This window comes from Luteimonas dalianensis (genome assembly GCF_049339425.1).
Classification (GTDB): Bacteria; Pseudomonadota; Gammaproteobacteria; order Xanthomonadales; family Xanthomonadaceae; genus Luteimonas; species Luteimonas dalianensis.
Window position 1 is genome coordinate 1 of sequence record NZ_JBMPPO010000007.1, and the last position, 222,634, is coordinate 222,634.

Here is a 222,634-nt window from a genome sequence, read left to right on the forward strand (position 1 = left end):
CACGCTGGCTATGGTCTTACAATCACGAACGCCCGAATATGGCGCTCGGCGGCATCACTCCGATCCAAAAGCTGGCACTCGCTGCATAGCTCCACTTCTGGCGACTGCTAAAAATGGGGGGATTACCACATCATGCGGCGCTCAAATCTGGTTACGACTGGTAGCCGGTACATCCAAGAGCGCGCCGCGGATGCAGGGGCGCCACGTATCGAGTACGTACCAACCGTAGTCGACGCCAACAGATACAGCGTACGGATTCCAAAGTCTTCCAGCGCCATAACAATTGGATGGATAGGTTCTCCCTCCACCTCCAAGTATCTCTCCATGGTCGCAGAGCCGCTAAGTGCACTTGCCGATCGTTATCAAATCTGTTGCGTGGCAGTTGGAGCGGACCCCGACCAACTGAAAGGTACACCCTTCAAGGCCGTTGACTGGTCGGAAGGCAAAGAGGCCGAGTTAGTATCATCGTTCGATGTCGGGATAATGCCGTTGGAATCTACCCAATGGGAACTCGGCAAGTGCGCTTACAAGATCATCCAATACATGGCCGCAGGTGTGCCTGTTGTGGCCAGTCCAGTTGGAATGAATGTCGAAGTGATAGAGCGTACTGGAAGTGGAGTTTTTGCGAACTCAAGTGAGGAGTGGTGCGCCGAGATTGAGCAGTTGATTAGGTCTCCGGAGCTGAGGGCAACCCGGGGGATGCGTGGCAGGACCGCCGTCGAAGATTTTTATAGCGTGCAGGCGCAAGCGCCACGCTTGGCGACGATGTGGCGTGAAGTCGTTCTTTCACATGGTGAGAAGGCGCCGTGAGCAAGGGCGTGGTGATGCTCGTCGCCAGCTTTCCTGAATCGATCTTGACGTTTCGCGGCCCGCTGATCATGTCGATTCTTTCCGCCGGCCATCCGGTTCACGTGGCTGCGCCAAGCTTGTCGAAAGGTACGCCAATCCGTTCTTCGCTGGAGTCGCTGGGCGTGACGGTGCACGATATCCCACTTGCGCGAACCGGAACGAACCCATCTGCAGATCTGAAGCTGGCGCTGCACCTGTATCAATTGCTTCGCGATGTGCGGCCGGTCGTCGTGCTCGGATATACGGTCAAGCCGGTCATTTACGGGACTCTGGCGGGCTGGATGGCGCGCATACCACGCCGATATGCGTTGGTGACGGGCCTGGGCTACGCGTTTACAGGCTCGCGAAAGGGGATGCTGACAGGGCTGGTCCGGCAGCTGTATCGCCTTGCGCTCGCGCGTGCCGATAAGGTCTTCTTCCAGAATCCCGACGACCGAAACCTGCTTCGTGAAAGCGGGATCCTGTCTGCGGAGAAGCCCACTGTGGTGGTTAACGGTTCTGGCGTCGATGTTTCTGCTTTCGAGGCTACTTCCATTCCGGCTGGTGAGTCTGTCTTTCTCATGATCGGGCGATTGCTGGGCGACAAGGGTGTCCGCGAGTATGCGGAGGCCGCAGCCCGCGTTCGTGCCTTGCACCCTGAAGTCCGCTTTGGGCTAGTTGGGTGGATCGATGAGAACCCCGACGCCATTGCCCAGTCGGAACTGGATGTATGGGTGGCTGACGGGACGATCGAGTTCCTGGGTAAGTTGGACGACGTACGCCCGGCCATCGAAGCCTGTACCGTCTACGTGCTCCCGTCCTACCGCGAAGGCACCCCACGCACGGTACTGGAAGCCATGGCCATGGGCCGCCCCATCATCACCACCGACGCCCCCGGCTGTCGCGAAACGGTCATCGACGGCGACAATGGTTTCCTGGTTCCGGTGCAATCGGTGGATGCACTGGTGGAGGCCATGCTCAAGTTCATCGACGATCCCGGGCTCGCCCAGCGCATGGGTCGCCGCTCACGCCAGATAGCAGAGGACAAGTACGACGTGCACAAGGTCAATGCGGTGATGCTGCGGGAGATGGGCATCACGCCTACGCCCGGAACTCCTGGGAAAGTGGCATGAGCAGCGTGAATCCGGTCTTCCAGGCCACGGTGGACTGCGTCCGCTCCATCCACGGCGACGGCTTCATCCCCCTCCACCGCCCCGTCTTCGAAGGCAACGAAAGGCAGTACCTCGTCGACTGCATCGACTCCAACTTCGTCTCCTCCGTAGGCGCCAAGGTCACCGAGTTCGAGCAGCAGATCGCCGCCTTCATCGGTGCCGGCCATGCCATCGCCACCGTCAACGGCACCGCCGCCCTGCACGTGGCCCTGCAGCTGGCCGGCGTCGAGCGCGGCGGCGAGGTGATCTCCCAGGCCCTGACCTTCATCGCCACCTGCAATGCGGTCAGTTACGCCGGCGCACTTCCGGTCTTCGTCGACGTCGACCTGGACACGCTGGGCATGAGCCCGGACGCGCTGCGCCGGTTCCTCGCCGCCCACGCCGAGATCCGCGACGGCCGCGCCTGGAACAAGTCCACCGGCCGCCGCATCTCAGCCTGCGTGCCCATGCACACCTTCGGCCTGCCGTGTCGGATCGAAGAGATCGTCGCCATCTGCGACGAGTACGGCATTGCCGTGGTTGAGGACGCGGCCGAGTCGCTGGGCAGCTACGTGGGCGCGCGCCACACCGGTACCTTCGGCCGCCTGGCCACGCTCAGCTTCAACGGCAACAAGGTCATCACCACTGGCGGCGGCGGGATGATCATCACCGACGACCAAGCGTTGGCCCGCCGCGCGAAGCACCTGACGACTACGGCCAAGGTGCCGCACCCGTACGAGTTCGTGCACGACGAGATTGGCTACAACTACCGCCTGCCCAACCTCAACGCCGCTCTGGGCTGCGCGCAGATGGAGCTGTTGCCCCGCATGCTGGAGATCAAGGCGGAGGTGGCCGCCCGCTACCGCGAGTTCTTCGCCACCCAGTCGGGCGTCCGCTTCGTCGATGCCCCGGAAGGCACCACCAGCAACTACTGGCTCAACGCCATCATCCTGGGCTCCCAGGCCGACCGCGACGCTTTCCTTGAGTACACCAACGCGCAGGGCGTGATGACGCGCCCGGTATGGCGGCTGATGTCGCGCCTGGAGATGTTCAAGGACTGCCAGCACGATGGGCTGGAGAACTCGCGGTGGCTGGAGGAGCGGGTGGTGAACCTGCCTTCGAGTGTGCCGGAGAGTGAGTTTGGGCGGTTGCGAGGCGGCGGCGCCTCGGGCAGCGCATGAGCCCGAGCCGGCGCTACCAGGAGGTGGCGGAGCTCCACGTCCGCTGCCTCGACCAGGGCTTCCTGGCCACGCTGGGAGTGCGCTTCCTGGCGCTGATGTACGAGGCCATGGACCGGGCTGACACCGTCACCCTGATCACCGAGGAACGGGAAGGCCGGGTGGTGGGGTTCATCACCGGCGGTACCGGCATGGGCCCGATCTACAAGCGCATGCTCCGCAGCCCGGTCCGCCTGGGGCTGGCGCTCGCGCCCGCGCTGGTGCGCCCCGCCAAGGTGCGCCGCATCCTTGAGATCCTCCGCTACTCCAGCAAGGCCAACCTCCCCGAAGGCGTCCCCGAGGCCGAACTGCTGAGCCTGGCCGTCGCCCCGGAGGCCCGCGGCTCCGGCGTGGCAGACACCCTGTACCGGAAGCTGGTTGAAGATTTCCAGGCCCGCGGCGTGGCCGCGTTCCGCATCATCGTCGGCGAAGCCCTGGCGCCCGCGCACCGGTTTTATCAGCGGATGGGTGCGAGCGTGGCGGGGGAGGTGGAGGTGCATGAGGGGGAGCCCTCCAAGGTCTACGTCCACCGTATCCCCCAGGGCGCCATGAAGCCCTTGTAGATCGGCCCGACGTGGCCGACGCTAGGAGCGCTTGACGCAGAGATTGCGGGAGGGAGGGTCAGGAAGAAGCGCGACTTTCTTGTTTCTGGTTGTTGACATTTGGGTAGTTTTGCAAATAATCAGAAACACATGAAGCGCGAGACATCTGCCGCTGGGAGTCGCGCACACGCCATGCTCCAGGCATTGGGCGCACAGGTGCGTGCGCGCCGCAAGGCGCTGCGCGTAACCGCAACGGCGGCTGCAGAATCAGCAGGCATCTCGCGGGTTACCTGGTACCGGATTGAAAAAGGCGAGCCTTCGGTGGCCGCCGGTGCCTATGCCAGCGCAGCCGCGGTGCTTGATTTGGAGTGGGCGCTTGCCGATCGCAACGAGCCCCGGACGCCCGGGCCGGACGTTGCAGCCGGCTGGTTGCCGGTACGGATCCCCTTGGCGGATTATCCGCAGCTTCGAAAACTGGCCTGGCATGCACAGGGCACCGATGAGCTGACGCCCCGGGAAGCCCTCTCCATCTACGAGCGCAACGCGCGGCACCTGGATGAGACGGAATTGTCAACGCGCGAGCGTGCATTGATCGATGCCCTGCGGACCGCGCTCGTCCCCGATGTTTGAGCGTCCACACCATCAGCGCATTGCGCTCCTGCTGGGTGCGCTGGACGCGGATCTGTTCCGGCGGCTGCAGTGCCTGTTCGGCGGTGGCACGGCCATGGCGCTGCGCTACGGCGAATATCGGGAATCGGTAGACGTTGTCGCAAGTCCCGCCGGTGTTGCAGGAAGTCCGCATGGGCCAGTACGGCATCCGGACGCGGGTAAGGGTGATGGATACACCGATCAAGTTCGAGATTGTGCGCGAAGGCCGCATTGAACTGGATCTGCCGGGGCCCGAGGACATGGTGTGCGGCGTGGCCACGCTTTCGGAGCTGGACATGGCTGCCAGCAAGCTGCTGGCCAATTCCGATCGCGGTCTGGACGATGGCACCTTCAATCGCGATGTGATTGATCTGGCGATGATGGCGCCGGGCCGCCCGCTGCTGCAGCAGGCGCTCGGGAAATCGAAGACGGCATATGGCGAAGATGTCAGGCGTGACCTCGTCCGTTCACTGGATCGTCTGCGTACGAGGGAGGGCTGGCTGGACCGCTGCATGCAATCGATGGCCATGACGATTCCAAAAGCTGTCGTCTGGCAGCGGCTGCGCAACCTGGAGCAGAAGTTGTGACAACCCGGATTGCATGGTTCGCGGGCGTTGGGGACGTAGCCCCGACCTGGGGGTAGAGGTTGTGGGCAAGTGGCGGGAAGCGGACAATTCAGGATCGGGAACGCCGGAGGCGTTCTGGCCCGCTTCACTTCAGGACCCCATGGACATCCTCAGCCTCATCGGCCGCACGGCCCCCCTGTTCGACGCCGACATCCAGCAGCACGAATCCGAGCTTTCCCGCCTGGTCCAGTCCAGCCGCTTCCTCGTCATCGGGGGCGCCGGCTCGATCGGGCAGGCGGTGACGCGGGAAATCTTCAAGCGCTCGCCGCGGGTGCTGCACGTGGTGGACATCAGCGAGAACAACATGGTCGAGCTGGTGCGCGACGTGCGCAGCACGCTGGGCTATATCGAGGGAGACTTCCGCACCTTTGCCATTGACTGCGGCAGCCGCGGGTTCGCGGCCCTGATGGCCGCCGGGCAGGGTTATGACTATGTGCTCAACCTCTCGGCGCTCAAGCACGTGCGCAGCGAGAAGGATCCGTTCACGCTGATGCGGCTGATCGAGGTGAACGTGCTGAACACCATCAGCACGATCGCCCAGGCGCGGGCTGGCGGGGCGCGCAAGTACTTCGCGGTGTCCACCGACAAGGCGGCCAATCCGGTGAACATGATGGGGGCCAGCAAGCGGATCATGGAGATGTTCCTGATGCGCGAGAGCCTGGAACTGCCGATCTCAACGGCGCGGTTTGCGAACGTGGCGTTCTCCGACGGCTCGCTGCTGCACGGGTTCAACCAGCGCTTTGCCAAGCGGCAGCCGATCTCGGCGCCCAACGACGTGCGGCGCTACTTCGTCACGCCGCAGGAGTCGGGGGAGCTGTGCCTGGCGTCGTGCCTGCTGGGGGAAAACCGGGACATCTTCTTCCCCAAGCTGAGCGAGCAGCTGGATCTCACCCGGTTCTCGGATATCGCGGTGCGCTACCTGGAGGCGCTGGGCTTCGAGCCGCACGAGTGCGCGAGCGAGGACGAGGCGCGCGGGCGGGCCGGGGAGCTGATCGCGCAGAAGAAGTGGCCGGTGTACTTTTTTGCCAGCGATACGACCGGGGAGAAGGACTTCGAGGAGTTCTACACCGGCGAGGAGACGCTCGACATGGAGCGATTCCAGAATATCGGGGTCATCAGGAACGATGCGGACTTTGATGACGAACGGCTGGGGCATTTCCTGACCACGATCCAGGCCATCCGCTCACGGCCGACCTGGGACAAGCCTGAGCTCGTGGAGCTGTTCAACCACATGATCCCGGACTTCCAGCACAAGGAAACCGGTAAATACCTCGATTCACGGATGTAACCGGGCGTCGGGGGCGTAGCCCCGGCCTACAGGAGATTGTTTGATGCAGCGGTTGCTGGATGTGGTTTTGTCGGGGCTGGCGCTGGTGGTGCTTTCCCCGCTGCTGGTGCCCATCGCGATCCTGCTGCGCTTCACCGGCGAGGGAGAGGTGTTCTTCATCCAGCAGCGGGTGGGTCGCGGGGGCGAGCCGTTCGGGCTGTACAAGTTCGCCACCATGCTCAAGGACAGCCCGAACCTGGGCACCGGCACGGTCACGCTCAAGGATGATCCCCGGGTGCTGCCGATGGGCCGGTTCCTGCGCAAGACCAAGATCAACGAGCTGCCGCAGCTGCTGAACATCTTCAAGGGCGACATGAGCATCGTCGGGCCGCGGCCGCAGACGAAGCGGTGCTTCGATGCGTTCCCCGAGCGCTCGCAGGCCGAGATCATCAAGGTGCGCCCGGGGCTGTCCGGCGTCGGCTCCATCGTCTTCCGTGACGAGGAGGAGTTGATGCACGAGGCGCACGATCCCGACCGCTTCTACGACGAGGTGATCATGCCCTACAAGGGGCGGCTGGAAGAGTGGTACGTGGCCAACCAGGGGCTGTGGACGTACGTGTGCTGCATCGTGCTGACGGCGTGGGTGGTGCTGGTGCCGCGCTCCACGGTGTTCTGGCGGGTGTTCAAGGGCCTGCCGCTGCCGCCCGCGGAGCTGGTTGAAGCCGGGGGCGCCGTGGGTGCGCCCGCGGCCGGATCGGCGTCCGCCACGTGATGATCTCGGTCTACCAGCTGCTGCTGGGCGTGATGGTGCTGGGCATCGCCTGGTTCCTGGCGCGGCGCGGCAGGCCGCTGGTGCGGGTGCTGGTGTTCGCGTCCGCGCTGGTGGTGTCGGCGCTGCTGTTCCTGCCCGGCGGCTGGATCCGCAGGACGGTGGGGCGCGATGCACTCACCGTGATGGGCGAGCTGGCCGCCCACACGCCCTGGGCGGTGGCGGAGTGGGTGCACTTCCTGATCTTCCTGTGGCTCGGACTGCTGCTGTGGCTGGGCCGCTCGGACCTGCGCAACTGGAAGGGGTGGGGATTGGTGATGGTGCTGGCGGTGGGCGCGGAGATGGCGCAGGCGCTGGCGCCCAACCGCGAGCCGCGGCTGGGGGATGTGATGTTGAACCTGGCCGGGGGGATGGCGGGGATCCTGCTGGCGATCGGCCTGAGGCGGTTGTTCCGCCGATGGTAGGAGCGCGCATGGCGCGCCCTGCAAAATGGGGATCGGCCTACCAGACGAGGTCGTCGGGGACCTGGAACCTGGCGTAGTAGGCCTCGTCCTCCGGGCTCATGGCCGGGGCCGGCGTGTCATTGGCCTGGCCATGGTCGAGCACGATCAGCTCCGGGTCGCGTTCGCGGACCTTTTCGGCGGCTTCGCGCGGGAGCAGTTCGTAGGCGTCGCCCAGGCGCACGATGACGATGGCGCCGGCGGCGAGTTTCCTGCGCTGGTCGTCGTCGATGAGGATCGTGCGGATGGCGTTGCCGGCGGTGAAGCGGTATTCGCTTTCGCCGGTGCGCGGGAGCTTGCGGTCCTGGATGATCTGGCGGGCCTGCGCCTGCAGCTCCGCGCGCTGGGCCTTGGCCTTGCGTTCGGCCTCCAGGGCGCGGTCGCGTTCGGCCTTTTCGAGGCGGGCGCGTTCAGCGTCGCGCTGGATCTCCCCGTCCGTGGGCGGGGCCTTGCCCTGGCGGGCCTTGGCCTGCTGGCGCGCGACCTCGGCCACCTTGGACTTCTTGACCAGCCCGGCCTTGAGCAGCTGCTGCTGCAGCGGGTTGCCTTTTGCCATGGCGGAAGCTCCGTGCGGTGGATGGCCATGATACGTGGGGGGCAGGGCGGATATTATGTGCGCACTCTCCACGGGGCTCCCAATGTCTTCGTTTGAATCCGCCTGCACCACGCTGCGCGCCCAGCCGCGTACCTGGCTGGTGACCGGCTGCGCCGGCTTCATCGGCTCCAACCTGCTGGAGGCGCTGCTGCGCCTGGACCAGCGGGTGGTGGGGCTGGACAACTTTTCCACCGGATACCGGCACAACCTGGATGAGGTGCAGTCGCTGGTGACGCCGGAGCAGTGGGGGCGCTTCCGCTTCATCGAAGGCGACATCACCGACCTGGCGACCTGCCACGGGGCCTGCGCCGGGGTGGACCACGTGCTGCACCAGGCCGCGCTGGGCTCGGTGCCGCGCTCGATCGCCGACCCCATCGCCACCAACCGCGCCAACATCGACGGCATGCTCAACATGCTGGTGGCCGCGCGCGACGCGAAGGTGGGCAGCTTCACCTACGCGGCCAGCAGCTCCACCTACGGCGACCATCCGGCGCTGCCCAAGGTGGAGGGCAACATCGGCAATCCGCTGTCGCCGTATGCGGTGACCAAGTACGTGAACGAGCTGTACGCGGACGTGTTTGCCAGGACCTACGGGTTCCCGAGCATCGGGCTGCGCTATTTCAACGTGTTCGGCCGGCGCCAGGACCCGGAAGGGGCCTATGCGGCGGTGATCCCGAAGTGGACCGCGGCGATGATCCGCGGCGAGGATGTCTTCATCAACGGCGATGGCGAGACCAGCCGGGATTTCACCCACATCGACAACGCGGTGCAGGCGAACATCCTGGCCGCGCTGGCGCCGGAGTCGGCGCGCACCCGCGTGTACAACATGGCGGTGGGCGAGCGGAACACGCTGAAAGGGCTGTTCGAGGCGCTCCGCTCGGCGCTGGCGGAGAACGGCGTGGCCTACGAACGCGAGCCGGTGTACCGCGATTTCCGGCCGGGCGACGTGCGCCATTCGCTGGCCGATGTGGGCGCAGCGCGAGAGCAGCTGGGCTACGCCCCCACGCGCGGCCTGGGTGCCGGCCTGGCCGAGGCGATGCCCTGGTTCGTGCGCAACCTGGGCGCCTGATCCGCGCAATCGCCGCTGGCGGAATTGAGATGCGGGTCACATAATCGGGGTCCGCGTGCTGGGGACGCGCGGTCGCTTGGCCGGGTGTGCGCGGGTGTGACCTTTTCGCAATGTCCCTGGATCAGGCTTGGCCTACAATGACCGGCGCAGGGGTTGGCCCGGTTATTGCTTCGGCCTAGCCGTCGGACCGGGTAAACCAGGGAGTTATTGCGTGCTGGAGTGGATGTTGGACGTGGGCGTGGCCCGGGCACTCGTAGCCGCGCTTATCACATGGATGGTGCTGAAGCTCCTGCATCCGGTGGCGCCGCGCCTGAACCTTCTCGATTTCCCCAAGGGCCGCAAGGACCACGCGCATCCCACGCCGATCACGGGCGGGCTGGCGATGCTGGTGGCCATGATCGCGCTTGGGGCCCTGGCGGTGGGCGAGCTCGCCACCACCACCCTGGTGTCATTTGCCGCTGCCGCGCTGCTGGTGAGCATCGTGGGCCTGGCGGACGATCGTCATGACCTGCGCTGGTACTGGCGCGTGCTGGCCCAGGTGGTGGCGGCGCTGATCATGGTCTACGGCGCCGAGGTGCGGGTGGAGCAGCTCGGGCCGGTGTTCGGGCTGGACAGCCTGGCGCTGGGCTGGCTGTCGGTGCCGTTCACGGTGTTTGCGACGGTGGGGATCATCAACGCCATCAACATGATCGACGGCGCCGACGGCCTGGCCGGGCTGCTGGTGGCGGTGTGCCTGGTGATGCTGGCGGCCGCGGCGGTGTACGCCGGCAACATGGGGCTGAGCCGGCACTCGCTGGTGATGGCGGGCGCGGTGGGGGCGTTCCTGCTCTACAACATGCGCTTCCCGTGGCAGCCGCGGGCCAAGGCGTTCATGGGCAACGCGGGCAGCGCGTTCCTGGGGCTGGTGGTGGCGTGGGTGGTGTTCCGCCTGACCCAGAACCCGGGCCACCCGGTGAACCCGGTGCTGGCGCTGTGGCTGCTGCCGGTCCCGGTCATGGATTGCCTGGTGCTCACCGTGCGCCGCACCCGCGAGGGCCGTTCGCCGTTCTCGGCCGGGCGCGACCATATCCATCATTTCATGCAGGACGCCGGCTTCGGCCCCACCCAGGCCGCGGTGGCGCTGGCGGTGTTCAGCATGGCCTGCGGCGCGCTGGCCGGGCAGGCGATGCGGCTGGACATCCCCCACCCGGTGATCCTGGCGGCGTTCCTGCTGCTGTGCGCAGGCTGGTACTGGCTGAGCGCGCGGCGCGAGCGCGCGCTGGAGTTCTTCCGCGCGATCCGGCGCTGGCCGGTGTTCGGCGCCGAACGCCGGCGCGCGGATGCGGAGTCGGCGAACCTGCCGCGACAGTCCGATTCCTGACCTTCTGCGTCGGCCGCGCAGGGCCGGCCTACGGCGATGATTCCTGCAGCCAGTCACGCGGCTTGAGGTACTCGGCCAGCCGCGCCTCATCGCTGCCTTCCTCCGGCGCGTAGCCGTATTCCCAGCGCACCAGCGGCGGCAGGCTCATCAGGATCGACTCGGTGCGCCCGCCCGACTGCAGGCCGAAGTGGGTGCCGCGGTCGAAGACCAGGTTGAACTCCACGTAGCGCCCGCGACGGTAGAGCTGGAACTGCCGCTCGCGCTCGCCGTAATCCATGCCCTTGCGGCGCTCGACGATGGGCAGGTAGGCCTGCAGGAAGCCGTCGCCCACGGCGCGCATGTAGCCGAACTCGTTGTCGTAGTCGCCGCTCATGTCGTCGAAGAACAGGCCGCCCACGCCGCGGGTTTCATCGCGGTGCTTGAGGAAGAAGTATTCGTCGCACCACTTCTTGTGCGCCTCGTAGCGCTGCTGCCCGCCAAAGGATTCGCACACATCGCGCGCCACCTGGTGCCAGTGCAGCACGTCTTCGTCGAAGGGGTAGAACGGAGTGAGGTCGAAGCCGCCGCCGAACCACCAGGCCACGGTTTCGCCCTCGCGCTCGGCGCGGAAGTGGCGCACGTTGGCATGGGTGGTGGGCAGGTACGGGTTGCGCGGGTGGAACACCAGCGACACGCCCATGGCGCGCCACTCGGCGCCTTCCAGCTCGGGCCGCGCAGCGGTGGCCGACGGCGGAAGCCGGGTGCCGGAAACGTCTGAAAAGCCGATGCCGGCCTGCTCGAACACCGCGCCATCGCGCAGGATCCGGGTGCGTCCGCCGCCGCCCAGCAGCGGGCCCTTGCCGGGCGTGCGGGTCCAGGCGTCTTCGATGAACCGGGCCTTGCCATCGGCATGTTCGATGCCGGCGCAGATGCGGTCCTGCAGGCCGGTGAGGTAGTCGCGTACGGGTGTGATGTCGTCCATCCGCGCATTGTAGGCGGCGCGGGGAGCCGGGCGTCGCGCCGTGCCGCCGGTTTACGGGAAATTGAGGATCGCCCGGCTATGGTGGCGGCCCGTTCCGGAACCGGTTGTCCCATGAGTTCTCGCAGCACTTCCGCCACCCCGCCGCATTTTTCCCTGCTTGACGATGTGATCGTGCTGACCGATGCGGCGGCGCGCTCGGCGGAGCCGGCGAAGATCGTCAAGGCGCTGACGGGCGGGCTGCAGGGACTGCTGGCCGGAGAGCTGGATCTGCCGGGCTGGCTGCTGGAAACGCAGGCCGAAGGGCACGCGCGCCGCGAGCTGTATCGTTCGCGCGAGCACGGCTACGAGGTGGTGGCGATTACCTGGGCGCCGGGGCAGGACAGCACCGTGCATGACCACGGCGACACCTGGGGCGCGGAGGCGGTGCTGCGCGGACGGCTGGAGGTGATCGATTACCGCGTGCGCGGGCAGCGGCGCGCGCTGTCGCAGCTGCGCGAGTGCGGGCGCCACGAGCTGGCGCCGGGCGGGGTGATCGGGCTGCTGCCGCCGCAGGATCTGCACCAGTGCCGCAATCCGTCCGCGGATGAGATCGCGGTGTCCCTGCACGTGTACGGCAGGCACCTGCAGCACGTGAAGCGCTACACCCGGGTGGAGGACGACCTCTACCGTCCCGAGCGGGTGATGCTCGAGACGGTTTGAGGCGCCGGCTCACTCGTCCTTGAGCACCCTTTCGAACAGCTCGTAAATGCGCCGGTACTGGTCGTACCAGGAGTCGGCGTGCTGGTAGGCGTGGCGCTCCAGCGGGTAGCTGGCCAGCTCCCACTTGTCCTTGCGCAGTTCGATCAGCCGCTGCGCCATGAGCACCGAGTCCTGGTAGAAGACGTTGTCGTCGATCATGCCGTGGGCGATGAGCAGGTGGTCCTGCAGGTTCTCCACGTACTCGATCGGCGATGACCTGCGGTACGCCTCCGGGTCGATGTCCGGGGTGTTGAGGATGTTGGCGGTGTAGGGGTGGTTGTAGTGGTGCCAGTCGACCACCGGGCGCAGCGCGGCGCCGGCCTTGAAGGTGCCCGGCTCGCGGAACAGCGCCATGAAGCTCATGAAGCCGCCGTAGCTGCCGCCGTAGATGCCCACGCGGTCGCGGTTGCCCTGGCGCTGTTCGACCAGCCAGTCGATGCCGTCCAGGTAGTCCTCCAGCTCCGGATGGCCCATCTGCCGGTAGATCGCGGTGCGCCAGTCGCGGCCGTAGCCGGCCGAGGCGCGGAAATCCAGGTCCAGCACGATGTAGCCCTGCTGCACCAGCATGTTGTGGAACATCTGCTCGCGGAAGTAGGTGGGCCAGCGGTGGTGCACGTTCTGCAGGTAGCCGGCGCCGTGCACGAACAGCACGATCGGGTACTCGCGGCCGGGCTCCATCTGCGCCGGGCCGTAGTATTTGCCCCAGATGGTGCCGGCGCCGTGCTTCGAAGGCACCTGCACGATCTCCGGCTGCAGCCACTGGTAGGCCTTGTAGTCCTCGCTGCGGGTGTCGGTGAGCACCTGGTGGCCGCTGCCGTCGGCGTTCATCACCGCCAGCTGCGGCGGCACGTAGGCCGAGGAGTGGCGCAGCAGCAGGCGCGCGCCGTCGGGGGATTCGGCAAACGAGTTCACGCCGTCCAGGCCGGTGATCTCGCGCACCTGGCCGCCGCCGGCCGGCACTTCGCACACCTCGTAGTCCACCGGCGCGGTGAGGTTGCACACGAACAGGAAGCGTTCGCCGTCGGCCGACAGCACCGGGTCGGAGACTTCCCAGCGGCCCGAGGTCAGCGCCCGCGGGCGGCCGCTGCCGGCCAGGTACAGGTGCGCGTGGCCGGATTCCTCGGACAGGAACCACAGGGTGCGGTTGTCCGGCATCCAGTCGAACTCGTTGAAGCCCCAGTTGATCCAGCCCGGGTCGCTCAGGCGGTGGCGCACGTCCAGGCGGGCGCTGGCGGGATCCAGGGTCACCAGCCAGCGATCCTTGTTGTCCACCGAGTGCAGCATCAGCGCGGCCCGGCTGGCGTCGGCGTTCCAGGCCATGGTGTTGGTGCCGAAGCCTTCCAGCCGCACCGGGCGCTGGCCCTTGAGCGGGTCCTTGCCGGCGGCCGCGCGCAGGTAGGCCAGCGGGTCGTCGGAGATGCCGGGCAGGGCGTCCAGATCGAGCTTCACCGGGGTGCCTTCGCGCATGTCCACCAGCCAGAAGGTCATCGGCGCGGGGTCGTTGCGGCCCACGCGGGTGCGCACGTCCTCGGTCTCCTCGTAGCCGGATTCGGTGACGTACTTCGGCATCGCCCCGCCCTTGCCGCGCTCGGCGCTCTTGGCGGTGGTGGCGGCCAGCAGCCAGCGGCCATCGGGCGAGAGCGCGCTGCTGGCGATGCTCACGTCGCCACCTAGGTACACCGGCGGCGGCGCCTGGCTCGGGTCCTCGCGCTGCCAGTCCTGCTGCTGCTGGCGCTGGGCCTCGCGCTGGGCGCGCTCGGTGCGCAGGGTTTCGAACAGGCGCATCTGGTGCTCGCGCAGCTGGTCGGCGCGCGGCGCCTTGGCCGGGTCGTCCTGGGCCTTGAGCACGGCGGCCTCGGCCACGCCGCTGGCGGCGGTCCAGCGGTACCAGCGGTCGCTGCCCACGCGCCAGACCAGCGCGCCGTCGCTGCCCCAGAGCAGGGAGGAGGCGGAGGATTCGCCGCGGGTGAGCTGGGTCAGGGCGCCGTTGCGCAGGTCGCGCACGAACACGTTGCCGTCGCGGATGAACGCCGCGCGCGCGCGGGTGGCGTCGAAGACCGGCTGCATGCCGTCCACTTCGGCGCGCTGTGCGCCTTCGACCAGCCGCGGCTGGCCGCCTGCTGCGTCCACCGTCCAGGTGTCGCGGATCTGGCTGCCATCGCGCTTGAGGTTGTAGAAGGCCTGGCTGCCGTCCCACGACCACCAGGCCCGCTCCACCGGCGGCCCGATCCAGTCGGGGTTGTCCATGATCCGGTCCAGGGTGAGTTCCTGGGCCGGCTGGGCGGCGAGCGGGGCGACGAAAAGCAGCAGGGACAGCGGCAGCAAACGGATCATGGGCGTTCTGCGGGACGTGGCAAAGCGCGCCAGCGTAGCAGCCCGTGCCGCGGCGGGGATGCGCCGAAGGTCCTGTATCGAGGCCCGGCGGGATCCGGAAATGAAGCAGGGGCGCAATGCGCCCCTGCCAACGTCCCTGTTCCCGGAAGCTTCCGGTTCATCCTTCTCGGGACTTTGTATCATCGGCCCGGGATGAAATTCGCAACGGAAATCACACTCAGGGCTTCGGGTGTCCCGATGTGTGACGCAGGGCGACAATTTCTGCCGGTCGCGGAGGGGGATGGCCGCCGCGGTTCCCCATTCCCCCGGTTTCCCGCACAATCATTGCCGATACGTTACTTACAGCCGCTCCGGGCCATGCACGCCTACGTCTACAAGAGCCAGCGCAAGCCCGGCACCTATGTGTACCTGGCCGAACGCGAGGACTTTTCCCGCCTGCCCGAAGCGCTGCTGTCGCAGCTGGGGCCGCTGGGCTTCGTGCTGGAAGTTGACCTGGTGCCCGGGCGCACGCTCGCCACCCAGGATCCGGCCGTGGTGCGGGAAAACCTGGCCGTGCGCGGCTTCCACCTGCAGGTGCCGCCGTCGCGGGCCGAGGATCCGATGAGCGGGGACTGGGGTACCGATGCCTGAGCAGACGTCCAGGCGTCCACACGCAATCGCCGCCTTCCTGATCGCGACCGTGCTGGCGCTGGCCGCCGGGTTCGGCGGCGCGTTCGCGGCGGTGGGGATCTGGTTGGCGCAGCCGGCCTTCGCCCTGGCGGTGCGCTGGTGGCGCGGGCAGGGCGGCGGGCAGGCCGATGGCGGCGCGGGGCGCGATTTCGGCCAGCTGCTGGCGCTGTGGGGCGCGGCCGCGCTGGCGGCGGCGCTGCTGGCGGCGTGGCCGCTGTCGGTGCTGGTGCGCAGCGGCTCGCTGGGCGCGGTGCTGGCGCTGAGCGCGGTGGCCGGGATCGCGGTGATCGGACTGTGGCGGGTGTGGCCGCTGTGGCATGCGGTGGAGCGGGATGGCCGCGGCCTGGCGCCGGCGTGGCGCGCGTTGGCCGGCCGCGATGCTGCGGCCAGCCGCGGCGCGGTGCTGGCCGCGCTGGTGGCCACGGTGCTGGCGTTGCACCTGGTGCTGGCCTGGCCGGGGCTGCTGGAAGGCAACGCGCGCTGGGCGATGGCGGTGGTCGCCACGCTGGTCTTCCCGCTGGCGCACTGGCTGTTGCAGCGGATCGAGCCGGCCGGCAAGCTGCCGATGCAGGTGATCGAAATGCCCGGCGAGGCCGCGCAGCCCGATCCGGAGCCCGAGCCGGTGGAAGGCGACCTGGACGCCGCGCTCTATGCCGCCGCCCGCGGCGGCCGGGTGGAGCGCGCGCTGGAGCTGCTGGAGCTGGGCGCCGATCCGCACGCGCTGCCGGCCGCGGACGCGCGTGACCGCCGCAGCCTGCCGGTGCTGGCCGCGGTGCTGCCGGATCTGCGCCTGCTGCGCGAGCTGATTGCCCGCGGCGTGGACGTCAATGCCGCCCACGGCAGCCTGACCCCGCTGCTGGCCGCCACCCGCGACAGCTGGCACGGCCGCCCCGAGGCGGTGATGACCCTGCTGGCCAACGGCGCGGATTCGCGCGTGTCCGACGCCGACGGCAATACCCCGATGCACCACGCCGCGCGCAGCTCCGACCCGGGCGTGGTGGCGCTGCTGCGCGACGCCGCGGCCGGGATCGACGTGGCTAACAACGAAGGCCTGACTCCGCTGGGCGTGGCCTGCCAGGCCGGCAACTGGCGGCTGGCGCGGTTCCTGCTCGAACGCGGCGCGCGCGCCCACGTCGACGGCGCGATCCCGGCGCTGGTGGCCGCGGCCGGCTGCGAGGAAGACGACGCCGCGGGCGTGCAGCTGCTGCTCAGGCACAAGGCCGGCGCCGGCGGCAGCGACCGCGAGGGCCGCACCGCGCTGCACCGGGCCGCGCACGCCGGCCACGCCGCGATCGCCGCGGAGCTGATTGCCGCCGGGGCCGACGTTGCCGCCAGCGACGAACACGGGCGCACGCCGCTGCTGGAAGCCGCCCGCGGCGCCCGCCTGGCGACGCTGGAAGTGCTGGCCGATGCCGGCGCCGATGCCACCGGTGTGGACGCTGCCGGCCGCGGCGCGCTGGCGCTGGCCTGCCTGGCGCGAACGCCCTCGCCGCCGCTGGTGCGCCGGCTGCTGGAACTGGGCGCCGACCCGCAGCTGGCCGACGGCGAGGGCAGGCGCGCGGTGGATCACGCCGCCGCGGCCGGCCGCTGGTCGCTGGTGGTGCTGGTGGATCCGGAGTACGCGCTGCCTGCCAGCGTGCAGCCCGAGGCGGGCGCGGCCGGGGTGCCCGACCGTGCGCCGCTCTCGCTGCTGCGCGAAGGCCTGCGCGAGGGCCGCTTTGAGGGCCTGGACGATCTGGCCGGGCTGCTGACGCCGCAGGAGCTGGGCGGGCTGCTGCTGGACGAGGATGCGCCGGTGACGGTGGAGCGCATCGACTGGCTGATGGCGCGCGGCGCCGATGCGGACGTGCGCGCGGACGCGGCCGATGCGCCCGGTGACACCGCGCTGTTCAGCCTGCTGGCCCGGGGCGCGGAGCAGGCCGACGCGCTGCGCGCGCTGCTGCGCCACAACGTGTCGCCGGCCGGCGCCGGCGGGCTGGCCCGCTTCCTGGCGGCCTGCGCGCGCGGCGACCATGCCGCCCGCGGGCTGGAGCAGCTGGCGCTGGAGCTGTTCGAGCGCGGTGCCGATCCGTTCACGCCTGCCGAAGGCGGCGATCCGCCGCTGTCGCTGGCGGTGCGGCTGGGATGGATGGAACTGCTGGAGGAGCTGGCCGCGGCCGGCGTGGACCTGGATGCGCGCGACGGCCGCGGCATGACCGCGCTGCACTTGTCCGCCGCGCTGGGGCGCGAGACGGCGCTGCGCGCGCTGGTGCGCCAGGGCGCCAACCCGGAGGTCCGCGCCGCCGACGGCCAGACCCCGCTGGGCGTGGCCCTGGCCGCGGGCCGGCGCGACCTGGCCGGCTGGCTCGACTGGCGCGGCTGGAAGCTGCCGCGCCGCCCGCTGCAGCCCGAAGACCTGCCCGCCGCGGCGGGCACCGGCGATGCCGACGCCGTGCGCCGGCTGCTCGACCTGGGGTTCGCGGTGGATACCGTGGACGCGCAGGGCTGCACCGCGCTGCTGCGCGCGGCCGGTGGTGGCCATGCGGCGGTGGTCGACCTGCTGCTCGAGCGCGGTGCCAGCGGCCAGCTTGCCGCCCATACCGGTGCCACCCCGCTGTCGGCGGCGGTGAGCATGGGCCACGGCGACATCGTCGAGCGCCTGCTGGCCTCCGGCGCGGCGCTGGAGCAGCGCCTGCCGGGCGAGGTCACCGTGCTGATGCTGGCCGCCGCGCTGGGCCTGCCGGAGCTGTGCGCGCGGCTGCTGACCGCGGGCGCCAACGTGCATGCCACCGACGCCCAGGGGCTTACGCCGCTGCACTGCGCGGCGCTTTACGGATTCACCAGCCGCGAGCGCGCGCGGCTGATGGCGCTGTTCGACACCCTGCTGCTGGCCGGCGCCGAGCCCGACGCCGAGGCCGCGGGCGGGGTGACCCCGCTGCTGCTGCTGCTGGGTGCGCGCGCCGAGCCGGGCGCCACCTGCGACGAGGACGTGGTGGGCGCGGCGATGGCGCAGCTGCTGGACGAGGACGTCTCGCTGGACGCGCAGGACCCGCGCGGGTTCGGCCCGCTGCACCTGGCCTGCCTGCATGGCCTGCTCCAGCTCAGCCGCAGCCTGCTGCGCGCCGGCGCCGACCCGGACCGCCGCGACACCCTCAACCGCACCCCGCGCGAGATCGCGGTGATGCGCGGCTTCATCGACGTCGCCGCCGAACTGGCCCCGGCCAACGCCCAGCCCGGCGTCTCCATGGCCCGCTTCCTGCGCGACTAGGTCGGGGCTGCGCCCCCGACGCCCGCCACCTGTCGGCGGTTGTGGTCCCGTCCCCCCGGGGGTAACTTGTGCCCATCACGAACAGGGATGGAGGGGGCGATGAGGATCCAGGGTTGGCTGCTGGCGCTGGTGCTGCTCGCGTTCACGGGGCACGGCATCGCCCGGAACTCCGAGGTGCCGATCGAAGCGAGCATGGTCGTGACCGGACACGTGGATATCGAGGCCGATGGCACCGTGTCGGCGCATTCGCTTGACCAGCGTGACAAGCTTCCCGGATTCGTCACCGCCCTGATTGAACGCCAGGCGCCGCGCTGGCGTTTCGAACCTTATGAAGTCGATGGCGCGCCGGTCGCCGCGCGCGCGAAAATGAGCCTGCGCGTGGTGGCCGAGCCGGTGGAGGGCAGCGATGATTACGCGCTGCGGATAGATAACGCCCACTTCGGCGCGCAGGGCGAGTCGGACGCCGAGACCGCCCGGCTGCGCCGGAAGAACATGAGGCCACCCGTATACCCGGACTCCATGCTGGCGCGTGGCGTGGAAGGCGTGGCCTACGTGGTGCTCAAGATCGGCCGCGACGGCAAGGTCGAGGACATGGTGGTGGAGCGGGTCAACCTGTACGGGCGCAGTTCCGAGTCGGACCTGCGGGACATGCGCCGCCTGTTTGCGCTGAGCACGCGCCGCGCCGCGCGTTCGTGGACTTTCGATGTGCCCACCACAGGCCCGGATGCCGATGACGATTATTGGATGGCCCGGGTGCCGGTCGCCTACAGGCTGACCACTTCACAGGCGGCCGGACCGGGTGAGTGGGATGCGTATGTTCGCGGCCCGAGGGAGGAGCTGCCGGAGTGGATGCGCCGATCGCGCAGCGGCGACAGTGACGCCATGCTGGCCGGTGGCCTTCAACTGCTCGGTGGCAACGAGCGGCGCCTGCTGACTCCGCTCCAGGAGGGCTGAGCATGCGCGTCCAGGGGGGAGGGGGCTCGTCGGCGCCGGGCAGGTTCCGGCGCCAGGCGCTGCTGGTTGCGCTGGCGGCCTTGCTGCCAGCGCTGGCGTGGGCCGGGCCGGAGGTCAGCGTGTTCGAAACCGTGGCCAGGGTCACCGTAGGCGTTGATGGCCGGCCGCAGGAGGTTCAGGGCGCGGCGGAGTTGCCTGGGCCGCTGCGCGAGTACGTGGAATCGAGCCTGCGCGAGTGGCGGTTCGAGCCGGTGGTGATCGACGGCGTTGCCCGCACCGGCACCACCTGGGCGCGCCTGTCGGTGTGCGCGGTGCCGAGCGGCGAGGGCTTCGCGCTCTCCTCGCGCCATGTCGCCAACGGGCCGGTGCCCGTGGGACGCGCGGCGCAGGTGAAGCCGCCGCACTATCCGGTGCAGGCACTCCGCAGGGGCCTGGAAGCCGAAGTGACGGTGAACTACACGGTCAACACGGACGGGTCGGCGACGCTGGATTCGGTTGATTACGGGGACGGCTACAAAAAGCCGCTGCGCCAGAATTTCGCTCGCGGGTTGCGTGACTGGGTGTCGGCGATGCGCTACCGGCCCGAGGAACTGGATGGCCAGCCGGTCGCCACCCGGCTCAGCACCCGGGTCAGCTTCCACATGGGCACGGACGGACCCGCCACGCGCAGGGAGTTCGAGCAGGCCATCATCCAACGCTGGAAGGACTCGCCGGAATGCCTGGCCGCCGAGGGCCTGCAGCCGCGCGGCCAGCTTGTTTCCGCCGATTCCCACTTCCGGCTCAGGGCGCCCTGAAGCAAACACCTCCCCACCCCCCATGGGCGGCTGAAAAAAAACGCCCCGCGGTTGCGGGGCGTTTCCTTTTCCGGACCGGCGAGGCGCGTCAGCGCCGCATCGAGGCGAAGAACTCGTCGTTGGACTTGGTGTTCTTCATCTTGTCGAGCAGGAACTCCATGGCGGCGAGCTCGTCCATGGGGTGCAGCAGCTTGCGCAGGATCCAGATCTTCTGCAGCAGCTCGGGCTCGATCAGCAGGTCCTCGCGGCGGGTGCCGGACTGGTTGACGTTGATCGCCGGGTACACGCGCTTCTCGGTGATGCGCCGGTCCAGGTGCACCTCGGAGTTGCCGGTGCCCTTGAACTCCTCGTAGATCACCTTGTCCATCGCGCTGCCGGTATCCACCAGCGCGGTGGCGATGATGGTCAGGCTGCCGCCTTCCTCCACGTTGCGCGCGGCGCCGAAGAAGCGCTTGGGGCGGTGCAGGGCGTTGGCGTCCACGCCGCCGGTGAGCACCTTGCCCGAGCTGGGCACCACGTTGTTGTAGGCACGGGCCAGGCGGGTGATCGAGTCGAGCAGGATCACCACGTCCTTCTTGTGCTCGACCAGGCGCTTGGCGCGCTCGATCACCATCTCGGCGACCTGCACGTGGCGCGCGGCCGGCTCGTCGAAGGTCGAGCTGATGACTTCGCCGCGCACGGTGCGCTGCATCTCGGTCACTTCCTCGGGCCGCTCGTCGATGAGCAGCACGATCAGGTGCACATCGGGGTGGTTGTAGGTGATGGCGCTGGCGATCTGCTGCATCATGATCGTCTTGCCCGCCTTGGGCGGCGAGACGATCAGCGAGCGCTGGCCCTTGCCCTGCGGCGCCATCAGGTCGAGGATGCGGCCGGCGATGTCCTCGCTGGAGCCGTCGCCGCGCTCGAGCTTGAAACGCTCGCGCGGGAACAGCGGGGTCAGGTTCTCGAACAGCACCTTGCCCTTGCTGGCCTCCAGCGGCTCCTCGTTGATGGTGTCGATGGTGGCCAGGGCGAAGTAGCGCTCGCCGTCCTTCGGCCAGCGGATGCGGCCGCTCAGGTGGTCGCCGGTGCGCAGGTTGAAGCGGCGGATCTGGCTGGGGCTGATGTAGACGTCGTCCGGGCCGGCCAGGTAGCTGGCCTCCGCGGCGCGCAGGAAGCCGAAGCCGTCGGGCAGGATCTCCAGCACGCCGTCGGCCACCACGCCTTCGCCGTGGCGGGTGAGCACCTTGAGCAGGGCGAAGATCACGTCCTGCTTGCGGGCGCGGGCCACGCCTTCGTGGATCTGCAGCTGTTCGGCCAGATCCATCAGCTTGTGCGCCGGCATCCCCTTCAGGTCGCTCAGCGAGTACTGGGGGAAGCCTTCGGGCACGTTGGGCGGCGGCAGGCGCTGGCCCTGGTCGTTGCTGTCGTCGGGCAGGCCGTCGTCGCGGCCGCGGCCGCGGTCACGCCGGTTGCGGAAGCGGTCGCGGCGACCGCCCTGGCGGCCACCGCCACCGCCGCCGCCGTCGCGCTGCTGGTCATTGCGCTGCTGGCCCTGCTGGCCGCCGTTGCCGCCGCCGTCGTTGGACTTGGCGTCGCCGGACTTGCCGCCGCCGCGCTGGCGATCGTCGCCTTCGCCGCTGGAGGCCGCCGGGGCGCTGTCCTGGGACTTGGCCGCGGGCGCGGTGTCCTGGGGCCTGGCCTCTGCCGGCGCGGCGGGTGCCGCCGGCGCTTCAGGCGCAGGCGCGCTCCCGGTCGCCGCCGGGGCGTCGGCCTTCACGGTCTTGCGGGCGGCTTTCTTGGTGGCGCGCGGCTTGCGCACGGGCTTCTCGGCGGTATCGCCGGAGTCGGGGGTGTTGTCGGACAAGTGCGATTTCCTCGCTCGCTGCGAGCGCCCGCAGGGAGGCGGGCAGGGGGTGGGAAGGATGGGCCTTCAAGATAGGGTGCGGCGGGAGAACCCACGCCGGATCGGGATAAAGCTAGCACCGCGCCGGGCTGGCGACAAGATGCACGGTCTGGAACGGTTGGGGTTCGCGGCGCGGCCGGCCCCGGTGGCGGGGCCCCGGCGTGCGGGGCCCGGCGGCGGCGTCAGAGCGCCTGGTCGATCATCTTCGCCAGCTGCGGCTTGCCTACGGCGCCGACCTGGGTGGCCTGCACCTGGCCGTCCTTGAACAGCAGCAGCATCGGGATCGAGCGCACGTGGTACTTCAGCGCGGTGGCCTGGTTCTGGTCGATGTCGACCTTGACCACCTTGGCCTTGCCGGCGTAGTCGTCGGCCAGCTCGTCCAGGGCCGGGGCGATCATCCGGCACGGCCCGCACCAGGGCGCCCAGAAATCGACCAGCACCGGCTCGGAGGATTGCAGCACGGTGGCATCGAAATCGGCATCGGTGGTGTGGATGACCTTGTCGCTCACGGGATTCTCCTGAATGATGGCGGGGCCCGGCCGCGTGTGGCGGGCGGGCCGTACTGTTAAACTGGGGTGTTTTCCGGCCTGAATCAAGGCCTTCCCAGGCCCGCAATCGGTTTCCAGGCAACGCTCCGGACAACTCCAGCCGGCCCCGGCAGTCTGCGACGCGGACGCCCTCTCGCGCAACCGCGCGCAACGCAACGAAGCATTCCCAACGCATGAGCGACAAACCCCTAACCGACATCCCCTTCTCCGAATTCGACCTGCATCCGCAGCTGCTCGCCGGCCTTGAAGCCGCCGGCTTCATGCGCTGCACGCCGATCCAGGCCATGACCCTGCCGGTGGCGCTGCCCGGCGGCGACGTCGCCGGCCAGGCCCAGACCGGCACCGGCAAGACCCTGGCGTTCCTGGTCGCGGTGATGAACCGCCTGCTGACCCGCCCGGCGCTGGCCGACCGCAAGCCGGAGGATCCGCGCGCGCTGATCCTGGCCCCGACCCGCGAGCTGGCCATCCAGATCCACAAGGACGCGGTGAAGTTCGGCTCCGGCCTGGGCCTGAAGTTCGCCCTGGTCTACGGCGGCGTGGACTACGACAAGCAGCGCTCGATCCTGCAGGAAGGCGCCGACATCATCATCGCCACCCCGGGGCGCCTGATCGACTACGTCAAGCAGCACCGGGTGGTCAGCCTGCACGCCTGCGAGGTGTGCGTGCTGGACGAGGCCGACCGCATGTTCGACCTCGGCTTCATCAAGGACATCCGCTTCCTGCTGCGGCGCATGCCCGCGCGCACCGAGCGCCAGACCCTGCTGTACTCGGCCACCCTCAGCCACCGCGTGCTGGAGCTGGCCTACGAGCACATGAACGAGCCGCAGAAGCTGGTGGTGGAGACCGAATCCATCACCGCCGCGCGCGTGCGCCAGAAGATCTACTACCCCGCCGACGAGGAAAAGCTGCCGCTGCTGCTGGGCCTGCTCTCGCGCGGCGAGGGCGCGCGCACGATGGTGTTCGTCAACACCAAGGTGTTCGTGGAGCGGGTGGCGCGGGCGCTGGAGCGCGCCGGCTACCGCGTGGGCGTGCTCTCGGGCGACGTGCCGCAGAAGAAGCGCGAGAGCCTGCTGAAGAAGTTCCAGGCCGGCCAGCTCGAGATCCTGGTCGCCACCGACGTCGCCGCGCGCGGCCTGCACATCGACGGCGTGGAGTACGTCTACAACTACGACCTGCCGTTCGACGCCGAGGACTACGTGCACCGCATCGGCCGCACCGCGCGCCTGGGCAAGGAGGGCGACGCGATCAGCTTTGCCTGCGAGCGCTACGCGATGGGCCTGCCGGACATCGAGGCCTTCATCGAACAGAAGATCCCGTCCGAGCCGGTGACCCAGGAGCTGCTGACCGCGCTGCCGCGCAAGCCGCGCGAAGGGGTGGAAGTCGACGCCGCCGAGGGCGAGAGCGTGACCGAGATCTTCCGCGAGGCGCGCGAGCAGCGCGCCGCCGACGAGGCCCGCCGCGGCGGCGGCCGTTCCGGCGGCGGCCGTCGCGAGGGCGGCTCCGGCGGTCGCGGGCGCAGCGGTGGCGGTGAAGGTCGCGGGCGTGGCCCGCGGCGCGAGCGCGGGAGCGACGCGCAGGCCGGGACTCCGGCCGCTGAATCCGCGTCGGCCCAGGTGCCGGCAGATGAAAGCGGGCAGCCCGTGTCCGCGCAGGCGGGCGGCCCTGCGGCCGACGCCGCGGACGGCGAGGCGCGCCGGCCGCGCAGGCGCCGCCGCCGCAGCGGTGGCCGTGGCGAGGGCGAAGCTGCCCGCGAGGGCGGCCAGGCAGCGGACGGCGACAACCGCGAAAGCGGCTCCGCCACTGCCGGTGCTCCGGACGACCCGTCCGGCGGTGCGCGCGACGACGCGGATCGTCCGCCGCGCAAGCGCCGTCGCCGTCGCGGCGGCCGCCGCGTCAACGGCGAAGGCGCCCCCCAGGCAGGCGGCGAGCGCCAGGGCGACAACGGCCAGCAGCCGCGCGCCGAGCGCGCCCCGCAGCAGGCCGGCGAGCAGCGCCGGCAGGCCAAACCCGCCGAGGCTCCCGCCGGGCGCAACGGCCCCCGCCACGTCCCGGCCAGGGCCGCGGTGCCGAAGTCGCCGCCGTCCGAATCCGGCGGGCTGATCTCGCGCATCGGCCGCGGCCTGAAGAAGCTGGTCAGTCGCGACCCGGGCTGAGGCGATGAGCGTCCTGCGCTTCGACAACGTCAGCAAGCAGTATCCCGGCGGCCATGCGGCGCTGTCGGAGGTCAGCTTCGACGTTGGCGAGGGCGAGATGCTGTTCGTCACCGGGCACTCGGGCGCCGGCAAGAGCACCCTGCTCCGGCTGGTGCACCTGGCCGAGCGCCCCAGCCGCGGCGCGGTGCTGTTCGGCGAACGCAACCTGGCGCGGGTGCGCGGGCGCAAGGTGGCGATGCACCGGCGCGAGGTCGGGGTGGTATTCCAGGATCACCGCCTGCTTACCGACCGCAGCGTGTACGAGAACGTGTCCCTGCCGCTGATCCTGCGCGGCATGCGCCGCGGCGACATCGGCAAGCGGGTGCGCAGCGCGCTCGAGCGCCTGGGCCTGGGCGCGCGCGAACGCGCCCTGCCCACCGAACTGTCCGCCGGCGAACAGCAGCGCGTGGGCATCGCCCGCGCCATCGTCGGCGAGCCGCGGCTGCTGGTGGCCGACGAGCCCACCGGCAACCTCGACCCGACCCTGGCCGCGGAGATCATGGCGCTGTTCGAATCGTTGCCCGGGCGCGGCACCAGCGTGCTGGTGGCCAGCCACGACCTGGCCCTGGTCAAGCGCATGAAAAAGCGCGTGCTGGTGCTCGACCACGGCCGCCTGGCCGACGACATCGCGCCGGAGGACCTGGCCGATGAGTGAGCAGCGCGCCGCGCCCGCCGCCCCGGTGCCCGCCGCGCGATCGGGCCTGGGCACCTGGGGCGACCACCACGCGTACAGCTTTGTTTCCAGCCTGGGCCGGGTGTTCCGCCGGCCGTGGGCGACCGCGCTGACCATCGGCGTGATGGCGGTGGCGCTGGCGCTGCCGCTGGGCCTGTGGCTGGTGCTGGACAACGTGTCGCGGCTGTCGGGCAGCGTGCAGCAGTCGCGCGAGATCGGCGTGTTCCTGCAGCAGGACATCGCGGTGGCCGAGGCCGAAACCCTGGCCACGACCCTGCGCGGGCGCGAGGACGTGGCCTCGGTGGAGCTGCGCACGCCCGAACAGGGCCTGGCCGAGCTGCGCGAGCGCGGCGGCCTGGGCGAGGCGATCGACGCGGTGGGCGACAACCCGCTGCCCACGCTGCTGGTGGTGGTGCCCGAAGGCGACGAGATCACGCTGGCCGAAGCCCTGCGCGCGCTGCCGCAGGCGGAGCTGGTGCAGCACGACGCCGAATGGCGCCAGCGCCTGGACGACTGGCTCGAATTCGGCGGCCGGGTGGTGCTGGTGCTGGGCGCGCTGCTCGGCCTGGGCGCGCTGCTGGTGGTGGGCAACACGGTGCGCCTGGACATCCAGGCCCGGCGCGAGGAGATCGGCGTGCTGCAGCTGCTGGGCGCCACCGACGGCTTCATCCGCCGTCCGTTCCTGTACCTGGGCGCGTGGTACGGCCTGGCCGCCGGCGCGCTGGCGCTGGGCGTGCTCACCGTTGTCGGCCTGGCGCTGCGCGCGCCGGTGGCCGAGCTGGCCGCCAGCTACGGCAGCGGCTTCGCCCTGCATGGCTTCTCGCCCCTGCACGTACTGGTGGTGCTGGTGGGCTCGGGCGCGCTGGGCTGGGTCGGTGCCAGCGTGGTGACCGGCCACTTCCTGCGCCAGACCCGCCCCACCGACACCTGAGCCGATGAACGACTCCGACCCCTACAGCCTGCGCCACGTGGCCAGCGATTCGCCGCGGATCATGGTGGTGGACGGCTCGCGCCTGGTGCGGCGGCTGATCGGCGACGTGCTGCGCGCCGAGCTGGCCAACGTGGCGGTGGTGGAGTGCGCGGGCCTGGCCGAGGCGCAGGCGGCGCTGGAGGCGGCGCCGGTGGATCTGGTGACCACCTCGCTGGTGCTGCCCGACGGCGACGGCATGCAGCTGGCCCGTGGGGTGCGCGAGGCGGCCGGGCAGCGCTACGTGCCGGTGATCGTGGTCTCCGCCGAGGCCCAGTCGCACCTGGAGACGCGCCGCTTCACCGAGGACGTCACCGACTATTTCGACAAGGCGCAGGGGCACGAGGCGCTGGCCGCCTTCATCCGCGGCTACGTGATGCCCGAGCCGATCCCCGGCGCCCGGGTGCTGTACGTGGAGGACAGCCGCACCGTGGCGGTGGCCACCCGGCGCTGGCTGCAGGCGCGGCAGATGCAGGTCACCCACGTGCTCAGCGCCGAAGAGGGCCTGGCCTACCTGCGCGAGCACGCCGATACCGACGACGCGCCGGGCACCGACCTGCTGCTGACCGACGTGTACCTGAAGGGCGAGATGAGCGGCCGCGACCTGCTGCAGGCGGTGCGCGAGGAGCTGGGCTACGGCAAGCGCCGGCTGCCGGTGCTGGTGATGACCGGCGACGACAACCGCATCAACCAGATGGGCCTGCTGCGCGAGGGTGCCAACGACCTGGTGCTCAAGCCGATCGAGGAGCGTCTGCTGGTGACCAAGGCGCTGTTCCAGCTGCGCCTGTCGCGGATCTGATGGCCGAGGCCGACCGCATCCGGCTCGAGCCGTCGTGGAAGGCCCGCGTGGGCGACTACCTGCTGCGGCCGGAGATGCGCGAACTGTCGGCGTTCCTGCGCGAGCGCAAGGCGGCCGGGGCGCGGATCTTCCCGCCCGCGCGCCACATCTTCGCCGCCTTCGATGCCACCCCGTTCGAGGCGGTGAAGGTGGTGATCCTGGGCCAGGATCCGTACCACGGGCCGGGGCAGGCGCACGGGCTGTGCTTCTCGGTGCAGCCGGGCGTGCCGGTGCCGCCGTCGCTGCAGAACATGTACAAGGAGATCGAGCGCGACCTGGGCATCGCCCGTCCCGACCACGGCTACCTGATGCCGTGGGCCGAACGCGGGGTGCTGCTGCTCAACGCGGTGCTCACCGTCGAGCAGGGCCGCGCCGGTGCCCACCAGGGCAAGGGCTGGGAAGGCTTCACCGACCACGTGGTGGAGGTGCTCGACCGCGAGCGCGAGGGCCTGGTGTTCATGCTCTGGGGCAGCTACGCGCAGAAGAAGGGCAGGATCGTGGATGCCCGCCGGCACAAGGTGTTGCGGACCACCCACCCTTCGCCGCTGTCGGCGCATCGCGGCTTCCTGGGCAGCGGCCACTTTTCCGCTGCCAACGAATACCTGGAGCGGCGCGGCGGAGCGCCGGTGGACTGGTCGCTGCCGCCGCGCGCTGAACTGGACGCCTGAGCGGCCAGCCCCGGGCTCAGAACCAGAAGCGCACGCCTGCGACCACCCGGGTGTCGCGCAGGTGGCCGCCGTGGTCGCGGGCGATGTCGGCGGTATTGCCCAGGGCGCGCTCGTGGACCAGTCCGATGTAAGGCGCGAAGCGCCGGGTGATTTCGTAGCGCAGGCGCAGTCCGGCTTCCAGCTTGCCCAGTCCCGAACCGATGCCATGCTCCGGCTCGTTCTTCAGCGAGGCGGTGACTTCCACCAGCGGCTGCAGGATCAGCCGGTTGGTCAGCAGCATGTCGTACTCGGCTTCGAACTTGACCTGGGCCTGACCACCATCGGTGACATAGGCCATGGCCGAGACTTCGAACATGTACGGGGCCAGCCCCTGAACACCGACTGCGCCCCAGGTGCGCGAGTCGGGCTGGAAGTCGTGCTTCACGCCGGCTACGACATCCCACCACGCCCTGACCGCGCGGCTGTACAGCGCCTCCACGTTGGCCGAGCCGGTGCGGCCGCCGCTGCGCTCGCCGCTGGTCTTGACCAGTAGCCGGTTGATGTCGCCACCGACCCACAGGTTGCCCGACCAGGCCTGGCCGGTGCCGGGGTCGGCGTCCCAGGCTTCCAGGCGATTGAAGCGTGCGCGCCAGTGGATGGCCGACCCGTGGCCATGGCCACCGTGCAGGACCGGAAAGGCGGCGGCGCGATCGGCCTCGGTGAGTTCCGGGATCGGTTCACGCGGCTCCAGCAGGCCGGGCGGCTGGGCCGGGCGCGGGGTGCAATGCCCCATCGCCGCGTGCTCGGGCGGGCAGTCCGGATCCTCCTCCACCGGCATGACGCAGTGGCCCATGGCCGCGTGTTCCGGCGTACAGCCGGCATCGTGCCCGTGGCCGTGATGGGCGTCGTGGTCGTGGGCCGGGGGCGTGTCGTCGTCCTCGGGCATGACGCAATGGCCCATGGCGGCATGTTCCGGGGTGCAGTCGGCATCGTGTCCATGGTCGTGACGGGTGTCGTGCTCGTGTGCCGGAGGCGTGTCATCGTCCTCGGGCATGACGCAATGGCCCATCGCAGCGTGTTCCGGAGTGCAGCCGGCGTCATGCTGGCCATGTCCACCATGATGCTGCGCCCAGGCGGGAGCGCCGGCTGCGGCCAGCAGGACGAGGGAGAGCAGGGTCGTCTTCATGCCGCCTCCTCCACGCGCACTTCGCGCATCATGCCGCCGTCCATGTGGTAGAGCAGGTGGCAGTGGTAGGCCCAGCGGCCGAGTGCGTCGGCGCGCACGCGGTAGCTGCGTTTGGAGCCGGGCGGCATGTCCACCGTGTGCTTGCGTACCTTGAACGCGCCGTGCTCGTCCTCCACGTCGCTCCACATGCCGTGCAGGTGGATGGGGTGCTGCATCATGGTGTCGTTGACCAGGATGATGCGCACGCGCTCGCCGTAGTTAAGCCGCAGCGGCTCGGAGCTGGCGAAGGGGATGCCGTCGAACGACCAGGAGAACTTCTCCATGTGGCCGGTCAGGTGCAGTTCGATGTCGCGACCCGGATCGCGGCCGTCCGGATCCTCGAACAGGCTGTTGAGGTCGGCATAGGTCAGGGTGTGGCGGCCGTTGTCGCGCAGGCCGATGCCCGGATCGTCCAGGCGATGGGTCGGGGTCATGGTCTGCATGTCCACCAGCGGGTTGTTGGTTTCGCTGGCAGGGTGCGCCTGCATGTCGGCACCGCCGTGCCCGTGGTGGCCACCGTGGCCCGCGTGGGCATCGTGCCCGCCATGATCGCCATGTCCGCCGTGGCCCATGTCGTCCATCGTCAGCAGCGGACGCGGATCGACCGCGGGGATTGGTGCTTCCAGCCCCGCCTGCACCGCCAGGGTGCCGCGCGCATAGCCGGTGCGGCCCATGTCCTGGGCGAAGATGGTGAAGGCGTCCTGGCCGCTTGGCTCGACGATCACGTCGAAGGTCTCCGCCACGCCCATGCGGAACTCGTCCACCGTCACCGGATGGATGTACTGGCCGTCGGCGGCGACCACGGTCATCTTCAAGCCCGGGATGCGGATGTCGAAGTAGGTCATGTTGGCGGCGTTGATGAAGCGCAGCAGGACCTTCTCGCCGGGGCGGAACTGCCCGGTCCAGTTGCTGGCCGGGTTCGCGCCGTTCATCAGGTAGGTATAGGTGTTGGCGTTGACGTCGGACAGGTCGGTCGGCGTCATCCGCATCTGCCCCCAGGACCGGCGGTCGGCGCGGGTGGCGCGCCAGCCATCGCGGCGCACGTCGCGGAAGAAATCGCCGATCGTGGGCATGTAGTAGTTGTCGTAATGGGAGTTCTTCTTCAGCCGCCGGAACAGCGCGTCCGGGGTCAGGTCGGTCCAGTCCGACAGCAGCACCACGTGCTCGCGGTCCCAGTGGTAGGGCGGCGGCTCGATCGGGTCGATGATCATCGGCCCGTACAGGCCGGCCTGCTCCTGGTGCAGCGAATGGCTGTGGTACCAGTAGGTGCCCGACTGCCTGAGCTGGAAGCGGTACAGGTACGACTCGCCCGGATAGATGCCGTCGAAGCTCATGCCCGGCACCCCGTCCATGTTCGCCGGCAGCAGGATGCCGTGCCAGTGGATCGAGGTCTGGGTATGCCCGGGCAGGTGGTTGGAGACGCGGATGGTGACCGTGTCGCCCTCGCGCCAGCGCAGCAGCGGGGCAGGCAGGCTGTTGTTGACGGTGATCGCCGGGCGGGTGCGGCCGGTGAAATTGACCGTGCTCGCGCCGACGCCGAGCTGCAGGTCGGTGGCGGTCAGCACGCCGCCCGGGCTGGCATGGCCGGAGCCGGCGGCGTGGGCCGGGTTGCGCAGCAGGCCGGTGGAAAGCGCCACGCCGCCCAGGGCCAGGCCCTGCACGAACATGCGACGCGACGGGGACACCGGCATCTGCGCCGGTGGGCTGTGTCGTCTGGAAGTCATCTGGTTGTCCTCGCTGCGGCGCCTGTGCGGCGACCGCTTTCGATCATTGGTTCGGAGCGCGCATGCCCTGCAAGGCACACGTTGCGTCGTCCGCCAGTGGCGGAGGCTCAGGCGATCGGGGGACGGATCGGTGGGGACGACGGGGTGGCAGGCGGCGCCGATGCGGCTTCGGGCAGCAGCATGCTCGAGATGGCCGGGGCCGGGAACTGTGCCTGGGCGCCGAACACCGCATTGCACGAGTGCAGGCAAAGTGTCAGGCACAGCTTCAGGCAGGTCTCGTCGCCGTGCATGTCGTGGCCTTCATGGCCGGAGCTCTCGGTGTCCTGGCTGGCATGTTCGCCATGGCAATCATCCTCCCCGGCAACCGGGTCAACCACGGCAGCGCCTGCCTGCGTTTGCACTGTCCCCATGTCCATGCCCGCCGCCATGCGGACCTGCGCCATCAGCGATCCCGTGCCGCCAAGCAGCAGGGTGAGGGACAGCAGCAGGAGCAGGAGTCGGTTGGCCACGAAACGGGGCGTGCGGATGGCGCGCCGGGACTGCGGGCGGGGAGTGCGAGCATAGCGCAAGGTCGCTGTTCCCGCCGGACCAGATACAATGGGCTGGCTCCAGGGTTCAAATAAAATCAATGGGTTGCGTTAATCATGTTCCATGAATGGAACGGAAAAGGAACTTTTCACCGGCTTAGCAGTCACATATGGACACTGCTAAAATGATGCCCATGACACAGACCATGACCTCCCACGCCCTGGTTTCCAACAGCCTCCCGGTGCCGAGCCCGATCGGCTCGCTCGATGCGTACATCGGCGCCGTCTACCAGATCCCGGTGCTCTCGGCCGAGGACGAGCAGGCGCTCGCCCACCGCTACCGTGACCAGGAAGACCTGGACGCGGCCCAGGAGCTGGTGCATTCGCACCTGCGCTTCGTGGTTCACGTGGCCCGCGGCTACATGGGCTACGGCCTGCCGCTGGGCGACCTGGTGCAGGAAGGCAACATCGGCCTGATGAAGGCCGTCAAGCGCTTCGACCCCGCGGTCGGCGTGCGCCTGGTCTCGTTCGCGGTGCACTGGATCCGCGCCGAGATGCACGAGTACATCCTCAAGAACTGGCGCATCGTGAAGGTCGCCACCACCAAGGCCCAGCGCAAGCTGTTCTTCAACCTGCGCAAGAGCAAGAAGCGCCTGGGCTGGCTGAACGCCGAAGAGGTGAGCACGGTGGCGCGCGAGCTCAACGTGCCCGAGCGCGAGGTGCTGGAGATGGAGTCGCGCCTGTCCGGCCGCGACATCGGCTTCGACGCGCCGGTGGACGATGACAGCGAGCGGATCCCGCCGGCCCCGGAGGCCTATCTCGTCTCCGAGGAGGGCGACCCGGCCGTGGCCTACGAGCGCGAGGATCGCAGGGATCACCGCCTGGAGCTGCTGCGCGAGGGCCTGGCCGAACTGGACGATCGCTCGCGCGACATCATCCAGCGCCGCTGGCTCAACCCGGACAGCAAGGACACGCTGCAGGAACTGGCCGACGAGTACGGCGTGTCCGCCGAGCGCATCCGCCAGGTGGAAGCCAACGCGCTGAAGAAGATGCGCGGCCTGATCGCCGCCTGACCCGCGGCACCCGGCAACACCCGAACGGCCCGGCATCCCCGGGCCGTTTGCATTCTGCAGGCCGCCGGCGCCCCGGCGCGGCGCAGCTACCAGTTGAACAGGACGAGGCTGATGGCCATCGTCGCCATGCCCACCACCAGGCCGTACACGGTCTCGTGGCCCTTGGCGTAGCGCTTGGCCGCGGGCAGCAGTTCGTCCAGGGCCAGGAACACCATCACCCCGGCGATGATCCCGAAGACCGCGCCGAACAGGGCGTTGGACATGAACGGCCCCAGCAGCGTGTAGCCCACCAGCGCGCCCAGCGGCTCGGCCATGCCCGACAGCATGCACGCGGCGAAGGCATAGCCCTTGTTGCCGGTGGCGTAGTACACCGGCACCGCGATGGCGATGCCTTCGGGGATGTTGTGGATGGCGATGGCGAACGCCAGCGCCAGGCCCAGGTTGGGATCGGCCAGGGTGGCGAAGAACGTCGCCAGGCCCTCGGGCAGGTTGTGCGCGGTGATCGCCGCGGCGGTCAGCAGCCCGACCCGCTTGATGTACTCGCGGTTGTGCTCGCGGAAGAACGGATCGTCGGTTTCCAGCCGCTGGTGCGGGTTGGGGATCAGCCGGTCGATGGCGCCGATCAGCAGCACGCCGGCCAGGAAGGCGAAGGTGCCATAGGCGAAGCCGCGCTCGCCGAAATCGGCCGCGAACGCGTCCACCGACTTGCCCAGGATGTCGGTCAGCGAGACGTACACCATCGCGCCGCCGGCGAACGCCAGGCCGAAGGCGAGCATGCGCGCGTTGGGCGTCCTGGTGGTGAACACCAGCAGCCCGCCCAGGCCGGTGGCCAGGCCCGCCGCGGTGGTGACCGCGAGGGCGAACAGGACGCTGCTGGTGAATAGTTCGGACATGCCGTGGCCAGGTCAGGGGGCACCGGCCGCGAGCCGACGATGACCGCTCCGGCCACAGGGGCATGCTACCCAAACCGGCCGCCACGGTGCCATCCACCGGGCCGGGCGTCGCCCGCTTGCAGGCAAGGCAGTCAGGCCAGGCGCCCGGCCAGCATCTCTTCGAGCTTGCGCTGGTCGGCCGCAAAGCGGCGGATGCCGTCGGCGAGCTTGTCGGTGGCCATGGCGTCTTCGTTGTGCTGCCAGCGGAAGTCCGCTTCGCCCATGACCGCCGGCGCCTGGGCGCGCTGGCCGTCGTCGACCAGCCCGCGTTCGACCGCGGCGTCCGCGGACTCCAGCTCGCCCAGCAGTTCGGGCGAGATCGTCAGCCGGTCGCAGCCGGCCAGCGCCAGCACCTGGCCGGTGTTGCGGAAGCTGGCGCCCATCACCACGGTGTCGTAGCCGTGGCGCTTGTACCAGTTCCAGATCCGGGTGACCGACTGCACGCCGGGGTCGTCCTGCGGCGTGGCCGGCCTGTCGGCGCCATTGGCCAGGTGCCAGTCGAGGATCCGGCCGACGAAGGGCGAGATCAGGAACACCCCGGCCTCGGCGCAGGCCAGCGCCTGGGCGAAGGAGAACAGCAGGGTCAGGTTGCAGTGGATGCCCTCGCGCTCCAGCAGCTCGGCGGCGCGGATGCCTTCCCAGGTGGAGGCGATCTTGATCAGCAGGCGGTCGGTGCCGATGCCGGCCTCGCCGTACAGCTCCACCAGCCGCCGGGCCTTGGCCACCGTGGCCTCGGTGTCGAAGCTCAGGCGCGCGTCGACCTCGGTGGAGACGCGGCCCGGGATGAGCTTGAGGATCTCGCCGCCGATCGCCACCGCCAGCCGGTCGCCGGCGTCGGCCACGCGCGCTTCGCCCGTGCCCGATGCCGCGCCCACGGCCGCGTCGATGTGGCCGGCATAGGCCGCCATGGAGGCGGCCTTGAGCAGCAGCGACGGGTTGGTGGTGGCGTCCTGCGGCCGGAACCGGCCGATGGCCTCGATGTCGCCGGTGTCGGCGACCACGGTGGACAGCGTGCGCAGCTGTTCGAGCTGGGTGGGCATTCGGCAAGTGTCCGGCAGCGGGGAGAGCCGGGATTGTGGCATGGGCCAACCCGCCGCTCTACGGAAACGGTGATCGGTTAGGCTTTGCGGCAACGCAACCGGAGCCCCCACGCATGGCCGACACCGAACTGCGCATCGCGCTGCTGATCGACGCCGACAACGCGCCGGCCAGCAGGATCGAGCCGATCCTCACCGAGCTTGCCCGCCACGGCGTGGCCAACGTGCGCCGCGCCTATGGCAACTGGAAGAGCCCGCACCTGAAGGGCTGGGAGGAGTGCCTGCACACCTACGCCATCCAGCCGGTGCAGCAGTTTGCCTATACCAGCCGCAAGAACGCCTCGGACATGGCGATGGTGATCGACGCCATGGATCTGCTCTACACCGGCAACCTGGACGGCTTCGCGATCGTCTCCAGCGACGCCGACTTCACCCCGCTGGTGATGCGGCTGCGCAACCAGAACATGCGCGTGTTCGGCTTCGGCGAGGAGAAGACGCCCAAGCCGTTCGTCAACGCATGCTCGACCTTCCTGTACCTGGAGAAGCTGGACGCCGGCGACGAGGACGGACAGCAGGCGGCCTCCAGGCCCAAGTCCAGCTCCGAGCTGCAGCGCGACACCAAGCTGATCCAGCTGCTGCGCAACGCGGTCGCGGCCACGTCGGACGATTCGGGCTGGGCGCACCTGGGCGTGGTCGGCAGCCACATTCGCAACCACACCTCGTTCGACGAGCGCAATTACGGCTACCGCAACCTGAGCGCGCTGTTCGAGGCCACCGGGCTGTTCGAGCTGCGCCGCGAGGGCCAGTTGGTCGAGATCCGCGAGGCACCCAAGGCCAAGCCGCGCAAGCGCGCCCGCAAGAAGGCCGCCGGCTGACAGGCGGTCAGTAGAGGTCGATCGGGTCGACGTCGAGCGACCAGCGCACCCTGCGTGATTCGGGCAGGGCGTGCAGGGCCGGCACCAGTTCGCCGAGCGCGCCGTGCAGGGGCGCGCGGCGCGGCGCACTCAGCAGCAGCTGGGCGCGGTAGTGGCCGGCGCGGCGGGACATCGGCGCCGGCATCGGGCCGCTGGCTTCGACTTCGGCGGCGGCGGGGTTCACGCCTTGCAGCTGCTTCTGCCAGCCGGCGAGCGCCTGTTTTGCCGCGTGCAGGAAGGCCATGGGCGGGTCGGCCAGCTTCGCCTCCGCGCGCAGCATCGCCAGGTGGGCGAAGGGCGGGAAGCCGGCCGCCTCGCGCTGCTCCAGCTCGGCTTCGGCAAAGGCGTGGTAGCCGCCGTTGATCAGCGTGGCCAGCAGCGGGTGGTCGGGATGATGGGTCTGCAGCAGCACCTCGCCGGCGCGCTCGGCGCGGCCGGCCCGGCCGGCCACCTGGATCAGCAGCTGGGCGAGTTTTTCAGAGGCCCGGAAGTCGGCCGAGAACAGGCCCTCGTCGATGCCCACCACCGCCACCAGGGTCAGCCCGGCCAGGTCGTGGCCCTTGGCCAGCATCTGGGTGCCGACCAGCACGCCGGCCTGCTCGCCCAGTTCGGCGAACAGTTTTTCCAGCGCGTCACGCCGGCGGGTGCTGCCGCGGTCGATGCGCAGCACCGGGTAGTCGCCAAAGCGCGCCGCCAGCAGTTCCTCCAGCCGCTCGGTGCCGATGCCCTGCGGCTGCAGCCCGAGGCTGGCGCAGTCCGGGCACGCCATCGGCGCGGGCCGGCGGTGGCCGCAGTGGTGGCACTGCAGGCGCCGGCCCTGGGCGTGCACGGTCATCGGGCTGGCCTGCTCGGGGCTTGAGCAGCGCGGACACGACGCGCTCCAGCCGCAGTCGTGGCACAGCAGCACCGGCGCGTAGCCGCGGCGGTTGCGGAACACCAGCACCTGTCCGCCGGCGGCCAGCGCGCGCTCCACCGCTTCGAGCATCTCGCGCGAGAGCCCGGCCTCCAGCGGCCGCTTGCGCACGTCCAGCACCCGCACCTGCGGCGGCCGCCCGCTGCCCGCGCGCCGGCCCAGGCGCAGGTGCACGTAGCGGCCGCTGCGGGCGTTGTGCAGGGTTTCCAGCGAGGGCGTGGCGCTGCCCAGCACCACCGGCACGCCCAGCGCCCGGGCCCGCACCAGGGCGAAATCGCGGGCGTGGTAGCGGAAGCCGTCCTGCTGCTTGTAGCTGCCGTCGTGCTCCTCGTCGATCACGATCAGCCCGGCGTCCGGCAGCGGGGTGAACACCGCCGAGCGCGTGCCCACCACCACCCCCGCCTCGCCGCGCAGCGCCGCGGCCCAGGTGCGCGCGCGTTCGCCGTCGCCCAGGCCGGAATGGGACACGTGCACCGGCACGCCCAGGCGCGCGCGGAAGCGCTCCAGCAGCTGCGGGGTCAGGCCGATCTCGGGCACCAGCACCAGCGCCTGGCGCCCGCGCGCCAGGCAGTGGGCGATCGCGTGCAGGTAGACCTCGGTCTTGCCGCTGCCGGTGACGCCGTCCAGCAGCAGCGGCACGAAGCCGCCGGCGGCGGCGTGGATGGCTTCGATCGCCTCGGCCTGGTCGGGATTGGGCTCGGGGCCGGGGCGGGGTTCGGGCGCCAGCTGCGAGGCCGGCAGGGCGATCTGTTCGGCCAGGCCGCGGCCGGCCAGGCTGCGCGCGGCCGCGCGCCAGCCGGGGAGCAGGCCGTCCAGCGCCGCTTCGTGGCGCACGCCGCCGGCCAGCAGCGTGGCCAGGCTGCGCGGGCGGCCCTCGCGCATTCCGGGCAGGGCGGTGGCGCCGGCTTCGGTCAGGCGCCAGGCCGGCTCGCGGGTGTCGGGCAGCGGCTCGCCGCGGCGCAGGGCGGCGGGCAGGGCGGTGGCCAGCACCTCGCCGGGCGGGGCGTGGGTGTAGCGGGCCAGCCAGCGCGTGGACTCGAGCAGTTCGCCGGCCAGCAGCGGGGCCTCGTCGATCCAGGCCAGCGCCTGGCGCAGCCCGGCGTCGTCCACGTCCGCCGGCCCGCAGCCGGCCACGATGCCTACCGCTTCGCGCTGGCCGAACGGCACCCGGATCCGCCGCCCGATGTCGGCGGCCGAGGCGCCCGTGCCCGGCGGTGGGCGGTAGTCGAACAGGCGCGGCAGCGGCACCGGCAGGGCGATGCGGAGCACGGTTTCGGGGCTGGCTGGCATGGCCGCAAGTCTAGGGCTTTCCGCCCGCCGGGAAGGCCGGCGGCGGAAGGAGCCAGTTGCGGCCCAAACCTGTGCGACGCGGCACATTTCGCCCGCAAGCTACGGGGATCAAAGGGAATTTGCCCTTATCCACACAACATGTGGATAACTCTGTGCATGGCAGCGGGGCGAGAGCCGTTTTGACCTTCACACATGCCGTCTTGCTGAACTTGGCGAAAAAAGCGCCAAACGTGTTTTTTCCTTTCGGGTCAGTCACTTGTCCGTGAAACACTGGCGTAACATCGCGTGAAGGCCGCGTTGCCGGCTGTCATGTGACGCTCCAGTGACCGCTGTGCACAACCATTTTCGCGCCGTATCGCGGCGGATCAGCTGCGGCACGTTTGTCAAGCGGTTCGTGCACCCGTGCCAGTGGCTATGATGCCCGGGCCGATGATGTCCTCTCGATGCCCACGCACCCTGTGAACGACCCCGCCCCGGCCCTGAGCGCATTCCTGCGCGGGGTGGAGCGGCGCGGGCGGGTGTTCGCGCACCTGCAGGCCGGTGACGCCGCGGCCGGGACGGCGGCTTTGGCCGAGGCCATGGCCTCGTTCCGCACGGTCGCCCCGCGTACCCCGTTCGGCGAGTGGCCGCGGCGCTTCTGGGCGATCCTGCTGGCCGCCCCGCAGCTGCGCGGACACCTGGAGGATCCGCGCTGGCCGGAGGGGTTCGAAGTGCTCGGCCGGATCGGGCGCGGCCCGCGCGCGGCGCTGCTGCTGCGGCTGGTGGCGCACATTTCCGAGGCCGACGCGGCCGCGGTGCTGGGTGTCGGCCGCCCCGCCTACCGCATGGCCCTGCGGCGCGCGCTGCCGCGGCGCGCGGACGGCAGCGCCGACGCCGAGGCCTGGCAACAGCTGGGCGACGCCGCCCGCCAGGAAGTCCGCGACCTGGCGCCGGAGACGCTGTCCGAACTGGCGCAGCTGCGCGAGGCCGCGCTGCAGGGCACGCAGTGGAAGCCGCAGCCGCCGCCCGGGCCGGCGGCGGCCGAGCAGCCGGCCCGGCCGCGCTGGCTGTGGCCGGCCACCGCGCTGGTGGCGCTGGCGACCGTGGCCGCGCTGTGGGCGACCACGCGGTTTGCCGCGCCCGCGGGCGTGGCCGGCAGCGGGCCGGACGGCATCCTCAGCGAGCAGCTGCCGGCGGCGCCGGCCGCCGCCGACGGCTGGGACGAAGACCTGGCCCTGCTCACCCATCCCGACTTCGAGCTGCTGGCCGTCGACGCGGCGGACGCCGCGATGCGCGAGCCGGCGTTCCACGCCTGGCTGGTGCACCGGCTTGAGATCCCCGGATCCGGGGAAGCCGCATCCGGCGACGACGCCGCTGCTCCCGCGCAGGTTCCGGTGATGCCGCCGGAGCTGCAGGAGCACGCCGCGGCGCTGCCGCCCGAGGAGGCCAACCGGATGGCCCTGCGCCACGGCCGGATGCAGGCGATGGCGGCCGAGGAAGTGGCCGCGCTGCGCCGCGACGCCGAACAGTGGGCGGCGCTGGACGTGGCCGCCCAGCGCGCACGGCGCGACGCCTGGCAGACCTGGAACCGGCTGCCCGCCGACGCCCGCGCGCGCATGCGCCAGGCGGCCGCCGCCTGGATGGAGCTGCCCGACGAGGAGCAGCAGTCGCTGTCGCAGGCGTTTGCACAGCTGGACGAGCTGGAACGCAACGGCTGGCGGCTGGGGCCGGATCTGGGCGCGGACTGGCCGGATCTGCACCCGCTGTTCGCGCTGGTGCCCGCCGGGCAGCAGGAGGAGTTGCTGGCGGTGCTGATGTCGATGGACGCGGTGGAGCGGGCCGACCTGGCCGTCATCGCCCAGCGCACCCCGCCCGGCGAGCGCGACGCCCTGCGCGACGCGCTGCTGGGCACGCCGGCGGAGAACCGCGCCGCGTGGCTGCGCGGCCTCGTCGACTAAGATAGCGGCCCCGCCGCGACCCGGCGCCAGCGCCCGGCAGCCGACCGGCGCGGCCGCAGTCGCCGCACGCCTTTCCCCCATGCATGCAATCACCCGTCCCGCGCCCGGCTTCGGCCGCGAGCTGCGCACTACCGCCGTGCTGGCCGGCCCGCTGGTGGCCGGCCACGTCGCCACCGGCATGATCGGGCTGGTGGACGGCCTGATCGCCGGCCGCCACGGCACCGGCACCCTGGCCGCGGTGTCGGTGGGCACGGCGCTGTTCTGGCTGCCGATCATGATCCCGATGGGCACCCTGATGGCGCTGCCGCCTACGGTCTCGCAGCTCGATGGCGCCGGCCGGCGCGGCGAGATCGGCGCGGTGTTCCGCCAGGCGATGTGGCTGGCGGCGCTGCTGGGCGCGCTGATGTTCGCCCTGCTCACGGCGGCCGTGCACCTGCTGGAGCCGATGGGGATCGCGGCGGAGATCCGCCCGGGCGCGGCCGATTTCCTGCGCGGCATCCGCTGGGGCGTGCCGGCGCTGACCCTGTACTACTGCATGCGCTACCTCAGCGACGGCCTGCACTGGACGCTGCCGACAATGGTGTTCGGATTCGGCGGCCTGCTGCTGCTGGTGCCGGCCGGCTACGCGCTCACCTTCGGCGCGTTCGGGTTCGCCGAGCGCGGCGCGGGCGGGCTGGGGCTGGCCTCGGCGCTGGTGCTGTGGGCGCAGGCCATCGGGTTCTTCGTCTACCTGTGGCGCTCTCCCAGGTTCGCGCCGCTGCGGCTGTTCGAGCGCTTCGATGCGCCCGACCCGCGCCGGATCGGCGAGCTGCTGCGGGTGGGCCTGCCGATCGGGGTGACGGTGGCGATGGAGGGTGGCCTGTTCGTGGCCACCGCGCTGCTGATCGGGCGGCTGGGCCAGCTGGAAGCGGCCGCGCACCAGATCGCGGTCAACATCTCCTCGCTGTGCTTCATGATCCCCTTCGGCGTGGCCGAGGCGACCACGGTGCGGGTGGGGCACGCCTACGGCGGCGGCTTGGGCCGCGCGGGCGTGCGCCGGGCGGCGCTGGCCGGCCTGGTGCTGGTGCTGGCCACCCAGGTCACCAGCGCGGGCGTGCTGCTGACCGGCAGCCAGCTGCTGGCCGGGCTGTACACCAGTGACGCGGCGGTGGTGGGGCTGGGCGCCTCGCTGCTGCTGCTGGCGGCGGTGTACCAGATCCCCGACGGCATCCAGGTGATTTCAGCCGGCGCGCTGCGCGGGCTCAAGGACACCCGGGTGCCGATGCTGCTGGCGGCGATTTCCTACTGGGCCGTGGGCATGGCGCTGGGCGCGTGGCTGGGCCTGGGGCTGGGCTGGGGCCCGCGCGGGATGTGGATCGGGCTGATCGCCGGGCTGTCGACGGCCGCGGTGCTGCTGGGCAGCCGCTTCCTGTGGCGCAGCGCCCGGGTAGGCCCGACGGCCGGGTGACGTCCGGCGCATGTGGGCGCGGCGGGCGCGGGATAAACTGTGATCCATTTCCGACGTATGCAGGAAGCTGCGACATGAACGAACCTCGCCGCCGCGGGCCGATCGCGCGGGTGCTGGTGGGCATCTGGGATGCCATGAACTTCACCCGCCGGCTGATCTTCAACCTGATCTTCTTCGCCCTGCTGCTGTTCGTGCTGGCCCTGCTGGCGACTGGCGACAGGACCAAGCCGCTGCTGGACCGCACCACGCTGGTGATCGCGCCGCAGGGCCGGATCGTGGAGCAGTACAGCATCGACCCGGTCTCGCGCGCGCTCTCGCGCATGAGCGGGGACAGCAGCAACGTGCAGGTGCAGCTGCGCGACATCCTGCGCGCGATCGAGGCTGCCAGGGATGACGCGCGCATCGAGCGCGTGTACCTCAACCTGGACGGCCTGCAGGGCACCGGCACCGCCACCCTGCGCGAGGTGGCCCGCGCGCTGGCCGGCCTGCGGGAATCGGGCAAGCAGGTGGTGGCCTTCAGCCACGCCTATAGCCAGGGCAACTACCTGCTGGCGGCGCAGGCGGACGAGGTCTATACCGATCCGATGTCCGGCGGGGTGATGCTGGAGGGCTTCGCCAGCTACGGGCCGTACTTCGGTGAAGCGCTGCAGGAAAAGCTGAGCGTCGACGTGCACGTGTTCAAGGTCGGCGAGTTCAAGTCGGCGGTGGAGCCGTACACCCTCAACGCCGCCTCGCCGGAGGCCAAGCAGGCCGACCTGTACTGGCTCAGCGACCTGTGGCAGCGCCACGTGGCCGACATCGCCGCCGCGCGCGGGCTGAGCGCCGGCCAGGTCGAGGCCGGCATCGACGGCATGGCCGACGGCGTTGCGGCGCTGGGCGGCGATTTCGCCCGCTACGCCGAGCAGCAGGGCCTGGTGGACGGGCTGATGACCCGCGGCCAGGTGGAAGACCTGCTCACCGAGCGCGGCGTGGCCGACGAGGATGCGCCGGGCGGCTTCCGCTCGGTCTCGATGGATGCCTACCTGGCCCACGTCGACCGCGACCTGGTGCCCAACCCGCGCCAGCCACAGGTGGCGGTGGTGGTGGCCGAGGGCGCGATCATGGACGGCGAGCAGGCGCCGGGCGGCGTGGGCGGCGAGTCCACCTCGGCGCTGCTGCGCGAGGCGCTGGAGGACGATGACGTCAGGTCGGTGGTGCTGCGGGTCAACTCGCCCGGCGGCTCGGCGTTCGCGTCCGAGCAGATCAACCGCGAGGTGCAGGCGCTGCGCGCGGCCGGCAAGCCGGTGGTGGTGTCGATGGGCCACCTGGCCGCTTCGGGCGGCTACTGGATCAGCATGAACGCCGACGTGATCTACGCCGACCCGTCGACCATCACCGGCTCGATCGGCGTGTTCGGCATGGTGCCCAACTTCACCCGCGCCCTGGATCGGATCGGCATCCACACCGACGGCGTGGGCACCACCCACCTGGCCGGCGCGTTCGACCCGACCCGGCCGATGGAGCCCGACGTGGGCCGGCTGGTGCAGGCCAGCGTGGAGAAGATCTACTCCGACTTCGTGGGCAAGGTGGCCGAGGGCCGCGGCAGCACGCCGCAGGCCATCGACCAGATCGCCCGCGGGCGGGTCTGGAGCGGGGCGCAGGCGCACGACCGCGGGCTGGTGGACGAGCTTGGCGGCCTGGGCGAGGCGCTGGCCGATGCCGCCCGCCGCGCGGAGCTGGAGGAGGGCGGCTACCGGGTGCGCTACGTGGAGAAGGAACCGTCGGCGTTCGCCCAGTTCCTGGAAGGCATGTCGCAGAGCCGCGTCGGCGCGGCGCTGCTGGGCGGCGAGGGCGCGCTGGCGCGGGCGCTGGTGGTCAAGGCGGTGCCGGAGATGGAGCGGCACCTGCAGGTGTTCGAGAGCGCGCTGGAGAACGACCGCGGCGCGCCGGTCAGCACCATGGCCTACTGCTTCTGCGCGATCCGCTGAGACCTGGCGCGGCCGCCGCTACCGGGGCGGCCGCGTAGTTCACTGCGAGGCGTGTTCGACCTGGGCGCGCTGTGCTTCGGCGGCGTGCTCCAGCGTGTCTTCGACCGCCCGCGCCTTGTCGATCGGCGCCTGGATCGCATCGTGCAGCCGGGTTGCCTGCGGCTCGGGCGGCTCGTCGATCGGCGGGGTTTCCGGCGGCGGCGAGCAGGCCGCCGCGGCGATGGCGATGATGCCCGCGGCCAGCGGCCGCGCTGTGGTCATGGACATGGTCGGCTCCTTCGTGGGCCCGGGGTTATCCTACGCCCACTGCAATGACGGGGCGGTATCGAATGGATCCCCAGCGCTGGCGCCTGGACGGGCAGCTCGCACTTGTCACCGGCGGCAGCGCCGGCATCGGCCGCGCGATCGCGCGCGAGCTGCTGGGCTTCGGCGCCGACGTGGTGATCGCCGCCCGCGACGGAGACGCGCTGGAAGTCGCCCGCGAGGAGCTGCTGGAGGAATTCCCCGACGGCGACGTGCGCGCGCTGATCGCCGACGTCGCCGACGACGAGCAGCGGCGCGAGATCCTGGACTGGGTGGAGGACCAGGGCCGCGGCCTCAACATCCTGGTCAACAACGCCGGCGGCAACCTGTCGCGCGGCGCCACCGAGTACGCCGAGGACGAGTGGCGGGAGATCTTCGAGGTCAACCTGTTCAGCGCCTTCGAGCTGTCGCGCTACGCGTTCCCGCTGCTCACCGCGCATCCGGGCTCGTGCATCGTCAACGTGGGCAGCGTGTCGGGCCTGACCCACGTGCGCACCGGCGCGCCGTACGGCATGAGCAAGGCCGGGCTGCACCAGATGACCCGCAACCTGGCGGCGGAGTGGGGCGGGGAGGGCGTGCGGGTGAACGCGGTGGCGCCGTGGTACATCCGCACCCGCCGCACCTCGGGCGCGCTGGCCGATCCCGATTACCTTGATGAAGTGCTGCTGCGCACGCCGATGGGCCGCGTCGGCGAGCCGGAGGAGGTGGCCGCGGCGGTCGCGTTCCTGTGCCTGCCGGCCGCCGCCTACATCACCGGCGAGTGCATCGCGGTGGACGGCGGCTTTTTGCGCTACGGCTTCTAGGTCGCGGGACGGAACACCAGCACCGGCACGCTGGAGCGGGTCAGCACCTGCTGGGTCACGCTGCCCAGCAGCAGGGCGTTGACGCCGCGGCGGCCGTGCGAGGCCATTGCCACCAGGTCGCAGCCGGACTCCTTGACCGCGTCGATGATCGCCTGGTCGGGATGCTCGCTGCCCACCAGCTTCACCTGCGCCTGCACGCCCAGTTCCGCGGCGCGCTCCTTCGCGGCCTTCAGGATCGTGCTTGCGGCCTCGCGGGCGAATTTCTCGTACTGCTCGCGGGTCTCGCCCAGGTGTTCCTCGGAGGCGGTGAACAGGTAGAACGGTTCCACCACGGTGAGGATGGTGACCCTGGCGCCGAGGGTCTTTGCCAGGGCCAGGCCGCGCTCCAGGGCGTCGCTGGACAGCGGCGAGCCGTCGGTGGGAAGCAGCAGGTGGGTGTACATGCTCAGGCCTCCCCGCGGATCACCAGCACCGGGACGCTGGAGTGGGTGAGGACTTTCTGGGTCACGCTGCCGACCAGCAGGCCGCTGACGCCGCGGCGGCCGTGCGAGGCCATCACGATCAGGTCGCAGCCGCCCTGGGTGGCTGCGTCGATGATCTGGCGGTAGGGCTGGCTGCCCGTCACCACCGTGGTCGAGGCCTGTACGCCCATTGCCGCGGCCTGGTCGGCTGCGGCCTGCAGCGCCCGGTCGGCGGCCTCGCGCGAGCTCTTCTCGAAGCTTTCGCGCACGTCGGCCAGCAGTTCGGAGGAGGCGTTGAAGGCGCGCAGGGGCTCGAGCACGATGATCATGCTGACCTTTGCACCCAGCTGTTTGGCAAGGGCCAGGCCCTGGTCGATCGCACGGGCGGACAGCGGTGAGCCGTCGGTGGGCAGCAGCAGGTGTTTGAACATGGGCGGATCCTGTGGCCTGGGCCGGGGCCCGACAGGGTACGCCAGCCGGCGGCCGGGCGCATCGTGTACGCCGGGGAAGACCTCAGTCCGGATCGGCGCCGCAGGTGCTGGCGGCGTGGATGGCGGCCAGCTCCTCGTAGGCGGCGCGCAGCGATTCGGCCTCGCGGCCGGAGCCGGCGAACTTCCAGCGGAACTCGGCCTCGCGTACGCGCGTGTCCCAGGCCCGGCACAGCCTGTCCGCGGGCACCGGCTCGCATTCGTCGTGAACCCGCTCGCAGGCCTGGCCGGCGCCGATCCCGGGCACGCCGCCGATGCCGACGGTCTGCAGCGGTCGGCACCGTGACGGCGGGTCGTCGTTGTCGTGCAGGTAGCGCTGGCCGTCGTAGCGCACGCACTGGAACAGCGGCGGTGGCGGGGTGCGTTCCTGCGCCTCGGCCTCTTCTTCAGCGGAAACGACGGATCCGGCGCTCAGCACCGGCAGCTCCTGCGGCGCCAGCACGCGCCCTTCCACGTACGGCGGCTGCAGGGTGACCGGCGGCGGCGGGTCGACCATGCGGATGCGCTGCGGCTGGCCCTCGGGGCACGGCGTGCCGGTGCGCACGGTGACCATGCCGTCCGCCTCGGTGCACTCGTAGACCCTGACCGGTTCGGCGTGCAGCGCCGGCACGGCGGCGGCGAGCAGCAGCGCCGGCAGGAGCGTCGGCAGGATCCGCCTGGCGGTCATCGGATGTCGCAGTCCTCGTTGAGGCGCGCGGTGATGTCGCGCTCCTCTTCGCGCAGCACCGCGCGTTCACTCGGCTGGGCGTTGAACATGCGCCGGCGGATCTCGGTGCGGCGGTCGTTGAGCACGCTGCAGGCCCGGGCCTGCGGCAGGCGGTGGCATTCGTCGCGGATGATGCCGGCGTCGTAGCCCCAGCCGTAGCCCCTGCGGTGGCCGGGTCGGCCGGGCCGGGTTGGCGGCGGCGCCGTCCGGGCCTGCGACGGGGTGGTCAGGCCCGGGCCGGGCGAGGTGCTCATGCCCGGCGAGGCGATGCCGGCGGCGCGCCGGTCGGCGCCGCGCGGGCCCGGCGGCACGCCAGGGCCGGGCCCGGCCCACAGGCCGCTGTCCCAGTTCCAGACCGGGGCCGGCCGCGGATTGCCGTCGCCGCTGTCGCTGGTGTAGCGCTCGCCGTCCGGGGTGATGCACTCGAACATCGGCCGCGGCGGGCTGCGCACCACCACGTCGACCGCCGGCGGCTCCGGAGCCGCCGCGGGGGCCGGCGCTGCGCCCGCATCCGTCCGCGGCGCGGGATCCCGGGGCCTGGCCATGGTGCGGACCTGCTGCTGCTCCTCGTCCGCGCAGGGGAAGTCCTGCAGCGCCAGCCGGCCCTGCGCGTCGGTGCAGCGGTAGATGGTCACGTCGTCCTGCGCCGGCGCCGGCGTCGCGGCGGTACCCAGCAGCAGGAGCAGCGGCAGGAACATGCGCATGAATCGATCATGCCGTCCCCCGGCCGCGGGCGAAAGCACGGCCGGCTGAAACCCGGCCGCTGTTCAGGTTGCGTCCAGCGCCGATGCAGCTTCGCGCGCGGCCAGCAGCCGTCGGGCGATGGCCGCGGCGGCGTCGCGGCCTTCCTGCACCGCCGTCACCACCAGGTCGGCGCCGCGGACCAGGTCGCCGCCGGCGAACAGCTTCGGATGCGCGGTCTGGTAGGGCAGCCGGCCCTCGCCGCCGACCTGGATCCGGCCGCCGGCGGCCGATTCGACCCCGTGCGCGGCCAGCCAGTCCGGCGCCTGCGGCGAGAAGCCGAAGGCGATGATCACCACGTCGGCGGGAACCTCCGACTCGCTGCCTTGCACCGGCTCCGGCCGCCGTCGGCCGTTGCCGTCGGCCGGGCCCAGGCGGGTGGCGACCATGCGCACCGCGGCCGCGCCGCCGTTGCCGTCGCCAAGGATCGCCAGCGGCTGGCGGTTGAACTCGAACCGCACCCCTTCCTCGCGCGCGTTGGCCACCTCGCGCGCCGAGCCGGGCATGTTGGCCTCGTCGCGGCGGTAGGCGCAGGTGACCTCCGCCGCGCCCAGCCGCACCGCGGATCGCACGCAGTCCATGCCGGTGTCGCCGCCGCCCAGCACCACCACCCGGCGGCCCCTGAGGTCGGGCAGCGCCAGGGTGTCCTCCCAGCCCGCGATCGGCCGGCCGGCCGGATCGCCGCCGGTGACGATGCGGCCGTTCTGGACCAGGAACGGCAGCGCCGGCAGCACCCGGTCCAGCTCCTGGCCGGGCAGGCCGCCGTCGGTGTAGCGGTAGGCGCCCAGGCCCAGGAACACCGCGTCGTATCCTTCCAGCAGCGCGTCCAGCGGGACGTCGCGGCCGACTTCCACCCCCAGCCGGAACTCCACGCCCATGCCCTCGAGCACCTCGCGCCGGGTCTGGATCACCGATTTTTCGAGCTTGAAGGCGGGGATGCCGAACTGCAGCAGCCCGCCGATCTGCTCGTAGCGGTCGAACACGGTGGCCCCGATCCCGCGCCGGACCAGCCGGTCGGCGCAGGCCAGCCCGGCCGGCCCGGCGCCGACCACGGCCACGCGCTTGCCGGTATCGGCCACCCGCGACAGGTCCGGGCGCCAGCCCTGGGCGAAGGCGGTATCGACGATGTATTTCTCCACCGCGCCGATGGTGACCGCGCCGAAGCCGTCGTCCAGGGTGCACACGCCCTCGCACAGCCGGTCCTGCGGACAGACCCGGCCGCACATCTCCGGCAGCGGGTTGGTTTCGTGGCACAGTGCCGCCGCCTCCAGGATGCGCCCCTCCTCCACCAGCTGCAGCCAGCGCGGGATGTGGTTGTGCACCGGGCAGCCGGCCTGGCAGTAGGGGTTGCCGCAGTCCAGGCAGCGACCGGCCTGGTGCGCGGCCGCGTCCTGGTCGAAGCGGCCGTACAGCTCGTTCCAGTCGCCGGCCGTGCGCAGTTCCAGCGGAATCCGCCGCGGCATCTCGCGCGGCAGGTCCAAAAACTGGAAGACCTGCTTCCTGCTCACGCCGCGCGCCTCATGTCTTCGGCCAGCGCCTCGATGCTCGCGGCCTTGGGCTTGACCAGCCAGAACTTGCCGAGGAAGTCGCGCGATTCGTCGAGGATGCGCGCGCTCCAGGCGCTGCCGGTCAGGCGCGCGTGCCTGGCCAGCAGGCTGCCAAGGTGCTGGCGGTGGTTGTCCATGCTCTCGGCGGTGATGTGCAGGATGTCGATCAGCTCGTGGTTGTAGCGGTCGACGAAGTCGCGCTCCAGGTCCAGCACGTACGCCAGGCCGCCGGTGAAGCCGGCGCCGAAGTTCAGGCCGGTGCGGCCCAGCACCACCACGGTGCCGCCGGTCATGTACTCGCAGCAGTGGTCGCCCGCGCCCTCGACCACCGCCACCGCGCCGGAGTTGCGCACCGCGAAGCGCTCGCCGGCGCGGCCGGCGGCGTACAGCTCGCCGCCGGTGGCCCCGTACAGGCAGGTGTTGCCGAGGATCGGCGTGAAACGCGGCTCGAACGTGCTGCCCGGCGGCGGGCGCAGCACCAGCCGGCCGCCTGCCATGCCCTTGCCCACGTAGTCGTTGGCCTCGCCGGTCAGCCGCAGGTAAAGGCCGCCGGCGTTGAAGGCGCCGAAGCTCTGCCCGGCGCTGCCGGCGAGGTCGACCCGGATCGGTGCGCCGGCCATGCCGGTATTGCCGTGGCGACGCGCGATCGCGCCCGACAGCCGCGCACCGATGGCGCGGTCGACGTTGCCGATCGGGTAATCGAAGCTGCCGCCGGTGGCACGTTCGATGGCATCGGCCAGGTCCGTATCCAGGCGCGCCGCCAGCCCCGCCGGCGGCGGTTGCGGCGCGGGTTTCCCGCCGTAGCGCGCAGGCAGCGCCGGGTCGGTCTCCAGCAGCCCGCCCAGGTCGATGCACACGTCCTCGCGCGGCGCGGCGTGGACCTGTTCGAGCAGGTCGGTGCGGCCGATGACCTCGTCCAGCGAACGGGCGCCGAGCAGGGCGAGCCATTCGCGCACGTCCTGCGCCACGTTGCGGAAGAAGGCTTCCACCCGTTCGGGCAGGCCCTTGAAGTGGTCCGCGCGCAGTCGCTCGTCCTGGGTGGCGATGCCGGTGGCGCAGTTGTTGAGGTGGCAGATGCGCAGGTAGCGGCAGCCGAGCGCGATCATCGGCGCGGTCCCGAACCCGAAGCTGTCGGCGCCCAGCAGCGCGGCCTTGACCACGTCCAGCCCGGACTTCAGGCCGCCGTCGGCCTGCAGCAGCACGCGCTCGCGCAGCCCGTTGGCCTGCAGCGCCTGGCGGGTCTCGGCCAGGCCCAGCTCCCAGGGCACGCCGGCGTAGCGGATCGATCCCAGCGGGCTGGCGCCGGTGCCGCCGTCGTGGCCGGACAGCGTGATCAGGTCGGCGCCGGCCTTGACCACGCCGGCGGCGATCGTGCCCACCCCGGCGTGGCTGACCAGCTTCACCGAGACCAGCGCCCGGGGGTTGACCTGGCGCAAATCGAAGATGAGCTGAGCCAGGTCCTCGATCGAATAGATGTCGTGGTGCGGCGGCGGCGAGATCAGGCCGATCCCGGGCTTGGCGTAGCGCAGCCGTGCGATCAGCGGATCGACCTTGGAACCGGGAAGCTGGCCGCCCTCGCCGGGCTTGGCGCCCTGGGCGATCTTGATCTGCAGCACCTCGGCGCTGACCAGGTACCCGGGGGTGACGCCGAAGCGGCCCGAGGCGATCTGCTTGATCCTGCTGCGCCGGTCGGTGCCGTGGCGGGCCGGGTCCTCGCCGCCCTCGCCGGAGTTGCTGCGCCCGCCCAGCCGGTTCATGGCGATCGCCAGCGCCTCGTGGGCCTCGGGCGAAAGCGCGCCCAGGCTCATCGCCGCCGAGTCGAAGCGGCGCACGATCGCCTCCACCGGCTCCACCTCCTCCAGCGGCAGCGGCGCGTCGGCCGTGCGCAGGCGCAGCAGGTCGCGCAGCGCCGCCGGCGGGCGCTCGTCCACCAGCGCCGAGTAGCGCCGCCATTCCTCGCGGTCGTCGCTGTTGACAGCGCGCTGCAGGGCGTTGACCACGTCCGGGTTGTACTGGTGGTATTCGCCGCCGGGGATCCAGCGCATCAGGCCGCCGGGCTCGGGCAGGGCGTTGTCGTCCCAGCCCAGCGCGGACAGCGCGCGCGCGTCGGCCTCCAGGCGGGCGAAGCCGGCGCCGCCGATGCGTGAGCGCGCGCCGGAAAAGCACAGTTCCACCACCTCGTCGCGCAGGCCGACGATCTCGAACAGCAGCGCGCCGCGGTAGCTGGCGATCGAGCAGATGCCCATCTTCGAGAGGATCTTGAGCAGGCCCTTCTTGACCCCGCGCCGGTAGCTGCGGCCGATCTGCAGCGGCTCGCTGCTGGCGCGCCGGCCGAGGATGCCGCGCCGGCCCAGTGCGTGCAGGGTCTGGTAGGCCAGGTAGGGGTAGACCGCGGTGGCGCCGCAGCCGAGCAGGCAGGCGAAGTGGTGCGGGTCGCGCGCGGTGCCGGTCTCCACGACCAGGTTGACCTCGCAGCGCAGCCCGCTGCGGACCAGGTGCTGGTGGACCGCGCCGGTGGCCAGCAGCGCGTGCGCGGCCGCGGCGCCGCGGCGCGGCCGGCGGTCGCTGAGGATCAGCAGCTCGATGCCCTCGCGCGCGGCGGCCTCGGCCTCGGCGCGGATCCGCAGCAGCGCCTCGCGCAGCGACTGGCCGGGGTCGAAGTACAGGTCGATGTAGCGGTAGCTTTCGGCGAACCGCGGCAGGGCCAGAAGCTGGTTGAGCTTGCGCTGCGAGAGCACCGGCGAGTTGAGCAGTACGTGGTCGACGTTGCCGGCGCGGTCTTCGAAGATGTTGCCCTCGCGGCCGATCTGCGTGGCCAGCGACATCACGCAGTCCTCGCGCAGCGGGTCGATCGGCGGGTTGGTGACCTGGGCGAAGGCCTGGCGGAAGCAGTCGTACAGTGGTCGTATCCGCTGGCTGATCGCCGCCATCGGCACGTCGTCGCCCATCGAGCCGGTGCCTTCCTGCTCGGTCTCGGCCAGCGGCCGCAGCACCGCCTCCTGCTCCTCGCGCGAAAGCTGGAACAGCTTCTGGAAGCCGAGCAGGGTGTCGGGCGAGAACGGCGCGTCGGCCAGGGCCGGGTCGATCAGCTCGGTGTGCAGGTAGGTCATGCCGCGCTTGAGCCACTGCTTGTACGGCGCGCGGGCGCGGTTGAGGGCGTCGATGGCGTCATTGTCGAGCAGGGCGCCTTCGGCCAGGTCGACCGCGATCATCTCGCCCGGGCCGAGCTTGCCCTTGGACTGGACCCGTTCGGCCGGCAGGTCCCAGACCCCGGCCTCGGAGGCGACCAGGAATACGCCGTCCTTCGACAGCGTCCAGCGCGCCGGGCGCAGGCCGTTGCGGTCCAGGGTGCAGGCGGCATGGCGGCCGTCGCACATCACCACCCCCGCCGGGCCGTCCCACGGTTCGGAGTTGAGCGCGTGGTACTCGTAGAACGCCGCCAGGTCCGGGTCCTTGTACTCCAGCGACTGGGTGGCCGGCGGCATCAGGATCCTGACGGCCCGGGGCAGGTCCATGCCGCCCAGCAGCAGCCATTCCAGCGCGTTGTCCAGGGTCTGCGAATCCGAGCCGTGCATGCCGACGGGCTGCTCGAACGCGGACACGTCCAGCAACGGCGAGCGCCACACCGCGCGCCGCGCCAGCGCCCAGTGGCGGTTGCCCTGGATGCTGTTGATCTCGCCGTTGTGGGCCAGGCGCCGGAACGGGTGCGCCAGCGCCCAGCGCGGCAGGGTGTTGGTGGAGAAGCGCTGGTGGAACACCACCGCGCTGGCGGCCAGCTCCGGGCGGGCCAGGTCGGGGAAAAGCTGCGGCAGGCGATCGGGCAGGACCATGCCCTTGTAGCCCAGCAGGCGTGCGGACAGGTTGACCACGTAGAAGTCGTCCACGTCGCCCAGCGCCTGCTCGCAGCGGCGCCGGGCCAGGTACAGGTCGCGTTCGAAGGCGTCGTCATCGGGACCGTCGCTTTCAACCATCACCTGTTCGATGAGCGGCATGGTCTCCAGTGCCTGCGGGCCGCAGGCGGCGGGGTCCAGCGGAACCCGGCGCCAGCCGGCGACCCGCGCGCCGGCGGCCTCAAGCGCTTCGGCCAGCGCGTCCCGGCAGCGCCGGGCGACGTCCGGATCCCGTGGCAGGAACACCATGCCCGCCGCGCAGGTGCCCGGATGCAGGTCGATCCCGGCCTCGCCGGCGATCCGGCGCACGAAGTCACCCGCGCCGCACAGCATCACCCCGCAGCCGTCGCCGCTCAGGCCGTCGGCATTGACCCCGCCGCGGTGGCCCATGCGCGCCAGCGCCCGCAGCGCAATGCCGGGCAGGGCGCGATCCGCGCTGCCGTCGACCCGGGCAACCAGCCCGAAGCCGCAGTTGTCGCGTTCGGAGCCGGGGTCGTAAAGGCTCCGCTGCGGGGATATGCGCATCGTGTCGCCGTGGTCGTGGAGGGGCCGCGGGTACCGCGGACGACTTCGAATAGACCACAAATTGTGCAGTGCGGCAATTCGCCGGGCGCGGCAAATTCCGTTGCAAAAGAAACTGTTGCCGCGGCCCGGTTGCCGCGTGGCTCAGCGCAGCACGGTTCCGGCAAGGGCGTCGCGGATTGCGGTCGGCTGCTCCAGGGCGCCGGTTTCCCCGGCCAGCACCGCGTCCACCCTGTCACGGAGTACCGGTTCCAGCCCGGCCAGGTCGCGTGGCGGTGGGGCGCCGGTGACGTTGGCGCTGGTCGATACCAGGGCGCCGCCGAAGGCGTTGCACAGGGCGATCACGGGCGCATGCGCGCTGACCCGTACCGCCACTCCCGGGTGCACGCCGCGGATCCAGGCGGGCGTCGCGGGGGTCGCGGGCACGATCCAGGTATGCGGGCCGGGCCAACTGGCATGCACCGCGTCGCGGCACTTGCCGGGAAGCGCGCTCCAGTCCGCGTAAGGATCGAGCTGGTGGACCGACGCCGCGACCAGGATCAGGCCCTGGTCGACGCTGCGGCGCTTGAGCGCGAGCAGCTTCATGGTGGCGGCTTCGTCGAGTGGATCGCAGCCCAGGCCCCAGACGCCCTCGGTGGGATAGGCGACCACGCCGCCGGCGCGGATGGCCGCGGCGGCGGCGGCGGCATTGACGGGCGGGCGGATGGTCATTTCTGCGGACCGCGATGCCAGGCGGCGGTCAGAACGGTGCGTCGTCGGCGTCCGCCTTCTTCACCACGCGCTTCCTGCCGGGCACGACCCTGGCCGGGGTGACCAGGGACTTCGCGTCCTCAAGGTCGCCGGAAAGCGGACGGGCGCTCTTTTTGCTTGCTGCCTTCTTCGTGGCCTTCTTCGCGGTTTTTTTCGCGGTCTTCTTCGCAGCCTTCTTCGCGGCTTTCTTCGTCGCCTTCTTCGCGACCTTCTTCGCCGCCTTCTTGCCGAATCCGCGCCGCGCCGGCTTGCCGGTTTCCTCCAGCAGCTTCGTCACCTCTTCCAGGGTCAGCGAGGCCGGTTCGCGGTCCTTCGGGATCTTGCCGTTGAGCCTGCCGTCGGAGATGTACGGCCCGTAGCGGCCGTTGAGGACCTGGATGTCGCTGCCTTCGAACTCCTTGATGATACGGTTGCGGATGATCTCTTCCTTCTCCTCGATCAGCTCGACGGCGCGATCGAAGGTGACGGTGTGCGGATCGTCCTCCTTCTTCAGCGAGGCATAGGTGCTGCCGCGCTTGGCGAACGGGCCGAAGCGGCCGATGCCCACGCTGACCTCCTCGCCCTTGTCCTCGCCCAGGATGCGCGGCATCAGGAACAGCTCCAGCGCCTCCTCCAGGGTGATGGTGTGCATCGACTGGCCCGGGCGCAGGGAGGCGAACTTCGGCTTCTCCTCGGCGTCCTCGGCGGTGCTGCCGATCGCCGCGTACGGCCCGTAGCGGCCGAGCCTGACGCTCACCGGCTTGCCGGTCTTCGGGTCGGTGCCCAGCTCGCGCGCGCCGGTCGCCTGGCTGCGGTCGACCGATTCGATCTTGTCGTCCACCAGCTCCTTGAACGGGCCCCAGAACTGCTCCATCAGCGGCACCCAGTCCTGCTCGCCGCGGCTGACCGCGTCCAGCTCGTCCTCGAGCTTTGCGGTGAAGTCGTAGTCGACGTAGCGGGTGAAGTGGCTGGACAGGAACTTGGACACCGCGCGGCCGACGTCGGTCGGGCGGAAGCGGCGGCTCTCCAGCTCCACGTACTTGCGGTACTGCAGGGTCTGGATGATCGAGGCGTAGGTGGACGGGCGGCCGATGCCGTATTCCTCCAGCGCCTTGACCAGCGAGGCTTCCGAGTAGCGCGGCGGCGGCTCGGTGAAGTGCTGGTTGGCATTCACGCGATCCAGCGGCACCTTGTCGCCGGTCTTCATCAGCGGCAGCTTGCGGCCCTCGTCGTCGTCATCGGCGCCCTTGGTGTCCTTGCCTTCCTCGTACACCGCCAGGAAGCCCGGGAACACCACCGTGGTGCCGCTGGCGCGGAAGCTGTGCTCGCTGCCCGCGGCCAGATCCACCGACACCGTGTTGAGCGTGGCCGGCACCATCTGGCAGGCCACGGCGCGCTTCCAGATCAGCTCGTACAGGCGGCGGCCGTCGTCGTCCAGGAACCGCGCCACCTGGGCCGGGGTGCGCAGCGCGGAGCTGGGGCGGATGGCCTCGTGGGCCTCCTGCGCGTTCTTGGACTTGGTCTTGTAGAAGTTGGGCTTGTCCGGCACCGAGGCGGTGCCGAAGTCGCGCGCGATCACGTCGCGGATCTCGTCCAGCGCCTCGCCCGACAGGCTCACCGAGTCGGTACGCATGTAGGTGATCAGGCCGACCGTGCCCTCCTCGCCGATCGCCACGCCCTCGTACAGCTTCTGCGCAACGCGCATGGTGCGGCTGGTGGTGAAGCCGAGCTTGCGCGAGGCTTCCTGCTGCAGGGTCGAGGTGGTGAACGGCGGCGCCGGGCGGCGCTTGCGCTCCTTGCTGGTGACGTCGGTGACGTGCAGCGTGCCGTTGGCGGCGGACACGATGCGCTGGCGCGCGGCCTCGGCGGTCTCGCCGTCGGTGATGGTGAACTGCTCGAACTTCTCCCCGTCCAGCTTGTTCAGCCGGGCGCTGAAGGGCTGCGAGGGGTGCGCGCACTCGGCGGCGATGGACCAGTATTCGCGGGCGACGAAGGCCTCGATCTCCTCCTCGCGCTCGACGATCATGCGCAGCGCCGGCGACTGCACCCGCCCGGCGGACAGGCCGCGCTGGACCTTGCGCCACAGCACCGGGGAGAGGTTGAAGCCGACCAGGTAGTCCAGCGCCCGGCGTGCCTGCTGGGCGTCGACCATGGGCTCGGCGATCTGGCGCGGATTGGCCATCGCCTCCTTGATCGCCCGCGGGGTGATCTCGGTGAACACCACCCGGTGCAGGTCCTTGTCCTCCAGCAGGCCGCGCTCGCGCAGGATCTCCACGATGTGCCAGCTGATGGCCTCGCCCTCGCGGTCCGGGTCGGTGGCCAGGTAGATGCCCTCGGCCTTCTTCGCCGCCTTGGCGATCGCCTCCACGTGCTTCTCGTTCTTGTCGATCAGGTCGTAGCGCATCCGGAAGCCGTGCTCCGGATCGACCGCGCCCTCCTTGGGGATCAGGTCGCGGACGTGGCCATACGAGGCCAGAACCTGGAAGTCCTTGCCCAGGTACTTGTTGATCGTCTTGGCCTTGGCGGGTGACTCGACGATGAGGAGGTTCTTGGCCATCGATATCCGGTAGCAGGGGTGGGCGGCAGGGCCGCGCACCGGAGCGGGAAAGGGTGCGGCCGCCCGGTGGCGGCGCTGCATTCAGCTTGCCGGTATAGCAGGAATCACGCCTTGGCAGGCGCTGTCAAGCCGGCGAGGGCTGGGCATTATGTTGCAACTGGCGGGGCTTTGCCCGCCGGGCAGGCGTCCAAGGGTGCCACGGGCGGCGTGGACGCCGCGTTCAGTGCACCGGTTCGGGCTCGTCGGCGAAGATCTGGGTTTCCATCCAGGCGTAGGCGGCCTCGCTGCCGGGTTGGTTGAACAACACCATCAGCACCACCCACTTCAGGTCGTCCAGATCGACGTCGTCCTGGTCCAGGGCCATCGCGCGGTCGAGCACCAGCTCGCGCTGGTCGGCGTCCAGCACCCCGTGCTGCTCCAGGAACATGAGGAAGCCGCGGCCCTCGTTGTCCAGCTTGTCCAGTTCCGGCCCGGCGTAGATCCGCACCGGGCCGCCCGGACGCGGCGTGGCCGGGCCGGGACGCTGCTCGGCCAGGGCGTCGAGCCACTCGAACGCCTTGTTGATCTCGGTCGGGCTGAATCCGGCCTGCAGCAGCCCGGCCTGGAGCGAATCACGGTCGCGGAGCAGATCCGCCTCGTCGCTGAAGTAGTGCTCGAACAGGAAGAGCAGGACATCCAGGATGCTTTCTTTCATTACCTCTGCCTGCGTCTGCGACGCCTGGTTCAGGATCTGCGGCAGTAGCGGCCGTGTTCGGCCACCACCCGCCCCTCAAGCTCCATGGCCGGGAGCATGGAGGAGAGCCGGGCCGCCGTCAATCCGGTGCGTTCAGCCAGCAAATCCATATCTGTTGGGTCGTGGCCGATCGCTTCCCACAATTTCTTGTAGTCGGGGTCGGCCGGCTCGAAAGCGCCGCCGGTGCTGTCCGGGGCGCCTTCGCCCCCGTGGATGGGGGCGCCCAGGCGGCTGCGCAAGGCCGCGCCCAGGTGGCCGGCCAGCGGTGCCAGCGCCTGGACGACCTCGTCGGGCGATTCCACCAGCGCCGCGCCGCTGCGGATCAGGCGGTTGCAGCCGCGGGCCTTGGGGTTGTGGATCGAGCCGGGGATGGCGAACACTTCGCGCCCGGCGTCGGCGGCCAGGCGGGCGGTGATCAGCGCGCCCGAGCGCATCGCCGCCTCCGCCACCAGGGTGCCCAGCGCGAGCCCGGCCACGATGCGGTTGCGGGCGGGAAACTGCCAGGCGCGCGCGGGAGTGCCCGGCGGATACTCGCTGACCACGGCGCCGGCTCGCGCGATCCGCTCGCACAGCGCGCGGTTGCGGGCCGGGTAGGCGCGATCGATGCCGCAGCCGAGCACCGCCACCGTCAGCCCACCGGCGTCCAGCGCGGCCTGGTGCGCGGCCGCGTCGATGCCCGCCGCCAGGCCGCTCACGACCGACAGCCCGGAGCGGGCGAAGGCGCGGCAGAAGGCGGCGGCGTTGTCGCGCCCGCCCGCGCTGGGCGCGCGGCTGCCCACCACCGCCACCGACGGATGCCACGCCAGCGCCGGGTCGCCGGCCACGAACAGCGCCAGCGGCGGGCTGGGCGCGGTACGCAGCAGGGCCGGGTAGTCGGGATCGCCCCAGCCGACCAGGTGGTGGCCCGGCGCGGCCAGCCAGTCCAGGCTGCGGCGGTCGTCCGGCCCGGAGCCCAATGCATGCATCCGGGCGTGATCCAGGCCGCAGGCGCGCCAGTTCGCGGCGCCCGCGGCCAGCGCGGCCGCGGCCGTGCCGTGGGCTTCAAGCAGCCGCCGCCGCGGCTGTGCCGGCCCGCCGGCGGCCAGCAGGCGCAGCAGCGCGGCCTGTTCACCGGGGTCGTCCATCGGGGAGATCGAGGTCATCCCCGGAGGCTAGTGCGCAAACGACGACGGCGCCCTCGGGCGCCGTCGCGTTGGATCGTAGGAAAACGCCGCGCCCTGGCGTCAGTACGGCGCGTCCGGGTGCTTGAGGTGATAGCCCACCCGGGTCGGCTTGATGCTGTCCATCACCAGCGCGTAGGCGACCTTGTCATAGGTGCGGAACACCATCGCGTGGCCGGCGAACTCGTCCGGCAGGCGCACCTTGTTCTCGTAGAACACGGTGTCCTCGTCGCGGTACTCGCCCTTCTCGACCCGATCCACGGTGTTGGTGCCTTCGCGCCAGACCGAGAACACGGTGCCGTTGTCGATGCCCTCGCGCGCGCCGACCGAAATGGCGATCACGTCGCGCGGGCCGCCGCTGGTGAGCATGTCGGCCACTGCCAGCACCCGGGCACGGCCGTAGTCGGTCTGCTGGGCGGGCGGGTGCGGGAAGAACTGCAGATCGTAGGGCTGCGCGTCCACCGGCACCAGGCGGTCGCCGACGCGGACTTCGTAGCCTTCGTCGTCCAGCAGCAGGGTGGAGACCTGGATGCCGCCGACCTCGCCGCGGGTCACGGTGCCCGCGCCCACGCGCATCATTTCGTAGCCGAGCACTTCCTTGCCCTTGTCCGGGAACACAACGTTGGTCCAGAACTGCTGGGTGTCCAGGATCCGGCGGCCGCGGAAGTCCAGGTCATCGGTCTGGAACAGGTCGCAGCACATCCCGGAGCGCGCCACGTGGTGGTAGCGCACCGTCGGGCGCACCACGGTGAAGCGATCGCCCGGATTGGCGGACAGGTGGCGCACGTAGGCGACCTGGCCCTCGACCGAGCGCATCCGGTCTTCTTCCAGCCCGACCACGTACGGCAGGTGCTCGAAGCCGTCGACCACGCGCAGGTCCTTGAGGAAGGCCTCGATGTCCGACAGCGCGATGGCGTTGATCGGCGCCGCCTCCTGGCGCGGCCCGGGAGCGACGCGGGCCTCGGCCACGCGGTCCAGGTAGGCCAGGCTGATGACGTCGCCGGGATAGATCAGGTGCGGGTTCTGGATCTGCGGATTGGCCTGCCAGATCTCGGGCCACAGCCACGGGCGCTCCAGGAAGCGTCCGGCAATGTCCCAGAGGGTGTCGCCGCGTACCACCACGTAGGTGTCGGGATGGTCGCCCCTGACTCCCTGGGCGGCAGCGAACGTCGCGACGGTGAGCAACGACACGGCACAGACCGTGCGAAGCCCTCCTGAAAGGCGCTTAAGGATGCCTGCCATCTACTTGCTCCCCTTGGAGATTTTCCCCTTGCAGCGTTGGCACTATGCCCACAAGGCCCGGACCCGCGCAAGTGCGGCGGGCGTTACAATGGGCACCGACGCCCACGGTTGTGATCCAGGCCCCTCTTTTACGCCCCATGTCAGCACTTCCCATCATCGAATATCCCAATCCGCGCCTGCGCGTGGTCACCGCGCCGGTGGAAACGGGCCGGTTCGCCGATCCCGCCTTCCAGCGCCTGCTCGATGACATGCTGCAGACCATGTACGAGGCCCCGGGCATCGGCCTGGCCGCGCCGCAGGTCGACATCATGGAGCGTTTCCTGGTGGTCGACGTGACCGAGGAGCGCGACCAGCCGCTGGTGATGGTCAACCCGGTGATCCGCGAGCGCTCCGACGAGCTGCGCGCGCACCAGGAGGGCTGCCTGTCGATCCCGGGCGTGTTCGCCGAGGTCACCCGCGCCGACGGCATCGAGGTCGAGGCGCTGGATCGGGAGGGCAACAGCTTCGTGCTGCGCACCGACGGCCTGCTGGCCACCTGCATCCAGCACGAGATCGACCATCTGGACGGCAAGCTGTTCATCGACTACCTGTCGCCGCTCAAGCGTTCGATGGCGCTGCGCAAGCTGGAGAAGGCGCGCAAGCGCGCCTGACCGATGCGGATCGTCTTTGCCGGAACCCCCGGGTTCGCCGTGCCCTCGCTGCGCGCCGCCGCCTCCCGCGGCGAGGTGGTGGCGGTCTACACCCAGCCCGACCGGCCGGCCGGGCGCGGCCGCCAGGTCGCGTTTTCGCCGGTCAAGACCGAGGCGCTGGAGCGAGGGATCGAAGTCCTGCAGCCGGCCACGCTGCGCTCGGCCCAGGCGCAGGAGCAGCTGCGTGCACTGGAACCCGACCTGCTGGTGGTGGTGGCCTACGGCCTGATCCTGCCGCGCGCGGTGCTGGAGATCCCGCGCTTTGGCTGCTGGAACGTGCACGCCTCGCTGCTGCCGCGCTGGCGCGGCGCGGCGCCGATCCAGCGCGCGATCGAGGCCGGCGACCCGGACACCGGCGTGTGCCTGATGTGGATGGCCGAAGGCCTGGATACCGGCCCGGTGCTGCTGTCGCAGTCCACGCCGATCGGCGCGCAGGAGACCGCGGGCGAGCTCCACGACCGCCTGGCGGAGCTGGGCGCGCAGGTGCTCTCGGACGGGCTGGGCCTGCTGCGCGCCGGCATCCGCCCGGTGCCCAGGCCGCAGCCGGAGGAGGGCGTCACCTACGCCCGCAAGCTTGAGAAGAGCGAGGCGAAGCTGGACTGGTCGCAGCCGGCCGGGCAGCTGGCCAACCGCGTGCGCGCCTTCAACCCCTGGCCGGTGGCCGAGGCCGAGCTGGCCGGCGAGCGCGTGCGCATCCACGCCGCCAGCGCGCTGGAACAGGCCCACGAAGCCGCGCCGGGCACGGTGCTGGCAGCGAATCGCGACGGCATCGACGTTGCCTGCGGCGAAGGCGCGCTGCGCCTGCTGCAGGTGCAGCGCCCGGGCGGCAAGGCCATCGCCGCCGCCGACTACCTCAACGCCCGCCGCGACCTGCTCCCGTAGGAGCGCGCATGGCGCGCTCCTACAATGGGCGGATGAAGAATCCGGCCGGAACCGATGCCCGCGTCTCCGCGGCGCGCGTGCTTGATGCGGTGCTGCACCGCGGGCGCTCCCTGCGCGCCGAGCTGGCGGCGATGCTGCCGAAACTGGACGATCCGCGCGACCGCGCGCTGGTCGAGGCGATCTGCTTCGCCGCCCTGCGCAACCGCGCCCGCCATGACGCCGCGCTCAAGGCGTGGATGCAGCGTCCGCTGCCGCCGCGCGAGCGTCCGTTGCGCGCGCTGCTGCACGCCGGTTTCGCCCAGCTTGATCCGCTGCAGCTGCCGGCTCACGCCGCGCTCGCGGCCACGGTGGAGGCGGCCCGGGCGCTGGGCCATCCGCGCCAGGCCGGGCTGGTCAACGCGCTGCTGCGCCGGGCCCAGCGCGAGGGCCTGCCGCCCGCCGATCCCGCGGCGGCGTGGCCGCGCTGGCTGCTGTCCCTGCTGCGCGCCGACTGGCCCGCTGACGTGGATGCGGTCGTGGAGGCCAGCGCCACCCCCGCGCCGATGTGGCTGCGGGTGAACCGGCGCCAGGCCAGCCGCGATGCGTACCTGGAACAGCTGCAGGCGGCCGGTATCGAGGCGACCGCGCCCGAGGGCCTGCCGGACGCCCTGTGCCTTGCGAAAGCGGTGCCGGTGGCCGCGCTGCCCGGATTCGGCGAGGGAGCGGTGTCGGTGCAGGACGGCTCGGCGCAGCTGGTCGCCGATGCGCTGGCGCCGGCCGCCGGCGCGCGCGTGCTCGACGCCTGCGCCGCGCCCGGCGGCAAGGCCGCGCACCTGCTGGAGCGCCACCCGGCGCTGCGCCTGCTGGCGCTGGACGTCGATCCACGGCGCCTGCAGCGCATCGCCCAGACCTTCGAGCGCCTGGGCCTGGCCGGGCAGGCGGCGCTGCAGGCCGCCGATGCCGCCGTTCCCGGCGAGTGGTGGGATGGCGGGCCGTTCGATTCGATCCTGCTCGACGCGCCGTGTTCGGCCACCGGGGTGGTGCGCCGGCAGCCGGATGTGCTGGTGCATCGGCGCGAAGGCGACGTCGCCGCGCTGGTGACGCTGCAGGCGAAGCTGCTGGACGCGCTGTGGCCGATGCTCGCCCCGGGCGGGACGCTGGTCTACGCCACCTGTTCGATCCTGCGCGAGGAGAACGCGCGGCAGGTGGAGGCCTTCCTGGCGCGCACGCCGGATGCCGTGATTGAGCCGCTGGACGCGCGCTTCGGCCGCGTCGACGGCCCGGGCCGGCAGCGCCTGCCGGGCGAAGAAGGCATGGACGGCTTCTTCGTCGCCCGGATGAGGCGCCGCTGAGCGCGGCCGCGGGCATGGCGGCCCATCACGCGCCGACGGGAGCTTCGGAGTAAAAATGCCGGCTGGCACGCCACACGGTTGACCGGATGCGGATCGTCCACGTACTGCTCACCTCGCGCTTTGCCGGCACCGAGCGCCACGTACTGGAGCTCACCGCCGCCCAGGCGGCCGCCGGCCATGAGGTCACCCTGATCCTGCGCCGCAAGGCCGCGGGGCAGCGCAGCAACGCCATCGCCCACCGCGTCGATCCACGGGTGCGGGTGGAGCTGGTTCATGATTTCCTGGCGCGCTGGCCGGCGGTGGCGCATGCGCGGGCCAGGGTGCGGGCGCTGCGGCCGGACATCGCCCACGCCCACCTGGGATCGGCCTCGCGGGTGCTGCAGGGGCTGTCGGGCCTTCCGCGCGTGGCCACCCTGCACATCGATTTCGACCCGGTCTGCCACCGCGGCCTGGACGGGCTGGTGGCGATCGCGCCCTGGCAGCTGGAAGGCATCCCGGAGCCGCTGCGGCGGCACTGCGTGCAGATCGACAACTGGGTGGTGCCGCGCCCGCCCGCGGCGGACGCCCGCGAGCGGATCCGGGCGCAGGCCGGCATCGGCCCCGGCGAGTTCCTGTTCGGAACCGTGGGCCGGATGGAGCCGAGCAAGGGCATGGACGTGCTGCTGGAGGCGTTCGAACGCGCCGCGATCCCCGGCGCGCGGCTGGCGCTGGTGGGCGGCGGGCGCGAGTGGAAGGCGCTGCGGGCGCGCGCTCCGGAACAGGTGCTGATGCCCGGCTTCGTCGAACGCCCGGAGGACTGGCTGGCGGCGTTCGACTGCTTCGTCAGCCCGTCGCGCAGCGAGCCGTTCGGGCTGGTGCTGCTGGAGGCCATGCAGGCCGGGCTGCCGGTGGTGGCCACCGCGACCGGCGGCGCGCGGCACCTGGCGCCGCGGATCGGCAGCGAACTGGTGCCGCCGGATGATGCCGCGGCGCTGGCCGCCGCGCTGGCGGCTGCGGCGGGCACGCCCGGCCTTCGTCGCACTTACCCGCTCGATGATTTGCGGGTGGAAGCGAAGGCGCAGCAGCTCGAAGCGTTCTACGCCGCCACGCGCCGGCGGCTGGAAAAGGCGCGCAGCGCCCGGGGGTCAACCGCGGCTACGGCGTGACCCCGGCCGCCTGCGGGCCTTTTGGTGGCGCGGGCAGGTTCCGCCAGGCGGCGATGACGTCCTGCACGGGAATGTCCGCCACCCGCGCGCGTCCCTCGGGCTCGCCGCCCAGGGCGGTGATGGGCCCGGGGCCGATCGGCCGCCACAGCGAAGGCGGGGCGGCGCCGAACAGCACCACCAGCGGGCAGCCCAGCGCGGCGGCCGCGTGCGCCGGGCCGGTGTCCACCGAGACCATGCCGCGGGCCTGCTCCAGCAGCGCGAACAGGCGCGGGATCGGCAGGTCGTTGGCCAGGTTGCGCACCCGCGGATCGCCGCCGGCGGCCTGGCGGATGTCCTCCAGCACCTCGTGCTCGGCCGGCGAACCGCACAGGATCACCCGCGCTTCGGGCACGTCCTCCAGCACCGCGTGCGCGACCGCGGCCCAGTGTTCGGCCGGCCAGTGCTTGGGGTGGTCGGCGGTCATGCGCTTGCCGCGCTTGTGGGTGCGCTTGTTGCCCGGCTGGAACAGCACCAGCGGCGCTTGCAGATCCTGCTCGCTGCGCCACTGGGCCAGCTGCGTGCGCGAGGCGTCCGGCACCACCAGTCGCGGCAGCCGGAAAGGCGCCGGGTCGACGTCGCGGATCGCGTAGCGGCGGGCGGGGTCGCGCACGCCGAAGGCGAGCCAGCGGTCGGGCCACAGCATCGGCGTGGCCATTTCCTGCGCGGTGCGCTCGACCAGGTCATCGGGATGCACGCCGCCGCGTTCGAGCAGGCGCCGCATCTCCCGGTCGGGGTCGCACAGGTAGACCGGGCCGCGCCCGCGCTGGCGCAGCCAGCGCACCAGCTCCCACTGGCTCGGACAAAACAGGTAGGGGGTCTTGCGGCTGGTGACCAGCTGCAGGTGCCCCAGCCCGGGCACGTGGGCCAGCACCCCGGGCGTCCAGCCGCCGGAGCTGACCACGTCCACCGGGCCGTCGTGGCGCGCCGCCACCAGCCGCATCAGGGTGCTCAGCATCACCATGTCGCCCAGGGCGCCGCAGCGCACCACCAGCGGCGGCGCATGGGAATGATGCGCGCTCACCATCGCAGGGGCCTGCGCGCGACTTCGGGGCCGAGTCTTGCCATCAGTGCACGTGCCTCCTGTTCGTCCACGTAGCGGATCCGCAGCGGTACCGAGACCTGGCGCGCGCCGGCCGTGTCCAGCCACAGCGACGCCATGCCCAGCCACCGATCCAGCGGCCCCTGGCGCAGCTGCAGCGCCTGCAGCTTGCCGATCTCGGCGAAGCGCCAGTGCCGCGACCACCAGCCCTCGCGCACCGCCACCAGCTGATTGTCCACGCAGAAGCCGGCCCGGCGCGCGTGCTGGCGGGCGACGAACACGCTCCACGGGATCCACAGCAGGCCCAGCAGGCCCCAGGCGCCGAAACGCCAGCCCAGCGCCGCGGACAGCACCAGCGCGAACACGGCGCCGCCGATCGACAGCCGCAGCCACGCCAGCCGGTGCAGCCGCTGCCAGCCGGCGGGTGGCCACTGCGCCTGCGGCAGCAGGTGGCGCACCAGGTCGTCGCAGCGCCCGGGCGTGCCGACCGGGGCCAGCTCGGACAGGCCGCGCTCCTCGTTGCCTTCGCCCAGCACCGCGGTGTCCACGTTGAGGCTGCGCCGGCCGAACAGGCGGTGGGTGAAGCTTTCCACCAGCGTCCAGGCCTGGATCCGGCGCCGCGGCACGCTGTTGCGGCGGCGGGTGAACAGGCCGCGGCTGACGGTCAGCCGGCGCCCGTGCTCGGCCAGGCGGAAGCCGTGGTACTGCACCAGCGCCAGCAGCACCGACAGCACCCGCAGCAGCACCAGCGCGATCGCCAGCACCGCCAGCGCGCCCAGCACCGCGCCCACCCAGCCCAGGGCCAGGCTGCCGGCGTAGCCGAACGCCTGCCGGCCGTAGCGGGCCATTGCCTCGGCCAGGCCGCCATCGGGCGAGACCTGCCACGCCAGCGCGAACGCGCCGGCCACCAGCACCATGCCGCGGTTGGATATCAGCCCCAGCCGGATCACTTCGGACGTGGGCAGCGAGAGCAGCAGGTCGCCTTCATCCGCAGGCCCGGCCTGGGCGGCGTCGGGGGCCGCGACCTCGCCGCGGCCGCGGATCAGCCGTTCCAGCGCCAGCGCCTCGTCCAGCCGCAGCACCTGCATGCGCGCCTCGGGCTTGTCGCCGCTGGCCGACTCCAGCCGCACTTCGGCCACGTCGAACAGCCGGTGCAGCAGGGTCTGGTGCACGGCCACGTCGTGGATGCGCGAGAACGGGATCTGGCGCAGGCTGCGCTCCAGCAGGCCGCTGCGGACGAACAGGCTGTCGCTGCCGATCCGGTAGCGCCAGGTGAAGTAGCGCCACACCGCGCCGACCACCAGTGCGGCCACGCCGATGCCGGCCGCGGCCAGCTGCCAGCTGTCCTCGCCGCGCCCGCCCAGCACCACCAGCGCCACCAGCGGCACCAGGAACCGGCCGATGCTCGATACCAGCACGAACAGCCACGACAGCGGGTGCAGGCGGCGCTCGTGGTCGGTGGGCAGATCCACCGCCGCCGCGCCGGCCCCGGTGTCGGCCGGGTCAGGCGTCGTCGTCATCGTGCTCGACCTGGCGGGCGAGGTGGTCGCGCAGGCGTTCGGCGTCATCCGCGTCCAGGCCCGGCACGGCGACCGCGTGCTGGCGGGTGCCGGCGGTGTGCACCAGCAGGGTGGACAGGCCGAACCGGCGTTCGATCGGGCCGCGGCGGATATCCAGGTGCTGCACCCGCGAGGCCGGCACCCGGGTCTCGCTGTGCCACATGCGCCCGCGCCGCAGGGCGAAGCCGTCGGCGTCCAGCAGCCACAGGGTGTAGCGGTATTTGCGCAGGCCCATCCAGGCGCCGATGGCCACCAGCAGCAGCCACAGCGCCGCGCCGGCCGCCAGCAGGGTGGTGCCCGGGCCCAGGACGACCGCGGCCACGACCAGCGCGATCAGCGCCGGCAGGCCGATCCCGAGCGCGCCCGACAGCATGAACAGCGGACGCGCCCGGGCCGGCAGCGGCTGCCAGTCCGGGCCGCTGGCGGGAGCCGGCCGGGCATCGCCCAGGCCCAGGTCGTCGATCTCGATCATGTTCCGGTTCGCTCGTAGGGATTGGGTTGGTTGCTGCCCACCGGGCGCCAGCGCCAGCGCTTGTACGTCCACTGGTACTGCGCCGGGTCGCGCCGGGCGATGCGCTCGACCGCGGCGTTGAGCGCGGTGGTGGCCACCACCGGGTCCGGATCGGTGATGTCGTCCGGCGCGGCCTCCACGTGCAGGGCGAACTCCGGCCCGGCGCCGATCCGCTCGCAGTACGCGAACAGCACCGTGGCCCCGGTGCGCGCCGCCAGGCGTCCGAGCAGGGTCATGGTCAGCGCGTCCATGCCGAAGAACGGCGCGAACTCGCCGTCGCCCACCTTCGGCTGCTGGTCGGGCAGGATCCCGGTGACCCCGCCGGCCTTGAGCAGCTTGAGCAGCTGGCGCACCGCGTTGGGCCCGTCGGCGCGGATCTGGGTCACGCGCTCGGCCGAATCGCCCCGCACCCGGCGCAGGAACGCCTCGCCGACCTTCGACTCCGGCGGCCGGTACAGCACCGAGATCGGCGTGCGCCAGGCCAGCCACTGGTTGAGCAGCTCCCAGTTGCCGTAGTGCGGGGCGGCCACGATCAGGCCCTTGTCCGACGCCAGCGCGGCGTCGAACAGCTCCACTCCGCTGGTGCGCGTGATCAGGGCCAGGTTGTCGCGGTGGGGACGCGTCCAGAAGCGCATGGTCTCCAGGAACTGGCGCGCGGTGGTGCGCAGGATCGCCTGGTGCCACTCCTCGCGCTCGGCCGCCAGCAGCTCGGGGTAGGCGATGGCCAGGTTCACCCGCGCCACGTGGCTCTCGCGCGCGTCCTTGCGCCGCCAGATCCCCGCCAGGCCGTCGCCGATCCGGTTCAGCACCGGCCACGGCAGCCGTCCCAGCGCGGCGGCGGTCAGGTACAGCAGGGCGGAGGCGAAGCGGGCCATCGGCCAAGTCTAGCGGTTACGATCGCACTGCCATGCTTGCCCTCATCCAGCGCGTCACCCATGCCAGCGTCAGCGTCGACCGGGAACCGGTGGGCGCCATCGGGCCCGGCCTGCTGGCCCTGGTCGGGGTGGAGCCCGGCGACGGCGATGCCCAGGTCGAGCGCATGGCCACCCGCCTGCTGGGCTACCGGGTGTTCGCCGACGGGGCTGGCCGCATGAACCGCTCGCTGGCCGATACCGGCGGCGGGCTGCTGCTGGTCAGCCAGTTCACCCTGGCCGCGGACACCTCGTCGGGGATGCGGGCGGGCTTCAGCACCGCCGCCGCGCCCGAGCTTGCTGAACGGGTGTTCGGCCATCTGGTGGCCCGCTGCCGGGAAAAACACGCCCCAGGGGTGGAAATCGGCCGCTTCGGGGCCCATATGGTGGTGAGCCTGGCCAATGACGGCCCGGTCACCTTCCTGCTCAGGGCCTGAACGGCGCCCGGCGCAGATGCCCCCCGAACCGCGCTTGGCCGGCAGGAAGCCGGGCCGGCTGGTATAATTAGGGGTTCCGTTTTTTTCCACCTTCAGGTAGCGCATTTCTATGGCCAACGAACGCCCGGCGGCTCCCCAGTCCGATATCAAGCAGCTGATCAGCAAGGGCCTGGAGCAGGGCTACCTGACCTATGCCGAGGTCAACGACCACCTGCCCGACGACCTTGTCGATCCGGAGCAGATCGAAGACATCATCGGCATGATCAACAGCATGGGCATCCAGGTGCATGAAACCACCCCGGATGCCGAGACCCTGCTGCTGGCCGGCGAGTCCGACGGCGGCCGCGACGTCGACGACACCGCGGCCGAAGAGGCCGCCGCCACCCTGACCGCGCTGGACGCCGAGGGCGGCCGCACCACCGACCCGGTGCGCATGTACATGCGCGAGATGGGCACGGTGGAGTTGCTCACCCGCGAGGGCGAGATCGAGATCGCCAAGCGCATCGAGGAAGGCCTGAACCAGATGCTGGCCTCGCTGGGCACGTTCCCGTGGACGATCCAGCAGTTCCTGGAGGACTACGAACTGCACCGCGAGGGCAAGAAGCGGCTGCCGGAGATCATCGCCGGCTTCAACGACTACATGCTCGAGGAGCTGGCCGCCGAAGAGGAAGAGGACGAGGCCGAGGAGCCCGCCGACACCGGGGCCGCCGATGGCGACGACGAAGCCGACGGCGACGACGACGTCGACGACGAGGACGAAAAGGAAGCCGCGCCCACCGGCCCGGATCCGGAAGAGATCGCCGCCCGCGTGGAGGAGGTGGCCGCCCTGTACGCCAAGTTCGAGCGCGCCTACGCCAAGCACGGCCCCGAGCACAAGACGGTGGCCAGGCTGCGCGAGGAGATGGCCGCCGCGTTCGTGATCTTCAAGCTGCCGCTGCCCTACGTGGACGTGCTGGTCAAGCGGCTGCGCGACGCCGCCAACGACGTGCGCAGCCACGAGCGCAAGGTGCTGCACCTGTCCACCCGCGTGGCGAAGATGCCGCGCCGCGACTTCCTGCGCGTGTGGGACGGCAACCAGACCAACCTGGGCTGGGTGGACGAGATGCTCAAGCGCAAGCAGAAGTGGGCATCCGGGCTGCGCGAGGTGAAGGACCAGGTGGTCGCCGAGCAGCAGTCGATGGTGGATCTCGAGAAGGACATGCGGGTGACCCTGCCCGAGCTCAAGGACATCAACCGCACCATGGCCTACGGCGAGGCCAAGGCCAGCAAGGCCAAGAAGGAGATGGTCGAGGCCAACCTGCGCCTGGTGATCTCCATTGCCAAGAAGTACACCAACCGCGGCCTGCAGTTCCTGGACCTGATCCAGGAGGGCAACATCGGCCTGATGAAGGCGGTGGACAAGTTCGAGCACCGCCGCGGCTTCAAGTTCTCGACCTACGCCACCTGGTGGATCCGCCAGGCGATCACCCGCTCGATCGCCGACCAGGCGCGCACCATCCGCATCCCGGTGCACATGATCGAGACGATCAACAAGCTCAACCGCATTTCCCGCCAGATGCTCCAGCAGTACGGCCGCGAGGCCACGCCGGAGGAGCTGGCCAAGGAAATGGAGATGCCCGAGGACAAGATCCGCAAGGTGATGAAGATCGCCAAGGAGCCGATCTCCATGGAGACCCCGATCGGCGACGACGAGGACTCGCACCTGGGCGACTTCATCGAGGACACCAACGTGGAGTCGCCGATGGAGGCCACCACCAACATCAACCTGTCCGAGACCGTGCACGACGTGCTGGCCGGGCTGACCCCGCGCGAGGCCAAGGTGCTGCGCATGCGCTTCGGCATCGACATGAATACCGACCACACCCTGGAAGAGGTCGGCAAGCAGTTCGACGTCACCCGCGAGCGCATCCGCCAGATAGAGGCCAAGGCGCTGCGCAAGCTGCGCCACCCCAGCCGCTCGGAGCAGCTGCGCAGCTTCCTGGACATCGACTGACGCCGGGTCGGCAAAAAGCGTTGCCTGAAGCCCGCCTTGTGCGGGCTTCTTTTTTGCCTGGTCTGGGGTTCGGGCTTCGGCAGGGCGCGGCTCACCCCAGCGGTGGTTTCGGCTGTTCCTTCTGCGACGCCACGCCTCCAGCGCGCTGTCACTTGTGTTTCTGCGGTGAAAACAGGGTTGGTCGCGGTGCGCGGGCGCTACACTTGCCGGTCAGGCGGGCCTATAGCTCAATGGTTAGAGCAGAGGACTCATAATCCTTTGGTTGCAGGTTCGAGTCCTGCTGGGCCCACCATATGGAAGACCGGCAACGTCCGGCAACGTCCGCAAGCCCCGAAAAATACGTTGTGTTTACGTGGAATAGCGTCCGGCGTCGTTCGTTGGTGTTCGCTTGCATCCGGGTAAAAAGTGAGTCAGGATGCGAGTCACAGGGCCGGCTCATTGCGCCCCGACTCACAAGCGGGTGACTCACATGCTGACCGACACCAAGATTCGCACGCTGAAACCCCGCCCGACGGCCTACCGAGTGGCGGACGCAAATGGGCTGTGCATCGAGGTCCGCCCGGTCGGAACCAAGGTCTGGCGCTACCGCTACCGCCACCAGGGCAAGGCCAGCATGATCACGATCGGCGAATACCCGATGATGCCGCTGGTAGAGGCCCGAGCGGAGCGTGAGAGGCTGCGCGCGCTGCTGAAAGGTGGTGCCAATCCCGCCCAGGTGGCCCGCGTGGAGCGTGCGGCGCAGGCGGAGCACGCCGCCAACACCTTCGGCGCCATCGCCCTGGAGCTGCTGGAGAAGCGCGCACGCGAAGGCCTGAGCCCCGGATCCGTGAAGCGTGAGCGGCGGCTCATCGAGAAGGACCTGGCGCCGGTGGCGGACCTGCCGATTGCCGACGTCTCCGCGCCGATCCTGCTGTCTGCCCTGCGCGGCATGGAGGCCCGCGGCGTGATCGAGTCGGCCCACCGGGCCAGGTCCCTGGCCGGGCGAGTCTTCCGCTACGCGATCGCTACTGGCCGCGCCGAACGGAACCCGGCGGCCGACCTCGTCGATGCGCTGGAACAGCCGCAGGTGCGGCACTTCGCTTCCGTGACCGAGCCGGAGCAGATCGCCGAGCTGTTGCGCGCCTTGCACACCTACCAGGGCTCTCCGGTGACCGTGGCCGCCTTGAAGCTGGCACCGCTGGTGTTCGTCCGTCCGGGCGAGCTGCGGGCCGCGCGCTGGGCCGATATCGACTTGCAGGCCGGCGAGTGGCGCTTCACCGCCAGCAAGACCGGCACCCCGCACATCGTCCCGCTGAGCGACCAGGCTATCGAGGTCCTGCGCGAACTCCACCCCTTCACCAAGCGCAGCGAGTACATCTTCCCGAGCATCCGCAGCGCGCGCCGCCCGATGAGCGGGAACACGGTCAATGCGGCCCTGCGTAACCTCGGCTATGACGGAAACACCATTACCGGCCACGGCTTCCGGGCTATGGCGCGTACGGTGCTGGATGAGGTCCTGGGCTTCCGTCCCGACTACATCGAGCACCAGCTCGCGCATGCCGTGCGTGACCCGCTGGGGCGAGCCTACAACCGCGCGACACACCTGCCGGAGCGCCGCAAGATGATGCAGGCGTGGGCCGACTACCTGGACGCCCTGCGCACCGGGGCCAACGTTGTGCCGCTGAGTGCGGCGGGTGCGGCATGAGCACGCCGCGCCGCAAAGAATCGGGCCAAGCCCGGTAAAGCGGCGGGACCGGGTGATAGCGCACCCGGCCCGCCTTCCACAACCGAAGAGGAGACCTTCGATCATGGCAACCACCACTGTAACCGAGCGGGCCACCAGCCCCGCCGCCCAGCGCCAGCACTACCTCCCCGAGGAGCTGATCGCCCACGCGAACATCGCGCTGGAGCAGGTCGGCGGCATCGTGTCCATGGCTCGGGCTTCGCTCACCAGCGACCTGGGCATCAGCGACGACGACCTGGGCATCAGCGACGACGACCTGGGCATCAGCGACGACGACCTGGGCATCAGCGACGACGCCATGGCCAGCGCGCTCGGGCTGCTGCTGGAGAAGTTCGACGCCCTCGAGGCGGTCGTCAACGCCTACGCGCCCAGCGATCCGGCCGAAGGGAGGAGCTGATCATGGCAATCGACCACAGCAACGCAGCAACCTCCGACGCCGGCGACCTGGTCGGGGACGCGCTTGCCATCCTGGAGCTGGGCGCCAGGGCCCGGCACGACAACGAGGAGGACTTCGACATGCTGCAGCGCGCGTGCAGCGTATCGATGCGGCTCCTCGAGGAGGCCAAGGCGGCGCTGGGGCGCGCCCGTTGACGAGCCAGAAGCCTGGCACGGCGTGGATCCGCGCGGCCCGGGCGCACTCGGGTCGCGCGCAGCCGAAGGCGGCGAGCCTGCTGGATGCTGCAGCCGGGAGCGAACTGCCGCCCGACCCTGACCTCGAGGCAGCTCAGCGCCAACTTGATTGCGTGCTGACAGAGTTCCGGGAAAGCGAAGACCGCGGCGCGGAAGCGTTTGGCCGTTACTGCGGTTCGCTCGCGCGGATCATCAGGTGTTCCGGGCTGTCCGAACGTAGAGCGGCGCGGCTCCTCGGTCGGTACGTGCGGACAGCGGCTGATGCCAGGCGGACAGCTGGGCGGCCGCCGGCCTTCGGGGTGGTCCTGCTCGACTTCCTGCGGCACGAGATCAACCGGGAACGCGGGATTACGAGTTGGGAGGAGAGCATCCGCGCGCGCATCCCGGCGAGCGAGATCGCTGTGCGGGCTGCTCGCGACTGGGGGGTGAGCCTCACCCCCGAGCAGGTCCGGAAGCGCTTGGCGCGACAGGCCGCAAATAATCGGAATTAAAGCCTCTCCCATCCGGTAGCAGCCGTCAGCATCCGTTCCCATCCGCAACAGGAATGGGAGTGACAACGATGGATCACGCACAGGCCGCACCGGTCTCTCTGCTCCGCTTGCCGGAGGTCCAGACTCGCGTAGGGCTGCGCCGCACCGCCATCTACGAGCGCATCACCCGGGGCGAGTTTCCCCGTCCGGCAAAGCTCGGCGGCAAGGTGAGCGTATGGGATAGCCGAGAGATCGATCGATGGGTTCTCGAGCAGCTCCGCCGGAGCAAAGCGGCATGACCGGCCGCGTCGTGAGGTCCCCGACGGCCCGGCGCCTGTCCAGCGCACGGGCGGATTCGCAGCCGAAGCACATCACGCCGAGGGAGTTCGGCCATGCGGTCGCTGCCGGCGTCTTGGATCCCCTGGTCGCGATCCTGGACGGGTACACCGTCTACGGCGGCGGCGCCGTCGACCCGCCCGCGATGTTCTTCGAATGGCTGCGCGACCATCGCGCCCACCAGACGGTGACGCCGCGGGCCCTGGCACCTGATCACCTGGAAACCGCGAACTGGTGCGGTGGCACCGACCGGCACCTGATGCGGCTGCACACCAGCGCCGGACTGCTGCGCGAGGAGCTGGCCCAGCTCGATCGCATCCTCGAGCGCACCGAACATGAGCCGACGGCCGAGTCGGTCGAGGCCATGCTGCGCGGCCTCGAATCTGCCGGCATCTTCCTGCGCCAGGCATACCGTGCCCTGGGCATGGAGATGGTCCAGGAGCCGCCGGAGCTGCTGCAGTGAAGGCGCGCAATGGCGAGCAGGCGGAAGCGGTCACGCAGCGCGCCGTGAGCGCCTACGGGGCGCTGTACGGCCGCAGCGTCGCCGAGCTGGCCAAGGGCCTGGCCGAGGTGGGCGAGGCGATGGCGGATCAACTGTCGCGCCTGGAGGCGGCGCCGGACCCCGACGAGTGCGAGCGGGTTGCCCGCAACCTGGAGGGCGCGGCGCGCGCGTGCATGCGACTGCGTGAGGCGCTGCAGCGCCAAGGTGGGGGGCATGGCTGATGACCCCTTCAACTATTCGGGGAAGCTCACGCTCCTCGCTCGGGTGGCTCGGGATCAACGGCTCACCCGCACGGTCGTGGCTGTCTACTCCGTGCTGATCGACTACGCGAACATGCGCACGGGTGTTGCGTTCCCCTCGGTCGCGCGCATTTGCATGGAAGCTGAGGTGCCGAAGACCACCGCGCTGAGAGCGATCAAGCGTCTGGAGGAATGTGATTGGATCCAGGTTGAAAGGAGGTTCGGAGCAAGCTCGACCTACACCCTAACCAGATCCGAGGGTGTGACCGGTTCCGAAGGTGTGACCGGTGCCACTTTGGGCAAAACCGGTGCCATTTCGAACCTGCGCCGCGGTAAAACCGGTCACACCACCGGGACCGGACCGGTTCCGACAGTGGCACCCGAACAGAAGAAAGTTAAAAGCAATAGAAGGGAACAAGCACACACGGCGAGCACCGGCGATCTTCCGGCTCAGACCGAACGAGGGCGCGCGTGCTTGCTGATGAGGGAAGCGGGATGCACGAAATCCAACTCAAGCCATCCCGACCTGATAGCCGCCCTTGCTGAGGGCGTCACGCCCGAGGTCCTGGAAAGCACGGCTCGCGAAGCTGTCGAAGGGGGGAAGGTTCACCCGTTCGCATGGGCGATTGCCACTGCACGCGGACGTCACGCCACGGGATCTACGCCCATCACCGCCGGGGAAGGCAGCAAACCCCAGCGCCGACTGTCTGCCGTGGACCGCGTCGCGGCCAACATCGCCCGCGCCCGCTTCGCCCCTGGGGAAGCCATCGAGGGCCAGTTCGTCCGAATGAGCCCACCAGCCTTCGACGACTTCAAAGCCAGCTGGGAGCCCAAATGATGACCGACAAGCCCCCTCAACCACCGGCAGCCTCGCGCGCGCGCGCTTTTGTGGCCCGCGCGTTGACCTGGCTCAAGCGGCACCGCCGAGTTACCACCACCCCTACCGCCAGAGGCGCACGAAAATGACCAAGCAGACCGAAACCGACACCCCCACCGCGGCGGCGCAGCTCGAGCTCCGGGTTGCCGCCATCGAGAACGGCCAGGATGCCGCCCGGATCGCCTTGGAAGAGGCGCAGGCCGCGTACGGCGACGCCGTGATCGGCAAGGGCCCAGGCGAGGCCGACAAGGCCGCCAAGCACGTCAAGGAGCGGCAGGCCGACCTCGAGCGCCTGCAGGCCGCCCACGAGGCGCTGCAGCGTCGCCTGGTGGACGCGCGCGAGCGGGAGGAGGCCGAGGCGCAGGTCGCCAAGTGGAACGCCTTCGGGGAGGCGCTGGAGGCCAGGACGGCGGCCTTCGACCGGGCCGAGAAGCTCGCAGGGCCGTTCTTCAAGGCCGTGAGCGAGGCGGTAGCCGCGTCCTGGAACGCCGACGTGCTGACGCCCGTGGAGAAGGTATTCACCCCGTCTGGGTGGGCCCTGATGCCGAAGCCGTTCGAGGGCATGGCCAGGATGAAAGACGAGGAGCTGGTGGTCGTGCGGAACGCGCTCCGCGACATCACGAAGAAGTCGCGGGAGACCGCGGTCGCCGCGCTGAGCATGCGTGCGCACGACAAGCCCGGCAACGCCACCAGGCGAACGCCCGTTGAGCCGACCGCGGCGGAATCGGAGAGCTAGACATGGCACAGATCCCCTTGGGTGAGTTCGACCGCCCGCGCGTGCTGTCGCGCACCGGCACGTCGCGCCCGGACCTGTCGGGCTCGGACGTTGCTGGCCGTGCGCTGGAGCAGGCCGGCCGCACCGGCATGGCCGTGGCTGAGCGGTTTGCCCAGGGCATCGAACAGCGCGCGCGGGAGGAGGAGGCCAAGCGCCAGGCGCTCGGGCGCGTCCAGCTCGGGGCAGCGTCGATGCAGTACGAGGCGCAGGTCTTCGAAGAGCAGGCACGATTCAGCCAGGACCTGGCGGCCGGGCGTGTCGATCACCGCAACGCCGAACAGGAGTGGACCACCCGGGTCGAGCGGTTGCGGCCGCCGCCTCTCGACTTCGACCACGACCAGGTGACGGCCGAGCAGTACCAGGTGATGGTCGGACAGACCCGCCAGCGCGCGCTGGCGAAGAACGAGACCGCGCGCGTCCGGGCGGAGCAGGCGCATTACGAGGCCATGGCGATCGACACCATCAACCGCATCGTGATGGTGGCCGGGATGCCGGGCGGGAATGTCGCGGAAGGCATCGCGCGGAGCCGGGCCCTGGAGCCGCTGCTGCGCGCCGCGGGATATGACGAGGCGCGGACCGGCGCCCTGATCCGGCAGGCGGGCCAGGCGATCTACGCGAACGAGGCAAAAGGCCGCATCGAGGCCGCCGGCGCCGACGCCAACGCGCTCAACGGCGTGCTGCGCGACCTAACCGCGCAGGATGGGCGGTACACCGCCACGCTCGAGGATCCGAACCAGCGCTTGGTGCTGGCCAACAGCGTGCGCTCGCGGCTGCAGCAGCTCGACACCCATGCGCAACAGGAGGCCAACCGGCGCGAGGAGGCGGCCAGGCGCACGGTCTCCGACGTGTGGAGCCAGGCCACGTCGGGAGTGCGCCCGACCGCCGACATGCTGTCGAACTGGCAGGCTTCCGTCGCAGGTACGCCCTATGAGGCCGAGTTCACCGCTGCGGTGAGCACCCTGCAGCACGTGTACGGCGTGCTGCGCCAAGGACCGGAGGAGCAGGCGGCGTACGTCCAGGAGCTGCGCGCCAAGCTCACCGCCGGCGGCGGCACGCCCGAGGACCTGACCCGCATCGAGCGCATCGAGCGTGTGATCGAGAGCGCCAACACGCAGCGTCAGGAACAGCCGCTGCTGTGGCTGGCCAACATGACCGGCCTGAGCGTGGAGCCCCTGGACATTGCCAGGGCACTCGACGGCGGCGATGCGTCAGCGATCGGCGTGGCGGTGCAGGCGCGCATGGACGCGATCCGAGGGTTGCGCGGCGAGTTCGGGGCCTCGGTGGCGGTGCACCCGCTGCTTCCCCAGGAGGCGGCCGCCCTGTCCGGGATCCTGCAGCAGTCGGGCGCCCAGCAGTCGGCGGAGATCTTCGGCCTGCTGACCGGGGCGATGGGGAGTCCCGACGCCTACCGCGCCGTAATGCAGCAAATCGCCAGCGACAGTCCGGTGAAGGCGTACGCCGGCATGATCTTCGCCGAGCAGCGGGACATCACGACCGGCTCGACGGGCGCGCTGTGGTGGAAGAAGCCGGTGACCAACGCCTCGGGCGACGTGGCGCGCACGATGCTCGAAGGCGAGGCGATTCTCAACAAGACCGCCGGTGAGAAGGCCGCGGGCGGACACGGGAAGTTCCCCATCCCGACGCCGGCGCAGTTCCGGGCCGAGCTGGCGCGCATCGACTCCCTGGGCGAAGCGTTCGCCGGCAACCCCGAGGCCTACGAGATTGCCGAGCAGGCGATACGGGCCTACTACGTGGGCAGCGCAGCGCGCGCGGGCGACATTTCCGGCGAGTTGGACCACAAGCAGCTCGGGCAGGCCGTCCTGGCGGTCCTGGGGCCACCGATCGAAGTAAATCGTGGCGCGGTCTTCGCTCCGTGGGGCATGGACGAGGGGGAGTTCCTGGACCGCCTGGAAGATCGGTGGGCGGTGATCGAGGATCGCATTCCCGAAGGCCTGTCCCGTGAGTTCCGGCACTACCAGCTCCGGCAGATCGGGAACTCGACCTATCGCGTTGTCGGCGCTGGCGGCGGGTATCTCTACGGCATCGACGGCCAGCCGATCACGCTGACCCTCGGGCGCGAGCCGGTGCCAGCGAGGGAGCGGCCGAAAGTCCAGATCAGCACCGGCGCATTCGGAGCCTTCTGACCATGAGCGTCTTCGACCTGGCAACCCGTGGACGGCGCGACCTTGATGAGGAAGCGGTCCGCAACGTCCTGCAGCCCGGTGATCAGGGGTTGCCGGCTTTCACCGGATTCGGCGAGGCACAAAGGAGCTGGATGGGCGCGTCCGCGCGTGCTACCCAGTACCTGAGCCTGGCCGGCTCCACGTTCGCTATCGGCGTGGACAAGGCCGAGGCCGCCGGCGAATGGCTCGGCTGGCAGACGCTGCCGGCGGATGAGCGCGCGCGCCGCAAGGAGCTCGGCCTAGGCCCGCGCGCGGCCGGCACCGATGCGCAGGATTGGTTCTTCAAGCATGCCGTGGAGGGCGTCGGCAATCGCACCGTCGATTACTGGCGGCCGGATCCCGACGCGATGGGGTCCGCAGCCCGTGCCATGAGCATGGTCGGCGAGGTCGGCGGATCGATTCCGCAGATGTTCGGCATGCCCTCCGTGTTCCTGGGCCAGTCGGGCGTGAGCCCGGGCATGGACCTAGTGCGCCAGGGCGTGGACGCGGAGACCGCCGGCGCCGTCGGTGGAATCAACCTGCTGGCGACTGGCGTGGGGATGCGGATCCCGGCCGCCTGGGGCTCGACCTTGTCGCAGCGACTGGCCACCGGTGCGGGTTCGAACCTGGGCATCGGCGTAGCCGCGGACGTCGCAAGTTCCGAGACGCTCGAAGCCGCGGGTTTCGAGGACCAGGCGCAGCGCTTCGCCGCCACGGATCCGTACACACGCAGCCTGGACGTGCTGATGGGCCTGGCGTTTGGCGTGAGAGCCCACGTCGATGCGCCGCGGCTGACGCCCTCCCAGCGCGACGCCGTGCTGACCGCGCGAAACAATGACCACCTGCACAGGCAGACGCTCCCGGGTGAGCCGGTGACGCCTGAGGCGGCCATGGCGCACGCCAACGCGCTGTCCGAGGCCATCGGTCAGGTGCTGCGTGGGGAGTCGATCAACGTGGCGGGCATGGTGGATCCTGCCGGGTTCCGCCTGCGCCCCGAGCTGGCACCGGCCGGGTCCGACTACGTGGCCTACCGTCGCACGCTGGAAAGTGGCAACCGGCCGGACGCGCGCGCGAGCTCCTCGTCGGCCTTTGGCATCGACCAGTTCACCGCCGGCACGTGGCGGCGCATCGTGGCGCAGGAGCAACCCGCCTGGGCGCGGGGGCTCAGCGACGCCGACCTGCTGGCCCAGCGCGGGAACCCGGAACGTTCCGGCGAGATGGCTGCGGCACTGGACCGCGCCAACGCGGCCGCGCTTGAGGCCGCCGGCCGAGTCCCGACGGTCCACAACCTGTACGCGCTGCATCACTTCGGCCAGCAGCGCGGCCTAGCGTTCGCACGGGCAGCGGACGACGTGCGCGTCGACCAGATCCTCGGGGCAGAGCAGATCGCCGCCAATCCGTACCTGCGCGGCAAGACCAAGGGCGAGGTGATCACCGAATGGGACGCGCGCGCGCGCCGTTCCGGGGTCGAGGTGCCGGCACGGGATCCGGCCTCGGTCCAGCCCGACCCCATCGAGGCGCCACGTGAAACATTCGCGCCCCGCGACATGGCCGCGCGTCGGCCCACCGTGGAGGAGCTGCGCAGCGGCGCCGAGCTGTTCGACGAGCCGCCCCCGCAGGCCACGCGCGCCGAGTTCGAGGCCTGGACCGAGGGCAGGTTGCGCGTCGAGCTTCCGGCCACGCTCGAGGGGCTGCGAGGAGACCTCCAGCGCTACCAGTGGGACGCCGCGGAAGCTGCCGAGCAGGCACGGCTCAGGCCCAACGACCAAGCGGCGGTGCGCCACGCCGAGGAGCAGCAGGCGCAGCTCGATGCCCTGCGCGCCCGGATCGCGAAAGCAGAGGCTGGGCAGGTGGAACTGCCAGAGCCCCTGGTGCTCGACGCGCTGTACGCGCGCGAGCAGGCCCGCGCCGCAGAATCCAGCAGGCGCCCGGCAGGGCGCCCCACGGAGTCGCCCGCCGCGGCCGCTAGGGCGTTCCTGGGCGACGCAGCGGCGCGCGTGGAGGCCGGGGAAACAGTGGGCGCGGACTTCGGCCCTGTGCGCGTGCAGGCGAGCCCTGACGGGTTCCGGGTGACGGGGCTGGCAGAGCTCGACCCGGGCGACGCCGCCGCCACCGTCGCGCACCTGGGCGAGATCTTCGGCGGCCCGGCTGCGCGGCGGCCTGGCGCGACCGGGAGCGACCCCGCAGCGCGCGTGACGTCCAGCCCCCTGGACGAGGCCGTCCGCATGGCCAGAGAAAGTCCGGACCTCCAGGTGATCGACGGTTTCGATGCCGATGGCAGCCCCCGTTATCGGGCCGCCGGTGAGGTCTTGGCCGAGATCGAGGCCGAGCGCACGCAAGCACAAGCCGACGCGCGCGCTTTCCCCGCAGCCGTGGGCTGCTTTATTCGGATGGGCTCCTGATGCACCCGAACTGCGTGATGGAAGTGGCGGCCGCGATCGGTCGCACCCCGACGAAGGCCGAGATCGAAGCCTTCGAGAACGGCCTACTGGCCGAGATGCGGAACCTTGCCCGCAGCGAACCCAACTGGCGCAGCATGTCCGGGCAGCAGCGGCTGCAAGCCGCGGCGGCGATGGCGCAGGAGTCCGCCATGCATTCTGCCGACCTGCGCGCCCAGCGCCGCGCGTCCAACCTGCTGGCGCAGAGCCGGGAAGCCGAGCGCATCCGCGTCCGTGCCGCCCAACTCGCCCGACAAGGCCGGAAGAACCCGCACCACGGCGCCCTGTTCGAACGCATGAGGCAGGCCGACGACTACGTGTCCGGGGTGCGAAACGAGGTCCTGAGCGGGCTGGTGGACGCCGTGGAGGCGGTCAACCCGCGGTTTCTCGGGCTCATGAATGACCCGGTGTCCGTGCGCGCGTTCGCCCGTGCCGTGATGGATGGGGATACGAGTTCGCCGGAGATGACCCGGGCGGCAAAAGCCTACCTCGACACCATGGAAACCACGCGCCAGCGCGCCAACGCCGCCGGCACCGACATCGGGCAGATCGATTACGGCTACCTTCCGCAGCCCCATGACGTCGGGCGGGTTGCCCGTTCCGGCGCCGACGATTGGGCCGCCGCCGTCCTGCCGCGCCTGGACCGTTCCCGGTACGTTGACGCCAGCGGCCAGGCGATGGGCGATGCGGAGATGATGGACTTCCTGCGCGGGGCCTGGGAGTCGATCGCGACGGAGGGCCGCAATACCCTGGTGCCGGGGGAACGGAGCGGCCGCGGCGGCTCCCGCGCCTCGCGCTTCGACGACAAGCACCGCGTCATTCACTTCCGCGACGCCGACAGCTACCTCGACTACATGGGGGAGTTCGGTCGCGGCTCCATGCTCGAGGGAATCGTCGGCCATGTCGGGCGAATGGCCAAGACGATCGGCCTGATGGAAGAGTTCGGGGCGAACCCGAACAGCACCTTCCGGCTTCTCAAGGACGTGGCCGAGAAGGCGGACAACGTGGCCGGCGCGCGCGCGGCGTGGCACGAGTTCGCGACCCTCGACATGACCTGGGAGACGCTCAACGGCAGCACGGCGCAGCCGGTCAGCGCGCAGATGGCCCAGGTGTTCCAGGGCATCCGGAACTTCACGGTGGCGGCCAAGCTGCAGTCGGTCATGATCACCAGCATCACGGATGCCCCCATGCAGGTGATCGTGGCCAAGTCGGCGGGTGTCCCGCTGGGCGAAGCAATGACCTCGCTGTTCGCTGGCGTGGGCAAAAACCGCCGCGCGCTGGCCCGAGACCTGGCGATCGGCATGGACGAGGTCGCCGGCGAGATGGCGCGCTGGCACCAGGATCACCTGGCCCAGGGCTGGACCTCGAAGCTGGCCAACACTACGATGCGCGCCACCCTGGTCCAGCAGTGGACCGACGCCCTGCGCCGCGGTTACGGCCTGACCCTGTCGCGCGTGCTCGACCGCCAGCGGCATACGGCCTGGGCGGAGCTCGACGAGGGCAGCCGCCGCCGGCTGGATTCGGCCGGCGTCACCGAAGCCGACTGGCGCATCTGGCAGCAAGCGCAGTCCCAGGGCGGCATGCTGACCAAGGACGGCATCCGGGCGGTGCAGGGCATCACCGAGACCGAAGCCAATCGTGCCGTCGCCCGCTTCCTGGGCTACATCGACAGCGAAGCACGTACGGCGGTGCTGATTCCGGATCTCACGACCCGGGCAAGCCTCCAGCAGGGCACCCGTGCCGGCACCCTGGGCGGGGAGATGCTGCGCTCCCTGATGCTGTTCAAGTCGTTCGCGATGGGAATCGTGGACAAGCACCTGCGCCGGCTGCGCAACATCCCGACCGGCCAGGGCAAAGCCGCGTACAGCATCGCCATGATGACGAGCCTGCAGCTGTTCGGCGCGGTGGCGATTCAGCTCAAGGACCTGCGAGACGGCAAGGATCCGCGCGACATGACCACCGGAAAATTCTGGCTCGCTGCGGCCGCGCAGGGCGGCGGGCTGGGGATCTTCGGCGACATCCTGTACACCGGCATGGGCGGCGACTCCCGTGCTGGACAAGCGAACTGGACCAGCATGGCCGGCCCCGTGTTCGGGAACATGATGGATGCGGCGGACCTCACCCTGGGCAACGCCTACCGCTACGCGAGCGCTGGCAATGCGCTCGATCGCCGCAAGGTCGTGGATCGAACGAAGGCCGGCGCGTTCCGGTTCGCGAAGTGGAACGCGCCCTTTATCAACCTCTGGTATCTGCGCGGGGCACTCGATCACATGCTGATCCACGACATGCAGGAAGGGCTCAGCCCTGGATACCTGCGGCGAATGCGCAAGAACGCGCGGAGGGAGTGGGGGCAGGACTACTGGTGGGAGCCGGGCGAGCCCTTGCCCAGCCGCGCGCCCGACCTTGAATCGGCAATGGGAGAATGACGATGCGACCGGATCAACTGGAACGCCTGGCGCTGCTGAGCGAGCAACTCGCCGAGGTGGTGATAGCAGACTGCGACCCAAGCAACTGGGTCGGCGCAGGGCGCAAGCCGAAGGAGCTCACGGCAAAGGAGCGCGGAGACGGGTTCTGGTGCCGGAAGCAGGCCAATGCTTCCGTCGGCCTCCTGCTGCGCATCGAGCAGCTCCGCGAGGACATCGCGGCGGCCGATCCGGATGACTTCGACGCGGGGATCGAGCGCCAGAAGATGATCAAGGCGGCCGAAAATCAAGCGACGGAGATGCTTGCTCGCTGGGGCGGGAGGAAGTAGCGCCGTGGGGATTGCGGAGCGGCGTGGTGTCGACCGCGTGAATTGGTTTCGCGTGATCATGGACCTGCAGTACGCAGGCTGGCCCCACGTCCGGGTCGCTCAGGTGCTCGGCGTGCCGCTGGCCACCCTGCGCGGATGGAAGGCCGGCAGCGAGCCCGCCTACGTGAGCGGGGCCCGGCTGATCAAGCATTGGGCGGCGGTGATGGAGCGCGAGGCGGAGGAGGTGCCGATGATTAACCCGTTCGACTGGCGCACCTGATCGCAGCACGCGGCGTACACTGGCCCAAGCTGGAGGGATGCCGCTCGCCGCTGCTGGCGCTGATCGCGCACCCCCGTCCAGGCCTTCCGATCGTGCGACACAGGGGGTTCCGCAGATGAAACTTCGATTCCTGCCGGCCGTCGTGCTGGCTGTCAGCCTGTCGAGCTGCCTGACATGGAGCGGGTTCGAGGAAGGGCTTGCTTCCTTCAAGGGTCGACCCATCTCTGAGGCGTTCGACGTGCTCGGCTATCCGGCCCAGCAGCAACAGTTCGGTGATGACACCGTCTACACCTGGGCGACCAGCCACACCGGCGTTGCCATTGCTCCGACGACCTCGACGACCAGCGGCACCGTAGGCTCGACGCCGTTCAATGCGACGACCACTGGCATGCAGACCACATCGGTGAGCTATGCCTGCACGGTGAAGCTCATCGTCGGCCCGGACAACCTGGTCCGCCGCTATGATTTCGAGGGCAACATGGGCGGCTGCGAGGGTTACATGCAGCGCTTGCATAGGGCGGCAAAGGCGGCCCGATAAAAGTGAGTCATTTTGCGAGTCACAACGCGCGGCGTCTCCGATGAATCGCCGGAAACTCAATTAGTTATGCCAGCTTTGCGGTTGCTGCTGGGCCACCAACGTTCCGGGGAGATCAGGTTGGATTCGAACACGCTGCTTGAAACCATCGAACGCGAAACCGCCGCCGACCCGCGCTGGGCGGTGATCTGGCTGCACGGGCTGGGCGCGGACGGCAACGATTTCGTGCCGCTGGTGCCCGAGCTGGTGCGCGGGGACTGGCCGGCGATCCGGTTCGTGTTCCCGCACGCGCCGGTGCGGCCGGTGACGATCAACAACGGCATGGCCATGCGCGCCTGGTACGACATCCGCGAGCTGGATCTGGCCAACCGTGCCGACGAGCAGGGCGTGGCCGAATCCGTTGCCCAGGTCGAGGCGCTGATCGCGCGTGAAGCCGGCCGCGGGATCCCGGCCTCGCGCATTGTCCTGGCCGGGTTCTCGCAGGGCGGCGCGGTCACGCTGGCGGCCGGGCTGCGGCGGCGCGAGCCGCTGGCCGGGCTGGTCGCGCTGTCCACGTATGTGCCGGCGGCGCAGGGCGCGCAGGCGGCGCTGGTGGAGGGGGCAGCCCGGCAGCCGGTGTTCATGGCCCATGGCAGCCACGATCCGGTGGTGCCGTACGCGGCCGGCAAGCAGAGCGCGCAGCTGCTGCGGCAGCTGGGGTTCGAAGTGGACTGGCACGAGTACCCGATGCAGCACGGGCTCTGCGCCGAGGAGGTCCGCGACCTGGGCGACTGGTTCACGGCGCGGCTGGCGAGCGGCTGAGTCGTGGCCCAGGCCCGAGCGCCCGAGCCGTGGCTGCCCGACCTGTGCCGGCTGCCGCGGCTGGCGGCGATGCTGGGGCTGGCGGAGCTGGTCGTGGTGGTGGTGGCGCTGGTGCCGGACGGCTCGCCGGGCTGGAGCCTGGGCCGGTTCCTGTCGGTGAGCGGATACGCGCTGTGGCTGGGGCTGGCGGTGTCGGTGCTGCTGTGCCTGTCGCGACGCGGGCTGTCGCGGTTCAACCCGCGGCTTGGCTCGCTGCTGGCGGTGGCGCTGGCGGCGGTGGTGGCCGGGCTGGCCGCGGCGATCGTGCACGGGCTGTTCGTGAGCGTGGGCAGCGGGCCGGATGACTGGGCGTGGCCGTCGCTGGGGCGCTTCGTCGGCGGCTCGGCCGGCGTGGTGGCGCTGATCACCGCGCTGGCGCTGCGCTATTTCTACGTCACCGACCGCTGGCAGGCCCAGGTCAGCGCGAGCGCCCGTGCCGAGGCCGAGGCGCTGCAGGCGCGCATCCGTCCGCACTTCCTGTTCAACAGCATGAACATGATCGCCGGCCTGCTGCCGCGCAATCCGGAGCTGGCCGAACGCGCGGTGCTGGATCTGTCGGATCTGTTCCGGGCCGCGCTTGGCGCGGGCGAGGTCGATTCCTCGCTGCGCGGCGAGGTTGAGCTGGCCGAGCGCTACCTGGCGATCGAGCAGTTGCGGATGGGCGAGCGGCTGCAGGTGCAGTGGCGGCACGCCGGGCCGCTGCCGTGGGATCTGCCGATGCCGCGCCTGGTGCTGCAGCCGCTGCTGGAGAACGCGGTGCTGCACGGGATCTCGCGGCTTCCGCGCGGCGGCCGGGTGGAGATCGAGCTGGAGGCCACGCTGTCACGGCTGAAGGTGCGGGTGCGCAATCCGTCGCCGCCTCCGGGAGAGGAGGTGGCGGGCGCCGGCCACGCCCGGCGCAGCATCGGCCACCGGCTGGCTTACGCCTTTGGCCCGAAGGTGCGGATGACGGGGGGCTGGGCCGATGGCTACTATGTGAGCGAGCTGGATCTGCCGCTGGAGGGGGCCGGGGGCACTGGGGAGCAGAAGTGAAGGTGGTGATCGCCGATGACGAGCCGCTGGCGCGCGAGCGCCTGCGCACGCTGCTGGCCGCGCAGGACGGCGTGGAACTGGTGGCCGAGGTGGGCGACGGCCATGCCGCGCTGCACGCGGTGGCCGAGCACGACGCCGACCTGGTGCTGCTGGACATCGCCATGCCCGGCATCGACGGGCTGGAGGCCGCGCGCCACCTGGCCGCGTTCGAGCCGCGCCCGGCGGTGGTGTTCTGCACCGCCTACGATGCCCACGCGCTGTCGGCGTTCGAGGCCGCCGCGGTCGACTACCTGGTCAAGCCGGTGCGGCCCGAGCGCCTGCAGGCGGCGATCGAGCGCGCGCGCACCTTCACCCTGGGCCGCGAGCGCGAGGAGGGGCCGGGCGCCGGCTCCGGCCAGCGCACCCACCTGTGCGCGCGCCTGCGCGGCAGCCTGCGGCTGATCCCGGTCGAGGAGGTTCACTACCTGCAGGCCGAGGAGAAGTACGTGGTCGTCCATCACGCCCGCGGCGAGGATCTGATCGAGGAGTCGCTGAAGTCGCTGGAAGCCGAGTTCGGCGAGCGCTTCCTGCGCATCCACCGCAACTGCCTGGTCTCGCGCCACGCGCTGGTGGAACTGCGCCGCGACCATGACGGCCACGCCCGGGTGGTGCTGCGCCACGTGGACACGCCGCTGGAGGTCAGCCGCCGCTGCGTGGCCCAGGTGCGCGAGGCGATCAGGCGCCTTTGAACGCCGGCCGCGCTTGGCGGCGATAATGGGCGCATGAAGACACTGCGCATCGCCACCCGAAAGAGTCCGCTCGCCCTGTGGCAGAGCGAACACGTCGCCGACCTGCTGCGCCACGCGCACCCCGGACTGGAAGTGGAGCTGGTGCCGCTGTCCACCCGCGGCGACGAGATCCTGGATCGCTCGCTGGCCGCGATCGGCGGCAAGGGGCTGTTCCTGAAGGAGCTGGAGCTGGCCATGCAGCGCGGCGAGGCCGACTGCGCGGTGCACTCGCTCAAGGACGTGCCGATGGAGCTGGAGCCCGGCTTCACGCTGCCGGCGGTGATCGAACGCGCCGACTTCACCGATGCCTTCATCAGCAACCGTCACCGCGACGTGGCCGCGCTGCCCCGGGGCGCCCGCGTGGGCACCTCGTCGCTGCGCCGCCAGGCCCAGCTGCGCGCGCTGCGCCCCGACCTGGTGCTGGGCGACCTGCGCGGCAACGTCAACACCCGGCTGGCGAAGCTGGATGCAGGCGAGCACGATGCCATCGTCCTGGCCTGCGCCGGCCTGCAGCGGCTGGGGCTCGACGCGCGCATCGGCAGCCGCCTGCAGGCGCCCGAATGGCTGCCCGCCCCGGCCCAGGGCGCGATCGCGATCGAATGCCGTGACGACGCCCCGGAGCTGGCCGCCCTGCTGGCCGTGCTCGACCACGCGCCCACCCGCACCTGCGTGGAGGCCGAGCGGGCGATGAATCGCGCGCTGCACGGCAGCTGCCACGTGCCGGTGGCGGCGCTGGCGCAGCTGGCCGGCGACGCGCTGGTGCTGCAGGGGCTGGTGGGCGACGCCGGTACCGGCCGCCTGGTGCGCGCCGAGGCCGACGGCCAGGCGCACGCGCCCGAAGCGCTGGGCGGCGAAGTGGCCGCGATGCTGCTGGCGCGCGGCGCCGGCGAGCTGCTGCCGGGGCCGGCGGCTACCTGAAGGTGTAGACCAGGTTGACCGTGCTCAGGGTGTCGGTGTTCTTGCGCCCGGCGGCCTCGTCCACCTCGGTGTTGTGGCGGAACTGGAGGCCGGCCTTGAGCGCCAGCGCGTCGTTCATCGCCACCGTCAGGCCAAGGTCGTTCTGGGCGAAGGTGTTGTCGCTGCCGGCCTCGACCAGCAGGGTGTTGCTCAGGCGGGTGTTGCCGGTGAGGTTGTGGCCGAAGTCCAGCAGCGAACGCACGATGTAGTTGCTGTTCACCTCCTGGGTCTCGGCTTCGCGCGCGCGGCGGTAGCCCGGGCCGATCTCCAGCAGCAGCAGGGTGTCGTCGTTGTTGAAGAAGTGGTGGCCGTAGCCGAACGAGAACGTGCCCTGGTAGTCGTTGAGCGCGTAGTCGTCGCGCTCGTAGCGCGCGGCGCCGAACCAGTTGTGGGTGGCGTCGACCTTGATCGAGGTACTGCCGCCGATCTGGTAGCGGTTGGCGCTGGTCTGGTAGATCGTCTGCGACACGCCGTCTTCGTCGGTCACGGTGACATCGGCCTTGGCCCGCAGCGCGGAGAAGGTCAGCTGGTGCTTGCTGCGCGCGTCCTCCTGCGCCAGGTGCAGGCGGGTGTTGAGGTTTTCCGAGTTGCGGTTGCCGCGGGTCAGGGCGAAGCCCAGTTCACCGGTCGCGTTCCAGATCGGCTCGCGGTTCTCCTCGAAGGCGGGATCCTGGGCCAGGGCGGGGCCGGCGGATGCGGCGGTGAGGGCGAGCAGCAGGAAACGAACGCGCATGTCGGGGACAGACCTGTGTGATCACGTGCAAGCAGGTCATTATGCCGACTCGCCTGCAGGATCCAAACCGCACCGGCCGCGATCCGCCTTTCAGTAATACAGCGACACCATGTGCCGGGCCTGGGCAAAAAACAGCCAGCGTTCGGCAAACGCCCCGGCCAGCAGCGCCAGGCTGGTGACGGCGATCAGGCCGCCCGGCGCGAGCAGGCCCGACGCGGCCAGGCCCCAGGCCGCCAGCGGCACGGCCGCCAGCAGCACGAGTGCCACGGCCCGCAGGGCGCGGGCGTGACGCCGGGCCAGCACGAACACCATCTCCCGGGTGATGAAGTTCGCCTCGCTATGGGGCCGCTCGAACACCGATGCCTCGCGGCCCGGCAGTCCCAGTGCGCCGGCGCGGCTGGCCGGCAGTTCCTGGCGGTCGATCCGGTGCCAGTACGCCAGCTTGCAGCCGGCCAGCAGCAGGCCGAGTACCGCGAGCGTGAGCAGCGGGCCGGACTCCGCCGCGAACGGCAGCAGCGCGGCCATCAGCCAGAACAGCAGCGCCAGGCCGGTCAGCAGGGCGAACAGCAGGTACACCGGCACCACCAGCGGGTGGCGCCAGGCGGGAATCGGCGGCAGCGAGGCGTAGATCATCGCGGTGCAGGCCACCGTGGCCAGCGACAGTCCCGCCAGCAGCATCCCCAGCACGCCCAGTGCGATGGCCCGGCCGGGGCCGGGATCCACCAGCAGCAACAGGCACAGCAGGGCCAGCGCCGGCAGCGGCACGAGCAGCGCCAGCACGCCTTCGCGCGAGAGCCACGAGGTGCGCCACTGGCCCAGCGCCCTCCACGCCCGCATCGGCCGCCCCAGGTGCGCCAGCGAGCTCAGCAGCCCGGCGGTGGACAGCGCCAGCCCGGCCAGCAGCCCCCACAGGTACAGCGGCTGCAGCATCGGCATCAGGTCGGCGCGCGTGTGCAGCATGAACACCGACAGCCCCAGCCAGGCCAGCAGGCCGTAGCCGGCCCCGGACAGGGTGGTGAAGAAGATCACCGAAAGCGCGGGATGCATCCTGTCCGGTTCCCTTTGCTCAGCGCCGCAGGGCGCGGCCCAGCCAGCGCTGCATGGAGGCGGCGATGCCGCCGCTGCCGCCGTCGGCGGCGGCATCGGGCTGGCCGCCGCCACGCCGTGGCCGCGGCGGCAGGTAGCGGTTGACCGGGGCGTAGCCCAGCTCCGGCATCAGCGCCACCCCGCCGCGCTCGGCCACCAGCTTCGAGACGTCCGAGTCCGGGTCGGCGAGGTCGCCGAAATGGCGGGCGCGGGTCGGGCAGGCCTGCACGCAGGCCGGCACCCGGTCTTCGGGCTCCAGGTTCTCGTTGTAGATCCGATCCACGCACAGGGTGCACTTCTTCATCACCCCGTCCACCTGCGAATACTCGCGCGCGCCGTAGGGGCAGGCCCAGCTGCACAGCTTGCAGCCGATGCACTTGTCCTCGTCCACCAGCACGATGCCGTCTTCGGCGCGCTTGTAGCTGGCGCCGGTCGGGCACACGGTCACGCACGCCGGGGTGTCGCAGTGCAGGCACGAGCGCGGGAAGTGCAGGGTCATCGCCGGCTGCGGGTCGGCAGCGGCGCCGGCTGTTTCTTCGGCCAGCTCGTAGCTGTGCACGCGGTTGAACCAGACGCCCGACGGCTGCTCGCCGTACGGCTGCTCGTCCACCAGCGGCCCGCTGATCCCGCCCGCGTTCCACTCCTTGCAGCTGGTCGCGCAGGCGTGGCAGCCCACGCAGGTGTCCAGGTCGATCACCAGCCCGAGCTTTTTCGCCGGCGGCGGCGGGAGCGCGGTCACGGCAGCCTCCGGTGGCGCAGCCGGCCGCTGCCGAACAGCACCAGGGCGATCGAGAACACCAGCCCGAACGCGGCGCGCCAGCGCGGGGAGGGCGCGTGCGCGGCCCAGGAGCCGCCCGCGCCGGTGATGATCGACGGATCAATCAGCGCCCAGGTGCAGGCAACCGCCCCAAGGCAGCCCGCCGCCACCATCAGCACCCCGATCAGCCGGTAGAGCGTCCTCATGCCGCGCGCTTCAGGGATGGAAGGGAAAGAAGCGCGGGATCAGCAGGACCGCCGAGATCCAGAAGATCACGTTGAGCGGCATGCCGATCTTGACGAAGTCACTGAAGCGGTAGCCGCCGGCGGTGTAGACCATGGTGTTGGTCTGGTAGCTGATCGGGGTGGCGAAGCTGGTGGAGGCGGCGAAGGCCACCGCGATCAGCAGCGGCTTGGCGTCCACGCCCATCGATTCGGCGGTGGCCAGCGCAATCGGCACCACCAGCACCGCCGATGCGTTGCTGCTCATCACCTCGGTCAGCGCCGAGGTCATCAGGTAGATCGCGGCCAGGGTGGCCACCGGGCCGTAGGGTCCGAGCACGTTGAGCAGCAGTTCGGCGACCATGTTGGCGCCGCCGGTCTTCTGCAGCGCCAACCCCAGCGGGATGATCCCGGCCAGCAGCAGGATCACCTGCCAGTCGATGGACTCGTAGGCCTCGTCCGGGGTCATGAGCTGCAGCGCCACCAGCGCCAGGCAGCCTACCAGCGCCGAGGCCACGATCGGCAGCCAGCCCAGCGCCGCCACGGCGATGGCGGCGACCATGATCAGCGCCGACAGGATCGCCCGGCGCGGCTTGACCCGCTTCTGGGCGCGCTCGCCGAGCACGATCATGCCCGGATCGGCGCGCAGGTCATCGAGCGCGTCGGCCGGGGCGTCGAGCATCAGCACGTCGCCCACCGACAGCGGCACCCGGTCAAGCGACGAGCGGATCGCGAGCTGGCGGCGATGGATGCCCTGCACCCGCGCGCGGTAGGTGTGGGCGAAGCGCATGCCGTACAGGGTGCGGCCGATCAGGTGCGAGCCGGGGGCCACCATGGCTTCCACGTGCAGGCGCTCGTCCTTGCGCGATGCATCCTTGTTCTTGTCCTTGTCTTTTTCCCTGCCCTTGTCGCCGTTCTCCCCGCTTTCGCCGGTGCGTGGCGGCGCCCGCTCCGGAGCCTTGGGCACGTGGTCGAACCTGCATTCCATCGCCTTGCGCGCCGCGTCGATCCGCGGCCAGTCGCCGCGTACCAGCAGGCGGTCGCCGGCGGCGATGGTCGCGTCCGCGCCGTGCACCGGGGTGCCGTTGCGCAGCACTTCCATCAGGTCCACGTCCTGGGCGCTGTCAGGCAGCGCCTCGCGCGGCGACTTGCCGACCACCGGCGCCTCGGCCGGCACCACCAGTTCGGCGATGAAGCGGCCCACGTGCTCGGTCTCGCCCGGGTTCGGGGTGCCGCGGTTGGGCAGGGTCCACCAGCCCACGGTGAGCAGGTACACCGCGCAGATGCCGACGAAGATGATGCCCAGCGGCGCGAATTCGAAGATGGTGAAGCCCACTCCGGCCGATTCGCGCGCCATCGAATCAACCAGCAGGTTGGTCGAGGTGCCGATCAGGGTGCACACGCCCGCAGCCTGGGAGATGTAGGACAGCGGGATCAGGAACTTCGACGGCGCCCAGCCGTTGGCCGTGGTCGCCACCAGCACCAGCGGCAGGAACACCGCCACCGTGGCGGTGTTGTTGATGAAGGCGGAGAGGCCGGCCACCAGGCCCAGCATCACCAGCAGGAACAGCCAGCGCCAGCGGATGCGCGAGAGCACTTCGCCGATCGCGTCCAGGGCGCCGTTGGCCTTGAGCGCGCCGCTGAGCACGAACATCGCCGCCACCATCACCGTCGCCTGGTTGCTGAAGCCCGACAGCGCCTCGGGCACGGTGATCACCCCCAGCACCAGCAGTGCGGTCATCACCAGCAGCGCCACCACATCCACGCGCAGCTTCTCGGTGATGAACAGGTACACCGCCAGCAGCATCACGGCGATGGTGATCCACAGTTCGAGCGGCAGGCCCGGCATCAGGCGGCCACTCCGGGCTTGCCGCCGGCGTAGCGCAGCACGCCGGGCGCTTCGGCCCCGGGAAGGGGGGCGAACTGCGGCTGCGCGCCTTCAACGCCGCCGGCCGGGCGCAGCGCCACCCGCAGGTCGAACCAGGCCGCCTGGCCGGTGACGGGATCCGCGTTGGCGTAGTCGCCGCGCGGGGTCAGGTCGGAGATCAGGTGGTTGAGCATAAAGCCTTCCTTGCCTTCCGGCGCGTTGCTGTCCAGGCCCCAGGTGCCGCGGCGCTTGCCGATCGCGTTCCACGTCCACACGGTATCCGGCTGCACGTTGGCGGCGAACTTCGCCGGCACGGTGATGCTGCCATTGTGCGAGGACACCTGCACCATGTCGCCGTCCCCGATGCCGTGGCGCGCGCCCGTCTCCGGGTGCATGTACAGCAGGTTGCGGGCGGCGATCTGGCGCAGCCAGGCGTTCTGCGAACCCCAGGCGTGGTACATGAACATGGGCCGCTGGGTGATCGCGTGAAGCGGGTAGTCCGCCAGCTCGACCTGGGTGCCTTCGAAGGGCTCGTACCAGATCGGCAGCGGATCGAAATAGGTGTCCACCCGCGCCCGGTGTTCCTCCGGCGGCTGGTGCTCGCCGTGGCCTTGCGCAGCCAGGCGGAACGTCTGCAGCGGCTCGGCGTACAGCTGCATCGGGATCGGGTCGGCGGTGCCGATGAAGCCCATGCCGTGCGCCCAGTCCAGGTAGGCGCGGTTGGACATCTTGAAGTAGCGCGCCGATTCGGGGATCTCCGCCCGCCAGAAGCCGCCGTTGTCGATGTAGCGCTGCAGCTGCTCCGGGTTCGGCGCGCCCTTGCCATGGGCGCTGCCGTCCTCGCCGCGCCAGCCGGCCAGCAGGCCCACGCCCGGGGCGCGCTGGTGGCGGACGATGTAGTCGGCGTAGTCGCGGTACTGCGGCGCGCCCTCGGCATCCACCATGCCCGGCAGGCCCAGCCGCGCGCCCAGCTCCAGCAGCACCGACTGGAAGCCGCGCACGTCGCGCGCGCGGCCCTGCGAGTCGGCCTGGGTGGCGGGGTCGAACACCGGCTGGCGGATCGCGTCGGCGGCGCCATCGGCGTCGGAGATCGGCCGGTCGAGCAGGCTGATCGCGTCGAAGCGCTCCAGGTAGGTGGTGTCCGGCAGCACCAGGTCGGCGTAGGCCACCATCTCGCTGGCGTAGGCGTCGGAGTAGATGATCCGCGGGATCCGGTATTCGCCGTCCTCGCCCCTGTCGGTCAGCCACTGCATCGTCCGGGTGGTGTTCATGGCCGAGTTCCAGCTCATGTTGGCCATGAACATCATCAGGGTGTCGATCGGCCGCGGGTCGCCGGCGTGGGCGTTGCGGATCACCGTGTGCATCATCCCGTGCGCGGCCAGCGGGTAGGCCCAGGAAAACGCGTGGTCGATGCGCCGCGGCTTGCCTGCCGCGTCCACCACCAGGTCGGCGGGGGAATGCACGAAGCCCAGCGGCGGCGCGTCCAGGCTGCCGTCCCCGCGCCGCGCCTTGCCGGGGCGGTTGGGCGGCGGCACCGGACGCGGGAACGGCGGCTGGAAGCGGAACGACCCGGGCGTATCCACCGCTCCCAGCAGCAGCTGCAGCAGGTGCAGGGCGCGGCAGGTGTGGAAACCGTTGGAATGGGCGCTGATCCCGCGCATGGCGTGCATGGCCACCGGCCGGCCCACCATCTCCTCGTGGCTGCGGCCCTGGGCGTCGACCCAGGCGGTGGGCAGGCGCACCGGGTTTTCGAACGCGGTCACCGCCAGTTCGCGGGCGATGCGGCGGATGGTCGCGGCGGGGATGCCGCAGCGCCCGGCCACCGCATCGGGCGCGTACTGCGGGTCGAGATAGCGTTCGGCCACCAGCTGGAACGCCGGCACCGCGGTGCGGCCATCGGCCAGGGTGAACTTGCCGACCACCGCAGGCGAGATGCCGGCCGCGCCGGCGGGCGCGACCGCGCCGCCCGCGATCCCGTCCGCATCGCGATCCCAGCACAGCGGCCGGCCCTCCCCGTCGCGGGCGAACAGGCCGTCCTGCGCCCCGCCGGGGTCGCGCACCACCAGCCAGTGCGCATCGGCGTGCTGCACCAGGTAGTCCAGGTCGATGCGATCCATCCGCAGCAGCTCGTGGATGAGCGCGAACGCGAACAGCCCGTCGGTGCCCGGCCGGATGCCGATCCACTCGTCGGCGATCGCGCCGTAGCCGGTGCGCACCGGGTTCACCGCCACGATCTTCGCCCCGCGCTCCTTGAGCCTGCCCAGGCCCAGCTTGATCGGGTTGGAGTCATGATCCTCGGCCACGCCCCACAGCATCAGGTATTTCGTGTGCTCCCAGTCCGGTTCGCCGAACTCCCAGAAGCTGCCGCCCACCGTATACAGCCCGCCGGCGGCCATGTTGACCGAGCAGAACCCGCCGTGGGCGGCGTAGTTGATGGTGCCGAACTGCTGCGCCCACCAGCCGGTCAGCGCCTGGGACTGGTCGCGGCCGGTGAAGAAGGCGAGCCCGTCCGGGTCGCGCTCGCGCAGCGGCGCCAGCCACGAGGTGGCGATGTCCAGCGCCTCGTCCCAGCCGATCTCGCGGAATTCACCGGCCCCGCGCTCGCCCACGCGCAGCAGCGGCCGCGACAGCCGGGCCGGGGAGTTGTGCTGCATGATCCCGGCCGCGCCCTTGGCGCAGATCACGCCCCGGTTGACCGGATGGGCGGCGTTGCCCTGCAGGTAGCGGATGGAGCCGTCGCGCAGCCACACCTTGATGCCGCAGCGGCAGGCGCACATGTAGCACGTGGTGGCCTTGGCCTCGTCCCCCGGGGAGGGTGAGAGATCCAGGGCCGGCTCGTTCGGGGCGGGCGCTGGCATGGGCGCTATTGTGCCCGCGCGACCGGTGCGCGGCGAGTGGCCGGGCCCGACCGGCCCGGCCCGCCACGGCGACGGGCAAATTGCCCATAATCGGCCCATGGACAGATACGAACGCATCCTCGCCCTGCACCGCACCCTGCAGAACGCGCGCTACCCGGTCACGGTGGCGCGGCTGCAGGATGAACTGGGCTGCTCGCGCGCCACCGTCTACCGCGACCTGGCGTTCCTGCGCGACGCGCTGATGGCGCCGGTGGTGGGCGACGGAGAGGCCGGCTTCAGCTACGACCCGGACGAGGCGGAGCGCTTCGAGCTGCCGGGCCTGTGGCTGAGCTCGGACGAGCTGCACGCGCTGGTCGCGGCCCAGCAGTTGCTCTCGCGTAGCGCCGGCGGGGTGCTGTCCAGCGCGCTGGCGCCGCTGCAGCAGCGCATCGACAAGCTGCTCAACGCCCATTCCACCGGCAAGCAGTGGCCGGTGGAGCGGGTGCGGGTGATCCCGCACCACTCCCGGCGCATGGACGAGCAGGCGTTCCGCGCGGTCAGCAGCGCGGTGCTGGAGCGCAAGCAGCTGGCGTTCGAATACCGCGCCCGCTCCACCAACGAGCAGACCCGGCGCACCGTGTCTCCGCAGCGCATCACCCACTACCGGGGCAACTGGTACCTGGACGCCTGGGATCATGACCGCGACGGCCTGCGCAGCTTCTCGGTGGATCGCATCGTCAAGGCCCGGGCGCTGGAGCCCCGCGCCCGCGACGTCGACGAGGAGCAGCTCGACCGGCACCTGGCCGGCAGCTACGGCATCTTCTCCGGCGAACCGCGCGGCTGGGCCACGATCCACTTCAACCAGCGCGCCGCGCGCTGGGTGGCCGACGAGCACTGGCATTCGCAGCAGAAGGGCCGGATGCTGGCCGACGGCGGCTACGAGCTGAAGGTGCCCTACAGCTCCCCGCGCGAGCTGCTGATGGACGTGCTGCACTACGGCGCGGACGCCACCATCATCGAGCCGGCCTCGCTGCGCGAGCAGGCGCGCTCGCTGCTGGCGCTGGCGCTGTCCAACTACGACCGCTGAGGCTTCCGGCACGGGTCGCAGCCGGTGCGACCGGGGCGGGGCATGGTGCGTCCGTCACCATTTTCCGCACCCGGAGCCGGCCATGCGCAACACGTCCCCCGATACCCGCGTTCTTCGCCAGGCCCTGGCGGGCCTCGTCTTCCTGGGCCTGGTGGCCATCGCGTCGCTGCCGGCCGCGCGCGGCGCCGGCCCGGTGGGCTGGATGCCGATGTGGCTGCTGGGCATGCCGCTGGCCGCGCTGGCGGCGCTGGCGCTCGCGGATCTGCGCGAACGGGGCCCGCAGGCCGCTCCCGCAAGCCCGTCCGCTGCCCCGCGCAGGCGCGCCCGTCCGGCCCAGGCCCGGCGCCGCACGGCCGCCCGTCCGGCTTCGCCGCGCCGCCGCGCGGCGGCCTGAGCGGGCCAACTTCAGGCACGTCCCGGCGCGCGGCGGCTGTGCTAGCGTGTCAGGTTTGATACCTGACCGGAGCCGTCCGCATGTCCCCGATTTCACGTTTCTGCCTCGCCGCCGCGATCGCCGTCGGCCTGGCCGGCTGCACGGCCCAGTCCCAGGAAGGAGGAGCCGAGGTGGCAGCCGACCCCCATCAGTGGCTGGAAGAAGTGACCGGCGACAAGGCGCTGGCCTGGGTGCGCGAGCAGAACGCCGCCGCCGAGGCCGAGCTGGCCGCTACCCCGGAGTTCCGGCGGCTCGAGGCCGAACTGCTGGCGATCTACGACTCCGACGAGCGCATCCCCGCCGTCGGCAAGATGGGTGACTACTACTACAACTTCTGGCGCGACCAGGACCACGAGCGCGGGATCTGGCGCCGCACCACGCTGGAGGAGTACCGCAAGGACGACCCGCAGTGGGAGCTGCTGCTGGATCTGGACGCGCTCAACGCCGAAGAGGGCGAGAACTGGGTCTGGCACGGCGCCAACTGCCTGCGCCCGGACTACGACCGCTGCCTGATCGCGCTCTCGCGCGGCGGCGCCGACGCCAACGTCACCCGCGAGTTCGACCTGGCCGGCAAGCAGTGGGTGGAGGACGGCTTCTTCCGCCCGGAGGCCAAGGGCGGGCTGCAGTGGATCGACCGCGACACGGTGTTCGTCTACACCGACTTTGGCGACGGCTCGCTGACCGAATCCGGCTATCCGCGGATCGTCAAGGAATGGAAGCGCGGCACCCCGATGGAATCGGCCGAGGTGGTCTACGAAGGCCGGGCGGACGACATGTACATCAGCGCCGGCCGCGACCACACCCCGGGCTACGAGCGCGAGTTCGTCAGCCGCACCATCGCCTTCTACAACGACGAGCTGTACCTGCGCAATGAAGACGGCACCCTGACCCGGGTCGACGTGCCGAACTCGGCGCAGACGTCGGTGCAGCGCGAATGGCTGGGCATCGAGCTGCGCGAGCCGTGGGAGGTCGGCGGCAGGACCTACGCCGCCGGTTCGCTGCTGGCGGCCAACTTCGACGACTACATGGCCGGCAAGCGCGAGTTCGACGTGCTGTTCGAGCCGACGGAAACCACCTCGCTGGCGGGCGCTTCGTTCACGAAGAACCACCTGGTGCTGAACGTGCTCGACGACGTCAAGAACCGGCTGAGCGTGCTCACCCCCGGCGAGGACGGCTGGGAGCGCAGCGAGTTCCCCGCGGTTCCCGAGTTCGGCACGATCGGCGCGCGCGCGGTGGACAGCGATGAATCCGACGCCGTCTGGCTGACCGTCACCGACTACCTGACCCCGAGCACCCTGATGCTGGCCGACCTGGCCACCGGCCAGGCGCCGGAAGAGCTCAAGTCGATGCCCGGGTTCTTCGACGCCTCCACCCACGTGGCCGAGCAGCACTTCGCCACCTCCGAGGACGGCACCCGCGTGCCGTACTTCCTGGTGCGCCCGAAGGACATGGCGCTCGACGGCTCCAACCCGACCCTGCTCTACGGCTACGGCGGCTTCGAGATCTCGCTCACCCCGGGCTACGCCGCGGGCGTGGGCAAGGCCTGGCTGGAGCGCGGCGGCGTGTACGCGGTGGCCAACATCCGCGGCGGCGGCGAATACGGCCCGCGCTGGCACCAGGCCGCGCTGAAGGAGAACCGCCACCGCGCCTACGAGGACTTCGCCGCGGTGGCCAAGGACATGATCGAGCGCGGCATCACCTCCCCGGAGAAGCTGGGCATCCGCGGCGGCAGCAACGGCGGCCTGCTCACCGGCAACATGCTCACCCAGTACCCGGAGCTGTTCGGCGCGATCGTGATCCAGGTGCCGCTGCTGGACATGCAGCGCTACCACAAGCTGCTGGCCGGCGCCTCGTGGATGGCCGAATACGGCAACCCGGACGTGGCCGATGAGTGGGAATACATCCAGACCTTCTCGCCGTACCACCTGTTCGACCCGGAGAAGAAGGACTACCCGCCCACCATCCTGCTCACCTCCACCCGCGACGACCGCGTGCACCCGGGCCACGCCCGCAAGATGCACGCGCTGATGAGCGAGGCGGGCGCCGACGTGCGCTACTACGAGAACATCGAGGGCGGCCACGGCGGCGCGGCCAACAACCGCCAGGCCGCGCACATGGACGCGCTGTACTACACGTTCCTGTGGCAGCAGCTGGGCAACGAGTGATTCATTGCCATTTGCACGGAAACCCCATCCATGAAGCTTCCCCTGACGATTGCCCTGGCCCTGCTGATGACCACCTCCTGCTCTTCTTCCGCTGACGACGCCGGCAGCTCCGCCGCCGCTGCCACCGCGCCGGTGCCGCCGGTCGCCGACCAGCGCGAGCACCGGGTGTCCTCGCCGCACGGCGCCGTGCGCGAGGACGAGTACTACTGGCTGCGCGACGACACCCGCGAGGATGCGGACATGCTGGCCTACCTCAACGCCGAGAACGCCTACGCCGACGAGGTGATGGCGGCCAGCAAACCGGTGCAGGAAGCGCTGTACGGGGAGATCGTCGGCCGCATCCGCCAGGACGACAGCTCGGTGCCCAGCCGCGAGCGCGGCTTCTGGTACTACTCGCGCTTCGAAACCGGCAAGGACTACCCGGTGTACGCGCGCCGCGCGGACGGCGAGGGCGTGGACGCGCTGTCGATCCAGCAGGCCAACGACGCCGGCGACTTCGCCGCCGAGCAGGTGCTGCTGGACGTCAACGCCATGGCCGAGGGCAAGGACTTCTTCAGCCTCGCCAACTACGAGGTCAGCCAGGACAACCGCATGCTGGCCTGGGCCGAGGACGCGGTGGGCCGGCGCCAGTACGTGATCCGGTTCATGGATCTGGAAACCGGCGAGGTCTTCGAGGACGAGATCCGCGGCGTGTCCGCCGGCCTGGTGTGGGCGGATGACAACCGCACCCTGTTCTACGTGGAGAACGACCCGGACACCCTGCTCACCGTGCGGGTGAAGAAGCACGTGCTCGGCACCCCGGCCTCCGAGGACGTGCTGGTGTACGAGGAGACCGACGACAGCTTCTACATGGGCATTGGCCGCACCCGCGACGACGCCTACATCTGCATCTACGTGGAGAGCACCGTTTCCTCCGAGATGCGCTGCACCCCGGCCGCCAGCCCGGGCGAATTCACCGTGCTGGCTCCGCGCGAGCGCGACGTGGAGTACGACGCCGACCACCACAACGGCCGCTGGGTGATCCGCACCAACTGGGACGCGCCCAACTTCCGGGTGATGACCGCGCCCAGCGACGCCACCTCGCGCGCGCAGTGGCAGGACTGGCTGGCGCACAGCGAGGAGGTGTTCATCGAGGACGTCGACCTGTTCGACGGCTTCACCGCCATCGGCGAGCGTTCGCAAGGCCTGGAGCGGGTGCGGGTGATCCGCGCCGACGGCGGCGAGGAGTACGTGCAGGCCGACGAGCCGGCCTACTCGATGGGCCTGAGCGTGAACTCCGAGGCCGACACCGACTGGCTGCGCTACGGCTACACGTCGCTGACCACCCCGGGCACCACCTACGAGCTCAACGTGGCCACCGGCGAGCGCCGCCAGCTCAAGCAGCAGCCGGTGATCGGCTACGACCCGGAGCAGTACACCACCGAGCGCCTGTGGGCCACGGCCCGCGACGGTACCAAGGTGCCGGTGTCGCTGGTGTACCGCAACGGCTTCGAGCGCGACGGCACCGCGGCGCTGCTGCAGTACGGCTACGGCAGCTACGGCATGTCGATGGATCCGGGCTTCAACCTGCCGGTGGTCAGCCTGCTCGACCGCGGCATGGTCTACGCCATCGCCCACATCCGCGGCGGCCAGGAGATGGGCCGCAAGTGGTACGACGAAGGCAAGCTGTTCAACAAGATCAACACCTTCACCGACTTCATCGACGTCACCGACCACCTGGTGGCGCAGGGCTATGCCGCGCCGGATCGGGTGGCGGCCTACGGCGGCAGCGCCGGCGGCCTGCTGGTGGGCGCGGTGGCCAACATGGCCCCGGACAAGTACCGGGTGATCCTGTCGCAGGTGCCGTTCGTGGACGTGGTGACCACGATGCTCGACCGCAGCATCCCGCTGACCACCAACGAATACGATGAGTGGGGCAATCCGGAAACACCGGAGGCCTACCGCTACATGCTCTCCTACTCGCCCTACGACAACCTGGAGCAGAAGGCCTACCCGGCGATGTTCGTCGGCACCGGGCTGTGGGATTCGCAGGTGCAGTACTGGGAACCGGCCAAGTACGTGGCCCGGCTGCGCGTGCTCAACACCGGCGAGCACCCGGTGGTGTTCCGTACCAACATGGACGCCGGCCACGGCGGCAAGTCCGGCCGCTTCCGCCGCTACGAGGAGCTGTCGGAGATGTACGCGTTCCTGCTTGAGCAGCTCGGCGTGAACTGACTGCCGGCAGGTTCGCGGGCGGGCCGCTCCGCCGGCCCCTCACCTTCGGGATGGCCGGATACCATGGGCCGATGGAACCGTTCGTCCGCTTTCGCTGGGCCTGGTGGCTGCTGGCCTACGCCTGCCTCGGTCTGGGGGCGCTGGGCGTGCTGCTGCCGGGGCTGCCGACGGTGCCGTTCATCCTGGTGGCGGCCTGGGCGGCGGCGCGCGGCTCGCCGCGGCTGCACGCCTGGCTGCTGGCGCATGGCACGTTCGGGCCGATGATCCGCAACTGGCAGGAACACGGCGCCATCACCCGCCGCTCCAAGGTGCTGGCGATCGGCACCATGGTGCTGGCTGCGGTGATCCTGTACTTCTTTGCCCCGCGGCCGTGGATCGGCTGGGGCGCGACCGCGATCATGGCGGTGGTCGCCATCTGGCTGTGGCTGCGGCCCGAGCCCCCTGCCGCGGGCGACGGCGGCCGAACCTGAGCCCGCATCCGTTCCGCAGCGCCGCGGCTGCCGCTACACTGCCGGCATGAAACTCCCCCGCCTGTTCCTGTTTGCGCTGCTGGTGTCCGCCTTCGCGCTTGCCGCCTGCGGCAACAAGGCCGACCTGTTCATGCCGCCGCCGCCCGAGCCCGAGTCCGGGGAAGTGGCCGATCCGTGGGAGGGCGAGGATCCGTTCGCAGACGATGCGGTGGACGGTGAGCCTGTCGCGGATCCGTTCGCCGACGACGCGGTGGACGGCGAGCCCGCCGCGGATCCGTTCGCCGAGCCGCTCGAAGACGAGGCGGTCGAAGACGAACCCGCGCTGCCGCTTCCCGTGCCGACCGGTGACGAATGAGGCGATGAACGCCGCCGCGCCACGGCCAGGGGCGTCCACCTTCCGGTTCACCAAGATGCACGGCGCCGGCAACGACTTCGTGATGCTGGATCTGCGCGACGGCAGCCCGCCGCCTTCGCCGCAGCTGTGTCGCGCGCTGGCCGATCGCCACACGGGCGTGGGCTGCGACCAGATCATCACCATCGAGCCGCCGCGCTCGCCCGGCGCCGTGGCCGCGTACGGGATCTGGAATTCCGATGGCTCCAGCGGCCGCCAGTGCGGCAACGGCGCGCGCTGCGTGGCCGCTTGGCTGCAGCGCGCCGGCGCCGCGCCGGCTTCGTTCATCCTCGACAGTCCCGCCGGCAGCCACGAGGTCGAGCTGCTGGGCGAGGGCAGGGTGCGGGTCGTGATGGGCGAGCCGGATTTCGCGGCCGGCGCGATTCCGCTGGCGGGCTTCGGCGCCGGGGACGATCCCTGCGTGCTCGACCTGGGCGGGATGCCGGTCGAGTTCGGCGCGGTTTCGCTGGGCAATCCGCATGCCGTCATCGAGGTCGACGACGTCGACACCGCGCCGGTGGCCGCGGTCGGCCGCGCGCTGCAGGACAGCCCGGCGTTCCCGGATTCGGTCAACGTCGGCTTCGTCCAGGTGCTGGATCGCGAGCGGGTGCGGCTGCGCGTGTTCGAGCGCGGCGTCGGCGAGACCCTGGCCTGCGGCAGCGGCGCCTGCGCCGCGGCGGCGGTGTTGATGCGCCGCCGCCGGGTGGCGCGGGCGATCGACGTGGCCCTGCCCGGCGGTACCCTGCGCATCGAATGGCCCGGAGAGGGCCAGCCCGTCATCATGGCCGGATCGGCCGCGTTCGTATTCGAAGGGGAGTGGATCCATGAATGAAACCGTCGAGAAGATCGGTGCCCACGAAGTCGCCGCCTGGCTGCGCCGGCACCCGCAGTTCCTGCAGCAGTTCCCGGATCTGGCCCTGAGCCTGGTGGTGCCGCGCGACGACGGCCCGGCGGCCTCGCTGGCCAGCTACCAGCTGGAAGTGCTGCGCGACAAGAACCGCGAGCTGTCGCGGCGGCTGCAGGATCTGTTCGCGATCTCGCAGGAGAACGAGCGCCTGGCCGTGCGCACCCACCAGCTCACCCTGTCGCTGATGCGCCAGTCCAGCGCCGCGGGCACCGTGCGCGCGATGGCGGCGGCGCTTGCCGAGGATTTTGCCGGCGACCTGGTGCGGATCGTGCTGTTCGAGCCGGTGGCCGGGCTGGAGGAGCCGGAATGGCTGCAGGTGATCGCGCGCGAGGATCGCGTGCTGCAGCCGTTCGCCGATTTCCTGAAGGCAGGCGAGCCGCTGTGCGGGCGCCTGCATCCGGACAAGCAGGCGGTGGTCTATGGCGCGCGGGTGGAGGAGGTCAACTCCAGCGCCCTGCTGCCGCTGGAGGGGCTGGGCCTGGTGGCCGTTGGCAGCCACGATCCCAACCGCTTCTATCCCGGCATGGGCACCCTGTTCCTGCGCATGATGGGCGAAGCCTTCGCCACCGCCCTGCGCCGCTTCGATGGCTGACACCCCAGAGGCCGGGAGGGACGACGGGATGAGCGGGCGACTGGCACCCGTGCAGCCCTTCCTGGATCATCTGGAAGTCGAGCGCCGCGCGTCCGCGCACACCCTGGACGCCTACCGCCGCGACCTCACCGCGCTGTGCGAATGGGCAGCGAAGGACGGCGCGGCGCCCGAAACGCTCGACGGCGCCGGCATCCGAGCCTTCATCGCCGCCGAACACCGCCGCGGCCTGTCGCCGTCGAGCCTGCAGCGGCGCCTGTCGGCCTGCCGCGGCTGGTACCGCTGGCTGCTGCGCCACGGCCGCATCCAGGCCGACCCCACCGCCGGCGTGCGCGCCCCCAGGGCCAGCCGCAAGCTGCCGCAGGTGCTCGACCCCGACGAGGCCAAGGCGCTGGTGGAAGTGCCCACCGACGCCCCGCTGGGCCTGCGCGACCGCGCCATGCTGGAGCTGCTGTACTCCTCCGGCCTGCGCGTGGCCGAGCTGTGCGCGCTGCGCTGGCGCGACCTGCAGCTCGACGACGGCCTGGTGACCGTGCTGGGCAAGGGCAGCCGCCAGCGCGTGGTGCCGGTCGGCTCGCACGCCCGCCGGGCGCTGGAGGAATGGCGCGCCGACAGCGGCGGCACCAGTGACTCACCGGTGTTCCCCGGCCGCGGCGGGCGCCCGATCAGCCCGCGCAGCGTGCAGGCGCGCATGCGCCTGCTGGCCCGGCGCCAGGGCCTGTTCAAGCGCGTGCATCCGCACCTGCTGCGGCATTCATTCGCCAGCCACGTGCTCGAATCCTCCGGCGACCTGCGCGGCGTGCAGGAGCTGCTCGGCCACGCCGACATCGCCACCACCCAGATCTACACCCACCTGGACTTCGGCCACCTGTCGCGCATCTACGACGCCGCCCACCCCCGCGCCCGCCGCAAACCGGGGAAAAGCAGGGAGCCGGGGTAGGGGCCGGGGCCCTTGCATCGGCCCGGGTCGACCCCCAGACAGGGAATTCATCCCCCGGAGGCCCGCATGGACCCCAGCCAGAATCCCCACGTATTCCACGCCACCACCATCGTCTCGGTGCGCCGCGGCGACAAGGTCGCCATTGCCGGCGACGGGCAGGTGACCCTGGGCAACACCGTCATGAAGGCCAACGCGCGCAAGGTGCGCCGGCTGGGCAAGGACGGCCAGATACTGGCCGGTTTCGCCGGCGCGGCCGCCGACGCCTTTACCCTGTTCGAGCTGTTCGAATCCAAGCTGGAGAAGCACGGCCAGCTGCTGCGCGCGGCGGTGGAGTTCGCCAAGGACTGGCGCACCGAGCGCCGCTTCGGAAAGCTCGAGGCGCTGCTGGCGGTGGCCGACAGGGAAACCTCGCTGGTGATCAGCGGCACCGGCGACGTGATCGAGCCGGACGACGGCGTGGTCGCGATCGGCTCGGGCGGCCCGTACGCCCTGTCCGCCGCCCGCGCCCTGTCCGCCCATACCGAACTGGATCCCAGGACCATCGCCGTGGAGGCGATCAGGATCGCCGGCGACGTGTGCATCTACACCAACGGCAACGTCGTGGTGGAGGAACTCTGATGACCGACAACACCTCTTCAACCATGACCCCGCGCGAGATCGTGCAGGAGCTGGATCGCCACATCATCGGCCAGAACGCCGCCAAGCGCGCCGTCGCCATCGCCCTGCGCAACCGCTGGCGCCGCTCGCAGCTGGCCGACGAGCTGCGCAACGAGGTCATGCCCAAGAACATCCTCATGATCGGCCCCACCGGCGTGGGCAAGACCGAGATCGCGCGACGCCTGGCCACCCTGGCCAACGCGCCGTTCGTGAAGGTCGAGGCCACGCGCTTCACCGAGGTCGGCTACGTGGGCAAGGACGTGGAGCAGATCATCCGCGACCTGGCCGACACCGCGGTCAAGATGTTCCGCCAGCAGGCCAAGCAGCGCGTGCGCACCCGCGCCGAGGAGATGGCCGAAGACCGCATCCTCGACGCCCTGCTGCCGCGCCGCGAGACCCCGCCGCCGGCGTTCGGCTTCGGCGTGCGCAACGAAAGCGCCACCGTCGACATCGGCGCCGAGCCGTCCAGCCAGGAGTCGGAGACCCGTCGCAAGCTGCGCCAGCGCCTGGCCACCGGCGAGCTGGACGATCGCGAGATCGAGCTGGAGCTGGCCATGGGCGGCAGCGGCATGGACATCATGACCCCGCCGGGCATGGAGGAAATGGGCCAGCAGCTGCGGCAGATGTTCTCCAACCTGGGCGGCGGCAGGACCCAGAAGCGCAAGCTCAGCATCGGTGCCGCGCGCCCGCTGCTGGTCGAGGAGGAGGCCGGCAAGCTGGTCAACGAGGACGAGGTGCGCGAGTTGGCCATCGAGGCCGCCGAGCAGCACGGCATCGTGTTCCTGGACGAGATCGACAAGGTCGCCCGCCGCAGCGAAGGCGGCGTGAGCGGCGCCGACGTCAGCCGCGAAGGCGTGCAGCGCGACCTGCTGCCGCTGGTGGAAGGCTCCACCGTCAGCACCAAGTACGGGCCGGTCAAGACCGACCATATCCTGTTCATCGCCTCGGGCGCCTTCCACATGGCCAAGCCCAGCGACCTGGTGCCCGAACTGCAGGGCCGCTTCCCGATCCGGGTGGAACTGAGCGCGCTGACCAAGGACGACTTCGTGCGCATCCTCACCGAGCCCAGGGCCGCGCTGACCACGCAGTACGTGGAGCTGCTCAAGACCGAGGGCGTGGATCTCGAGTTCACCGACGATGCCATCGACCGGCTCGCCGAGATCGCCGCCCAGGTCAACGAGCGCCAGGAGAACATCGGCGCCCGCCGCCTGCACACGGTGCTCGAGCGCCTGCTCGACTCGCTGAGCTACGATGCGCCCGACAAGACCGGCAAGGTCACCATCGACCGCGCCTACGTCGACCGCCAGCTGGGCGAACTGGCCGAAGACCCGGATCTGAGCCGCTACATCCTCTGACCCGGCGGCCGCCCGTGCGGGGGCGCGCAAGGCTTGCTTCCGCACGGGGGGCGGCGGCGGTTGGCCATCGGGTGGCCGGGTTCGGTAAAGTCGTTCCATCCACCCGACGGGGCCCGCCCGGACATGCTCATCAAGCTCGTGCGCTGGGTTGCGGCCCTCGCGCTTGGCCTCATTGCCTACGGGGCGCTGCGCGCCGGGGACGTGGTTCCCTTCCTCCTGATCCTGGCCGGCGCGCTGGTGGTGCTGCCGCCGGTGGGCGCGCTGCTGGGGCGCTTGGCCGCGCCGGTGGGCAGGCATGGGGTGGCGATCGCGGTCGGGTTCGCGTTCGTCATGGCAGGCCTTGCCGTGACCGGCCTGACGTCCGGAGGCGCGCGGGAATCGGCTGCGCGGACGTCTGCGTCCAACGGCCCCGTTTCCGCGGACGCAGAGGCGCCGGGAAGCGGGCAGACGGCGGATTGATCCCGTCAGCCAGTCGGCGGTGGCCGCGGTCATGATGGTCGTGTATATCTGTCCCCGAACCTTGGAAGGAGAGTGCAATGTCAGGTTGGTTCGAGTTGACCAAGGCCGCCAACGGCCAGTTCCGCTTCGTGCTCAAGGCCGGTAACGCCGAGACGATCCTCACGAGCGAGATGTATACCGCCGAGGCATCGGCCCGCAACGGCATCGAGTCGGTGCAGAAGAACTGCGGCGACGACGCCCGCTACGAGCGCAAGGAAGCCAGCAACGGCAAGCCCTTCTTCAACCTCAAGGCCGCCAACCACCAGGTCATCGGCAGCAGCCAGATGTACTCCTCCGAGGCCGCGCGCGAGAACGGCATCGAGTCGGTGAAGAAGAACGGGGCGTCGACCACCATCAAGGATCTCACCGAGTCCTGATCGGCCGTTCACCGCGCCGCGCTGGCCACGGGCCCGCGGCGCGGTCGGGCGAATGGGGCCGGACGTCAGGCCCGGTCGTGCCGCCCCACCGCCAGCATCCGCTCCAGCGCCCGGCGCGCACCGGCGGCGACGTCGGCGGGCACGGTCACCTCGTGCTTCATGTCGCGCAGGCAGGCGTGGATGTTGGGCAGGGTGATCTTCTTCATGTGTGGGCACAGGTTGCACGGCTTGATGAACTCCACGGCCGGGAACCGGTCGCGCAGGTTGTCGGCCATCGAGCACTCGGTGATCAGCGCCACCCGCTCCGGCTTCTCCTTTTCCAGCCACGCGCCCATTGCGGTTGTGGAGCCGACGAAGTCGGCTTCGTCCTGCACCTCGGGCGGGCACTCGGGATGGGCGACCAGCCTGGCGTCGAAACGCTCGCGCGCGTGCCGCGCCTCGGACACGGTGAAGGTCTCGTGCACTTCGCAGCGCCCGTCCCACAGCACCAGTTCGATGCCGGTCTGCTGGGCCACGTGGTGGCCCAGGTACTGGTCGGGCAGGAAGATCACCTTGTCCGCGCCGGTCTCGGCCGCGATGGCTTCAACCACCCGGGCGGCGTTGGCCGACGTGCAGCAGGCGTCCGATTCGGCCTTCACCTCGGCGCTGGTGTTGACGTAGGTGACCACCGGCGCGCCGGGGTGCAGCTGGCGCAGCCTGCGCACATCGGCGGCGGTGATCGACGAGGCCAGCGAGCAGCCGGCCTCCAGATCGGGGATCAGCACGGTCTTGTCCGGGGCCAGCACCTTGGCGCTCTCGGCCATGAAGTGCACGCCGCACATCACGATCAGGTCGGCCTCGCAGTCTGCCGCCGCGCGCGCCAGCGCCAGCGAGTCGCCGGTGATGTCGGCCACGCCGTGGAAGATCTCCGGCGACTGGTAGCTGTGGGCCATGACCACCGCGCCGCGCTCGCGCTTGAGCGCGCGGATGGCGTCGATCCACGGCAGGTGCAGCGGCACTTCCAGGCACGGCACCAGCGGTTCCAGCTTCGCGCTGAGCTCGGCGTACTCGGTTTCCAGCTCGGGGCGCCAGCGGGGCGTGGTCTGGGCTTGCGAATGCGGCATGGTCGATGCTTTCCGTCGGAGGGTGGGAGTCGGGTCAGGCACGGTACGCTTCGCGCACCGGATGTGCCAGCCGGGCGCCGCGCTGCGGGGTGATGCGCAGGCGATGGTGGAGGGGGCGCCTGATCCGGCTCAAGCGACCGGCCCGCCGGTTTCCGGTGTCGCGGACGCGGCCTGGGGGAAGTGCTCGCGCCGGAACGTCCGCGCCCGCCCGAGGCCGCGCAGCTGGGTCAGCAGCACCGCCGCCCAGGCGAGCAGCAGCAACAGCCCGGCCGGGCGTGCGAGCAGCGCCGGGTTGAGCGCCGCACCGGCCAGTGCGGTACCGGCCAGCAGGTGCATGGCCAGCACGGCCCACTTGTCGCGTTCGGCCACCAGCGTGCCCACGCCCGGCACGCGGATGCCGCGCGGGCAGTCGCGGCGCAGGCCGATCCAGGCCAGGAAGCCCATGATCTCCAGCAGCATGCCGTTGAGCATCAGCGGCAGGCCGATGGCGATGGCGAGGGTGCCGGCGAGGATCACCGCGCTTGATGCGAGCGGCGTGGTGGTGCCGGCCAGGACGATGGCGCAGGCGGCGCCGACGGCCAGCGTGCCCATGCGCCAGGCCCACACCAGCGGCCGGTTACGGCGGAACTGCGGGCGCAGCGGCAGCCACAGCGAGACGCCGGTGAACAGCAGTGCCGGCAGCAGCGCGGACACCACCAGCGGCGGCTGCTGGCCGCTCCAGATCCGCAGGGCCACTCCGACGGCGAGCGAAATGATGGTCAGGGCGATCCACCCGCCCAGCCAGCGCTCGGGCAGCCGCGCGGTGCCCTGGAACATCGGCAGGGTGACGCTGCCCACCGCGGCCATCAGGCCGAGCACGCCGCCGAGCAGGCCGATGGTGGCGTGGGAGTCGGCGATCGACTCCAGCGGCAGCAGGGCATCGCCGCGCAGGATGGCCACCAGCAGCGCGCCGGCCACCGCCGTGACCGCCAGCGAGGTGACCGCCATGGCGATGCCCGAGCGCAGCACCTGCTGCGCGCCGCGCGCCAGCAGGCCGGGCAGGGCGGCCGCGGCGAAGACCAGGATCGGCACCGCCAGCAGCGCGCTGGCCACGACCAGGCCGGTGCGGTGCATGGACACCATGGAGACGACGAACACCGCCAGCCCCAGGTTGAACGCCGCGTGCAGCCACGCCGCCGAGCGCTGCAGCGGCATCGGGGTGCCGGCGGCGACGGGCAGGAACTGCAGCAGGCTGCCGAGCATCGCGTTGCCCAGCACGCCCAGGGTGAACAGGTGCACCAGGGCCACGGTGTGCGGCGACCAGCGGCTGACCAGCGCGGTTTCGCCGTAGGCCAGCAGGAACACGCCGGCGACGATGCCCCAGGCCGGCACCGTGAGCAGCCAGCGCAGCGGTCGCGCCGGAAGCGGGGCCTTGGCGAAATCCAGGCCGCTCATGTGCCGCCCGCGGGTGGCGCGGCGTCCTCGCGCAGGAAGATCGTGATGCGGGCGTACTCGCCGGAAGTGACGGGTTCGCGGCGCCAGCTGCAGCCGTGCTGTTCCAGGACGGGCAGCAGCGGCGCCGGCCAGAAGGGCGTCAGCGCCTCGATGTGTTCACCCGGACGCAGCGCCTGCACCGCGTCGAGGATGCGATCCATCGGCTCGGGCGGGGGCAGGTCGCGAAGATCCAGGCGGACGGGCATCGGCGGTTCCGGAGCGGGGGAAGTGCCCAGCATGGCGGCCTCGGGAACGGTTTGCATTGACCTGCGTCAGGCGCCGGCCCGCGCCGCGCCTAGTCCAGGCGGCGCGCGGCGTGGCGCGGCAGGGCGAGTTCCTGCCAGCCCTGCGCCTGCACGTGCCCGAGCACCTCGACCACGTCTGCGCAGGTGCGGTCGACGGCGTCGAGCAGGCCTGCGCCGCCCTCCAGCCTGCCGGCGATCATCGCCGCGAACATGTCGCCCACGCCCTTCACCGGATGCGGCACAAGCGGGTGCTCGCGCACCTCGCGCACGCCGTCGCCGACGATGGCCAGCTGGATCCTGTCCGGTGGGCACAGCTCCGGCGCGGCGCTGGTGACCACCACCCAGCGGGTGGTGTCGTTGAGCAGCGCGGCGGCCGCGTCCAGGCAGTCGTCGAGGGTGCGCGGGCTGCGGCCGGCGAGCTTGCCGAGTTCGAAATGGTTCGGGCACAGGCCCTCGGCCAGCGGCAGCAGGTGGTCGCGCCACACCGGCAGCAGCGCCGGGTCGGTGTAGGTGCCGTAGTCGTGGTCGCCGATCACCGGGTCGATCTGCACCCGCAGCGCGGGGTTGAGCTTCTGCATGCGGCGCAGCCATTGCGCCAGCGCCAGGCCCTGCTCCGGCGAGCCGAGGTAGCCGACCAGCACCCGCCTCGCGCGGGTGGCGGCTTCACGCGCCTCCAGGTCGTCCAGCAGCCCCTGGAACCACTCCAGCGGCAGCGGCCCGCCGTGCATGCTCGGATAGTGCGGGGTGTTGCCCAGCACCACCGTGGGCACCGGCGCCACGTGCAGGCCCAGCGCCTGCAGCACCGGCACCGCGATGTTGTTGCCGACGTTGCCGTAGGCCACCTGCGACTGCACCGACACCACGTCGACGATGCGCTCGCCCACGGGCGGCGGCGGGGTCTGTGGGCGGCTCACGCGCCGGACTTCTTTCCGGCGAAGCCGGGCCAGTACTCGCTGTCGGCCGTCGGCCGGGCGCCGAAGATCGCGGTGCCTACGCGCACCGTGGTGGCGCCTTCCTCGATCGCCATCTCGAAGTCGCCCGACATGCCCATCGACAGCTCGTCCATCACTATGCCGTCCGGGGCCTCCTGGCGCAGCCGGTCGCGCAGCTCGCGCAGGCGCACGAAGCACGGGCGCACCAGCGCCTCATCCGGCGAGAACAGCGCCAGCGTCATCAGCCCGCGCACCCGCAGCGACGAGTACGCCGGCAGGGTGCGCACGAAATCGACCACCTCGTCGGGCGGCAGCCCGAACTTGCTGTCCTCGCCCGAGGTGTTGACCTGCACCAGCACGTCGATCGCGCGGCCTTCCATCTGCAGCCGCCGATCCAGGGTCTCGGCCAGGCGGGTGCTGTCCAGGGCCTGGAACTCGCTGATGAAGCGTGCGGCGTGCTTGGCCTTGTTGCTCTGCAGGTGGCCGATGAGCACCCAGCGCAGGTCGGCGAGGTCTTCCATCGCCTCCCACTTGCCCTGGGCCTCCTGCACCTTGTTCTCGCCCAGCTCGCGGATGCCCAGGTCGTAGGCGGCGCGCAGCCGGGCCGCGTCCACGGTCTTGCTCACGGGCAGCAGGCGTACTTCCGAAGGATCGCGCCCGGCGCGGGCGCAGGCGGCGGTGATGCGCGCGCGGATTGCGTCGAGGTTGGTTTGCAGGGAATTGTCCGGCATGCAGGCCAGTTTACGCCGCCCGCCGCGCATGGCGCGCTCCTACCGGGTGGAGGCCACGCATTGGTCTTGACGCGGGATCGTGCACACTCTGCCGATCTTGCCTTTGGAACCCTGCCTATGGCCGGTGCCAGCCTGCTCACCCTGCTCGACGATATCGCCTCGATCCTGGACGACGTTGCTGTCCTGACCAAGGCCGCCACCAAGAAGACCGCCGGCGTGCTTGGCGACGACCTGGCGCTCAACGCCCAGCAGGTCACCGGCGTGCGCGCCGCCCGCGAGCTGCCGGTGGTGTGGGCGGTGGCCAAGGGATCCTTCCTCAACAAGGCCATTCTGGTGCCGGCGGCGCTGGCGATCAGCGTCTGGCTGCCGTGGGCGATCACCCCCCTGATGATGATCGGCGGCGCGTTCCTGTGTTTCGAGGGCGCCGAGAAGCTGGTGCACCGGTTCCTGCACCCGCAGCAGGCGGCAGAGCGCAAGGCCGCACACGCCGCCCACAACGCCGACCCGGGGCTGGATCTGGTGGCGGCGGAGAAGGACAAGATCCGCGGCGCTATCCGCACCGACTTCATCCTCTCGGCGGAGATCATCGTGCTCTCGCTGGGGGTGATTTCCAGCGCCCCGTTCCAGCAGCAGGCGATCACCCTGGTGGTGATCGCGCTGGGCATCACCGTGTTCGTCTACGGGCTGGTGGCCGGGATCGTGAAGCTCGACGACGCCGGCCTGTGGCTGGTGGGGCGCGGCGGCGCCGCGGCGGTGCTGGGACGCGGCATCGTGGCCGCGGCGCCGTGGCTGATGAAGACCCTGAGCGTGGTCGGCACGGCGGCGATGTTCCTGGTCGGCGGCGGTATCTTCGTGCACGGCATCGGCGCGCTGCAGGGGTTGGTCCAGAACATGTCGCCCGGCGGCGGCTGGGGCGTCCTGGTGGAGATGCTTGCCAACGCGGTGGTCGGCATCCTGGTCGGCGCGGTGGTGCTGGCGGTGGTCGAGCTGGTCAACCGTTTCCGCGACAAGCCGGAATCGTAGGAGCGCGCATGGCGCGCTCCTACAGGGGGAGGGCGTCGTACACTCGGGGACAGGTCTGATGAGGTGTTTTTGATGACGGATGCGGGCTGGTCCAGGCGCGAGCTGCTGGCGGCGATGGCGGCCGGCGCGGCGACGTCGATGCTGCCGCGGGGCGCGCGTGCCGTAGGCGGCGGGCTGCTGCTGCGGGACGTTTCGGTAGTCGATGGAACCGGTGCGCCCGCGCGCGCGGCCGACGTGCTGGTGGCGGACGGGCGGATCGTGCAGATCGGGCGGGTCGGCCGGCGCGTCGCGCGCGGCGCCCGCATCATCGAGGGCGGCGGCCGGGTGCTCGCGCCCGGCTTCATCGACCTGCACGTCCACGGTGATCCGCTGCAGCACTCCTACCAGCCGTTCCTGGCGATGGGCGTGACCACCGTGGTGCTGGGCCAGGACGGCAGCAGCCCGGGCGCCGGCAAGGAAGGCAGGCGGCGGCTGCCGGACTGGATGGACGCGGTGGAGCGTTCGGGCCCGGACATCAACGTCGCCACCTGCTCCGGCCACGGCACCCTGCGCCGCCAGGCCGGCATCGACGACGCGACCCGCGAGCCTTCGCAGGCGGAGATCGCGCGCCTGGTGGCGCTGCTGGAGGAGGATCTGGCGGCAGGTTCTTTCGGAACCTCCACCGGGCTGGAGTACGTGCCGGGGATGTATGCGCAGCAGGCGGAAATCGCCGCGTTGGGGCAGGCGGTTGCGCGCTTCGGCGGCGTGGCGATGAGCCACATGCGCTCGGAGGACGATGACAGGGTGGAGGCGTCGATCCGCGAGCACATCGAAGCCAGCCGGCCCGCGCGCACCCACATCTCGCACCTGAAGGTGGTCTACGGCGAAGGCGTCGAGCGCGCCGAGCGGCTGCTGCAGGCGCTGGAGGAGTACCGCCGCGCCGGCATCGAGCTGACCGCCGACGCCTATCCCTACGCCGCCAGCTACACCGGCGTGGGCATCCTGTTTCCCGAATGGGCGATGCCGCCGACCGATTACGCCGAAGTGCTGGCCACGCGCCGCGACGAGCTGCGCGCCGCGCTGCAGGCGCGCATGATCCGACGCGGCGGGCCGGGCGCGCTGCTGTTCGGCAGCGGGCCGCACGTGGGCAAGTCGCTGGCGCAGGTGTCCGAGGAAGCCGGGCAGGCGTTCCCGGACGTGCTGTTGGAGATCGGCCCGCGCGGCGGCCAGGCCGCACACTTCGTGATGGACGAGGCGCTGCAGGCGCGGTTGATGGTGGATCCGCACGTGGCGATCGCCAGCGACGGCTCGCCCGGCGGCAGCCATCCGCGCGGCGCCGGCACCTTCGCCAGGTGGATCGAGGAGTTCGCGGTGGGCGAGGGGCGGGTGTCGCTGGAGGAGGCGGTGCGCAAGGTCACGAGCCTGCCGGCGTCGATCCTGCGCCTGGCCGACCGCGGCGCGGTGCGCGAGGGCGCGGTGGCCGACCTGGTGCTGTTCGACCCGGCCTCGGTGCGCGCGAACGCCGACTACGTGGATCCGACCGCGCAGGCCGAGGGCTTCGACCTGGTGCTGCTGAACGGGACGCCGGCGTTCGAGGGCGGCGAGCGGGTGGCGAAGGCAGGCACGCTGCTGCGCCACGGCCGATAGCGCGCCGATGCGGAACGGGCATGTCGACGTAGCCGTCATCGGCGGCGGCGCCGCGGGGCTGATGTGCGCGCAGGTGGCCGCGGCGCGCGGGCTGAAGGTGCTGGTGCTTGAACGTGCCAACAGGGTCGGCAAGAAGATCCTGATGTCCGGCGGCGGGCGCTGCAACTTCACCAATACCGGCACCGGGCCGGACAACTACCTGTCGGCCAACCCGCACTTCTGCAAGTCGGCGCTGGCGCGCTACACGCCCTGGCACTTCCTGGAGCTGGTGGAGCGCCACCGCATCGCCTGGCACGAGAAGGAGCTGGGCCAGCTGTTCTGCGACGAGTCCTCGAAGCTGATCGTGCGGATGCTGCTGGACGAGTGCCAGCAAGTGGGCGTGCGCATTGAAACCGGATGCGACATCACCGCGGTGGACGTGGGCGACGGCGGGCGCTTCCACATCGACAGCCGCCTGGGCCGCACCACCGCCGGCCGGCTGGTGGTGGCCAGCGGCGGGCTGTCGATCCCGAGCATGGGCGCGAGCGGTTTCGGCTACGAGCTGGCGCGCCGGTTCGGGCACGAAGTGCTGCCCACCCGCGCCGGCCTGGTGCCGCTGACCCTGAGCGGCAGGCACCAGCAGCGGCTGGAAGGGCTGAGCGGCGTGTCGCTGCCGGTACAGGCCAGCTGCAACGGCGCCAGCTTCCGCAACGCGATGCTGGTGACCCACCGCGGCATCAGCGGGCCGGCGATCCTGCAGATCTCCTCGTACTGGCAGCCGGGCGATGCGCTGGGAATCGACCTGCTTCCGGGCGAGGATGCGCTGGAGCTGCTGCAGCGCTGGCAGCGCGAGCGCGCCGATGCCGAGCTCAAAACCCTGCTGTCGGAGGCGATGCCGCGCCGCTTCGCCCAGCGCCTGTGCGAGCACTGGCTGCCCAGCCGGCCGATGAAGCAGTACACGCCGCCGCAGCTGCGGCAGATGGCCGGCACGCTGTCCGCCTGGCCGCTGGTGGCCAGCGGCACAGAAGGCTACCGTACCGCCGAGGTCACCCTGGGCGGCGTGGATACGGACGGGGTCTCGTCATCCACTTTCGAATCCAGGCACGTCCCCGGCCTGCATTTCATCGGCGAGGTGCTGGAGGTCACCGGCTGGCTGGGCGGCTACAACTTCCAGTGGGCGTGGGCGTCGGGCCACGCCGCCGGGCAGGCGGTGTAACCTGCGCGTCATCTTTTGCCGGAGCCTGCCATGTCGATTGCCGCCGTCCGCAACTGTTGCCTCGCCCTGCTTGTCGCGCTGCTGGTTGCCGGCTGCGCGGATCCGGGGCCGCCGCCGGGGGGCAGCGTGGCCGGGCTTGAGCGGATCGATACCGTCCAGGGCGACGGCGAGATCGCGCAGGCCGGCGACGAGGTGGTCGTCCACTACAGCGGCTGGGTCTATGACGAACGCGAGCCGGATCTGCGCGGGGAGGCGTTCGACAGCTCGCGCGAGCGCGACGAGCCGTTCAGCTTCCCGCTGGGCGCGGGGCGGGTGATCGCCGGCTGGGACGAGGGCGTGACCGGCATGCGGGTGGGCGGCCGGCGCGAGCTGCGGATCCCGTCGGAAATGGCCTATGGCCGCCGCGGCGCCGGCGGGGTGATCCCGCCGAATGCGTCGCTGGTGTTCGACGTGGAGCTGCTGGAAGTGCGCAAGCCCTGACCGCGCTCGGGTCGCGGCCATCGCCGCGGCTTCACCTTCGGCTTGGCAGGCTCGGCCCATGGGCTATACCAGCCAATACGAAGCGAGCGAACCCGCGCGCCCGGCCGTGGATGCCATGCCGGGGACGGTGGTGCTGGAGTTCGGCGCGCCGTGGTGCGGGCACTGCCAGGCCGCCCAGCCGGCGCTGGAACAGGCGCTGTCCGGGCGCGAGGATGTCAGGCACATCAAGATCGAGGACGGGCGCGGGCGGCCGCTGGGGCGCTCGTTCGGGGTGAAGCTCTGGCCGACGATCGTGGTGCTGCGCGACGGCGTGGAGACGGCCCGGATGGTGCGGCCGGCCGATGGGGAGATCGGCCGCACGCTGGCGTCCGGCTGAACCAGCCTGCTTCCCATGACCAACGCGAAAGGAGAAGGCACGAGATGAGAGTTCCCAAGGACACGCTGGTGGTCGTCGCCGACGGCGGCGGCGCGCGGGTGCTGCGCAACGTCGGCGCCGCGTTCGATCCCGAGCTGATCGCCGAGCAGACGCTGGTGCCGCAGGATCTTGATGACGACGGCCCGGCCGGCCCGGTTCCCGCCGAGACCCGCGGCGAGGAGATCGACGAGGCGACCTTCGCCAAGCAGCTGGCCAACTGGCTCAACGCGCGGGCGCTCAGGCAGGAGTTCGACAACCTGGTGCTGATGGCCGATCCGCAGACCCTGGGCCAGATCCGCCGCAGCCTGCACAAGGAGGTCGGCAACCGCCTGCTGGCCACGATCGACAAGAACCTGACCAACGCCCCGCTGGGCGATATCGCCAGGGCGCTTTCCCCGTAGGGGCCGCTCCGGCAGGCTCAGGCGGGAGGGGCCGGCTCGGATTCGCGCGCCGGCTCCGGACGCGGGCCGGGCCATGCGGCTGCGCGCCCCTTGCCCGCGCGCTTGGCGGCGTAGAGGGCTTCGTCCGCGCGCTTGAGCGCCTGCGACGGCGTGACCTGCGCCGGATCCACAATGCAGTAGCCCACGCTGCATGAGGCATGCACCGGCGCGTCGCCGGGGCCGTGCTGCAGCGAGGCGGCGCCCACCGCCGCGATCAGTTTGTCGGCCATGCGCCGCGCGGCGTCGGGGCGGGAAACGTGCCTGGCGATGACCGCGAACTCGTCACCGCCCAGGCGCGCCACCAGATCATCGGCGCGCACGCATTCGCCCACCCGTGCGGCCACTTCCTGCAGCAGGCCGTCGCCCGCCGCGTGGCCCAGGCTGTCGTTGATTTCCTTGAAGTCGTCCAGGTCGAAGTAGAACACGCCCAGCCGGCGCCCCTGGCGCGCGGTCTCGGCCCAGGCCTGGGCGCCGTAGCGCTGGAAGCCCGCGCGGTTGAGCACCCCGGTCAGCGGATCCTGTTCGGCGCGGCGGGCAAGGTCCTGCCGGTAGGCCTTGTCCAGGGTCACGTCGCGCAGCATCACGTGGATGCCGTCGACGCCGCCGGCGTGGTCATGCTGCGGGATGAAGGTGGCCGCCCAGGTACGGATGGCGGTCTCGTCGGGGTCGTCGAACTCCACGGTATGCTCCACGCCGGCGCGCGCGATCTCCAGCCCTTCCGCGAAATGGCAGGCGGCCGGCTCGCGGATGAGCTCGAGCACCGGCTGGCCGAGGATCTCCCCGGCCGGGCGCCGCAGCTCGCGGGTCCAGCCCGAGTTGATGAACTCCACCCGCAGTTTTCGATCCAGGAACATCAGCAGCAGTGGCAACGCATCGGCCAGGGTGGCCAGGCGCCGGTCGCCGCGCCGGCGCGCGGACTCCGCCGCGCGTTCGCGGCTGAGGTCGCGCACGATCACCATCCGGCAGTCATGGCCCTGGAAGCGGATCGGTTCGTTGTTGACCTTGACCGTCAACAGCCGGCCATCGCGGTTCATGTGGGTCCATTCCACGCCGAGGAAGCGTTCCGGCTTGTCGCGCAGCGTCGACAGGAACAGGTGGTGCTCCCGCTCGGGGCGGATGTCGAGCGCGGTCAGGCGCAGGAACTCCTCGTGGGTCCAGCCGTAGAACTCCAGCGCCGCGGCGTTGGCCGCGCGCATGCGCAGGCTCTCCACCTCGAACACGAACACCGGCATCGGGTTGCGGTCGAACAGCACGTGCAGCTCGGCGGCCGCCTCGCGGGCGTTGTTCTCCAGCGCCTGCCGGGCCTCGGCGTGGCGAATCACGCGCTCCAGGATGTCCGGGCGGGCCTCCGACTTGAGCAGGTATTCCTGCGCGCCGGCCGCGATGGCGCGCTCGCCCAGGCCGTCGTCTTCGCGGCCGGTCAGCACCACCACCGCCAGGTCCGGATGGCGGGCGGTGATCCGCTCCAGGCCTTCCAGGCCCTCGCTGTCGGGCAGGCCCAGGTCGAGCAGGACCGCGCTGTAGCCGCCGGTCTCAAGCATGGCCAGGGCGGCTTCCAGCGTGGGGGCGTGTTCGACCGTGCGTGGCGGCTTGGCAGCGCGCAGCAGCGCCGAATACAGCAGGGCGTCGCTGCGCGTGTCATCCACCAGCAGGATGGTGTCCGGACGCGTCATTGCGGCAAGCCTAACCCAGGCCAGGCCAGCAAAGGCTGACCTGGATCACGCGCGCGACGTGCGCTGCCGTGGCGGGTCAGTCGCTGCCGGCGGGCGTCAGCTTCAGCAGGTTTCCGTCGGCGCCGCGGCCGCCGTCCTCGAGCAGCCAGAGGCTGCCGTCGGGCCCCTGCTCCACGTCGCGGATGCGGGTGCCCATGTCGAAGCGCTCGGCCTCGCGCGCGCTGTCGCCGTCGAACTCGACCCGCACCAGCGACTCGGAGGACAGGCCGCCGATCAGGCCGCTGCCGTTCCACTGCGCGAACGCATCGCCGTCGTAGATGATGAAGCTGGACGGCGAGATCACCGGCGTCCAGGTGATCACCGGGGCCTGAAACTCGGGTCGGGTGTCGTGGTTGGGGATCGGGCGGCCGTCGTAGTGGTCGCCGTTGGAGACGATCGGATAGCCGTAGTTCTCCCCGCGCACCACCAGGTTCAGCTCGTCGCCGCCCTTGGGGCCCATCTCGTGGTTCCACAGCCGGCCGTCGGCGCCGAACACGAAGCCCAGCGGATTGCGGTGGCCCAGCGACCAGACCTGTGCGGCCACGCCGCCCTGGTCGGCGAAGGGGTTGTCGGCCGGCACGCTGCCGTCGTCGTTCAGGCGCAGGATCTTGCCCATGTTCGACTCCATGTCCTGGGCCGGGTCGAACTTCTGCCGGTCACCGGAACTGATCCACAGCATGTCGTCGTGGAAGACGATGCGGTGGGCGTAGTGCCCGCGCCCGCTGACCTTGGGCACCTGCCGCCAGATCACCTCCAGATCCTGCAGCGAGCCGCCGCCGCTGCCGTCCAGCGCCAGCCGCGCGCGGGCCACCGCGGCGCCGGCGGTGTCGCCATCCCCGGCCTCGGCGTAGCTGATGTAGACAAGGTGGTTGTCGTCGAACTGCGGATGCAGCGCCACGTCGCCCAGGCCGCCCTGGCCGCCGTGGACGACCGCCGGAATCCCGCCGATCTCACCGGTGGTGTCGCGCGCCACGTCGTACAGGCGCAGCGTGCCGGGCTTCTCGGTCACCAGCAGGCGCCCGTCGGGCAGGAACGCCATCGCCCAGGGCTCGTTGAAGCGGGTGACCTGTTCAACCTGGAAGGGCGTTGCATCCACCGCGGCGGGGGCCGCATCCGCCGGCGGAGCGTCGGAGCCGGTGGACTGGCCGTTGCCGCTGCATGCGGCCAGGGCGATGGAGCAGGCGGCGGCGAGCAGGAATCGGGACATGCGGGATCACTCCATCTGGCGCAAGCGGGGTGAATACGATAGCCGGATTGGCCTGCCGGCCCCACTGCGGGGATAAAAATTCCGTTGCCATTCAGGCGTGCGGCCCGCGGCGCCAGGCCGCCGAACCCGCGGTCTGGCGGGATTTTCGGGCGCGTTGGCATGAAGTGTCGAGCAGGTCACGCACAGCACTAGCGAATGCGGCCGCGCGGTTGGTTAACAGGGCGTTGGCGCGGATTCCGCGGCCCCGTTGCGGTTCATTCGCGCCGCGGCAGTGTGCTTGCCGTGCGCAACGCTTCGATGCGTACCGGAACGCAAGCGACCGGCGACTGGTCGCACCGGACCGGGCCCCCGCACTTTCGATTTCCACACTTGGAGAACTGCATGAACAACGTACGCAAGCCCCTGACCGGTCTGATCGCGCTGGGCATGGCCCTGGCCATGCCGATGGCGTTCGCCCAGGAAGCCGACGAGTTCGCCCAGGAGCCGGCCCCGACCCAGCAGGCCGCCCCCCAGGGGCAGGTGAGCTGGGCCGACCTGGACACCGACGGTGACGGCAACCTCAGCCGCCAGGAGGCTGCCGCGCTGCCCGAACTCGCCTCGATCTTCGACCAGGCCGATGCCGACGGCGACGGGAACCTGACCCCGCAGGAGTACCAGCAGTACGCCGCCTCGCAGGGTGCGGGCAGCCCGCCGCAGGAGTAACGGGCACGGGTTCATCCACCGCGGTGGATCGTTTGCAGCGGGGCGGCCTTCGGGCCGCCCCGTCTGTTCGGGCAGCCGCAATCTCCCGACCGTACACTTGCGCGCATGCACACCGACAGCAACGCGCAGATCACCCTGGTTGGCTTCGACGCCGATGACACCCTGTGGCGCAGCCAGGACTTCTATGACCAGGCGCAGCTGGATTTCGAGCAGATCCTGTCCGGCTACGTGGATCTGGACTCGGAGCGGATGCGCTCGATCCTGCTGGCCACCGAGCGTTCGAACCTGGTCCGCTACGGCTACGGGGTGAAGGGCATGGTGCTGTCGATGGTCGAGGCCGGCATCGAGCTCACCGGCGGCGCCATCGCCGCCAGCGACATCCAGAAGGTCATGGAGCTGGGCAAGGATCTGCTTGCGCACCCGGTGGAGCTGCTTCCCGGCATTCCCGAGGCGGTCGAGGCCGTGGCCGCCCGCTACCGCGTCGTGCTGATCACCAAGGGCGACCTGTTCCACCAGGAGCGCAAGGTAGCCCAGTGCGGGCTGACCGCCTTCCAGCGCATCGAGGTGGTGTCGGAGAAGGACGTGGCCACCTACCGCCGCCTGCTCCGGGAGTTCGAGGTGGAGCCGGGGCAGTTCGCCATGGTGGGCAACTCGCTGCGTTCGGACATCGACCCCGTGGTCCAGCTGGGCGGCTGGGGCGTGTACATGCCCTACCACAGCAGCTGGGCGCACGAGCTGCTGCCCGGTTTCAACGGCAACGGCAGGGTGGTGGAAGTGGCCAACGCAGACGGTATCGTCGCGGCCCTCGGACAGCTGGGCCGGCGGGACTGAACCCCCGGCAACGGCCTCCGGCACCGATCCCGCCCTGCAGAAGTCCGGGCAACCGCTCCGGGTGCGGGTTAAAAGCCCGTTCAAGGTTGCCGGGGCATGGTGTCCCTACCACCGCATATCGCGGGAACTGCCACGAGGAGGCCCCCATGTCAGCACCATCCCGCTGGTTGACTTCCCTGATCCTGGCGGCCGGGCTGGGCGCTGCGGCGCTGGTTCCGGCCCCGGCGCGCGCCGGCGACGACCTGGTTCGCATCCTGGTCGACGTGGCCGACGTGGTGCTGCGTGGCAGCACTCCGTACTACCGCCACGGCAGCTATGGCCGCCATGACCGTTTGATTGCGGTGCGCGACCGCTATGGCCGCGTGACCTACTACCGTGAGGTGCCGCGCCATCACCGCCGCGTGGTGTACCACCCGCCGCGCCATCGTCCGGGCCCGCCGCCGCACGCGCGTGCCTGGGGCCATCCCAGCCGCAACAGCTACCACGTGCGCTACGACCGCGACCACCGCGGCAAGCGCCATGACCGCGATCGCCGCGACCGCGACCGTCGCCACCGTGACCGCAGGGGCCGGGGCTGGTGAGTGCCGCGCGCATGCTGATGGGCGCCGCCGCGGCCCTGCTGCTGGCGGCGCTCCCGGCGGGCCAGGTCCGGGCGCAGTCGGAGCTGACCTGCAGGCTTGATTTCAGCATGTCCGGCTGGTCGATCTTCTACAAGACGGCCAGCGGCACCGGCACCGTGCGCTGCAGCAACGGCCAGAGCATGGGCGTGCAGATCGAGACCCGCGGCGGTGGCCTGAGCGTGGGCAAGTCGCGCATCGACAACGGCACCGGCACCTTTGCCGGGGTGAAGAGCATCAACGACGTGCTGGGCGGCTATGCCGCGGCCGAAGCCCACGCGGGGGCGGTGCGCTCTGCCAAGGCCCAGGTGGTCACCAAGGGGCCGGTCACGCTCGCGCTGGCCGGCACCGGCGACGGCTGGGACCTGGGCGTGGCGTTCGGCAGTTTCATCATCAGCCGGCGCTGAGCCGGGCCTCAATCGGCCCGGTGGTGGATGTCCTCTGCCACCGGTACCTCGGGCATCCTGGCCTCGATGTCATCACCGATGCGGGTGCTGAACCAGAAGACGGCGCTGCCGTAGGCCACCAGCAGCACCATTGCTGCCAGGGCCACATACGGCCAGCGCCGCGGCCGCTGCCGCGCGGGGGCTTGTCCGGGATGGGATTGCTGGGCCATGGGGGCTCCCTGTCTGTGCTGCCGCGGTGATTACGGCACAATCCGTGCATGCGAAACGTGAGGCCGCCCCGCGCCGGTGGCGCCGGTGCGGACGGAGGGAGCAGGCAATGAGCAGGTTCGAACGCACCCCGGCCGGGTGGCTGGCCCTGGCCGCCGCGCTGCTGCTGCCGCTGGCGGCCAGCGGGCAGGAGCCGCCGGCCGTGGAGGCCGACTCGCAGGAGCAGGTGCTCCAGGAGGACGCCGACGAGGAGGCCGCCGAGCCGGAGCCGGAAGACCCGTCGGCCACCGGGGACGGATGGATCGACGCGCAGCTGGCCGGCATCGGCCGCTATGCGCAGCGGTATCCGGATGCGTTCGCCGACGAGCTGGTGCGCTACCACGACGTGCCCCGCACGGCGGTGGCCTCGCTGCTGGAGCAGGGCTGGGAGCCGGGTGACGTCTATTTCGCCTGCGCGCTGGGCGGGGTCACGGGACGTTCCTGCCGCTTCGTCGTCGGCCAGCGCGGACAGCCCCCGCAGGCCAGCTGGCGCGCGCTCGCCCAGGAGCTGGGGGCCGGCGTCGGCACCCCCGCCTTCGCCCGCCTCAAGCGCGGCATCGTCGAGAGCCACATCCGCTGGGCGCGGCCGCTGGAACTGGACGATGAGCTCAGGCGGGCGTTCCCCGATTACGGCAAGCCCGCCGCCGCTGCGGACGGCGGGGACTGACGCTCCCGTTCAGTCGGGCCGCCTGGCCGGGACGAACGGGGAGGTCGGGTCGCTGGCGGGGAAGGTTTCCTCCAGCGCCTCGTCCTGGTTGCTCTCCTCGTGGCGCTTGCGCTGCTCGCGCTCCTGCGGGCTTTCCGCATCCTGCCGGTCATCGTGGCGTTCAGGTGGATCCTTGCGGTCGCGGGTCATGGCTACACCTCGTTGCAGGGGGTGCTCCCTCTTTAAACCCGTTGCCGTTGCCGTCGCGTGAGATGGCGTCCCCGGTAGAATCGGGGCCCCTCGCCACGGCCGCTCCGGCCACGTTGAATGACCGATCCGCAGGAAGACCAGGCCTTCCGCCTGTCCGTCGCCCCGATGATGGACTGGACGGACTCCCATTGCCGCGTGTTCCATCGCCTGCTGGCCCCGCATGCCCGGCTGTACAGCGAGATGGTGCACGCCAACGCGGTGATCCACGGCGACCGCTCCAAGCTGCTGGCGATGGATCCGGTGGAGCACCCGGTGGCGCTGCAGCTGGGCGGCAGCGAGCCGGCGCTGCTGGCGCAGGCGGCGCGGATCGGGGCGGAGCATGGCTTCGACGAGATCAACCTCAACTGCGGCTGTCCGTCCGACCGGGTGCAGGCCGGGCGCTTTGGCGCCTGCCTGATGCGCGAGCCGGCGCTGGTGGCCGACAGCGTGGCGGCGATGATCGCCGCCTGCCCGGTGCCGGTCACGGTGAAGTGCCGCCTGGGCGTGGATGACGACCACGACTGGGAGCGCTTCGCCGCCTTCATCGATACCGTCGCCGCGGCCGGCTGCGGCACCTTCGTGGTGCACGCGCGCAACGCCTGGCTCAAGGGCCTGAGCCCGAAGGAGAACCGCGACGTGCCGCCGCTGCGCTACGACTGGGCGTACCGGCTCAAGCGCGAGCGGCCCGGGCTGCGGGTGATGGTCAACGGCGGCATCGCCGATGCGGCCGAGGCCACCGCGCACCTGGAGCACGTGGACGGCGCGATGCTGGGGCGGGCGGCCTACCACGATCCCTACCTGCTGCATATGCTGGACACCGCGTGGTTCGGCGGCGAACGGCGTGATCGCGGCGATCTGCTGCGCGCGCTGCGGCCATACGTGGAGGCGCAGCTGGCCCGGGGCGCCGCGCTCAAGCACATCACCCGCCACCTGCTCGGGCTGTTCCAGGGCCAGCCGGGCGGGCGCGCGTTCCGCCGCGTGCTCAGCGAGGGCGCGCACCGGCCGGGTGCGGACTGGTCGCTGGTGGAGCGGGCGCTGTCAGAAACCGTGCGCCCGCGGCGCGAGGCCGCATGATTACCCGCGACGCCGGAGAGTTCCTTTCGGTCGCGCAAGGCTGCGCGCCGGACTTCGGCCCCGCGACCGCGCGGGCGGCGTTCCTGGTCGCGCCCGACGGCTTCACCCACGCCGCGGAGTCGGCCGGTGACAACCACTACATGGCCGCCGCGGGCGACTTCCATGGCGAACGCGCGCTGGCCCAGCACCGCGGGCTGCAGCGGGCGATGTCGGCGGTGCTGCCCACGCTGTGCTTCCCTGGTGATCCGGAGACCCCGGACGGGCTGTTTCCCAACAACGCGTTCGCCTCGGTGCCCGGGCGACTGGTGGTCGGGCGCATGCGCCATCCGGTGCGCCGGCGCGAGGCGGGCAGGGCGGATATCCGCGGCTTCTTCACCGGGGTGCTGGGCTGCGAGGTCCACGACCTGTCGGCCCAGCCGCACCCGTGCGAACTTACCGGCTCGCTGGTGATCGACCGCGCGCGCGGGCTGGGCTTCGCCGGCCTGTCCGGCCGCTGCGACGAGCAGGGGGCGCGGCTGATGCACGAGGCGTTCGGCCTGCGCGCCACCCTGATGTGCGAGCTGGCCGACGGCGAGTACCACACCAACGTGGTGCTCGCGGTGCTGGCCGGCCGCGCGGCGATGGTGTGCGCCGACGGTTTTGCCGATCCGGCGCCGCTGCTGTCGGCCCTGGAGGCGCTTTACCGGCCGCACGTGGTCCGGCTGTCGCCGGCGGAGCGCCAGGCCTTTGCCGGCAATGCCATTGCGCTCGGACATGACACGGTCTGGATGAGCGCCGCCGCCGCCGCGGCGCTGTCGGCCGCCAGCCGGCAGGTGCTGGATGCGGCCGGGTTCGAAGTCCGGGCGGTCGAGCTGGACGCGATCGAAGTGGCCGGGGGTTCGCTGCGGTGCTGTGTTGCGGAAATCTACTGAACAGGCAGAATCGGGGGCTCCGGGCCTGAACGGCGAACCGCCCGGCCGGGTGGGTTAAGGACGGATTCACCCCGAAATATCAACAATTTACGTGCCGCCAGGGAGTTCGATGCGGCAACCCGCTCCAGTCCCCGCCCATTTGAGCCCGGTCGCACTGTCCATGCCTGCTCCTTCACGCGTATCGCTTGTGCTGCTGCCCCTGCTTGCCGCCGTCCTGCTGGCGGGGTCGCCTGCGAATGCGCAGCGCCAGCCCGAGCGTGGTGAGCGCGCTGAGCGTTCGGCCGACAGGCGCGGCCCGCCGGCACAGCAGGCGCGACAGCAGCGCCAGGAGCCCGCGCGCGGGCGCCAGGAGCGCCGCCAGGACTCGATGGCCGATTCGATCCGCCACGTGCGCCGCGCCAACCGCGGCCAGATCATCGCCGCCGACCGGATGCACTACAACGGCCGCCAGATCAACCGCATCAAGCTGGTCGACGAGCGTGGCCGGGTGCGGGTGATCGAGGATGATCCGCAGCGGCGCCGAAGAGAGCGCTCACGCGGTGACGACGACTGAATTCAGATACTTGAACGCAACGGCCCGCGGGCCATCGTGACTGGAGACACCGATGCGCATTCTTCTCGTCGAGGACGAAGCCCCCCTGCGCGAAACCCTCGCCGCGCGCCTGAAGCGCGAAGGCTATGCGGTCGACGCCGCCCAGGATGGCGAAGAGGGCCTGTACATGGGCCGCGAGGTGCCGTTCGACGTGGGCATCATCGACCTGGGGCTGCCGAAGATGTCGGGCATGGAGCTGATCAAGGCCCTGCGCGACGAGGGCAAGCAGTTCCCGGTGCTGATCCTGACCGCGCGTTCGAGCTGGCAGGACAAGGTGGACGGCCTCAAGGAAGGCGCCGACGACTACCTGGTCAAGCCGTTCCACGTCGAGGAGCTGCTGGCGCGGATCAACGCGCTGGTACGCCGCGCCGCGGGTTGGAGCAAGCCGCAGCTCGAATGCGGGCCGGTTGTCCTGGACCTGGCCGCGCAGACGGTGGCGGTGGACGGCAGGAACGTCGACCTGACCAGCTACGAATACAAGGTGCTCGAATACCTGATGATGCACGCTGGCGAGCTGGTGTCGAAGGCCGACCTGACCGAGCACATCTACCAGCAGGACTTCGACCGCGATTCCAACGTGCTGGAGGTGTTCATCGGCCGGCTGCGCAAGAAGCTCGACCCGGACGGCACCCTCAAGCCGATCGAGACCGTGCGCGGGCGCGGCTACCGCTTCGCCATTCCGCGCAACTCGGACAGCTGACCGCCCGGGCGCGGCGCCGCTGCGCCCGCGGCCCGACCGGTATAGCCTGAGACGATGGGGAACGACCGGCGACATCGCATGTCATGGCGGCCGCGCTCGCTGCAGGCGCGGCAGCTGCTGGCGGCCAGCCTGGGCCTGGTGGCGTTCCTGGCGCTGGCCGGCTATGCGCTCGACCGCGCCTTCGTCGACGTGGCCAGCCAGGGCCAGCGCGAGCGCCTGCGGGTGTTCGCCGAGTTCTACGCCGGCGCCGTCGAGTTCGCCCGCGACGACACCCTGATCCCGCCCGAATACCCGCCCGACGAGCGCTTCGAGCGTCCCGGCGGCGACCTGTACGCGGCGGTGGTGATGGAGGACAGCGACTGGTTCTCCGGCTCCGCCCAGGGGCCGCAGCTGCCGGATCTGGCCCTGCTGGAAGGCGGGCAAGTGCGCATCGACGGCCCGCTGCCGATGATCGACAGCGCCGGCCTGGCCGGCGAGGTGATCCGCTACGGCCGCGGCTTCGTGCTGGTGCGCGAAGTCGGCGGCGTGGAAACCGAAACCCCGTTCACCGTCTACATCATGGAGGACGCCGGCAGCCTGCCCAGCCAGGTGCTGGTGTTCCGCCAGGCGCTGTGGCGCTACCTGGGCGTGTCCGGGATCATCCTGCTGCTGCTGCAGACGGTGGTGCTGCGCTGGAGCCTGTGGCCGCTGCGGCGGGTGGAGGACGAGCTGACCCGGGTGCAGCGCGGCGGGCTCAACCGCATGGGCGAGGCGCATCCGCGCGAGCTGCTGCCGCTGACCGAGAGCATCAACGCCCTGATCGAAAGCGAGCGGCAGAACCTGGAGCACCAGCGCAACACGATGTCCGACCTGGCGCACAGCCTGAAGACGCCGCTGGCGGTGCTGCGCACGCGGCTGGACTCGGGCGCCAGCGACGCCGAGCTGCGCGAGGAGCTGGATACCCAGCTGCGGCGCATGGACGACATGGTCGGCTACCAGCTCGGGCGCGCCGCCTCCAGCGGCCACAAGCTGTTCGCCGCGCCGGTGGAAATCGAGCCGCACGCCGAGCAGATCGTGCGCGGGCTGGAGAAGATCTACGCCTCCAAGGGCGTGCTGTGCGAGTTCGACCTGGATCCGCAGGCGCGCTTCCACGGCGAGCCCGGTGACCTGCAGGAACTGCTGGGCAACCTGCTGGAGAACGCCTTCAAGTGGGCCCGCTCGCGCGTGCTGCTCACCGTCAGGCCGGGGGCTCCGGCGGCCAACCGGCGGCCCGGCCTGGTGCTGGTGGTGGAGGACGACGGCGCGGGGATCCCGCCTGACCGCATCGCCCGGGTGCTGCAGCGGGGCGTGCGCGGCGACGAGCGCGTGCACGGCCACGGCATCGGCCTGGCGATCGTGCAGACCCTGATCGACAGCTATCGCGGCGAGCTCGACGTCGGCCAGTCCGAAGAGCTCGGCGGGGCCCGTTTCGAAGTCACCCTCCCGCCCGGGCTGTAGCAGCGCGCTACGCGAAGGGCGAAGGGCCGTAGAAGCGTTCCAGGTGGGCGGCGACTTCGGGCATTTGCGCGCCCAGCGTGGCCGGGTCGCTGAAGTGGTACTCGCTGCACACGGCGAAGAACTCCTCGGGCGCCTCGGCCGCGTAGGGATCGACCGGGGTGTCCTCGCCACGCTCGACCCGGGCCACGAAGCCGTCGAAGCTGCGCTGGAAGTCACGCGCCCACTGCCGCTGCCAGTCGCGCGGCAGCGGCGGGGTGCCGTCGAGCACGCCGTCCAAGGCATCGATCTTGTGGGCCATCTCGTGAACGGCCACGCAGAATCCCGCCCGCGGCTGGGCCAGATCCGACTGCACGTCCGCCCAGGACAGGATCAGCGGCCCGGCCTCCCAGGCTTCGCCGATCAGCTCGTCGTCCCATTCGTGGAGCACGCCGGCCGCGTCCACGTGGGTGCGGTTCACCCGGAACGCCTCCGGGTACACGATCAGCTCCCGCCAGCCGGCCAGCCCGGTCTCGCCGAACTCCAGCACCGGCAGGCAGCACAGCGCCGCCAGCTGCGCGCGCTGCGCTTCGTCCAGCGTCAGCCCGCCCACCGGGGTGAAGACCTTGTCGGCCAGGAAGCGTGCCACCAGCTGCTGCAGCCGCGCATCGCGCGCCGCATCAAGCCGCGCGGCCCACGGGGTGCGGGCGCGGACGCTGTGCCAGAGGGAGGGATCGGGAAGCGGTGGCCCGCCGCGCAGGCGCCTGAGCAGGCCGAGCACGCCGGGGTGCCGGCCTCAGCGGAACATGCCGGGCAGCAGGTTGTGCATGCGCGGGGTGCGCACGCCGCTCTCGGCGTTGTCACCACCGCGCCGCGCCGGTGTGGCGCGCTCACCGGACGCCGCCTCGGCGTCGCCCACCTGGCCGCCGTCCGGCGCGAGCTCGCGCTCGTCCACGCCGGTCACCGAGGGGCAGCCGGGGTCGCCGTCGGGGCTTTCCATGCGGCCTTCGTTGGCCAGCAGCGGAAGGCTTGCGCCGGAAAGCAGCAGCATGAGGGTGATGCGCAGGATCATGGTGGTGGCCCGTGGGAGGGTCAGGGTGACCGCCTGACTTTTGCGGTCGACTTGGCACTATAACAACGATCCCGTCCGGCTGCTGTTGCGGCGCAGCAGAGCCTGCCCGCGGCCGGCGGGCGGCGGCCGGCACGCGGATGACATGTGGATAATCGGGTTCCCTGACCCCGTCCGGCGCCTGTCCATGCCTGTTTCCCCACCGTCCGAGCCGCTGTCGGATCGCGGCCTGCTTGAGCGCCTGCGCCAGGGCCCGGTCTCGGGCGACGCGCTGGCCCGCGACAGCGGCCAGACCCGGGCCGCGGTGTGGAAGCGGATCCAGGCGCTGCGCGCGGCGGGGCTGGCCATCGATGCCCGCCCCGGCAGCGGCTACGTGCTGGCGCAGCCGCTGGAGCTGCTGGACGCGGGCGCGATCCTTGCAGCGGTTCCCGCGCCGCTGCACGCGGACATTGCCGGGCTGGACGTGGCCTGGTCGATCGACTCCACCAATTCGGAGCTGCTGCGCCGGCCGCCGGCCGCGCGCGGCGTGCAGGTGCTGCTGGCCGAGCGCCAGAGCGGTGGCCGCGGGCGCCGCGGGCGCAGCTGGGAGTCGCCGCTGGCCGCCAACCTGTACCTGTCGCTGGCGCGGCGCTTCGATGCCGGCCTGGCGCGGCTGGGCGGGCTGGGGCTGGTGGCCGGGCTCGCAGTGGCCGAAGCGCTGCACGCGTGCGGGCTGGAGCAGGTGCGGCTGAAATGGCCCAACGACCTGGTCGTGCCGGCGCCCGATGGCAGCCTGCTGAAGCTGGGCGGCCTGCTGGTGGAGGGCGGTGGCGAGAACGCGGGCCCGGTGCGGGCGGTGATCGGCATCGGCCTCAACCTGCGCATGCCGGGACAGGCGGCGGCCGGCATCGGCCAGCCCTGGACTGACCTGCACGCGCTGGCCGGCGACGCCGCGCCCGGGCGCAACCGGCTCGCGGGCGAGTGTCTGGCGGCGCTGCTGCCGGCGCTGGATCGCTTCGACCGCGACGGCCTGGCCCCCTTCCTGGAGCGCTATGCGGCGCTGGACGCGCTGCTGGGCAGGCAGGTGCGGATCCATGGCGGCGACGGCGTGCGCACCGGCACTGCGCTGGGGATCGCCGCCGACGGCGCGCTGCGGGTGCGCATCGAAGGAGGCGAGCACGCCGTCCACGCGGGCGAGGTCAGCATCCGGCCCGGAGCAACGACGCCATGAGCCGCTGGCTGTTCGACCTGGGCAACTCGCGGCTCAAGGCCGCGCCGCTGGACGCGCAGGGCCGGATCGGCGCGGTGCAGGCGTTCGGACACGACGGCACGGGCTTGGAGCCCGGCTGGGAGGCGGCGCTGCCAGCGCGGATCGAATCGGCGGCGGTGGCCAGCGTGGTCTCCACGCCGCTGCGCACCGCGCTGCTGGATGCGCTGGCCGCGCGCTGCGGGCGGATCTCGCTGGCCGCCACCCTGCCGCGCTGTGACGGCGTCAGGATCGCCTACGCGCATCCGCAGCGGCTGGGCGTGGATCGGTTCCTCACACTGCTCGGCGCGCATGCGCGCGGCGGCGGGCCGTGGCTGCTGGTGGGGGTGGGTACGGCGCTGACGATCGACCTGCTCGATGTCGACGGCGTGCACCGGGGCGGCCGGATCGCGCCTTCTCCGCAGCTGATGCGCCAGGCCCTGCACGCCCGCGCGCCGCACCTGCCGGAGCCTGGTGGCGACTACGTGGAATTCGCCGGCGATACCGCCGATGCGCTGGCCTCGGGCTGCGAAGGCGCGGCTCTGGCGCTGGTCGAGCGCAGCCGCGAACACGCGCACCGCCTGCTGGGACGCGCGCCGCAGCTGCTTGTCCACGGCGGCGGCGCCGGGCCGGTGCTGGAGCGGATCGGCGGTGCCCGGGCGGCGCCTTCACTGGTGCTGGAAGGCCTGGCCCGCTGGCTGGGGATGGAACGGTCGCATTGACCGCCTAGAATCCAGCCATGCACCTGCGCGCACTGATCGTCCTGCTGCTTGCCATGAACGTCGGCGTCGCCCTGTGGTGGGCGCTGCGGCCGGCCCCGGCCGCCGAGCCGCCGCCGGCGCTGCCCGCCGACGTGCCGCGCCTGCTGCTGGCCTCCGAGGCGGATGCCGACACCCTGCAGGCGGTGCAGCTCAACGCCGCCAACGCCAACGTCCAGGCGGACGGCCCGCTGGCCGAAGGCGGCGATGCGGCGGCGGTGGCGGCGGAAGACCTGCAGTGCTTCAGCTTCGGCCCGTGGGCCGATCCGGCCGCGGCCGAGGCGGCCCGGGTCGCGCTGCAGGCGCAGGCGGTGCGGATCGTCGCCCGCGAAGTGCCCACCGGCATCACCGGATGGCGGGTGATGACGCCCGTCCACGCCGACCGCCAGGCGGCGCAGGCCACGGTGGCCCGGCTGGTCGAGGCCGGTTTCGACGACCACTTCATCATCGGCCAGGGCGAGGAGGCCAACGCGATCGCGCTGGGCCGCTTCGGTGCCGAGGCGTCGGCGCGGCGGCACGAGGCCGCGCTGCGCGAGGCGGGCTTTGAAGCCGTGTCCGAACCGCTTGGCGCGACCGGCAGCGAAACCTGGATCGACCTGGCCGCAGGCCCCGACTTCGATCCCGAGCCGGCGCGCGAAGATGCCGGCGCGACCCGGGCCGAACCGGCCGACTGCGCGCCGCTGCAATGAACCCGGGCCCGCGCCGCGTTAGAATGCGCGCCCGTCCCCCGTACCGGGGCCGTCCCAGGCCGGCATAGCTCAGCTGGTAGAGCAACCGCCTTGTAAGCGGTAGGTCGTCCGTTCGAGTCGGACTGCCGGCACCAGACCTGAAGGCGCCCATGACCCGCAAGCATCCTCCCGTTTCGATCTTCGGCGTGCCCACCGACGTGGGCGCCGGTCACCGCGGCACCCGCATGGGGCCCGAAGCACTGCGCATCGCAGGCCTGGCCGAGGCGCTGCGCGCGCGCGGCGTGGACGTGGTCGATCGCGGCAATGTCGGCGGGCCCGCCAACCCGTGGCAGGGCCCGGTCGATGGCTACCGCCACCTGGACGAGGTGGTGGCCTGGAACCGCGCCGTGCGCGAGGCCTCACTGGCCGAACTGCGCGCCGGCCGCATGCCGGTGATGATGGGCGGCGACCACTGCCTGGCGATCGGCTCGATCTCCGCCGTGGCTGACCACTGCCGCGAGCAGGGCCGCGAGCTGCGGATCCTGTGGCTGGACGCGCATGCCGACTTCAACACCAGCAACGTCACCCCGTCGGGCAACATCCACGGCATGCCGGTGGCGTGCCTGTGCGGGCTCGGCCCGGATGTGCTCACCGGCATCGGCGACCACGTGCCCGCGATCAGCCCCTCGCAGGTGAAGCAGATCGGCATCCGCTCGGTGGACGCGGAGGAGAAGCGCCTGGTCAAGCAGCACGGCCTGGACATCTACGACATGCGCTACATCGACGAGATGGGCATGAAGCGCACCATGCAGCAGGCGCTGGCCGGCCTGGACGACGGCGTGCACCTGCACGTGAGCTTCGACGTGGACATGCTGGATCCCGCGATCGCGCCGGGTACCGGCACCCGCGTGCCCGGCGGCCTGAACTACCGCGAGGCGCAGCTGGTGATGGAAATGATCGCCGACACCGGGCGCATGGCCTCGCTGGACATCGTGGAAGTCAGCCCGCCGCTGGACGATCGCAACGTCACCGCAGAGCTGGCGGTGGAGCTGGTGGAAAGCCTGTTCGGCAAGTCCACCCTGATGCGCGATTGACGCGGGTTGCGCAAAGCTGAATGCAGGGGCTTGGCGGAGGTCGTGTGGCGGGGTGATTCGCGCGGGCTTCACGCCCGGATGGGGTTTCATTACACCTGTCCACCAACCGATGAGGCGTCACATGAAGCGTTCAATCGCATTGCTGCTGCTGGCCATGTTCACCGCCGGTACCTTCACCGCCTGCAACACCGTGCGCGGTGCCGGCCAGGACGTTGAGCGGGCCGGCGAGAAGGTGCAGGAAGCCGCCGAGGACACCGGGGGCACGACCGACGGCTGAGGCCGGGTCGACCGCACGCAAGCAACGGGAAGCCGGCGCAAGCCGGCTTTCTTTTTGGGCGCTCTCCCACGCCTGTGCGCAGGGTGAACCGTTCATCCAGGTCAACGATCTCCAACGCAAATTTGACCGGGTTTTCAGGCCCCGTCCTGCACAGTGCAGGCGTACGGCGAACGCGCCGTGCGTTCCCTCCCCAACAGAGAGCAGACGCAATGAACAAGGACATCATTTCCGGCAAGTGGTCGCAGGTGAAGGGCAAGGCCCAGGCCAAGTGGGGCGACCTGACCGACGACGTGTTCGATGTCGCCGAAGGCAACAGCGAGTATCTGGCCGGCAAGCTGCAGGAGCAGTACGGCTGGGGTCGCGAGCGCGCCGAGCAGGAAGTGCGCGACTTCGAACGCACGCTCTGATCCGCGACCGCGCGGGCGGCGCCGAGGCGTGCGCCCGGCGCGGCCGCGTACAGGGGGGAACGGGCCGGCCATGCCGGCCCGTTCCTTTTGGGCCGCCTGCGTGCCCGCCGTGCCGGTTTATCGCGGGTCGGGGACGAAGCCGCCGGGGAACGCGTGCGGGCGCGCCTGGCCCGCGTAGTGGCGGTCGGGCCAGCGCACCGGGATGCCGAGGGCGGCGAGCCGCTCGGGCGCGTCGTAGCGCAGTTCGATCACCTGGGCCGGGTGCCGGCTGGCGCGCAGGAACGCGGTCTGGCCCACGGGTGCGCGTTCGTACCGGCCGTGCCCGGTGCCGATGCTTTGCCGGGCGCGCTGGGCATGGCTGCTCTCGGCCATCGCCGAATCCTCCGCCGCCGTGGCGCCTGCGCGGCGCGGTGCCGGGGCGACCGGCGGAGCAGGCTGCGGCCGCTGGCGCAGCGGGCGGCGTTCACGGAACGCAGCCACGCCGATCACGCCGACGTTGTCCGGACGGCCGGTGCGCGCGGCATAGCTGTTGGGCAGGTCGGTGAAGACGAAGCGGGCGACGCCGTCCAGCGACTTGCGCCAGCCGGTGATCTCGTGGGTCTGCCAGGGCGCGAGCACGTAGCCGGCCTGGGACGGGTCTGCGGTCTGGCCGGTGACGGCGTTGACCCCGTCCACCGACAGCACCACCAGCACCCGCTCGCCGCTGGTGTTGGTCAGGCGCACCGCGTAGTGGTGGCCCGGGCGGCCGGCGATCCAGGTGTCGCCGCGATGGCGGTGCGCGGGCAGGATGCGCCCGTGCTCGCGGTCGACGACGTCGACCCGGACCAGCGGCGAGGCGCCGAGCGGGGCGCAGGCGGTGGCGCCGGCAAGGGCGATGGACAGCAGCAGGATGATGCGGAACATGGCGATTCTCCGTGTGGGCGGCCCTGACAACGCCCGGGCGCGATGACCGGGGTTGCCAGCGGTTAAACTGCGGGGCCGCTTTTCCACCGTGTCCGCAATGTCCCCACGTCCGCTCCGCGTCCTTACCGGCATCAAGCCCACCGGCGTCCCGCACCTGGGCAACTACCTGGGCGCGATCCGCCCGGCGGTTGCCGCCAGCGCAGCGCCGGGGGTGGAGAGCTTTTTCTTCCTGGCCGACTACCACGCCCTGGTCAGCACCCAGGATCCGGCGCGGGTACAGCGCTCGACCCTGGAGGTGGCCGCCAGCTGGCTGGCCTGCGGGTTGGATCCGGCGCGGGTGGCGTTCTACCGCCAGTCCGACATCCCCGAGATCCCGGAGCTGACCTGGCTGCTGACCTGTGTGGCCGGCAAGGGCCTGCTCAACCGCGCCCACGCCTACAAGGCGGCGGTGGATCGCAACCGGGAAGAGGGCGAGGACGACGATGCGGGGATCAATGCCGGGCTGTTCATGTACCCGGTGCTGATGGCCGCCGACATCCTGCTGTTCAACGCCGACCGGGTGCCGGTGGGCCGCGATCAGGTGCAGCACATCGAGATGGCGCGCGATTTCGGCCAGCGCTTCAACCACCTGTATGGCGAACACTTCACCCTGCCCGAGGCGGCGGTGGAGGCGCAGGTGGCGACGCTGCCCGGCCTGGACGGGCGCAAGATGAGCAAGAGCTACGACAATGTGATCCCGCTGTTCGCCCCGCGCGAAACCCTGCGCAAACTGGTGTTTTCGATCGTCACCGACTCGCGCGCGCCCGGCGAGCCGAAGGACACCGAAGGCTCGGCGCTGTTCGAGATCTACCGGGCGTTTGCCAGCGCCGGGGAAACCGCGCGCATGCGCGAGGCCTACGCCGCCGGCATCGCCTGGGGCGAGGCCAAGGAGCAGCTGCTTGAACGCATCGACGTGGAGGTGGCGCCGCTGCGCGAGCGCTACGAGGCGCTGGTCGCCGATCCGGCCGCGATCGAGCATCGGCTGCGCGAGGGCGCCGCGCGCCTGCGCGAGGAGGTGGCCGCGCCGTTCCTGCGCGAGCTGCGCAAGGCGGTCGGCCTGCACGACCTGTCGCAGCCGCTGGGCGGCGACGGCGCCGCCGAGGTTGCTGCAGCGCCCGCGCCGCCGCAGTTCAAGCAGTACCGCGAAGCCGACGGGCGGTTCCACTTCAAGCTGGTCGACGGCGACCGGCTGCTGCTGCAGGGGCCGGGCCACGACTCGCCGCGCGATGCCGGACAGATGATCGCCCGGCTCAAGCGCGACGCGGGCGCGGGCCTGCACCACGTTGCCGGGGCCGGCGTGCACCTGGGCGAGGAGCTGGTGGGACAGCTGGGCGAGGCGGTAGCGATCGAGGAGCTTGCCGGGGCGCTGGCGCGGTTCGTGGAAGAGGCCTCGTGAACCCGCTGGTCGAGCTCAACCTGGCCCTGATCCTGTTCGTGCCCTGGTTCCTGATCCTGGGAGCGCTGTTCTGGATCTATCCGCGGCAGCCGCGGGGCACCGCGCGCCGGGTCTACGACATCGTGTCGCTGGTGCTGGCGGTGGTGGCGTTCGCGTACAGCCAGTACTGGTCGCTGGACGTGGCCGACCCCCAGTACGGCCCGATGTGGGGGCAGATCCTGGCCACCGCGCTGGCCTACGTGGTGTACCTGGCGGTGATGGCCATCGCGTTCTTCCTGCGGCCGCGGGTGCTGCGCGGGCGCTGATGCCCGCTCCTGCGACGAAAGCACAATCCCGGTTGCAGCCGGGCATACCTAGACTGCTGACATGAGCTTGGAGTTGGAGGCCGGTATGCCTGCCCGGGACGGCATTGTCACCATCGACACCGGATACGTGCGGCCGCGGTTCTGCGCCGCCTACCTGGTGGTCGAGCGCGGGCGCGCGGCGTTCATCGACACCGGCACCAGCCAGAGCGTGCCGCGGCTGCTGGCCGCGCTGGACGCGCACGGCCTGCGGCCGGCCGATGTCGACTGGGTGATTGCTACGCACGTGCACCTGGATCATGCCGGCGGCGCCGGGCCGCTGATGCGCGAGCTGCCCAACGCGACCTTTGCCGTGCATCCGGACGGCGCCCGGCACATGATCGACCCGTCGAAGCTGGAGGCGAGCGCGCGCGCCGTGTACGGCGAGGACTACGACCGCCACCACGGGCCGCTGGTGCCGATCCCCGAGGCCCGCCTGCGCAGCGTGGCCGACGGCGAGGTGCTCGACCTGGCCGGGCGCGCGCTGCGCTGCGTGCACACGCCCGGGCATGCGCGCCACCACCTGTCGGTGTGGGACGCGCGCAGCCGCAGCTGGTTCTGCGGCGACACCTTCGGGATTTCCTACCGCGAGCTGGATTCGGCGCGCGGCGCCTACATCGTTCCCAGCACCTCGCCGGTGCAGTTCGACCCGGACGCGCTGCGCGCCTCGCTGCGCCGGATCCTGTCCGAAGCGCCGGAGGCGGTGCACGTGACCCACTACGGGCGGGTCACCGGGGTGCAGCAGCTGGGCACCAGCCTGATCGCCCAGGTCGACGGCATGGTCGATCTGGCGCGCCGCTGCGACGGCGCTGCCGACCGCCATGAGCGGCTGGTGGAGGGCCTGGCCCGCAAATACACCGCCAACGCCCAGCGCCAGGGCATCGTGGATACCGCGCAGGTCACGCGGCTGCTGGAGATGGATATCGAGCTCAACGCCCAGGGCCTGGGCGTGTGGCTGGATCGCAGCCGCAGGGCCGCGTAGCAGGCGCCTGCCGTCCGGCGCCCGGACGGCAGGAGTGCTCCCGCTGCCTCAGTTGGGCAGGGACAGGTCGTCCAGCAGCGCCTTGAGGAAGCGCGCGGCCTCGCCGCCGGTGGCGGCGCGGTGGTCGAAGGTCAGCGAGATCGGCATCCGGCGGTGCACTTCCACCCCGCCCATCACCGCCACCACGTCGTGGCTGAGCTTGCCCGCGCCCACGATCGCCACGCACGGCGGCACCACCACCGGGGTGGCGTAGCGGCCGGCGAACATGCCGAAGTTGGACAGGCTGATGGTGTAGCCGGACAGCTCGCTGGCCGGGATCGAACGATCCTCGACCTGCTGGCGCAGGCGCTTGATCCCCGAGCGGATGCCGGCCGCGTCGAGCACGTCGGCGTTGCGCAGGGCCGGCACGAACAGGCCGTCCTCGGTGTCCACCGCGATGCCGATGTCCACGTGCGGGTGCATGGTGCGGGTCAGATCCTTGCCGTCGAACCAGGCGTTGAGCGCCGGCACCGCCTTCGCCGCGGCACAGATCGAGCGGATCAGGCGCGCGGTGATGTCCTGCTTGCCTTCCCAGGCGTGCAGGTCGGCGTCGTCCACCAGCGTGGTCGGCACCACCTGGGCGTGGGCGTCGGCCATCACCCGGGCCATGTTGCGGCGTACGCCCTTGAGCTGCTCGGGCTGGCCGCTGGCGCTGACCGACGGCGGCTGGGTGCGCATGGGCCGACCGCTGGCGGACACGCGGGTGCGGTCGCCGCTGTCGCGGGCGGCGGGCGCGGCTGCCGGCGCCGCGCGCGAGGGGGCGGCCGCCGGGGCGGAGCCGATCGCGGCGCTGCCGTCGGCCGCGGCCTGCTTGACGTCGGCCATGGTCACCACGCCGTCCGGGCCGGTGGCGCGCACGCGGCCGATGTCGACCTTGAGCTTGCGCGCCATCGCACGCACCGCCGGCACCGCCTTGACGCCGCCGGCGCTGCTGGCCTGCTCGGTGTGCACCGCGTCGGAGGACTGCATGGCGCCGACCACGGTGCCGGCATCCTGGCGCACCTCGCCCTTGGGTGCGGGCTCGCCATCGGCCTTGATGGCGCCGCCCTCGTCGGATGCGACCACGCGGTCGTCCGGCGCGGGATCCTGGCTGCCCACGCCGTTGTCGTCGCCACCGCCGTGGTGGTGGCCGGTGTCCTGGCCTTCGGCACGCTGCGGCATCGAGGGGTCGACCTCGAACTCGGCCAGCATCTTGCCGGTGACCACCACGTCACCGGCCGCGCCGGCCAGCCTGAGCACCTTGCCCGAGACCGGGGAGGGCACCTCGACCACGGCCTTGGCGGTTTCCATCGACACCAGCGCGTCGTCCAGGCGGATGGTGTCGCCTTCCTTGACGTTCCATTCGACGATGGTCGCGTCCGGCAGGCCTTCGCCCAGGTCGGGCAGGTAAAAGGTCTTCTTGTTGCTCATGTCGGTTTCCATGGGGCGGGCCGTGGCCCGCCGTTGAAGTCGGGACTGGGGATCAGCTGTGCTGCATCGCGCGTTTGGCCGCCTCGACCACGCGGTCGACGCTGGGCAGGAACTTCATTTCCAGCCGGAACAGCGGGATGTGCGTGTCCGGGCCGGTGACGCGTTCGACCGGGGCGACCAGGTCGTACATCGACTCCTCGGCCAGGCGGGCGGCGATCTCGGCGCCGAAGCCGGCGGTCTTCGGGGCTTCCTGCACGATCACGCAGCGGCCGGTGCGGCTGACCGACTCGGCGATGGTCTCGAAGTCCAGCGGGCGCAGGGTGGCCACGTCGATCACCTCGGCGCTGATGCCCTCGGCGGCCAGCTTGTCGGCGGCCTCCAGGGCCTCCTTCACCTGCGCGCCCCAGGTCACCAGGGTCACGTCGGTGCCGTCGCGCAGCACGTAGCACACGTCCAGCGGCAGCTCTTCGCCGTCGTCGGGCACGAGTTCCTTGTACTGGCGGTAGATGCGCTTGGGCTCGAAGAAGATCACCGGATCCGGCTCGCGGATCGCCGCCAGCAGCATGCCGTAGGCGCGCTGCGGCGAGGACGGCATGACCACGCGCAGGCCGGGCACGTTGGTGAAGATCGATTCGTTGGCCTCGCTGTGGTGCTCGGGCGCACGGATGCCGCCGCCCCACGGCACGCGCAGCACCATCGGGCACTCCAGGCGGCCGCGGGTGCGGTAGCGCATGCGCGCGGCGTGGCAGACGATGAAGTCGACCATCGGGTACATGAAGCCGTCGAACTGGGCCTCGGCGACCGGGCGCATGCCCTGGCTGGCCATGCCCACCGTGAGGCCGGCGATGGTGGTCTCGTCCAGCGGGGTGTCGATGACGCGCTCGGAGCCGAACTGCGCGTGCAGCCCGGCGGTGGCGCGGAACACGCCGCCGTTCACGCCCACGTCCTCGCCCAGCACCACGACGCGCTTGTCGTTGCGCATTTCGTAGGCCATGGCCTGGGTCAGGGCCTCGATCAGTGTGATCGGCGCGGCCTGCTTGTCGGCGCTCATGCCCGGCCCTCCCGTGCGATGGCCTGTTCGCGCTGTTCAAGCAGCTCGGCGGGCGGGTTGGCGTAGAGGTAGTCGAACATGGCTTCCACGGGCTGTACGGGGGTGTTGAGGTAGGCGTTGATCTCCACGTCCACCTTGTCCTCGCACTCGGCGAGCCAGGCCTTCTCTTCTTCCTCGCTCCACACGCCGGCGTCGGTGAGGTAGGTGCGCAGGCGGGTCATCGGCTCGCGCGTCCAGCCGTCCTTGACCTCGGCCTCGTCGCGGTAGCGGCTGGCGTCGTCGGCGGTGGTGTGGTCGTGCAGGCGGTAGGTCATCATCTCGATCACGGTGCCGCCTTCCCCCTTGCGGGCGCGCTCGGTGGCGCGGCGCATGCCTTCCAGCACGGCGATCAGGTCGTTGCCGTCCAGCTGCAGGCAGTGCAGGCCGCCGGCCAGGCCCTTCTGGGCCAGGGTCTCGGCGCCGGTCTGGGCGTGGCGGGGCACGGAGATGGCCCAGCCGTTGTTGATCACGCACAGCACCAGCGGGGCCTTGTAGGCGCCGGCGGAGTTCACCGCGGCGTAGAAGTCGGTCTTGGACGAGCCGCCGTCGCCGCAGCAGGCCACGGCCACGCGATCCTGCCCGCGCAGCTTGAACGACAGCGCCGCGCCGGCGGCCATCAGGCACTGGGTGGAGATGGGCACGCACCAGGGGTAATCACCCCTGGGGCCCTGGAAGTCGTTGCCGCGCTCGTCGCCGCCCCAGTAGAGCAGGACTTCGCGCGGCTGCACGCCGCGCATGAACTGGGCGCCGTATTCGCGGTAGCTGGGGGCGAACACGTCGTCTTCGCGCATCGAGGCGCCGATGCCGACGTGGGCGGCCTCGTGGCCCAGGCTGGCGGCATAGGTGCCGAGCTTGCCGGTGCGCTGGAGCTTGATCGACTTGCTGTCGAAGGTGCGCACGAACAGCATCTGCTTGAACAGGGGAACGAGCGTCTTCGGATCCCGGAATGCCTCGGGAAGCTCGCCGACGGGCTTGCCGTCGGGGCCGAGGTACTGCAGGTATTCGATCTCGAATTTGGCGGCGGAGGTCATGGAATCAGGGGGTTTGGGACAAGACCGCCATTCTAACTGGTCCGCGTTGCGCGGATATGGCGCGGTGCGGCATGACTTTGCTTGGGGGATTTGCTTGATCCCGGGGTTTGGGGTGCGGTGTGGGGATGACGGGTGCGAGGTGGAACCGTGATTGTTGACGCGGTGGGCTGGTGGGCCCCGCCGCGGCCGGCAGGCCTCTTCGCTTCATGTCCCCCGGAATCCGCCTGCCGGCGGATTCCTCCTCCTTTACTTACGCGAAGAGGCCTCCCGGCCACGGCGGGGCTTGGCTCCGGTTGGGGAAAAAGAAACCCCGGCGTGGGCCGGGGTTGAAGTGGTGACGGGAGGTTTTTCTCAGGGTGCGTAGCTGGCGCGGATGGAGAGGCGCCGGCCAGCGACACGGGCGTGCCGCCGCGGTTGAACAGCTCCACGTAGTCGCGGTCATACATCGCGCCGCTGTTGCCGCCGGCGCCGTAGACCTGGCTGATCACCACTTCCGCGTGCGCGTTGCCAGCGGCGCCCAGGCCGCACAGCACCAGCAGGCCGGCCAACAGGCCGCGTACGGACATGCTCATCGTTGCTCTCCCCTTCCTGGATTGAGGCCCGGCCGGGAAACCCCGGCGGGCGTGCAGGCTCCGTCGCGTGGCCGTGGCCTGCGGCGGTTCCCGGCAGCCCCCCCTGGATGCCGGAATCCCGATACTGCCCCGGGAACCATTGCGATTGCGTGACGCCTTGCGCACTCGGGTAATCTGCGCGCATGACCCAAGACCGCAACCAGCGCCCGCTCGAGGCGGGCATCCGCACCGACCTGGATGGCAGCCTGACCTACGGCGGCTACCTGCGCCTGGACCTGCTGCTGGACGCGCAGCGTCCGCTGTCGGATCCGCAGCATCACGACGAAATGCTGTTCATCGTCCAGCACCACGTCTCGGAGCTGTGGCTGAAGCTGATGATCCACGAGCTGGGCGCCGCGCTGGAGTACCTGCGGACGGACCAGCGCGGGCCATGCCGCAAGGTGCTGGCGCGCTGCAAGCAGGTGCTGCGCCAGCTGACCGAGCAATGGTCGGTGCTGGAGACGCTCACGCCGGCCGAGTACGCCGAGTTCCGGGACATCCTGGGGCCGTCGTCGGGATTCCAGTCGCTGCAGTACCGCACCATCGAATTCCAGCTCGGCAACAAGAACGCGGACATGCTCAAGGTGTTTGGCTACGACCCGGCCGGGCAGGAGCGGCTGCGCCAGGTGCTGGAGGCGCCGGGCCTGTACGACGAGTTCCTGCGCTACCTGGCGCGCCGGGGCCATGCGGTGCCCGAACGCCACCTGGAGCGGGACTGGAGCCGGCCGCACGTGCACGATGACGCGCTGGTGGACGTGTTCGCGGCCATCTACGCCGATACCGACAGCTTCTGGCGCGAGTATTCGCTGTGCGAGGACCTGGTGGACCTGGAGAGCCAGTTCCAGCTTTGGCGCTACCGCCACATGCGCACGGTGATGCGGATCATCGGCTTCAAGAAGGGTACCGGCGGCTCGAGCGGGGTGGGCTTCCTGAAGCAGGCGCTGGACCTGTCGTTCTTCCCGGAGCTGTTCGACGCGCGCACGCGGATCGGGCAGCCCGGCTGAGGCCGCGTGCCCGGCATGCACGCTCCGCAGGCCCTGCCCGGCTGGATCGAAAGCGGCGCGCTGGTGCTGGCGCTCCTGCTGCTGACCTGGCAGGTACGCCCGGTGGCGCGGTCCCTGGCCGGGGATGGCGGCGCCCGGCTCAGGGTGCTGCTGGCGACGGCGCTGGCGCTGGCGGCGCTGCGCTGGTTCAACACCGCGCCGCTGCAGGGGGTGATGCTGCACCTGACCGGCGCCAGCATCGCGACCCTGCTGCTGGGCACCGGGCCGGCGCTGGTGGTGATGGCGCTGGCGAGCCTGTCGGGGGTGTTGATGGGTGCCGCCTGGCACGGCTGGGGGCCGGACTTCGCGATCAGCGGGGCGTTGCCGGTGCTGGTGACCGCGGCGGTGTCGCGCGCGGCCCGGCGCTGGCTGCCGCACAACATCTTCGTCTACATCATGGCCAACGGGTTCTTCGCCTCGATGCTGGCAGCGGCCGCCGCGGTATTGGCGAAGTTCGCGGTGGCCGCGTGGCTGGGCAGCCGCTCGGCGGCGATGTACCTGGCGGCCACGCCGCTGATGATGTTCGCCGAGGCCTTCCTCACCGGCGCCCTGATCGCGGTGATCGTGGTGTACCGGCCGCAGTGGTGCTCGTCCTTCGACGACAAGGTGTACCTGTGGCCGGAGCGGCCGATGTAGCGCGGCACCGTCCCGGCGGGTCCCGGGGCTGCTAGGATGCGGCGGGTTCGACCTTCAGCCAGGAGTCATGAATGAGCCACCCGGACCCGATTTCCGCCCCCGCCAGGCGCGGCGTGGTAACCCGCTTCCTCGACGGCGTGGAGCGCGTGGGCAACAAGCTGCCGGACCCGGCGATGCTGTTCCTGATCCTGATGCTGCTCACCTGGGTGGTGTCGGCGGTGATGTCGGGCTGGAGCTTCAGCGAGATCGATCCGCGCAGCGGCGATCCGGTGGCGATCAACAACCTGCTGTCGGGCAGCAGCCTGACCGCGTTCATGGCGACGATGGTGCAGACCTTCGTCAACTTCGCCCCGCTGGGCGTGGTGCTGGTGGCGATGCTGGGCCTGGGCGTGGCCGAGCACACCGGCTTCATCAACGCGCTGCTGCGGGCGATCCTGAGCGTGACCCCGAAGATGCTGCTGACCCCGGCCCTGATCGGCGTGGGCATCCTCAGCCATATCGCGGTGGACGCGGGCTACGTGCTGGTGATCCCGCTGGGCGCGGTGATCTTCTACGCCGCAGGGCGGCATCCGCTGGCGGGCATCGCGGCCGCGTTCGCGGGCGTGTCGGGCGGGTTCTCGGCCACCTTCTTCGTGCCCTCCAGCCTGGATCCGATGCTGGCCGGCCTGACCCAGGAGGCGGCGCGGATCCTGGACCCGGGCATGGAGATCAACCCGCTCAACAACTACTGGTTCACGACCTCCTCGACCTTCCTGGTGATCCTGGTGGGCTGGTTCCTGACCGACAGGGTGATCGAGCCGCGGCTGAAGGGGACCGAGGTGGACGGCGACACCAGCGAGATGCCGACCATGGAGCCGCTGGAGCCCAACGAACGGCGCGGCCTCGTCTGGTCGATGGTGGCGATGGTGATCGCGATCGCCCTGTTCATCCTGACCCTGCTGCCCGAGGGCACGCCGTGGGCCGCCGATCCGGCCACGCTGGCGCCGGGCACACATCCGCTGCTGGCGTTCACCGCGCCGCTGATGCAGTCGATCGTGGGGCTGATCTTCATCTTCTTCCTGATTCCGGGCGTGGTCTACGGTTACGTCGCCGGCACCGCCAAGAGCCACCGCGACATCATCGAGGGCATGAGCAAGTCGATGAGCGGGATGGGCTACTACATCGTGATGGCGTTCTTCGCCGCCCAGTTCATCTACGCCTTCAGTCAGTCCAACCTGGGCGTGCTGCTGGCCATCAAGGGCGCCAATGCGCTGCAGGCGATGGGGCTGCACATGTCGCTGATGCTGGTGGGCCTGGTGCTGCTGTCCGGGGCGGTCAACCTGCTGGTCGGTTCGGCCTCGGCCAAGTGGGCGCTGATCGGCGCGATCATGGTGCCGATGATGATGCAGCTGGGCATCTCGCCGGACCTGACCCAGGCGGCGTACCGGGTCGGCGATTCGAGCACCAACATCATCACCCCGCTGCTGCCGTACTTCCCGCTGATCGTGGTGTTCTGCCAGAAGTACGTGAAGTCCTCGGGCGTGGGCACGCTGCTGGCGCTGATGTTGCCGTTCTCGATCACCCTGCTGGTGGTCTGGACGCTGTACCTGATCGGGTTCTGGGCGCTGGGGATCCCGCTGGGCGCGGGCGCGAGCTACGTCTATCCGGCGCTGTGACGGCCGCATCCGGCCTGCCTGTTCAGCCGCCGCGGCCGATGCGGTAGTGTAAATTTCGCCACGGGCGGTCCGTCGAGCGCCCGTCAAAGTCCGGGAGTACCCAAGCAAGTGTCCAGCAACCCGACCCCGAGCGCCGAGGGCAAGACGTTCTTCGGCCATCCGCGCGGCCTGTTCGTGCTGTTCTTCGCCGAGATGTGGGAGCGCTTCTCGTTCTACGGAATGCGCGCGATCCTGATCTTCTACCTCATCCAGCACTGGATGTTCTCCGACGAGCGCGCCTACGGGATCTACGCGGCCTACGGTTCGCTGGTCTACATCGCGCCGGTGCTGGGCGGCTACCTGGCCGACCGCTACATCGGCCAGCGGCGCGCGGTGCAGTTCGGCGCGATCCTGCTCACCATCGGCCACGGCCTGATGGCGTTCGAAGGCTCGGGCGGGCAGGACTCGCCGCTGCTCAACGTGTTCTGGCTGGCGCTGGCGTTCATCATCATGGGCGTGGGCTTCCTCAAGTCCAGCATCTCGGTGATGGTCGGGCAGCTGTACGAGCCGGGCGACGCGCGCCGCGATCCGGCCTTCACCATCTTCTACATGGGCATCAACCTGGGCGCGGCCACCGGTTCGCTGCTGGCCGCCTGGCTGGGCCAGACCTTCGGCTGGGCCTGGGGTTTCGGCGCGGCCGGCATCGGCATGCTGCTGGGCCTGCTGGTGTTCCTCTGGGGCCGGCCGGCCCTGCTCGGCCGCGGCGAGGCGCCCGACCAGGCTGCGCTGGTGCGGCCGGTGTTCGGCATCCGCACCGAGCACTGGGTCTACTTCTGGGGCCTGGTCGGCGTCGTGGTGGTGTGGTTCCTGATCCAGTACCAGCACGTGGTGGGCGGGCTGCTGGCCGCCTGCGCGGTGGCGGTGGTGGCCTACTTCCTCTACGAGGCGGTGTGGAAGCTTGACCGGATCGCGCGCCACCGGATCCTGGCGGCGCTGTTCCTGATCGCGCTGCAGCCGCTGTTCTGGGCGCTGTTCGAGCAGGCCGGCTCTTCGCTCAACGTCTACACCGACCGCCACGTCGATCGTTCCATGCTGGGCTGGGAAGTGCCGGCGGGCATGTTCCAGTCGATCAACGCCATGTACATCATCGCCCTGGGGCCGTTCTTCGCCGCGCTGTGGCTGTGGCTGGCGCGGCGCCGGCTGGAGCCTTCCACCCCGGCCAAGTTCGGCCTCGGTCTGATCCAGCTGGGCCTGGGCTTCTTCGTGCTGGTGTGGGGCGCGAACTCGACGGACGGCCTGACCCCGGTGATCTTCATCTTCCTGATCTACCTGCTGCACACCATGGGCGAGCTGTGCCTGTCGCCGGTGGGGCTGTCGGCGATGACCAAGCTGTCGCCGTCGCGGCTGGTGGGGCTGATGATGGGCTCGTGGTTCCTGGCCACCGCGGCCGGCAACTACATCGCCGGCGCGATCGCGGCGGCCACCGGTGGCGCGGGCGTGGGCGACGATGCCGTGCGCCAGGTGATGGAGGTCTACAGCTCGGTCGGCTGGCTGGCGGTGATCGTCGGCGCCGCGGTGATCCTGGTTTCGCCGCTGGTGGCACGCCTGATGCACCAGGACGAGGAGCAGCTGCGCCAGGATCGGGCGCTGGTCGGCCAGGGTGAGCTGGGCGAGCCGGCGGCGGCGGGCACCGACAGCCGCGGGGAAACCCGGGGCATGTGAGCGCCAGGCCCGCGTACCACGGGACGGATCAGGATCCGTCCCGTGGGCGCGAGGCCTGATCCAGGCGGGTCAGCAGGCGATCCAGCATGGCGCGCTCGCTGTCGCTGAAGCCCGACAGCAGCTGGCGCTCGTACTCCAGCGTCATCGGTACGACCTGGTCGTAGACGCCATAGCCGGCCGCGCTGAGCCGCAGCACGGATCGGCGGCGGTCGCTGCCGTGTACTTCGCGTTCGATCAGGCCGGTTCTGAGCAGGCGCGCGACCGCGCGGCTGACGGCGACCTTGTCCATCGCGGTGCGCTCGGCCACGCCGGTGGCGGACAGCTCGGGATAGCGGCCCAGCACCGCCAGCACCCGCCACTCGGTGATGCCGATGCCGAAGCGTTCGGCGTAGGCGTCGGCGATGGTCTGGCTGATGTGGTTGGACACCACGCTCAGGCGGTAGGGCAGGAAGTGCTCCAGTTCGAGGACTTCGTGGCGTCCGCCGGTGCTTGCACGGCCGGGGCGCTGGCCGCTGGGAGGCTGGGTCATGCTGCGTTGCGCCTTGCATATGGTTTCAGATGAAACTATAACCACGGGCTCGTCCAGATGGCCAGCCGCGTCCGCGGTACGCCCCTCATCCACGGAGCTTCCCCCATGAGCACGCAGACCCAGACCCAGGCCCCCAACCTTGGCATGGAGGTCACCACCTTCGAGAACCCGATGGGCATCAACGGGTTCGAATTCGTCGAATTCGCCGCGCCCGCAGGCGAGGGCCCGCGCATGCGCGACTACCTGGAGAAGCTCGGCTTCACCGCGGTGGCCAGGCATCGCGAGCGCGACATCACCCTGTTCCGCCAGGGCACCATCAACTTCCTGCTCAACGAGCAGGCCGATTCGTTCGCCTCCGATTTCGCGGCCAAGCACGGCCCGTCCGCGTCCGGCTTCGCCATCCGCTTCAGCAAGAAGCCGGCCGAGGTGCTCGAGCACGTGCTCGCCAACGGCGGCGAGAAGGCCGACCACAAGGTGGAGACCCGCGTGGTCGACGCGCCGGTGATCAAGGGCATCGGCGACTGCATGCTGTACCTGATCGACGACTCGGCCGGCGACATCTACGCCGACTACGAGCCGCTGCCGGGCGTGGACCAGCACCCGAAGGGCTTCGGGCTGACCTTCATCGACCACCTCACCCACAACCTGTTCCTGGGCAACATGCAGAAGTGGTCGGACTACTACGAGAAGCTGTTCAACTTCCGCGAGATCCGCTACTTCGACATCAAGGGCGCCAAGACCGGCCTGCTGTCCAAGGCCATGACCGCGCCGGACGGCGTGGTGCGCATCCCGCTCAACGAATCGAGCGACGAGAAGAGCCAGATCAACGAGTACCTGCGCGAATACAAGGGCGAGGGCATCCAGCACATCGCGCTGTTCACCGATGACATCTACGCCTCGGTGGAGAAGATGCGCGAAGCGGGGATCGACTTCCTCGACACCCCGGACACCTACTTCGACGTGATCGACCAGCGCGTGCCCGACCACGGCGAGGACGTCGACCGCCTGCGCCGCAACGCGATCCTGATCGACGCCGACCCGGAGACCAAGCAGCGCAAGCTGCTGCAGATCTTCGGCAAGAACGCGTTCGGGCCGATCTTCTTCGAGATCATCCAGCGCAAGGGCAACGAGGGCTTCGGCGAGGGCAACTTCCAGGCCCTGTTCGAGTCCATCGAGCGCGACCAGATGCAGCGCGGCGTGCTCTGACCCCGCGCGCCGGGGGCCGCCCGCAGCGGGGCGGCCCCGGCATGCCGGCTCAGTACGCGCCGTTCAACCCGGCCAGGCCGGCCATCATCGCGAAGCCGCCGAACAGGAACATGACGCCCACCAGCACCAGGCCGATCAGCATCAGGATGCCCTGGATCATGAAGAACAGGCGCAGCTTGTCCGTGGCCCTGGTCGCGACGGCCGCGTCGCCCGAAGCCGAGGCGTCCTCGGCCGCGGCGGCGGCCTGGAACAGCAGCACGCCGAGCCAGATCGGCAGCCAGGCCACCAGGATGCCGACGATCGTCAGCGCCTGCAGCGCGCCGCTGAGGATCATCATGACCGCCAGCAGCTTCATCCAGAACTTGCCGTCGGTGAGCGGGCGCACGATCGCCCGCACGTCGTTGGATGCGTCGTCCATCAGTGTCGTTTCCTTTTTCCCCTGGAGTGAACGCGCCGCCTGAGGCGGGCGCTCCGGGATTATTCGCGATTCCAGCAGGCTGCGCCAACCGCAACAGACCGAGGATCCCAGGATGTCCAACAGCATCGATTCCAGCGCCGGCTATCTGTCCGGCTTCGGCAACGAGTTCGCCACCGAGGCCATCGCCGGCGCGCTGCCGGTGGGGCGCAACTCGCCGCAGCAGGTGGCGTACGGCCTGTACGCGGAGCAGCTGACGGGCACCGCGTTCACCGCGCCGCGGCATGCCAACCGGCGCAGCTGGCTGTACCGGATCCGGCCGGCGGCGATGCACGGGGAGTTCACCCCGTTCGACCAGCCGCGCCTGCATGAGGATTTCGGCAGCGGCCCGGTGACCCCGGATCAGCTGCGCTGGAACCCGCTGCCGCTGCCGGACGAGGCGGCGACGGTCGATTTCGTCGACGGGCTGGTCACCATGGCCGGCAACGGCGGCTCGGCCGCCGGCACCGGCGTGGGCGTGCACATGTACGCGGCCAATGCGTCGATGCGTGGGCGCTTCTTCTACAGCGCCGACGGCGAGCTGCTGATCGTGCCGCAGCAGGGCCGGCTGCGGCTTGCCACCGAGCTGGGCGTGCTGGACGTGGAGCCGCAGGAGATCGCGGTGGTCCCGCGCGGGGTGCGCTTCCGGGTGGAGCTGCCCGACGGCGTCGCGCGCGGCTACGTGTGCGAGAACTACGGCGCGATGCTGAAGCTGCCGGACCTGGGGCCGATCGGCGCCAACGGCCTGGCCAACCCGCGTGATTTCCTCACCCCGGTGGCGGCCTACGAGGAGGACGAGGGCGACTTCGAACTGGTCGCCAAGTTCCAGGGCCACCTGTGGCGCGCCGACATCGGCCACTCGCCGCTGGACGTGGTGGCCTGGCACGGCAACTACGCGCCGTACAAGTACGACCTGCGCCGCTTCAACGCCATCGGCTCGATCAGCTACGACCACCCGGATCCGTCGATCTTCCTGGTGCTGCACTCGCCCAGCGACACCCCGGGCACCAGCAACATGGACCTGGCGATCTTCCCGCCGCGCTGGCTGGTGGCCCAGGACACCTTCCGCCCGCCGTGGTTCCACCGCAACGTGGCCAGCGAGTTCATGGGCCTGATCCACGGCGCCTACGACGCCAAGGCCGACGGTTTCGCCCCGGGCGGCTGCTCGCTGCACAACTGCATGACCGGGCACGGGCCGGACGCGGCCACGTTCGAGAAGGCGTCCACGGCGGATCTGTCGAAGCCGGACGTGATCACCGACACCATGGCCTTCATGTTCGAGACCCGCGCGGTGCTGCGGCCGACCGCCCAGGCGCTGGACGCGGCCCACCGCCAGCGCGACTACCAGGCCTGCTGGGCCGGCCTGCAGAAGCACTTTTCCAGCAGCGGGCCGGACCGGGATTGACCCGGCGGCTCGCCTGACCATGCCGGCCAAGGCTGTGTAGAATGCGCCGCCAGAGGCCGCAAGGCCGACGTTTTCCGGTTCGCTCTACGGGGTAGCCAGTGTCCAGGTGGTGCGCGATCCAGGGCGCCAGCCTGCGCAAAGGGTCACTATGAGAGTCATTGTCTGCGGCGCCGGCCAGGTGGGAACGACGATTGCACGGCACCTCTCTGCCGAGGGAGTCAGCGTCACCGTCGTCGATATCAATCCGGAGCTGGTCCGCATCGTCGACGAGAGCCATGACATCCGCGGCGTCGTTGGCCACGCCTCGCATCCGGAAACCCTGCGCATCGCCGGGGCGATGGACGCGGACATGCTGATCGCGGTTACCCGCTCCGACGAGGTGAACATGGTTGCCTGCCAAGTGGCCTATTCACTTTTCAAGGTCAAGCGCCGCTTGGCCAGGCTGCGCCATTCGGGCTACGAGTCCAGGGATTCGGATGGGCTGTACGCGGCCGAACACATGCCCATCGATGTGATCATTTCCCCCGAGGCGGAAGTGGCCGAAAGCATCGCCAGGCGCTTGTCCACCCCGGGGGCGTTCGACATCCTTCCCATGGCCGGTGGCCTGGTGGAGATGCTCGCCATGCACGTGCTGGACGTGAATTGTCCTGCGGTCGGCGAACGCATCCAGGACATTTGCGCCCAGCAGGACTACGAGGGCCTGACCATCCTGGCGCTGGCAAGGAAAGGGCAGATGTTCATACCGACCCCCGAGCATCGGATCGAGGTCGGTGACGATGTCTACGCGATCGTACCCAGCGATCGCCTGGATACGGCGATGACGCTTTTCGGCCATCGGGAACGGATGGCCAGCAGCGTCCTGCTCGTGGGCGGTGGGAACGTGGGCCTGCACCTGGCCCAGAAGATCACCACCGATTTCCCGGGCATTCACCTGGACATCATCGAGCTCGACAAGGAACGTGCCGGGCATATAGCCGGCATTCTGGGTTCACGGGCGACGGTGTTGTTGGGTGATGCATTGGATCGCGGGTTGCTCGAGGAAGCCCGGGCCGGCAGCAAAGACACCCTGGTCGCGGTGACCAACGATGACGAGACCAACATATTCTCGTCCGTCATCGCCAAGCAGATCGGGTGCAAGCGGGCTATCACCCTGGTCAACAAACGCTCCTACGAGCAGCTGATCCCCACGCTGGGCATCAGGACGGTGGTCAGTCCAAGCGCGCTGACCGTGTCGACCGTGCTCCGGCACATGCGCAGGGGGGCCATCGAGGCACTCCATACGCTGCGCGAGGATTTCGGCGAGGTCGTCGAGGTGAAAGTGGAGGAAGGCTCCAGGCTTCTCCAGTCACCCCATGCAGGGCTTGACCTGCCGGTGGGAATGAAGATCGGGGCCCTGGTCCGGGACGGTTGCGTCGTCATGCTTGGCCCCGATGTCCGAATCCAGGCTGGCGATCACGTCATTGCGTTGGTGACGTACGCCAATCTTCGGGCGGCCGAGTCGATCCTGGGTGGCACCCGCAGGCGTCTTCTGTGAACAGTGGAGTAAGGCTGCACTGGCAGCCTCCACTGCGTGTGGCCCGGGCGCGCAGCATACGTCCGGTGCTGTTCCTGACGGGGCAGGTGCTGCTGGCCGCTTCCGGCTTCATGCTGCTCCCACTGGTCGTCGACATCCACCAAGGGCATCGTGACTGGATGTCGTTCGCCATGGCGGCTGGTGTTGCGGGCCTTATGGGCACGGGCCTGGCGTGGCTGAACCGGGGAATGCTCAAGGAGGGGCTGTCTCGCAAGCAGGCGTTCATCCTGACCCCGCTCAGCTGGACCATGGTTGCGGTGGTAGGCGCGCTTCCCTTCTTTTTCTCCGAGCACCCCCAGCTTGGCGGCAACCTTGCCAACTCGATGTTCGAGTCGGTGTCGGGTATCACGACCACGGGGGCCACCGTGATGACCGGATTGGAGGGTGCGCCGCCGGGGATCCTGCTGTGGAGGGCGCTCCTGCAGTGGATGGGAGGCGTCGGCATCATCGCCACGGCGATAGCGATCCTGCCCACCCTGGGCATTGGCGGCATGCAGCTTTTCCGCACCGAATCTTCGGACCGCTCGCCGAAAGCCATGCCCAGGGTCCGCCAGATCGCGGTCACGATCGGGTGCGTGTACGTCGGGCTGACTCTGCTGGCGGCGCTGGTCTACTGGTGGGCGGGCATGGACGCCTTCGATGCGGTCGCACATGCGCTGACGTCGATCGCCACCGGTGGCTACTCGACCTCCGACGGCTCCTTCGGATCCTGGGAAGCCAACGGGATCCAGTGGTTCGCAGTCGTGTTCATGCTCAGTGGCGCCGTTCCATTCGTGCTGTACGTGCGGATGATTTCCGGCGACGGTCGGGCAATGTTCGACAGGCAGGTCAAGGCAATGCTCTCCCTCATCGCTGTGGTTGTCATCGCATTGGGGCTGTGGCTTGCAGCGACCGGTGAACATGCGCTCGAACCGGCGTTTCGTCATGCCGCGTTCAACGTGGTTTCGGTGATAAGCACGACGGGCTACTCGTCGACCGACTACGGTGTGTGGGGAGGTGGCGTCGTCGGGGTCTTCTTCGGGCTTCTTTTCATCGGTGGATGCACGGGCTCGACGAGCGGCGGCATCAAGATCTTCCGTTTCGAGGTCACATTCGTCATGCTCAGGGCACACTTCCTGCGCCTGATATATCCACGGGGGGTGTTTCCGCGGACGTACGGCAGCCACGTCATTCCCGATGAAGTCGTCGGGTCGGTCGTCGCGTTCCTGGCGGTCTACTTCATCTGTTACGCGACCGGCACCGTCATCTTGATGGGCCTGGGTCTGGACTTCCTGACCAGCGCAAGCGGAGCGGCCTCGGCGCTGTCCAATGTCGGCCCGGGGCTGGGAGACATCATCGGCCCCGCGGGGACGTTCGGCCCGCTGCCCGATACGGCCAAATGGGCTCTGTCGTTCCTGATGCTGCTCGGGCGCCTGGAGTTGTTCACGGTGCTTGTTCTTTTCCTGCCAAGGTTCTGGCGCGGCTGAAAACGTGCGGCATCCGGCCGGCAGGGGCCGCTCAGGCGTTGCGGTTGTCCACGTCCTCGCGGATCTTGCCGTCGGGGTCGGGCAGGCGTGAGGCGCGCGGCGGCAGCTCGCCCATCAGCGACAGGGTCGCGCGCGACATCATGTGCGCGCTGACCGGCGCGGTCAGGAACAGGAACACCATGATCAGCAGCTCGCGCGGGTGCAGGCCGGTGCCATAGAAGGTGTGGAACACGATCGAGGCCAGCAGGATGCAGCCCACGCCCATGGTGCTGGCCTTGGTCGGCCCGTGCAGCCGGCGCAGGAAGCTGCTGAGCTTGATCAGCGCGAATGCGCCCAGGAATGCGAAGTAGCTTCCGAAGCCCAGCAGGATCACCAGCACGATGTCGAGGGCCTGGTTCATTCCACGATGTCCCGGCGGATCACGTACTTGCTCAGCACCACGGTTCCGAAGAACCCGAGCATGGCAATGATCAGCGCGACCTCGAAGTAGATCTCCGAGTCCAGCACCATGCCGAACAGGATCAGCTGCGCCACCGCGTTCACGTACAGGGTATCCAGGGCGAGGATGCGATCGGGCGCGGTCGGGCCGCGCAGCAGCCGCCACAGCGACATCAGCATGGCCACGCTGACCACCAGCAGGGCGAGGACGATGGCGATCTGGATCATGGGAACACCTTCCGCAGCGGGACTTCGTAGCGTTGCTTGATTTCCTCGACCATGCCCTGGGGGTCATCCGTGCTCAGCACGTGCACCAGCAGGTGCTTGCGGTCGTCGGTCAGGGCGGCGGCAACCGTGCCCGGGGTCAGCGTGATGACCGCGGCCAGCGCCGAGATGCCGTGGATGTTGGTCAGCTCCAGCGGGATCCAGATGAAGTGCGGGGTGAGCTTGCGCTCGGGCCCCAGCACCTGCCGTGCCACGGTGAAGTTCGCCTTCACCAGATCCCACAGCAGCAGCCCGCCGAGCATCAGGAACACGTCCAGCCGGGCCATGCGTGCGAACTCGCGCTCCAGGCGCGCAGAGATCATCGGCATGACCAGCGCGAGCAGCAGGCCCATGAGGAGGTTGGCAGGATCGAAGGTCTCGGCCATCAGCAGCCAGAAGACCAGGACCGTCAGGCTCTGCGGAATCGACGGCAGCCACCTGCGCCGCAGCACCAGCAGTTTCCTCAAGGTCTGTCGTTTCATGGCGACGGCTCCCGGATCTGCGGCTGGGTTTCCTGGATCCGCTGGATATAGCTGCCGGGGTCGAGCACCTGGCGGGCGGTGGCGTCGGTGTAGCGCAGGATCGGGCCCGCGGCGATGGTCATGGCCACGCCATACGCCAGCAGCAGGACGGTCGCGCCCACCTCGATCGGGCGGGGCGAGGGCGGCGGCTTGGCATCGCCCACTGCCTCCACGCGCCAGAACAGCCGGGTTCCGGTGCGCGACAGGCCGATGATCACCAGCAGGCTTCCACCCAGGATCGCCGCCCAGACCCAGGCGGTGGCCGCGGCCGGCACCGCGTCGAGTACGACGAACTTGCCGATGAAGCCCGACAGCGGTGGCAGACCGGCCACGGACACCGCGGCGATCGCGTACATCATCCCGGAAGCGGAGCGGGTGGGCGGGGCAATCGGCAACAGGTGGTCGCCCATGCTGCCGCGCTGGCGCTGCACGAGGTCGGCGATCAGGAACAGTGCCGCGGTGGCGAAGACGCTGTGCGCAAGGTAGTACAGGCCGCCGCTGATCGCTTCCGCGTTGGCCAGGGCGAAGGCGATGAACAGCGTTCCTGCCGACAGCATCACCAGGTAGGCCACTGCCGCGCGCAGCCGGGTGGCGCCCACTACCCCGATCGCGGCCACCACCAGCGTCACCGCGCCAGCGGCCACCAGCGCATCCCAGGCGAAGTCCGCCAGCGGGCCGGCGGTGCTGCCGAACACCAGGGTGTAGACCCGCAGGACGGCATACAGGCCGACCTTGGTCATGATCGTGAACAGCGCGGCGACCGCCGCCGGCGCGCGCGAATAGGTTTCCGGCAGCCAGATGTAGAGCGGCAGCAGCGCCGCCTTGGCGCAGAACACCACCAGCAGCAGCCCGGCGGCCGCCTTCACCATGGCCACGTCTTCGGGCGCGGTCTGTGCCACCCGCACCGCCATCTCGGCCATGTTGAGGGTGCCGAGCATCCCGTACAACAGGCCCAGTGCGATGAGGAACAGGGTGGAGGCGGCGATGTTGAAAACCACGTAATGCAGCCCCGCCGCGATGCGTGGGCCCAGCGCGCCGCTGAGCAGCAGCCCGTACGAGGCAATCAGCATCACCTCGAAGAACACGAACAGGTTGAACAGGTCGCCGGTCATGAACGAGCCGTTGAGCCCGGCCAGCTGGAGCTGGAACAGCGCATGGAAGTGCAGCGCGCGCTTGTCCCAGCCGGCGGTGGCGTGCAGCAGGCACGGCACCGCCAGCAGCGTGGTGGTCAGGACCATCAGCGCGCTGAGCCGGTCGATCACCAGGGTGATGCCCAGCCGCGCCGGCCAGTCGCCGACCAGGTAGGCGATGATCTCGCCGCCGGACGCAGCGCCCACGAGCGCCACCGCCACCGCCACCTGGGCCGCCATCGCGATCCACGCGCCGACCCGCAGCACGCTGGTGCTCTGCTTGCGCTCGAGCAGGAGCAGGATCGCCCCCGCGACCAGCGGCACCAGGATCGGGAGGGTGGGAAGGTGCGTCATCATCGCTGGTTTTCCGACGGCTCATCCGCGTCGACGTGGTCGCTGCGCAGGTCGGCGTGGTTGCGCATCGCCACCACCACGGCCACCGCGGTCATCGCGAACGCGATCACGATCGCAGTGAGCACCAGCGCCTGCGGCAGCGGGTCGGCGTGGTTGGCCAGCGTGGCTTCTACGCCATCCATCAGGACCGGCGGCTTGCCCACCACCAGCCGGCCGGCGGAGAAGATGAGGAGGTTGGTGGCATAGGAAAGCAACGTGAGGCCGAGGATCACGTCGAACGTGCGCGCGCGCAGCAGCAGGTAGACCCCGCCGCCGGTCAGCACCCCGATCGCGGTTGCCAGAGCAAACTCCATCAGTAGGGCTCCTGGTACGCCTGCTGGCGGTGCTTGACGGTACCCATCGTCGAGAGCATCAGCAGCGCGCTGGCGAACACCACCACGTACACGCCGATGTCGAACACCAGCGCGCTGGCGATGGGGAGATAGCCGATCACGGGCAGGTCAACGTCCAGGTGGCCGCTGGTGAGGAACGGCAATCCGAACAGCCACGACCCGATGCCGCCGGCCGCGGCGATCAGCAGGCCCAGCCCGATGCCGCGCACGTAGTCGAAGCCGAAGGTGGCCTCGACCGAGCGCGCGCCCTGCAGTACGTACTTGATCAGCACCGGCACTGCGATGGCCAGGCCGGCGATGAAGCCGCCGCCGGGCGCGTTGTGTCCGCGCAGGAACAGGTAGATCGACACCGTCAGCGTCAGCGGGAAGATCAGCTGGGTCAGGTCGGCCGGGATCGGCAGCGGCACCGGCGGCCCCGGCATCACCTGGTCGGGCCGCAGGCGCGCCCATCGCAGCAGCGCGTGCACCACCAGCCCGGCGATGCCGAACACGGCGATCTCGCCGAAGGTATCCAGGCCACGGAAGTCGACCAGGGTCACGTTGACCACGTTGGAGCCGTAGGCCTCGGGCAGGGAGCGGGCCAGCAGCTCGCCGGCAATGGTCTGGGAGGGGCGCACCATCATGGAGTACGCCAGCGCCGCGATGCCGCCGCCGGCGGCTACCGACAGGCTTATGTCGCGCAGGCGGCGCACCCTGGAGCGCTGCTGCGGCGACTGCTTGGGCAGGTAGTTGAGTGCCATCATCAGCATCGCGATGGTCACCATTTCCACCAGGATCTGGGTCAGGGCCAGGTCGGGCGCCGACAGGTACACGAACACCAGGCTGACCATCAGCCCTACCGAGCCGATGATGATCAGCGCGGTCAGGCGCTTGCTGTGCATGGCCACCGTGGCCAGCGTGCCCACCACCAGCACCGCCCACACCACCCAGCCCATCAGCGGCAGGTGCTGCGAGGTGCCGGGCAATTCGAGCAGCGCGGCGGGATCGGCCAGGAACGGCGCCGCGCCCAGCGTCATGGCCGCGATCAGCAGCCAGAACAGGCTGCGCCGCATGCCGCCGGCGACCACCCACTCCGAGGCCCCGCGCGCGGCGCTGAACAGTCCTTCCACGTGGAAGTGGAACCAGTTGCGCCCGTGCGTGCGGATGATCGCCGCGTGGATGTCGAACAGCCAGCGCAGGCCGAAATACAGCGCCACGCCGAATACCAGGCCCAGGAAGCTCAGCAGCAGCGGCAGGTTGAGCCCATGCCAGACGGCCAGCGTGTATTCCGGCGCCATCGGCCCCAGTGTGCCGCGCACCGCGGTTTCCAGGAACGGCCCCACCACCAGCGCCGGCAGCACGCCGACCGCCAGGCACAGCGTCACCAGCACCGCCACCGGGATCCGCATCCAGCGCGGCGGCTCGTGGGGCACCACGTCCAGGTCGCGCGGCCCCTTGCCGTAGAAGGTGTCGTGCACGAAGCGCAGGCTGTAGGCCACGCCGAACACGCCGGCCAGCAGCGCCACGATCGACATCGCCCAGCGGAAGATGTCCGGGCCCTGCGCCTCCAGCGCCTCGGCGAAGAACATCTCCTTGGACAAAAAGCCGTTGAGCAGCGGGATGCCGGCCATCGCCAGCGAGGCGATGATCGCCAGCGCGCTGGTGTAGGGCATGTACCTGCGCAGGTTGCCCAGCCGGCGCATGTCGCGGGTGCCGGTCTCGTGGTCGATGATGCCCGCGGCCATGAACAGCGAGGCCTTGAAGGTGGCGTGGTTGATGATGTGGAACAGGCCCGCCACCACCGCCATCGGCGTGGACAGCCCGAACAGCAGGGTGATCAGGCCCAGGTGGGAGATGGTCGAGTACGCCAGCAGGCCCTTGAGGTCGTGCTGGAAGATCGCGAACCACGCGCCCATCACCAGGGTGATCGCGCCGATGCTGCTGACCACGTAGAAGAACAGCTCGCCCTCGGCCAGCGCCGGATGCAGGCGCGCGAGCAGGAACACGCCCGCCTTCACCATCGTCGCCGAGTGCAGGTACGCCGACACCGGGGTGGGCGCGGCCATCGCCTGCGGCAGCCAGAAGTGGAACGGGAACTGCGCGCTCTTGGTGAAGATGCCCAGCAGCACCAGCCCCAGGATCGCCGGGTACAGCGGGCTGGCGGCGATCAGCTCGCCCGAGGCCAGCACCACGTCCAGGTCGTAGCTGCCGGTGACCCGGCCGATCAGCAGCACGCCGCCGAGCAGCGCCAGCCCGCCCAGGCCGGTGATCGTGAGCGCCATGCGCGCGCCCTGGCGCGCGTCCCGGCGGTGCGACCAGAACCCGATCAGCAGGAACGAGCTGATCGAGGTCAGCTCCCAGAACACCACCAGCAGCAGCAGGTTGCCGGCGATCACCATGCCCAGCATCGAGCCCATGAACAGCAGCAGGCAGCCGAAGAAGCGCGGCGCCGAGTCGTTGCTGCCCAGGTAGTAGTGGGCATACATCACGATCAGCCCGCCGATGCCCAGCACCAGGCCGGCGAACATCCACGCCAGCCCGTCCAGGCGCAGGTCGAACAGCAGGCCGAACTGCGGGATCCATTCGTACACGGCGCGCGGCACCGCGCCGTCCATCACCGCGGGGGTGTACCAGGCCAGGATCGCCAGGCCGAGCAGAGGTGCGGCGGCAGCCATCCATGCGGTCGCGGAGCGGGGCACGGCACGCAATACCGCCACCGACAGCGCCAGCACGAACGGCAGGGCCAACAGTACCTCTAGCATCGGTCTCCTTTCTGGTGTGCGGGCGTTCGGCGAGTCGGGATTCTAGCAGGGCCTCCGGGCCCGACATGACCCGACAGGGTAACCCGGCAGCCGCCGTTACGGGGCGAAAGCGCACGCCCGGCCTGCCCCTGGCCTATGCTTGGCCGATGCTGCCCAGGGTTCCGGTTTCCCCCGTCCGCCAGCCAGCCGCGCCCGCGCGCGGCAAGGGCCGGCGGTGACGCGCACCACGCTGGTGTTCGGCGGCAGCGGCCAGATCGGCCGGGCGCTGCTGGCGCGCCTGGCCGGGTCGGGCTGGGACTGCCTCGCGCTCACGCGCGAGCCGCGCGAAGCGCTGCCGGGCGTGCGCTGGCTGTCCGGGGAGCTGGCGCGGATGCCGGAGCTGCCGGCGAGCTGCGAGGCGATCTTCAGCTGCGGCCCGCTGGATCTGTTCTCCCGCTGGTACGCCGCCAGCGCGATCGAATGCGGCCGCGTGGTGGCGTTCGGATCCACCAGCCGGGAGGTCAAGCACGACGCCCACGATGCAGGCGAGCGCGCGCTGGCTGCTGCGCTGGGCGAGGCGGAGGAACGGGTGTTCCAGGCCGCCGCCGCGCGCGGCGCCGCCGCCACCCTGCTCCGCCCGACGCTGGTCTACGGCGCGGGACGGGACGCCAACCTCACCCGCATCGCCCGGCTTGCGGCCGGCGCGGGCTTTTTCCCGCTGCCGCGCGGCGCCACCGGCCTGCGCCAGCCCGTGCACGTGGACGACCTGGCCACTGCGGCGGCCGCCGCAGTGGACAGCGTCGCCACCCACGGTCGCGGCTACGCGCTCCCGGGCGGGGAGACGCTGCCGTACCGCGAAATGGTGGCCCGCACCCTGGCCGTGCTGTCGCCGCGTCCGCGGCTGGTTGAACTGCCCGGCCCGGTGTTCCGGCTGGCGCTGGCCGCCGCGCGCGCGACCGGCCGCCTGCAGGGCCTTCCCGCCGGGGCCGTGGCGCGCATGGGCGAGGACCTGGTGTTCGATGCCGGGCCGGCCAAACGCGATTTCGGCTACGCCCCGCGTCCCTTCCGCCCCACCGCCGCAACGTTCCACCCGTAGGAGCGCGCATGGCGCGCTCCTACCGGCGGCAGGCCTCGTCGGCGGCTGCCGCGGCGGCTGCCGCCGGGCCCGCGTCGTTGACCGGCGTGCGCGCCTTGTGCAGCGTGCGCAGCGCGATCACCAGCACCCCGCCCAGCACCATCGCCCCGCCGACCCACATCGCGGGGCCCGGCCGGTCGCCCCAGAACACGATCCCCAGCAGCACCGCGATCACCGGCGTGATCAGCAGGTAGGGCGTCACCTGCGCCACCGGGTGGCGCTGTACCAGCAGGTAGAACAGGCCGTGCCCAAGCAGCGAGGCGAACACCGCCGCATACAGCGCGCCGCCCCAGCCGACCCACGTGGCCGCGCGCAGCTGCTGCAGGCCCTGCGGCTCGAACACCGCGCTGATCGCCAGCAGCACCGGCAGCGCCATGATCGCCGTCCAGGCCTGCTGGCTGACCATGTTCACGCCGCGCAGGCCGCGCATCAGCACCGTGCCCAGCGCCAGCATCAGCGAGGAAAACAGCATCATCACCAGCGCCAGCGGGCTCTGGAGCACCATCGGATCCAGTCCCAGCACCAGCACCCCGGCGAAGCTGATGGTGATGGCCAGCGCGGTGCGCCAGGCGAAGCGCTCGCCCAGCAGCCACCAGGCCAGCAGCACCGCCATCGGCACGTAGCTCTGGGCCACGATCGCCGGCGAGGACAGGTTGCCGGCCAGCTGCAGGGCCAGGAAGCTGGTGCCGAAGTGCAGCGCGCCGTTGAGCACCGCCACCGCCGCCATCCGCCCCCACTGCCCGCGCGGCGGTGCCTTGATGAACCACACCAGCAGCGCCGCCAGCATGGCCATGCGCACGGCGGTGAACAGGAACGGCGGGATCTCCCTCAGCGCATGCGCGGAGACCAGGAAGTTGAGCGCCCAGAACACGCACACCAGCAGCACCAGGGCCAGGTCGCGTCCGCCCAGCCCCTTCAGCGCGGGACTCACGGGCTCACCAGCGCCAGCCGAGGCGGCGGTACAGCTTCGCCAGCACCCAGGCCGGGCCGATCAGCAGATAGCGCAGGTCGGTGAAGAAGCTGGGCTTCCTGCCTTCGTACAGCTTGCTGTGGCCGATGAACTGGGCGATCCAGGCCACCACGAACACGCCGATGGCCAGCCACAGCAGTCCCGAAGTGCCCAGCCGGCCGTGCAGCCAGTGGGTGAGCGCGGCCATGAGGACGAACACCGCCAGCATCCCCAGCCCCAGCGGCCGCGATGCGCGGTAATAGAACAGCCACGCGGCGAACATCGCCATCGCCGCCCACACCCCCTGCTGGAACAGCCCGCCCGAAGGGATGCACCACAGCAGCGCGATCACGCTCCACAGGATCGCCGGCACCGCCACCACGTGGATCCGCTGGTTGGCGACGTTGCGGTGGTCGTCCGAGTAGCTGGCGAACCAGCGGTCGATCGGGCGGCCTGCGGCGGTGTCCATGTCCGGATCCTCAGTCGATGGTGATGCCGGCCAGCAGCTGCAGCGCTTCGGCGTAGCGGGCGCGGGTGCGCTCGATTACTTCCGGCGGCAGGCGCGGGCCGGGCGCGGTCTTGTCCCAGTCCTGTGTTTCCAGCCAGTCGCGCACGATCTGCTTGTCGTAGCTGGGCGGGCTGGTGCCGACCTCGTACCCGTCGGCCGGCCAGTAGCGGGACGAATCCGGGGTCAGCATCTCGTCCATCACGTACAGGCGGCCGTCGGCGTCGGTGCCGAACTCGAACTTGGTGTCGGCCAGCAGGATCCCGCGCTCGGCCGCGTGGGCGGCGGCGAAGCGGTACAGGCGCAGGGTGGCGTCGCGGATCTGCTCGGCCAGCTCGCCGCCGATGCGATGCACCATGGCGTCGAAGTCGATGTTCTCGTCGTGCTCGCCCGGCGCGGCCTTGCTGGAGGGTGTGAACACCGGCTCGGCCAGCTGCTCGGCCTGGCGCAGGCCGTCGGGCAGGCGGATGCCGCTGACGTGGCCGGTGCGCCGGTAGTCCTTCCAGCCGCTGCCGATGAGGTAGCCGCGGGCGATCGCCTCCACCGGCAGCGGGCGCAGCTTGCGCGCCACCACCGAGCGCCTGGCGTACAGGGCCGGGTCGACGCCCTCGGGCAGCACCGTGGCGACTTCGATCCCGGTCAGGTGGTTGCGCATCAGGTGCTGGGTGCGCTGGAACCAGAAGTTGCTGATCTGGCACAGCATCTCGCCCTTGCCGGGGATCGGGTCGGGCAGCACCACGTCGAAAGCGGACAGCCGGTCGGTGGCCACGATCAGCAGGCATTCGCCGGGATCGGGCGCTTCCTCGGCGGGCGGCGGCAGCCGCCCCAGGTCGAACACGTCGCGAACCTTGCCGCGGTGGAACAGCGGCAGGCCCGGCAGGTCAGCAGTGGTCAGGATCGTCGGCACGTGCGAAGCCGGTGGCCAGCGGGCCGGCCAGTTTAGTGCCATTCGTGCCTGCGAGTCAGCGCCGGGTTCGCGGGGGGCGGGCAGGCCCTACAATGCGCCCATGAAACGCTGGTACGGGAAACTGCTGGGCTTCATCGCCGGCTGGCTGCTGCTGCGCCATCCGTTCGGGGGGCTGATCGGGCTGCTGATCGGGCATGCCTTCGACGCGGACTGGCTGTTCCCGCGCAAGAGCGCGCCCTACAACGTGCTGGGCGTGGCCGCCGACGCCAGCGATGCCGAGATCGACCAGGCCTACCGCCGGCTGATGTCGCAGTACCACCCGGATCGGCTGCCGGGCGCGGCGCCGGAGCTGCGTGCGCAGGCGGAAAAGCGGGCGCGCGAGATCAACGCCGCCTACGACCAGATCAAGACCCGCCGCCGGCGCAGATAGACGCCGCGGGCCGTCGCCGACATTCAAGACTTCCTGTAATCCGAGCCCATTGCCATGCAGCCAGCCGTCATCGCCCCGTCCATCCTCTCCGCCGATTTCGCCCGCCTGGGCGAGGAAGTCGACAGCGTGCTGGCGGCGGGCGCGGACTGGGTTCATTTCGACGTGATGGACAACCACTACGTGCCCAACCTCACCATCGGCCCGCTGGTGTGCTCGGCGCTGCGCAAGCACGGGGTGACCGCGCCGATCGACGTGCACCTGATGGTGTCGCCGGTGGATCGCATCGTCGGCGACTTTGCCGAGGCCGGGGCGACGCTGATCAGCTTCCATCCCGAGGCCAGCAGCCACGTGCACCGCACCATCCAGCTGATCCGCGCCACGGGCTGCCAGCCCGGGCTGGTGCTGAATCCGGCCACGCCCGTGGAGGTGCTGGACTACGTCCTGGACGAGCTTGACCTGGTGCTGCTGATGTCGGTGAACCCGGGTTTCGGCGGCCAAGCCTTCATCCCCTCGGCGCTGGACAAGCTGCGCAAGGTGCGCGAGCGCATCGACGCCAGCGGGCGCGCGGTGCGGCTGGAGATCGACGGCGGGGTGAAGCCGGACAACATCGGCGCGATCGCGGCCGCGGGCGCGGACACCTTCGTGGCCGGGTCGGCGATCTTCGGCCAGCCGGACTACCGGGGAGTGATTGCGCGGATGCGCGATGAGGTGGCCCGGGCAACGCAGCTGCGCGCGTAGGTTCGCGCTGCGGCCACCCGGCTCCGGGGCAGTCAAGAAAAAAGGCCGCGCCCTGTGGCGCGGCCCTCGGAGATAGATTGGAGGCTGATCCTGCCTCCGCCAGTCGTCCCTGTTATGGCCTTCCATGCTGGGGATGGCCGATGACGCGGCGATGACAGGACGGTTGCGTTTCGCGCATCCAGGATGAATGGGTAGAGTGCACCGATGATCACGCGCGAACAGTTCGACCGCCATGCCGCAGACGGCCACACCCGCATCCCGGTGGTGCGCGAGGTGCTGTCGGATCTGGATACGCCGCTGTCGGTGTACCTGAAGCTGGCCGACGGGCCTTACACCTGCCTGTTCGAGTCGGTCGAGGGCGGGGAGCGGTTCGGGCGCTATTCGATCATCGGGCTGCCGGCGGCGCGGGTGTTTGCGTTCCGCGGGCATGAGCTGTCGGTGATCGAGCACGGCGAGGTGGTGCAGACGCGCGAGGTGGCCGATCCGTTCGCGGAGGTGGAGCGGCTGCGGGCCGCGCATTCGGTGCCGGCGCTGCCGGGGCTGCCGGGGTTTTCGGGCGGGCTGGTGGGGTGGTTCGGCTTCGAGTGCGTGGACTACATCGAGCCGCGGCTGGCGCGCGCCCCGCTGCCGGACGAACTGGGCACGCCGGACATCCTGCTGATGGAGTCGGAGGAGGTTGCGGTCTTCGACAACCTCAAGGGGCGCCTGTACCTGATCGTGCACGCGGATCCGTCGCGGCCGCAGGCGTGGGCGCGGGCGAACCGGCGCCTGGACGCGCTGGCGCACCGGCTGCGGCACGCGGGGGCGGGCTACCCGGAGACGCTGCAGCCGGCGGCGCTGGACGAGGGCGATTTCGTGTCCGGGTTCACCCGCGAGGGCTTCATCGCGGCGGTGGAGAAGTCGCAGGAGTACGTGCGCGCCGGGGATGTGTTCCAGGTGGTGCTGAGCCAGCGGCTGTCGGTGCCGTTCAACGCGCGGCCGGTGGACGTGTACCGGGCGCTGCGGGCGCTCAACCCGTCGCCCTACATGTATTTCCTGGACGTTGGCGGCACCCAGGTGGTGGGCTCCTCGCCGGAGATCCTGGTGCGCCAGCAGGGCGGCACGGTCACGGTGCGGCCGATCGCCGGCACCCGGCCGCGCGGGCAGACGCCGGAAGAGGATGCGGCGCTGGAGGCGGAGCTGCTGGCCGATCCCAAGGAGCGGGCCGAGCACCTGATGCTGATCGATCTGGGCCGCAACGACGTGGGGCGGGTGTCGGAGGCGGGCAGCGTGGAGCTGGGCGATCGCTTCGCGATCGAGCGCTACAGCCACGTGATGCACATCGTCAGCGAGGTCACCGGGCGGCTGAAGGACGGGCTGAGCTACGCGGACGTGCTGCGGGCGACGTTCCCGGCCGGCACGGTGAGCGGGGCGCCCAAGATCCGCGCGCTGGAGATCATCCGCGAGCTGGAGCCGGTTCGCCGCAACGTCTACGCCGGCAGCATCGGCTACATCGGCTGGGACGGTGACGCCGACATGGCCATCGCCATCCGCACCGTAGTCATCCAGGACGGCCGCCTGCACGTGCAGGCTGGCGCCGGCATCGTCCACGACTCGGATCCCGGGAAGGAGTGGGACGAGACCATGAACAAGGGCCGCGCCCTGTTCCGCGCCGTCGCCCAGGCCGCAAAAGGCCTGTGATCGGCTGGCTGCTGGCCGCTGCGCTGCAGGCAGCTGTTGCCGGGCCGCCGCCGGAGGTGGTTGCCGTGGACGGCGAGGTGATCCGCTACGAGGGGACCATTTCCGCGGAAGGCGCGGCGCGCTTCCTCACCGGGCTTGCCGGCGCGCCCGATGTCACCGTGCTGGTGGTGAACTCCAACGGTGGGTCGATCGAGGACGCCATGCGGATGGGCGAGGCCATCCATGCCCGGGGGCTGGACGTGCACGTCGAGCAGAAATGCGTGTCGTCCTGCGCCAACTATCTGTTCCCGGCCGGGCGCAGGAAGGTGATCCGGGACGACGCGGTGGTGGTCTGGCACGGGTCGGCGATCCAGGACGGGCTGTGGGAGACGGACGGGGCCGATGTCACCGGCCCGGACGGCAAGTCCCTGGGCTGGTGGCAGCGGCGGAGCCTGAAGCGGGCATTTCGCGACTACGGCCGGCGCATGCAGGAGGAGCAGCGCGCGCTGTATGAAAAGCTCGGTGTCGACGAGCAGGTGACGGTGTACGGCCAGCGGCCCGGGAGCGCGTGCAGGGAGTGGACGTTCAGCGTGGCGGACATGGCCCGGTTCGGCATCCACCACGTGCAGGCCGCGCCGGACTACGGCCACCGTCCGGTCAGGCTGGAGGGCGTGGACTGGTGCCTGATCGAGCTTCCGCCGGCGGCCGGGGAGGCGGGGCCGGGGAGCCGCTGAGGCTCAGCGGATCCGCTGCACGGCCACCACCGCCATTTCCGGATCGGGCGGAACGACCGAGCCGCCGTGACATGGATCAAGCCGTCCTCACCCCGGAGCGCGCCCCGTGGGTGCCACCGGCTCCTGCGGGGGAACTTCGGCCAGGCGGCCCTGCTGCCGGCCAAGCCAGACCGCCAGCATCGCCCACACCAGCGCCAGCGGCACCACCACGCTCGCCAGCCCGCCCATCGCCAGCCCCAGCCGCCCGAGCGCGCCCTCGGTCTGGGCGCCGACCACGTCGCCGGCCCGGTAGACGAAGGTGTCGATGAAGGCCTTGGCCTTGTACTTGTCCTCGCGGCTGACCACGGTGTAAAGCGCCTCGCGCGCCGGCCGGGTGATGCCGCGCTGCACCGCCCGGTTGGCCGCCTCCAGCAGCACCAGCACCACGAACGAGCCGTAGATCGCCAGGCCGACGAAGCCGATCGCGGTGGCGATCGGCAGGATCGCCAGCGCCACCCCCAGGCCGAAGCGCCGGATGATCTTGCCGGTCATGGTGAGCTGCAGCACCAGCACCGCAATCTGGGTCCACATGTCGATGTTGCCGAAGATCGCCGTGCGCGTGTCCAGGTCGTCGGTCACCGCGGCCACCATCTGCAGGCGGGTGAAGTAGATGAAGGTCGCCACCACCGTCATCAGCAGCACGTAGCCGGCGATGGCGGTCAGGTAGCGCGAGGCGAACACCGCCTTGAATCCGGCCCAGGCGCTGCCGCCGATCCGCTCGCGGTCGCTGCCGGCGGTGCCGCCGGCCTGCGCGGTGCCGGCCCGATCCGGCGCAATCCGCACCAGCAGCCAGGCCACGCCGAGCGCCAGCATCAGGAACCCCGCCGCCACCAGCAGCAGCGCCGGCGTGCCCAGCGGCTCGGCCAGCCTACCGGCCAGCCACGGCCCGAAGATCGCCCCGGCCGTGCCGCCCACCGAGATCAGGGCGAAGAAGCGCTTGCCCTGGTCGCTGGAGAACCGGTCGGCCATCAGCGCCCAGAACACCATGGTCACGAACAGGTTGAACACGCTGAACCACACGTAGAACACCTGCCCGCTGCGCTCGCCCACCGCCCCGGGCGCGAACACCAGCAGCCCCCAGAATCCCGCCAGGCTCAGCGCGAAGAAGCCGTACGTGGCCCCGATCGCCTGCAGCCGCCGGAACCGGCTCACCAGCCAGCCGAACACCGGGTTCACCGCCAGCGTCACCACCGCCGTGCCGATGAACAGCCAGCGCACCCCGTCGATCCCGCTCTCCATTCCCAGCGCGTCGCGCGCTGGCCGCAGCAGCATCAGCGCGGTGAGGATGCAGAAAAAGAACAGTCCCGCCAGCAGCACCGGCGGCACCTCGTCGCGGCGCAGGTTGAGCAGGGCCTGGAGGGCGCCCTGACGCCCGGTGTCGGCTGGTTGGGACATGCGGCGTTCTTGGCTCGAACGCTCCCAGTATGCCCCGACATCCCCGCATGGCGCGCTCCTACCGGGGTGGCGCTGTTAAGCTTGCGCACCTTTTTCGTCCGTACGATGCCGCAGCCATGCTGCTGATGATCGATAACTACGACAGCTTCACCTGGAACCTCGTGCAGTACCTGCAGGCGCTGGGGGCCGAGGTGCGGGTGGAGCGCAACGATGCGCTGACGGTGGAGGATATCCAGCGGCTGCGGCCGGAGAGGATCGTGATCTCGCCGGGGCCGTGTACGCCCAACGAGGCGGGCGTATCGCTGGAGGTGATCGGGCGCCTGGGCGCGACCACACCGATCCTGGGCGTGTGCCTGGGCCACCAGGCGATCGGCCAGGCCTACGGCGGCCGGGTGATCCGGGCCAAGCGGATCATGCACGGCAAGACCTCGCCGGTGCGGCACCGCGGCCAGGGCGTGTTCCAGGGGCTGCCGGACGGCTACGTCGCCACCCGCTACCACTCGCTGGTGGTGGAGCGCGAAAGCCTGCCGGACTGCCTGGAGGTCACCGCCTGGACAGAGCTGGAGGACGGCGGGGTGGAGGAGATCATGGGCCTGCGCCACCGCGAGCACCCGGTGGAGGGCGTGCAGTTCCACCCCGAATCGATCCTCACCGAACACGGCCACGCCCTGCTTCAGAATTTTCTCGAGCGCTGAGGCCTCCTGTCCCCCGGACATTGCGGGCCTGCCCACCGGTAGGAGCGCGCATGGCGCGCTCCTACCGGTGGGCAGCGGCGGGAAACGGGCTATCCTTGCCGGCCCACAAGTTCCGTTCTCCGCCCATGCCCATCACCCCCCAGGAAGCCCTGCAGCGCACGATCGAGCACCGCGAGATCTTCCACGACGAGATGGTCGACCTGATGCGCCAGATCATGGGCGGCCAGGTCTCGCCGGTGATGGCCGCGGCGATCCTGTCCGGGCTGCGGGTGAAGAAGGAAACCGTGGGCGAGATCGCCGGTGCGGCAGTGGCCATGCGCGAGTTCTCCCGCACCGTGGAGGTGGCCGACCGCAGCCGCCTGGTTGACATCGTCGGCACCGGCGGCGACGGCGCCCACACCTTCAACATCTCCACCGCGGCCGCGTTCGTGGCCGCCGCGGCCGGCGCGCGGGTGGCCAAGCACGGCAACCGCAGCGTGTCGTCCAAGTCCGGCAGCGCCGACGCCTTCGAAGCGCTGGGCGCGGCGATCGAGCTGCAGCCCGCGCAGGTGGCCCGGGTCATCGACGAGACCGGCATCGGCTTCATGTTCGCGCCCATCCACCATCCGGCGATGAAGCAGGTAGCCGCGGTGCGCGGGGAAATGGGCGTGCGCACGCTGTTCAACATCCTCGGGCCGCTGACCAATCCGGCCGGCGCGCCGTCGATCCTGATGGGCGTGTTCCACCCCGACCTGGTGGGCATCCAGGTGCGGGTGCTGCAGAAGCTGGGCGCCGAGCGCGCGCTGGTGATCTGGGGCCGCGACGGCATGGACGAGATCTCGCTCGGCGCCGCCACCCTGGTCGGCGAGCTGCGCGACGGCCAGGTGCGCGAGTACGAGGTGCACCCGGAGGACTTCGGCATCGCCATGGCCGCCAGCCGCAACCTCAGGGTCGACAACCCCGCCGAGTCAAAGGCGATGGTGCTCGAAGCCATCGACGGCAAGCCGGGCCTGCCGCGCGAGATCGTCGCCCTCAACGCCGGTGCCGCGCTGTACGTGGCCGGCGTGGCCGACGACATCGCCGATGGCATCGGGCGCGCGCGCGAGGCGATGGCCAGCGGCGCGGCGCGGGCCAGGCTGGAGCAGTTCGTCGCCGTCACCAACCGCCTGGCAGCCGCATGAGCGACATCCTCGAAAAGATCCTCGCCCGCAAGCGCGAGGAAGTGGCCGAACGCCGCGCGCTGATGACCCTGGCCGACCTGGCCGCGCGCGCCGCCTCCGGCCCGCCGGTGCGCGGCTTCGCCGCCGCGATCGAAAGGAGGATCGCCGCCGGTGATCCGGCGGTGATCGCCGAGATCAAGAAGGCCAGTCCGTCCAAAGGCGTGATCCGGCCCGGTTTCGAGCCGGCCGAAATCGCCCGCAGCTACGAGCAGGGCGGTGCCGCCTGCCTGTCGGTGCTCACCGACCGCGACTTCTTCCAGGGCGCCGACGAATACCTGGTGGCCGCGCGTGCCAGCTGCGCGCTGCCGGTGCTGCGCAAGGATTTCATCATCGACCCGTACCAGGTCTACGAGGCCCGGGTACTGGGCGCGGACTGCGTGCTGCTGATCGTGGCCGCCCTGGACGACGGCCGGCTGGCCGACCTGTCCGGGCTGGCGCTGGACCTGGGCATGGACGTGCTGGTGGAAGTGCACGATGCCGACGAGCTGGAGCGCGCCATCCAGGTGCCGGCGCCGCTGCTGGGTATCAACAACCGCAGCCTGCGCAGCTTCGAGGTCTCGCTCGACACCACCCTGGCGCTGCGCGACGTGGTGCCCGGCGACCGCCGGCTGGTCACCGAAAGCGGCATCCACACCCGCGCCGACGTGGAGCGCATGCGCGCAGCCGATGTCCACGCCTTCCTGGTCGGCGAGGCGTTCATGCGCGAGCCGGAGCCGGGCCAGGCGCTGCGGCGGCTGTTCTTTACGCCCGCCGCCGCCCGGGCCGGGGCCGGCGAGGGGGCGGAGCCTGCGGGCGTGACGGCGCCGGCGGGCGTGACGGCGCCGGCGGCCGGCGCTTCACCCGCGCCGGGGGGCGGCACGGCTTCCGGCACCGCCGATCCGGCGGCTGCGCCGACCGTGGCCCAGCTGCTCAGGGAGCCGGCGCCGGAGGACGTCGCCGCGGCCGCGGATCCGAAGCTGGTCGTGTTCGACTTCGACCACACCCTTTACGACGGCGACTCGGGCAGCCACCTGTTTGCCTGGCTGATCCGCCGCAGCTGGTGGCGCACCGCGCTGGCGCTGCTGGCCGCGCCGGTGTTCGGACCGCTGGTCGCGTTCCTGCCCACGCGGCGGTTCGGGATTTCAGGCTTCGTCTGGATCGGCACCGTCGGCCTGCATCGCAGCAGCACCGTGGACGTGCTCACCGACATGTACGTGGCGGCCGACCGCGAAGCCATCGGCAAGCGCCTGCTGCCGCACGCGCTGGGCGTGCTGCAGCAGCACCTGGATGCCGGTGACCGGGTGGTGGTCGCCACCGGCGCGCCGCCGGAGCTGGCGCGGGCGATCCTGGCCTTCGTGGCCCACGAGCAGGTGCCGGTGATCGGGACCGCGATCGGGCCGCGGCTGGGCGCCGTGGTCGCCACCCGCCACTGCCACGCCGAAGAGAAGATGCGCATGCTGCGCGAGGCCGGCTACCACGACATCGACATCGCCTATTCCGATTCCAGCGCCGACCTGCCGCTGCTGAAGGCGGCGAAAGATCCCGTCGTGGTGAATCCCAAGCCCGGCCGCATCGACATGTTCCGCCGGGTGCTGGGCAGGGACACCCCGATCCTCAACTGGGGCTGCCGGGATCGCGGCGGGGAGCCGCCTGCCGCTGCCCCTCCGGAACGGACGGACGGCTAACAGGGCCCGGCGCGCCTCAGCGCGTGCCGTACAGGACGATGGTCTTGCCGCGGGCGTGCAGCTTGCCGTCTTCCTGCAGCTTCTTGAGCACACGGCCGGCCATCTCGCGCGAGCAGCCGACGATGCGCGCCAGTTCCTGCCGCGAGATCCGCAGCTGGGTGCCCTGCGGGTGGCTCATCGCCTCCGGCTCGTGGCACAGGTCGTGCAGGGTGCGGGTGATGCGGTCGGTCACGTCCAGGAACGCCAGGCGCCCGGCCTTGCGGCTGGTGTCGAGCAGGCGCCGGGAGATCTGCGCACCGATCGCGTACAGCAGCTGGGTGGAGTCGTTGGCCAGTGAGCCCTCGAACAGCGACTGCAGGCGTTCGTAGCTGATCTCGGCCAGTTCGCACTGGGTGCGGGTGCGCAGGATCACCGCGCGCGTGTCGGACTGGATGAACAGCCCCATTTCGCCCACGAACTCGCCGGCGCCGAAGTAGCCCAGCACCAGCTCACGGTCGTCATCCTCCTCGGTGATGATCGTGACCGAGCCGCTGATCACGTAGTACATCGTTCCGGCCGGATCGCCCGGGCGGAAGATGTCGGTGCGCGGTGGATAGCGCCGACGGTGACAGTGCGCCAGGAAGCGCTCGATCGTCGCCGGCGACGGCATCAGGGGATGGGTGGGACGTTGGTAGGGCGTAGGGGGCAGGATCACGACAGCCTCTTGATTGGAAGCCTGAACAGGATCGGGGGAGCAGGGAGAGTAGGGCGTACCGCCCCGGTGAGCAAACCCTTCTCGCGAACAGCACGCCGTTTGCCGCATAATTCGCCTTTCGCCTGCCCGATCCCGGAGCCGCACCGAAGTGGTCAAACCTCTGCCCCGCCTGAAGCTGCAGGGCTTCAACAACCTCACCAAGGCCCTGTCCTTCAACATCTACGACGTCTGCTTCGCCAGGAGCGAAGACGAGCGGCAGCGTTACATCGAATACATCGATGAGGTCTACAACGCCGACCGGCTCACGCAGATCCTGACGGACGTGGCCGAGATCATCGGTGCCAACATCCTCAACATCGCGCGCCAGGACTACGATCCGCAGGGCGCGTCGGTGACGATCCTCATTTCCGAGGAGCCGGTGGTCGACAAGCGCGACGCCAAGGGCGTGATCTCCGACGCGGTGGTCGCGCACATGGACAAGTCGCACATCACCGTGCACACCTATCCGGAGACCCACCCGGACAACGGCATCGCCACCTTCCGCGCCGACATCGACGTGGCCACCTGCGGGGTGATTTCACCGCTCAAGGCGCTCAACTACCTGATCGAGAGCCTGGAGTCGGACATCGTGGTGATGGACTACCGGGTGCGCGGCTTCACCCGCGACGTGAAGGGCAAGAAGCACTACATCGACCACAAGATCAATTCGATCCAGGACTACCTGCACCGCAACATCAAGGCGCGGTACGAGATGCTGGACGTGAACGTCTATCAGGAAAACATCTTCCACACCAAGATGCACCTGAAGGACTTCGACCTGGACCAGTACCTGTTCGAGGAGAAGGCGCGCAACCTGTCGTTCAAGGAGCGCATGAAGGTCGAGGCGCGGCTCAAGCGCGAGATCGAGGAGCTCTACCACGGGCGCAACCTGGTCGACTGACCAGGCCCCCCGCTTTTGGTCAGATCCGGTAGGCGACGGTCTTCATGACCTTCGAGGCCAGCGACATCACCGCCGGGATCGGCTGCGGCAGCACCTTCGCGCCGGCGGCCTCGGCGTTGTCGGCGTGGCGGGCCTCGTCCAGCTTCATCTGCTGCAGGATCCTGCGGCTGCGCAGGTCGGCGGCGGGCAGGGTGTCCAGGTGCTCTTCCAGGTGGGCTTCCACCTGGCGCTCGGTCTCCACCACGAAGCCCAGGTTCCAGCCGTCCCCGCGCAGGCCCGCGGCCACGCCGATCGCGTAGCTGCCGGCGTACCACAGCGGGTTGAGCAGGCTGGGGCGGTCGTCCAGTTCCTGGAGCCGGTCGGCGCACCAGGCCAGGTGGTCGGTTTCCTCCTGGGCGGCCTCCAGCAGGTGCGCCCGCGTCTCCGCGTCGCGTGCGACGGCGGCCTGGCCCACGTACAGGGCCTGGGCGCAGATCTCGCCGACGTGGTTGATCCGCATCAGGCCGGCGGCGTGGCGGCGCTCGTCCGCATCCAGCTCCATTTCGGCCTCGTCCCCGGCCGGGTTGGGCCGCTCGGCGGCGGGGCGGCCGAACACCGTCTCCATGGCGTGCTGGGAGCGGGCGAGGAAGTGATCAAAGGGGCTCAGGCGGCGGGTGGCGGTCATGGCGGACTGGCAACTTGCGGCGGACAGGGCGGGACTGTATCATTCCGCCTCTTGCGTTCACGTTCCATGTCCAGAACGCACACAACGCGTGGTGAAGTTCCGCCGGCTCCGCTGGCGCAACCAGCCCGACCATTCAACCGAATCGAGTTCCCTTCATGAAGACTTTCAGCGCCAAGGCCGAAACCGTACAGCGTGACTGGTACGTGGTCGATGCCGACGGCAAGACGCTCGGCCGTCTCAGCAGCGAGATCGCCCGCCGCCTGCGCGGCAAGCACAAGCCCGTCTACACCCCGCACGTGGACACCGGCGACTACATCGTCGTGGTCAACGCGGAGAAGGTGGCCGTCACCGGCAACAAGCTGGCCGACAAGAAGTACCACCGCTTCACCGGCTACATCGGCAACCTCAAGACCGAGTCCCTGGGCCAGGCGCTGGAGCGCCACCCGGAGCGCGTGATCGAGATCGCGGTCAAGGGCATGCTGCCCAAGAATCCGCTCGGACGCGCCATGTACCGCAAGCTCAAGGTCTACGCCGGCCCCGAGCACCCGCACGCCGCCCAGCAGCCGCAAGTCCTGGATATCTGATCATGTCGACCACGCACAACTACGGCACCGGCCGTCGCAAGTCTTCCGTCGCTCGCGTCTTCATCCGCAAGGGCAGCGGCACCATCAACGTCAACGGTCGTCCGCTGGACGAGTTCTTCGGCCGCGAGACCGCGCGCATGATCGTGCGCCAGCCGCTGGAACTGACCCAGAACACCGACAAGTTCGACATCACCGTCACCGCTTCGGGCGGCGGCACCACCGGCCAGGCCGGTGCCATCCGCCTGGGCATCGCCCGCGCGCTGGTGGACTACGACGATTCGCTGAAGGCCGAACTGCGCCGGGCCGGGTTCATGACCCGCGACGCGCGCGAGGTCGAGCGCAAGAAGGTGGGCTTGCACAAGGCACGCCGCGCCACCCAGTTCTCCAAGCGCTAAGCCGCTTCACGGCCCGGTTTTCCGCAGGTTCACGAAGCTGCGGACAACCGGCGCCGACGGCGTTACAATTTGCTCCATAGCCCCGTCGCCAAGTGGTAAGGCACCTGACTCTGACTCAGGCATTCGGTGGTTCGAATCCATCCGGGGCTGCCATACAGCCGAAAAGACCCGCCTCCCGGCGGGTCTTTTCGTTTGCGTAGAATTTGCCGATGGCCCACTTTCCCGCACCCACCGTTGCCGCCGACGACCTGCTTGCCACGATGCGTGCGCAGGGCTTTGCCGTGCTGGGGGCTGCCGATGTCGCCGCGCTGGCCGGCTGCCCGCCGGACGCCCTGGACGCGCTGCGCGAAAGCTGGGATCGGCTGCCGCCGGATACCTACCTGCGCGACGGCGGCCGCTACCGGCGCCGGCGCCATTCGTGCTTCGTCATCGACGGCGACCGGATCGAACAGGCGCCGCACCGCGCCCACTTCCAGCCGCGCGACTACAACGCCCTGCACGGCGGCATGCGCCGCTGGTTCGAGCCGGTCGAGCCCCAGGTCGTCGCGCTTCCGGCCTGGGCCGGGCTGCTGCGCGGCATCACCGGGCTGTGCACGGCGCTGCGGCCGGCGCGGACCTGGCACGTGGAGGTGCACCAGTTCCGCATCGACACTGCCGACGGCATCGGCCGGCCCACCCCCGAGGGCGCGCACCGCGACGGGGTGGATTACGTGGCCGTGCTGATGGTGGGCCGCGAGGCGATCAAGGGCGGCGAAACCCGCGTCTTCCAGGCCGACGGCCCCGACGGCCAGCGTTTCACCCTGTGCGAGCCGTGGAGCCTGCTGCTGCTCGACGATGCCCGCGTGATCCACGAATCCACCCCCATCCAGCCCGTCGCCGGCCACGGCCACCGCGACACCCTGGTGCTGACCTGGCGCGCCGAAGGCTTCCTGGGCGACTGACGCCCCCCATCCGACCAACCGACCCCGCTGTAGGAGCGCGCCATGCGCGCTCCTACGTACAATGGGGCTTTGCACGGTTGCAATGGAGTTCCGATGAAGCTGGGTTCACTGAAGGAAGGGGGCCGCGACGGCACCCTGGTCGTGGTCTCGCGCGACCTCACCCGCGCGGTGCGCGCCGACGCCATCGCGCCGACCATGCAGCAGGCGCTTGAAGACTGGTCGAACGCCGCGCCGCGGCTCAACGCGCTGGCCAGGGCGCTGGAGGCGGGCGAGGCGGAGGGCGCGTTCGAGCTGGACATGCGCGAGCTGGCCTCGCCGCTGCCGCGCGCCTACGAGTTCCTCGACGGCAGCGCCTACCTGCCGCACGTGGAGCGCGTGCGCCGCGCCCGCGGCGCCGAGGTGCCCGAGAGCTTCTACACCGACCCGCTGATGTACCAGGCCACCAGCGCCGGCTTCCTGGGCCCGCGCGATCCGGTGGTGGTGCCCAGCGAGGAATACGGCATCGACCTGGAAGCCGAGATCGTCGTCATCACCGACGACCTGCCCATGGCCGTCACGCCCGGGCAGGCCGCCGGCCACATCCAGCTCGTGGGTCTGGTCAACGACGTTTCGCTGCGCAACCTGATTCCCGGCGAGCTGGCCAAGGGCTTCGGCTTCCTGCAGTCCAAGCCGCGCTCGGCGCTCAGCCCGGTGTTCGTCACCCCCGACGAGCTGGGCGATGCCTGGCGCGGCAACAAGCTGCACCTGCCGCTGGTCACCCACGTCAACGGCGAATGGTTCGGCGCCCCGGAGGCGGGCGTGGACATGCAGTTCGACTTCTCCCAGCTGGTCGCCCACGCGGCCAAGACCCGGCCGCTGTCGGCCGGCACCATCGTCGGCTCGGGCACCATTGCCAACGAGGACACCGGCAAGGGCGCCTCGTGCTTCGCCGAAAAGCGCACCGTGGAGGCGCTGGAGCACGGCAAGCCGCGCACGCCGTTCATGTCGTTCGGCGACACGGTGCGCATCGAGATGTTCGATGCCGGCGGCAAGTCGATCTTCGGCGCCATTGAGCAGCGGATCGAACGCCTGGCCCAGTCCTGAGTCCCGGCCCGAACGGCCCCGGGCCCGCGACCGGCGGTCGTGCCCGGGCCCGCCGGCGCGGGTAAGCTGAACGGTGCGCGCGGGACTGCGCGAAAAGGGGGAGGGGAGATGTCGGAGCGGCTCACGCTTTACTCGTACTGGCGCTCAAGCGCCGCCTATCGCGTGCGCATCGGCCTGGCACTCAAGGGCCTGCACTACGACACGGTGCCGGTGCACCTGGTGCGCAACGGCGGCGAGCAGCACGCCCCCGACTACGCCGCCGCCAATCCGCAGCAGCTGGTGCCCATGCTCGTGCACGGCCAGCGGCGGATGCGCCAGTCGCTGTCGATCCTGGAATACCTGGACGAGGTGTGGCCCGAACCGCCGCTGCTGCCGGCCACCGCGCGCGGCCGCCAGCGCGTGCGCGCGCTGGCCCAGGTGGTGGCCTGCGACATCCATCCGCTCAACAACCTGCGGGTGATGCGTTTCTTCGAGCACGAGTGGAATGTGCCCCAGCCCGAGCGCGACGTGTGGATGCGGCACTGGATGGTGGAAGGTTTCCGCGCGTTCGAAGCGCTGCTGGCCGACCACCCCTCGACCGGGACATTCTGCGAGGGCGATCTTCCGAGCCTGGCCGACTGCTGTCTGGTGCCGCAGCTGTACAACGCACGCCGGTTCGGCGTGGATCTGGCGCCGTACCCCACCATCGGCCGGATCGAGGCCGCCTGCCTGGCGCACCCCGCCTTCGAGGCCGCCCACCCCGGGAATCAGCCCGACGCCCCCGACCGCCAGGCCGGCGGGTAGGGCGCGCCTACGACTGCTCGGCGTCGCCGGGGCTGAACACGTCCGCGTAGGGATCGTGCACGTCGCCGCCTTCGGACAGGCGGAACTTGAGCGCCAGGCCGTCGCGTGAATCGGCCGCCTTCAGCGCCTCCTCGCGCTCGATCCGGCCTTCCTTGTAGAGCCGGAACAGGCACTGGTCGAAGCTCTCCATGCCTTCCTCCAGCGACTCCTCCATCGCCTGCTTGATCTCGTGCACGTTCCCGCGCCGAAGCAGGTCGCGGATCATCGGGGTGTTGATCAGCACCTCGGTGGCCGGCATCCGGCGCCCGTCCTTGTCCACCACCAGGCGCTGGCTGATCACCGACTTCAGGTTCAGGGCCAGGTTCATCAGCACGTTCTTGTGCGCGGCCTCTGGGAAGAAGTTGAGGATGCGCTCGATGGTCTGGTCGGCGTTGTTGGAGTGCAGGGTGGCCAGGCAGATGTGGCCGGTCTCGGCGAAGGCGATCGCCGCCTCCATGGTCTCGGCGTCCAGGATCTCGCCGATCAGGATCACGTCCGGCGCCTCGCGCATCGCGTTCTTGAGCGCGTTGTGGAAGGTGTGGGTGTCCAGGCCGACCTCGCGCTGGTTCACGATCGACTTCTTGTGCTTGTGCAGGTATTCGATCGGATCCTCGATGGTGAGGATGTGGCCGGAGACGTTGGAGTTGCGGTAGTCGATCATCGAGGCCAGCGTAGTCGACTTGCCCGACCCGGTGGAGCCGACGATCAGCACCAGCCCGCGCGGGGCCATGATGATGTCCTTGAGCACCTGCGGCAGCTGCAGCTCCTCGATCGAGGGGATCACGCTGCGGATCGAGCGGATCACCATGCCGATCTCGCCGCGCTGCTTGAACACGTTGACGCGGAAGCGCCCCGAGTCCTGCAGCGACAGCGCCATGTTCAGCTCCAGGTCGCGCTCGAACACCGGCACCTGGCCCTCGTCCATGAGTGAATAGGCGATCTTCTTGACCATGCCCGGCGGCAGCCCGGTATTGCCGAGCGGATGGAGCTTGCCCTCGACCTTGATGTGCACCGGGGCGCCCGTCGTCAGGAACATGTCCGACGCGTTTTTTTCCGTCATCAGCTTCAGGAAATAGCCGATGTCCATGAACGAACCCCCTTGTATGCGCCCCCGGTCGTTGCGATCCGGGGCCCCGCTGCGGACAATGACCGCCTGTTCCCCAGAGTATGCGGCCGCCAATGCACGCTAGCATTGCACAATTGCGAAGGATCCTGCAGGTACCGGTGCTGGGTATCGTGCTGGCGCTCACAGCCTGCGCCAGCGCCCCGCCGCCGACCGCCGAGCTGTCGGCCGCCCAGCAGGCGGTGGCCCGCGCCTCGGACGCCGATGCCGAGCAGTACGCCAGCGCCGACCTGGACAGGGCCCGCGGGCTGCTGTCCCAGGCCCAGTCGCTGATGGGCACGGGCAATTCCCGCGATGCCCGCACCGCGGCGGTGGCCGCCGCCGCCGCCGCCGACCTGGCCCGCGCCCGCAGCCGCGAGGCGGTGGCCAACGCCGAACTCGCCCAGCGCCGGGCCCAGGTCTCGCGCCTGCGCGAACAGCTGGGGATGGAGCCATGAGCATGAAGCACGCCGCACTCGCCATCGGCCTGGCCCTGGCCGCCGTGGGCGCGCCCGCGCTGGCGCAGCAGCAGGACAGCGGGGACACCGAGGCGGACGCCCTGTCCCGGCGCCTGACGGCCATCGACGCCGACCCGGCCCGCAGCAGCCTGGCCAACTTCGAGCGCCTGCAGGCCCGCCAGGCCCTGGAGGCCCTCCAGGCCGCCCGCTCCAACCAGCGCGACGCCTACCTGCAGGTGGCCCGCTGGCGGGTGGAAACGGCCGAGATCGCCGTCAACACCGAAACCATCCGCCGCGAGATCGACCAGCTCGACCGCGACCGCTCCGACCTGATGGTCGAGGCCAGCCGCCAGGAGGCCGTGCGCGCCCGCGCCGAGGCCGAGCGGCTGCGGGTGCAGGCCCAGATCCAGGCCGAGGAAGCCGAGCGCCTGCGCCTGGCCGCCGAAGCCGAGCACGGCGCCCGCCAGGAAGTGGAAGGCGTGCTGGAAGGCGTCGCCAGCGACCAGGCCGCCAAACTGCGCGCCGCCCGCGCCCGCCAGGCTGAACTGGAGCGCCGCGAGGCCGAGCTGCTGCGCAGCCTGGAAGACGACGACGATTGATCCGCATTCGCTAAATATTCATTAATTTCAACGATTTGCCGCGCCCGCCGCGAGCGCGCCGCAAGCCACCTGACGCGCATTGTCAGCCCGTTCGTCGCATTCAGCTTCCTCCGTAACCGCGCCGTCATGCGACTGTGCTCCAGACCCTTGCCCCCCCGAATCGGGAGGAGTAGGGTCGATCTGCAGGCGGCGCAAATTTGTCCAGTCGCGCCGCCCGCCGAGGGCCGATGACGATGATCCAGGCAAGCCACCCCGAAGAGCACGCCGCCGGAAATCGGTTCCGCGGTGGTGTTCAGGCAGGGGCGGCCTACACCGAGTTCATCCGCGGCCCGCGCCAACACGTTCCCTCCCCCAGCGCCCCGTGCCTTCGCAGGCCGGGGCGTTTGCATTTCACGACCCGAAGGAGGTTTTCATGTTCGAAGGGCAACAGTCGCAGCTTGAAGACGTCATGCAGTCCAACCCCGAGTTCCGCCGCCTGTACTACCAGCACAAGGAGCTGGACAAGAAGGTGATGGACGCCGAACTCGGGGTGCTGCCGATGGATGACACCACCCTGAGCCAGATGAAGCGCGAAAAGCTCGCCGCCAAGGATCGCCTGACCAGGATGTACGCCACCCTGGAGCACTGACGCAGCCGCGTCCGCGCACCTGCGGGCGGCGGCGGCTTCCTCGTCTGCCGCCGCCGCCCGCGGCAGGGCATCGGCGATGCGATAATCCGGCGTCATCTCAACGCCCCGGCCCGCCATGCCCATCCACGACTCCGTCCTCGACCTCATCGCCGACACCCCGGTGGTTCGCGCCCGGCACCTCGACGCCGGCCCCTGCGAGCTCTACCTCAAGCTCGAAAGCCAGAACCCCGGCGGTTCGATCAAGGACCGCATCGCCCTGCACATGATCGACGCGGCCGAGCGCCGCGGCGACATCAGGCCCGGCGCCACCCTGGTGGAGGGCACCGCCGGCAACACCGGCATCGGCCTGGCCCTGGTGGCCCAGCAGAAGGGCTACAAGCTGATCCTGGTGATCCCGGACAAGATGAGCCGGGAGAAGATCTTCAACCTCAAGGCCATGGGCGCCGAGGTGGTGCTGACCCGCTCGGACGTGCCCAAGGGCCACCCCGAGCACTACCAGGACCTGGCCGCCAGCATCGCCGCGGAGACCGAGGGCGGCTACTTCGTCAACCAGTTCGGCAACCGCGACAACGCCGACGCCCACGAGCAGGGCACCGGCCCGGAGATCCTGCGCCAGATGAATGAGGTGGGCGGCGTGGACGCCGTGGTGGTGGGCTCGGGCAGTTCGGGCACCGTCACCGGGCTGTCCCGCTGCTTTGCCGAACACGCCCCCGGCGTGGAACTGATCCTGGCCGACCCGCAGGGCTCGATCCTGGCCGAATACGCCACCCGCGGCACCACCGAGGGCCCGGCCGGGAGCTGGCTGGTGGAGGGCATCGGCGAAAGCTCCAAGCCGCCGGTGATCTCCGACTTCTCGCGCGTGGCCCGGGCGTACTCGATCCCCGACCAGGAAAGCTTCTTCACCGCCCGCGAACTGCTGGCCAAGGAAGGCGTGCTCGGCGGCTCCTCCACCGGCACCCTGCTGGCCGCCGCCCTGCGCTGGTGCCGCGAGCAGACGGAGCCGAAGAAGATCCTCGTCTTCGTGCCCGACACCGGCAACAAGTACCTCTCCAAGCTCTACAACGACTACTGGATGCTCGACAACGGCTTCTTCGAGCGCCAGCAGCACGGCGACCTGCGCGACCTCATCCTCCGCCCCTACAGCCAGAAGGACACCGTGGTGCTGGCCCCCACCGACAAGCTGGTGATGGCCTACCAGCGCATGAAGCTGTACGAGATCTCGCAGCTGCCGGTGATGGAGGGCGAGCGCATCGTCGGTATCCTCGACGAATCCGACGTGCTGCTGCACGTGTACGGGGACGAGGAGCGTTTCACCGACCCGGTGTCCACCGCCATGACCAGCAAGCTGGACGTGCTGGACGTGAAATCCCCGGTCGAGGCCCTGCTGCCGGTGTTCGACCGCGGGCAGGTGGCGATCGTGACGGAGGGGGGCGGTGAGAAGTTCCTGGGGCTGATTACGCGGATTGACCTGCTCAACTACCTCCGCCGCCGCGTGCCATAACCGCAGCCCCCACATTTTCCGTACCTGAACGGCCGCGCTGCGCGGACGGCCCGGGTCGGGCCCGATGGTAGAATTCCGGGTTCGATTTGATCAGGATCCCCTTGCCATGACCGACCATCGCGGCGACGCCGACGACCATCAGCAGCGCTGGGGGCAGGGCACCCGCGCCATCCACGCCGGCCAGTCACCGGATCCGAGCACCGGCGCGGTCATGCCGCCGATCTACGCCACGTCGACGTATGCCCAGTCCAGCCCCGGCGAGCACCAGGGCTTCGAGTACTCGCGCAGCCACAACCCGACCCGCTTCGCCTACGAGCGCTGCGCCGCCGGGTTGGAGGGCGGCACCCGCGGCTACGCCTTCGCCTCCGGCCTGGCGGCCACCGCCACCGTGTTGGAACTGCTGGACAGCGGCAGCCACGTGATCGCCATGGACGATGTCTACGGCGGTACCTACCGCCTGTTCGAGCGCGTGCGCCGGCGCAGCGCCGGGCTGGATTTCAGCTGGGTGGATCTGAGCGACCCGGCCGCCTTCGAAGCCGCGATCCGTCCGGAAACGAAGATGGTCTGGATCGAAACCCCGACCAACCCGCTGCTCAAACTGGTCGACATCGCAGCGGTGGCGGAGATTGCCCGCAAGCGCGGCCTGATCGTGGCGGTCGACAATACCTTCAGCTCGCCGATCCTGCAGCGCCCGCTGGAGCTTGGCGCGCACATCGTCGTGCACTCGGCCACCAAGTACCTCAACGGCCACTCCGACATCGTGGGCGGCATGGTGGTGGTGGGCGATGACGAGGAACTGGCCGAGCAGCTCGGCTTCCTGCAGAACTCCGTCGGCGCGGTGCAGGGGCCGTTCGACAGCTTCCTGGCCCTGCGCGGGCTCAAGACCCTGCACCTGCGGATGAAGGCGCACTGCGAGAATGCGCAGGCGGTCGCCGAGTTCCTGGAAGGGCATGAGGCGGTGCAGGAGGTGATCTACCCCGGGCTGGCTTCCCACCCGCAGCACGAACTGGCCAGAAAGCAGATGGATGGATTTGGCGGCATTGTCTCGATCCGGCTGAAGGGCGGCTACGAAGCCGCGAAGCGGTTCTGCGAACGCACGGAGCTGTTCACCCTGGCCGAGTCGCTGGGCGGGGTGGAGAGCCTGGTGAACCATCCGGCGGTGATGACGCATGCGAGCGTGCCGGTGGAGCGGCGCAGGCAGATCGGGCTGGGGGATGAGTTGGTGCGGTTGAGTGTGGGGGTGGAGTCGCTGGATGACCTGCTCGCCGATGTCTCTGGCGCGCTAGAGAGCAGGGCTTCCTGATATGGGGCGATCCCTGATCCGCGACTACGTCGATAGTCTGCGGCACCCGGAATTCTGGATCTATGCGACCTGGCTGGTGCTGGTGACCAAGTACCGGCGGTCCAGGCTCGGCCTGCTCTGGGCGCTGGTTCCGCCGGCACTTTACGCGTTCGGCATCGGCTGGTTCTTCGCCACCCTGGTGGGTGTGTCCCCCCGGGAGCTGGTCCCGCACATGGGAATGGGCTACGTGGTGTTCCGGCTGGTGACGGCGAGCCTCAACGAGGCTACGACGGTTTTCACGGGGCACGCGAGCTTCATCCTGGACGGCCGGGTACGGCTGACGGACTACGTGCTTCGCGTGATCGGCGGCGGGGTCTTCTACTTCGTGCTCTCGATCCCGGTGCTGGTAGTGGCGTTCTCCATCAGTGCCACGTTCGATCCGTGGGGCTTGCTGCTGGTGCCGTTCAGCGTGCTGCTCGTGCTGCTCAACCTGGCGTGGATGGGCGTCGTGGTGGGGGTGATCGGTGCGCGCATTCCCGACGTCCACCAGCTCATTGGCAGCATCCTGATGTTCAGCTTCCTGTTCACCCCGATCCTGTGGTTCGCGGAGCAGGCGCCGATCAACTCCCTGCGGGGCGGGATCGCTCGGGTGAACCCGCTGTTCCACCTGGTCGAGATCGTCCGGGCGCCGCTGCTGGGCAACCCGATCGAACCCACGACTTTCGTGTACCTGGCCGGTTTCCTGGTCTTCGGCTGGATCCTGGCGGCGCTGGTTTACCGGCGCTACGCTAGGTTCGTCCCGATCTGGATCTGACGATGGGCGTTTTCCTCAAGGCTTCGGATGTGGGGCTGGACCTGCCCATCTATACGCAGGAGCAGGGCGGCGTGCGGGCGAGCCTCGGTGTGCTGCTGAAGGCCGCCTTCCAGCCCCCCCGACGCGAGATGCGGCGGATCCTGTCAGGCGTGAGCTTTGAGCTGCACAGCGGGGATCGCCTGGCCATCATCGGGCGCAACGGGGCGGGCAAGTCGACCCTGCTCAAGGTGCTGGTCGGTGCCTACCCGCCCTCAAGGGGCGCGGTCGAGATGGGAGGAGGCTGCCAGGCGCTGCTGAACCTGTCGCTGGGTTTCAGCGCCGAAGCCACCCTGGTGGAGAACATCCTGCTGCGCGGCATCGCGATGGGCCTCAAGCCCCGCGACGCCAGCGCGATCATCAATGAAGTGCTGGAATTCTCCGAACTTCATGACAAGGCGGGTCACCGGCTGCGCACGCTCTCGTCGGGCCAGCGGATGCGCCTGGGCTTCGCCTTGGCCACCGCCCTGCAAAGCGAGATCCTGATCATGGATGAGTGGATCAGCGCCGGGGATGCCGCGTTCGTGAGGAAGGCGAAGGCACGGATCCAGTCCCGGCTGACACACGCCCAGATCGTGGTCCTGGCCAGCCACAACGCGAGCCTGATGCGCAGCGTGTGCAACAAGGGCATCGTGATGGAGGCCGGGGAGGTGGTCGGCTTCGGCCCCGTTGACGAGATGCTGGAGCGGTATAACGAGATCGTGCGGAACCCGCCGCCGGCGGGAACCCTGGCCAGTGGGGGCGGTTGAAGTGTCCGCCCCGCCGCGGCGCCTGCCCGACGACGACCACGACGCGGACCTGCGGCTCCGGCTGGAGCTGCTGCGGTGCCGCGCGCGGCTCGACCGGGTACAGGCGCTGCTGGGGCCCTCGGAAGGCCGCGAGGCGGGCGCTGCAGGCACTCCCGCGGACGCGGCTGCGGCGATCGCGGCCCTGCTGGACGACAGACGCGAACTGGCCAGGCTGAAGGGTAGCCTTCGCTATCGCCTAGCGTCGCTGATGGTCGATGCAATGGTGCCCGTCGCCGGGGCATCGGTCACGGCCCGGCGCCTCGCCTCCGGTGGTGCCAGGTCCGGGCGCCGCGTCCTGGGCAGGCTGCGCCGTGGCGTCCGCGCGCGCGTGCCCGGCGGTGGCCAGGCGTCCGCTCCGCCGGAAGCAGAGATTCATGCCCTCCCTGCCCCCGGCGCCATGCCGGCGGATGCGGGAGGGTTCCGCATCGCGGCGGTGCTGGATCCCTTTTCCGCCGAAGGTTTCGCGCCGGAGTGCTCGCTGTGCCTGCTGACGCCGGCGGACTGGGTGGAACAGGTGCGCCGGCACCGGCCGCATCTCCTGCTGGTCGAGTCTGCATGGACCGGTCTGGACGGCGAATGGAAGGGGCAGGTGGAGCGTGCGCCCGCCGTGCTCCGTTCGCTGGTGGCGTCGTGCCGCGAGGCGGGAATCCGGACGGTCTTCTGGAACAAGGAGGACCCGCTGCACTTTGGCGCCTTCCTCGAGACCGCAAGGCTGTTCGACCAGGTGCTCACCACCGATGCCGACTGCGTCCCGCGCTATCGGCGGCTGCTCGGCCATGATCGGGTGGCGGTGATGCCCTTCGCGGTCCAGCCCGCGATCCACCATCCCGTCGGCCTCGGGCAGCGCAATGGGTCGTCGGTGTTTGCCGGCGCCTGGTACGGGCGGCTGCCGCAAAGGTGCCGGGATTTCACCCGCTGCGCGGATGCGCTGGCGCTGGCGGGGCCCCTGGTGATCCATGATCGGCAGGACGGCCGGGGCGCCGGCTACCAGCGCTTTCCCGCTAGGTACGCCGGCTCGCTGCGGCCCGCGGTCCCCTACGCGCAGACCGGGGCGCTGTTTCGCGGACACGTGATCGGCCTGACCCTGAACACGATCAAGGGCTCGCCCACGATGTTCGCGCGCCGCGCGCTGGAGCTTGCGGCCTGCGGCACGTCGGTCTACAGCAACCACTCGCTGGCGCTGCACGGCTTCCTGGGCGACGGTGCGGTGATATCGGACGATCCGGAGCGGTTGCTCACGGAGGCTTGGTCCGAACTGCGGCAGCCGTCTTCCCGCAGCTGCCGCATGCGCCGGCTGCGGGCGCTCCGGGCCGTCCTGGGCGAGCACACCTGGGCGCGAAGGACGCACGACCTGGCCCGGAAGGCGCTGGGGGTGGAGTTGCATCGGGCTGCCGACGCCATCGGCGTGGTTGCCCGGGTGGCGGACGAGGCCGAACTGGGCCGCGTGTGCGGCGCGTTCCGCCGCCAAGTGCTGGCAGGCGCGCAGCTGTGGATCGATGCGCCGCCCGGGCTGTCGCTTCCGGCATACGCGTCGCGCCTGGGCGAAGATGGGCCGGGCGCGGCCCGGTGGGTGGCCCTGCTCCACCCGGGCGATTACTACGGCCCGCACTATCTCTCCGACCTGGTCGCCGCTACCCAGTGGCGGCTGGGCGACATCATCGGCAAGGGCGCGTGGCATGCCTGGACCGGCGAGGACCTGCGGGAGCACGACGCGGATCGGGAGTACCGCCTCGTGGAGTCGTTGCCGCTGCGCCGGGCGATGTTCCGCGCGGACGCCGTGGCAGGGCCGGTGACGTCCCTGCTCGACCGGCTGGAGACGGGCGAGCTGGCCGGCAGGTGTGTCTCCACCGACGCCTGGGAGTACGTGCAGGGCGGCGCGGGCGTCGAGGCGTGTGCCGCCGTCTCGGCCCGTTGTTCCTCAACTCCGGCGATGCGCGATGTCGATTCCGCGGTATCGCGGCTGCCGGCCCAGCCGGACCCCGCTGGCGCGGGCGCGAAGGCCATCGACGGGGTGGCGCTGGCGGGGCTGTTCGCAGGCGGACGCACGGACCCGCGGGTCTCGTGCGCGGCGCTGAGCGGCAGGATGGAGCTGTGCTCGTTGCTGGAGCATGATCAAGCGGCCACCGTCTCCACCCGCGGCCTTCCGCTGGATACGCTGCGGGTGGACGGCGCGCTGCAGGCCTGCCTGCAGGCACCCTGGATGGCGTCGGTGCGGTTTCATCTGGAAGTCCTGGGAAGGCGGGGCCAGGTGCTCCAGCGCGTCCGCATGCACCCCTCGGTGATGGTCAGGGTCGCCGCCGGGGCCTTGGCCGCTTCCTGCAGGTTCACGGCCGAGGTGCGCGGGCCGGTGGTCCAGGAGATCGACGGCATCTGGGCGTCGCAGGTCCCCGCCTCGCCCGCACTCGTGCCCGGCAGGGGGCGCTTGGCGCTGGTGACCAACGGCTATCCGAAGGCCGGATCACTGTACCGCAACGGATTCGTGCACCGCCGGGTCATGGCGTACCGGGAGCGCGGCATCGGGGTCGACGTGTTCGTCGTCAGGTCCGGGAGCGCGGCGAGCGACTACGAGTTCGAGGGCGTGCTGGTACGCGAATGCGATCCCGGGACGCTGGCGGCTACGCTCGCCGGCTCCGGCCATGCCGCCATCGCCGTGCACTTCCTGGACGCCCCGGTGTGGGAGGCGCTGCAGGGCGTCGTCGGTCGGCAGCCGATCACGGTCTGGCTGCATGGGTCGGAGATCCAGTCATGGCGCCACCGGGAGTTCAACCACGCCACGGCCGCCGGACGCGAAGCGGCGCGACAGGCCGGCGAAGGACTTGCGGCGTTCTGGCGCCAGGTGTTTGCCCGCGATTGGCCGCAGGTCCATTTCGTCTTCGTCTCGCGGTTCTTCGCGGAGCAGACCTGGGAGGACCTCGGGCTGCGACCGTCCGCCGGCGCCTGGTCCGTCATCCACAATCCCATCGACACCGGGCTGTTCAGGTACCGGGTGAAGCCGCCCGCGCTGGCGCGGAATATCCTTTCCATCCGTCCCCATGCCTCCCGGATCTACGCCAATGACCTAGTGGCCGCTGCAATCCACGCGCTTGCCGGCCACGAGCTGTTCCCGTCCCTTGCTTTTACCCTGGTCGGCGACGGCGGACTGTGGGACGAGGACTTCCACGGCCTGGACCGCTATCCCAACGTCACCCTGGTCCGCGGCTTCCTCCCGCAGCGGGAAATCGCCTCGTTGCACCGGGCGCACGGGACCTTCCTGGTCCCGACCCGGGGGGATACCCAAGGGGTCAGCCGGGACGAAGCCATGTCCTCGGGCCTGGTGCCGGTCACGACCCGGGTGGCTGCGGTGCCCGAGTTCGTCGACGGATCCTGCGCCGAGGTCTGCGAGCCGGAGGACGCCGCCGGGCTGGCGGCTGCGGTGGTGCGGCTGGCCACCGACGGCGCAAGGTACCAGGCCATGTCCCGGCGCGCCGCGGAACGCGTCGTACGCCAGTCGGGCGGCGACATCATCATTGACAGGGAGCTGGCAGCCCTGGGGTTGGCAGCGGCCAATGCCTCCGGTTGCTGCGCGCCCATGACGGCCACAGGCCGGGTTTACTGAGAGGAATCTGCAATGTTGGAACCAACCCCGCGCAAGATCGCCATCGTCGGTCTCGGATACGTCGGACTTCCGCTCGCCGCCGCGTTCGGCAGGCAGAGGGAGGTGATCGGCTACGACATCAACCAGGCCCGCATCGAGGAGCTTCGGGCGGGACATGACAGCACGCTGGAACTTCCCGACGCCGAGCTGGCGGCCGCGCGTGGCCTGTCCTTCACTTCCTCGCTGGAGGACATCCGCGGCTGCAACGCCTACATCATCACCGTGCCCACCCCGATCGACACCGCGCGCAGGCCGGACTTCGATCCGCTGCTCAAGTCCAGCGCGGCCATCGGCTCGGTCCTGGAGAAGGGCGACTTGGTGATCTACGAGTCGACCGTATATCCCGGCGTCACCGAGGAGGTGTGCGTCCCGGTGCTGGAGCGCGAGTCCGGCCTGGAGTTCAACGTGGACTTCCACTGCGGCTACAGCCCGGAACGCATCAACCCGGGCGACAAGGAGAGGACCGTCACCAGGATCACCAAGGTCACCTCCGGTTCCACGCCTGCGATTGCCGACGAAGTGGACGCCCTGTACGCGTCGATCATCACCGCCGGGACCCACAAGGCCAGCTCGATCCGGGTCGCGGAAGCGGCCAAGGTGATCGAGAACACCCAGCGCGACGTGAACATCGCGCTGATGAACGAGCTGGCGCGGATCTTCGACCGCATCGGCATCGATACCCTCGACGTGCTCGCGGCAGCCCGGACCAAGTGGAACTTCATGCCGTTCTCGCCCGGGCTGGTGGGCGGGCATTGCATCGGGGTCGATCCGTATTACCTGGCTCACAAGGCGACCATGCTTGGCTACAATCCCGAACTGATTCTGGCGGCCAGGCGGATCAACGACGAGATGGCCGCGCACGTGGTGGCGAGGATCCTCAAGCTGATGGCCGGCAACAGGATCAACGTGATCGGCTCCCGCATCCTGGTGCTGGGCCTGGCATTCAAGGAAAACTGTCCGGACGTCCGCAATACCAAGGTCGTGGACGTGATCCGGGAGTTTGGCGGGCTGAACGCGGAGGTTTCGGTGAACGACCCGTGGGTGGAACCGGCTGCCGCGGCGGAAGAGTGCGGAGTGGAGCTGGTGCCTGAGCCGGAGCCGGCTGGTTATGATGTGATCGTGCTCGCGGTGCCGCACCACCAGTACCTGGGAACCGACGCCGAACTGCCGGTCCGTCGTTTCCTCCGGCCTGGCGGATTCATCTTCGACGTCAAGAGCGCCCTGGGGAAGGCGGAAGATGTCTATCGTCTCTGACCCGGCCAGGGCCAGCATGGGAGCAACCAGGATGCAGGAGCCGGTAGCCGACCTGAAGGGGCTGTTTGCGCCCCTGTCGCCGCAGCCGCTGGTGTCGGTGGTCATGACGACGTTCAACAGCGCGCAGACGCTGGAGGCCGGCGTCAGGTCGCTGCTCGAGCAGACGTACCGCAATATCGAGGTGATCGTCTCCGACGACGGTTCGACGGATGGGACGCTGGAGATCGCCAGGCGGCTGTGCGAGGAGGACGACCGGGTCACGCTGCTCCGGTTCGGCGGCAACCACGGCACCTACTGGGCCAAGAACTTCGGCATCTCGCGGTGCTGCGGCGAGGTGGTCACGTTCGCCGATTCCGACGATACCAGTGACGCACGCCGCATCGAGCTGCAGCTGGAGGCGTTGCGTTCGCCAGGGGCAGCCGTATCGACCTGTGCCTACAGCCGGGTGGACGAGCTCGGGGGTGAGCTGCCCATTCCGGGCTCGCGCGGATTCGCCTTCATCTCGCAGATGATCCGCCGGGACGTCCTGGAGGTCATCGGGTTCTTCGACTCCGTCCGCACCAGCGCGGACGACGAGATGCTGAACCGCATCCTGATCGCCTTCGGCGTCGACTCGCACGTCATCGTGTCAAAAAGGCTGTATACCGCCGTGGTCAGGGAAGGCTCGCTGTCCCACAACAAGGACAACCCGCGCTACTCGCCGGTCACCAAGGGGCTGAGTCCGCCCAGGCGCGCCTATGCGGAGGGGTTCCGGGCATGGCACGCGCGGGTGCTGGAGGCAGGCGCGATCCCCTACATCCCGTTCCCGGTGACGAACCGCCCCTTCCCGGTGGACCCCAGGCTGGCGGTGAGGGAAGGGGACTACGACAGCAACTTCATCAGCGTCGTCGCGTTCGGCTCCGAAGCGGGTGCCGCGCCTGCGCTGTCCGAACTCGGGCGGCAGTGCGAGCGCGCAGCCTCCTGCCGCAGGTCGTGGGCACAGGCGTCGGGTCTGGAAGGAGAGCGTTGGAAGGTCCACGTGGTTGCCGATGAGGCGGAGGCGATGCAGCTCGTGCGTTCGCGGACGGACTTCCCTGCAGGCCATGTCCTGTTCTGCGACCTGGCGATAGCCGTGCCGGGCGACTTCATCGAGCGGGCGATTGCTCGGGTCGAGCGGTCCGGGAGGACCGCGCCGCTTGCCGCTGCCGGTGCAGCGGGAGAGGAGCGCGGGGCGCCCGGCCGGTCTCTGCACGGGGCCGGCGGCCACACGGAGGGCGGGCAGGCCGGGGCTTCACGGGAGGTTTCACAGCCCGTCGCGAAGCAGGGCGCCGGCAAGGCGCCGCCGCCCGCGCCCGCCCGCCCGCCCGCCGTTGCCGACGGCGAACCGGCTGTAGCCGGAATGGAGGCGGAACCGCGGGCGACCAGGGCGGAGGCCGCTCGGGCGCCGGGGCGGGTGCGGCGGATGACCCGCGACTTCATCGCCCTAGGCAAGCAGTTCACCCGGCTGTGGTCGCGCTCGGAGCAGGCTGTCGCATTGCTGCTCGGAGCCGGGGCCGCGGTTCTCCTTCTCGGGCTGTTGCTGCAGTGGTCGTGGCTGTCGGGGCTGGGGACGGCGGGCATGCTGGGCGCCATCGGGCTGGCGGTGCTGATGAGCACGCGGCGGGCACGGCTGTTAGCGAATCCGGAGCACAGGGCCGCCAGCCACCTTCAGATATCGAGCCTGGTGCGAAGCGTGAACGTGTTCAGGCAAACCCACCTTGGCCGCGGGCCGGCGGTGATGCCCATCGAAGCGGTGCCGGCTCAGATGGCGGGAATCGTCCCAGCTCCGGGGGAAGCGGAGAACGTGCCGGCTCCGGTAGCGCTGGATGTGCGGAGTGAGGTGGTGGAGGCCATCCGCAAGGTCGGCGGCCTGTCGCCCTCCGCCGCCCTGGCACAGATTTCAGGCATCGAGGATCGCTACATGCTCGCACCGGATGCGCAAGGCGCCATCGCCGCGCTTCGCGCGGCGCTGCTGGCGCAGGCCGGACGTGCGCCGTTGGCGAAGGCGGAGCTTGGGCGTCTGGAGGCCGGCGATGCGCGTTCCCGCCAGTGGGTGGCTCGCGCACGCGGGCTGGTGGAAGATCCCGCGCCGGTCGCCCTGGAAAAGCTGGTGGATGAGATCGTGGGCAAGTTGCAGGAGGCGGCATGACGCCGTCCGGGACGATGGAGCAGGGTTTGAAGGAACTGGATAGAGAGCTCGAGGTGCCGCCGCTTCCCGCCGGGGCACGCGACGGGGCCAGGTTGCTGAGGGTGGAAGCGGAGGCGGCGGGAACACTCCACATCGCGGACTCCGCTCCTGGTGGCGAGTCCCGGGAGCGGATCCTGCGCTTCAGGCCGGGCGTGACCTGCGTTCCGCTGGATCGTGCCAGTCCCGCCCCCCTGCGCCTCCGCCACGGACCGGGCCCCGCGTCGGTCCAGGTGGTGGACGTTCCCGGCGTCCGTGTCGAAGCGAAGCAGCCATACGCATGTCCCGTTGTCTGCGGGCTGGCATCCATTCCCTCCAGGGTCAAGGCCCTGCGGGTTGCCGTGGCGTCGCTGCTGCACCAGGTGGACCACCTGTTCGTCTACCTCAACGGCTTCGACTCCGTGCCCGGATTCCTTGTAGCGGACGGGATCACCGTTTTCAGGAGCGGGGATTACGGCGATTACCGGGACAACTCCAAGTACTTCGGGCTGAGGTGCCTGGACGAGGAGGTCTATTTCTTCAGCGTCGACGACGACATCGAGTATCCGCGCAACTACGTATCGGCGCTGGTGGCCGCGATCGAGCGCTATGACCGCCAGGCCATGGTGGGCGTGCATGGCGTCGTTTACGGTGCGGGCTCGCGGCTGTTCCTGGATCGCGCGGTGCTCCACTTCGGCGAGGCCCTGGATACCGACCTGCCGGTTTCAGCGCTGGGAACCGGGACCACGGCGTTCCATACGTCCACCCTGAGGTTCGACTCGCTGGAATTCGTCGAGGTGGGGATGGCCGACCTGGTGCTGTCCCGGGTCGCGGCGGAGCAGGGGGTTCCGGCGATCTCCGTAGCCAGGCCGGCGCAATGGCTGCGCGGGCTCGACGTGCGTGCTTCCGCCCAGAACCTCTATGCCGAGAGCACCGTCGTCGACAGTCCCCACGATCTGTTCATCCGCAAGGGGGGCGTGCCCGGTCCCGGCCGGATCCACGGGGCGATCCTGGGTTCGCCGGCGGTGCAGGCGGCGCTTGCCGCCGATGCATCGGCGTTCCTGGCGTACCTGGTTGCACTGGAATCCAATGCGGACTCCGACTCCCTCGCGGTTCCGCATGGCACGCTGCTCGTGGAGCTTGCCGCCAGGCTCCGGTGGCCCGGCTTGGCGCTTGCGGTCGCACGCGGTGCGCTCGTCGGTGCCTGGAAGACAAGGAAGGATCTGGCGCTGGCCACCGGGCCGATCCGTGCAGCCTCGCTCGGCCTGTCGGGGTCCACATGGAATGAGCTGACGGCCATCGTCGATGAGCACGTCGCAGGCTTCCGTCTGCTGAGGCCGGAAGACGAGTACGTCGACGCCTCCGCCGAGGCGGAGGACGCGGCGCTCGCGGCGGGCAGGACGCACGGGGATTCGCGGCTGGGGCTTGCCCTGCTGGTGCTGAAACTGGTGGTCGCGGGGCGCCCCAAGGCGCTGCTGCGGGTCTATGCCGAGCTGCTCCGCGCGGAGCTTGCCAGACTGGCCGGAGAGGTTCACGACGCGCTGTCCGGCCTGTCCCCCGCCACGGCCGCGGAAGCCGTGGTGGAGCGGGCCAGCGTCTGGATGGAGAGGGGGGCGGTGGAGGATGTGCTCGACGACGCCGCACGGCTGGTGGAGACCGGACACCTCGGCCGGCAGATCGTGGCGGTAGCTGGACTGCTGACCGGCAAGCCCTGGACCGAAGACATGGTGCTGACGCTTTTCGCCGAGGCCGGCAACGCGCGCCAGCTCAGGCGGATCCGCGCGCTGACCAAGGTGCTCACCAAGGTGCCGTTGCCTTCGTGCAGCCCGGAAATATGGGCCGACCTGATGCCGGGGATGGACAAGGAGGTCCGCAGGTTCGCGGCTGCCGCCCTTGTTGCCAACCGGGCCTGGTCGGAGCGGATCCCCCTGGACAGCCTGGACCTTGGAAGCCGGACGGAAATGGCCCTCTGGCGCGCGGCGACCCGCGCCCCGGACCAGTTCTCGTTCCGGGACGCGCAACACGCGGTGAATGCCGTCTTCCTCTCTGGCGGCCTGCTGCCCGTGGAGGTGGGAACCGGTCCGGCAGACGGCTTCTTCCATGCACTGGTGGCGGAGCCGCTGCCGCCGTTCCGTGATCCGGCGGCGCCGCTGGTAAGCGTGGTCATGGCGGTATACGACGGCCAGGAGACGATCGACTACGCACTGCGGTCGGTGCTGGCCCAGACCTACCCCAACATCGAGGTCATCCTCGTCGACGACTGCAGCCCGACTCCTCTGCAGCTTCCGGAGTGGGCGAGGGAGCGCCCCGACGTGGTGCTGAAGCGTGCCAGCGTCAACTGCGGCCCGTACGAATGCCGCAACATCGCCCTGGCCACGGCCCGCGGCGACTTCGTCGCCACGCAGGATGCGGATGACTGGATGCATCCGCAGAAGATCGAGAGGCAGGTCATGGCGCTGATGCAGTCGAACGCGGTTGCCAGCTACAACCGGCACATCCGCCTGCTTGCCGACGGTGCGCCCGCGCTGGAGAACAACGGGCAGTTCATGGGCGACGGCCCCATCACCAGCATGTTCCGCCGCCCGGTGTTCGACGCCATCGGTGGCTTCATGGCGGTGCGGACGCGGGGGGACATGGAGTTCAAGTCCCGCATCGTGAACCGCTATCGGGCGTCACGGATACTGCATGACGACGCGGTCACCCTGCTGGCGCTGGATTCGATGGCCAGCAATTCGAAGGTGTTTACCCGTACGGCGGTGGACGAGCAGAACGTGGCAAGGTTCAAGCGCTGGTACTCCATCGAGCAGCCGGTGGCCTATTTCAGGACCCGGCCGGCGGTGCCTCCGAATATCGGCAAGCTGTTCCCAAAGACAGGAGAAGACAATGGCTAGCAAGTGCATGGTCATCGTGGCCGGGATCCTCCTGGTTGCAACAATGGTCGGCTGCAGGTCCGAACGTGCCGGCTCAGGAGCCGGGGCCGATGTCGAGGGAGTGCCTCCCGTGCCAGCGGGCGTCCAAGCGGTAGGTCCGGGCGTCGAGCGGTGCACCGACGAGATCCTGCCGCGGTTGATGGGCGAGATCGGTTACCAGGTCATCCATTCCGAAACCTCCAAAGCGGGCTGCGTGGTTGTCCTGGAGGCGCATGACCCGCCCGGGGCGGTCCAGGACCATCTGGCAACGGCGGCGGGGGAACTGGGCTACACGGGTACCGGTGAAGTCGCGGCCAAGGGAGGGCAGCGACTGACCTACTCCGGGGCCGACGGGTTAGCCATTTCCATCCTGATGCGTGGGGAAGGCCCGGTAACCATGCAGTACCCGGATGCGGAATCCCATCTGGAGCTGCACTGGTATGAGCCCAGCCTGCTGTAGTAAGGCGACCTCACGTTGACTGCATCCGACGGAGTGAAACAGCGCGCGGGACTGCGCGCCGACATCCAGGCCCTGCGTGCCGTCGCAGTGTTGACGGTGCTCGTGTTCCACGTTTGGCCAACCGCCATGCCGGGTGGTTATGTCGGCGTGGATGTCTTCTTCGTCATCTCCGGATTTCTCATTACCGGAGTCCTGCTGAAGGACCTTGACCGCGGTGGCCTGGATTTCCGACGGTTCTATGCGCGACGCATCCGGCGGCTCCTGCCTGCCGCATCGCTGACGCTGGTCGTCACGCTGCTGGTGGCCTGGCTGGTGCTGCCCGGCTCCGCTGTCAGATCCCTCGCGGTGGAAGTACTGGCATCGGCGCTGTACGTCGTCAACTGGTTGTTCGTATCCAACTCGGTCGACTATCTCGCCGGCGGCGGGGCACCAAGCGCCGTGACGCATTACTGGTCGCTGTCGATCGAAGAACAGTTCTATATCCTCTGGCCCCTGGTGATCTTCGGGGCGGTCCTGGTTGCCCGCCGTGCCAATGCAAGCGCCAGGCTGGTATCAGGCTGGCTCCTGGGTCTCATGATCGTGGCGTCGCTCGCGTGGGCGATCCACCTTTCGTTCGTCAATCCGGCGCCTGCGTATTTCATGACCACGACTAGGGTCTGGGAGCTGGGGGTCGGGTCCATGATTGCGATCCTGGGCATGAAGCTGCCCGCTTCCCGGACCGGATGGGCTTCGCTGTTGGCCCTGGGTGGCTTGGCTGCGATCATGGTCAGCGCGCTCTTTTACGACACCACGCTGCCGTTCCCCGGGTACGAAGCCACGCTCCCCGTGGCGGGGGCGGCGGGCGTCATTGTCGCAGGCGTTACCCCGGGGTCACTGCTGGGAAGGGTCTTCAGTTTGCGGCCGCTCCAGTACATCGGGGACATTTCCTACTCCCTTTATCTTTGGCACTGGCCGGTGGTCGTGCTCTATCCGTATGTTGCCGGACGGAACGTGGAGCACTTCGCGGATGTGTTCACGGTGGTGGGCGTATCAATGTTGTTCGCTCACGCCAGCAAGGCTTGGGTGGAGGATCGATTCCGCTCCCCGAGTTCCGGGGCGTCAGGACATCACGCGGGGTGGGCATCCGCACCGGGGATCGCGGTCTTCGCGACGGGAGCGGTTCTGGCCGGCTCGCTGCTTGTGCTGGGCGGCGTGACCTCCAGGACGGTGTCGGTTGCAGTGGCGGACGAGAATTATCCCGGCGCCTTCGCGGGCCATTCCCCCGCGGTGGCCGTTCCGATTCGTCCTGTCATGCCCGACCCTGATTTCGGTGGCGATGACAGGGGTCCGGCATACGGAGGCACCGAGGGCACCCCGCGGTGTATCGCGCGCTGGAACCAGACCGACCTCATGGAGTGCGTTTACGGAGCACCCGAGGCGCGACCCCACATCGTACTGATAGGAGATTCGCACGCCGTACATTGGCTGCCGGCTTTCGAGGAACTGGCGGAGAACGCGAACTGGCGCGTCACCGGGCTGACGAAGGACAGCTGCGCCTTCACGGACGTGATGCTGCAGTACGGTCGAAGGGGACAGCCGGCCCGCGACTACACCGAATGCAAGGCGTGGCGGGAGCTGGCGATGGCCAGGATTCTCGATGAACGCCCAGACCTTGTGGTGGTCAGCTATTCACCCAGGCACCGGATTGCCGGTTTGGATCATTCCCAGTCGCAGTCAAGCGTCGCCGAGGGCACCGTGCGCCTGGCGCGCGCCCTGATCGACAGCGGGATTCAGGTGGCTGCCATCAAGCACACCCCCTGGAACCGCCGCGAGATACCGGATTGCGTTGCGACGAATGCGGATGACTGGAATGTTTGCTCAACCGAGCGGCAAAGCGCCCTTGGACGTGCTGCTTTGAGCATCGTCGCTGAACGAAGCCCAGAAGTGACGTTGCTGGATTTCGACGCGACTTTCTGCACGCAGACATCATGTCCACCCGTGATGGGCAACGTGTTGGTGTATCGCGATTCCCACCACCTGTCGGCGACTTTTTCAAGAACCATGTGGAAGGAACTCTATGATCGGCTTGAGTTCGTGGACTAGGCTTCAAGTCGCGCGTTGCGGGCGGATGGCCAGTGGACCCTCGGTCGCGACGAATTCAGAGGCTTGCGTGCGATGAGGGTGTTTTTGGGCGGGGTTGCCGCCAATGCCGACGAGGCCGAGCGCGCGATGCGGGGTGGGGCCAGCTCGGTCTCGTTCAACCCGCAGGGCCTTGTGCGCATCTGGGAGCGGCGGCGCGGCGGTGTCTTCGGCGTTCTCTACGGCCACGTGGAAGATGCGCGCGACGGAGTCGTCGAGCTTGAGGATGGCCGGGTGATCCTGTGGTCCGGCTACACCGGCGAGCCGGACATGAAGGCGTTCTTCGCCCGCAACCTTTCATCGTCTTCCGGGCCGGTCGCGCTGCGCGCCGTGGCCGGAGGCGTCGCGGCGTTCACCGTGATCGACTTTGCCCTCGGCGTGGTTCACGGCTGGAGTTCGCAGCCCGGAGTGGAGCCGATCTACTATTCGGACACGCGGCTTTCGAATCGGCCACTCGGCGTCTGCAACGGCGTTGCGACGTTCAACGAATCGTACCTGGACTGGTATATGTCCACCGGATACGGGTTGGACGATGTCACGCCGTTCCAGGGCGTGAGGGCGCTCAACAGCGCGGAGATGGTGACGCTGGGCGCCGACGGCGCGCGCACGGCGGGGCATCCCAACCCGGCCATGCCCTACCGCGACACGTCCCTGGAGGAAATGGCCAAGGATGGCGTCGCCGCGCTGGAGGCGGCCGTGCGTCCACTGCGCTCGTTCGACAAGGTCGAGCTGTTCCTGAGCAATGGCAAGGACAGCCGCCTGTTGGCGGCGGCGCTGAAGCATTCGGGGATCCCGGCAGTGGCAACGACGATGTCGCTGTCCGACCGGTCGGCGATCCGGGTCGTGAGGGAGGTGGCCCGTGCCGCCGGCATCCCGGTGGCGGAAAAGAACGTTGAATTCGGGGTCGAGAGCGTCCGCAGCAACCTGGTCTCTTCGCTGAGAAGAGCGGAGGGGATGCTCAACTGCGAGGCGAACATCGACATGTTGCCGTGGCCTACGAGCTTCGATCGCGGCCAGGCGATCATCTTCGGACATTCCCATCTGCAGAAAGGCGGGTTGTTGAGGGGTCCCGTCGAGTCGAAGGCCCACGCCCTGAACTACCTCGGCAGGAGATTCGACAATCCGTTGGCCACGGACGCGCTCAGGAGCAAGGTCAGGAACCGGATTTCCGCATGGCTCGAGCACCGGGCGGACGTCGATCCCGGGCACTCGGTGTACTGGGCGGCACATGACTTCCGGGTAACCCATTACCTGCGTGCCCACTATCACAGGTTCTCGGCAAAGGGGGTGCCGGTTTACCCGCTTATCGACGAACACTTTGCAAGGTTCTGCGGCGCCTCGAACATGATGCTGAAGGTGGACGAATCCTTCATGTTCTCGATGCTGCTGCTGATGTGTCCTGAAATGCGCGACCTGCCGATGTCACGCAACCGGTGGAAGTTTGAACTGGATCGGCCCGACGGCCGGTTCCCGGGATACGATGCGCGCGCGGTCCTCGCCGCGGACGAGGTGGATTCGATTCCTCCCGAGCGCTCCATATGGCAAAGCTCCGGTCTCGTGGCCACCGCCCGGGACGCGGTGCTGTCGAGCAGGCTTCGCGATGCATTGCTGTCGCGCGTCAGCGCCGGCATGCGCGATGCGGTCCTGAACTGGAGCGGGCGGGGGTTCTTCCCCGGTGCGCCCGCGCGCCGGCGGGCCAGGATCCAGCTCCTGCGGATGTATGCCGTTACGGTGCTTTGCGAGGATGTCATCGGCGATGCCAGGCCAGGCCCGGAGTCGGCGCTGGCGGCCGGGCGCGCCGGTTGACGTGGGCAGGGGCTGCCGACATGCTGCGCAACGCACATTCAGGAGCCGTGAGACATGAAGTTTCCGTTGCCAGTGCTGGACGCATCCGGTGGGGTCCCTTCCGACCTGCAGTTCGACGACAGCGCCCTGGCGACCACGGTCGGCAAGATCGTCGCAAGGCAGGGGATAGGGGGATACGAGCCCGAGACCATCGGTGCAGCCCTGGCACTGGTCTCCTCGGGAGGCTTGCGCAACTTCGTTGACGTGGGCGCCAACATCGGGCTGTTCTCGCTGGTCCTGAAGTCGGTTTTCGGCGCGTCGATCCGGGTGCGTGCACATGAGCCGCTTCCGGGCCTGCTGGCGCACTGCCGGCGCCTGGCGGAAGCAAACGGCCTGGACATCCAGTGCCGGCCCGAGGCGTTGTCGGATACCAGCGGCACGGCGAAGTTCTATGTTTCCGCGAAATCCGACTCCTCGAACTCCCTGAACCCGAGGTTCCGTCCTGCCAAGGATGTCATCGACGTTGAGCTTGCCACCATCGATGAGGTGTATGGCGGGGAGCCCGCCGATGGCTGGTTGTTCAAGATCGACACGGAGAGCACCGAGCCTGATGTGATCCGGGGCGCGTCGGCTTTCATCCGCCGCGCTCGACCCTGGATCATCTGCGAGGTGCTGCATGGTCGTGGCGAAGACCGGCTCCAGCTGCTGGTCGACGAGCATCGATACCACGCATACCACCTCAAGGCCGGGCCCCTGACAGCGCCGGAACCGATAGCGGGCGATTCCACCTACGAGTATCGCGACTGGCTGTTCGCTCCCGTTCCCGTCGGCGAAGCGTTCAACCAGCACTACGCAGCGTGGCAGCGGGCACTGGCCAGGGTGGCTTTGAAGGCCTGACGCGCTCTACGGAGGCGGCGTTACCGGCAGGCGCGATGTTCGGGTTCCACCGCCAGTTCGGAGGGGACGGGAAACGGCCGCGGACTGACGATGTTGTAGGGGATGTACGGCCGCCTGCCGTTGGCCCGCAGCCGCTCGTACCAGGACTGATAGGCGGATTTGTAGGCCCGCCTCGGGCCTGAGAGCGGGTCCTGTCCGTCCGTGGCGGAGAGCAGCACCGGGGCGGCGGGGTCGGTCGAAAGCGATTGCTCCCGGTGGAGGGCCTGGTAGAGCGGCCTTGGCACGTTGGCGTGTGCATGCCGGCCGTAGACGTGCCGGAGGCGCTCGAAGAACTCGTCGTCGGCGGAGGTCCGGACGCTGTCGAACCAGCCGATGTCCGCAAGCACGGGCCGCTTGAACATCAGGCTGACCAGGGCCTGGCGTTCCTCCAGCCCGCCCATGGGGACGATCCGCCCCGAGGCGGTGCGACGCACGTAGTTGCAGGTCGTGGCGACCAGGTCGCGCTGGAGCAACAGCGCCGCCTGCTGTGCGATCCGGTCGCGGGAAGCCGTGTCGTCGCTGTCCATGAACGTGATCAGGTGCCCGCGCGAAATGGACATGCCGACGTTCCGTGCGCGATAGGTGCCGATGTTGCGCCGCAGGTGGAATGGCCGGACCCGGTGGTCCATCGCGGCCAGCCGATCCAGGATCGGCTTCGACCCGTCGCTGCTGCCGTCGTCGACAACGACCAGCTCCAGGTGTTTCCAGCCCTCCTGCCGGAGCACCGAAGCCACCGCGGCCTCGAGCCAGCGTTCCGAGTTGAAGGCGGTCATGACCACGCTCACCAGCGGATCAGGTGGCAACGTCGCGCCCGGGGCCTGCAAAGGGTGGCTCCGGGGCCGGTCGAACATCGCCGCGGTCATCCGCGGCCCCGGGCGGCGTCGCTGGATTGCAGCCAACGCCGGACGACGCCGGCGATCCGTCCGGCTGCGTTCCCGTCCCACAGCGGAATCCGGGATTCGGCCGGCATGGGGGATGCGAGGATCCTGCGGATTTCGCGGTCGGCGTCGGCCGGAGAGGCCAGGCGGTTGGTCCCCATGGTGACCGTTTCCGGGCGCTCGGTGTTGTTCCGGAACGTCAGGCAGGGAACCCCGAGTACGCTGGTCTCCTCCTGGATGCCGCCCGAGTCGGTGAGCACCAGGCGGGCGCCGGAGAGCAGGCCCATGAAGCTGGAATACCGCAGCGGGGGCAGGGCGATGACCTGGTCGCCGTGGACATTGAAACGGTGGCGCTCCAGGGCGGCCCGGCTCCGGGGATGGACCGGGAACACCACCGGCAGGTGTTCCGATGCGGCAGCCAGCAGGCGGGTGACCTGTTCCAGGTGGTTCCGGCTGTCGACGTTGGACGGGCGGTGAAAGGTCGCCACGGCATAACGTCCTTGCCCGAGCCCATGCCTGTTCCACAGCCCTTCCACGTCTGGGCGCCAATCCTGCCGTTCCAGGGTGGACCGCAAGGCGTCGATCATCAGGTTCCCGGTAAAATGGATGTCGCTGCCGTCACGCCCTTCCCCGAGGAGATTCCGGTTGGCACTTTCCATCGTGGTCAGCAAAAGGTCGGAGATGCTGTCCACCATGCGGCGATTGAGTTCCTCCGGCATGGCCATGTCGCCGCTGCGAAGCCCGGCTTCGACGTGGGCAACCGGGATCATCATGCGCTTGGCCGCGTACGCCGCTGCAAGGGTCGAATCGACATCACCGAACACCATCACCAGCGACGGTGCCGCATCCGCCAGCAGCCTGGCGTAGCCGTCGATCATTTCGCCCATCCGGCGGCCCGTGCCATCCGCCTCCAGGTCCACGCGAACCACCTCGTCGACCCCGATGCCGACGTCCTCCAGGGTGTCGGTGGTCATCGCGTCCTGGGTGTGCTGGGCCAGGAACACCAGCCTGGGACGGCACCAGTCCACGTTCCGCAGCGCGGCGAGCAGCGGCCCCGCCTTGACGATGTTGGGGCGGGTGCCGATGACCAGGTCGATCAGTGGGGCAGGTGGCTTCATGGTTGCCTGTGCGGACGATCGGAACCAGGCTCGGCGCCGGCTGCCGCGATGATGCCGGCGATTCGCCGTGCCGCCTGTCCGTCGCCATAGGGGTTGGTTGCGCGCGCCATGGCGCGATATGCCGCCGGCTGGTCCAGCAGCCTGGATGCCTCCGAACGGATGGCGTCGCTGTCGGCCCCGACCAGTCGCACCGTTCCCGCGTCGACGGCTTCCGGGCGTTCGGTTGCGTGGCGGGTGACGAGGACCGGCTTGCCAAGCGTGGGCGCTTCCTCCTGGATGCCGCCGGAGTCGGTGATGATGATGTCGGCCCGGGACATCAGGTGGACGAAAGGGAGATAGTCAAGCGGCGCCGTCAGGTGCACGCCGGGCTGCTTGCCCAGGATCCTGCTCACCGGCGCCTGCACGTTGGGGTTGAGGTGCACGGGGTAGACCACCTGGGTGTCTCCCCTGGCTGCGATTGCGCTGATGGCGCGACAGACTTCCTCGAATCCGGCCCCGAAGTTCTCGCGCCTGTGGCCGGTCACCAGGACCAGCCGCTTGTCCGGATCAAGGAAAGGAAAGGCGGCCGCAAGGGACCGTTCCAGTTCGGCATCCCGGCGGATCCTCTCCACGACGTCGAGCAGCGCGTCGATGACGGTGTTGCCGGTGACGCGGATGCGCTCGGGCGCGATGCCTTCTGCCAGCAGGCTGTCGCGAGCGCGCTGCGTCGGTGCGAAGTGGAGCGATGCCAGCGGGGCGGTGAGCCGCCGGTTCATTTCCTCGGGCCAGGGTGCGAGCATGTCGCCGGTGCGCAGGCCCGCTTCGACGTGGCCGACGCGCACCCGGGCGTAGAACGCCGCTAGGGCCGCGGCGAGCGTGGTGCTGGTGTCGCCGTGCACCAGCACGAGGTCGGGTTTGCGCTGGGCGATGACTTCGGACATACCGCCGAGGATGCGCCCGAAGAGGTCCGGCAGGCCCTGGTCGACCTGCATAAGGTCCAGGTCGTCGTCGGGGGCGATGTCGAACAGCTCCAGCACCTGGTCGAGCATCTGCCGATGCTGCGCGGTTACGGCCACCAAGGTCCGGATGCCCGGCAGCTCGCGCAGGGCCCGGATGACCGGGGCCATCTTGATGGCTTCCGGCCGGGTGCCGAAGACGACCATGACCTTCTTTTCAGGCATCACGCTTCCCGGTACTCCGGATCATGCGTAGGGCGGGTCTCGACCCGCCGTTGTTGCCCGGGCGGCGGGTCAGGACCCGCCCTACATTACAGGTTGGCCGGGTTTCGCCGGTCACGCGATTACAGGGCCGCCTCAAGATCCGGCAGCACCTTGAACAGATCCCCCACCAGGCCGATGTCCGCGATCTCGAAGATCGCCGAATCCGGGTCCTTGTTGATCGCCACGATCGTGCCGGCGTCCTTGATGCCGGTCAGGTGCTGGATCGCGCCGCTGATGCCGATGGCGATGTACAGCTCCGGGGCGATGATCTTGCCGGTCTGGCCCACCTGCAGCTCGTTGGACACGTAGCCGGCGTCGACGGCCGCGCGGGACGCGCCCACGGCGGCGCCCAGCTTGTCTGCGAAGTCGAAGATGATCCTGAAGTTCTCTTCCGAGCCGACGCCGCGGCCGCCGGAGACCACGCGCTTGGCGCTCTGCAGGTCCGGGCGGTCGCTGCTGCCGGCCGCCAAGTCCACGAAGCGGGTGTGGGTGGGCAGCTGGGCATCCACCGTCAGGGCTTCGACCTCGGCGCTGCCGCCGGCGCCGGCCTCGCGCCAGGAGGCGGTGCGCACGGTGGCGACCACGGTCTTGCCGGCGGGCGCCTCGACCGTGATCACGGCGTTGCCGGCGTAGATCGGGCGGGTGAAGACGTGGCTGGACTCGACGGTCATGACGTCGGACACCTGGGGCACCCCGAGGAGGGCGGCCACGACCGGCATCAGGTCCTTGCCGAAGGTGGTGGAGGGGCCGAAGACGTGGCTGTAGCTGTCGGCCAGCTTCGCCACCTGCGGGCCCAGCACCTGGGCTACGGGGTGGGCGTTGGCCTCGTTGGCGACGGTGAGCACCTTGCGCACGCCGTCGATCTTCGCGGCTTCGGCGGCCACGGCGGCCGGGTCGGCGGCCAGCACGGCGATGTCGATGGCTTCGGGCTTCAAGGCCTGGGCGGCGGCCACGCACTTCGCGGTGGAGCCATTGAGCTTGCCATCCAGGTGTTCGGCGATGATGAGGACGTTGGACATCAGAGCAACCCCTTTTCCTTCAGTGCGGCGACCAGTTCAGCCGCGTCCTTGACCATGACGCCCTTGCTGCGCTTGGGCGGTGGTGCGAACGTGGTGGTCTTCAGGCCTTCGCCCGTCTCAACGCCCAAGTCCGCGAATGGAATCGTCTCCAGCGGTTTGCTCTTGGCCTTCATGATGTCGGGCAGCTTGATGAAGCGCGGCTCGTTCAGGCGCAGGTCGGTGGTGACCACGGCCGGCAGGTCCACTTCCAGGGTCTCCAGGCCGGCGTCGACCTCGCGGGTCACGGTGGCCTTGCCGTCCTCGATCGCCATCTTGCTGGCGAAGGTGGCCTGCGGGCGGCCCCAGATCGTGGCCAGCATCTGGCCGGTCTGGTTGGCGTCGTCGTCGATCGCCTGCTTGCCCAGGATCACCAGGTCCGGCTGCTCCTTCTCGACCAGCTTGAGGAAGGCGCGGGCGGCGGTGAGCGGCTGGATCTCCTCGTCGGCGACCACGTGGATGGCGCGGTTGGCGCCCATGGCCAGGCCGTTGCGCAGGTGCGGCTGGGCGTTGGACGGGGCGATGGTGGCCACCACCACTTCGGTGGCGGTGCCGCTGTCGCGCAGGCGCAGGGCCTCTTCCAGGGCGATCTCATCGAACGGGTTGGGCGAGAGCTTCACGCCCTCGGTGACCACGCCGGAGCCGTCCGGCTTGACCTGGATGCGGACGTTGAAGTCCACCACGCGCTTGTAGCCGACGAGGATTTTCATCGTTCGGGGGTTCCTTGCGGTGTGCCGACCGGACTCACTTCGGTCGGACGTAGGGATGAGTGCTCCAATTTTACCGGGCAGGGCAGAGGTATGCGAGTCAGTTTCTGCCCGGGGCATGCGATCATCCCGCAGGCCCGTTGCAGCAAACAATGCCTTGCGCCTGCTCCTGATCGCCTACGAGTTCCCGCCCAGTCCCTCGCCGCAGTCGCTGCGGTGGTCCCACCTGGTGCGCGAACTGCTGGAACTGGGCGTGGAGGTGCACGTGCTGACCGCGGAGAACTGGTGGCCGCCAACTTCCACCCGGCCGCCCGCGGGGGCCGTGATGCACCGGGCCTGGCCGGGTGGGGTGGCGGGGATCATCGCCCTGTCGCGGCGCTGGCGGCGGCTGCGGGGCCGGCCGCGGGACGATGTGCCGGCCGCGGGATCCGCTGGCGGCGCCGGGGCGCACGCTGGGCGACGCGCGGAGGCGACGCCCGCTGCCGTGGGGCCAGCCGCGGCAGCAACGCTGAACTGGAAGGGGCGGGCCGTGGATCGCCTCAATCGGGTGGTCAGGCGCTACACCTTTCCTGACGAGCGCGGCCGCTGGGAGCCGCACGCACGAAGCCGGCTTGGGGAACTGCTGGATACGCTCCAGCCCGATGTGGTGATCAGCTCCCATGAACCGGCCACCACGCTGCGGCTGGGCCGGATTGCAAAGGAGGCGGGATTTCCCTGGGTGGCCGACCTGGGGGATCCGGTGTTTTCGTTCTACACCCCGCAGCGCTGGAAGGAGGCGTCACTGGAGGTGGAGCGCTGGACCTGCACGCATGCGGACCGCGTCATCGTGACCACCCGGGCTGCGAAATCCCTGCTGGCCGAACGCCATGGCGTGGCGGAGTCGCGCCTGGAAGTGCTGACCCAGGGCTTCGATGGTTCGGTGGTGCCCGCACCGGCTCCGGCGGAATTCGATCCGGGCCGGCTGGAACTGCTTTACACCGGCAGCTTCTACCAGTTCCGCGAGCCGCGCGCGCTGGTGGATGCGGTGCTGGCCACTCCCGGCGCGCGCCTGAGCATCGCCACGAGCCGCGCGCCGGACTGGCTGCCGCCGCTGCTGGAAGCGCACCCCGACCAGCTCCGCCTGCTCGGTTTCATGCCCCACGCGCAGGCGGTGGCGCTGCAGCGCTCGGCGGACGTGCTGGTGAACATCGCCAACGACGACCCCGTGCACGTGCCGGGCAAGGTCTACGAGTACCTGGGGGCGGGGCGGCCGATCCTGCACCTGGGCGATCACGAGGAAGACGTGGCCGCCCGGCTGGTGCGTGACCACCGCCGCGGCGTGGTCGCCGGGAACGATGCGGCCTCGATCGGTGCCGCGCTTGCGGAGCTGGCCGCCATCAAGCGTGAAGGTGGCTGGGAGGAGCGCTTCAGCCTCGGCCAGGCAGACGTGGAGCAGTACCAGTGGCGTTCCATCGCCCGCCGCCTGCACGCCATCCTCCAGGAAGTCGCCTATCCGTAGGAGCGCGCATGGCGCGCTCCTACACGGGGTCGGCCATTGCCCCTTCGTCCGATGGGCGCCCCCGGCGCCCGCGCTACACTTGGCGCAGGCAACTCTCCGAGGACTGCACGATGGTTGAGGCGACAGCCGCGGCCGGCGACACCGCCGCCGCGAAGGGCAACCCCAGGGACAAGGTGTTCCCGGACGCAAAGACCGCGCTGGAGGGCGTGGTGGCCGACGGCCAGACCCTGGCGGTCGGCGGTTTCGGCCTGTGCGGCATCCCCGAGGCGCTGATTGCCGCGTTGCGCGATTCGGGAGTGAAAGACCTCACCGCGATCTCCAACAACGCCGGCGTCGACGGCTTCGGCCTCGGCCAGCTCCTGGAGACCCGCCAGATCAAGAAGATGATCTCGTCCTACGTGGGCGAGAACAAGGAGTTCGAGCGCCAGTTCCTGGGCGGCGAACTGGAGCTGGAGTTCAATCCGCAGGGCACCCTGGCCGAGCGCCTGCGCGCCGGCGGTGCCGGCATCCCGGCTTTCTTCACTGCCACCGGCTACGGCACGGTAGTGGCGGAGGGCAAGGAAACCCGCGAGTTCGACGGCAAGCACTACGTGATGGAAACCGCGCTTGTCGCGGATGTCTCGCTGGTGAAGGCGTGGAAGGCCGACCGCTCCGGCAACCTGGTGTTCCGCAAGACCGCGCGCAACTTCAACCCCGCCTGCGCCATGGCCGGCAAGGTCTGCGTGGTCGAGGTGGAGGAGGTGGTGGAAACCGGCGAGATCGACCCGGACCACGTGCACCTCCCCGGCATCTTCGTCGACCGCATCGTCCACAACCCGAACCCGGAAAAGCGGATCGAACAGCGCACCGTCCGCGAAGGAGGCAAGTAATGCCCTGGACCCGAGATGAAATGGCCCGCCGCGCCGCGCAGGAGCTGAGCGACGGCATGTACGTGAACCTTGGCATCGGCCTGCCGACCATGGTGGCCAACCACATCCCCGACGGCGTCGACGTCTGGCTGCAGTCGGAGAACGGCCTGCTTGGCATCGGCCCGTTCCCGACCGAGGACGAGGTGGACGCGGACCTGATCAACGCCGGCAAGCAGACCGTCACCGCGCGCAAGGGCGCGAGCTACTTCGGCAGCCACGATTCGTTCGCCATGATCCGCGGCGGCCACATCGACCTGGCCATCCTCGGTGCCATGCAGGTCACCCACAAGGGCGACCTGGCCAACTGGATGGTGCCCGGCAAGATGGTCAAGGGAATGGGCGGCGCGATGGACCTGGTGGCCGGCGTCAAGCGCGTGGTCGTGCTGATGGAGCACGTGGCGAAGGACGGCAGCCACAAGATCGTGCCCGAGTGCACCCTGCCGCTGACCGGCGTGGGCGTGGTCACCCGCATCATCACCGACCTGGGGGTGATGGACGTGGCCGATGAGGGGCTGAAGCTGGTGGAGCTGGCGCCAGGCGTTACCGAAGATGAACTGCGCGGGAAGACCGGGGTTCCCGTTTCGTAACCCAGGTCTTGCCCTGCCATCCCGGGCCGGGCTCGGGCCGAGGCCTCGTCATTCGTACATGAGCCTGTAACAGCGGCGGCACAATCGCCGCCTAAGGTGCGCCCAAACGACCTTGATCGGGGCGCGCACCATGAAAGTGGCGATATTCGGCACGGGATACGTAGGTTTGGTGACCGGTACCTGCCTGGCGGAAATCGGTCACGATGTGACCTGCGTGGATGTTGACGCCGGGAAGATCGAAGGGCTTCGGCAGGGGCGGATTCCGATCTACGAGCCGGGGCTTGAACCCCTGGTTCAGAGCAACCAGCGAGCCGGCCGGCTCGGCTTCACGACTGGTGCCCCCGCGGCGATCACTACGGCCGAGATCGTCTTCATCGCCGTTGGCACCCCGCCTGGTGAAGATGGCAGCGCGGATCTGAGCTACGTGCTCGATGTGGCGCGCACGATCGGGCAGCACATGGCCAGGCCGCTGATCGTGGTGACCAAATCAACCGTTCCGGTCGGAACCACGGAACGGGTTCGTTCGGTGATTGCCGCCGAACTTCGTCGGCGCCAGACCCGGCTTGATTTCGATGTAGTGTCCAATCCGGAGTTCCTGAAGGAAGGCGCAGCGGTTGATGACTGCATGCATCCGGATCGGATCGTGATCGGTTCGGCCAACGCCGGATCCGTGGACGTGCTGCGCCGGCTGTATGCGCCCTTCGTGCGAAATCACGACCGGTTCGTAGTGATGGACGTGGCGTCGGCCGAGCTCACCAAGTACGCGGCCAATGCCATGTTGGCGACCAAGATCAGCTTTATGAACGAGATCGCCAACGTGGCTGAGCGCGTGGGTGCGGATGTGGAGATGGTGCGGCGCGGGATCGGGTCGGATCCCCGTATCGGATGGCACTTCATTTATGCCGGCGCAGGATATGGCGGCTCATGTTTCCCCAAGGATGTCCAGGCGCTGGCCCGCACCGCCGTACAGCATGGCTATCAGCCCGAGCTGCTTACGGCGGTTGAAGCCGTCAACCAGCGGCAGAAGGGGCGTTTGTTCGATCATCTCCGCGACTTTTACGATGGCAGGTTGGCCGGTCGGACGATTGCCGTTTGGGGCCTGGCGTTCAAGGCCAACACCGATGACATCCGTGCTGCTTCCAGCCGCCATCTGATCGAGGCGCTGTGGGAAGCAGGAGCAAGCGTGCGAGCCTATGACCCCCAGGCGCTCGACGAGATGCGGCGTGCCTATGGCGATCGCGACGATCTACAGCTTTGTGCATCTGCCGACGAGGCGGTTGCCGGGGCCGATGCGCTGGCGGTGCTGACGGAGTGGCGGGAGTTCCGTAGTCCGGACTTCGCCAGGCTCCGGGCGGTACTGGGTGATGCGGTGCTCTTCGACGGCCGGAACATCTACCAGCCAGAGGATGTGGAAGCCGCCGGCATCCGCTATTACGGCATTGGCCGAGGTCGTTCGGTGCAGGTTTCGCGGCCGGAATCTGATGCGACCCTCCGTCTGGCAGGGCTTGCCCCCACGCGCGAAGCAGCCTGATTCAGCGCCGGCCCTGCGTGGCCATCATCGCGAGGACTTCGGCCAGGCCCTGGCGCCAGTCGGGCAGGGTGATGCCGAAGTCGCGTTCCAGCTTGCCGGTGTCCAGGCGCGAGCTGGCCGGGCGGGCGGCGGGGGTGGGGTATTCGGATGTCGGCGCCGGCATCAGGCGCGGGGTGCTGGCAATCAATCCGGCGCGCTGCGCCTGTTCGAAGATCGCTTCGGCGAAGCCGTGCCACGAGGTTTCGCCGGTGGCGGCAAGGTGCCAGGTGCCGCTGCGGGGGGGTACGTCGGAGCCGTCGCCGTGCGGGCCGGTCGTGGCGATGGCCTTCGCAGTGGCGTCCGCAATCCAGTGTGCCGGCGTTGGCGCGCCGATCTGGTCGTCCACCACCCGCAGTTCCTCACGCTCGCCGGCCAGGCGCAGCATGGTGCGCAGGAAGTTGTGGCCGCCGGTGGAGTACACCCACGAGATGCGGAAGACCAGGTGCCTGCAGCCGCTGGCGCGGATCGCTTCCTCGCCTGCCAGCTTGCTGGCGCCGTAGGCGTTGACGGGCCCGGTCGGGTCGTCCTCGCGGCGTGGGTGCGGGTCGTCGCCGGGGAACACGTAGTCGGTGGAATAGTGGACGAGCAGTGCGTCGCGCGCCGCGCAGGCGGCCGCAAGCGAGGCGACGGCTTCGGCGTTGATGCGGAACGCGGTTTCGCGCTCGGCTTCGGCGCGATCCACGGCGGTGTAGGCGGCGGCGTTGACCACGACGTCCGGTGCCACGCGCTGCAGCAGCGTGGCCAGTTCCGCGGGCCGGTCCAGGTCGGCCACTTCGCAGCTTGAACCATCGGCCGCCAGGCGGCCGTCGCGGGTGGCGCAGACCACCTCGCCCAGCCGCGGCAGGCTGGCGCGCAGCGCGTCGCCGACCTGGCCGTTGGCGCCGGTCAGCAGGATCCGCATCAGCCGTTGTCGTCCGGGAACGCGGGTGCGCGTTCCGGCGCAACGTCGCGCAGGCGTGGGGCGGCGGCGTCCTTGGCCGAAAGCTGCGGCTTGGCGATTGGCCAGTCGATGGCCAGATCCGGGTCGTCCCAGGCCACGGAGGCGTCCGCTTCGGCGTCATAGGCGGTGGTGCACAGGTAGGAAACCAGCGCGGATCCGGACAGCGCCACGAAGCCGTGCGCGAAGCCCGGCGGAATCCAGAACTGCCGGCGGTTCTCCTCCGAAAGCACCGCCGCGGCCCAGCGGCCGCAGTGCGGCGAGCCGCGGCGGATGTCCACGGCCACGTCCCACACCTCGCCTTCCAGCACGCTCACCAGCTTGCCCTGCGGGTTGGGCCACTGGTAGTGCAGGCCGCGCAGCACGCCCTTGGCCGAGCGTGAGAGGTTGGACTGGACGAAGTCCGGGCCGATGCCGGCTTCGGCGTAGCGGTCGCGGTGCCAGGATTCCATGAACCAGCCGCGGGCGTCGCCAAACTGCTTTGGCTCGACCACCAGGCAGCCGGGGAGGTCGGTTTCAATGAGTTTCATGTGTCCGGCGCGGGGTTTTGCTTGAGCAGGGATTGGAGGTACTGCCCGTACCCGTTCTTGCCCAGCGGCGCGGCCAGGCGCAGGAGCTGCTCGTCGTCGATCCAGCCGGAGCTCCACGCGATCTCCTCCGGGCAGCACACCTGCAGGCCCTGGCGGGTCTGGATGGTCTCGATGAACGATGCCGCCTGCAGCAGGGAGTCGTGGGTTCCGGTGTCCAGCCACGCGGTGCCGCGGCTGAGCAGCTCCATGTGCAGCGCATCGTCGGCCAGGTACAGGCGGTTGAGGTCGGTGATCTCCAGCTCGCCGCGGGCCGATGGCGTCAGCGATGCGGCGCGCTCGGCGACGGTGCCGTCGTAGAAGTACAGGCCGGTGACCGCGTAGTTGGAACGTGGCCTCTCGGGCTTCTCCTCGATGCCGACCACCCTGCCGTCGGCGTCGAATTCGGCCACGCCGTAGCGCTCGGGATCGCTGACGTGGTAGCCGAACACGGTCGCACCCTGCGTGCGCGCATCGGCGCTTTTCAACGCGCCGCTCAGCCCGTGCCCGTAGAAGATGTTGTCGCCCAGCACCAGGCAGTTCGGCTGGCCGTCGATGAAATCCCGGCCGATGGTGAAGGCCTGCGTCAGGCCGTCGGGGCTGGGCTGCACCGCGTAGCGGATGTCCAGGCCCCACTGCGAGCCGTCGCCCAGCAGCTGCTGGAACAGCGGCTGCTCGTGCGGGGTGTTGATGACCAGGATCTCGCGGATGCCGGCCAGCATCAGCACGCCCAGCGGGTAGTAGATCATCGGCTTGTCGTACACCGGCAGCAGCTGCTTGCTGACCGCGCGGGTGATCGGATACAGCCGGGTGCCGGAGCCGCCGGCCAGGATGATGCCTTTGCGTGCCATGCTCAGGCCTCCTGTCCGAGCCGTTCGAGGCGGTAGTCGCCGTCCAGGATGCGCTGCGTCCACTCGCCGTTGGCAAGGTACCAGTCGACGGTCATGGCGATGCCCTCCTCGAAGCCCACCGACGGCGACCATCCGAGCTCACCGGCGATCTTGCCGGCGTCGATGGCGTAGCGCCGGTCGTGGCCCGGCCGGTCACGGACGAACTCGATCTGGCTGGCGCGCGGCTTGCCATCCGCGCGCGGACGGCGCTCGTCCAGCAGCCGGCAGATGGTTTCCACCACCTCGATGTTCTGCCGCTCCGCGTTGCCGCCGACGTTGTAGACCTCGCCCACGCGCCCGGCTTCAAGCACGCGGACGATGGCGCCGCAGTGATCCTTCACGAACAGCCAGTCGCGCACGTTCTTCCCGTCGCCATACACCGGCAGCGGCTCGCCGGCCACGGCTCGGGCGATCACCAGCGGAATCAGCTTCTCCGGGAACTGGTAGGGCCCGTAGTTGTTGGAGCAGTTGGTGGTCAGCACCGGCAGCCCGTAGGTGTGGTGGAAGGCGCGGACGAGGTGGTCGGACGCGGCCTTGGACGCAGAGTAGGGCGAATTGGGCTGGTAGGCGGTGGTTTCGGTGAACAGGCCGGTCTCGCCCAGCGAGCCATAGACCTCGTCGGTGGAGACGTGCAGGAAGCGGAAGGCCTCCCCGCGCCCATCCGGCAGCCCGCGCCAGTAGTCGCGCGCGCATTCCAGCAGCGCCAGAGTGCCGACCACGTTGGTCTGGATGAAGGCGGCCGGGCCGTCGATGGAGCGGTCGACGTGGCTCTCGGCGGCGAAGTTGATGATGGCGTCGGGCTCGTGCTCGGCCAGCAGCGTTTTCACCAGCTCCCGGTCGCCGATATCGCCGTGGACGAAGACATGGCCCGGGTTGTCCTTGAGCGCGGCCAGGTTGTCCGGATTGCCGGCGTAGGTCAGCAGATCCAGATTCACCACCCGCACCCCGGCCGCCACGGCATCAAGCACGAAATTCGCACCGATGAAGCCGGCGCCGCCGGTGATGAGCCAGGTTGGTTGTGTCATTTACAGATTCTGGTAATTGGGCCCGGATCCACCCTCCGGCGTCACCCAGGTGATGATCTCGTACGGGTCCTTGATGTCGCAGGTCTTGCAGTGCACGCAGTTGGCTGCGTTGATCTGCAGGCGCTTGCCGTGCTTGGCCTCGGCGTCCTCGACGATCTCGTACACCGCCGCGGGGCAGAACCGGGTGCAGGGGTTGTTGTATTCCTCGGCGCAGCGGGTCACGCAGATTTCCGGGTCGTGCACCTTCAGGTGCACCGGCTGGTCCTCGTCGTGGTCGGTGGCGGCGAAGTACACGCCGGCCAGGCGGTCGCGCGGGGCCAGGTCGCGCTGCACCAGCCAGTGGCGGTCGGGCGCCTCGTAGTCGGCCACTTTCTCCAGCGAACTCCAGTCCGGGGTCACCTTCAGCGTCCACGGCGAGAGCCCGGCGGTGGCGGTTTCCCAGGCGCCGTTGAGCAGGCCGAACCACATGCCCTTCTTGAAGCCCGGCTTGACGTTGCGGATTTTGCGCAGTTCCTTCATCGCCGCCGAGTCGCGCAGCTTCGCGTCGTAACCTTCGGGCGCCAGGGCGTTCGCGGCCAGGTGCTCGGCGGCCAGCATGCCGCTGCGGATCGCCTGGTGGGTGCCCTTGATCTTGGGCACGTTGAGCAGGCCGGCGGTGTCGCCGATCAGCAGCGCGCCGGGCATCTCGGTAGTCGGCACCGACTGCCAGCCGCCGGTGGCGATGGCGCGCGCGCCGGCGGAGACGATGCTGCCCCCTTCCAGCAGCGGCTTGACCACCGGATGGTGCTTGAACTGCTGGAACGCCTCCCAGGGCCTGTAGTTGGGATCCTTGTAGTCCAGCCCGCTCACGTAGCCGATTGCGACCTGGTTGTTCTCCAGGTGATAGATGAAGCTGCCGCCGTATGTGTGGCTGTCGGCCGGCCAGCCCAGGGTGTGCACGATCCTGCCGGGCGTCACCCGGCCTTCCGGAAGCTGCCACAGCTCCTTGATGCCGATCGAGTACGCCTGCGGGTCGTGGCCCTCGTCCAGCTTGAAGCGCTTCACCAGCCGCTTGGTCAGGTGCCCGCGGGCGCCTTCGGCCAGCACGGTGACCTTGGCCTTGATGTCGATGCCCTGGGTGTAGCCGGCCTTGTGCGATCCGTCCTTGGCGATACCCATGTCGCCGATGCGCACGCCCAGCACCCGGCCGTCGTCGTCATGCAGGGTTTCGGCGGCTGCGAAGCCGGGGAATACGTCCACCCCCAGTGCCTCGGCCTGCGGTGCAAGCCAGGCGCACATGGCGCCCAGCGAGACGATGAAATTGCCGTGGTTGTTCATGCCCGGCGGCACGATCGGGAATTTGCGGCCGCCATCCTTCGACAGCAGCCAGAACTCGTCCTCCTTCGCCGGCACGCAGATCGGCGGCGGGTTGTCGCGCCATCCGGGGAGCAGGGCGTCGAGCGGTCCGGGCTCGATCACCGCGCCGGAGAGGATGTGCGCGCCAATGGTGCTGGACTTCTCGATCACGCAGACGTTGATCTCCGGATCGAGCTGCTTGAGCCGGATCGCGAACGCCAGGCCCGCGGGCCCGGCGCCGACGGTCACCACGTCGTACTCCATCACGTCGCGCTCGGCGGCTTCGGCTGGCTGGTTCATGCTGGCTTCCTGGCGGACATGCCTGTGATTGTCGCGGATCAGACCCGCTCCAGCCACCCGTGCTCATCCGGCGTGCTGCCGTCGAACAGGCCGAAGAACAGCTCCTGCATCCGCCGCGTCACCGCCCCCGGCCTGCCTTCGCCCACCGGACGGCCGTCGACGGAGCGGATCGGGGTGATCTCCGCCGCCGTGCCGCACATGAACAGCTCGTCGCACAGGTACAGGTACTCGCGCGGCAGGTCGCGCTCGACCACCTCGATGCCGTTGGCCCGCGCCAGGGTGATCAGCGAGTGCCGGGTGAGGCCGTTGAGCAGGGCGGCGCTGACCGGCGTGGTGTGCAGGGCGCCGTCGAACACCAGGAACAGGTTCTCGCCCGCGCCCTCGCTCAGCAGCCCGGTGGACGCCAGCGCAATGCCTTCACCGAACCCGAGCCGCCGCGCCTCACGCGCCACCAGCTGGCCGGACAGATAGTTGCCGCCGGCCTTGGCTCCGGCCGGGATGGTGTTGGGGGCGAAGCGCTGCCAGCTCGACACGCAGGCGTCGATGCCGGCATCCAGCACGTCCTCGCCCAGGTAGGCGCCCATCTGCCAGGTGGCCACCGCCACCTCCACCGGCGTGTCCGCCGACAGCCCGAAGCCGCCCAGCCCACGCCAGGCCACCGGCCGCAGGTAGGCCGCGCCGAAGCCGTTGCGCCGGATCACCTCGCGGCAGGCGGCGTTGATCTCCTCCAGCGTGTACGGAATTTCGATTTCATGGATCTTCGCCGACTGGAACAGCCGCCGGTTGTGGTCGGTGAGGCGGAAGATCGCCGGCCCGTCCGGGGTGTCGTAGCTGCGGATGCCCTCGAACACCGAGGAGCCGTAGTGCAGCGCGTGCGACATCACGTGGGTGGTTGCCTCGGCCCAGCGCTTGATCGCGCCGTTGTGCCAGATCCATTCGGGGTATTGCATGTGCTCTCCTAAAGGCTCACCCACCAGCAGCCCAGGTGCTGGCGCAGGGCGAAGCGGGTGCGGGAAGGGGCGGCGCCGGTGCCGGCAGACTGGTGCACGCGCAGCGCCACCGGCGGGCTGCGCGTGGTCGGCGCGGCAGGTGTGCGGCGCCTGACCTGCAGGGTGCTGGCGAAGGTGGCGCTGATGCCCGGCTGCTCCGCGGCCGCCACCGGGGTGGCCGCGCGCTCGGCGACGATGTCGATCACCGGGACGCGGGCAATCCGATCCAGCCGATCCATCAGCCGGTGGCCGGCACCGTGGGAGGTGCCGGGCCAGTGGTACAGCGCGGCCAGCCGGTTGACGTCGCTGGCGTCGATCGCCAGGGTCATTTCCTGGATCAGCTGGTGGATGCTGCGTGCGCAGCCGCCGCGGTAGGCATTGCGCCTGGCGGTGTTGGCCGCTTCGCTGCGGTCGCGCGGCAGGCGCTCCACCGCCCCCAGCGCACTGCACTCGCGGTCGGTGTAGATCGAGGTGCCGTCAGGGGCGGTGCAGCGGTTGATCTGGGCCTGGGCAGGCGCCTGCCGCGGCAGCGTCGCCAGCAGGGTCAGGAGCGTGGCCAGGAGCAGGGCGCGGATCATCCTGCCAGCGTAGCCGCAGCCGCACCTCCCGCAAAGTGAAGCCCGCCGCGGCCGGCTCCGGGGTCAGGACAGGCGCTGCAGCAGCGCCTGGGTCGGCCTGGCCATGTTCAGCGTATAGAAATGGAGCCCCGGCGCGCCGCCTTCCACCAGCCGCCGGCACATCGCGCCCACCACGTCGGCGCCGAATTCGCGGATCGCCTCCACGTCGTCGCCGTGGGCCTGCATGCGCTTGGTGATCCAGCGCGGGATCTCGGCGCCGCAGGACTGCGAAAACCGCCGCAGCTGGGAGAAATTGCTGATCGGCATGATCCCCGGGATGATCGGCACCTCGACTCCGGCCGCCCGGACCGCGTCCACGAAGTGGAAATAGGCGTCGGCGTTGTAGAAATACTGGGTGATCGCCGCGTCCGCCCCGGCATCCACCTTGGCCTTGAAGTGCTGCAGGTCGGCCAGCGCGTCCTCGGCCTGGGGGTGGGTCTCCGGGTAGCAGCCGACCTCGATGTGGAAGTAATCGCCGGTAGTCTCGCGGATGAATTCCACCAGTTCGGACGCATAGCGCATCTCGCCCAGCTGGCCCATGCCCGAGGGCAGGTCGCCGCGCAGGGCCACGATCCGGCGGCAGCCGATTGCCCGGTACAGCCGCAGCAGGTCGCGGATCTCCTCGCGCGTGCCGCCCACGCAGGACAGGTGCGGCGCGGCTTCCAGGCCATGTTCCTGGTGCAGCCGGCGCACGGTCTCGGGCGTGTAGCGCAGGGTGGAGCCGCCGGCGCCGAAGGTGCACGACACGTACTCCGGCGCGTGCGCCTGCAGCCTGCGCGCGGTGCGATCCAGCTGCGCGCGCTGGTCGTCGTTCTTGGGCGGGTAGAACTCGAAGCTGATGGGAGTCATCGCGGATCGCCGTGCGGGAATCGCCGCATCATATCTCTTTATCGCGATGAAAGTGAAGATTGGCCGGGCAGGGATAACGTACAAGGAGCGCGTAAGACGCGCTCCTACTAGACTTCCGCCATGAAAATCATCCTGACTCCGTTCGCGCGCGCCCGGCTGTTCCCGGCGACGGGCCGCGGCAACACCATCCAGGACTGCACGCCGCAGGAGTTCGAGCAGCACCTCAACCAGCACCCGCCGCTGAAGGTGCTCGACGGCTACGCGCCCTTCTGCAAGCTGCACGTGCACCGCAACTGGACGTCCACCCGCTGCCTGACCGTGCCGGTCACCGACGACAACCGGCACCTGCTGCGCTCGGCCTACGAGGCCCGCACGAAGGCCGAGCTGCCGGTGCTGGTGCGCTGGTTCGAAGGCGTCGAACCGCCGGTGGCGGAGTACTTCGTGGTGATCCTCTACAGCGCACAGCAGCTGGCGAAGGAGGGCGCGGCGATCGATGGCGACTGGGGCGTGGTCGGCTGCCTGTACACCACCGAGCCCGAGGAAATCCCGATGGCGCCCATCACCATGCTGCGCAACGCGCTGGGGGTGGAGGAGGGCGGCTCGGGCGTGCCCATCGACCGCGAGGCCTACCGCCGCGCCGTGGCGTTCTGGGACAACAACGCTAACTGGCGGCCCTGAGGGGCGAACCGTCCGAAGCGCGCGCCAGGCGCCTGCGGACTGGCGTTCGCAATCGTCGGGCAGCGGTAGGCTGATAGAGTCACCGGCCCCCGAACCCGAACTCCCGCCATGTCCGAGATCCAGCGCTTTTATCCCATCGGCACCCCCGGCCAGCCTTGGGGCCCGGCCGAGCGTGCGCAGTGGCGCGCGCAGCAGCGGCGCCAGCGCAGCCATCGCGACGACGTGGTAGTCGCCGTCGAGCGCCTGGCCGCCGACTGGGATGTGGTCGAATACGGCGAGCTGCCCTACGACACCGGCCCCTATCCGCTGCTGGCGCTGCGCAGCCGCGGCTGGGATGAAGGCCTGCCGGTGATGGTCGTCACCGGCGGCGTCCACGGCTACGAAACCAGCGGCGTGCACGGCCTCCTGCAGTTCGCCGCCGGGCACGCGAGCGACTACGCCGGCCGCGCCAACCTGCTGGTGGTGCCCTGCGTCAGCCCGTGGGGCTACGAGCACATCCAGCGCTGGAACCCCGATGCGGTCGACCCCAACCGCTCGTTCGTGCCCGACAGCCCTGCGCGCGAATGCGCCGCCCTGATGGCGCTGGCCGCCGGCATCGAGGGCAAAGTGCTCATGCACATCGACCTGCACGAAACCACCGACACCGACGAATCCGAGTTCCGCCCCGCGCTGGCCGCGCGCGATGGCAAGCCGTTCGAACCGGGTTCGATCCCCGACGGCTTCTACCTGGTCGGTGACAGCGAGAACCCGCAGCCGGAGTTCCAGCAGGCCGTGATCGCCGCCGTCGAACAGGTCACCCACATCGCCCCGGCCGACGCCGAGGGCAACATGATCGGCTCCCCGGTGGTCGCCCACGGCGTCATCAACTATCCGGTCAACTCCCTGGGCCTGTGCGCCAGCCTCACCGGCGCCCCCTACGTCACCACCACCGAGGTCTACCCCGACAGCCCCTCCGCCACCCCCGAACAGTGCAACGCCGCCCAGGTTGCCGCCATCCGCGCCGCCATCGACTACGCCCTGGCCAGCCCCCTCCCCGAAGCCCGTCAGGTCACCGCGATGCAAAGCAGCGCAGCCCCCCAATCAAAGAACCCATAAAAAAACGGGCGCCCTCGCAGGCGCCCGCTTGTTGCCGCAAATGACCGCAGCCGATCAGTACCGGTAGTGATCCGCCTTGAACGGCCCTTCCACCGGCACCCCGATGTAGTCGGCCTGCTCCTTCGTGAGCTTCGTCAGCTTCACGCCGATCTTCTCCAGGTGCAGCCGCGCCACTTCCTCGTCCAGCAGCTTGGGCAGCACGTACACCTTCTTCTCGTAGGTCTCCCTGTTCGCCCACAGGTCGATCTGCGCCAGCGTCTGGTTGGCGAACGAGTTGGACATCACGAAGCTCGGGTGCCCGGTCGCGCAGCCCAGGTTCACCAGCCGGCCCTCGGCCAGCAGGAACATGGCCTTGCCGTCGGCGAACACGAACTTGTCCACCTGCGGCTTGATGTTGACCACCTCCACGCCGTCCACCGCCTTCAGCGCGTCGACCTGGATCTCGTTGTCGAAGTGGCCGATGTTGCAGACGATGGCCTGGTCCTTCATCGCGGTCATGTGCTCGACGCGGATGATGTCCTTGTTGCCGGTGGTGGTGACGTAGATGTCGGCCTCGCCGAGGGTGTCCTCGACGGTGGCGACCTGGTAGCCCTCCATCGCCGCCTGCAGGGCGCAGATCGGGTCGATCTCGGTGACGATCACGCGCGCGCCGTAGGCCCGCAGCGAGGCGGCGCAGCCCTTGCCCACGTCGCCGTAGCCGCACACCACCGCCACCTTGCCGGCCAGCATCACGTCCAGCGCACGCTTGAGGCCGTCGGCCAGCGACTCGCGGCAGCCGTAGAGGTTGTCGAACTTGCTCTTGGTGACCGAGTCGTTGACGTTGATCGCCGGCACCAGCAGCTTGCCGGCCGAGGCCAGCTGGTACAGCCGGTTCACGCCGGTGGTGGTTTCTTCCGAAACGCCCTTCCAGTCCTTCACCACGGTCGTCCAGAAGCCCGGGCGCTCGGCCGCCACGCGCTTGAGCAGGTTCTTGATCACCTGCTCCTCGTGGCTGTCCGCGGGGCTGTTGACGAAGCTCTCGTCGCCCTGTTCCAGCTCGTAGCCCTTGTGGATCAGCAGGGTCACGTCGCCGCCGTCGTCCACCACCATCTGCGGGCCGAGGAAGCCGCCCTTGCCGTCGGGGAAGCTCAGCGCGTCCAGGGTGCAGTCCCAGTATTCCTCCAGGGTCTCGCCCTTCCAGGCGAAGACCGGGGTGCCGCCGGCGGCGATCGCGGCCGCGGCGTGGTCCTGGGTGGAGAAGATGTTGCACGACGCCCAGCGCACGTCGGCGCCGATGTCGTTGAGGGTTTCGATCAGCACCGCGGTCTGGATCGTCATGTGCAGCGACCCGGTCACGCGCACGCCCTTGAGCGGGGCGTCGGCGGCGTGCTTGCGGCGGATCGACATCAGCCCCGGCATTTCGTGCTCGGCGATGTCGATTTCCTTGCGGCCCCAGTCGGCCAGCGAGATGTCGGCGATCTTGTAGTCGCCGTCCTGGGAGAAAGTTTTGACCTGTGCGTTCATGCGTGCTCCGGTTTCGGCCCGCTCCCGCTTGGGGAAGGGGGTGGGGTGAACCGGGCGCCGTTGCGTCATTGATCCCGCCGAGCCTGGCCGTGCCTTGCACACGGTCGCAGCGCCCCTCGGCGAGCCCGTGATTATATCGCCTGCGACCATACGGATAACCGCGTCGGGTTGACTTTCACCCAGGCGCAGCCGAACCCGGCGCCGTCGGGCAGGGGTGCCGAAAGTTATACCACCCGATTTGGAATGGTGGTATAACCAGCGAAAAGGAGGTTCCATGCCCCTGTACCGCGAACTGCCGGCCGCAGCCCAGACCGCCTATGCCGAACTGTACGAGCTGGTGCAGGTGGCCGAAGCCGCACGCTCGCCGGCCTTTGTCACCGGCAAGGTGGCCTACAAGACCATCAGGGGTTCGCGTTACGCCTATTGGGCCTTCAAGGAGGTGGACGGGCGCAAGCGTGAGTACTATCTGGGCCCGGCTGGGCCGGCGATCGACGCCATCAAGCGCGCCCGTGAAGCCGGTGCGCCGGCCCTGGACGCGGTGGCGCGGCAGGCGGCGGCAGCGCTCGCGCACGGCTGCAGCGCCACGCCGCCCAAACACTTCCGCATCGTCAAGCGCCTGTCCGAATACCAGTTCTTCCGCACCGGTGGCCTGCTCGTGGGCACCCAAGCCTTCCTCGCCCTGGGCAACCAGCTGGGCGTGGCCTGGAGCGAGGGCACCCGCACGCTGGATCTCGACTTCGCCCATGCCGGCCCCGGCGGCAACGTCGCGGTCGCGCTGCCGGGGAACCTGCAGGTCAACGCACACGATGCGCTGACCTCGCTCGAACACGGTTTCCTGCCGGCGCTCGGTGGCAGCAAGGGCATCTCCAGCCTCTACGTCAGCCAGCGCGATCCACAGCTGCGGGTGGACTTCCTCACCGTCCCGCGCCGCAAGAACCATGAGGATGCCCAGATGGCGAGCCTGGGGGTCTCCCTGAGTCCGCTGAAATTCCTCGACTACCTCATCGATCGTCCCGGGCAGGCGGTTCTGCTCGATCGCGCTGACGCCTGCCTGGTGAACCTGCCCGATCCGGCACGCTACGGCCTGCACAAGCTGATCGTCGCCCATGAGCGTGGTGCCCGGCATCCCAAACACGGCAAGGACATCGCCCAGGCCCTGGCCCTGATCGACTGGCACCTGGAACGCGCGCCGCATGCCCTGGCCGATGCATGGGCGGACCTGGTGGCGCGCGGCCCGGGCTGGCTGAAACGCGCCCGGGCCTCGCTGGCCCAGGCGCCCGCGGCCCATGCGGACGTCGTCTCCAGGTTCGAGCGCCTCCATATGTAGTACATGACCGAAGTCACGGGGCAGGGTGGCCCGCAGCGGCTAGGCTGGTGGTTTGACCCGTCTGGACGATTGCCCAATGGCCAAGCCCGCCCTCCGCTTCCTCGCCATCCCGCTTGCCGTCGCCGCCCTGCTGGGCGCGCCGCTCACCATGGCGCGGGAGGCTCCGGCCGCCAGCCAGGCCGCCCAAAGCGGCTACCTGCTGCCGCCGGCCGAACTGCAGGCGATCGTCGATGCGCCCTCCGCGCCGCAGATGACGCTCTCGCCGCGGCGCGACCTGATCGCCTTCGTCGAAACCCCCTCGCTGCCCGGTATCGACGTGGTCGCCCAGCCGGAGCTGCGCCTGGCCGGCACCCGCATCAACCCGCGCACGTACTCGTCCAGCCGGTTCTCCTTCGGCACCGATCTGTCGCTGCAGGGCGTGGACGGCGGCGCCGCGCAGCCGGTGCAGGGCCTGCCGCAGCCGCTGGCGCTGGCCTCCATGGCCTGGTCGCCCGACCAGCGCCACATCGCCTTCAGCCACGTCGACAACCGCGCCGGCGCGGTCGAGCTGTGGCTGGTCGATGTTGAAAGCCTCAGCGCCCGCCGCCTGGTCAGCCAGCCGCTCAACGCCGTCTCCGGCCGCGGCTTCAGCTGGATGCCCGGCGGCGACCGCCTGCTGGTGAGCCTGCGCCCGGCCGGGCAGGGCGACGCGCCTGAAGGCGAGGGCGTCCCCACCGGCCCCAACATCCAGCAGACCGGCCCCGGCGGCGAGGTCACCCAGCTGCGCACCTACCAGGATCTGCTGGCCAACGAGCACGACGCGCAGGTGTTCGAACACTACCTGCGCAGCCAGACCGCGCTGGTCTCGCTGGACGGCACCGTGACCCCGCTCGGCGCCCCGGACCTGTTCACCGGCGTCAGCCCCTCGCCGGACGGCCAGCTGCTGCTCAGCCAGCGCATCGAGCGCCCGTTCTCCTACCAGGTGCCGTACTGGAGCTTCCCGCGCCGCATCGAAGTGCGCAGCAGCGCCGACGGCAGTCTTGTGCACGAAGTGGCCGCCCTGCCGCTGGTGGAAGGCCTGCCCGTAGGCCGCGACGCGGTCACCACCGGCGTGCGCCGGATCGACTGGCGCGCCGACGCCCCGGCCACCCTGGTCTGGGCCGAGGCCCAGGATGGCGGCGACCCCGCGGTGGAGGCCGAAGTGCGCGACAGCGTGTTCGCCCACGCCGCGCCCTTCAACGGCGCGCCGGTGAAGCTGGCGGACCTGGGCTACCGCTTCCGCAACGCCACCTGGGGCAACGGCGAGCTGGCGCTGATCGACGAGTTCTGGTGGCGCGACCGCCAGACCCGCCAGTGGCGCATCGCCCCCGACCACCCGGACCGCGCCCCCGAGCTGCTGTTCGACCGCTCGTCGGAGGATCGCTACAACGACCCGGGCAGCCCGCTCACCGTCGCCGACGAGGCCGGCAACCCCCGCCTGATGACCACCCCGGACGGCAGCGGCCTGTACCTGGCCGGGCAGGGCGCCTCGCCGGAGGGCGACCGCCCGTTCGTGGACCGTTTCGACCTGGCCACGAAGGACGCCACCCGCCTGTTCCACTCGCAGCCGCCGTACCTGGAGCGTCCCGCCGCGCTGCTGGACGAGGCCGGCACCCGCCTGCTGCTCACCCGCGAGTCGCCGGTGGAGCCGACCAACATCTACGTGCTGGACCTCGCCAACGACGCCCGCGAGCCGGTCGCGCTCACCGCGTTCCCGCACCCGACCCCGCAGCTGCGCGACGTGAGCAAGGAACAGATCCGCTACACCCGCGGCGACGGCGTCGAGCTCACCGGCACCCTGTACCTGCCCGCCGGCTACGACGCCGGGCGCGACGGCCCGCTGCCGACCCTGATGTGGGCCTACCCGCGCGAGTTCCGCTCCGCCGATGCCGCCAGCCAGGTCATCGGCTCCCCCCACGCCTTCAACCGCATCAGCTACTGGGGCCCGCTGGGCTTCCTGGCCCGCGGCTGGGCGGTGCTGGACGGGCCGAGCATGCCGATCGTGGGCGAGGGCGACAACGAGCCCAACGACACCTACGTGGAGCAGCTGGTGGCCAGCGCCCGGGCGGCGGTGGACGAGGTGGTGCGCCGCGGCGTCGCCGACCCGGAGCGGATCGCCATCGGCGGCCATTCCTACGGCGCTTTCATGACCGCCAACCTGCTTGCCCACAGCGACCTGTTCCGCGCCGG

211 protein-coding genes, 3 tRNA genes, 3 pseudogenes and 1 riboswitch (1 of these 218 cut by a window edge) are annotated in these 222,634 nt (G+C 70.0%); of the genes and pseudogenes, 140 read left to right on the plus strand and 77 right to left on the minus strand.

Annotation, left to right across the window (positions count from 1 at the left end; genetic code table 11):
• Window positions 1-132: 132 nt before the first annotated feature.
• From ACOZ90_RS10875 to ACOZ90_RS10920, 10 genes are all read left to right on the plus strand, one after another.
• The gene (locus tag ACOZ90_RS10875; RefSeq protein WP_422893678.1) at window positions 133-810 is read left to right on the plus strand and encodes a glycosyltransferase family 4 protein; all 678 of its coding nucleotides are present in this window, start codon (window positions 133-135) and stop codon (window positions 808-810) included.
• Window positions 807-1,961 carry a glycosyltransferase family 4 protein gene (locus ACOZ90_RS10880; protein WP_422893679.1) on the plus strand — a complete coding sequence of 385 codons (1,155 nt, stop codon included), beginning with the start codon at window positions 807-809 and terminating at the stop codon, window positions 1,959-1,961. The genes ACOZ90_RS10875 and ACOZ90_RS10880 overlap by 4 nt, the downstream gene beginning before the upstream one ends.
• Window positions 1,958-3,160 carry a LegC family aminotransferase gene (locus tag ACOZ90_RS10885; protein WP_422893680.1) on the plus strand — a complete coding sequence of 401 codons (1,203 nt, stop codon included), beginning with the start codon at window positions 1,958-1,960 and terminating at the stop codon, window positions 3,158-3,160. The genes ACOZ90_RS10880 and ACOZ90_RS10885 overlap by 4 nt, the downstream gene beginning before the upstream one ends.
• Entirely contained in the window at window positions 3,157-3,759 is a 603-nt protein-coding gene (locus ACOZ90_RS10890; protein ID WP_422893681.1) for a GNAT family N-acetyltransferase, read from the plus strand. The genes ACOZ90_RS10885 and ACOZ90_RS10890 overlap by 4 nt, the downstream gene beginning before the upstream one ends.
• Window positions 3,760-3,930: 171 nt before the next feature.
• Window positions 3,931-4,368, plus strand: a complete 438-nt coding sequence (locus ACOZ90_RS10895; RefSeq protein WP_422893682.1) for a helix-turn-helix transcriptional regulator — start codon at window positions 3,931-3,933, stop codon at window positions 4,366-4,368.
• Complete coding sequence (locus ACOZ90_RS10900) at window positions 4,361-4,621, plus strand: nucleotidyl transferase AbiEii/AbiGii toxin family protein (RefSeq protein WP_422893683.1); 261 nt, start codon at window positions 4,361-4,363, stop codon at window positions 4,619-4,621. Before ACOZ90_RS10895 ends, ACOZ90_RS10900 begins: the two co-directional genes overlap by 8 nt.
• On the plus strand, window positions 4,539-4,973 hold the full coding sequence (locus ACOZ90_RS10905; RefSeq protein WP_422893684.1) for a nucleotidyl transferase AbiEii/AbiGii toxin family protein: 435 nt from the start codon (window positions 4,539-4,541) through the stop codon (window positions 4,971-4,973). The genes ACOZ90_RS10900 and ACOZ90_RS10905 overlap by 83 nt, the downstream gene beginning before the upstream one ends.
• 139 nt (window positions 4,974-5,112) lie before the next feature.
• Window positions 5,113-6,300, plus strand: a complete 1,188-nt coding sequence (locus ACOZ90_RS10910) for a UDP-N-acetylglucosamine 4,6-dehydratase (protein ID WP_422893685.1) — start codon at window positions 5,113-5,115, stop codon at window positions 6,298-6,300.
• Between the two features lie 43 nt (window positions 6,301-6,343).
• A complete protein-coding gene (locus tag ACOZ90_RS10915; RefSeq protein WP_422893686.1) occupies window positions 6,344-7,051 on the plus strand; it encodes a sugar transferase in 708 nt (235 codons plus the stop codon).
• Entirely contained in the window at window positions 7,051-7,512 is a 462-nt protein-coding gene (locus tag ACOZ90_RS10920; RefSeq protein ID WP_422893893.1) for a VanZ family protein, read from the plus strand. Before ACOZ90_RS10915 ends, ACOZ90_RS10920 begins: the two co-directional genes overlap by 1 nt.
• A gap of 37 nt (window positions 7,513-7,549) precedes the next feature.
• Here the strand turns inward: ACOZ90_RS10920 and ACOZ90_RS10925 are convergent, their stop codons facing one another.
• Window positions 7,550-8,104 (minus strand): DUF2058 domain-containing protein, encoded by a 555-nt coding sequence (locus tag ACOZ90_RS10925; protein WP_422893687.1) that lies wholly within the window; start codon window positions 8,102-8,104, stop codon window positions 7,550-7,552.
• A gap of 82 nt (window positions 8,105-8,186) precedes the next feature.
• Between ACOZ90_RS10925 and ACOZ90_RS10930 the strand changes: the two genes are divergently transcribed.
• Together ACOZ90_RS10930 and ACOZ90_RS10935 are read left to right on the plus strand one after the other, a co-directional pair.
• Window positions 8,187-9,212 carry an SDR family oxidoreductase gene (locus ACOZ90_RS10930; RefSeq protein WP_422893688.1) on the plus strand — a complete coding sequence of 342 codons (1,026 nt, stop codon included), beginning with the start codon at window positions 8,187-8,189 and terminating at the stop codon, window positions 9,210-9,212.
• A gap of 277 nt (window positions 9,213-9,489) precedes the next feature.
• Complete coding sequence (locus ACOZ90_RS10935; protein ID WP_422893689.1) at window positions 9,490-10,572, plus strand: MraY family glycosyltransferase; 1,083 nt, start codon at window positions 9,490-9,492, stop codon at window positions 10,570-10,572.
• 28 nt (window positions 10,573-10,600) lie between these two features.
• Here ACOZ90_RS10935 and hemF read toward each other — a convergent pair whose 3' ends face one another.
• Window positions 10,601-11,533, minus strand: a complete 933-nt coding sequence (hemF, locus tag ACOZ90_RS10940) for an oxygen-dependent coproporphyrinogen oxidase (RefSeq protein WP_422893690.1) — start codon at window positions 11,531-11,533, stop codon at window positions 10,601-10,603.
• Window positions 11,534-11,644: 111 nt separating this feature from the next.
• Between hemF and ACOZ90_RS10945 the strand changes: the two genes are divergently transcribed.
• Window positions 11,645-12,232, plus strand: a complete 588-nt coding sequence (locus ACOZ90_RS10945; protein ID WP_422893691.1) for a cysteine dioxygenase family protein — start codon at window positions 11,645-11,647, stop codon at window positions 12,230-12,232.
• A gap of 9 nt (window positions 12,233-12,241) precedes the next feature.
• Here ACOZ90_RS10945 and ACOZ90_RS10950 read toward each other — a convergent pair whose 3' ends face one another.
• Window positions 12,242-14,605 carry a S9 family peptidase gene (locus ACOZ90_RS10950; RefSeq protein ID WP_422893692.1) on the minus strand — a complete coding sequence of 788 codons (2,364 nt, stop codon included), beginning with the start codon at window positions 14,603-14,605 and terminating at the stop codon, window positions 12,242-12,244.
• Between the two features lie 357 nt (window positions 14,606-14,962).
• On the opposite strand from ACOZ90_RS10950, the gene ACOZ90_RS10955 reads away from it, so the two are divergent.
• From ACOZ90_RS10955 to ACOZ90_RS10970, 4 genes are all read left to right on the plus strand, one after another.
• Window positions 14,963-15,235, plus strand: a complete 273-nt coding sequence (locus tag ACOZ90_RS10955) for a YcgL domain-containing protein (RefSeq protein ID WP_422893693.1) — start codon at window positions 14,963-14,965, stop codon at window positions 15,233-15,235.
• On the plus strand, window positions 15,228-18,521 hold the full coding sequence (locus tag ACOZ90_RS10960) for an ankyrin repeat domain-containing protein (RefSeq protein WP_422893694.1): 3,294 nt from the start codon (window positions 15,228-15,230) through the stop codon (window positions 18,519-18,521). Before ACOZ90_RS10955 ends, ACOZ90_RS10960 begins: the two co-directional genes overlap by 8 nt.
• A 99-nt stretch (window positions 18,522-18,620) precedes the next feature.
• Window positions 18,621-19,475, plus strand: a complete 855-nt coding sequence (locus ACOZ90_RS10965) for an energy transducer TonB (RefSeq protein WP_422893695.1) — start codon at window positions 18,621-18,623, stop codon at window positions 19,473-19,475.
• A gap of 2 nt (window positions 19,476-19,477) precedes the next feature.
• Window positions 19,478-20,269, plus strand: coding sequence for an energy transducer TonB (locus ACOZ90_RS10970; protein ID WP_422893696.1), 792 nt, complete (start codon window positions 19,478-19,480; stop codon window positions 20,267-20,269).
• Between the two features lie 88 nt (window positions 20,270-20,357).
• On the opposite strand, the gene rho is transcribed toward ACOZ90_RS10970, so the two are convergent.
• Together rho and trxA are read right to left on the minus strand one after the other, a co-directional pair.
• Window positions 20,358-22,115 carry a transcription termination factor Rho gene (rho, locus tag ACOZ90_RS10975; protein ID WP_422893697.1) on the minus strand — a complete coding sequence of 586 codons (1,758 nt, stop codon included), beginning with the start codon at window positions 22,113-22,115 and terminating at the stop codon, window positions 20,358-20,360.
• 221 nt (window positions 22,116-22,336) lie between these two features.
• Complete coding sequence (gene trxA, locus ACOZ90_RS10980; RefSeq protein WP_422893698.1) at window positions 22,337-22,663, minus strand: thioredoxin TrxA; 327 nt, start codon at window positions 22,661-22,663, stop codon at window positions 22,337-22,339.
• Window positions 22,664-22,875: 212 nt separating this feature from the next.
• On the opposite strand from trxA, the pseudogene rhlB reads away from it, so the two are divergent.
• The 5 genes and pseudogenes from rhlB to ung all read left to right on the plus strand — a co-directional run.
• Window positions 22,876-24,382 (plus strand): annotated as a pseudogene (rhlB, locus tag ACOZ90_RS10985) (ATP-dependent RNA helicase RhlB); the annotation flags it as partial.
• A gap of 477 nt (window positions 24,383-24,859) precedes the next feature.
• The gene (gene ftsE / locus ACOZ90_RS10990) at window positions 24,860-25,549 is read left to right on the plus strand and encodes a cell division ATP-binding protein FtsE (protein WP_422893699.1); all 690 of its coding nucleotides are present in this window, start codon (window positions 24,860-24,862) and stop codon (window positions 25,547-25,549) included.
• Window positions 25,542-26,498 (plus strand): permease-like cell division protein FtsX, encoded by a 957-nt coding sequence (ftsX, locus tag ACOZ90_RS10995; RefSeq protein ID WP_422893700.1) that lies wholly within the window; start codon window positions 25,542-25,544, stop codon window positions 26,496-26,498. Before ftsE ends, ftsX begins: the two co-directional genes overlap by 8 nt.
• A gap of 4 nt (window positions 26,499-26,502) precedes the next feature.
• Window positions 26,503-27,333 (plus strand): response regulator, encoded by an 831-nt coding sequence (locus ACOZ90_RS11000; RefSeq protein ID WP_422893701.1) that lies wholly within the window; start codon window positions 26,503-26,505, stop codon window positions 27,331-27,333.
• On the plus strand, window positions 27,333-28,040 hold the full coding sequence (gene ung, locus ACOZ90_RS11005; protein ID WP_422893702.1) for a uracil-DNA glycosylase: 708 nt from the start codon (window positions 27,333-27,335) through the stop codon (window positions 28,038-28,040). Before ACOZ90_RS11000 ends, ung begins: the two co-directional genes overlap by 1 nt.
• Window positions 28,041-28,056: 16 nt before the next feature.
• On the opposite strand, the gene ACOZ90_RS11010 is transcribed toward ung, so the two are convergent.
• From ACOZ90_RS11010 to ACOZ90_RS11020, 3 genes are all read right to left on the minus strand, one after another.
• Window positions 28,057-29,205: a copper resistance protein B gene (locus tag ACOZ90_RS11010; protein WP_422893703.1), complete on the minus strand. Its 1,149-nt coding sequence runs from the start codon at window positions 29,203-29,205 to the stop codon at window positions 28,057-28,059.
• Window positions 29,202-30,968 (minus strand): copper resistance system multicopper oxidase, encoded by a 1,767-nt coding sequence (locus tag ACOZ90_RS11015; protein WP_422893704.1) that lies wholly within the window; start codon window positions 30,966-30,968, stop codon window positions 29,202-29,204. The genes ACOZ90_RS11010 and ACOZ90_RS11015 overlap by 4 nt, the downstream gene beginning before the upstream one ends.
• A gap of 107 nt (window positions 30,969-31,075) precedes the next feature.
• On the minus strand, window positions 31,076-31,477 hold the full coding sequence (locus ACOZ90_RS11020) for a CopL family metal-binding regulatory protein (protein WP_422893705.1): 402 nt from the start codon (window positions 31,475-31,477) through the stop codon (window positions 31,076-31,078).
• Between the two features lie 212 nt (window positions 31,478-31,689).
• On the opposite strand from ACOZ90_RS11020, the gene rpoH reads away from it, so the two are divergent.
• Window positions 31,690-32,568: an RNA polymerase sigma factor RpoH gene (gene rpoH / locus ACOZ90_RS11025; protein ID WP_422893706.1), complete on the plus strand. Its 879-nt coding sequence runs from the start codon at window positions 31,690-31,692 to the stop codon at window positions 32,566-32,568.
• A gap of 86 nt (window positions 32,569-32,654) precedes the next feature.
• Here the strand turns inward: rpoH and zupT are convergent, their stop codons facing one another.
• Together zupT and tal are read right to left on the minus strand one after the other, a co-directional pair.
• Window positions 32,655-33,461: a zinc transporter ZupT gene (zupT, locus tag ACOZ90_RS11030; RefSeq protein WP_422893707.1), complete on the minus strand. Its 807-nt coding sequence runs from the start codon at window positions 33,459-33,461 to the stop codon at window positions 32,655-32,657.
• A 131-nt stretch (window positions 33,462-33,592) separates the two neighbouring features.
• Complete coding sequence (gene tal, locus ACOZ90_RS11035; protein WP_422893708.1) at window positions 33,593-34,540, minus strand: transaldolase; 948 nt, start codon at window positions 34,538-34,540, stop codon at window positions 33,593-33,595.
• A 113-nt stretch (window positions 34,541-34,653) separates the two neighbouring features.
• Between tal and ACOZ90_RS11040 the strand changes: the two genes are divergently transcribed.
• Window positions 34,654-35,412, plus strand: a complete 759-nt coding sequence (locus tag ACOZ90_RS11040; protein ID WP_422893709.1) for an NYN domain-containing protein — start codon at window positions 34,654-34,656, stop codon at window positions 35,410-35,412.
• A gap of 7 nt (window positions 35,413-35,419) precedes the next feature.
• On the opposite strand, the gene ACOZ90_RS11045 is transcribed toward ACOZ90_RS11040, so the two are convergent.
• Window positions 35,420-37,654, minus strand: a complete 2,235-nt coding sequence (locus tag ACOZ90_RS11045) for a primosomal protein N' (protein WP_422893710.1) — start codon at window positions 37,652-37,654, stop codon at window positions 35,420-35,422.
• Between the two features lie 443 nt (window positions 37,655-38,097).
• On the opposite strand from ACOZ90_RS11045, the gene ACOZ90_RS11050 reads away from it, so the two are divergent.
• From ACOZ90_RS11050 to sppA, 3 genes are all read left to right on the plus strand, one after another.
• Complete coding sequence (locus ACOZ90_RS11050) at window positions 38,098-39,591, plus strand: DUF3106 domain-containing protein (RefSeq protein ID WP_422893711.1); 1,494 nt, start codon at window positions 38,098-38,100, stop codon at window positions 39,589-39,591.
• Window positions 39,592-39,670: 79 nt separating this feature from the next.
• Entirely contained in the window at window positions 39,671-41,038 is a 1,368-nt protein-coding gene (locus ACOZ90_RS11055; RefSeq protein ID WP_422893712.1) for an MATE family efflux transporter, read from the plus strand.
• A gap of 74 nt (window positions 41,039-41,112) precedes the next feature.
• Window positions 41,113-43,005, plus strand: coding sequence for a signal peptide peptidase SppA (gene sppA / locus ACOZ90_RS11060; protein WP_422893713.1), 1,893 nt, complete (start codon window positions 41,113-41,115; stop codon window positions 43,003-43,005).
• A gap of 39 nt (window positions 43,006-43,044) precedes the next feature.
• Here the strand turns inward: sppA and ACOZ90_RS11065 are convergent, their stop codons facing one another.
• A complete protein-coding gene (locus ACOZ90_RS11065; protein ID WP_422893714.1) occupies window positions 43,045-43,272 on the minus strand; it encodes a hypothetical protein in 228 nt (75 codons plus the stop codon).
• A 62-nt stretch (window positions 43,273-43,334) separates the two neighbouring features.
• On the opposite strand from ACOZ90_RS11065, the gene ACOZ90_RS11070 reads away from it, so the two are divergent.
• A complete protein-coding gene (locus ACOZ90_RS11070) occupies window positions 43,335-44,111 on the plus strand; it encodes an SDR family oxidoreductase (protein WP_422893715.1) in 777 nt (258 codons plus the stop codon).
• Here the strand turns inward: ACOZ90_RS11070 and ACOZ90_RS11075 are convergent.
• From ACOZ90_RS11075 to ACOZ90_RS11125, 11 genes are all read right to left on the minus strand, one after another.
• Window positions 44,108-44,554 carry a universal stress protein gene (locus ACOZ90_RS11075; protein ID WP_422893716.1) on the minus strand — a complete coding sequence of 149 codons (447 nt, stop codon included), beginning with the start codon at window positions 44,552-44,554 and terminating at the stop codon, window positions 44,108-44,110. The genes ACOZ90_RS11070 and ACOZ90_RS11075 overlap by 4 nt on opposite strands.
• A 2-nt stretch (window positions 44,555-44,556) precedes the next feature.
• Window positions 44,557-45,003, minus strand: coding sequence for a universal stress protein (locus tag ACOZ90_RS11080; RefSeq protein WP_422893717.1), 447 nt, complete (start codon window positions 45,001-45,003; stop codon window positions 44,557-44,559).
• Window positions 45,004-45,085: 82 nt separating this feature from the next.
• The gene (locus ACOZ90_RS11085; RefSeq protein ID WP_422893718.1) at window positions 45,086-45,727 is read right to left on the minus strand and encodes a hypothetical protein; all 642 of its coding nucleotides are present in this window, start codon (window positions 45,725-45,727) and stop codon (window positions 45,086-45,088) included.
• On the minus strand, window positions 45,724-46,470 hold the full coding sequence (locus ACOZ90_RS11090; protein WP_422893719.1) for a DUF4124 domain-containing protein: 747 nt from the start codon (window positions 46,468-46,470) through the stop codon (window positions 45,724-45,726). The genes ACOZ90_RS11085 and ACOZ90_RS11090 overlap by 4 nt, the downstream gene beginning before the upstream one ends.
• Window positions 46,471-46,533: 63 nt before the next feature.
• Window positions 46,534-48,015, minus strand: a complete 1,482-nt coding sequence (locus ACOZ90_RS11095; RefSeq protein ID WP_422893720.1) for an FAD-dependent oxidoreductase — start codon at window positions 48,013-48,015, stop codon at window positions 46,534-46,536.
• Window positions 48,012-52,469: a glutamate synthase large subunit gene (gltB, locus tag ACOZ90_RS11100; RefSeq protein ID WP_422893721.1), complete on the minus strand. Its 4,458-nt coding sequence runs from the start codon at window positions 52,467-52,469 to the stop codon at window positions 48,012-48,014. The genes ACOZ90_RS11095 and gltB overlap by 4 nt, the downstream gene beginning before the upstream one ends.
• 141 nt (window positions 52,470-52,610) lie before the next feature.
• On the minus strand, window positions 52,611-53,177 hold the full coding sequence (gene tsaC / locus ACOZ90_RS11105) for an L-threonylcarbamoyladenylate synthase type 1 TsaC (RefSeq protein WP_422893722.1): 567 nt from the start codon (window positions 53,175-53,177) through the stop codon (window positions 52,611-52,613).
• A gap of 28 nt (window positions 53,178-53,205) precedes the next feature.
• Entirely contained in the window at window positions 53,206-55,752 is a 2,547-nt protein-coding gene (locus ACOZ90_RS11110) for a DNA topoisomerase I (protein ID WP_422893723.1), read from the minus strand.
• 220 nt (window positions 55,753-55,972) lie between these two features.
• Window positions 55,973-56,446 (minus strand): DUF494 family protein, encoded by a 474-nt coding sequence (locus tag ACOZ90_RS11115; RefSeq protein ID WP_422893724.1) that lies wholly within the window; start codon window positions 56,444-56,446, stop codon window positions 55,973-55,975.
• Window positions 56,447-56,475: 29 nt separating this feature from the next.
• The gene (dprA, locus tag ACOZ90_RS11120; protein ID WP_422893725.1) at window positions 56,476-57,627 is read right to left on the minus strand and encodes a DNA-processing protein DprA; all 1,152 of its coding nucleotides are present in this window, start codon (window positions 57,625-57,627) and stop codon (window positions 56,476-56,478) included.
• A gap of 81 nt (window positions 57,628-57,708) precedes the next feature.
• Complete coding sequence (locus ACOZ90_RS11125) at window positions 57,709-58,887, minus strand: LysM peptidoglycan-binding domain-containing protein (protein ID WP_422893726.1); 1,179 nt, start codon at window positions 58,885-58,887, stop codon at window positions 57,709-57,711.
• A 137-nt stretch (window positions 58,888-59,024) separates the two neighbouring features.
• Between ACOZ90_RS11125 and def the strand changes: the two genes are divergently transcribed.
• The 4 genes from def to ACOZ90_RS11145 all read left to right on the plus strand — a co-directional run bounded on the left by def (window position 59,025) and on the right by ACOZ90_RS11145 (window position 62,934).
• Window positions 59,025-59,537, plus strand: a complete 513-nt coding sequence (def, locus tag ACOZ90_RS11130) for a peptide deformylase (protein WP_422893727.1) — start codon at window positions 59,025-59,027, stop codon at window positions 59,535-59,537.
• A 3-nt stretch (window positions 59,538-59,540) separates the two neighbouring features.
• The gene (gene fmt, locus ACOZ90_RS11135) at window positions 59,541-60,458 is read left to right on the plus strand and encodes a methionyl-tRNA formyltransferase (RefSeq protein ID WP_422893728.1); all 918 of its coding nucleotides are present in this window, start codon (window positions 59,541-59,543) and stop codon (window positions 60,456-60,458) included.
• A 32-nt stretch (window positions 60,459-60,490) separates the two neighbouring features.
• Window positions 60,491-61,789: a 16S rRNA (cytosine(967)-C(5))-methyltransferase RsmB gene (gene rsmB, locus ACOZ90_RS11140; protein ID WP_422893729.1), complete on the plus strand. Its 1,299-nt coding sequence runs from the start codon at window positions 60,491-60,493 to the stop codon at window positions 61,787-61,789.
• Between the two features lie 86 nt (window positions 61,790-61,875).
• Complete coding sequence (locus tag ACOZ90_RS11145; protein ID WP_422893730.1) at window positions 61,876-62,934, plus strand: glycosyltransferase; 1,059 nt, start codon at window positions 61,876-61,878, stop codon at window positions 62,932-62,934.
• Here the strand turns inward: ACOZ90_RS11145 and ACOZ90_RS11150 are convergent.
• The 4 genes from ACOZ90_RS11150 to ACOZ90_RS11165 are packed head-to-tail and all read right to left on the minus strand — an operon-like array spanning window position 62,924 to window position 66,957.
• The gene (locus ACOZ90_RS11150; RefSeq protein WP_422893731.1) at window positions 62,924-63,994 is read right to left on the minus strand and encodes a glycosyltransferase family 9 protein; all 1,071 of its coding nucleotides are present in this window, start codon (window positions 63,992-63,994) and stop codon (window positions 62,924-62,926) included. The two genes, ACOZ90_RS11145 and ACOZ90_RS11150, sit on opposite strands and share 11 nt — an antisense overlap.
• Window positions 63,991-65,532, minus strand: coding sequence for a PH domain-containing protein (locus tag ACOZ90_RS11155; protein ID WP_422893732.1), 1,542 nt, complete (start codon window positions 65,530-65,532; stop codon window positions 63,991-63,993). Before ACOZ90_RS11155 ends, ACOZ90_RS11150 begins: the two co-directional genes overlap by 4 nt.
• Window positions 65,516-66,043: a PH domain-containing protein gene (locus ACOZ90_RS11160; protein WP_422893733.1), complete on the minus strand. Its 528-nt coding sequence runs from the start codon at window positions 66,041-66,043 to the stop codon at window positions 65,516-65,518. The genes ACOZ90_RS11155 and ACOZ90_RS11160 overlap by 17 nt, the downstream gene beginning before the upstream one ends.
• The gene (locus ACOZ90_RS11165) at window positions 66,040-66,957 is read right to left on the minus strand and encodes a lauroyl acyltransferase (protein WP_422893734.1); all 918 of its coding nucleotides are present in this window, start codon (window positions 66,955-66,957) and stop codon (window positions 66,040-66,042) included. The genes ACOZ90_RS11160 and ACOZ90_RS11165 overlap by 4 nt, the downstream gene beginning before the upstream one ends.
• 32 nt (window positions 66,958-66,989) lie before the next feature.
• Between ACOZ90_RS11165 and dtd the strand changes: the two genes are divergently transcribed.
• The 22 genes from dtd (at window position 66,990) to hemC (ending at window position 86,678) form a co-directional block, all read left to right on the plus strand.
• Complete coding sequence (gene dtd, locus ACOZ90_RS11170) at window positions 66,990-67,430, plus strand: D-aminoacyl-tRNA deacylase (RefSeq protein WP_422893735.1); 441 nt, start codon at window positions 66,990-66,992, stop codon at window positions 67,428-67,430.
• A 109-nt stretch (window positions 67,431-67,539) separates the two neighbouring features.
• Window positions 67,540-69,423: an RNA polymerase sigma factor RpoD gene (gene rpoD, locus ACOZ90_RS11175; RefSeq protein ID WP_422893736.1), complete on the plus strand. Its 1,884-nt coding sequence runs from the start codon at window positions 67,540-67,542 to the stop codon at window positions 69,421-69,423.
• A 216-nt stretch (window positions 69,424-69,639) separates the two neighbouring features.
• Window positions 69,640-69,715, plus strand: a tRNA-Ile gene (locus ACOZ90_RS11180).
• Between the two features lie 177 nt (window positions 69,716-69,892).
• The gene (locus tag ACOZ90_RS11185; RefSeq protein WP_422893737.1) at window positions 69,893-71,107 is read left to right on the plus strand and encodes a tyrosine-type recombinase/integrase; all 1,215 of its coding nucleotides are present in this window, start codon (window positions 69,893-69,895) and stop codon (window positions 71,105-71,107) included.
• Between the two features lie 103 nt (window positions 71,108-71,210).
• On the plus strand, window positions 71,211-71,543 hold the full coding sequence (locus ACOZ90_RS11190) for a hypothetical protein (RefSeq protein WP_422893738.1): 333 nt from the start codon (window positions 71,211-71,213) through the stop codon (window positions 71,541-71,543).
• 2 nt (window positions 71,544-71,545) lie between these two features.
• The gene (locus ACOZ90_RS11195) at window positions 71,546-71,737 is read left to right on the plus strand and encodes a hypothetical protein (protein WP_422893739.1); all 192 of its coding nucleotides are present in this window, start codon (window positions 71,546-71,548) and stop codon (window positions 71,735-71,737) included.
• Window positions 71,734-72,267, plus strand: a complete 534-nt coding sequence (locus ACOZ90_RS11200) for a hypothetical protein (protein ID WP_422893740.1) — start codon at window positions 71,734-71,736, stop codon at window positions 72,265-72,267. Before ACOZ90_RS11195 ends, ACOZ90_RS11200 begins: the two co-directional genes overlap by 4 nt.
• 68 nt (window positions 72,268-72,335) lie before the next feature.
• Window positions 72,336-72,545, plus strand: a complete 210-nt coding sequence (locus ACOZ90_RS11205; RefSeq protein WP_422893741.1) for a helix-turn-helix transcriptional regulator — start codon at window positions 72,336-72,338, stop codon at window positions 72,543-72,545.
• Window positions 72,546-72,658: 113 nt separating this feature from the next.
• On the plus strand, window positions 72,659-73,045 hold the full coding sequence (locus ACOZ90_RS11210; protein ID WP_422893742.1) for a hypothetical protein: 387 nt from the start codon (window positions 72,659-72,661) through the stop codon (window positions 73,043-73,045).
• Complete coding sequence (locus tag ACOZ90_RS11215) at window positions 73,042-73,305, plus strand: hypothetical protein (RefSeq protein ID WP_422893743.1); 264 nt, start codon at window positions 73,042-73,044, stop codon at window positions 73,303-73,305. The genes ACOZ90_RS11210 and ACOZ90_RS11215 overlap by 4 nt, the downstream gene beginning before the upstream one ends.
• On the plus strand, window positions 73,298-74,161 hold the full coding sequence (locus tag ACOZ90_RS11220) for a helix-turn-helix domain-containing protein (protein ID WP_422893744.1): 864 nt from the start codon (window positions 73,298-73,300) through the stop codon (window positions 74,159-74,161). The genes ACOZ90_RS11215 and ACOZ90_RS11220 overlap by 8 nt, the downstream gene beginning before the upstream one ends.
• A gap of 124 nt (window positions 74,162-74,285) precedes the next feature.
• On the plus strand, window positions 74,286-74,936 hold the full coding sequence (locus tag ACOZ90_RS11225; protein WP_422893745.1) for a hypothetical protein: 651 nt from the start codon (window positions 74,286-74,288) through the stop codon (window positions 74,934-74,936).
• Window positions 74,937-74,938: 2 nt separating this feature from the next.
• On the plus strand, window positions 74,939-77,119 hold the full coding sequence (locus ACOZ90_RS11230; RefSeq protein ID WP_422893746.1) for a hypothetical protein: 2,181 nt from the start codon (window positions 74,939-74,941) through the stop codon (window positions 77,117-77,119).
• A 2-nt stretch (window positions 77,120-77,121) separates the two neighbouring features.
• Window positions 77,122-79,539 (plus strand): hypothetical protein, encoded by a 2,418-nt coding sequence (locus ACOZ90_RS11235; protein WP_422893747.1) that lies wholly within the window; start codon window positions 77,122-77,124, stop codon window positions 79,537-79,539.
• A 17-nt stretch (window positions 79,540-79,556) separates the two neighbouring features.
• Window positions 79,557-82,001 (plus strand): hypothetical protein, encoded by a 2,445-nt coding sequence (locus tag ACOZ90_RS11240; RefSeq protein WP_422893748.1) that lies wholly within the window; start codon window positions 79,557-79,559, stop codon window positions 81,999-82,001.
• Complete coding sequence (locus tag ACOZ90_RS11245) at window positions 81,998-82,327, plus strand: hypothetical protein (protein WP_422893749.1); 330 nt, start codon at window positions 81,998-82,000, stop codon at window positions 82,325-82,327. The genes ACOZ90_RS11240 and ACOZ90_RS11245 overlap by 4 nt, the downstream gene beginning before the upstream one ends.
• A gap of 37 nt (window positions 82,328-82,364) precedes the next feature.
• Complete coding sequence (locus ACOZ90_RS11250) at window positions 82,365-82,586, plus strand: hypothetical protein (protein WP_422893750.1); 222 nt, start codon at window positions 82,365-82,367, stop codon at window positions 82,584-82,586.
• Window positions 82,587-82,701: 115 nt separating this feature from the next.
• Window positions 82,702-83,124 carry a hypothetical protein gene (locus tag ACOZ90_RS11255; protein ID WP_422893751.1) on the plus strand — a complete coding sequence of 141 codons (423 nt, stop codon included), beginning with the start codon at window positions 82,702-82,704 and terminating at the stop codon, window positions 83,122-83,124.
• Window positions 83,125-83,256: 132 nt separating this feature from the next.
• Window positions 83,257-83,922 (plus strand): alpha/beta hydrolase, encoded by a 666-nt coding sequence (locus ACOZ90_RS11260; RefSeq protein WP_422893894.1) that lies wholly within the window; start codon window positions 83,257-83,259, stop codon window positions 83,920-83,922.
• Window positions 83,923-83,925: 3 nt separating this feature from the next.
• Window positions 83,926-84,993, plus strand: a complete 1,068-nt coding sequence (locus ACOZ90_RS11265) for a sensor histidine kinase (RefSeq protein WP_422893752.1) — start codon at window positions 83,926-83,928, stop codon at window positions 84,991-84,993.
• Window positions 84,990-85,721: a LytR/AlgR family response regulator transcription factor gene (locus tag ACOZ90_RS11270; protein WP_422893753.1), complete on the plus strand. Its 732-nt coding sequence runs from the start codon at window positions 84,990-84,992 to the stop codon at window positions 85,719-85,721. Before ACOZ90_RS11265 ends, ACOZ90_RS11270 begins: the two co-directional genes overlap by 4 nt.
• Window positions 85,722-85,754: 33 nt before the next feature.
• Window positions 85,755-86,678 (plus strand): hydroxymethylbilane synthase, encoded by a 924-nt coding sequence (hemC, locus tag ACOZ90_RS11275; RefSeq protein ID WP_422893754.1) that lies wholly within the window; start codon window positions 85,755-85,757, stop codon window positions 86,676-86,678.
• Here hemC and ACOZ90_RS11280 read toward each other — a convergent pair.
• The 6 genes from ACOZ90_RS11280 to ACOZ90_RS11305 form a co-directional block, all read right to left on the minus strand.
• Window positions 86,671-87,450 (minus strand): DUF481 domain-containing protein, encoded by a 780-nt coding sequence (locus tag ACOZ90_RS11280; RefSeq protein WP_422893755.1) that lies wholly within the window; start codon window positions 87,448-87,450, stop codon window positions 86,671-86,673. The genes hemC and ACOZ90_RS11280 overlap by 8 nt on opposite strands.
• A 90-nt stretch (window positions 87,451-87,540) precedes the next feature.
• The gene (locus ACOZ90_RS11285) at window positions 87,541-88,497 is read right to left on the minus strand and encodes a dimethyl sulfoxide reductase anchor subunit family protein (protein ID WP_422893756.1); all 957 of its coding nucleotides are present in this window, start codon (window positions 88,495-88,497) and stop codon (window positions 87,541-87,543) included.
• A 19-nt stretch (window positions 88,498-88,516) separates the two neighbouring features.
• Entirely contained in the window at window positions 88,517-89,275 is a 759-nt protein-coding gene (locus tag ACOZ90_RS11290; RefSeq protein ID WP_422893757.1) for a 4Fe-4S dicluster domain-containing protein, read from the minus strand.
• On the minus strand, window positions 89,272-89,499 hold the full coding sequence (locus ACOZ90_RS11295; protein ID WP_422893758.1) for a hypothetical protein: 228 nt from the start codon (window positions 89,497-89,499) through the stop codon (window positions 89,272-89,274). The genes ACOZ90_RS11290 and ACOZ90_RS11295 overlap by 4 nt, the downstream gene beginning before the upstream one ends.
• Window positions 89,500-89,509: 10 nt before the next feature.
• On the minus strand, window positions 89,510-91,363 hold the full coding sequence (locus ACOZ90_RS11300) for an SLC13 family permease (protein WP_422893759.1): 1,854 nt from the start codon (window positions 91,361-91,363) through the stop codon (window positions 89,510-89,512).
• Window positions 91,363-94,239 carry a molybdopterin oxidoreductase family protein gene (locus ACOZ90_RS11305; RefSeq protein ID WP_422893760.1) on the minus strand — a complete coding sequence of 959 codons (2,877 nt, stop codon included), beginning with the start codon at window positions 94,237-94,239 and terminating at the stop codon, window positions 91,363-91,365. Before ACOZ90_RS11305 ends, ACOZ90_RS11300 begins: the two co-directional genes overlap by 1 nt.
• Before the next feature lie 97 nt (window positions 94,240-94,336).
• Here ACOZ90_RS11305 and ACOZ90_RS11310 point away from each other — a divergent pair, with 97 nt between their 5' ends.
• The 13 genes from ACOZ90_RS11310 to ACOZ90_RS11370 all read left to right on the plus strand — a co-directional run bounded on the left by ACOZ90_RS11310 (window position 94,337) and on the right by ACOZ90_RS11370 (window position 106,301).
• The gene (locus tag ACOZ90_RS11310; protein ID WP_422893761.1) at window positions 94,337-95,305 is read left to right on the plus strand and encodes a helix-turn-helix transcriptional regulator; all 969 of its coding nucleotides are present in this window, start codon (window positions 94,337-94,339) and stop codon (window positions 95,303-95,305) included.
• 82 nt (window positions 95,306-95,387) lie between these two features.
• Window positions 95,388-95,699 carry a hypothetical protein gene (locus tag ACOZ90_RS11315; RefSeq protein ID WP_422893762.1) on the plus strand — a complete coding sequence of 104 codons (312 nt, stop codon included), beginning with the start codon at window positions 95,388-95,390 and terminating at the stop codon, window positions 95,697-95,699.
• Window positions 95,700-95,779: 80 nt separating this feature from the next.
• Complete coding sequence (locus tag ACOZ90_RS11320; RefSeq protein WP_422893763.1) at window positions 95,780-97,903, plus strand: prolyl oligopeptidase family serine peptidase; 2,124 nt, start codon at window positions 95,780-95,782, stop codon at window positions 97,901-97,903.
• A gap of 30 nt (window positions 97,904-97,933) precedes the next feature.
• Window positions 97,934-100,117: a S9 family peptidase gene (locus tag ACOZ90_RS11325; RefSeq protein WP_422893764.1), complete on the plus strand. Its 2,184-nt coding sequence runs from the start codon at window positions 97,934-97,936 to the stop codon at window positions 100,115-100,117.
• A 71-nt stretch (window positions 100,118-100,188) separates the two neighbouring features.
• On the plus strand, window positions 100,189-100,587 hold the full coding sequence (locus tag ACOZ90_RS11330; RefSeq protein WP_422893765.1) for a YbaN family protein: 399 nt from the start codon (window positions 100,189-100,191) through the stop codon (window positions 100,585-100,587).
• A 46-nt stretch (window positions 100,588-100,633) separates the two neighbouring features.
• Window positions 100,634-100,942, plus strand: a complete 309-nt coding sequence (gene lptM, locus ACOZ90_RS11335) for an LPS translocon maturation chaperone LptM (RefSeq protein ID WP_422893766.1) — start codon at window positions 100,634-100,636, stop codon at window positions 100,940-100,942.
• Between the two features lie 4 nt (window positions 100,943-100,946).
• On the plus strand, window positions 100,947-101,810 hold the full coding sequence (dapF, locus tag ACOZ90_RS11340) for a diaminopimelate epimerase (RefSeq protein ID WP_422893767.1): 864 nt from the start codon (window positions 100,947-100,949) through the stop codon (window positions 101,808-101,810).
• Window positions 101,803-102,477 (plus strand): DUF484 family protein, encoded by a 675-nt coding sequence (locus ACOZ90_RS11345; RefSeq protein WP_422893768.1) that lies wholly within the window; start codon window positions 101,803-101,805, stop codon window positions 102,475-102,477. The genes dapF and ACOZ90_RS11345 overlap by 8 nt, the downstream gene beginning before the upstream one ends.
• Entirely contained in the window at window positions 102,470-103,414 is a 945-nt protein-coding gene (gene xerC / locus ACOZ90_RS11350) for a tyrosine recombinase XerC (protein ID WP_422893769.1), read from the plus strand. The genes ACOZ90_RS11345 and xerC overlap by 8 nt, the downstream gene beginning before the upstream one ends.
• A gap of 66 nt (window positions 103,415-103,480) precedes the next feature.
• Window positions 103,481-104,032 carry an ATP-dependent protease subunit HslV gene (hslV, locus tag ACOZ90_RS11355; RefSeq protein ID WP_422893770.1) on the plus strand — a complete coding sequence of 184 codons (552 nt, stop codon included), beginning with the start codon at window positions 103,481-103,483 and terminating at the stop codon, window positions 104,030-104,032.
• The gene (hslU, locus tag ACOZ90_RS11360) at window positions 104,032-105,426 is read left to right on the plus strand and encodes an ATP-dependent protease ATPase subunit HslU (RefSeq protein ID WP_422893771.1); all 1,395 of its coding nucleotides are present in this window, start codon (window positions 104,032-104,034) and stop codon (window positions 105,424-105,426) included. The genes hslV and hslU overlap by 1 nt, the downstream gene beginning before the upstream one ends.
• 123 nt (window positions 105,427-105,549) lie before the next feature.
• Complete coding sequence (locus ACOZ90_RS11365; protein WP_422893772.1) at window positions 105,550-105,885, plus strand: hypothetical protein; 336 nt, start codon at window positions 105,550-105,552, stop codon at window positions 105,883-105,885.
• A 77-nt stretch (window positions 105,886-105,962) separates the two neighbouring features.
• Window positions 105,963-106,301, plus strand: a complete 339-nt coding sequence (locus ACOZ90_RS11370; RefSeq protein WP_422893773.1) for a YegP family protein — start codon at window positions 105,963-105,965, stop codon at window positions 106,299-106,301.
• A 65-nt stretch (window positions 106,302-106,366) separates the two neighbouring features.
• On the opposite strand, the gene nadA is transcribed toward ACOZ90_RS11370, so the two are convergent.
• The 5 genes from nadA to ACOZ90_RS11395 form a co-directional block, all read right to left on the minus strand.
• Entirely contained in the window at window positions 106,367-107,404 is a 1,038-nt protein-coding gene (gene nadA, locus ACOZ90_RS11375; protein WP_422893774.1) for a quinolinate synthase NadA, read from the minus strand.
• Window positions 107,405-107,533: 129 nt separating this feature from the next.
• Entirely contained in the window at window positions 107,534-108,838 is a 1,305-nt protein-coding gene (locus ACOZ90_RS11380) for a hypothetical protein (protein ID WP_422893775.1), read from the minus strand.
• Entirely contained in the window at window positions 108,835-109,083 is a 249-nt protein-coding gene (locus tag ACOZ90_RS11385; RefSeq protein ID WP_422893776.1) for a DUF2249 domain-containing protein, read from the minus strand. Before ACOZ90_RS11385 ends, ACOZ90_RS11380 begins: the two co-directional genes overlap by 4 nt.
• An 89-nt stretch (window positions 109,084-109,172) precedes the next feature.
• Window positions 109,173-110,036 (minus strand): bifunctional hydroxymethylpyrimidine kinase/phosphomethylpyrimidine kinase, encoded by an 864-nt coding sequence (locus ACOZ90_RS11390; protein ID WP_422893777.1) that lies wholly within the window; start codon window positions 110,034-110,036, stop codon window positions 109,173-109,175.
• Window positions 110,033-110,785, minus strand: a complete 753-nt coding sequence (locus tag ACOZ90_RS11395) for a YggS family pyridoxal phosphate-dependent enzyme (RefSeq protein WP_422893778.1) — start codon at window positions 110,783-110,785, stop codon at window positions 110,033-110,035. The genes ACOZ90_RS11390 and ACOZ90_RS11395 overlap by 4 nt, the downstream gene beginning before the upstream one ends.
• A gap of 117 nt (window positions 110,786-110,902) precedes the next feature.
• On the opposite strand from ACOZ90_RS11395, the gene ACOZ90_RS11400 reads away from it, so the two are divergent.
• The 6 genes from ACOZ90_RS11400 to ACOZ90_RS11425 all read left to right on the plus strand — a co-directional run bounded on the left by ACOZ90_RS11400 (window position 110,903) and on the right by ACOZ90_RS11425 (window position 115,925).
• The gene (locus ACOZ90_RS11400; RefSeq protein ID WP_422893779.1) at window positions 110,903-111,808 is read left to right on the plus strand and encodes a DUF808 domain-containing protein; all 906 of its coding nucleotides are present in this window, start codon (window positions 110,903-110,905) and stop codon (window positions 111,806-111,808) included.
• Between the two features lie 72 nt (window positions 111,809-111,880).
• Window positions 111,881-113,434 carry an N-acyl-D-amino-acid deacylase family protein gene (locus tag ACOZ90_RS11405; RefSeq protein WP_422893780.1) on the plus strand — a complete coding sequence of 518 codons (1,554 nt, stop codon included), beginning with the start codon at window positions 111,881-111,883 and terminating at the stop codon, window positions 113,432-113,434.
• Window positions 113,435-113,441: 7 nt separating this feature from the next.
• Window positions 113,442-114,629 carry a BaiN/RdsA family NAD(P)/FAD-dependent oxidoreductase gene (locus ACOZ90_RS11410; protein ID WP_422893781.1) on the plus strand — a complete coding sequence of 396 codons (1,188 nt, stop codon included), beginning with the start codon at window positions 113,442-113,444 and terminating at the stop codon, window positions 114,627-114,629.
• Window positions 114,630-114,659: 30 nt separating this feature from the next.
• Window positions 114,660-115,109 carry an FKBP-type peptidyl-prolyl cis-trans isomerase gene (locus ACOZ90_RS11415; RefSeq protein WP_422893782.1) on the plus strand — a complete coding sequence of 150 codons (450 nt, stop codon included), beginning with the start codon at window positions 114,660-114,662 and terminating at the stop codon, window positions 115,107-115,109.
• Between the two features lie 58 nt (window positions 115,110-115,167).
• On the plus strand, window positions 115,168-115,485 hold the full coding sequence (locus ACOZ90_RS11420; protein ID WP_422893783.1) for a thioredoxin family protein: 318 nt from the start codon (window positions 115,168-115,170) through the stop codon (window positions 115,483-115,485).
• 44 nt (window positions 115,486-115,529) lie between these two features.
• On the plus strand, window positions 115,530-115,925 hold the full coding sequence (locus ACOZ90_RS11425; protein WP_422893784.1) for a host attachment family protein: 396 nt from the start codon (window positions 115,530-115,532) through the stop codon (window positions 115,923-115,925).
• A 17-nt stretch (window positions 115,926-115,942) separates the two neighbouring features.
• On the opposite strand, the gene ACOZ90_RS11430 is transcribed toward ACOZ90_RS11425, so the two are convergent.
• Both ACOZ90_RS11430 and ACOZ90_RS11435 read right to left on the minus strand, forming a co-directional pair.
• A complete protein-coding gene (locus tag ACOZ90_RS11430; protein ID WP_422893785.1) occupies window positions 115,943-117,637 on the minus strand; it encodes a diguanylate cyclase domain-containing protein in 1,695 nt (564 codons plus the stop codon).
• A 76-nt stretch (window positions 117,638-117,713) separates the two neighbouring features.
• A complete protein-coding gene (locus tag ACOZ90_RS11435) occupies window positions 117,714-118,883 on the minus strand; it encodes a PQQ-dependent sugar dehydrogenase (protein ID WP_422893786.1) in 1,170 nt (389 codons plus the stop codon).
• A 381-nt stretch (window positions 118,884-119,264) separates the two neighbouring features.
• On the opposite strand from ACOZ90_RS11435, the gene ACOZ90_RS11440 reads away from it, so the two are divergent.
• From ACOZ90_RS11440 to ACOZ90_RS11455, 4 genes are all read left to right on the plus strand, one after another.
• Window positions 119,265-119,585, plus strand: coding sequence for an EF-hand domain-containing protein (locus ACOZ90_RS11440; protein ID WP_422893787.1), 321 nt, complete (start codon window positions 119,265-119,267; stop codon window positions 119,583-119,585).
• A 105-nt stretch (window positions 119,586-119,690) separates the two neighbouring features.
• The gene (locus ACOZ90_RS11445) at window positions 119,691-120,416 is read left to right on the plus strand and encodes an HAD family hydrolase (protein ID WP_422893788.1); all 726 of its coding nucleotides are present in this window, start codon (window positions 119,691-119,693) and stop codon (window positions 120,414-120,416) included.
• Between the two features lie 146 nt (window positions 120,417-120,562).
• Complete coding sequence (locus tag ACOZ90_RS11450; protein WP_422893789.1) at window positions 120,563-120,997, plus strand: hypothetical protein; 435 nt, start codon at window positions 120,563-120,565, stop codon at window positions 120,995-120,997.
• A gap of 11 nt (window positions 120,998-121,008) precedes the next feature.
• A complete protein-coding gene (locus tag ACOZ90_RS11455; RefSeq protein WP_422893895.1) occupies window positions 121,009-121,440 on the plus strand; it encodes a hypothetical protein in 432 nt (143 codons plus the stop codon).
• An 8-nt stretch (window positions 121,441-121,448) separates the two neighbouring features.
• On the opposite strand, the gene ACOZ90_RS11460 is transcribed toward ACOZ90_RS11455, so the two are convergent.
• Window positions 121,449-121,649 (minus strand): hypothetical protein, encoded by a 201-nt coding sequence (locus tag ACOZ90_RS11460; protein ID WP_422893790.1) that lies wholly within the window; start codon window positions 121,647-121,649, stop codon window positions 121,449-121,451.
• 107 nt (window positions 121,650-121,756) lie between these two features.
• Between ACOZ90_RS11460 and ACOZ90_RS11465 the strand changes: the two genes are divergently transcribed.
• A complete protein-coding gene (locus tag ACOZ90_RS11465; protein WP_422893791.1) occupies window positions 121,757-122,353 on the plus strand; it encodes a hypothetical protein in 597 nt (198 codons plus the stop codon).
• A 9-nt stretch (window positions 122,354-122,362) separates the two neighbouring features.
• On the opposite strand, the gene ACOZ90_RS11470 is transcribed toward ACOZ90_RS11465, so the two are convergent.
• Entirely contained in the window at window positions 122,363-122,542 is a 180-nt protein-coding gene (locus ACOZ90_RS11470) for a hypothetical protein (protein ID WP_422893792.1), read from the minus strand.
• 117 nt (window positions 122,543-122,659) lie between these two features.
• On the opposite strand from ACOZ90_RS11470, the gene dusA reads away from it, so the two are divergent.
• From dusA to ACOZ90_RS11495, 5 genes are all read left to right on the plus strand, one after another.
• A complete protein-coding gene (gene dusA, locus ACOZ90_RS11475; RefSeq protein ID WP_422893793.1) occupies window positions 122,660-123,655 on the plus strand; it encodes a tRNA dihydrouridine(20/20a) synthase DusA in 996 nt (331 codons plus the stop codon).
• The gene (locus ACOZ90_RS11480) at window positions 123,652-124,566 is read left to right on the plus strand and encodes an arginine deiminase-related protein (RefSeq protein WP_422893794.1); all 915 of its coding nucleotides are present in this window, start codon (window positions 123,652-123,654) and stop codon (window positions 124,564-124,566) included. Before dusA ends, ACOZ90_RS11480 begins: the two co-directional genes overlap by 4 nt.
• Before the next feature lie 160 nt (window positions 124,567-124,726).
• Window positions 124,727-125,119: a hypothetical protein gene (locus ACOZ90_RS11485; protein WP_422893795.1), complete on the plus strand. Its 393-nt coding sequence runs from the start codon at window positions 124,727-124,729 to the stop codon at window positions 125,117-125,119.
• Between the two features lie 52 nt (window positions 125,120-125,171).
• Entirely contained in the window at window positions 125,172-125,858 is a 687-nt protein-coding gene (locus ACOZ90_RS11490) for a response regulator transcription factor (RefSeq protein WP_422893796.1), read from the plus strand.
• Window positions 125,859-125,957: 99 nt separating this feature from the next.
• The gene (locus tag ACOZ90_RS11495; protein WP_422893896.1) at window positions 125,958-127,334 is read left to right on the plus strand and encodes an ATP-binding protein; all 1,377 of its coding nucleotides are present in this window, start codon (window positions 125,958-125,960) and stop codon (window positions 127,332-127,334) included.
• 7 nt (window positions 127,335-127,341) lie between these two features.
• Here ACOZ90_RS11495 and ACOZ90_RS11500 read toward each other — a convergent pair whose 3' ends face one another.
• Both ACOZ90_RS11500 and ACOZ90_RS11505 read right to left on the minus strand, forming a co-directional pair.
• Window positions 127,342-128,082, minus strand: coding sequence for a M90 family metallopeptidase (locus ACOZ90_RS11500; RefSeq protein ID WP_422893897.1), 741 nt, complete (start codon window positions 128,080-128,082; stop codon window positions 127,342-127,344).
• A gap of 24 nt (window positions 128,083-128,106) precedes the next feature.
• A complete protein-coding gene (locus tag ACOZ90_RS11505) occupies window positions 128,107-128,382 on the minus strand; it encodes a hypothetical protein (RefSeq protein WP_422893797.1) in 276 nt (91 codons plus the stop codon).
• Window positions 128,383-128,593: 211 nt separating this feature from the next.
• Here ACOZ90_RS11505 and birA point away from each other — a divergent pair, with 211 nt between their 5' ends.
• The 7 genes from birA (at window position 128,594) to ACOZ90_RS11540 (ending at window position 132,808) form a co-directional block, all read left to right on the plus strand.
• A complete protein-coding gene (birA, locus tag ACOZ90_RS11510; RefSeq protein WP_422893898.1) occupies window positions 128,594-129,589 on the plus strand; it encodes a bifunctional biotin--[acetyl-CoA-carboxylase] ligase/biotin operon repressor BirA in 996 nt (331 codons plus the stop codon).
• Window positions 129,586-130,326, plus strand: coding sequence for a type III pantothenate kinase (locus ACOZ90_RS11515; protein WP_422893798.1), 741 nt, complete (start codon window positions 129,586-129,588; stop codon window positions 130,324-130,326). Before birA ends, ACOZ90_RS11515 begins: the two co-directional genes overlap by 4 nt.
• A gap of 17 nt (window positions 130,327-130,343) precedes the next feature.
• Window positions 130,344-131,051 carry a hypothetical protein gene (locus ACOZ90_RS11520; RefSeq protein WP_422893799.1) on the plus strand — a complete coding sequence of 236 codons (708 nt, stop codon included), beginning with the start codon at window positions 130,344-130,346 and terminating at the stop codon, window positions 131,049-131,051.
• A 58-nt stretch (window positions 131,052-131,109) separates the two neighbouring features.
• Window positions 131,110-131,185, plus strand: a tRNA-Thr gene (locus ACOZ90_RS11525).
• Between the two features lie 15 nt (window positions 131,186-131,200).
• Window positions 131,201-132,124 carry an arginase gene (rocF, locus tag ACOZ90_RS11530; RefSeq protein ID WP_422893800.1) on the plus strand — a complete coding sequence of 308 codons (924 nt, stop codon included), beginning with the start codon at window positions 131,201-131,203 and terminating at the stop codon, window positions 132,122-132,124.
• 121 nt (window positions 132,125-132,245) lie between these two features.
• Window positions 132,246-132,401, plus strand: a complete 156-nt coding sequence (locus ACOZ90_RS11535) for an entericidin A/B family lipoprotein (RefSeq protein WP_095207979.1) — start codon at window positions 132,246-132,248, stop codon at window positions 132,399-132,401.
• A gap of 209 nt (window positions 132,402-132,610) precedes the next feature.
• Window positions 132,611-132,808 (plus strand): CsbD family protein, encoded by a 198-nt coding sequence (locus ACOZ90_RS11540; RefSeq protein WP_422893801.1) that lies wholly within the window; start codon window positions 132,611-132,613, stop codon window positions 132,806-132,808.
• Window positions 132,809-132,925: 117 nt separating this feature from the next.
• Here ACOZ90_RS11540 and ACOZ90_RS11545 read toward each other — a convergent pair whose 3' ends face one another.
• Window positions 132,926-133,711 carry a hypothetical protein gene (locus tag ACOZ90_RS11545; RefSeq protein WP_422893802.1) on the minus strand — a complete coding sequence of 262 codons (786 nt, stop codon included), beginning with the start codon at window positions 133,709-133,711 and terminating at the stop codon, window positions 132,926-132,928.
• Window positions 133,712-133,808: 97 nt separating this feature from the next.
• Between ACOZ90_RS11545 and ACOZ90_RS11550 the strand changes: the two genes are divergently transcribed.
• The 3 genes from ACOZ90_RS11550 to ACOZ90_RS11560 all read left to right on the plus strand — a co-directional run bounded on the left by ACOZ90_RS11550 (window position 133,809) and on the right by ACOZ90_RS11560 (window position 136,469).
• A complete protein-coding gene (locus tag ACOZ90_RS11550; RefSeq protein ID WP_422893803.1) occupies window positions 133,809-135,146 on the plus strand; it encodes a tryptophan--tRNA ligase in 1,338 nt (445 codons plus the stop codon).
• A complete protein-coding gene (locus tag ACOZ90_RS11555; protein WP_422893804.1) occupies window positions 135,143-135,451 on the plus strand; it encodes a hypothetical protein in 309 nt (102 codons plus the stop codon). Before ACOZ90_RS11550 ends, ACOZ90_RS11555 begins: the two co-directional genes overlap by 4 nt.
• Window positions 135,452-135,536: 85 nt before the next feature.
• Entirely contained in the window at window positions 135,537-136,469 is a 933-nt protein-coding gene (locus tag ACOZ90_RS11560) for an MBL fold metallo-hydrolase (protein WP_422893899.1), read from the plus strand.
• A 48-nt stretch (window positions 136,470-136,517) separates the two neighbouring features.
• Here ACOZ90_RS11560 and ACOZ90_RS11565 read toward each other — a convergent pair whose 3' ends face one another.
• From ACOZ90_RS11565 to pdhA, 3 genes are read right to left on the minus strand one after another with little or no spacing between them, the layout of a single operon-like run.
• Window positions 136,518-137,918, minus strand: a complete 1,401-nt coding sequence (locus ACOZ90_RS11565; RefSeq protein ID WP_422893805.1) for a dihydrolipoamide acetyltransferase family protein — start codon at window positions 137,916-137,918, stop codon at window positions 136,518-136,520.
• Window positions 137,919-137,970: 52 nt separating this feature from the next.
• A complete protein-coding gene (locus ACOZ90_RS11570) occupies window positions 137,971-138,969 on the minus strand; it encodes an alpha-ketoacid dehydrogenase subunit beta (RefSeq protein ID WP_422893806.1) in 999 nt (332 codons plus the stop codon).
• Complete coding sequence (gene pdhA / locus ACOZ90_RS11575; protein ID WP_422893807.1) at window positions 138,966-140,039, minus strand: pyruvate dehydrogenase (acetyl-transferring) E1 component subunit alpha; 1,074 nt, start codon at window positions 140,037-140,039, stop codon at window positions 138,966-138,968. The genes ACOZ90_RS11570 and pdhA overlap by 4 nt, the downstream gene beginning before the upstream one ends.
• A gap of 754 nt (window positions 140,040-140,793) precedes the next feature.
• On the opposite strand from pdhA, the gene ACOZ90_RS11580 reads away from it, so the two are divergent.
• The 4 genes from ACOZ90_RS11580 to ACOZ90_RS11595 all read left to right on the plus strand — a co-directional run bounded on the left by ACOZ90_RS11580 (window position 140,794) and on the right by ACOZ90_RS11595 (window position 145,685).
• Complete coding sequence (locus tag ACOZ90_RS11580) at window positions 140,794-141,654, plus strand: tryptophan 2,3-dioxygenase (RefSeq protein WP_422893808.1); 861 nt, start codon at window positions 140,794-140,796, stop codon at window positions 141,652-141,654.
• Between the two features lie 15 nt (window positions 141,655-141,669).
• On the plus strand, window positions 141,670-142,329 hold the full coding sequence (locus ACOZ90_RS11585) for an energy-coupling factor ABC transporter permease (protein ID WP_422893809.1): 660 nt from the start codon (window positions 141,670-141,672) through the stop codon (window positions 142,327-142,329).
• A gap of 71 nt (window positions 142,330-142,400) precedes the next feature.
• Window positions 142,401-143,984: an AbgT family transporter gene (locus ACOZ90_RS11590; RefSeq protein ID WP_422893810.1), complete on the plus strand. Its 1,584-nt coding sequence runs from the start codon at window positions 142,401-142,403 to the stop codon at window positions 143,982-143,984.
• 108 nt (window positions 143,985-144,092) lie between these two features.
• Window positions 144,093-145,685: a peptide MFS transporter gene (locus ACOZ90_RS11595; RefSeq protein WP_422893811.1), complete on the plus strand. Its 1,593-nt coding sequence runs from the start codon at window positions 144,093-144,095 to the stop codon at window positions 145,683-145,685.
• A gap of 28 nt (window positions 145,686-145,713) precedes the next feature.
• On the opposite strand, the gene ACOZ90_RS11600 is transcribed toward ACOZ90_RS11595, so the two are convergent.
• Window positions 145,714-146,214 carry a MarR family winged helix-turn-helix transcriptional regulator gene (locus ACOZ90_RS11600; protein WP_422893812.1) on the minus strand — a complete coding sequence of 167 codons (501 nt, stop codon included), beginning with the start codon at window positions 146,212-146,214 and terminating at the stop codon, window positions 145,714-145,716.
• 105 nt (window positions 146,215-146,319) lie between these two features.
• On the opposite strand from ACOZ90_RS11600, the gene hppD reads away from it, so the two are divergent.
• Complete coding sequence (gene hppD / locus ACOZ90_RS11605) at window positions 146,320-147,420, plus strand: 4-hydroxyphenylpyruvate dioxygenase (RefSeq protein ID WP_422893813.1); 1,101 nt, start codon at window positions 146,320-146,322, stop codon at window positions 147,418-147,420.
• A 49-nt stretch (window positions 147,421-147,469) separates the two neighbouring features.
• Here the strand turns inward: hppD and ACOZ90_RS11610 are convergent, their stop codons facing one another.
• Window positions 147,470-147,838 carry a DUF5362 family protein gene (locus ACOZ90_RS11610; RefSeq protein WP_422893814.1) on the minus strand — a complete coding sequence of 123 codons (369 nt, stop codon included), beginning with the start codon at window positions 147,836-147,838 and terminating at the stop codon, window positions 147,470-147,472.
• 112 nt (window positions 147,839-147,950) lie between these two features.
• Between ACOZ90_RS11610 and hmgA the strand changes: the two genes are divergently transcribed.
• From hmgA to ACOZ90_RS11625, 3 genes are all read left to right on the plus strand, one after another.
• Window positions 147,951-149,279, plus strand: coding sequence for a homogentisate 1,2-dioxygenase (hmgA, locus tag ACOZ90_RS11615; protein ID WP_422893815.1), 1,329 nt, complete (start codon window positions 147,951-147,953; stop codon window positions 149,277-149,279).
• A gap of 148 nt (window positions 149,280-149,427) precedes the next feature.
• Window positions 149,428-150,813, plus strand: a complete 1,386-nt coding sequence (gene trkA / locus ACOZ90_RS11620) for a Trk system potassium transporter TrkA (protein WP_422893816.1) — start codon at window positions 149,428-149,430, stop codon at window positions 150,811-150,813.
• Window positions 150,814-150,878: 65 nt separating this feature from the next.
• Window positions 150,879-152,318: a TrkH family potassium uptake protein gene (locus tag ACOZ90_RS11625; RefSeq protein WP_422893817.1), complete on the plus strand. Its 1,440-nt coding sequence runs from the start codon at window positions 150,879-150,881 to the stop codon at window positions 152,316-152,318.
• Window positions 152,319-152,349: 31 nt separating this feature from the next.
• Here the strand turns inward: ACOZ90_RS11625 and mnhG are convergent, their stop codons facing one another.
• Genes mnhG through ACOZ90_RS11655 form a run of 6 tightly spaced genes read right to left on the minus strand, consistent with a single transcriptional unit; the run spans window position 152,350 to window position 158,158 of the window.
• A complete protein-coding gene (gene mnhG, locus ACOZ90_RS11630; RefSeq protein ID WP_422893818.1) occupies window positions 152,350-152,718 on the minus strand; it encodes a monovalent cation/H(+) antiporter subunit G in 369 nt (122 codons plus the stop codon).
• Window positions 152,715-152,984: a K+/H+ antiporter subunit F gene (locus ACOZ90_RS11635; protein WP_422893819.1), complete on the minus strand. Its 270-nt coding sequence runs from the start codon at window positions 152,982-152,984 to the stop codon at window positions 152,715-152,717. The genes mnhG and ACOZ90_RS11635 overlap by 4 nt, the downstream gene beginning before the upstream one ends.
• A complete protein-coding gene (locus ACOZ90_RS11640; RefSeq protein WP_422893900.1) occupies window positions 152,981-153,487 on the minus strand; it encodes a Na+/H+ antiporter subunit E in 507 nt (168 codons plus the stop codon). The genes ACOZ90_RS11635 and ACOZ90_RS11640 overlap by 4 nt, the downstream gene beginning before the upstream one ends.
• An 11-nt stretch (window positions 153,488-153,498) precedes the next feature.
• Entirely contained in the window at window positions 153,499-155,025 is a 1,527-nt protein-coding gene (locus tag ACOZ90_RS11645; protein ID WP_422893820.1) for a monovalent cation/H+ antiporter subunit D, read from the minus strand.
• The gene (locus ACOZ90_RS11650) at window positions 155,025-155,378 is read right to left on the minus strand and encodes a Na+/H+ antiporter subunit C (RefSeq protein WP_095207998.1); all 354 of its coding nucleotides are present in this window, start codon (window positions 155,376-155,378) and stop codon (window positions 155,025-155,027) included. Before ACOZ90_RS11650 ends, ACOZ90_RS11645 begins: the two co-directional genes overlap by 1 nt.
• On the minus strand, window positions 155,378-158,158 hold the full coding sequence (locus tag ACOZ90_RS11655) for a monovalent cation/H+ antiporter subunit A (RefSeq protein WP_422893821.1): 2,781 nt from the start codon (window positions 158,156-158,158) through the stop codon (window positions 155,378-155,380). The genes ACOZ90_RS11650 and ACOZ90_RS11655 overlap by 1 nt, the downstream gene beginning before the upstream one ends.
• A gap of 214 nt (window positions 158,159-158,372) precedes the next feature.
• Between ACOZ90_RS11655 and ACOZ90_RS11660 the strand changes: the two genes are divergently transcribed.
• Entirely contained in the window at window positions 158,373-159,233 is an 861-nt protein-coding gene (locus tag ACOZ90_RS11660; protein ID WP_422893822.1) for an NAD-dependent epimerase/dehydratase family protein, read from the plus strand.
• Window positions 159,234-159,252: 19 nt separating this feature from the next.
• Here ACOZ90_RS11660 and ACOZ90_RS11665 read toward each other — a convergent pair whose 3' ends face one another.
• The 3 genes from ACOZ90_RS11665 to ACOZ90_RS11675 are packed head-to-tail and all read right to left on the minus strand — an operon-like array spanning window position 159,253 to window position 161,633.
• A complete protein-coding gene (locus tag ACOZ90_RS11665; RefSeq protein WP_422893823.1) occupies window positions 159,253-160,203 on the minus strand; it encodes a DMT family transporter in 951 nt (316 codons plus the stop codon).
• A gap of 4 nt (window positions 160,204-160,207) precedes the next feature.
• The gene (locus ACOZ90_RS11670; protein WP_422893824.1) at window positions 160,208-160,690 is read right to left on the minus strand and encodes an Mpo1 family 2-hydroxy fatty acid dioxygenase; all 483 of its coding nucleotides are present in this window, start codon (window positions 160,688-160,690) and stop codon (window positions 160,208-160,210) included.
• Between the two features lie 10 nt (window positions 160,691-160,700).
• Entirely contained in the window at window positions 160,701-161,633 is a 933-nt protein-coding gene (locus ACOZ90_RS11675; RefSeq protein ID WP_422893825.1) for a phosphoribosylaminoimidazolesuccinocarboxamide synthase, read from the minus strand.
• A gap of 100 nt (window positions 161,634-161,733) precedes the next feature.
• Here ACOZ90_RS11675 and ACOZ90_RS11680 point away from each other — a divergent pair, with 100 nt between their 5' ends.
• From ACOZ90_RS11680 to ACOZ90_RS11695, 4 genes are all read left to right on the plus strand, one after another.
• The gene (locus tag ACOZ90_RS11680) at window positions 161,734-162,063 is read left to right on the plus strand and encodes a J domain-containing protein (protein ID WP_422893826.1); all 330 of its coding nucleotides are present in this window, start codon (window positions 161,734-161,736) and stop codon (window positions 162,061-162,063) included.
• 54 nt (window positions 162,064-162,117) lie between these two features.
• Window positions 162,118-162,801 (plus strand): ribulose-phosphate 3-epimerase, encoded by a 684-nt coding sequence (gene rpe, locus ACOZ90_RS11685; RefSeq protein WP_422893827.1) that lies wholly within the window; start codon window positions 162,118-162,120, stop codon window positions 162,799-162,801.
• 204 nt (window positions 162,802-163,005) lie between these two features.
• Window positions 163,006-164,481 (plus strand): anthranilate synthase component I, encoded by a 1,476-nt coding sequence (gene trpE, locus ACOZ90_RS11690; RefSeq protein ID WP_422893828.1) that lies wholly within the window; start codon window positions 163,006-163,008, stop codon window positions 164,479-164,481.
• A complete protein-coding gene (locus ACOZ90_RS11695; RefSeq protein ID WP_422893829.1) occupies window positions 164,478-165,194 on the plus strand; it encodes a hypothetical protein in 717 nt (238 codons plus the stop codon). The genes trpE and ACOZ90_RS11695 overlap by 4 nt, the downstream gene beginning before the upstream one ends.
• Window positions 165,195-165,281: 87 nt before the next feature.
• On the opposite strand, the gene ACOZ90_RS11700 is transcribed toward ACOZ90_RS11695, so the two are convergent.
• The gene (locus ACOZ90_RS11700; RefSeq protein WP_422893830.1) at window positions 165,282-166,628 is read right to left on the minus strand and encodes an NTP/NDP exchange transporter; all 1,347 of its coding nucleotides are present in this window, start codon (window positions 166,626-166,628) and stop codon (window positions 165,282-165,284) included.
• Between the two features lie 116 nt (window positions 166,629-166,744).
• Between ACOZ90_RS11700 and ACOZ90_RS11705 the strand changes: the two genes are divergently transcribed.
• The 4 genes and pseudogenes from ACOZ90_RS11705 (at window position 166,745) to ACOZ90_RS11720 (ending at window position 170,186) form a co-directional block, all read left to right on the plus strand.
• Window positions 166,745-167,323: an anthranilate synthase component II gene (locus ACOZ90_RS11705; protein WP_422893831.1), complete on the plus strand. Its 579-nt coding sequence runs from the start codon at window positions 166,745-166,747 to the stop codon at window positions 167,321-167,323.
• 125 nt (window positions 167,324-167,448) lie between these two features.
• Window positions 167,449-168,483 carry an anthranilate phosphoribosyltransferase gene (trpD, locus tag ACOZ90_RS11710; RefSeq protein WP_422893832.1) on the plus strand — a complete coding sequence of 345 codons (1,035 nt, stop codon included), beginning with the start codon at window positions 167,449-167,451 and terminating at the stop codon, window positions 168,481-168,483.
• Window positions 168,480-169,265 (plus strand): annotated as a pseudogene (gene trpC / locus ACOZ90_RS11715) (indole-3-glycerol phosphate synthase TrpC); the annotation flags it as partial. The gene trpD and the pseudogene trpC, both read left to right, overlap by 4 nt.
• Before the next feature lie 162 nt (window positions 169,266-169,427).
• Entirely contained in the window at window positions 169,428-170,186 is a 759-nt protein-coding gene (locus tag ACOZ90_RS11720; RefSeq protein WP_422893901.1) for a haloacid dehalogenase-like hydrolase, read from the plus strand.
• A gap of 16 nt (window positions 170,187-170,202) precedes the next feature.
• On the opposite strand, the gene crp is transcribed toward ACOZ90_RS11720, so the two are convergent.
• A complete protein-coding gene (gene crp / locus ACOZ90_RS11725; RefSeq protein ID WP_422893902.1) occupies window positions 170,203-170,835 on the minus strand; it encodes a cAMP-activated global transcriptional regulator CRP in 633 nt (210 codons plus the stop codon).
• Between the two features lie 193 nt (window positions 170,836-171,028).
• Here crp and speD point away from each other — a divergent pair, with 193 nt between their 5' ends.
• Window positions 171,029-171,820, plus strand: coding sequence for an adenosylmethionine decarboxylase (gene speD, locus ACOZ90_RS11730; protein ID WP_422893833.1), 792 nt, complete (start codon window positions 171,029-171,031; stop codon window positions 171,818-171,820).
• 19 nt (window positions 171,821-171,839) lie between these two features.
• Here the strand turns inward: speD and coq7 are convergent, their stop codons facing one another.
• Window positions 171,840-172,484, minus strand: a complete 645-nt coding sequence (gene coq7 / locus ACOZ90_RS11735; RefSeq protein ID WP_422893834.1) for a 2-polyprenyl-3-methyl-6-methoxy-1,4-benzoquinone monooxygenase — start codon at window positions 172,482-172,484, stop codon at window positions 171,840-171,842.
• A 155-nt stretch (window positions 172,485-172,639) separates the two neighbouring features.
• Between coq7 and rplM the strand changes: the two genes are divergently transcribed.
• The 6 genes from rplM to maiA all read left to right on the plus strand — a co-directional run bounded on the left by rplM (window position 172,640) and on the right by maiA (window position 176,270).
• Complete coding sequence (rplM, locus tag ACOZ90_RS11740) at window positions 172,640-173,068, plus strand: 50S ribosomal protein L13 (protein ID WP_422893835.1); 429 nt, start codon at window positions 172,640-172,642, stop codon at window positions 173,066-173,068.
• 2 nt (window positions 173,069-173,070) lie between these two features.
• A complete protein-coding gene (rpsI, locus tag ACOZ90_RS11745) occupies window positions 173,071-173,463 on the plus strand; it encodes a 30S ribosomal protein S9 (protein WP_422893836.1) in 393 nt (130 codons plus the stop codon).
• Window positions 173,464-173,541: 78 nt separating this feature from the next.
• Window positions 173,542-173,616, plus strand: a tRNA-Gln gene (locus ACOZ90_RS11750).
• A gap of 56 nt (window positions 173,617-173,672) precedes the next feature.
• Window positions 173,673-174,404: a 2OG-Fe dioxygenase family protein gene (locus tag ACOZ90_RS11755; protein WP_422893837.1), complete on the plus strand. Its 732-nt coding sequence runs from the start codon at window positions 173,673-173,675 to the stop codon at window positions 174,402-174,404.
• 93 nt (window positions 174,405-174,497) lie between these two features.
• Window positions 174,498-175,487, plus strand: a complete 990-nt coding sequence (locus ACOZ90_RS11760; RefSeq protein ID WP_422893838.1) for a fumarylacetoacetate hydrolase family protein — start codon at window positions 174,498-174,500, stop codon at window positions 175,485-175,487.
• Window positions 175,488-175,595: 108 nt separating this feature from the next.
• Window positions 175,596-176,270 (plus strand): maleylacetoacetate isomerase, encoded by a 675-nt coding sequence (gene maiA / locus ACOZ90_RS11765; RefSeq protein ID WP_422893839.1) that lies wholly within the window; start codon window positions 175,596-175,598, stop codon window positions 176,268-176,270.
• 7 nt (window positions 176,271-176,277) lie between these two features.
• Here the strand turns inward: maiA and ACOZ90_RS11770 are convergent, their stop codons facing one another.
• The gene (locus tag ACOZ90_RS11770) at window positions 176,278-177,396 is read right to left on the minus strand and encodes a PilT/PilU family type 4a pilus ATPase (RefSeq protein WP_422893840.1); all 1,119 of its coding nucleotides are present in this window, start codon (window positions 177,394-177,396) and stop codon (window positions 176,278-176,280) included.
• A gap of 113 nt (window positions 177,397-177,509) precedes the next feature.
• On the opposite strand from ACOZ90_RS11770, the gene ACOZ90_RS11775 reads away from it, so the two are divergent.
• The 15 genes from ACOZ90_RS11775 (at window position 177,510) to ACOZ90_RS11845 (ending at window position 198,756) form a co-directional block, all read left to right on the plus strand.
• Window positions 177,510-177,869 carry a DUF4398 domain-containing protein gene (locus tag ACOZ90_RS11775; protein WP_422893841.1) on the plus strand — a complete coding sequence of 120 codons (360 nt, stop codon included), beginning with the start codon at window positions 177,510-177,512 and terminating at the stop codon, window positions 177,867-177,869.
• 2 nt (window positions 177,870-177,871) lie between these two features.
• Window positions 177,872-178,468, plus strand: coding sequence for a hypothetical protein (locus ACOZ90_RS11780; RefSeq protein ID WP_422893842.1), 597 nt, complete (start codon window positions 177,872-177,874; stop codon window positions 178,466-178,468).
• A 412-nt stretch (window positions 178,469-178,880) separates the two neighbouring features.
• Entirely contained in the window at window positions 178,881-179,096 is a 216-nt protein-coding gene (locus ACOZ90_RS11785) for an HP1242/YdcH family protein (protein ID WP_422893843.1), read from the plus strand.
• A gap of 115 nt (window positions 179,097-179,211) precedes the next feature.
• Window positions 179,212-180,597 (plus strand): pyridoxal-phosphate dependent enzyme, encoded by a 1,386-nt coding sequence (locus tag ACOZ90_RS11790; protein WP_422893844.1) that lies wholly within the window; start codon window positions 179,212-179,214, stop codon window positions 180,595-180,597.
• A 106-nt stretch (window positions 180,598-180,703) separates the two neighbouring features.
• Window positions 180,704-181,900 carry a cystathionine gamma-synthase gene (locus ACOZ90_RS11795; RefSeq protein WP_422893845.1) on the plus strand — a complete coding sequence of 399 codons (1,197 nt, stop codon included), beginning with the start codon at window positions 180,704-180,706 and terminating at the stop codon, window positions 181,898-181,900.
• A 1-nt stretch (window position 181,901) separates the two neighbouring features.
• The gene (locus ACOZ90_RS11800; protein ID WP_422893846.1) at window positions 181,902-182,693 is read left to right on the plus strand and encodes an ABC transporter permease; all 792 of its coding nucleotides are present in this window, start codon (window positions 181,902-181,904) and stop codon (window positions 182,691-182,693) included.
• 2 nt (window positions 182,694-182,695) lie between these two features.
• Window positions 182,696-183,478 carry an ABC transporter ATP-binding protein gene (locus tag ACOZ90_RS11805; protein WP_422893847.1) on the plus strand — a complete coding sequence of 261 codons (783 nt, stop codon included), beginning with the start codon at window positions 182,696-182,698 and terminating at the stop codon, window positions 183,476-183,478.
• Window position 183,479: 1 nt separating this feature from the next.
• On the plus strand, window positions 183,480-187,112 hold the full coding sequence (locus ACOZ90_RS11810) for a glycosyltransferase (protein ID WP_422893848.1): 3,633 nt from the start codon (window positions 183,480-183,482) through the stop codon (window positions 187,110-187,112).
• Window positions 187,113-187,124: 12 nt separating this feature from the next.
• Window positions 187,125-188,405: a nucleotide sugar dehydrogenase gene (locus tag ACOZ90_RS11815; RefSeq protein WP_422893849.1), complete on the plus strand. Its 1,281-nt coding sequence runs from the start codon at window positions 187,125-187,127 to the stop codon at window positions 188,403-188,405.
• A gap of 31 nt (window positions 188,406-188,436) precedes the next feature.
• A complete protein-coding gene (locus ACOZ90_RS11820; RefSeq protein ID WP_422893850.1) occupies window positions 188,437-190,572 on the plus strand; it encodes a glycosyltransferase family 2 protein in 2,136 nt (711 codons plus the stop codon).
• Window positions 190,569-193,478 (plus strand): glycosyltransferase family 2 protein, encoded by a 2,910-nt coding sequence (locus ACOZ90_RS11825; protein ID WP_422893851.1) that lies wholly within the window; start codon window positions 190,569-190,571, stop codon window positions 193,476-193,478. The genes ACOZ90_RS11820 and ACOZ90_RS11825 overlap by 4 nt, the downstream gene beginning before the upstream one ends.
• Before the next feature lie 7 nt (window positions 193,479-193,485).
• On the plus strand, window positions 193,486-193,956 hold the full coding sequence (locus tag ACOZ90_RS11830; protein ID WP_422893852.1) for a hypothetical protein: 471 nt from the start codon (window positions 193,486-193,488) through the stop codon (window positions 193,954-193,956).
• A 15-nt stretch (window positions 193,957-193,971) separates the two neighbouring features.
• Window positions 193,972-196,038 (plus strand): acyltransferase family protein, encoded by a 2,067-nt coding sequence (locus ACOZ90_RS11835; RefSeq protein ID WP_422893853.1) that lies wholly within the window; start codon window positions 193,972-193,974, stop codon window positions 196,036-196,038.
• Between the two features lie 72 nt (window positions 196,039-196,110).
• Window positions 196,111-197,880 carry an asparagine synthetase B family protein gene (locus ACOZ90_RS11840; protein ID WP_422893854.1) on the plus strand — a complete coding sequence of 590 codons (1,770 nt, stop codon included), beginning with the start codon at window positions 196,111-196,113 and terminating at the stop codon, window positions 197,878-197,880.
• A gap of 54 nt (window positions 197,881-197,934) precedes the next feature.
• Window positions 197,935-198,756 (plus strand): FkbM family methyltransferase, encoded by an 822-nt coding sequence (locus tag ACOZ90_RS11845; RefSeq protein ID WP_422893855.1) that lies wholly within the window; start codon window positions 197,935-197,937, stop codon window positions 198,754-198,756.
• 20 nt (window positions 198,757-198,776) lie between these two features.
• Here ACOZ90_RS11845 and ACOZ90_RS11850 read toward each other — a convergent pair whose 3' ends face one another.
• From ACOZ90_RS11850 to ACOZ90_RS11870, 5 genes are all read right to left on the minus strand, one after another.
• Entirely contained in the window at window positions 198,777-199,658 is an 882-nt protein-coding gene (locus tag ACOZ90_RS11850; RefSeq protein ID WP_422893856.1) for a glycosyltransferase family 2 protein, read from the minus strand.
• Window positions 199,655-200,791 carry a non-hydrolyzing UDP-N-acetylglucosamine 2-epimerase gene (gene wecB, locus ACOZ90_RS11855; protein WP_422893857.1) on the minus strand — a complete coding sequence of 379 codons (1,137 nt, stop codon included), beginning with the start codon at window positions 200,789-200,791 and terminating at the stop codon, window positions 199,655-199,657. Before wecB (ACOZ90_RS11855) ends, ACOZ90_RS11850 begins: the two co-directional genes overlap by 4 nt.
• Window positions 200,788-201,951, minus strand: coding sequence for a non-hydrolyzing UDP-N-acetylglucosamine 2-epimerase (gene wecB / locus ACOZ90_RS11860; protein WP_422893858.1), 1,164 nt, complete (start codon window positions 201,949-201,951; stop codon window positions 200,788-200,790). Before wecB (ACOZ90_RS11860) ends, wecB (ACOZ90_RS11855) begins: the two co-directional genes overlap by 4 nt.
• Window positions 201,952-202,070: 119 nt before the next feature.
• Window positions 202,071-203,009, minus strand: a complete 939-nt coding sequence (locus ACOZ90_RS11865; protein WP_422893859.1) for an electron transfer flavoprotein subunit alpha/FixB family protein — start codon at window positions 203,007-203,009, stop codon at window positions 202,071-202,073.
• On the minus strand, window positions 203,009-203,755 hold the full coding sequence (locus ACOZ90_RS11870; RefSeq protein WP_422893860.1) for an electron transfer flavoprotein subunit beta/FixA family protein: 747 nt from the start codon (window positions 203,753-203,755) through the stop codon (window positions 203,009-203,011). Before ACOZ90_RS11870 ends, ACOZ90_RS11865 begins: the two co-directional genes overlap by 1 nt.
• Before the next feature lie 154 nt (window positions 203,756-203,909).
• On the opposite strand from ACOZ90_RS11870, the gene ACOZ90_RS11875 reads away from it, so the two are divergent.
• From ACOZ90_RS11875 to ACOZ90_RS11890, 4 genes and pseudogenes are all read left to right on the plus strand, one after another.
• Window positions 203,910-205,250: a glycosyltransferase gene (locus ACOZ90_RS11875; protein WP_422893861.1), complete on the plus strand. Its 1,341-nt coding sequence runs from the start codon at window positions 203,910-203,912 to the stop codon at window positions 205,248-205,250.
• A 110-nt stretch (window positions 205,251-205,360) separates the two neighbouring features.
• On the plus strand, window positions 205,361-206,119 hold the full coding sequence (locus tag ACOZ90_RS11880) for a CoA transferase subunit A (RefSeq protein ID WP_422893862.1): 759 nt from the start codon (window positions 205,361-205,363) through the stop codon (window positions 206,117-206,119).
• Window positions 206,119-206,745 (plus strand): CoA transferase subunit B, encoded by a 627-nt coding sequence (locus ACOZ90_RS11885; protein WP_422893863.1) that lies wholly within the window; start codon window positions 206,119-206,121, stop codon window positions 206,743-206,745. The genes ACOZ90_RS11880 and ACOZ90_RS11885 overlap by 1 nt, the downstream gene beginning before the upstream one ends.
• A 130-nt stretch (window positions 206,746-206,875) precedes the next feature.
• Window positions 206,876-208,210, plus strand: a pseudogene (locus ACOZ90_RS11890) (UDP-glucose dehydrogenase family protein); the annotation flags it as partial.
• Between the two features lie 67 nt (window positions 208,211-208,277).
• On the opposite strand, the gene rfbD reads toward ACOZ90_RS11890, so the two are convergent.
• From rfbD to metF, 8 genes are all read right to left on the minus strand, one after another.
• Window positions 208,278-209,216 carry a dTDP-4-dehydrorhamnose reductase gene (gene rfbD / locus ACOZ90_RS11895; RefSeq protein ID WP_422893864.1) on the minus strand — a complete coding sequence of 313 codons (939 nt, stop codon included), beginning with the start codon at window positions 209,214-209,216 and terminating at the stop codon, window positions 208,278-208,280.
• Window positions 209,216-209,782: a dTDP-4-dehydrorhamnose 3,5-epimerase gene (gene rfbC / locus ACOZ90_RS11900; protein WP_422893865.1), complete on the minus strand. Its 567-nt coding sequence runs from the start codon at window positions 209,780-209,782 to the stop codon at window positions 209,216-209,218. Before rfbC ends, rfbD begins: the two co-directional genes overlap by 1 nt.
• Window positions 209,779-210,669: a glucose-1-phosphate thymidylyltransferase RfbA gene (gene rfbA / locus ACOZ90_RS11905; protein ID WP_422893866.1), complete on the minus strand. Its 891-nt coding sequence runs from the start codon at window positions 210,667-210,669 to the stop codon at window positions 209,779-209,781. The genes rfbC and rfbA overlap by 4 nt, the downstream gene beginning before the upstream one ends.
• A gap of 2 nt (window positions 210,670-210,671) precedes the next feature.
• Window positions 210,672-211,733: a dTDP-glucose 4,6-dehydratase gene (gene rfbB / locus ACOZ90_RS11910; RefSeq protein ID WP_422893867.1), complete on the minus strand. Its 1,062-nt coding sequence runs from the start codon at window positions 211,731-211,733 to the stop codon at window positions 210,672-210,674.
• A complete protein-coding gene (locus ACOZ90_RS11915) occupies window positions 211,734-213,368 on the minus strand; it encodes an electron transfer flavoprotein-ubiquinone oxidoreductase (RefSeq protein WP_422893868.1) in 1,635 nt (544 codons plus the stop codon).
• Window positions 213,369-213,406: 38 nt separating this feature from the next.
• The gene (locus ACOZ90_RS11920; protein WP_422893869.1) at window positions 213,407-214,318 is read right to left on the minus strand and encodes a branched-chain amino acid transaminase; all 912 of its coding nucleotides are present in this window, start codon (window positions 214,316-214,318) and stop codon (window positions 213,407-213,409) included.
• A gap of 8 nt (window positions 214,319-214,326) precedes the next feature.
• On the minus strand, window positions 214,327-214,935 hold the full coding sequence (locus ACOZ90_RS11925; protein WP_422893870.1) for a hypothetical protein: 609 nt from the start codon (window positions 214,933-214,935) through the stop codon (window positions 214,327-214,329).
• Between the two features lie 63 nt (window positions 214,936-214,998).
• Window positions 214,999-215,823 carry a methylenetetrahydrofolate reductase [NAD(P)H] gene (gene metF / locus ACOZ90_RS11930; RefSeq protein ID WP_422893871.1) on the minus strand — a complete coding sequence of 275 codons (825 nt, stop codon included), beginning with the start codon at window positions 215,821-215,823 and terminating at the stop codon, window positions 214,999-215,001.
• A gap of 120 nt (window positions 215,824-215,943) precedes the next feature.
• On the opposite strand from metF, the gene ACOZ90_RS11935 reads away from it, so the two are divergent.
• Both ACOZ90_RS11935 and ACOZ90_RS11940 read left to right on the plus strand, forming a co-directional pair.
• On the plus strand, window positions 215,944-216,501 hold the full coding sequence (locus tag ACOZ90_RS11935) for a DUF3228 family protein (protein WP_422893872.1): 558 nt from the start codon (window positions 215,944-215,946) through the stop codon (window positions 216,499-216,501).
• Window positions 216,502-216,609: 108 nt separating this feature from the next.
• On the plus strand, window positions 216,610-217,596 hold the full coding sequence (locus ACOZ90_RS11940) for a M14 family metallopeptidase (RefSeq protein WP_422893873.1): 987 nt from the start codon (window positions 216,610-216,612) through the stop codon (window positions 217,594-217,596).
• 54 nt (window positions 217,597-217,650) lie between these two features.
• Here ACOZ90_RS11940 and ahcY read toward each other — a convergent pair whose 3' ends face one another.
• A complete protein-coding gene (gene ahcY / locus ACOZ90_RS11945; RefSeq protein WP_422893874.1) occupies window positions 217,651-219,099 on the minus strand; it encodes an adenosylhomocysteinase in 1,449 nt (482 codons plus the stop codon).
• 45 nt (window positions 219,100-219,144) lie between these two features.
• Window positions 219,145-219,223: riboswitch (S-adenosyl-L-homocysteine riboswitch) on the minus strand.
• Between the two features lie 150 nt (window positions 219,224-219,373).
• Here ahcY and ACOZ90_RS11950 point away from each other — a divergent pair.
• Together ACOZ90_RS11950 and ACOZ90_RS11955 are read left to right on the plus strand one after the other, a co-directional pair.
• Window positions 219,374-220,426, plus strand: a complete 1,053-nt coding sequence (locus tag ACOZ90_RS11950; RefSeq protein WP_422893875.1) for a GSU2403 family nucleotidyltransferase fold protein — start codon at window positions 219,374-219,376, stop codon at window positions 220,424-220,426.
• Between the two features lie 76 nt (window positions 220,427-220,502).
• Window positions 220,503-222,634 carry the 5' portion of a S9 family peptidase gene (locus ACOZ90_RS11955; protein ID WP_422893876.1) on the plus strand. Its footprint extends 373 nt past the window's final position, so only the first 2,132 of its 2,505 coding nucleotides appear in the window; it begins with the start codon at window positions 220,503-220,505; its stop codon lies beyond the right edge, outside the window.

Excerpts from the sequence above, each read along its gene's own strand:
- ACOZ90_RS10875 (WP_422893678.1), top strand. The coding sequence starts at position 133 with ATGCGGCGCTCAAATCTGGTTACGACTGGTAGCCGGTACATCCAAGAG.
- ACOZ90_RS10885 (WP_422893680.1), top strand. The coding sequence starts at position 1,958 with ATGAGCAGCGTGAATCCGGTCTTCCAGGCCACGGTGGACTGCGTCCGC.
- ACOZ90_RS10890 (WP_422893681.1), top strand. The coding sequence starts at position 3,157 with ATGAGCCCGAGCCGGCGCTACCAGGAGGTGGCGGAGCTCCACGTCCGC.
- ACOZ90_RS10895 (WP_422893682.1), top strand. The coding sequence starts at position 3,931 with ATGCTCCAGGCATTGGGCGCACAGGTGCGTGCGCGCCGCAAGGCGCTG.
- ACOZ90_RS10900 (WP_422893683.1), top strand. The coding sequence starts at position 4,361 with ATGTTTGAGCGTCCACACCATCAGCGCATTGCGCTCCTGCTGGGTGCG.
- ACOZ90_RS10905 (WP_422893684.1), top strand. The coding sequence starts at position 4,539 with ATGGGCCAGTACGGCATCCGGACGCGGGTAAGGGTGATGGATACACCG.
- ACOZ90_RS10910 (WP_422893685.1), top strand. The coding sequence starts at position 5,113 with ATGGACATCCTCAGCCTCATCGGCCGCACGGCCCCCCTGTTCGACGCC.
- ACOZ90_RS10915 (WP_422893686.1), top strand. The coding sequence starts at position 6,344 with ATGCAGCGGTTGCTGGATGTGGTTTTGTCGGGGCTGGCGCTGGTGGTG.
- ACOZ90_RS10920 (WP_422893893.1), top strand. The coding sequence starts at position 7,051 with ATGATCTCGGTCTACCAGCTGCTGCTGGGCGTGATGGTGCTGGGCATC.
- ACOZ90_RS10925 (WP_422893687.1), bottom strand. The coding sequence starts at position 8,104 with ATGGCAAAAGGCAACCCGCTGCAGCAGCAGCTGCTCAAGGCCGGGCTG.
- ACOZ90_RS10930 (WP_422893688.1), top strand. The coding sequence starts at position 8,187 with ATGTCTTCGTTTGAATCCGCCTGCACCACGCTGCGCGCCCAGCCGCGT.
- hemF (WP_422893690.1), bottom strand. The coding sequence starts at position 11,533 with ATGGACGACATCACACCCGTACGCGACTACCTCACCGGCCTGCAGGAC.
- ACOZ90_RS10945 (WP_422893691.1), top strand. The coding sequence starts at position 11,645 with ATGAGTTCTCGCAGCACTTCCGCCACCCCGCCGCATTTTTCCCTGCTT.
- ACOZ90_RS10950 (WP_422893692.1), bottom strand. The coding sequence starts at position 14,605 with ATGATCCGTTTGCTGCCGCTGTCCCTGCTGCTTTTCGTCGCCCCGCTC.
- ACOZ90_RS10955 (WP_422893693.1), top strand. The coding sequence starts at position 14,963 with ATGCACGCCTACGTCTACAAGAGCCAGCGCAAGCCCGGCACCTATGTG.
- ACOZ90_RS10960 (WP_422893694.1), top strand. The coding sequence starts at position 15,228 with ATGCCTGAGCAGACGTCCAGGCGTCCACACGCAATCGCCGCCTTCCTG.
- ACOZ90_RS10965 (WP_422893695.1), top strand. The coding sequence starts at position 18,621 with ATGAGGATCCAGGGTTGGCTGCTGGCGCTGGTGCTGCTCGCGTTCACG.
- ACOZ90_RS10970 (WP_422893696.1), top strand. The coding sequence starts at position 19,478 with ATGCGCGTCCAGGGGGGAGGGGGCTCGTCGGCGCCGGGCAGGTTCCGG.
- ftsE (WP_422893699.1), top strand. The coding sequence starts at position 24,860 with ATGAGCGTCCTGCGCTTCGACAACGTCAGCAAGCAGTATCCCGGCGGC.
- ftsX (WP_422893700.1), top strand. The coding sequence starts at position 25,542 with ATGAGTGAGCAGCGCGCCGCGCCCGCCGCCCCGGTGCCCGCCGCGCGA.
- ACOZ90_RS11000 (WP_422893701.1), top strand. The coding sequence starts at position 26,503 with ATGAACGACTCCGACCCCTACAGCCTGCGCCACGTGGCCAGCGATTCG.
- ung (WP_422893702.1), top strand. The coding sequence starts at position 27,333 with ATGGCCGAGGCCGACCGCATCCGGCTCGAGCCGTCGTGGAAGGCCCGC.
- ACOZ90_RS11010 (WP_422893703.1), bottom strand. The coding sequence starts at position 29,205 with ATGAAGACGACCCTGCTCTCCCTCGTCCTGCTGGCCGCAGCCGGCGCT.
- ACOZ90_RS11015 (WP_422893704.1), bottom strand. The coding sequence starts at position 30,968 with ATGACTTCCAGACGACACAGCCCACCGGCGCAGATGCCGGTGTCCCCG.
- rpoH (WP_422893706.1), top strand. The coding sequence starts at position 31,690 with ATGACACAGACCATGACCTCCCACGCCCTGGTTTCCAACAGCCTCCCG.
- zupT (WP_422893707.1), bottom strand. The coding sequence starts at position 33,461 with ATGTCCGAACTATTCACCAGCAGCGTCCTGTTCGCCCTCGCGGTCACC.
- tal (WP_422893708.1), bottom strand. The coding sequence starts at position 34,540 with ATGCCCACCCAGCTCGAACAGCTGCGCACGCTGTCCACCGTGGTCGCC.
- ACOZ90_RS11040 (WP_422893709.1), top strand. The coding sequence starts at position 34,654 with ATGGCCGACACCGAACTGCGCATCGCGCTGCTGATCGACGCCGACAAC.
- ACOZ90_RS11045 (WP_422893710.1), bottom strand. The coding sequence starts at position 37,654 with ATGCCAGCCAGCCCCGAAACCGTGCTCCGCATCGCCCTGCCGGTGCCG.
- ACOZ90_RS11050 (WP_422893711.1), top strand. The coding sequence starts at position 38,098 with ATGCCCACGCACCCTGTGAACGACCCCGCCCCGGCCCTGAGCGCATTC.
- ACOZ90_RS11055 (WP_422893712.1), top strand. The coding sequence starts at position 39,671 with ATGCATGCAATCACCCGTCCCGCGCCCGGCTTCGGCCGCGAGCTGCGC.
- sppA (WP_422893713.1), top strand. The coding sequence starts at position 41,113 with ATGAACGAACCTCGCCGCCGCGGGCCGATCGCGCGGGTGCTGGTGGGC.
- ACOZ90_RS11065 (WP_422893714.1), bottom strand. The coding sequence starts at position 43,272 with ATGTCCATGACCACAGCGCGGCCGCTGGCCGCGGGCATCATCGCCATC.
- ACOZ90_RS11070 (WP_422893715.1), top strand. The coding sequence starts at position 43,335 with ATGGATCCCCAGCGCTGGCGCCTGGACGGGCAGCTCGCACTTGTCACC.
- ACOZ90_RS11075 (WP_422893716.1), bottom strand. The coding sequence starts at position 44,554 with ATGTACACCCACCTGCTGCTTCCCACCGACGGCTCGCCGCTGTCCAGC.
- ACOZ90_RS11080 (WP_422893717.1), bottom strand. The coding sequence starts at position 45,003 with ATGTTCAAACACCTGCTGCTGCCCACCGACGGCTCACCGCTGTCCGCC.
- ACOZ90_RS11085 (WP_422893718.1), bottom strand. The coding sequence starts at position 45,727 with ATGACCGCCAGGCGGATCCTGCCGACGCTCCTGCCGGCGCTGCTGCTC.
- ACOZ90_RS11090 (WP_422893719.1), bottom strand. The coding sequence starts at position 46,470 with ATGCGCATGTTCCTGCCGCTGCTCCTGCTGCTGGGTACCGCCGCGACG.
- gltB (WP_422893721.1), bottom strand. The coding sequence starts at position 52,469 with ATGCGCATATCCCCGCAGCGGAGCCTTTACGACCCCGGCTCCGAACGC.
- tsaC (WP_422893722.1), bottom strand. The coding sequence starts at position 53,177 with ATGACCATCCGCCCGCCCGTCAATGCCGCCGCCGCCGCCGCGGCCATC.
- ACOZ90_RS11110 (WP_422893723.1), bottom strand. The coding sequence starts at position 55,752 with ATGGCCAAGAACCTCCTCATCGTCGAGTCACCCGCCAAGGCCAAGACG.
- ACOZ90_RS11115 (WP_422893724.1), bottom strand. The coding sequence starts at position 56,446 with ATGAAAGAAAGCATCCTGGATGTCCTGCTCTTCCTGTTCGAGCACTAC.
- dprA (WP_422893725.1), bottom strand. The coding sequence starts at position 57,627 with ATGACCTCGATCTCCCCGATGGACGACCCCGGTGAACAGGCCGCGCTG.
- ACOZ90_RS11125 (WP_422893726.1), bottom strand. The coding sequence starts at position 58,887 with ATGGCAGGCATCCTTAAGCGCCTTTCAGGAGGGCTTCGCACGGTCTGT.
- def (WP_422893727.1), top strand. The coding sequence starts at position 59,025 with ATGTCAGCACTTCCCATCATCGAATATCCCAATCCGCGCCTGCGCGTG.
- fmt (WP_422893728.1), top strand. The coding sequence starts at position 59,541 with ATGCGGATCGTCTTTGCCGGAACCCCCGGGTTCGCCGTGCCCTCGCTG.
- rsmB (WP_422893729.1), top strand. The coding sequence starts at position 60,491 with ATGAAGAATCCGGCCGGAACCGATGCCCGCGTCTCCGCGGCGCGCGTG.
- ACOZ90_RS11145 (WP_422893730.1), top strand. The coding sequence starts at position 61,876 with ATGCGGATCGTCCACGTACTGCTCACCTCGCGCTTTGCCGGCACCGAG.
- ACOZ90_RS11155 (WP_422893732.1), bottom strand. The coding sequence starts at position 65,532 with ATGACGACGACGCCTGACCCGGCCGACACCGGGGCCGGCGCGGCGGCG.
- ACOZ90_RS11160 (WP_422893733.1), bottom strand. The coding sequence starts at position 66,043 with ATGATCGAGATCGACGACCTGGGCCTGGGCGATGCCCGGCCGGCTCCC.
- ACOZ90_RS11165 (WP_422893734.1), bottom strand. The coding sequence starts at position 66,957 with ATGGCCCGCTTCGCCTCCGCCCTGCTGTACCTGACCGCCGCCGCGCTG.
- dtd (WP_422893735.1), top strand. The coding sequence starts at position 66,990 with ATGCTTGCCCTCATCCAGCGCGTCACCCATGCCAGCGTCAGCGTCGAC.
- rpoD (WP_422893736.1), top strand. The coding sequence starts at position 67,540 with ATGGCCAACGAACGCCCGGCGGCTCCCCAGTCCGATATCAAGCAGCTG.
- ACOZ90_RS11185 (WP_422893737.1), top strand. The coding sequence starts at position 69,893 with ATGCTGACCGACACCAAGATTCGCACGCTGAAACCCCGCCCGACGGCC.
- ACOZ90_RS11190 (WP_422893738.1), top strand. The coding sequence starts at position 71,211 with ATGGCAACCACCACTGTAACCGAGCGGGCCACCAGCCCCGCCGCCCAG.
- ACOZ90_RS11195 (WP_422893739.1), top strand. The coding sequence starts at position 71,546 with ATGGCAATCGACCACAGCAACGCAGCAACCTCCGACGCCGGCGACCTG.
- ACOZ90_RS11205 (WP_422893741.1), top strand. The coding sequence starts at position 72,336 with ATGGATCACGCACAGGCCGCACCGGTCTCTCTGCTCCGCTTGCCGGAG.
- ACOZ90_RS11220 (WP_422893744.1), top strand. The coding sequence starts at position 73,298 with ATGGCTGATGACCCCTTCAACTATTCGGGGAAGCTCACGCTCCTCGCT.
- ACOZ90_RS11225 (WP_422893745.1), top strand. The coding sequence starts at position 74,286 with ATGACCAAGCAGACCGAAACCGACACCCCCACCGCGGCGGCGCAGCTC.
- ACOZ90_RS11230 (WP_422893746.1), top strand. The coding sequence starts at position 74,939 with ATGGCACAGATCCCCTTGGGTGAGTTCGACCGCCCGCGCGTGCTGTCG.
- ACOZ90_RS11235 (WP_422893747.1), top strand. The coding sequence starts at position 77,122 with ATGAGCGTCTTCGACCTGGCAACCCGTGGACGGCGCGACCTTGATGAG.
- ACOZ90_RS11240 (WP_422893748.1), top strand. The coding sequence starts at position 79,557 with ATGGAAGTGGCGGCCGCGATCGGTCGCACCCCGACGAAGGCCGAGATC.
- ACOZ90_RS11245 (WP_422893749.1), top strand. The coding sequence starts at position 81,998 with ATGACGATGCGACCGGATCAACTGGAACGCCTGGCGCTGCTGAGCGAG.
- ACOZ90_RS11255 (WP_422893751.1), top strand. The coding sequence starts at position 82,702 with ATGAAACTTCGATTCCTGCCGGCCGTCGTGCTGGCTGTCAGCCTGTCG.
- hemC (WP_422893754.1), top strand. The coding sequence starts at position 85,755 with ATGAAGACACTGCGCATCGCCACCCGAAAGAGTCCGCTCGCCCTGTGG.
- ACOZ90_RS11280 (WP_422893755.1), bottom strand. The coding sequence starts at position 87,450 with ATGCGCGTTCGTTTCCTGCTGCTCGCCCTCACCGCCGCATCCGCCGGC.
- ACOZ90_RS11285 (WP_422893756.1), bottom strand. The coding sequence starts at position 88,497 with ATGCATCCCGCGCTTTCGGTGATCTTCTTCACCACCCTGTCCGGGGCC.
- ACOZ90_RS11295 (WP_422893758.1), bottom strand. The coding sequence starts at position 89,499 with ATGAGGACGCTCTACCGGCTGATCGGGGTGCTGATGGTGGCGGCGGGC.
- ACOZ90_RS11300 (WP_422893759.1), bottom strand. The coding sequence starts at position 91,363 with ATGCCGGGCCTGCCGCTCGAACTGTGGATCACCATCGCCGTGATGCTG.
- ACOZ90_RS11305 (WP_422893760.1), bottom strand. The coding sequence starts at position 94,239 with ATGCCAGCGCCCGCCCCGAACGAGCCGGCCCTGGATCTCTCACCCTCC.
- ACOZ90_RS11310 (WP_422893761.1), top strand. The coding sequence starts at position 94,337 with ATGGACAGATACGAACGCATCCTCGCCCTGCACCGCACCCTGCAGAAC.
- ACOZ90_RS11315 (WP_422893762.1), top strand. The coding sequence starts at position 95,388 with ATGCGCAACACGTCCCCCGATACCCGCGTTCTTCGCCAGGCCCTGGCG.
- ACOZ90_RS11320 (WP_422893763.1), top strand. The coding sequence starts at position 95,780 with ATGTCCCCGATTTCACGTTTCTGCCTCGCCGCCGCGATCGCCGTCGGC.
- ACOZ90_RS11325 (WP_422893764.1), top strand. The coding sequence starts at position 97,934 with ATGAAGCTTCCCCTGACGATTGCCCTGGCCCTGCTGATGACCACCTCC.
- ACOZ90_RS11330 (WP_422893765.1), top strand. The coding sequence starts at position 100,189 with ATGGAACCGTTCGTCCGCTTTCGCTGGGCCTGGTGGCTGCTGGCCTAC.
- lptM (WP_422893766.1), top strand. The coding sequence starts at position 100,634 with ATGAAACTCCCCCGCCTGTTCCTGTTTGCGCTGCTGGTGTCCGCCTTC.
- dapF (WP_422893767.1), top strand. The coding sequence starts at position 100,947 with ATGAACGCCGCCGCGCCACGGCCAGGGGCGTCCACCTTCCGGTTCACC.
- ACOZ90_RS11345 (WP_422893768.1), top strand. The coding sequence starts at position 101,803 with ATGAATGAAACCGTCGAGAAGATCGGTGCCCACGAAGTCGCCGCCTGG.
- xerC (WP_422893769.1), top strand. The coding sequence starts at position 102,470 with ATGGCTGACACCCCAGAGGCCGGGAGGGACGACGGGATGAGCGGGCGA.
- hslV (WP_422893770.1), top strand. The coding sequence starts at position 103,481 with ATGGACCCCAGCCAGAATCCCCACGTATTCCACGCCACCACCATCGTC.
- hslU (WP_422893771.1), top strand. The coding sequence starts at position 104,032 with ATGACCGACAACACCTCTTCAACCATGACCCCGCGCGAGATCGTGCAG.
- ACOZ90_RS11365 (WP_422893772.1), top strand. The coding sequence starts at position 105,550 with ATGCTCATCAAGCTCGTGCGCTGGGTTGCGGCCCTCGCGCTTGGCCTC.
- ACOZ90_RS11370 (WP_422893773.1), top strand. The coding sequence starts at position 105,963 with ATGTCAGGTTGGTTCGAGTTGACCAAGGCCGCCAACGGCCAGTTCCGC.
- nadA (WP_422893774.1), bottom strand. The coding sequence starts at position 107,404 with ATGCCGCATTCGCAAGCCCAGACCACGCCCCGCTGGCGCCCCGAGCTG.
- ACOZ90_RS11380 (WP_422893775.1), bottom strand. The coding sequence starts at position 108,838 with ATGAGCGGCCTGGATTTCGCCAAGGCCCCGCTTCCGGCGCGACCGCTG.
- ACOZ90_RS11385 (WP_422893776.1), bottom strand. The coding sequence starts at position 109,083 with ATGCCCGTCCGCCTGGATCTTCGCGACCTGCCCCCGCCCGAGCCGATG.
- ACOZ90_RS11395 (WP_422893778.1), bottom strand. The coding sequence starts at position 110,785 with ATGCCGGACAATTCCCTGCAAACCAACCTCGACGCAATCCGCGCGCGC.
- ACOZ90_RS11400 (WP_422893779.1), top strand. The coding sequence starts at position 110,903 with ATGGCCGGTGCCAGCCTGCTCACCCTGCTCGACGATATCGCCTCGATC.
- ACOZ90_RS11405 (WP_422893780.1), top strand. The coding sequence starts at position 111,881 with ATGACGGATGCGGGCTGGTCCAGGCGCGAGCTGCTGGCGGCGATGGCG.
- ACOZ90_RS11410 (WP_422893781.1), top strand. The coding sequence starts at position 113,442 with ATGCGGAACGGGCATGTCGACGTAGCCGTCATCGGCGGCGGCGCCGCG.
- ACOZ90_RS11415 (WP_422893782.1), top strand. The coding sequence starts at position 114,660 with ATGTCGATTGCCGCCGTCCGCAACTGTTGCCTCGCCCTGCTTGTCGCG.
- ACOZ90_RS11420 (WP_422893783.1), top strand. The coding sequence starts at position 115,168 with ATGGGCTATACCAGCCAATACGAAGCGAGCGAACCCGCGCGCCCGGCC.
- ACOZ90_RS11425 (WP_422893784.1), top strand. The coding sequence starts at position 115,530 with ATGAGAGTTCCCAAGGACACGCTGGTGGTCGTCGCCGACGGCGGCGGC.
- ACOZ90_RS11430 (WP_422893785.1), bottom strand. The coding sequence starts at position 117,637 with ATGACGCGTCCGGACACCATCCTGCTGGTGGATGACACGCGCAGCGAC.
- ACOZ90_RS11435 (WP_422893786.1), bottom strand. The coding sequence starts at position 118,883 with ATGTCCCGATTCCTGCTCGCCGCCGCCTGCTCCATCGCCCTGGCCGCA.
- ACOZ90_RS11440 (WP_422893787.1), top strand. The coding sequence starts at position 119,265 with ATGAACAACGTACGCAAGCCCCTGACCGGTCTGATCGCGCTGGGCATG.
- ACOZ90_RS11445 (WP_422893788.1), top strand. The coding sequence starts at position 119,691 with ATGCACACCGACAGCAACGCGCAGATCACCCTGGTTGGCTTCGACGCC.
- ACOZ90_RS11450 (WP_422893789.1), top strand. The coding sequence starts at position 120,563 with ATGTCAGCACCATCCCGCTGGTTGACTTCCCTGATCCTGGCGGCCGGG.
- ACOZ90_RS11455 (WP_422893895.1), top strand. The coding sequence starts at position 121,009 with ATGCTGATGGGCGCCGCCGCGGCCCTGCTGCTGGCGGCGCTCCCGGCG.
- ACOZ90_RS11460 (WP_422893790.1), bottom strand. The coding sequence starts at position 121,649 with ATGGCCCAGCAATCCCATCCCGGACAAGCCCCCGCGCGGCAGCGGCCG.
- ACOZ90_RS11465 (WP_422893791.1), top strand. The coding sequence starts at position 121,757 with ATGAGCAGGTTCGAACGCACCCCGGCCGGGTGGCTGGCCCTGGCCGCC.
- ACOZ90_RS11470 (WP_422893792.1), bottom strand. The coding sequence starts at position 122,542 with ATGACCCGCGACCGCAAGGATCCACCTGAACGCCACGATGACCGGCAG.
- dusA (WP_422893793.1), top strand. The coding sequence starts at position 122,660 with ATGACCGATCCGCAGGAAGACCAGGCCTTCCGCCTGTCCGTCGCCCCG.
- ACOZ90_RS11480 (WP_422893794.1), top strand. The coding sequence starts at position 123,652 with ATGATTACCCGCGACGCCGGAGAGTTCCTTTCGGTCGCGCAAGGCTGC.
- ACOZ90_RS11485 (WP_422893795.1), top strand. The coding sequence starts at position 124,727 with ATGCCTGCTCCTTCACGCGTATCGCTTGTGCTGCTGCCCCTGCTTGCC.
- ACOZ90_RS11490 (WP_422893796.1), top strand. The coding sequence starts at position 125,172 with ATGCGCATTCTTCTCGTCGAGGACGAAGCCCCCCTGCGCGAAACCCTC.
- ACOZ90_RS11505 (WP_422893797.1), bottom strand. The coding sequence starts at position 128,382 with ATGATCCTGCGCATCACCCTCATGCTGCTGCTTTCCGGCGCAAGCCTT.
- ACOZ90_RS11515 (WP_422893798.1), top strand. The coding sequence starts at position 129,586 with ATGAGCCGCTGGCTGTTCGACCTGGGCAACTCGCGGCTCAAGGCCGCG.
- ACOZ90_RS11520 (WP_422893799.1), top strand. The coding sequence starts at position 130,344 with ATGCACCTGCGCGCACTGATCGTCCTGCTGCTTGCCATGAACGTCGGC.
- rocF (WP_422893800.1), top strand. The coding sequence starts at position 131,201 with ATGACCCGCAAGCATCCTCCCGTTTCGATCTTCGGCGTGCCCACCGAC.
- ACOZ90_RS11535 (WP_095207979.1), top strand. The coding sequence starts at position 132,246 with ATGAAGCGTTCAATCGCATTGCTGCTGCTGGCCATGTTCACCGCCGGT.
- ACOZ90_RS11540 (WP_422893801.1), top strand. The coding sequence starts at position 132,611 with ATGAACAAGGACATCATTTCCGGCAAGTGGTCGCAGGTGAAGGGCAAG.
- ACOZ90_RS11545 (WP_422893802.1), bottom strand. The coding sequence starts at position 133,711 with ATGTTCCGCATCATCCTGCTGCTGTCCATCGCCCTTGCCGGCGCCACC.
- ACOZ90_RS11550 (WP_422893803.1), top strand. The coding sequence starts at position 133,809 with ATGTCCCCACGTCCGCTCCGCGTCCTTACCGGCATCAAGCCCACCGGC.
- ACOZ90_RS11560 (WP_422893899.1), top strand. The coding sequence starts at position 135,537 with ATGCCTGCCCGGGACGGCATTGTCACCATCGACACCGGATACGTGCGG.
- ACOZ90_RS11565 (WP_422893805.1), bottom strand. The coding sequence starts at position 137,918 with ATGAGCAACAAGAAGACCTTTTACCTGCCCGACCTGGGCGAAGGCCTG.
- ACOZ90_RS11570 (WP_422893806.1), bottom strand. The coding sequence starts at position 138,969 with ATGAGCGCCGACAAGCAGGCCGCGCCGATCACACTGATCGAGGCCCTG.
- pdhA (WP_422893807.1), bottom strand. The coding sequence starts at position 140,039 with ATGACCTCCGCCGCCAAATTCGAGATCGAATACCTGCAGTACCTCGGC.
- ACOZ90_RS11580 (WP_422893808.1), top strand. The coding sequence starts at position 140,794 with ATGACCCAAGACCGCAACCAGCGCCCGCTCGAGGCGGGCATCCGCACC.
- ACOZ90_RS11585 (WP_422893809.1), top strand. The coding sequence starts at position 141,670 with ATGCACGCTCCGCAGGCCCTGCCCGGCTGGATCGAAAGCGGCGCGCTG.
- ACOZ90_RS11590 (WP_422893810.1), top strand. The coding sequence starts at position 142,401 with ATGAGCCACCCGGACCCGATTTCCGCCCCCGCCAGGCGCGGCGTGGTA.
- ACOZ90_RS11600 (WP_422893812.1), bottom strand. The coding sequence starts at position 146,214 with ATGACCCAGCCTCCCAGCGGCCAGCGCCCCGGCCGTGCAAGCACCGGC.
- hppD (WP_422893813.1), top strand. The coding sequence starts at position 146,320 with ATGAGCACGCAGACCCAGACCCAGGCCCCCAACCTTGGCATGGAGGTC.
- ACOZ90_RS11610 (WP_422893814.1), bottom strand. The coding sequence starts at position 147,838 with ATGGACGACGCATCCAACGACGTGCGGGCGATCGTGCGCCCGCTCACC.
- hmgA (WP_422893815.1), top strand. The coding sequence starts at position 147,951 with ATGTCCAACAGCATCGATTCCAGCGCCGGCTATCTGTCCGGCTTCGGC.
- trkA (WP_422893816.1), top strand. The coding sequence starts at position 149,428 with ATGAGAGTCATTGTCTGCGGCGCCGGCCAGGTGGGAACGACGATTGCA.
- mnhG (WP_422893818.1), bottom strand. The coding sequence starts at position 152,718 with ATGAACCAGGCCCTCGACATCGTGCTGGTGATCCTGCTGGGCTTCGGA.
- ACOZ90_RS11635 (WP_422893819.1), bottom strand. The coding sequence starts at position 152,984 with ATGATCCAGATCGCCATCGTCCTCGCCCTGCTGGTGGTCAGCGTGGCC.
- ACOZ90_RS11645 (WP_422893820.1), bottom strand. The coding sequence starts at position 155,025 with ATGACGCACCTTCCCACCCTCCCGATCCTGGTGCCGCTGGTCGCGGGG.
- ACOZ90_RS11650 (WP_095207998.1), bottom strand. The coding sequence starts at position 155,378 with ATGGAGTTTGCTCTGGCAACCGCGATCGGGGTGCTGACCGGCGGCGGG.
- ACOZ90_RS11655 (WP_422893821.1), bottom strand. The coding sequence starts at position 158,158 with ATGCTAGAGGTACTGTTGGCCCTGCCGTTCGTGCTGGCGCTGTCGGTG.
- ACOZ90_RS11670 (WP_422893824.1), bottom strand. The coding sequence starts at position 160,690 with ATGGACACCGCCGCAGGCCGCCCGATCGACCGCTGGTTCGCCAGCTAC.
- ACOZ90_RS11680 (WP_422893826.1), top strand. The coding sequence starts at position 161,734 with ATGAAACGCTGGTACGGGAAACTGCTGGGCTTCATCGCCGGCTGGCTG.
- rpe (WP_422893827.1), top strand. The coding sequence starts at position 162,118 with ATGCAGCCAGCCGTCATCGCCCCGTCCATCCTCTCCGCCGATTTCGCC.
- trpE (WP_422893828.1), top strand. The coding sequence starts at position 163,006 with ATGATCACGCGCGAACAGTTCGACCGCCATGCCGCAGACGGCCACACC.
- ACOZ90_RS11700 (WP_422893830.1), bottom strand. The coding sequence starts at position 166,628 with ATGTCCCAACCAGCCGACACCGGGCGTCAGGGCGCCCTCCAGGCCCTG.
- ACOZ90_RS11705 (WP_422893831.1), top strand. The coding sequence starts at position 166,745 with ATGCTGCTGATGATCGATAACTACGACAGCTTCACCTGGAACCTCGTG.
- trpD (WP_422893832.1), top strand. The coding sequence starts at position 167,449 with ATGCCCATCACCCCCCAGGAAGCCCTGCAGCGCACGATCGAGCACCGC.
- crp (WP_422893902.1), bottom strand. The coding sequence starts at position 170,835 with ATGCCGTCGCCGGCGACGATCGAGCGCTTCCTGGCGCACTGTCACCGT.
- coq7 (WP_422893834.1), bottom strand. The coding sequence starts at position 172,484 with ATGACCGCCACCCGCCGCCTGAGCCCCTTTGATCACTTCCTCGCCCGC.
- rplM (WP_422893835.1), top strand. The coding sequence starts at position 172,640 with ATGAAGACTTTCAGCGCCAAGGCCGAAACCGTACAGCGTGACTGGTAC.
- rpsI (WP_422893836.1), top strand. The coding sequence starts at position 173,071 with ATGTCGACCACGCACAACTACGGCACCGGCCGTCGCAAGTCTTCCGTC.
- ACOZ90_RS11755 (WP_422893837.1), top strand. The coding sequence starts at position 173,673 with ATGGCCCACTTTCCCGCACCCACCGTTGCCGCCGACGACCTGCTTGCC.
- ACOZ90_RS11760 (WP_422893838.1), top strand. The coding sequence starts at position 174,498 with ATGAAGCTGGGTTCACTGAAGGAAGGGGGCCGCGACGGCACCCTGGTC.
- maiA (WP_422893839.1), top strand. The coding sequence starts at position 175,596 with ATGTCGGAGCGGCTCACGCTTTACTCGTACTGGCGCTCAAGCGCCGCC.
- ACOZ90_RS11770 (WP_422893840.1), bottom strand. The coding sequence starts at position 177,396 with ATGGACATCGGCTATTTCCTGAAGCTGATGACGGAAAAAAACGCGTCG.
- ACOZ90_RS11780 (WP_422893842.1), top strand. The coding sequence starts at position 177,872 with ATGAAGCACGCCGCACTCGCCATCGGCCTGGCCCTGGCCGCCGTGGGC.
- ACOZ90_RS11785 (WP_422893843.1), top strand. The coding sequence starts at position 178,881 with ATGTTCGAAGGGCAACAGTCGCAGCTTGAAGACGTCATGCAGTCCAAC.
- ACOZ90_RS11790 (WP_422893844.1), top strand. The coding sequence starts at position 179,212 with ATGCCCATCCACGACTCCGTCCTCGACCTCATCGCCGACACCCCGGTG.
- ACOZ90_RS11795 (WP_422893845.1), top strand. The coding sequence starts at position 180,704 with ATGACCGACCATCGCGGCGACGCCGACGACCATCAGCAGCGCTGGGGG.
- ACOZ90_RS11800 (WP_422893846.1), top strand. The coding sequence starts at position 181,902 with ATGGGGCGATCCCTGATCCGCGACTACGTCGATAGTCTGCGGCACCCG.
- ACOZ90_RS11805 (WP_422893847.1), top strand. The coding sequence starts at position 182,696 with ATGGGCGTTTTCCTCAAGGCTTCGGATGTGGGGCTGGACCTGCCCATC.
- ACOZ90_RS11815 (WP_422893849.1), top strand. The coding sequence starts at position 187,125 with ATGTTGGAACCAACCCCGCGCAAGATCGCCATCGTCGGTCTCGGATAC.
- ACOZ90_RS11820 (WP_422893850.1), top strand. The coding sequence starts at position 188,437 with ATGCAGGAGCCGGTAGCCGACCTGAAGGGGCTGTTTGCGCCCCTGTCG.
- ACOZ90_RS11825 (WP_422893851.1), top strand. The coding sequence starts at position 190,569 with ATGACGCCGTCCGGGACGATGGAGCAGGGTTTGAAGGAACTGGATAGA.
- ACOZ90_RS11830 (WP_422893852.1), top strand. The coding sequence starts at position 193,486 with ATGGTCATCGTGGCCGGGATCCTCCTGGTTGCAACAATGGTCGGCTGC.
- ACOZ90_RS11840 (WP_422893854.1), top strand. The coding sequence starts at position 196,111 with ATGAGGGTGTTTTTGGGCGGGGTTGCCGCCAATGCCGACGAGGCCGAG.
- ACOZ90_RS11845 (WP_422893855.1), top strand. The coding sequence starts at position 197,935 with ATGAAGTTTCCGTTGCCAGTGCTGGACGCATCCGGTGGGGTCCCTTCC.
- ACOZ90_RS11850 (WP_422893856.1), bottom strand. The coding sequence starts at position 199,658 with ATGACCGCGGCGATGTTCGACCGGCCCCGGAGCCACCCTTTGCAGGCC.
- wecB (WP_422893857.1), bottom strand. The coding sequence starts at position 200,791 with ATGAAGCCACCTGCCCCACTGATCGACCTGGTCATCGGCACCCGCCCC.
- wecB (WP_422893858.1), bottom strand. The coding sequence starts at position 201,951 with ATGCCTGAAAAGAAGGTCATGGTCGTCTTCGGCACCCGGCCGGAAGCC.
- ACOZ90_RS11865 (WP_422893859.1), bottom strand. The coding sequence starts at position 203,009 with ATGTCCAACGTCCTCATCATCGCCGAACACCTGGATGGCAAGCTCAAT.
- ACOZ90_RS11870 (WP_422893860.1), bottom strand. The coding sequence starts at position 203,755 with ATGAAAATCCTCGTCGGCTACAAGCGCGTGGTGGACTTCAACGTCCGC.
- ACOZ90_RS11880 (WP_422893862.1), top strand. The coding sequence starts at position 205,361 with ATGGTTGAGGCGACAGCCGCGGCCGGCGACACCGCCGCCGCGAAGGGC.
- ACOZ90_RS11885 (WP_422893863.1), top strand. The coding sequence starts at position 206,119 with ATGCCCTGGACCCGAGATGAAATGGCCCGCCGCGCCGCGCAGGAGCTG.
- rfbD (WP_422893864.1), bottom strand. The coding sequence starts at position 209,216 with ATGCGGATCCTGCTGACCGGCGCCAACGGCCAGGTCGGCGACGCGCTG.
- rfbC (WP_422893865.1), bottom strand. The coding sequence starts at position 209,782 with ATGAAACTCATTGAAACCGACCTCCCCGGCTGCCTGGTGGTCGAGCCA.
- rfbA (WP_422893866.1), bottom strand. The coding sequence starts at position 210,669 with ATGGCACGCAAAGGCATCATCCTGGCCGGCGGCTCCGGCACCCGGCTG.
- rfbB (WP_422893867.1), bottom strand. The coding sequence starts at position 211,733 with ATGACACAACCAACCTGGCTCATCACCGGCGGCGCCGGCTTCATCGGT.
- ACOZ90_RS11915 (WP_422893868.1), bottom strand. The coding sequence starts at position 213,368 with ATGAACCAGCCAGCCGAAGCCGCCGAGCGCGACGTGATGGAGTACGAC.
- ACOZ90_RS11920 (WP_422893869.1), bottom strand. The coding sequence starts at position 214,318 with ATGCAATACCCCGAATGGATCTGGCACAACGGCGCGATCAAGCGCTGG.
- ACOZ90_RS11925 (WP_422893870.1), bottom strand. The coding sequence starts at position 214,935 with ATGATCCGCGCCCTGCTCCTGGCCACGCTCCTGACCCTGCTGGCGACG.
- metF (WP_422893871.1), bottom strand. The coding sequence starts at position 215,823 with ATGACTCCCATCAGCTTCGAGTTCTACCCGCCCAAGAACGACGACCAG.
- ACOZ90_RS11935 (WP_422893872.1), top strand. The coding sequence starts at position 215,944 with ATGAAAATCATCCTGACTCCGTTCGCGCGCGCCCGGCTGTTCCCGGCG.
- ACOZ90_RS11940 (WP_422893873.1), top strand. The coding sequence starts at position 216,610 with ATGTCCGAGATCCAGCGCTTTTATCCCATCGGCACCCCCGGCCAGCCT.
- ahcY (WP_422893874.1), bottom strand. The coding sequence starts at position 219,099 with ATGAACGCACAGGTCAAAACTTTCTCCCAGGACGGCGACTACAAGATC.
- ACOZ90_RS11950 (WP_422893875.1), top strand. The coding sequence starts at position 219,374 with ATGCCCCTGTACCGCGAACTGCCGGCCGCAGCCCAGACCGCCTATGCC.